This window comes from Nocardioides sp. GCM10028917, assembly GCF_042666175.1.
GTDB lineage: Bacteria > Actinomycetota > Actinomycetes > Propionibacteriales > Nocardioidaceae > Nocardioides.
The window spans coordinates 918292-1145498 of sequence record NZ_JBHTFL010000007.1; the positions used below are offsets into that span (position 1 = coordinate 918292).

The window sequence follows — 227207 nt, forward strand, 5'->3', positions numbered from 1 at the left end:
CGCTCCTATCTTCTCTGCGAGTGATCTGTCGCGGTCGAGGGTGGCGTGTTGGTAGATCGCCATCGCGGCCTGAGAGGCGTGGCCGGCACGCGCCTGCAGCTCGGCCGCCGTCGCGCCGTGCTGCCCGGCGAGGGTCAGAGCGGTGTGGCGCAGGTGGTGGATTGTGAGGTCTGGGCGGCCAGCCGCCTCTCGCGCGGGGCGGTAGCGGTCCATCAGATAGCGAACACTCATGTGGTCGGTGCGGTCTCCGGGGAAGAGCAGACCGCGCGGTCCCGCAGCGGTGTGCTCGAGGAGGTGCTTTTGGAGCATCGGCAAGAACGGTGGAGGGACGTGGATTGTCCGCACTCCGCTCTTCGTCTTCGGTGAGCTAATGTGCCGCCCGCACTGGGGGCATGCGCCGCGGACCGACGGGTTGACGTCCTTGTCGACCTTCCTCGCGACCGTGATCCGGCCAGTGACGCCATCGATGTCGGACCGGCGCAGCTCCAGCAGCTCTCCTTCGCGCAAGCCGACGAAGGCGGCCAGCACGATGAGCAACCGCAGGCGTTGGGGCATCTCGTCGATGATCACCGCGATCTCGTCGAAAGTAGCGGGGACCACGACCTGCTTCACCGGAGCGCTGCCGGCGCCACGGATCTTTGGCGGTGCCCGGTCGATCAGCTCCTCCTCTAAGGCCGCCTGCAGGATCGAGCGCAGCAACCGGTACGCCGCCGCGTTGGACGACTCGGTCTTGGGGTCGAGGGACCGACGCCAGGCCTTGATCTCGGACAGCGTGACGTCGCGCAACGGCATCTCGCCGAAGTACGGCAGGATGCGGCGGTCCAGCAGCGACTGGTACCCGCGCGCCGTCGTTGGTCGCAGGCCACGCTCCGCCAGGTACCGCTTGGCGAACGCCCTCACCGTGCTCATCGCCTGCTCACGTTCGCGGCGTGCCTCGGCGACCTTGCGTGCCTTGGGCGGCGTCCACTCGTCGCGGTCAATGAGCGTTCGCTCCGCGACAAGCCACGCCTCGGCATCGAGCTTGGTCTGGAAGTTGCGCGAGTGCCGCGTGCCGTCCGGCATCGCGTACCGCGCTCGGTAGGACGGTCCCGTCGCGCCCGAGCGTCGCTCGAGCTCGCCAAACCCTCGTCGTCGTGTCATTGCCGGTACCTCCGGACAAGCCGCTTCGTCGGACGGATCCAGTTAACCCCCTGCTTCCACAGCACGGCAAGGGGGCACCTAGGGGGAAACGATGTCCGATTGGGTCTGGGTCTGGACCCATCTGACCTGCAATTTTACGCTCAGAGCGCAGTCTTGATCATACTCCAGGTCCGTTTGCAAGCAGGGGGTTAGGGGTTCGAACCCCCTAGGCTCCATCAACTTCGGCGGCGAGACGCGGAGCCGCAGGGTCAACTGATGACCTCACCCCTCCGGCGTCGCCTGTGAGGTCCGGCCCACCCCTCGAAATCGGTGCCCCGCGCCCCGCGGCCGGCCGCACACTGGACGCGTGCTGGGCATCATCGACCTTCCGACCTACATCGTCGGCCTCGTCCTGATCATCCTGCTGCCGGGCCCGAACTCGCTCTACGTCCTCTCCGTCGCCGCTCGGCGGGGCGTCCGGAGCGGGTACGCCGGTGCGGCGGGGGTGTGGACGGGCGACGCGGTGCTGATGACCTTGTCCGCGGCCGGCGTCGCGTCCCTGCTCCAGGCCAACCCGGCGGCGTTCGCCGTCGTGAAGTGGGTGGGCGCGTCCTACCTGTTGTGGCTCGCCATCGGCATGCTGCGCGCGGCCTGGGGCATGTGGCGCTCGCGTGTCCCCGTCGCCGACCAGATCGCCGACGCCGCGGTGGAGGCGGGCGTGGAGCCTCGGGCCCGCGGCGAGCGGCCGTACCGTCGCGCGCTGGTGATCAGCCTGCTGAACCCCAAGGCGATCCTCTTCTTCGTCGCCTTCTTCGTGCAGTTCGTCGACCCGGCCTACGCCCACCCGGTCGTCTCGTTCCTGGTGCTCGGCACGCTCGCGACCCTCGCCAGCGCGGCGTACCTCAGCGTCCTCATCTTCGCGGGCACCCACCTCGCGGCCGCCTTCCGCCGGCGCAAGGCGCTGTCGGCGGGCGCGACCTCGGCCGTCGGTGCGGTCTTCGTCGGATTCGCGGTGAAGCTGGCCCTGGCCTCGGCCTGACCAGCACGCGCACCAAGGGAGCCGAGATCTCCTCGGACGGCGCTGTCGTATCCCCGCCCTCCCGTTCGTGGTAGGGGTGAGAGGTCGCCCGAGAGGGGTGGCCGCCGAACCACGGGAGACCGACATGCACTACCTCCTCACCGTCATCGGAGACACCGACAACCCGACCGACGACTCCGCGCCCGGCGCGATCGACGCGTTCAACGACCGGCTCAAGGACGAGGGCCGCTGGGTCTTCGGCGGGGGCCTCACCGACCCGCAGGACGCCACCGTCACCGACAGCCGCAACGGCGCGCCGGTGTTCAGCGACGGGCCGTTCGTGGAGTCCAAGGAGTTCCTCGCCGGCTTCTGGGTCATCACCGCCGACGACCTCGACGTCGCTCTTGCTCTGTCCGCGGACGCCTCGCGCGCCTGTCACCGCAAGGTCGAGATCCGGCCCTTCGGCGGCGTGGCCTGAGCCCATGGCCGACCCACGGACCGACGGAGGGGCCGCAGCCGGGCTCGACGCGGTCCTCGCCCGGGTCCACCGCGCGGAGTGGGCCCGGGTCGTGGCCACCCTCGCCCGGCGCTTCGGCGACCTCGACGTCGCCGAGGACGCCGCTGCCGAGGCCTTCGCCGTCGCCGTCGAGCGGTGGCGCACCGACGGTGTACCCCCCAACCCGGGCGCCTGGCTGACCACGACCGCGGGCAACAAGGCCCTCGACCGCGTACGCCGTGAGAGCCGGCGCGACGCCAAGCAGAGGCAGGCCCACATGCTCACCCGGCAGCTCTCGGGACCACCGGAGCCAGCCGGCGCCGTCGAGGACGAGCGACTCCGGCTGCTCTTGACCTGTGCCCACCCGGCCCTCGCGGTGGAGGCGCGGGTCGCGCTCACGCTGCGCATGGTCGGCGGCCTCACCGTCGCCGAGATCGCGCACGCGTTCCTCGTACAGGAGACGACCATGGCGCAGCGGATCACCCGCGCCAAGGCGAAGATCAAGGCGGCCGGCATCCCGTGGCGCGTCCCGGCGAAGGCGGACCTCCCGGCCCGGATCGACGGCGTCCTGACCGTGCTCTACCTCGTCTTCAACGAGGGCTACCTCGCCAGCGGTGCCGACACCGACCCGGTGCGTGCCGAGCTGACGGGGGAGGCGATCCGCCTGACGCGCCTGGTGCGCGAGCTGCTCCCGGACGACGGCGAGGCGGCGGGCCTGCTCGCCCTGATGCTGCTCACGGAGGCCCGCCGCACGGCACGGGTGTCCGCGGACGGCGAGCTGGTCACCCTCGACCAGCAGGACCGCGGCGCGTGGGACCGCACGCTCGTCGCCGAGGGCCACGCGCTCGTCCGCGAGCGGCTGGCCTCGGGCCGGCCGCCGGGTCGCTACCAGCTGCTTGCCGCGATCAACGCCGTCCACACCGATGCCGCCGACGCCCGGGACACCGACTGGTCGCAGGTCGCGGCGTTGTACGACCAGCTCGCCCGGCTCGACCCGTCGCCGGTCGTGGCCCTCAACCGCGCGATCGCCGTCGCCGAGCTCGACGGCGCGCAGGTCGCGCTCGCGCAGGTGGACGCGCTGGCCGCGCCCCTCGCCGGCTACCACGCCTTCCACGCCACCCGCGCCGACCTGCTGCGCCGGCTGGGCCGCAGCGCGGAGGCGCGCGAGGCGTACGACCGGGCGATCGAGCTGTCCGGCAACTCCGCCGAGATGGCGTACCTCACGCGTCGGCGGGACCAGCTCGCATCCGCCGGAGGACGGTGACCGGGCGGCTGGGACAATCGGGGCCGTGACCGCCCCCCGCCGACCCGGCCTGCTGATCGACCTCGGGGCGGCGGCCCTGGCGCTCGTGCTGGTGGGGATCGCCGGGACGCTCGGGAAGTGGCAGTACGACGCCTGGCAGATGCACCGCGACGCCGAGGCCCGCGACCTGACCAGCATCACGCCGGTGCCGCTGGACGACGTGATGGGCAACGACGACCCGTTCCCAGCCCCGGACCTGGGTCGGCCGGTGGAGGTGTCGGGCGAGTGGCTCGACGGCGGCTTCTGGGTCGCCGACCGCTCGAGCGGCGGCAAGCCGGGCTACTGGGCCGTGGCACCCCTGCAGACCGGCGACGCCGCGGTGCTCGTCGTACGCGGCTGGGCGCCCGAGCCCGACGCGGACCTGCTGGCCGCCTCGGGCGAGGCGGAGGTGACCGGCTGGCTGCAGCCCCCCGAGGGCACGCTGGTCGTCGACGACGACCCGTCGGACGACGTCTTCCCGGAGATCCGGGTCGCCGACGCGGTGCAGCGCGTCGACGTGGACCTCTGGTCGGCCTACGTCATCAGCCAGGAACCGGGCCCCGGGCTGGAGGAGGCCGAGCTCGCGGCGCTGCCGACACCGAGCCGCACGACCGGCGTCCGGAACCTGCTCTACGCCGTCGAGTGGTGGATCTTCGGTGCCTTCGCCGCCTACATCTGGTGGCGCTGGCGGCGCGATGCCACCACCCCCGACCTGGCACCCGAGCTGCCCTCACCCAGCGCCGGATAGCGGTGCCGGATAGGTTGACCGCCGTGTCCCGCAACCTCACCGCGTACCGCGTCATGGCCACCATCGTGGGGGTCCTGCTCGTGGTGCTCTGCCTGATCGGCGTGCCGCTGGCCAACTTCGACGGATCCCCGATGTGGGGCGTCTTCGACAGCACCCCGACCTGGGTCACCCCCGGCTCCGACGCCCAGCACCTCGGCGAGCTGATCACGACCTACCTCGGCGTCGCGCACGGCTGGCTCTACATGATCTTCCTCTTCAGCGCCTTCCTGCTCTCGCGCCGGGCCAGGTGGGACTTCCCCTTCACCCTGGTGACCCTCGTCTGCGGCACGATCCCGCTGGTCTCCTTCTGGGCCGAGCACCGCGCCACCCAGCGCGTGCGCGCCGAGCACCCCGAGCTCGCCTGAACCTCCGCATCCTGGGTCTCGTGACGGGACTTCGTCCCTCCTCGACCAGCGGGAGCCCTAGGGTCGACCCATGGTGACCGCGTTCGTCCTCGGTGGCGGCGGTGTCCTGGGCGCCGTCGAGGTCGGCATGCTGCGGGCCCTGCTCGAGCGCGACATCGTCCCCGACCTCGTCCTGGGCACGAGCGTCGGCGCCCTCAACGGCGCGATGGTCGCCCGGCAGCCCGAGCTCGCGGTCATCGAGCGGCTCACCGACCTGTGGGTCGCGACGGCGCAGGGACGCGATGTGTACGGCGACCGGCCGCTGCGCACGGTACGGCGGGCCGTCTCGACGGGCACCCACATCTACTCCTCAGGGCCGTTGCGCACCCGCCTGGAGGAGGAGCTCGGCAGCGCTCGCTTCGAGGACCTGCCCGTACGGCTCGAGGTGTGCGCGGCGAGCATCGAGCGAGCGGCCGAGCACTGGTTCACCGAGGGGCCGATCGTGCCGGCGATCCTCGCGAGCGCCGCCGTGCCCGGCCTGCTTCCGCCGGCCGAGGTCGACGGCGAGCACTTCCTCGACGGCGGCCTCGTCAACTCCATCCCGGTGGGCCGCGCGGTCGAGCTCGGCGCCACGCGGGTCTTCGTGCTCCAGGTCGGCCGGATCGACCGGCCGCTCAAGGTGCCGACCCGACCGTGGGAGGTGGCACGGGTGAGCTTCGAGGTCGCCCGCCGACACCGGTTCACGCGCGACATGGCGACGATCCCCGACGGCGTCGAGGCCCACGTCCTGCCCGCCGCCGGCACCTCGTCGCGCGACGACTCGCTGCTCGCCCACCGCGACTTCTCGGGCGTGCAGGACCGCATCGACGCGACGTACGCCGCTTCGCGGGACTTCCTCGACGCCGAGCTCGGCCGACCATGAGCCGCCCGCTCGTGTGGGTCCTCCGCCGGCTGGTGGTGGCCCCGGCGGTGGTCGCCCTCACCGTGCTGATGTGGGTGACCCTGCCGGGCTGGCTGCTGGTGGCCGCGGCGCTCGCCCCGGTGCTGCCCGGCCGGTGGCGCGCGCTGCGCGTGCTGTGGCTGGTGCTGCTGTACGCCACCTTCGAGACGCTGATGCTCGCGGTGCTGCTCGGCCTGTGGCTGGCCAGCGGCTTCGGCTGGCGGATCCGCTCGCCCTACTTCGCGGGCATCCACTACGACCTTGTGCAGGGCACGCTGATCGTCTTCTTCCGCGAGGCCCGGCGGGTGCTGGCGCTGCAGATCCGCACCGACGGGCCGCACCCGTCACGGGTTCCCGACGGACCGGTGCTCGTGATGTGCCGGCACGCAGGACCCGGCGACTCGTTCGTGCTGATGTACGCCCTGCTGCACTGGTACCACCGCGAGCCGCGCGTCGTCCTCAAGAACACCCTCGCCTGGGACCCGGCCATCGACGTGATCCTCAACCGCGTCCCGGCCCGCTTCATCTCCCCCAACCCGGCGGCCGGGGAGGACCTCGAGTCGCAGATCGCGTCCCTCGCGACGGGCCTCGACCACAACGACGCCTTCGTGATCTTCCCGGAGGGCGGCAACTTCACCGCGGCGCGCCGCAACCGCGCGATCGCCAAGCTCCGCCAGCTCGGCCTGGAGCGGATGGCGGTGCGCGCGGAGGACATGGTCCACGTCCTGGCCCCCCGTCCCGGCGGGGTGCTCGCCGCGCTCGAGGCCGCACCCGAGGCCGACGTGCTGATGGTCGCCCACACCGGGCTCGACCACCTCCTGACCGTCGGCGACCTGTGGCGCGAGCTGCCGATGGACAAGCAGATCACCATGCGCTGGTGGCGGGTGGCCCGCGAGGAGATCCCGGCCGACCGCGACGAGCGCATCGACTGGCTCTTCCACTGGTGGGAGCGGATCGACGACTGGATCGAGGCCAACCGCGAGGCCGACACGCAGACGGGCGGTGCGTGAGGAGGAGTCCGTCGTCGGAGAATCCTCGTCACGCACCGCCCGGTGCGGTGGTGCGGTGCTGCTAGCTCTTGCGCGGCACGTCGTCGATGTCGATCACGTCGGCGGGCGCGTCCGGGTCGGTCGGCGAGTGCGCCTCCTCGACCGAGTCGCTGATCGCCTCACCCGGGGCGCCGCCGCCGGGGTCGTCGGTGGCCGGCGGGTCGACGGTCACGACGTCGTCGGCCGTGACCTCGTCGGGCAGCGGGTCGGTGAGCGGGTCGCCACCGGGTGCGGCCGACGTCGTCGCCGGGGAGGCGGGCGTCGGCGGCACGGTGGCCGACCCGGTCGTGGACGCTGGCTTCGGCGGGGCCGGCGGCACGTAGGTCGACTGCCAGTTGGCGTCGGCGTCCTGCTTGCTCTTGAGCTTGCTGAACACGAAGCCGCCGATGGCGAGCAGCCCGGTGACCAGCAGGAGCTTCTTCAGCTTGCTGCCCTGCGGCTCGGGCTCGACGCCGCGCAGCTCGTTCACCTTGGCCGCGGCCAGCTCACGGGCCTCGGCGGCACGCTCGGACGCCAGCGCGGCCGCGACGGCTGCCTTCTCGGCGGCGGTGGCGCGCGCCTCCTCCAGCAGCGGGGCGGCCTTCTCGCGCGCCTCGGCGGTCTTGACGGCCGCGAGCGCGGCTCCGGCTGCCGCAGCCTCGGCGGCGCGGGTGCGCCCTTCCTCGAGCAGCGGCTGGGCCTTGTCACGGGCGTCGGTCAGCGCGGGTCCCGCCTTCTCCACCGCCTGCTCCCACGCCGACTCCAGCTGGGGTACGACGGTGTCGGTGACGGTCTCCGAGAGCTGCTCCACGTAGTCGTGAGCACGATCCATCAGGGACTTCTTGCGGCCGAAAGGCATGCGTGACCTCCTCTGTGAGTGTGGCTCCATCTCACCACGGCGGCCGTGACGCGACCAGCCCCGCCCGGGTGGGCCGAGACGGACGGAGTCACGCGGGCGCCCTGCCTGGCTCGGGGGTGGGCGCGGCGTGGCAGGATCGAGGCGCACGGCAGCCGTGCCGCGCCACATCGACGTACGACAGACCCACAGCTGAGAGGCAGATCCCATGGCCGACCCCAAGGCGACCTTCAAGACCAATCGGGGCGACATCGTCGTCAACCTGTTCCCCAACCACGCGCCCGAGACCGTCGACAACTTCATCGGGCTCGCGGAGGGCACCAAGGACTACCGCGACGACGCCGGCCGCTCGGGCGAGAAGTACTACGACGGCCTCGGCTTCCACCGCGTCATCGACGGGTTCATGATCCAGGGCGGTTGCCCCCTCGGCACCGGCACCGGTGGCCCGGGCTACACGTTCAAGGACGAGATCCACCCCGAGCTCGTCTTCGACAAGCCCTACCTGCTCGCGATGGCCAACGCCGGCCCGGGCACCAACGGCTCGCAGTTCTTCATCACCGTCGGCGCCACCCCGTGGCTCAACCGCAAGCACACGATCTTCGGCGAGGTGGCCGACCAGGCCAGCCGCGACGTGGTCGATGCGATCGCCACCACCCCCACCGGCGCGATGGACCGCCCGCAGGAGCCGGTGGTCTTCGAGTCGGTCACCATCGAGCGCTGACCGACCCCGGTCCGCACACCGACGCGACACACGTTGAACCAGCCACGTCCCTGCCATGACCCAGCCGCCTGACGGGCCGGCCACGGACCGGACCGCGGCCGGGGTGCCCACCTGCTACCGGCACCCCGACCGCGAGACCTGGATCCGCTGCCAGCGCTGCGACAAGCCGATCTGTCCTGACTGCATGCGCGACGCCGCGGTCGGCTTCCAGTGCCCCGACTGCGTCAAGGAGGCCAGCAAGGGCTCGCGCCAGAACCGCGCCATGTACGGCGGGGAGCGCAGCGCCGACCCCCGGCTGACGACGTTCGTCCTGATCGGCATCAACGCGGTGGTGTGGCTCGCGATCACCATCACGGGTGGTCGCACGTCGTGGCTCACCCACCTGCTGGCGCTGCGACCGGTCGGGGTGTGCGACCCCGCCAACGGCTCGCTCTACGACATCGAGGAAAAGGTCTGCGAGGCGTCCGGCGCGACGTTCCAGGCCGGCTTCTCCGACGGGGCCTGGTGGCAGCTGGTCACGGCGGCGTTCACCCACGTCGAGATCTGGCACCTGGCGATGAACATGTTCGCGCTCTTCCTCTTCGGTCCCGCGCTCGAGGGCATCGTCGGCCGGGCGCGCTTCCTGGCGATCTACCTCATCAGCGCCGTGGCGGGATCGGTGATGGTGGTGTGGTTCAGCTACGACTTCGTCTCCACCGTCGGCGCCTCCGGAGCGATCTTCGGCCTGCTGGGCGCCCTGCTCGTCGTGGCCCGCAAGGCCCGGCTCAACTCGCAGTGGCTCGTGCAGAACCTCGTGCTCGGCGTCGTCATCACGGTGGTGGGCTGGCGCTACATCTCCTGGCAGGGCCACCTCGGCGGCCTCATCGGCGGAGCGCTGGCGGCAGCGATCATCGCCTACGCCCCGGCATCCCGGCGCTCGGTCGTGCAGTGGGTCGGCCTGACCCTCCTGCTGGTCGCCCTCCTCGCGCTCGGGCTCGTGCGCGACGTCGCCCTCTCCTGACGCCTGCCCGGCAGGCTCACCCGCCCCCGCCCCCGCCCCCGCCCCTCGTCGTACGACGGGGAGGCGGGGGCGGTGTTGTTGGGGGACGCCCGCCCGTCCAGCGTCGCGCGCGGCTGTCCCCAGCTGTGCACACAGGTGTGGATAACTACAGACGTGTAATTCCACAGGGGTTGTCCACAGTGGGGATATCTCCCGTCCCTGTTCCAGCCGCCCTCGTCCACCCCGAAATCGACTCGAGCGGTGAGAGAGACGCCTTCCCTTCCCCAGGAAGGCGCCTCACTCACCGCTCGAGGCGAGAGTGCCGTGGTGACCCGGATCACCGGGCCGAGGGAGAACCTACTCCCACTTGGTCGCGAAGCTGAACCCGACCGCCATGAAGGCGATGCCGACGACGAGGTTCCACTGGCCGAGGTCGTTGAAGATCGGCAGGTTGGAGAGGTCGTCGGAGAAGATGTAGAAGGTGCAGATCCACACCAGCCCGATGAGGAAGCAGCCCAGCATGCCGACCACGACGCCGCGGCCGCGGCCGAGGGGCGTGGAGGGGTGGGCGGAGACCATCAGGCCGACCAGCAGGAGGCCGAAGCCGATGGCGTAGTTCCAGTCGCCGAGGTCGGCGACGGCCTTGGGCGTGCCCTCGACCGGCGGGAAGGCGAGCGGGTTGCCCCGGGCCTGGACGTAGTAGAAGACCAGCCAGCCGATGCCGGCGAGGATCAGCACCAGGGCGATCACGAACCTCGGGGTGAAGAGCGACGTCTTCTCCGCGGTGGTGATCGTGGGGGACTTCGACACTGCTGCTCCTGGGGCTGGTCTGTCAGGGTCCCGGCGCGCTCACGGCGCCGGTCACGGGCGGTACGGTGCCCGACGGGGGGCTAGCGTAGTCGTCATGCCGTCACCGTCCCACTCGTCCCCCGGGCGTCGTCGCCTCTGGCGGGTCGCGACCCCGGTGGTGGTCCTGCTCATCGGGGCCCTGTTCGCGGTGAGCGCGGAGCAGAGCGACGGCTTCGACCTCCGCGGCGGACGGCTCACCGACCTCGCCTCCGTGGTCCGCGCCGAGCGCGACGAGGCCGCCCAGCTCACCGCGGAGGCCGGCTCGCTCAACGCCGAGGTGGAAGCGCTGAGCACGCAGCTCGGCGACCGGTCGGTCAAGCGGGCGCAGGACCAGATCGCCACGCTCTCCGACCCCGCGGGGCTGACCGAGAAGACCGGCCAGGCCGTGCAGGTCTCGCTCGACGACGCCTCGGAGGAGTCGCGCCTTGCCTACGAGGGCGACCCCAACGACCTGGTGGTGCACCAGCAGGACATCCAGGCCGTGGCCAACGCCATGTGGAACGCCGGCGCCGAGGCGGTCACCATCCAGGGGCAGCGGCTGATCTCCACGACCGGCATCAAGTGCGAGGGCAACCAGGTCACCCTCCACGGCATCCCCTACTCGCCGCCCTACGTGATCGTCGGCATCGGCGACCCGGCCGCGATGGAGGCCGAGCTCACCACCGACCCCATCCTCGCGACCTACCGCGACTACACCCTCGTGCCCGGCGGCGGCGTCTCGTGGGACATGACCCGCCTCGACTCGGCCGTCGCGCCGCCGTACGAGGGCCTGCTCGACCTCACCTACGCGACCCCCATCCCGGGATAGTCCGGCCTCGTCGGCTCCCGAGGGCCTTCATCGCGCGTACGTCGTGCTGTGGGGCGGTCGGACGACTGAGCACCCGAGACTCGGACTTCGCGGTCGAGATCTCGGGTGCAAAGCGGGGTGGTCACCGGATATCCGGGGACCGCAGCGGCGCGCCGGCTACGGGGTCGGCGGGGTCTCCGGCGTCTCGGTGGGAGGCACGGTGGGCGTCTCGGTCTCCGTCGGGAGCGGCTCGGTCGGCGTCTCCGTGGGTGTCTCCGTGGGCGTCTCGACCGGCTCCTCGAACGCGGAGACGAAGATCGTCACGGTGCTGCCCTGGTCGGCGGTGCCGCCGGCCGGGATCTGGTCGACCACCGTGCCCTTGGGCTCGGTGGACGCTGCGTCGGTGCGGACGTCCGGGGTGAACCCCGCGTCGCGGATGGCCCGCTCGGCCTGACCCTGCTTCAGCCCGCGCACGTCCGGGACCTTCTCGGGGCCGTCGGAGAACACGATCGTGATGGTCGTGCCCTCCTCGACCGACGTGCCGGCGGGCGGGTCGGTGCTGAGGACCTGGTAGCGCGGCTCGTCGGAGTCCTGCTCCTGGAAGCGCACCTTGAGGTCCTGGGCGAGCATCGCGGCCCGCGCCTCCTTGCGCTGCGTGCCGACGACGAAGGGGACCTCCACCTCGGGCCTGCCCAGCGAGAGCACGAAGTCGACCGAGGCGCCGGGGTCGGCGAAGACGTCGCGGTTCGGGTCCTGCGAGATGACCGTGTCGGGCGCGACCGTCTCGGACGTCTCGCGGGTGATCCGACCGACCGTGAAGCCGGCATCGGCGATCTGGAGGCGCGCCTCGTCCTCCGTGAGGCCGACGACGTTGGGCACGGCGGAACGCTCGGGCGCGTCGTCGAACAGCATGTCGTTGAGCAGGTACGCACCGCCCGCGAGGAGGGCCACGACCAGGATACCGGCGAGGACCCACCACCCGGCGCGGCTGCGCGACGGCTCGTCGCGCTGGGGCGGCGGCGAGGCGGCCATGGTCGAGGTCGCGTCGCCCGGCGGGACCGGGGGGACGTACTGCGTCTCCGCCGGCGGCGGCACGGCGGGGGCCTGGATCGGGTGGCCGGCGAGGTAGCGCTCGATGTCGGCCTTCATCGCTGCCGCGCTCTGGTAGCGGTCCTCGACGCGCTTGGCCAGCGACTTCATCACGATCGCGTCGATCTCGGGGTCGAGCTGGTCGTCGAGGTCGGACGGCGGGGCCGCCGGCTCGCGCACGTGCTGGTAGGCGACCGCGACCGGGCTGTCGCCGACGAACGGCGGCCGGCCGGTGAGGAGCTCGTACAGCATGCAGCCGGTCGAGTAGACGTCGGACCGTGAGTCCACCGTCTCGCCGCGGGCCTGCTCGGGGGAGAGGTACTGCGCGGTGCCGACCACGGCCGCGGTCTGCGTCATCGTCGACGAGGCGTCGGAGATGGCGCGGGCGATGCCGAAGTCCATCACCTTCACGTCGCCCGACGGCGTGAGCATCACGTTGCCGGGCTTGATGTCGCGGTGGATGATCCCGGCGCGGTGGCTGTAGTCGAGTGCCGACAGCACGCCGGCGGTGATCTCGAGCGCCCGCTCGGGAAGGATCTTGCGTCCCTCGCGCAGGATGTCGCGCAGCGTGCGCCCCTCGACGCACTCCATCACGATGTAGGGCTGGGCGACGCCCGACCCGTCGGTGGCCATCTCCTCGCCCGTGTCGTACGTCGAGACGATCGAGGGGTGGTTGAGCGACGCGGACGACTGGGCCTCGCGGCGGAACCGGGCCTGGAAGGTGGCGTCGCTCGCGAGGTCGGTGCGCAGCCGCTTGACCGCGACCGTGCGACCGAGGCGCTGGTCCTTGCCCTTGCGGACCTCGGCCATGCCGCCTCGGCCGAGGAGCTCGCCGAGCTCGTAGCGGCCGCCGATGAGCGTCGGCTCCGGCTGCGTCATCCCTCGTCGTTCCCTTCGTCGTCTTGTCGCTGGCCGGGCGGGATCTTGCTCCAGAAGCTCACCGTCACCTGGTCGCCCTCCTGGAGCGTGCCGCTCGGCTCCACCGACTCCACGGCGTCGTCCGGCTGGTCGCCGGGGTTCTCCAGCTCGACGGCGACCGGCTCGAGGCCGAGGTCGCGCAGCTCCTTCTCGACGTCCTTGCGGTCGCGCCCGACGAAGGCCGCGGGGTCGACCTCGACCGTGGCCGGCTCGGTCTCGGTGGGAGTCTCCGTGGGGGTCTCGGTGGGAGTCTCGGTGGGAGTCTCGGTGGGGGTCTCCGGCTCGGTCTCGGTGGGAGTCTCGGTCGGGGTCTCGGTGGGGGTCGGTGTCGGCTCCTGCGACGGCGACTGACCCTGCGATGGGGTGTTGTCGCCGGTCGAGCCGGTGGGCTCGTCGTCGCGGGCGCCCAGCCAGAAGGCGAGCAGCACGGCGGCCACCACGGCCGCGATGCCGAGCAGCAGCGGCCACGGCGTCGTACGACGGCGGGCGGGCGCCGGCTCGGGCGTCGGGGTCGGCGTCGGGGCCGGGATCGGAGCAGAAGCCCCCGCCGGCATGACCTGCGTCGTGCTCCCGTCCGTTGCGGCGGCCGGCGCGACGACGGTGGCAGCGCCTGCACCGGTCACCGAGGCGGGGGAACGCAACGCCCGGGCGAACGCGGCGCCGTCGGGGAAGCGCTCCCCGGGCGACTTGGCCATCCCACGGCGTACGACGGCCGCGAGGTCGGCGGGCACCGTGTCAGGCAGGTCGGGGACCGGGTTGCGCAGGTGGGCGATCGCGGTGGCGACCGGGGTGTCGGCGACGAACGGCTTGCGCCCGGCCAGGCACTCGAACGCCACGACGGCGAGGGAGTAGACGTCGGACGCCGCGGTGGCCGACGTGCCCTCCGCCTGCTCCGGCGAGATGTAGGCGGGCGTGCCCATCACCTCGCCGGTCTGCGTCAGCGCCATCCCCTCGGCTGCGCGCGCGATGCCGAAGTCGGTCACCTTGATCCGGCGGTCGGGGGTGACGAGCAGGTTGGCGGGCTTCACGTCGCGGTGCACGATCCCGGCGGCGTGGGCGACGCCGAGGGCGTCGGCGGCCTGGGCGAGGAGCTCCTGGGTGGCGGCCGGGTCGAGCGGTGCCCCGGGTCGCAGCAGGGCGGAGAGCGGCTGGCCGTCGACGAGCTCCATGACCAGGTAGGGGCGGTGGGTCGACGACCCGTCGTCGGGTGCGCCCGGCCCGTAGTCGAAGACCGCGGCGATGCCGGGGTGGTGCAGCGCGGCGGCGTTGCGCGCCTCGGTCTCGAACCGGGTGCGGAAGAGCGCGTCGTCGGCGTACTCGGGCTTGAGCACCTTGACCGCCACGCGCCGGTCCAGGACGGTGTCGCGGGCCGACCACACCTCGCCCATGCCGCCGGTGGCGATGCGCGACTCGAGGAGGTAGCGGTGGGCGTCGTCGACGTGGCCGCCCGGGGTCAGTGCCGTCACTGGTTGATCACCGCCTCCATGACCGCCTTGGCGATCGGGCCGCCGAGGCGCCCGCCGCCGATCTCCGAGCGCGAGGTGTCGCTCGACTGCACCAGCACGGCGACGGCCACCTGAGGATTGTCGGCCGGGGCGAAGGAGACGAACCACGCGTAGGGCGGCCGGTCGGCCGTGGACTGCGCGGTGCCGGTCTTGCCCGCGACCTGCACGCCGGGGATCTGCGCCGGGGTGGCGGTGCCGGAGTCGACGGTCGCGACCATCATCGAGGTGAGCTCATCGGCGGTGGTGCTCGAGATCGCCTTGCTGATGCTCTGCGGGTCGGTGCGGTCGAGCACGGACAGGTTGGCGGCGCGGACCTCGTCGACGACGTAGGGGCGCATCACGTCGCCGTCGTTGGCGATCGCGGCGGCGACCATCGCCATCTGCAGCGGCGTGGCGGTGACGCTCGACTGGCCGATGCCCGAGAGGGCCGTCTGCGGCGGGTCGAGGTCACGCGGGTAGAGCGACTCGGCCTGGCCGCCGAGGTCCTCCAGCGAGGTGTCGTTGAAGCCGAACGCCTCGGCCTGGTCGGCCATCGCGTCGACGCCGAGCTCGTTGGCCAGGCTCATGAAGGTGACGTTGCACGAGACCTGCAGCGCCTGCGTCAGGGTGATCCGACGGCCGCCGCAGTTGCCGCCGTCGTAGTTGCCGACCGTCGTCGTGGACTGCGGCAGCTTGAAGCGGAAGCCGCCGGGGACCTGCGAGTCGGCGTCGTAGTTGCCCGACTCGATCGCGGCCGCGGCGGTGACCAGCTTGAACGTCGACCCCGGGGGCAGCGTCGTGCCGATCGCCCGGTTGATGAGCGGCTCGCGCGGGTCGGCGTTGAGCTCCTTGCTGAGGTCGGCGACGGCGCCGAAGTCGTGCGAGGCGAGCTTGTTCGGGTCGAAGGTCGGCGTCGAGGCCATCGCCAGCACGCGCCCGGTCGTCGGCTCGAGCGCCACCACGGCACCCTGCGCGTCGCCCGGGAGGCCCTCGAGGCCCGCCCACGCGGCGTCCTGCGCGGCGGCGTCCGCCGCCAGCTGCACGTTGCCGCCCTTGGGGTCGCTGTTGCTGAGCAGGTCGACGAGGCGCGTGACGAACAGTCGCGAGTCGTCGCCCGCGAGAACGGAGTTCTGGGAGCTCTCCACCCCGGTCTGCCCGTACCAGGAGAAGTAGCCGGTGATCGGGGCGTACTTCATCGGCTGGGGGTAGACGCGCTGGAACTTGTACTTGTCGTCCGACGGCACGCTGCGGGCGACGGCGTCCTTGCCGACGAGGATCGCCCCCCGCTCGCGGGAGAACGTGGCAGTGATGATGCGGCGGTTGCGCGGGTCGTCGGAGAGCGTGTCGGCGCGGACGTACATCAGGTAGGTGACGTTGACGAGCAGCGCCATGAAGAGCGCGAGGCAGAAGACCGAGACGACGCGGATGGGCTTGTTCACCGCAGCTTCACCACCTGGGTCGTCTCGCTGTCCTCGCCCGCCTCGTCGACGGGGTCGAGGCGGGGGGTGGGACGACGAGCCTGGTCGGAGATGCGGAGCAGCAGCGCGATGACGACCCAGTTGGCGACGAGCGAGGAGCCGCCGTACGACAGGAACGGGGTGGTCAGGCCGGTCAGCGGGATCAGGCCGGTGACGCCGCCGATGACGACGAAGACCTGGAGCGCGATGATCGTCCCGAGGCCGACGGCCATCAGCTTGCCGAAGCCGTCGCGCGAGATGAGCGCGATCCGCAGCGCCCGCTCCACGATCAGGCCGTAGCAGAGGATCACCGCCATGATCGCGGTCAGGCCGAGCTCCTCGCCGATGGTCGAGAGGATGAAGTCGGAGTAGGCGAACGGCACCCGCTCGGGGAAGCCGTTGCCGAAGCCGCGACCGATGAGGCCGCCCCAGCCCTGGCCGAACAGCGCCTCGACGAGCTGGTAGCTGCCGGGCGAGGCGTCGTAGTAGTCCATCGGGTGCAGCCAGAAGTTGAAGCGGTTCTGCACGTTGCCGACGAAGGTGTACGCCGCCAGCGCGCCGGCTCCGAACAGCAGTCCGCCGACGACGAGCCAGCCGGCCCGCTCCGTGGCGACGTAGAGCATCGCGAGGAAGAGGCCGAAGAACAGCAGCGAGGACCCGAGGTCGTTCTGCAGGACCAGGATCATCATCGACACCCCGAACATCGCCAGGATCGGGCCGAGGTCGCGTCCGCGCGGCAGGTCGACGAACAGGACGCGGCGCCCGGCGAGCGCCAGGGCGTCGCGGTGGAGCACGAGGTAGCCGGCGAACGCGATCACCAGCATCACCTTGGCGACCTCACCGGGCTGGAAGCTGAAGCCGGCCACGTTGATCCAGATGCGGGCGCCGTTGATCTCCCGACCGACGAGGGGGAGGAAGGGCAGGATCAGCAGCAGGATGCCGATCAGGCCGGCGGTGTAGGTGAACCGCTGGAGCACCCGGTGGTCGCGCAGCAGGATCAGCGTGGCGATGAAGAGGATCACGCCGAGCGTCATCCAGGTGAGCTGCTGACGCGCGAAGGTGTGCGGGTCGCCCGACGCCTCGTAGGTCAGGTCGAGACGGCGCAGCACGGCGAGCCCGAGGCCGTTGAGGGCGGCGACGAGGGGAAGCAGCACCGGGTCGGCGTACGGGGCCACGAAGCGGACCGTCACGTGGGCCGCCACGATCAGTCCCGTCAGCCAGCCCCCGTAGCCGAGGATGTCTGCGGGCACGGCTCCCTCGACCCCGAGGCCGACGGCGGCGTAGGCGCCGATGCCGACCGCGAGGGCGAGCACCAGCAGGAACAGCTCCGCGCCCCGGCGGCGCCGGTGCACGAAGCCCATGAGGGTCCCGGTCTGACTCATCGCAGCAGGCCCGTCAGTCGACTTCCTGGCGCGCGGCGTAGTTGTCCACGGTCAGCCGCGCGTCCTCCAGGTCGTCGGACTCGATGCCCTCGCGGACCGTCTCGGCGTCGATGTCGCTGAGCCGGGTCAGCTCGACGTCGGTGACCTCGTAGGGGTGAGAGAGCGATACGCCGGGCAAGCTGGCGTCGATCCCGCGGAAGATCGTGACCTTCCCGTCGTCCTCGGCGACGTAGAACTGCTGCTGGCTCCACGACCAGCCGGCGGCCAGCACGACCCAGCCCAGGCCGAGCAGCGCGGTGGCCACCAGCAGCCGGCGCAGCCAGGCGTAGCGACCGGGGTCGCGGGGCGCGTAGCGCGCGGCCTCGGGGTCGATCGGGTCGGCGACGTAGGCGCCCGCAGGCACGTCGTCCGGGACCGGCGGGATCTCACCGGTGTCGCCGGAGCGGTGACCGCGGAACAGCCCGCCAACCGCGCCGCCGAGCGGCAGGCGCCGGGGGAGGTCGGCGGCCGCACCGACGAGCAGGGGGGCGAGGTCCTCGGGCGGCGCCTCCTCGGAGACGTCGGCGACGAGGCAGGTGACGTTGTCGGTGCTGCCGGCCTCGAGGCTCGCGCGGACGAGCTCCACGGCCGCGAAGTCGGGGGTGCCGGTGCCGAGGATCTCGGCCATCCGGTCGTGGCTGAGCGTGCCGCACGCGCCGTCGCTGCAGAGGAAGACGCGGTCCCCGGGCTCGGCGGGGAACTCGAAGAGGTCGGGCTCCTCGTGGCGGATGCCGTCGAGCGCCTTGAGGATGAGGTTGCGGTGCGGGTGGGTCCGCGACTGCTCCTCGGTGATCCTGCCCTCGTCGATGAGCGACTGGACGAACGTGTGGTCGTGGGTGAGCTGGCGCAGCTCTCCGCGGCGGTAGAGGTAGGCGCGGCTGTCGCCGATGTGACCGACCCCGAAGCGGGTGCCGTCGAAGAGCGCGACGGTGGCGGTGGTGGAGGTGCCGTTGAGGGCGGGGTCCTCCTCGACCAGCTCGGCGATCCGGTCGTCGGCGCGGTGCACGGCACCGGCCACCTGGCCGAGGATGTCGTCGTCCGGCTCCTGGTCGAGCTTGCGCAGCGCCTGCACCGCGGTGCTCGAGGCGAGGTCGCCACGGACCGCGCCGCCGACGCCGTCGCAGACGGTCAGCAGCCACGGACCGGCGTAGCCGCTGTCCTGGTTCTCGCGGCGCACGCGGCCGACGTCGGAGATCGCGGAGTAGTGCAGGTACATCACTTCCGCAGCTCCAGGATCGTCTTGCCGACGCGGACCTGGACGCCGAGACCGATGGTGGTGGGCTGCGTGATGCGGACGGGGCCGACGTAGGTGCCGTTGGTCGAGCCGAGGTCCTCGACGAACCACTCGTCGCCGCTCGCGGCGACGCGGGCGTGGCGGGTGGAGACGTAGTCGTCGTCGAGCTTGATCGCCGCGTCGCTGCCGCGGCCGATGAGGAGCGGGGCGTCGGTGAGCTCGGCACGGGTGCCGGGGTTCTCGCCCTCGACGACGAGCAGGTGGGTGGGCGCGCCGCGGCGCGGCTTCTTCGCGGCCTTCGCGCCGGCCTTGCCCTTGCGGGCAGGAGCGGGGGCGCCGTTGCGCGCCGTCTCGGGGACCCGCGCGCCGAACATGTCGGAGCGGATCACCGAGATCGCGGACAGCACGAAGATCCACAGGATCGCCAGGAACGCCATGCGGATCAGGAAGAGGGTCAGCTCAGACATTCCAGCCCCCGGCCTCGTCACGTCCGCCGTCGATGCGGACCGTCATCTCGGTGTGGCCGATGCGGATCGTCGACCCGTCGCGCAGCCGGGCGCGAGCCACCTTCGACCCGTCGACGAGGATGCCGTTGGTCGAGCCGAGGTCGACCGCCTCCACACCGTCGATGCTGACCTCGAGCTCGAGGTGGCGCCGGCTCACGCCGGGGTCGTTGATCCGCAGGTCGGCCTCGGTGCCGCGACCGACCACCAGGCCGGGCGGGCGCAGCGGGTGGCGGGTGCCGTTGACCTCGAGCGTGGCGTGGGAGGAGCGGGTGCGGGTGCGCTGGTCGTTGTCGGTGACGCTCGCCTGCGCCTTGGACCGGATCCGGAAGCGGCCGGTGGTCAGGTCGTCGGCGGACTCGAAGGCGATGCTGATCGGCCCCGTGAAGACGTAGCCCTGGGCGTCGGCGTGGTCCTGCAGCTGGTCGACGAGATCCTGCTCGAGCGCGCGGCCGAGGCCGACGATGCGCTCGAGGTCGGTGGCGGACAGCTCGACGTGGAAGTCGTTGGGGACCAGCCGGCGCTGCCGGCTCAGCACCTGCGCGTTGTTGTCGCACTCGCGCTGGAGCGCGGCGGCGATCTCGACGGGCTGCACGGCGCTGCGGAAGGCCCGGGCGAAGACACCGGAGATCACGGTCTCGAGCCGCTGCTCGAAGCGCTGCAGGGGGTTCATCGTCAGGCCTCCTCTCGTCGAACCGTCGTGGTGGGCAGGCATCAACGACCGCCCGACCGGTGCGGCCGAGCGTACCGGCCGGGCGCTGCTGCGCCACGGTGGCGCCCCGGCGTCCGGCCGATTGGGAAGGCCCGTCAGCGGTGGGGTAGCCTGAGCCCGCTTCTCGCGCGAGTGGCGGAACGGCAGACGCGCTGCGTTCAGGTCGCAGTGTCCGAAAGGGCGTGGGGGTTCAAATCCCCCCTCGCGCACAAGTGACAGGGCCCCGACCGACGGTCGGGGCCCTGTGCGTTCCCGAGGCGGAAACTACTCCGCTCTGGGTGAGGCGCTCCTCCCTGTCGGCGCCTACGTTCGATCGACGGAACGGCGCGGCAACGTCCGACGTAGACGACAGGAGAGTCGCTGATGACGACGCAGCATGCAGTGCCCGGTGCCGCGAGCCCGGCGATCGACCCGGTCAGCGCCGACGCGGCTCAGGTCGCGCAGGCGTTCGGGGTCGTCCCCGAGACCGGTCTGTCCGCCCAGGAGGCGAGGGCGCGGCTGGAGTCCATGGGCGCCAACCGTCTCTCGGAGACCGCCAAGGAGTCCGGCGTGAAGGCCTTCCTGCGCCAGTACCAGGACTTCATGCAGGTCATCCTCCTGGTGGCGGCCGTGGTCAACCAGATCGTGACGCAGGAGACCGGGACGACGGTGCTGCTGGCCGGGCTGACGGTGTTCAACGCCGTGATCGGGCTCCGCCAGGAGTCCAAGGCGGAGGAGAGCGTCAAGGCGCTGGCCCAGATGATGAAGACGATCGCGCGGGTGCGCCGCGACGGTCAGGCCGTCGAGATCGACGCCCAGGAGCTGGTGCCCGGCGACGTCGTGCTCGTGGAGGCGGGCAACCTGATCCCCGCCGACGGCCGCGTCACCCTCGCCGCGACGCTGGAGATCGAGGAGGCGGCGCTCACCGGCGAGAGCCTGCCGGTCGGGAAGTCGGTCGAGCCCGTCATGGGGGAGGACGTGCCGCTCGGCGACCGCACCTGCATGGCGTACATGAACACCTCGGTCACCCGCGGGCGCGGCGAGATGATCGTGACGGCCACGGGCATGCAGACCGAGATCGGCCACATCGCCAACATGCTCGCCAGCGCCGAGACCAGCAAGACGCCGCTGCAGAAGCAGCTCGACTCGCTGTCCAAGATCATCGCGAGCATCGCCGGGATCGCGCTGCTGCTGGTCCTGATGCTGGGTCTGGCACGTGGCGAGTCGTTCGACACGCTCTTCGTCACCGGCGTCGCGCTCGCCGTGGCCGCCATCCCGACCGGCCTCCCTGCCGTGGTGACCGCCCTGCTGTCGATGGGCACCCGGGAGATCGCCAACCGGCACGCCATCGTCAAGCGGCTGCCGGCGGTGGAGACGCTGGGCTCGACGTCCGCGATCTGCTCCGACAAGACCGGCACCCTGACCCTCAACAAGATGACCGCCCGGCAGCTGCTCATCCCCGGACAGAACCGCTTCACCGTCTCCGGCGAGGGCTACAGCACGGTCGGCGAGATCAGCCACGTCGGCGGGCAGAACCACGACCTCGACCCCTACCTCCTGCCGATGGTGCTGTGCGCAGACGCGGTGCTCGACGGGGAGAGCCTGATCGGCGACCCGACCGAGGGTGCGCTGATCGTGCTGGGCGAGAAGGGCGGGCTGGACATCGCCGGGACCCGCGCCGCGCTGCCACGGGTCGCCGAGGTGCCGTTCGACTCCGACTACAAGTTCATGGCGACGTTCCACGAGATGACGGCGGACGACGGCCGCGCCGTCGTCCGCTGCTACGTCAAGGGCGCACCGGACGTGCTGATCGCCCGCGCGACCACCTTCCGGAGCCCCGACGGGACCCTGCTGCCGATCACCCCGGACAACCAGCACCTGGCCCTCGACGCGAACGACCAGATCGCCAACGCCGGTGAACGTGTCATGGTCGTCGCGCAGCGCGACCTCGACCCGCAGGTCCTCCAGGCCGGCGGCGACCTGATCGACCACGTCCACGACCTCACCCTCCTCGCGATGGTCGGCATCGTCGACCCGCCGCGCGCCGAGGCCAAGGCGGCGATCGCGGAGTGCCGCGACGCCGGCATCCGGGTGCGGATGATCACCGGCGACCACGCCAGCACCGCGGCCGCCATCGCCACCGAGCTGGGCATCCCGGGCCGGGCGGTGACGGGCCACGAGTTCGCCTCGATGACCGACGAGGAGCTGCTCGGGCAGCTGGACGACATCGGCGTCATCGCCCGGGTGGCGCCGGAGGACAAGGTCCGCCTGGTGACCCTGCTCAAGCGCATGGACAACGTGGTCGCGATGACCGGCGACGGCGTCAACGACGCACCGGCGCTGAAGACCGCGGACATCGGTGTCGCGATGGGCATCACCGGCACGGAGGTCTCCAAGCAGGCCGCCGTGATGATCCTGACCGACGACAACTTCGCCACCATCGTCGGAGCGGTGTCGTACGGCCGGACCCTCTACGACAACCTGCTGAAGTACCTGCGGTTCCAGATGTCGACCCTGGTGGCCTACATCGCCGTCTTCCTCGCTGCCGGCGTCCTCGACATCGCCAACGGCTCACCCCTGAACCCGCTTCAGATCCTGTGGCTCAACATGGTCGTGGACATCCCGCTCGCGATCGCCCTCGGGTTCGACCAGCCGGCACGCGGCCTGATGGCCCGCCCGCCACGCCCGGTGGGGGCCCCGGTCCTCTCGCGCGCGAACTGGATCCGCCTGTGCATCCAGGGTGCCGTGATGACGATCGGGGCGCTGGTGGCGTACCAGATCGGCGACGCCCAGGAGGGCGCCCTGGTCGCCGCGACGATGCTGCTCACGACGCTGTCGCTGTTCCACCTGGCGGGGGCGCTGCTGAGCCGCGACCAGGTGAACACGATCTTCGACCGGGACGCCCTCCCGGCCGTGACGCAGCTGCGGCGCTACGGGATCGCCCTCCTGGCCATCATCCTCGTCACGAGCATCGACTTCCTGCAGCGCCTCTTCGGCACCACGGGACTGACCTTCGCCCAGTGGTGCATCTGCACCGGCCTCGCCGCCTCGCTCGTCGTCGTCGACGAGGTGATCAAGCTGGTCGGTCGCCGTCGCCACCCGGCGCCCGACGTCGCGCTCCCCGTGCTGGCCCCCGCCCCCGCGTGAGGCGCGGGACCGCCGCGGCGCCCTCGACGGCTGCGGCGTCCGGGCGGTCGGCATACTCGGCGGCGTGACCGACCGCACCCCCCATCCCTCCGCCGCCGGCCTGGCCGAGCCGCTGCGGTCGCGGTGGAGCCCGAGCGTGTACGACGACGCGCACCGGTTGAGCAGCACCGAGATCGAGACCCTGCTGCGCGCGGCCCAGTGGGCGCCGAGCAAGGGCAACACCCAGCCCTGGGCGTTCTTCGTCTGCGTCCCCGGCACCCCGCAGCACGACCGGCTCGTCGCGACCCTGAGCCGCGGCAACGCCGGCTGGGTGCCGCGCGCCTCGGTCGTCTTCGTCACCACCGCCCAGGTGCGCGCGAGCGACGAGCCGGACGCGCCGTCGTACAGCGACCACGCCCTCTACGACGTCGGCCAGGCCGCGGCGCACCTGACCCTGCAGGCCGGGGCGATGGGCCTGCACGCCCACCAGTTCGCCGGCTTCGACCACGAGGCGCTCGCCGAGGCGCTCGGCGTGCCCGCCACCCACCTGGTGCTCACCGGCATCGCGGTCGGCGTGCCGGGCGACCCCGCCGAGGTCGACGAGCGCACCGCCGCCCGCGACCGGCGCGACCGCGCGCGCAGGCCGCTGGAGGAATGGGTGTTCGGCGAGCGGTTCGGCGATCCGTTCGTGCCGACGCCGCTGGCAGACTCTGGGGCATGACCTCTCTCTCCGACTTCTCGGCCGCCGCGATCGACGGCACCGACACCGACCTCGCCCAGTACGACGGCAAGGTCGTGCTCGTGGTGAACACCGCCTCGCAGTGCGGGTTTACCGGCCAGTACAAGGGCCTGCAGCAGCTCCAGGACACCTACGCCGACCAAGGCCTGGTCGTCCTCGGCTTTCCCTGCGACCAGTTCGGCAACCAGGAGCCGGGCGACGAGGCGGAGATCTCCGACTTCTGCGAGCGCAACTTCGGCGTGACGTTCCCGCTGTTCTCCAAGGTCGACGTCAACGGCGACGACGCGCACCCGCTCTTCGAGTGGCTCAAGGACTCCAAGGGCGGCCTGCTCGGCAGCAAGATCAAGTGGAACTTCACCAAGTTCCTCGTCGGCCGCGACGGTCAGGTCATCGACCGGTACGCCCCGCAGACCGAGCCGGAGAAGCTGTCCGACGACATCGAGAAGGCGCTGTGACCCGGGCCGGCGCCCTCGTCGCGGCGGTCGTCGCGGCGGTGGTGGCGTCGGCGGCGCCCGCGGCAGCATCGTCGCTGGTCGAGGAAGGCGCCCTGGCGCCTGTCACGAGACCCCTCAGCCGAACGCCCGACGTGGTCGTCGGCTCCGGCACGCCCGCGTCGTGCACCTCGCGCGCGGTCGTACGAGCCGTGGCGAAGGGCGGCGTGATCGGCTTCGACTGCGGTCCGTCCCCCGTCACGATCGCGATGAAGCGGACCGCGAAGGTGGTCAACACCTCCGCGCGCGTCGTCCTCGACGGCGGCGGCCTGGTCACGCTCAGCGGCGAGGGCAGGCGGCGGATCCTCTACATGAACACCTGCGACCGCGCACAGAAGTGGACGACGTCGCACTGCAACGACCAGGCCGAGCCGCGGCTCGTCGTGAAGCGGATGCGCCTCGTCCGCGGCAACAGCACGGGGGAGACGACCGACGGGGGCGGTGGCGGCGCGGTGTTCGTGCGCGGCGGCCGGCTGACCATCGTCGACTCGACCTTCGCCGGCAACCGCTGCGACGGCACCGGCCCCGACGTGGGCGGAGCCGCGGTCCGGGTGCTCGACCAGCACCGCGACCGCCCCGTCGTCGTACGCCGCTCCACCTTCACCGGTGGCCGGTGCAGCAACGGCTCGGCGCTGAGCAGCATCGGCGTCTCGTGGCGCATCTCCTCCTCGACGTTCACGGGCAACCGGGCGATCGGGCGCGGCGCCAACCCGGCGCGACCCGGCACCCCCGGCGGTGGCTCGGGCGGCGCGATCTACCTGGACGGCGACGACATCCACCTGACCGTCGAGGACTCGACGATCACCGGCAACCGCGCCCGTGAGGGCGGCGGCGCGATCTTCTTCGTCTCCAACGACCGCACCGGCACGCTCACCATCGACGGCTCGCGGCTGACCGACAACCCGAGCGACGGGTTCGAGACGATCCCGGGGATCTTCTTCCTCGGAGCGAGCCGGACGATCACCGACTCGGTGGTGCGTTAGCCCCGCCGGGTCAGCGGCTACCGCCACACGAGCGACGCCACAGCCGGCGCACCGACGGCCTGCCGGAGCAGCGCAGCCGTCGACCGGGCGTGCGCCAGGGAGAGGAGCGGGTCGTCGCGGTCGCGGAGGTAGGTGTCGTACATCGCGGAGTAGTGGGCAGTCTTGCGGTCGACGGTGCCGTCGTGTCCGACGTGCTCCACCGGCGTGCCCCCGTCGAGCGCCAGCCCGGTCATGGCGGTGTGGTCGAGCAGGACCTCGCGGCCGCCGTCCCACCGCAGCGAGGTCTGCTTGCTGCTGTCACCGGTGTGCCAGTTGGCGCTCAGGATGCCCGTGCCCGTGGCGAAGCCGACCTCGGTGACCGAGCGCGACCCGTCGGGCGCCGCGCCGTGGGCGCGCACCTCGCACCCGGTCACGAACCGGGCGAGCAGGCCGAGCTGGTTGGGGCCGGAGTCGACCCAGGTCGAGACGTAGCTCGCGCGCCGGGTCGGCGCCATCGAGACGTAGGGGTCGTTGAAGGTCGACACGACGACGGCCGGCTCGCCCCAGCCGCGCGCCGCCACCAGCCCGACGCCCCACCCGACCTCGGGGGAGAACGCGAAGTGGTTGACCACCCGGACCCGTGCGGCGGCGTCGCCGCGTGCCTCGAGCGCGTCGAGCGCCACCGGGTCCTCGGTCAGCGGCTTCTCCGAGAGCACGTCCGCACCGGTGTGGTCGAGCAGCCGCTCCACCAGGTCGAGGTGCGTGCTGGTCGGGGTGGCCACCACGAACAGGTCGGGCTCCTCGACCCGACCGGACCGCAGGTCGGCCAGCACGGCGTCGAGCCCGTCGTACGCCGGCACGCCCGCGGTCTCCCGGGCCGTGGGCGAGGGGTCGGCGGTGAGGACGACTGTCGCGTCCTGCCGCGCTGCGAGCGTGTGGAGGTGGACCTGCCCGATGACCCCGAGGCCCAGCAGTCCCACGGTGAGCGGGCCGGTGTCTACGGCTGGCATGGGGTCGATGGTGGTGAACGGCCGGTCCACCCGCACCCCCGGACCCTGGCCGACAGGGCCAGCGGCAGACTGGGCGACATGGCGGAGCCGACCGAGGAAGAGAAGTGGCTGGTCGTCGACGGCCGGCGCTGGCGGCGTACGGACCCGACGATCCCGGCGGACGCCCTCGCGCGGCTGACGTCGCACCTGGGCCGCGGCCGGTCCGGCGTGCGCACGGCGTCGTCGGAGGCCGAGCTCGAGGCGACCCGGAACCGGACCCGCCTGGCCAAGGTCGGGCTCGGTGAGCGCGGCACGCCCTGGTGGGAGCAGACCGACGCGCAGCGCCGGGAGCGCTGGAAGTCGGCGTTGTCGGAGCTGGACGCGCTGGACGACTAGAGCCGGCCGAGCGAGGGCGCGTCGGGGCCGACACGCTCGGCCAGCCACTGCGCCACCTGCTCCTCCGAGGGTGCGAGCCCGTCGCTGATGACGTGGGGCGCGACGCGGGAGAAGTAGTCGGTGACGAGGTTGTCCGACTCCCGCACCAGCATCCCGGCGGCCTCGCCGTCGACGATCCACGAGCCGAGTACAACGCGGTTGCCCTCGAAGCTCGGCAGGTCCGTGTAGGCCTGGTAGACCCAGCCCTCGGCGCCGTACCCGCCGGGCATCACGACGTCCTCGAGGGTGTCGTCGAGGTGGATGCGGATGTTGTCGCCCTCGCGCCCGTGCAGCGGCTTGGCGACCCAGCGCTCGAGGTCGCGCGGCTCGTCGAAGTACGCCGGGAGCAGCAGGCGGTGGCGCGGGAAGAGCTCCCACAGCACGGGCAGCAGCGCCTTGGTGCTGAGCAGCGCCTTCCATGCCGGCTCGACCCACCGCGTCGGGCGCGACTCCTGCTGCTCGACGACGAAGCGGCCGAACGGCTCGGCCAGCATCTCCTCCCAGGCGTAGAGCTTGAAGGCGTTGCGCAGCGGCTCGTCGTGGACGTCGCGGTAGTCGCGGGTCTCCGGGTTCCAGCCGACCTCGGCCATCGGGTGCGCCATCGTGATCCAGCCGGCCTGCACGGCGGTGTCCATCAGGTAGTGGACGGTCATCTCCATCTCACCGCCGTCGTAGGAGTCCTCCTCGCCGAGGTCGTAGAGGAAGTGCATCCGGTCGCCGTCGAAGTGCCCGGAGCGCCGCAGCTTGCGCCACCCGGCGACCAGCCGGTCGTGGACCGAGTTCCACTGGTCCATCTCCGGCATCACGTCCTCCATCCAGTTCCACTGGACGATCCCGGTCTCCACGAGGCCGGTCGGGGTGTCGCCGTTGATCTCGAGCATCTTGATCGACCCGTCGGCGCCGTACGCGAGGTCGAAGCGCGCGTAGAGCGCCGGGTCGTCGGCCTCGATCGAGCGTCGTACGACGCCCAGGGAGCCGGGCGGGAGGCCGAGCCGCTCGTCGGTCATCGTCGTCGCCATGTGGGCGACGGCCTGCAGGCACATCGCCCACAGCTCCTCGGTGGCCGCCTCGAGCGCCTCCACCTCCTCCATGGTGACCTCGTACCAGGCCGACTCGTTCCAGTACGGCAGCTCGGAGCCGTCGGGCATCTTCGTGGTCGGGAAGACCAGCCCCTGCTCCACGACGGTGTCGCGCCAGCCCTCACGCGGCCGCGACCGGTGCCGCCACATCAGTCGACCCCGGCCCGATCAGGCGATGCTGGCGCACACGATGGCGCCGACCGAGAGGGCGACGGCCGCGGCGACCTGGGCGAGGGGGCGTACCGGCCCGGGGGCGGTGACGATCTGGCGCAGGTCGCCCGGAGTGATGGCCTCGACGGCGAAGAACATGAGGGTGTTGAGGGCGATGCCGACCGCGCCGAAGGCGACCGTCCACAGCAGCGCGGAGCCGAGCGAGGTCTCGCCGTTGGTCCAGATGGCGGTGAAGAGCACCGCGGCGTTGGAGACCAGCCACGCCGAGGTGACCACGCCCGCGCCCTTGGAGTGGGCGTGCACCGACTCGTTGCCGTTCTCGTCGACGCCGCGGAGGTGGGTGCCGAGGTGGCCGGGCGTCGCGAGGTCGAGCACGTAGTAGGCCACCACGAGCATCACGCCCCCGACGAGGGCGTACGCGACGGCGTGGAGGAGGGCGTCGAACAGGTCGGTCACGGGAAGTCTCCTGGTGCGGTGCAGGTGGCTGGGTGGTCGGGTGCGGGACGGTCCGGCTCAGCCGAAGCCGCGCGAGCTGCCGCCGAAGCCACCCTTGGTGGTCGCGGACTTCACGGTCGAGCCGCCGGTGGTGGGGAGGCCACCGCGTTGCACCGTGCCGTTGAGGGTGCTGCCCCGGTAGGTGCCACCGGTCGCGGTCTGGCCGACGGCGGGCACGATCGACCTCGCGGCGAGGTAGTACCAGAAGAAGCCGCTGCCGCCGCCGCCGTCCTCGGAGGCGTCGTCGCACTGGTCGTCGTCGACGCGCTCCTGGGTGTCCGGATCGACGCACACGGCGGCGTAGTCGGCGCTCGAGGCGCACCCGGTCAGGCTGCTGGCCATCAGTGCGGTGATGCCCAGCGAGATGCTGGCCGAGCGCATCCGGCGGTGGGTGGGCGTGGTCATCGGGGTCCTCCGGGAGGTCCTGTGGTCGGGCTCGTCGGCGCTCGAGGGACGGCTACGACGCGACGAGGTCGGCGTACTCGGGGTGCTTCTTGATGTACGACGCCACGTAGGGGCAGTCGGGACGCACCGTCAACCCGCGCGAGCGGGCGTCGTCGAGTGCGGAGCGGGCCAGCGTCGAGGCGTGGCCCTGGCCGCTGAAGGCGGACGGCACCTCGGTGTGGATCAACCGGATCACGTCGCCGTGCAGGCGGTAGTCGATGAAGCCGACGAGCTGGTCGCCGGATCGCAGCTCGTAGCGGTGGTTGTCGGGAACGTCGATGAACTCTGTGTCCACAACCTGAGCCTAGTCGCAGGTGACTTGCCCGTAACCCCACGCGGGGGGGAGGGTGCGGGCATGGCAGCAACCGCGTCGTCGTACTCGATCACCATGCGGTTGTACGCCGCGGCCGACCACAGCGTCGTGGGCGCCGTCGCGACCACCATCGCGAAGAACGGTGGCGTCGTCACCGCGATCGACGTCGCCGAGTCGCGCCACGACCGGCTCACCGTCGACGTGACCTGCTCGGCCGCCGACGCCACCCACTCGCAGGAGCTCGTCGCGGCCGTGTCCGAGGTCGAGGGCGTGCAGGTGCACAAGGTCAGCGACCGCACGTTCCTGCTCCACCTCGGCGGCAAGATCAGTGTGCAGTCCAAGGTCCCGCTGCGCACCCGCGACGACCTCTCGATGGCCTACACGCCCGGCGTCGGCCGCGTGTCGATGGCGATCCACGACAACCCCGAGGACGTCCGCAAGCTCACCATCAAGGGCAACTCCGTCGCCGTCGTCACCGACGGCTCGGCCGTCCTGGGCCTCGGCAACATCGGTCCCGGCGCGGCGATGCCGGTGATGGAGGGCAAGGCCGCGCTGTTCAAGCGGTTCGCCGACATCGACGCGTGGCCGATCTGCCTGGCCAGCCAGGACACCGACGAGATCGTCAAGGCCGTCGAGATGATCGCGCCCGGCTTCGGCGGCATCAACCTCGAGGACATCGCGGCCCCGCGCTGCTTCGAGATCGAGGCCCGGCTGCGCGAGTCGCTCGACATCCCGGTGTTCCACGACGACCAGCACGGCACCGCGATCGTCGTGCTCGCGGCATTGACCAACGCACTGCGCTGCGTGGAGAAGCAGCTCGCCGAGGTGCGGATCGTCGTCTCCGGCGCCGGTGCCGCCGGCACCGCCATCGTCACGCTGCTCCTCGCCGCGGGCGCGAAGGACGTCGTCGTCGTCGACCGCGAGGGCGCCCTCGCCGCGGGTGACGAGTCGCTCTCCGCCGCCCACGCCGACCTGGCCGCCGCCACCAACCCGCGCCGGGCGACCGGGTCGCTGCGCGAGGTCCTCGTCGACGCCGACGTCTTCGTCGGCGTCTCGGCACCGGGCATCCTCGACCCCGAGTGGATCCCGACCATGGCGCCCAAGCCGGTCGTCTTCGCCCTCGCCAACCCCGACCCGGAGGTCGACCCGGCCGAGGCCGACAAGTACGCCGCCGTGGTGGCCTCCGGCCGCTCCGACTACCCCAACCAGATCAACAACGTGCTGGCCTTCCCCGGCGTCTTCCGCGGCCTCCTCGACGCCGGCGCCTCCGAGGTGACCGTCGACATGCTGCTGCGCGCCGCCCAGGCGATCGCCGACACCGTGAGCGCAGAGGAGCTGCACGCGGCGTTCATCATCCCGAGCGTGTTCCACCCCGACGTGACGAAGCGGGTGGCGACGGCGATCAGCGGCCGCGAGGGCTGACTGTTTGGCGCTCGCTCCGCTCGCGCGTGCTCGGCGGTGCCTGATGGCGCTCGCTCCGCTCGCGCGTGCTCGGCGCCCCTGAAGACGTCGTCTTCCCTCCTCGCTCCCGAGCTGCCTCGCTGCGCTCGTCGCGCTTGCTCGCTCGTCGGTCCAGACGACGTCGGGCGCCGAGCGCGCGGGTTGGGGTGCGGGTGCCGACTCGCGGAGGCAAGGGTGCACGCGACGTGCTCGCGACGTACTTGGAGGGCGAGTCGCGCACTTGGAGGCCGTTGCAAAGGCCTCCAAGTGACGGTTTCCCCGCTCGAGCGGGGAAACCGACAGCGCGCCATGACTACCGACCCGTCACCTTGCGCGGCCACCAGAACGTGTCGCCGAGGGTGAGGGCGAGCGCCGGGACGAGCACCGTGCGGACGACGAGCGTGTCGAGGAGCACGCCGACGAAGATGATCGCGCCGAGCTGGGCGAGCACCACGAGCGGTAGCACGCCGAGGACGGCGAACACGGCGGCGAGCAGGATGCCGGCGCTGGTGATGACGCCGCCGGTGGCGGTCAGCGCGCGCAGCATGCCGGTTCGGGTGCCGTGGTCGCGCGCCTCCTCGCGGGCCCGGGTGACGAGGAAGATGTTGTAGTCCACGCCGAGCGCGACGAGGAACAGGAACGCCAGCAGCGGCACCCCGGTGTCCATCGCCTCGAAGCCGAACACCGTCTGGAAGAGCCACCACGACGCGCCCATGCTCGCGGCGTACGTCGCCACGACCGTCGCGACGAGCAGCAGCGGGGCGACGATCGAGCGCAGCAGCAGGAGCAGCGCGCCGAGCACGAGCAGCAGGATGAGCGGCAGGATCAGCTTCCGGTCGCTGGCGGCGTACTCCTCGGCGTCGAGGGCCTCGGCGTCGCCGCCGCCGACGTGGGTGTCGTCGAAGTCGGCGACCGCGTCGCGGACGTCGAGCACGACGGCCTGGGCGCCGTCGCTGCCGGGCGCGGCGTCGGGCACGGCGTCGATGCGCGCGATGCCGTCGCCGGTGCTGGTGATGCGCGCCGAGTCGACGCCGTCCACCTCCTCGACCGCGGCGAGGACCTGGTCGGGCTTCTCGCGGGTGAGGACCTGCACGGGGTCGCTGGTGCCGGCGGGGAAGGACTCGCCGAGGCGCTCCGCCGCCGCGATGGCCTCGGGCTGCTCGAGGAACTGGTCGGCCGGGTCGAGCCCGGTGGTGATGGACAGGGTGCCGGTGGCCAGGACCGCCAGGCCGGCGACCGTGGCGACGACGAACGTGCGCGGCCGGCGGGCGACGGCGTCGCCGACCCGGCGCCACACGCCGCGCGAGTCGACCAGGACGGCGTCGCCCACGTGGGGCACGCGCGGCCAGAACACCCACCGGCCGAACAGCACGAGCGCAGCGGGAAGGACGACGAGGGCGAACGTCGCAGCGATCACCACGCCGACCGCACACGCGAGACCCAGGCCGCGGGTGGTCGGGATCGCCGAGAGCAGCAGCGTGAGCAGGCCGAGCACGACGGTCGTGGCGCTGGAGAGCACCGCCTCGAAGGTCCGGCTGAGGGCGTGCGCCATCGCCACGTGACGCGACTCGGTGGTCTTGAGCTCGTCGCGGTAGCGCGAGATCAGCAGCAGGGCGTAGTCCGTGCCGGCACCGAAGACGAGCACGCTGAGGATGCCGACGGTCGACTCGTCCCACGCCACGCTGACGGCCTCGAGCACGTTGGTCGACACGATCGCGGCCAGGCGGTCGGCGATGGCCACGACCGTCAACGGCACCAGCCAGAGCACGGGGCTGCGGTAGGTGATGATCAGCAGGATCGCCACGACCGCGGCGGTCGCGGCCAGCAGCCGGATGTCGGCCCCGTCGAAGACCTGTCCGATGTCCGCCTGGATGGCCGCGGGGCCGGTCACCTGGACCTCCACGCCGTCGGGCGCGTCCGCGTCCAGCTGGTCGCGCAGCTCCTCCACCTGGTCGATGTTGTCGGTGTTGGATTCGGAGACGACCGGTACGGCGACGATCGCCGCGGTCTTGTCCTCGGACACCACCACGGGGGACTGCTGCCCCTCGCCGCCGCCGGGCGGTCCGCCCTGCGACCCACCCTGCGACCCGCCCGGCTGGCCGGACGCGCCGTCGGGGGCTTCGCCCTGCGCGTCCGCCTGCCCGTCCGCCTGCCCACTTGACTCCGACAGGAGGGCGAGCCCCTGCTGGGTCAGCTCGCCCTGCGTCGCCTGGTCGAGCTCGCCGGACTCGGCGGTCCACAGCACGATGGCGACCTGGCCCTCGTCGTCGGGCAGCTGCTCCTCGAGCTCGACCGCCAGCGTGCTGTCGGCGCCGACGGGCAGGGTGTCCAAGGGGGACGCTTCACGCTCGCCCTCGGGCACGAACGCGATCACGAACACGGCGAGGAGGATCGGCGCGAGCGCGAAGAACCAGGCCAGTCGGCGTCCGGCGATCGCCCGAGCGGGCGCGGGGGTGTGGTGGGAAGGCACGACGTCTCCTCGAGGAGATAGCTAGGGAAGGTGATTGCTAACTAAGTTACTTATCAAGTTAGCGGTAGTATCATGAGGAGGCAAGCCGAGACGACGACCGGAGGTGGGGACCGCGTGACGGACGACCAGCACGCTGTCGCGCCCCCGCCGTGGGTGGGTCGGGGCAGGGAACGGGCCCAGCCGCCGACGCTCCTGGCGCTGCGCGACCTCGTCGCGGCCGGGAGCCGGGTCAACCACGTCGTGTCGCGGCGCGCCGGTCTCAGCGAGACGGAGCTGGTGACGCTCGAGCACCTCAGCCGCGAGCAGATCGGCCCCGCGGAGGTCGCCCGACGGCTCGAGGTGTCGACCGCCGCGGCGACCGGCATCGTCGATCGCCTCGTCGCGCGCGGCCACGTCGAGCGTCGTCCCCACGAGCTCGACCGCAGGCGCACCGAGCTGCACATCACCGACTCCGGGCGTGCGGAGATCATCGGCCACCTGATGCCGATGTTCGGCGCGCTCGACCGGCACGACGCGACCTTCACCGAGGAGGAGAAGGCCGTCGTGCAGCGCTACCTCCGCGGGGCGACGGCGGCGTTCGAGCGGGTGCTGGACGACTGAGGCCCGGACGGGTCGGTCGTCGCGCCCGCCGGGTCGACGTACGGGGTCAGTCCTCGATGCCCGCCATGCGGTGCGCCACGAGCGCGGCACCGACGATGCCGGCGCGGTTCTGCAGTGTCGCGGGCACCATCTCGGTCTCGACCTTGATGAGGTGGCCGAACTTGTCCCACGACTTGCTGACCCCGCCGCCGATCACGAACAGGTCGGGGGAGAACAGCCGCTCGAGGTGGCGGAAGTAGGCCGTGAGGCGCTCCGACCACGCCTCCCAGGACAGGCCCTCGCGCTCGCGGGCGCTGGTCGCCGTGGTCGCCTCCGCGACCGCGCCGTCGAGCTCGAGGTGACCCATCTCGGAGTTGGGGACGAGCTGGCCGTCCCAGATCATCCCCGAGCCGATGCCCGTGCCGAGCGTGATGACCATGACCAGTCCGCCCCGCCCCTTCGCGGCGCCGTACTCCGCCTCCGCGAGGCCCGCCGCGTCGGCGTCGTTCACCACGTGCACCTCACGCCCGAGGGCGGCGGTGAAGATCGCGTCGGCGTCCTCGCCGATCCACGACTTGTCGATGTTGGCCGCCGAGTGCACCACGCCCCGGCGGACGATGCCGGGCACGGTCACGCCGACGGGCCGCGTGGACGCCGGGAAGCTGTCGATGATCTGGCCGAAGACCTCGGCGACCGCCTGCGGTGTCGCGGGTCGCGGGGTGTCGATCCGGATGCGGTCGTGGGCGAAGTCGCCGACCTCGAGGTCGACGGGGGCGCCCTTGATACCGGTGCCGCCGAAGTCGATGCCGAAGGGGTGTTCCATGGCGACCAACCTATCGCCAGCCGTTCGCCGATGTGACGGGGGCAACACCCGGCGAGACGTCCCGGCGGGACGACTTGACAGAAAGTAGGGTCTTGTCAACCGGCTTTACACATCCTATGGTCGTGTAAACCCGACGGCAGGAGACCACGACGATGGCCGGCTACCCCACCCGACTCGCTCCCAGCGGCACGGTCCCGGACGGCACCACCGAGCTGTGGACCGACAGCAAGCGCTACCTCTGGCTCATCGGCCTGGTCGTGCCGAGCCTGGCGTTCGTCGCCTTCGGCGGCTACGTCGCGACCGGCTGGAGCGTGTGGTTCTGGGTGGGGCCGATCGTCATCCTCGGCATCGTGCCGGCGATCGACCTCGTCGCAGGCCTCGACCGCTCCAACCCGCCGGACGACGTGATCGAGGCGCTCGAGCAGGACCGCTACTACCGGTGGATCACCTACCTCTTCCTGCCGATCCAGTACGCCGGCTTCCTGGGCGCGATGGCCGTGGTCGGCGGCTGGGACGTCCTCGGCGTGCTGGCCGACCAGCCGCTGTCGACGATCGACCGGGTCGGCCTGGCGATCTCGATCGGCTGCATCGGCGGCATCGGCATCAACACCGCCCACGAGCTCGGCCACAAGAAGGAGGCCAACGAGCGCTGGCTGTCCAAGATCGCGCTGGCCCAGGTCTGCTACGGCCACTTCTACATCGAGCACAACCGCGGCCACCACGTCCGGGTCGCCACCCCCGAGGACCCCGCGAGCGCCCGGCTCGGGGAGAGCTTCTACGCGTTCTGGCCGCGCACGGTCGGCGGCTCGCTGCGGTCCGCGTGGCGGCTGGAGAAGCGGCGTCTCGCTCGCCGCAAGCAGTCACCCTGGCGCCTCGACAACGACGTCCTCAACGCGTGGCTGATGACGCTCGTCCTCTGGACGGCGGTGCTCGTCGCCTTCGGCATCGAGGTGCTGCCCTTCCTCGTCATCCAGGCGGTCGTCGGCTTCTCGCTGCTCGAGGTGGTCAACTACATGGAGCACTACGGGATGCTGCGGCAGAAGGTCGGCGAGGGCGACCGCGAGCGCTACGAGCGCGTCCTGCCCGGGCACAGCTGGAACTCCAACAACATCGCGACCAACGTGCTGCTCTACCACCTGCAGCGCCACAGCGACCACCACGCCAACCCGACCCGGCGCTACCAGACGCTGCGCGACTTCGAGGAGAGCCCGGTGCTGCCGACCGGCTACGCCGGGATGATCGTGCTGGCGGTCGTGCCGGCCGTCTGGCGGCGGGTGATGGACCAGCGGGTCGTCGACCACTTCGGTGGCGACGTGTCGCTCGCCAACATCAGCCCGCGCAAGCGGGACACCTACCTCGAGCGCTACGGCGCCGCGAGCCGCGTGCCTGGCCCCGACGGGAGCGCGACCGTCTCCGCCCTCGACCCGGGCGCGGAGGTGCTGGCCGCGCGCTGCCCGGGCTGCGAGTACGTCTACGAGGTCGCGGCCGGCGACGAGCACGAGGGCTTCGCGGCCGGCACGTCCTGGGCGGACGTCCCCGACGACTGGTCGTGCCCCGACTGCGGGGTGCGCGAGAAGGTCGACTTCGTCCCCTGCCCGCCCGAGCGCTCGGTGGTCTGAGCGCGCGCTACGGCGTACGAACTGCGGCCGGACGACACGACGAAGCGCGTCCCTGCGTCGCCCGGCCGCAGTTCGTCAGGTGCGCGAGAGCCTCAGCGGACGACCTCGCGCCGGTCGTCGGCGAGCCGTCGGGTGAGCCCGGCCCGGTCGAGCCGGTCGAGCAGCGGCAGCACCACCCGGCGCGACGTGCCGAGGTCCTGACGCGCGGCGCTGGTGGTGAAGGGCTGGTCGAGGAGCGCCAGGCGGGCCGCCGCCGCCTCCGCCGCCCCCGGCAGCAGGACGAGTCCCGGGGCGACGCGCCACAGCAGGCCGGCGCGCTCGGCCGCACCGAGCGCGCGGTCGTCGAGGCCGAGGTCGCGGAGCCGGTCGGCGGTGGGGGCGGCGAACGGCGCGTCCTCGAGCTCACGGCGTACGACGTCGACGGCGGCGGCCACCGCCGTCGGGAGGCCCGACCCGGGCGCTCGCACCCGCCCGCCGACGACCTGCAGCGGCGGGCGGACCAGCGGCGTGACGAGGTCCGGGCTCGGCAGGCGGAGCCGGTCGGCCAGCACGGTCAGCGGCACGTCGGGGTCGAGCGGGTGGGAGCGGGCGTGCTCCTCGACGAGCGGCGCCAGTCGCTCCGCCAGCGCCCCGGCGAGGCCCCGGCTGACCAGCCAGGGGCCGGCCTCGAGGTGGTCGCCGGACGTCACGGGCACGCCGATGCGGCGCAACCGGTCGCGGTGCGCGAGCCCCCGGCGGGCGAGCTCGTCGGCCAGTCGCGGGGTGCCGTCGGCATCCGCGAGCTGCGCGGCGCGCCGCGCGGCCGCACCTCGACGACGCAGCCGCGGGGGGTCGGGGTCGAGGACGTCGACGCGCCACAGCCGGCGGTCGCCCGGGTCCCGCAGCAGCATGCGGTCGCCCACCCGTAGCGGCAGGGCGCGCTCGATCGTGAGCCGGGAGATCCCGCCGCGCGGGTCGCCGAGCGGGCGGTGCCGCACCGCGACGTCCGCGGCCCCGACGTGCAGCTGCGGTGCGAGCGGCGGACCGCCGTCACCGGGCCCCGGCCGCAGGCGTACGTCGACCACCTCGGTGTGGTGCCACGCGTCGGGGGTGGTCAGCACCGTCCCCCGCCCGATCGCGTCGACGTCACCGGTGAGGTTGAGCGCGACGCGGGCGGTGCCGCTCACCGCGTCGGTGTCCTGCCCGAGCGCCTGCAGCCCGCGGACGCGCACCACCCGGTCCCCGTCGGCAAGGGTGTCGCCGACCCGGACGGTGCCGGCCGGCAGGGTCCCGGTGACCACGGTGCCGGCACCCCGCACGGTGAAGCGTCGGTCCACCCAGAGGCGTACGTCGGCGTCGGGGTCGGGTGGTGGCAGCACGGCGAGCATCTCGGCGAGGGCGGCGCGGAGGTCGTCGAGCCCGGCGCAGGTGCGGCCGCTGACCGCGACGACCGGAGCGCCGGCCAGGCTGGTGCGGGCCACCTCGGCCGTCGCCCGTGCCACGGCGGGCGCTGGGTCGGCGAGGTCGCTGCGCGTGACGGCGACGACCCCGTGGCCGACTCCGAGGGCGTCGAGCGCGGCGAGGTGCTCGGCCGCCTGCGGCATCCACGGGTCGTCGGCCGCGACGACCAGCAGGGCCGCCGGCACCGGCCCGATGCCCGCGAGCATCGTGGTGAGGAACCGCTCGTGGCCGGGGACGTCGACGAACGCCACCTCCTCGGAGCCGCCCGGGCCCGGCCACGACGTCCAGGCGTAGCCGAGCTCGATCGTCAGTCCGCGCCGCCGCTCCTCCTCGAGCCGGTCGGGGTCGGTGCCGGTGAGCGCGCGCACCAGGGTGGACTTGCCGTGGTCGACGTGACCCGCGGTCGCGACGACGTGCATCAGGCGCGGCCCGCCCCCGCGGCGCGGCGTACGGCGTCGGCGATGGCGTCGTCCTCGACGGGGTCGACGGCCAGCAGGTCGAGCAGCAGCCGGCCGCGCACGGTGCGGCCCAGCACCGGCGGCTCGCCGCCACGAAGCGGTGCGGCGAGGTGATCAGGCAGGGAGACGGCCGCGCTCGCCAGCTCCACGCCGGGTGCGCCGCCGCCACCGACGGCGCCCGCGGAGTCGACGACCTCGGCCCCGAGCGTCGCGACGAGGTCGGCGGGCCACGCCCCGATGATCGCGCGCGCCCGCGCCCGGAGGTCGTCGACCGACCGACCGAGCGCGGCCCGCACCGGGGGCACGGGTCCGACGAGGGTCGCCTCGAGGGCAGCCAGGGTGAGCTTGTCGACGCGCAGGGCGCGGGCGAAGGGGTCACGCCGCAGCCGCTCGACCAGTGCGGCCTCCCCGAGCAGCAGGCCGGCCTGCGGACCGCCGAGAAGCTTGTCGCCGGAGGCGGTGACCAGGTCGGCGCCGTCGCGGAGGGCGCGCCCGGCGTCGGGCTCGTCGGGAAGGCGCGGGTGCTGCTCGAGCAGCCCGGAGCCGATGTCGACCACGAGCGGGACCCGTCGCCCGGCGTGCTCGAGCCCGGCGAGCTCTCGCGCCGGTACCGAGGAGGTGAAGCCGGTGACGGCGAAGTTGGAGGGATGGACCTTGAGCACGAACGCGGTCGAGTCGTCGACCGCCGAGGCGTAGTCGGCGAGGTGCACCCGGTTGGTCGTGCCGACCTCGCGGAGCCGGGCGCCCACGGACTCCATCAGCTCGGGGATGCGGAAGCCGTCGCCGATCTCGACGAGCTCACCGCGGGCGATGACCACGGTGTCGCGCCCGTCGTCGCCGCGCGCCAGCATCCGCGTGACGAGGGCGAGGGCGGCTGCGCCGTTGTTGACGACGTGGACGCCGCCGGCATCCGGCACGGCGGCGGCCAGCGCCTCCAGCGCACCGCGGCCGCGTCGTCCGCGCTGCCCGGTCGCGAGGTCCAGCTCGACGTCGGTGGCCCCGGCCGCCGTGCGCACCGCCTCGACCGCGGCGCCGGACAGCGGTGCGCGGCCCAGGTTGGTGTGGATCACCACCCCGGTCGCGTTGACCACCCGCCGGAGCGTGGTGGCGGACGGCGGAAGCGCTGCGACCGCGGCGTCCGCGACCGCTGCCGGGTCGAGCTCGCCGGCCCGGCACCGCTCCAGCGCGCCGGTGACCGCGTGCTTGACGAGGACCGGACCCAGCCGGGTCGCGGCCGCCTGCAGCCGCGCGTCGGCCAGGACGTGGTCGGTGCGGGGCGTGGCCCGACGCGGATCTGGCACCCACCCCTCCTCGTCCGACGCCCCGGCTCACGTGTGGCGGAGGCGGACGGGAATCGAACCCGCCCGACCCAGCTGCTGGGTCGCAACGGTTTTGAGGACCGCGTCCGTCACCAGACGAGAACCGCCTCCGCGAGCCACCCTAGTGCGTGGCGACACGTCTCTCCGGACCGTCCGCCTGCGAGGCGACGTACGCCACCCATGCGGTGTAGCCGCCGGCGAGGTCCGTCGCCCGAGGGAGGCCCAGCTGCTGGAGGGTGTGGGCCGCGAGGCTCGAGCTGTAGCCCTCGTGGCAGACCAGCACGATGCGCCGGCCGGGGTCGTCCGCCACGGCCAGGCGGTGCGGGCTGGTCGGGTCGAGGCGCCACTCGAGCACGTTGCGGTCGACGACGAGGGCGCCGGGCAGCTCGCCGTCGCGGAGGCGCTGCTGCATCGGGCGCATGTCGACGACGAGCGCCCCCGCTGCGGCGACGGACTCCAGGTCCGCGGGCTCGACGCGGTCGAGCGCCTGCCGGCACCGGTCCAGCAGGCACGCGATGGCAGAGCCGTCGGCGTCCATGTGGGGACACTAGGTGCGCGTCACGGGCGCCGCCACGGGCAACGGGGTGAGGGCGGGCGCCGGCCCGGTGCCTACATTGGGCGGGTGAGCACGCGCACGAGCACGACCGGCCAGTCGATCCGCCTCACCCAGTACGCCGCCGGTGGCGGGTGCGCGTGCAAGGTGCCGCCCGGCGAGCTCGAACGCGTGCTCAGCGGGCTCGGCCGGGGCAGGGCGTCCGGCGACCTGCTAGTCGGCCTCGACCACGGCGACGACGCGGCCGCCGTCCGCATCGATCCCGCCCCCGACGGCACCGGCCGCGCCGTCATCGCCACCGCCGACTTCTTCACCCCGGTCGTCGACGACGCCTACGCGTTCGGGCGCATCGCCGCGACCAACGCGATGTCGGACGTGTGGGCGATGGGCGGCACCCCGGTGGTCGCGGTCAACCTGCTCGGCTGGCCGCGGGACCGGATCCCCTTGGATGTGGCGGCCGAGGTGCTGCGCGGCGGGGACGACGCGTGCACCGAGGCGGGGGCGTTCCTCGCCGGGGGGCACAGCATCGACGACCCCGAGCCGAAGTACGGCCTGGCCGTCACCGGCCTGGCCGACCCCGACAAGCTGCTGCGCAACGACGCGGCGCAGGCCGGGATGCCGCTGACGCTGACCAAGCCGCTCGGCCTCGGCGTGCTCAACAACCGCCACAAGGCGACCGGCGAGTGGTTCGAGGAGGCGGTCGCGGTGATGACCGAGCTGAACCGTGACGCCAGCCGCGCGGCCGTCGACGCCGGGCTCCGCGCGGCGACCGACGTCACCGGCTTCGGGCTGCTCGGCCACCTGATGAAGATGATGCGCGCGAGCGGCACGACGGCCGTGATCGACGCGGCGGCGGTGCCGTACGTCGACGGCGCGCGCACGTCGCTGGCCGACGGCTTCGTGCCGGGCGGCAGCCGACGCAACCTCGACTGGGTGCGCCCGCACCTCGACGCATCCGTCGACGAGGACGAGCTCGTGCTGCTGGCTGACGCGCAGACGTCCGGCGGCCTGCTGGTGGTCGGTGAGCTGCCCGGGCACCCGGTCGTCGGCGAGGTCGTGGCGGCCGGCGAGCACGCGATCGTCGTCCGCTGACACGCCCACCCCTCCGGCGGTGGACGTACGTCGTACGCCGTCCGTAGTGTCGTGGCCCAGCACACACGCGGAGGTGACGGCATGGCGGAGTCGAGGTCTCTCCTCCCGTGGCCCGTGCTCCGCCAGCTGACGAGTGGCGACCTCCTCGGACGCGGCAAGGCCGTGCGCTCGCGACGGACCGACGAGGTCGAGCCGCGCACCACGACCGCCGACCGCGTCGCCCGCAGCGTGTGCCCCTACTGCGCCGTCGGGTGCGCCCAGAAGATCTTCGTCAAGGACGAGAAGATCGTGCAGATCGAGGGCGACCCCGACAGCCCCGTCAACCGCGGCCGGCTGTGCCCCAAGGGCTCGGCCAGCAAGAACCTCGTCACGAGCGAGCTGCGCGAGACCACGGTCAAGTACCGCCGCCCCTACGCCACCGAGTGGGAGGAGCTCGACCTCACCACCGCCATGGAGATGGTGGCCGACCGGGTCGTGAAGTCGCGGCGTGACGCGTGGCAGGAGCTCGACGAGAAGGACCGTCGGGTGCGCCGCACCATGGGCATCGCCAGCCTGGGCGGAGCGACGCTCGACAACGAGGAGAACTACCTCATCAAGAAGCTGTTCACCGCGATGGGCGCCATCCAGATCGAGAACCAGGCGCGTATTTGACACTCCGCCACCGTCCCCGGTCTGGGGACCAGCTTCGGACGCGGCGGCGCCACCGGCTTCACGGCTGACCTGGCCAACGCGGACTGCATCATCATCCAGGGCTCCAACATGGCCGAGGCCCACCCGGTGGGCTTCCAGTGGGTGGTGGAGGCGCAACGGCGCGGCGCCAAGGTGATCCACGTCGACCCGCGGTTCACCCGCACCAGCGCGGTCGCGGACAAGCACGTCCCGATCCGCGTCGGCAGCGACATCGCGTTCCTCGGCGGCATCATCAGCTACGTCCTGGAGAACGAGCTCGACTTCCGCGACTACGTCGTCAACTACACCAACGCCGCCACGCTGGTGAGCGACAGGTTCGAGGACACCGACGACCTCGACGGGCTCTTCAGCGGCTTCGACCCCGACAAGCGGACGTACGACCCCACCAGCTGGCAGTACGACGTCGAGGACGCGCCGGGCCAGCAGAGCGAGGCGCAGGCGGACGACTCCGAGGAGACCGAGGAGCAGCGCGACACCGCGGCGGGCCTGCAGCACGAGGCGCACGGCATGCAGGTCGAGGGCAAGCCCCGGCGGGACGAGACGCTGCAGCACCCGCGCTGCGTCTACCAGGTGCTCCGCCGCCACTTCGCCCGCTACACCCCCGAGGTGGTGGAGCAGACCTGCGGCGTCAGCCAGGCCGACTTCCTCGAGGTGTGCCGGGCGTGGACGGAGAACTCCGGCCGCGAGCGCACGACCGCACTGGTCTACAGCGTCGGCTGGACCCAGCACAGCGTGGGCGTGCAGTACATCCGCACGGGCGCGATCCTGCAGCTCCTGCTCGGCAACATGGGGCGCCCCGGCGGCGGCGTCATGGCGCTGCGCGGTCACGCGAGCATCCAGGGATCGACCGACATCCCGACCCTCTTCAACATCCTCCCGGGCTACCTCCCCATGCCCAACCCCGACCAGCACCCGACGCTGACCGACTACGTCGACAGCATCCGCAACCCCGGCAGCAAGGGCTTCTGGTCCAAGGCCGACGCCTACACGGTGAGCCTGCTCAAGGCCTACTGGGGCGACGCGGCGACGGCCGACAACGACTTCTGCTTCGACTACCTCCCCAAGATCACCGGCGACCACGGCACCTACCGCACCGTGCTCGACATGATCGACGGCAAGGTGTCCGGCTACTTCCTGCTCGGCCAGAACCCTGCGGTGGGATCGGCCCACGGCCGGGCCCAGCGGCTCGGCATGGCGAACCTCGACTGGCTGGTCGTGCGCGACCTGTTCGAGATCGAGAGCGCGTCGTTCTGGAGGGACTCACCCGAGGTCGCGACCGGAGAGATCGTGCCGGAGGAGTGCCGCACGGAGGTGTTCCTCTTCCCGGCGGCGTCCTACGCCGAGAAGGAGGGCACGTTCACGCAGACCCAGCGGATGCTGCAGTGGCGCGAGAAGGCGGTGGACCCGCCGGGCGACTGCCGCTCGGAGCTGTGGTTCTTCTACCACCTCGGCCGGATGCTCCGTGAGCGCCTGGCCGGTTCCACCGACGACCGCGACCGGCCACTCCTCGACCTGGCGTGGGACTACCCGGTGCACGAGGAGGGCGCCCTCGGGAGCGACGGTGCCCGGGCCTGGGGCGAGCCCAGCGCCGAGGCGGTGCTGAAGGAGATCAACGGCTACGAGGTCGCGACCGGCCGCCCGCTGTCGAGCTTCGTGGAGATGAAGGCCGACGGCTCGACGGCCGGCGGGTGCTGGATCTACACCGGCGTCTTCGCCGACGGCGTCAACCAGGCCAACCGGCGGAAGTCGCGCCACGACCAGTCGTTCGTCGCGCCCGAGTGGGGCTGGGCCTGGCCGCTGAACCGCCGCATCCTCTACAACCGCGCGTCGGCCGACCCCGACGGCAAGCCCTGGAGCGAGCGCAAGGCCTACGTGTGGTGGGACCCCGAGAAGGGCGAGGCAGGGGAGTGGACCGGCGAGGACGTCCCCGACTTCGAGAGGACCAAGCCGCCGTCCTACCGCTCGCCCGAGGGATCCGACGGCGTCGAGGCCATCGAGGGCGTGGACCCGTTCATCATGCAGGGCGACGGGAAGGGCGCGCTCTACGTGCCGCAGGGCCTCATCGACGGACCGATGCCCACCCACTACGAGCCGGTCGAGTCGCCGTTCCGCAACCCGCTCTACGGGCAGCAGGCCAACCCGACGCGCAAGGAGTACCTCCGCAACGACAACCAGATGAACCCGGCGCCCCCCGAGGAGCACAGCGAGGTCTTCCCCTTCGTCTTCACCACCAGCCGGCTCACCGAGCACCACACGGCCGGTGGCATGAGCCGCTACCTCGAGCACCTCGCCGAGCTGCAGCCCGAGATGTTCGTCGAGGTGTCCCCGGCGCTGGCGCAGGAGCGGGGCCTCGAGCACATGGGGTGGTGCCACGTCGTGACCGCCCGCTCGGCGGTCGAGGGTCGCGTGATGGTGACCGAGCGGCTCCGGCCGCTGCGGATCGAGGGCCGTACGGTCCACCAGGTGTGGATGCCCTACCACTGGGGTGCGGGTGGCCTCGTCACCGGCGACTCGGCCAACGACCTGTTCGGCATCTCGCTCGACCCCAACGTGCTCATCCAGGAGAGCAAGGTCGGCACCTGCGACGTACGACCGGGGCGGCGGCCCACCGGTGCCGCGCTGCGCGAGCTCGTCACCGACTACGCCCGGCGGGCCGGGATCAGGGACGACGTCCACCCCGGTGTCGTCACCGCATCGGCAGACGCCCAGGCGCGGTCGCTCGCGGCCGCCGAGACCAGCGACGACGACCAGGAGGGCCAGTGATCGGCCGCAACAGTCTCTTCGGGCCGCTCGACCCGGCGCCCGACGCCGGCTACACCGACGCGCCCAAGCGAAAGGGCTTCTTCACCGACACCAGCGTCTGCATCGGCTGCAAGGCCTGCGAGGTGGCGTGCAAGGAGTGGAACGACGTCCCGGAGAACCTCTTCGAGATGCTCGGCACGTCCTACGACAACAGCCACTCGCTCAACGCCAACCAGTGGCGGCACGTCGCGTTCATCGAGAAGCCCGCGTCCAAGCCCGCCGTCGACCTCGGGATGCCCTCGGTCGGCGCGCCGGTGAGCGACGTGCACGAGGACGACAAGCCCGACTTCCAGTGGCTGATGTCGTCCGACGTGTGCAAGCACTGCACGCACGCCGCCTGCCTCGACGTGTGTCCGACGGGGTCGCTCTTCCGCAGCGAGTTCGGCACCGTCGTGGTGCAGGACGACATCTGCAACGGGTGCGGCTACTGCGTCGCCGCCTGCCCCTACGGCGTGATCGACCGCCGCCGCGGGCCGGAGGGCGACCCCAAGGTCGGCATCGCCCAGAAGTGCACGCTCTGCTACGACCGGCTCACCGACGGGCAGCGTCCCGCCTGCGCCGCGGCGTGCCCGACCGAGTCCATCCAGTACGGCGACGTCGAGGAGCTGCGCGAGCGCGCCAACGCGCGGGTGGAGCTGCTGCACGAGCGCGGCGTGATGGACGCCCGGCTCTACGGCAACGACCCCGAGGACGGTGTCGGCGGCACCGGGGCGATGTTCCTGCTGCTCGACGAGCCGGAGGTCTACGGCCTGCCGCCCGACCCCGTCGTGACGACCAAGGACCTTCCGCAGATGTTCACCCGGGCCGGGATGGCGGGCACCGCGCTGCTGATCGGCGCGGCGCTGTCCTTCGTGCGGAGGCGGTCATGAGCGAGTCCACCGGCAACCGCGACGCCGGGACCGACGTGCAGCACGGCGGCAGCCCCGGCCGCTCGAAGGGCAGCTCCCGTGGTGGCGACCGGGTGATGGTGCCGGACGCCGACTTCACCTCCTACTACGGCCGGCCGATCGTCAAGGCCGCCCCGTGGGAGCGCGACATCGCCTACTACCTCTTCACCGGTGGGGTCGCCGCCGGCACCTCGCTCCTCGCGGCCGGCGCCGACCTGACCGACCGACCCGGGCTGCGACGGGCGGGCCGTCTCGGCTCGCTCGTCGCGCTGCTGCTCAGCGTCGTCGCCCTCGTCCACGACCTCGGCAAGCCCAGCCGCTTCCTCAACATGCTGCGCGTGGTCAAGCTGACCTCGCCGATGTCGGTCGGCACCTGGATCCTGACCGTGCACGGACCCTTCGCCGGCCTGGCCTCGGCGGCCGAGCTGGTGGGCATGCTGCCCACCCGCTGGCAGCGCGGGCCCGTGCGCCTGCTGCTGCGGCTCGGACGCCCGGCCGGACTGGTGGGAGCGGTGACCGCTCCGCCCGTGGCGGCGTACACCGCGGTGCTGCTCGCCGACACCGCCACCCCGGCGTGGCACGCGGCCTACGAGGAGCTCCCCTTCGTCTTCTGCGGCTCCGCCGCGGCGGCGTCGGGCGGGTGGGCGATGGCCACCGCCCCCGTCGCCGAGGCCGGACCGGCCCGCACCTTCGCCGTCGGCGGCGCCGTCGTCGAGCTGCTGATGGCCCACCGGATGGAGTCGTCGATGGGGCTGTCCGCCGAGACGCTGCACACCGGCAAGGCCGGCACGCTGATGCGGGCCAGCAAGGTGCTGACCGCCGCCGGTGCCGCCGGCGCCCTTCTCGGCGGCCGCAGCCGACTGGTCTCCGTCGTTTCGGGTACTGCGCTGATGGCCGGCTCGCTCTGCACCCGCCTGGGTGTCTACGAGGCCGGGATGGCCTCGGCCAGGGACCCGAAGTACACGGTGGTGCCGCAGCGCGAGCGGGTCGAGCGCGGCGAACAGGTGCGCTACCAGGGCTGAACCGCAGGTCGTCTCGGACCGACGGCCGGCCCCGCCGGACGAAGGAGGCAGGCATGGACACCACACCCACTCGTACGCACGACACCGACACGACCGGCGGCGGCAGCCCGGGCGGCTTCCGCTGGCTGCTGGTCGCGGCCGGCCTGCTGCTGCAGTTCTCCATCGGCGCGGTCTACGCCTGGTCCGTGTTCGGCGGCGCGCTGGAGGAAGCCGAGCCGTGGCAGCTGAGCAAGGTGCAGGCTGCGCTGCCCTTCGAGGTCACGATCGGCATGATCTTCATCGGCAGCTACCTCGGCGGTCGCCTCCAGGACCGCAAGGGCCCCCGCGTCGTCGCGCTCATGGGCGGCATCATCTACGCGGTCGGCATCCTGCTCGCGTCGTTCACCAACGGCGAGGAGGACTACTGGCTGCTGATCCTCGGCTACGGCGTGATCTCGGGATTCGGGCTGGGCGTCGCCTACATCGTGCCGATCGCGATGCTGCAGAAGTGGTTCCCCGACCGCAAGGGACTCATCACGGGCCTCGCGGTCGGCGGCTTCGGATTCGGCGCCGTGCTGACCTCGCCGGTCGCCCAGTGGCTCATCAACCAGGACCCGGACGACCCGACCAGCGCGTTCCTGCCGCTCGGCATCGCCTACCTGGTGATGTCGCTCGCGGGCGCGTCGGTGTTCCGCAACCCGCCGAAGGGCTACGTCGTGCCGGGCTTCGAGCCGGCGACCGACGCCGGCGGCGCGGTCGGCGCCGGCAAGGAGTACACGCAGGGCGAGGCGCTGCGCACGAAGCAGTGGTACCTCCTCACCGCGATCCTCACCCTCAGCGTCGCCGCCGGCATCTCGCTCATCTCGCAGGCGAAGACGAGCGCCACCGATATCTCCGGCTACAGCGTGGGCGGTGCCGCTGCCCTGGTCGGCGTGCTCGCGATCTTCAACGGCGGGGGACGGATCGTGTGGGCGGCGGTGTCGGACTACATCGGCCGGATGCGCACCTTCGCCGCGATCCTGCTGCTGCAGGGCGTCTGCCTGATCCTGCTGCCGCACGCCTCCAACATGATCCTCTTCGCCGTGCTCGCCGCGATCGTCTACCTCTGCTACGGCGGCACCTTCGGCACGATGCCCGCCACGGCGGGCGACTTCTTCGGCGTCCGCAACGCCGGCGCGATCTACGGCCTGATGCTGATCGGCTGGAGCCTCGGCGGCGTCATCGGACCGCTCGTCGCCGCGGCGCTCATCGGCGAGGAGAAGGCCTACACCGTGGCCTACACGACCATCGGGATCATCGCCCTCCTCTCCGTGGCCCTCACCTTCATCACCAAGGTCCCGGCCGGACGGGACGTCGACCACACCTGACCTGCGAGACTTCCGGCATGACGACCACGACCCGCGAGCGCATCGTCGCCGCGGCCGTGGAGCTGACCACCTCGTCGGGCTGGGCGGCGGTGACGATGGCCCGGCTCGCCGACGCGGCGGGGGTGAGCCGGCAGACCGTCTACAACGAGGTCGGCTCCAAGCCGGCGCTCGCCGAGACGATGATCCTCGAGGAGCTGACGCGCTTCCTGCAGGTCGTCGAGCACGCCTTCGACGCCGAGCCCGACGACCTCACCCGCGCCATCGAGCGCGCGGTCACCGACGTCCTGACCTACGCCAGCGCCAACAAGCTGCTGCACGCCGTGGTCAGCGCGACCCACGGCGCCGACACCGAGCTGCTGCCCCTGCTGACGACCAACGCCGGCTCGCTGCTCGGCGCGGCCAAGGACGTCATCAGCGCACGCGTGGCGCCGTACGCCCCCGGGATCGACGCCGAGCACCTCGACCCCGCCATCGACATGGTCGTGCGCGTCGTGCTGAGCCACGTCATGCAGCCGTCCGGCTCGCCCGAGCAGACCGGCGCCGACATCGCCTGGCTCGCCGGGCAGGTCCTCCGCGGACCGGGGGATGCGCGTGAGCGTTCCGGTGGCCAGTAGGTCCACGGGGGGCCTTGCCGTCCGCGGCGCGGCGGCGCCTGCAGGAGGAGGGCTGCGGTCGGAGGAGCGGAGCGGGGGAGGGCGCGGCAACGACGACGAAGGCGCTGCCTCGAGGCGCCGCGGACACGCGCCGAAGCGGAGCGGAGGCGCAAGATGAGCGGAGTCGCGTGGGGTACGCCGACCGCGCGGGGGATCGTGGCTGCCACCACCCTCGGCTCGGGGCTCACGCTGCTCGACGGCACGGTGGTCAACGTGGCGCTGCGGACGATGGGCGCCGACCTCGACGCGTCCCTCGCGCAGCTGCAGTGGATCACCAACGGCTACTTCCTCTCCCTCGCCTCGTTGATCCTGCTGGGCGGGGCGCTCGGCGACCGCTTCGGCAGGCGACGGGTCTTCGTCATCGGCACGGTGTGGTTCGCCCTGGCCTCGCTCCTGTGCGGACTGGCGCCGAACGCCGAGGTGCTGATCGCGGCGCGCGTGCTGCAGGGCATGGGCGGAGCCCTCCTCACACCCGGCAGCCTGGCGTTGATCCAGGCGTCGTTCCGGGCCACGGACCGCGGTCGTGCGATCGGTGCCTGGTCCGGGCTCGGCGGCATCGCCGCGGCAGTCGGCCCCCTGGTGGGCGGGCTGCTGGTCGACCACGCGTCGTGGCGGTGGATCTTCCTGATCAACCTCCCGCTCGCGGCCCTGACCGTGTGGCTGGCGCAGCGGTGGGTGCCCGAGAGCCGCGACGAGCACGCCAGCGGACGCTTCGACGTGACCGGGGCGGCCCTCGCTGCGCTGACCCTCGCCGGCGTCACGTGGGCCCTGACCGACGCCGGCGGCACCGCGACGCCGTACGCCGTCGCCGTCGGGGTCGTCGCCGCGGTCGCCTTCATCGTCGCGGAGCACCGACTGCAGGACCCGATGGTGCGGCTGGGGCTCTTCACGGACCGGACGTTCAGCGCAGCGAACGGCATGACGCTGCTGGTGTACGCCGCCCTCGGCGCGATCCTGTTCTTCCTCGTGCTGCAGCTCCAGACGGTCGGCGGGTACTCCGCCCTGCAGGCCGGTCTCGCGACCCTGCCGATCACCGCCTGCATGCTGCTGTTCGCCTCCCGGGGAGGGGCCCTCGGGCAGCGGATCGGTCCCCGGATCCCGATGACCGTCGGCCCCCTCGTGATGGCAGCCGGCACCGTGTTGCTGCTGGGGGTCGGCGAGGACGTGACGTGGTGGCGCGACGTCGCCCCCGGGCTCACCGTCTTCGGCCTCGGCCTCGCCCTGCTGGTGGCGCCGCTGACGGCGACCGTCCTCAACGCCGCCCCGGACGACAGCGCCGGCATCGCCAGCGGCATCAACAACGCCGTCGCGCGCGCCGGTTCGCTGCTGGCGGTCGCCGCGCTGCCGACGGCGGTCGGCCTCGCGGGCGACGACTACCGCGACCCCGTGCTGTTCGACGCGGCGTACGACACCGCGATGACCGCCTGCGCCGCGCTGCTCGTCGTCGGCGGACTGGTCTCGTGGATCGCCATCCCGCGCCGCGTCCGCACACCGAGTGCCTAGGGTCTGGGGCGTGGGAGTGGGCGAGGGAATGGGCGTACGACGACGGGCCGGGGTGGCGACAGCCGTCCTGCTGGTGCTGCTCGCCGCCTGCAGCGAGCCGGGCGCGCGCCAGCAGCCGGACCCGGCGCCGGACCCGACCGCCGAGCCGGCCGAACCCACCGAGCCGACCGGGGAGCCATCGACGGTCCCGGTGGCCGACCCCGCCCACGCGGTCGATCCGCCCGGCGAGCGCGACGGGCGGCTGTGGAGCGCCGACATCCTCGTGCAGTGGGACAAGGCGATCGACGACGAGCTGCTCGAGAAGGTCGAGGACCTGGAGGGCGTGGCCCACACCCAGCGCATCGGCCTGGGCCAGGTCAGCCTCGAGAACCGGGTGCTCACCGTCGCCTCCGTCGACCCGGGCCGCTACCGCAACTTCACCCAGGCGCAGGTCGCCGACTTCCAGGAGGCGTGGGACCGCGTCGCCGGCGGCGAGCTGGCCATCGACCGCACGGTGGCCCGGCGGCTGGCCGACAAGGAGGGGATGATCCGGCTGGGTCCCGACGACGACGCGCCCGAGCTGCACGTGGGTGCGTACACGCCGCAGCTCCCGACCATCGACATGGTGGTCAACACCGCGTGGGCCGAGGACATCGAGATGGCCACCGACAACGGGCTGCTGATCTCCACCGACCGCAAGACGCCGGCGAGCATCCGCGAGCCGCTCGAGCGGCTGGTCGGCAAGGACGCGTCCGTGCAGATGCTCGACGTCGCCTCCCGCATCGGCCTCGACCCCGAAGCGAAGCTCACGGCCGTCCCGACCGGCGGCACGCTCGGCAGCGTCGTCGGGACGTTCCGCTACCGCGTCGTCGGCGGCGGCCGCATCGCCCCCGACCCGGCGTGGGTGTCGGCCAACATCCGCACCGGGGTGGTGCCGATCCTCGGCAGCGTCACCTGCCACAAGGACCTCTTCCCGCAGCTGCGCGCGGCGCTGCTCGAGGTGCAGCAACGGGGGCTGTCCGACGCGATCGACCCGGGCCAGTACGCCGGCTGCTACTACCCGCGCTTCATCGCCGACACGACCACGCTGTCCAACCACTCCTTCGGCCTCGCCCTCGACCTCAACACCCGCGGCAACCAGCGCGGCACGGTCGGCGAGATCGACCGCGACGTGGTCGCGATCTTCAAGACCTGGGGATTCGCCTGGGGCGGCGACTGGCGCTGGACCGACCCCATGCACTTCGAGCTGGCCGAGGTGAAGCGGGTCGGCTGAGCGGGACTTGTCGGCCGAAGCTCCCGCTTTGGTGCTGAAGCTTCGGCCGACAAGCGGGAACTTCCCCGGATATCCGGGGATCGCAGCGATGGCTAGGGTCACCGCATGCGCGCAGTCCAGGTCGTCACGCCCACCGGTCCGTCCGACGTCGAGGTGCGCGAGGTCGACCCGCCCGCCCAGGGCCACGACGACGTCCTGGTCGATGTGCACAGCGTCGGTGTGGCCTTCCCCGACCTGCTGCTGAGCCGCGGCGAGTACCAGTTCAAGCCCGAGCCGCCCTTCACGCTCGGCGTCGACTTCGCCGGCGTCGTCCTCGACCCGGGCTCGCCGGAGTCGAGCGCGTTCAGCGTCGGTCAGCGGGTGGCCGGGGTGAACCTCAACGGCGGTGCGGCCGAGCAGGTCGCCAACCCGGCGATCTTCACGTTCGCGCTGCCCGACGCGATGTCGTACGACGAGGGCGCGGCGCTGCCGATGAACTACCTCACCGCCCTCTTCGCGCTCGAGGAGCGCGGAGGCCTGCGCGAGGGCGAGACGGTCCTCGTCCACGGCGCCGCCGGCGGGGTCGGCACCGCCACCCTGCAGGTCGCGAAGGGCCTCGGGGCGCGGACGATCGCGGTGGTCAGCACCGAGGAGAAGGCGGTGTTCGCCCGCGCCGCCGGCGCCGACGAGGCCGTGGTCGGGCCCGACTTCAAGGACGCCGTCAAGGAGCTCACCGGTGGCCGCGGGGTCGACGTCGTCCTCGACGTGGTCGGCGGCGACGCCTTCACCGACTCCCTGCGCTGCCTCGCCGAGCAGGGCCGGATCCTGGTCGTCGGCTTCGCCTCCGGGCAGGGCATCCCGGAGGTCAAGGTCAACCGGCTGCTGCTCGCCAACACCGACGTCAGAGGCGTCGGCTGGGGGGCGTACGCCATGACGCGGCCCGGCTACATGCAGCAGCAGTGGCACCGCCTCGTCCCGATGATCGAGTCAGGCGTCGTCAAGCCGCCGGTCGGCGCGACGTACGACCTGGCCGGCTTCGCGCAGGCGCTGGTCGACATGGACGAGCGACGCACGCTCGGAAAGTCGGTCGTGCACGTGCGCTGAGGCTGGGACCCCAGCGTTAGGGTCGACCGCGTGACGATCCTCGACGCCGCGCGCGACGGCATGAACCCCGACATCCGACCGCAGGACGACCTCTTCGGCCACGTCAACGGCCGCTGGCTCGACGAGACGGAGATCCCGTCCGACAAGTCGAGCTGGGGCGCCTTCATCGCCCTCGCCGACGCCGCCGAGCAGCAGGTGCGCGACATCATCACCGAGCTGGCCGACCGTCCGGCCGACGAGCTCGACGAGGACCAGCGCAAGATCGGTGACCTCTACGCCTCCTTCATGGACACCGAGACCATCGCGGCCAAGGGCCTCGGCCCGGTCCAGGGCCTGCTCGACCGCGCCCACAGCGTCAGCGACCTGACCGAGCTGGCCGCGTTCCTCGGCATGTTCGAGCGCATCGGTGGGCCCGGCCTGTTCGGCTCCTACATCACCCCCGACCGCGGCGACGCGTCGAAGAACATCGTCTACCTCGCGCAGGGCGGCCTCGGACTGCCCGACGAGTCCTACTACCGCGAGGACAAGTTCGCCGAGATCCGCGAGAAGTACCTCGCCTACCTGACGACGCTGCTCACCCTCAGCGAGCACGACGACCCGGCGGGCGCGGCGGCGCGCGTGCTGGCGTACGAGTCCCGGCTGGCGGAGGGCCACTGGGAGGCCGCCGAGACCCGCGACGTCCAGAAGACGACCAACCACCGGAGCCTGGAGGAGCTGCGCGAGCTCTGCCCGGCGTTCGACTGGATCACCTACGTCACCGGCCTCGGCGGCACCGAGGAGACGCTGCGGCGCTCGATCGTCATGCAGCCCGACTTCTTCTCCCACCTGTCGACCGTGCTGGAGGAGACACCGATCGAGACCTGGCGCGAGATCCTGCACGTCCGCGTCGTGCGGAGCTCCGCGCCCTACCTGCCCGACCCGTTCGTCGAGGCCAACTTCGACTTCTACGGCCGCACCCTCAACGGCACCCCGGAGCTGCGCGCCCGCTGGAAGCGCGGCGTCGACTTCGTCGAGGGCGCCATCGGCGAGGCCGTCGGCAAGGTCTACGTCGAGCGGCACTTCCCGCCGTCGTCCAAGCAGATGATGGACGAGCTCGTCGCCAACCTCGTCACGGCCTACCGGCGCTCGATCGAGGCGCTCGACTGGATGGGCGAGGACACCAAGCAGAAGGCGTACGACAAGCTCGACCGCTTCTACCCCAAGATCGGCTACCCGACGGAGTTCCGCGACTACTCCTCGCTGACCGTCTCCCCCGACGACCTGATGGGCAACGTCGCGTCGGCCTCGGCGTTCGAGACCGACCGCCAGCTCGAGAAGGTCGGCCAGCCGGTCGACCGCGACGAGTGGCTGATGCTCCCGCAGACCGTCAACGCCTACTACCACCCGGGCACCAACGAGATCTGCTTCCCGGCCGCCATCCTCCAGCCGCCGTTCTTCAGCCCGGACGCAGAGGACGCCGAGAACTACGGCGGCATCGGCGCGGTCATCGGCCACGAGCTCGGCCACGGCTTCGACGACCAGGGCGCCCAGTACGACGGCGACGGCAACCTCCAGGACTGGTGGACCGCCGACGACAAGGCCGCCTTCGAGGGCAAGTCGCAGGCGCTCATCGCGCAGTACGACGCCTTCGAGCCGCGCAACCTGCCGGGCGAGCACGTCAACGGCAGCCTCACCGTCGGCGAGAACATCGGTGACCTCGGCGGGCTGACCATCGCCCACAAGGCGTACGTCATCAGCCGGGGCGGCGAGGCCTCCCGCGACGACCGACGCACGCTGTTCCTCAACTGGAGCCACGTCTGGCGCACCAAGCGCCGCAAGGAGCAGGAGCTCCAGTACCTCACCATCGACCCGCACAGCCCCGCCGAGTTCCGCGCCAACATCGTGCGCAACCTCGACGAGTTCCACGAGGTCTTCGAGACCCAGCCGGGCGACGGCCTGTGGCTCGAGCCCGAGGGTCGCGTCCGGATCTGGTGACCGCGGAGGGCCGACGATCGGGACCTTCGACCCCTGTCGCCCGGCACGCCCGCTTCCTACGATGGAGCATGGTCCGGATGGAAGCAGACATCACCAGCGGGATCGTCGTCGGGCACGACGGCTCACGTGCCTCGGGCGCCGTCGTGCGACGCGCGGGTGACCTCGCCAAGCGCCTCGGCGTGACGCTCCACGTCGTCCGCGTGTGGAACCTCGCGACCGCGCCGAGACCCGACTCGATGGTCGGCGGCTACGTCCCGCCGTTCGCGGAGTTCGAGCAGGCGGTCGTCGCCGACCTCAAGGACGACTGCGCGGCGGCCGGGCTGGGCGACGACGTCGAGATCCAGCTCTACGCGCTCCGGGGGCAGGCCACGGAGTGCCTGATCACGGCAGCCGCTCATGCCGAGATGCTCGTGGTCGGCGCCCGGGGCGCCGGCGGGTTCAAGGGTCTCCGCTTCGGCTCGACCGCCACCCAGGTCGTGCGCCACTCGCCCGTCCCGGTCCTCGTGGTGCCCAACTTCTCGCACTGACCGGCCGCGGTGTTGCGCGGGCGCCCCGCCGGGGCTGTTGAATGGCACGCGTGACGCTGCCCGGACACGACCAGTCGACCTACCGGCTCCGCATGGAGTGGGGGCCGACCGGCGCCGAGGTGGTGCCGGCGGACTTCGCGGTCGTGGTCGACGTCCTGTCGTTCACGACGACGCTCAGCGTCGCGCTCGAGCGCGGCATCGAGGTCTTCCCGTTCCGCTGGAAGGACGCCCGCGCCGCCGAGCACGCCGTGCGCCACGGCGCGACGCTCGCCGTCGGCCGGTTCGAGGCGCTCTCGCGCGGCGACGCCCGCCACGTCTCCCTCTCGCCCGCCAGCCTCGCCGAGGTCGACGGTGTCGAGCGCCTCGTCCTGCCGTCGCCCAACGGGTCGACCATCGCCTTCGCGCTCGCCGAGTCCGGTGCCCAGGTCGTCGGCGCGTGCCTGCGCAACGCCGGCGCGGTCGCCCGGTGGCTGGGGCCGCGCGTCGCCGACGGCGCCAGCGTGGTCGTCGTACCTGCGGGGGAGCGGTGGCACGACGACACCCTCCGGCCGGCCGTCGAGGACCTCTGGGGAGCCGGTGCGGTCCTCGCCGCGCTCGACGCCGAGGCCGAGGCCGGGGCCAGCCCCGAGGCACGGATGGCGGTCGCCGCCTGGCACGCGGCGGTGCTGCCCCACGACCTGCTCCACTGTGCCAGCGGCCGCGAGCTGGCCGAGGCCGGCTTCGTCGCCGACGTGGAGATCGCGGCGCAGCGCGACGTCAGCGAGGTCGTGCCGGTGCTGGTGGGGGAGTCGTTCCGCGACGCCGCCTCGCTGCCGCCCGCCGGTGCCCGGCTCCGACGTGTCGGCGACTGACCGCCGCCACTGAACTGACCGATCGGTCTGGCGGAGCGGTCCGACCAGTCCCTAGTGTGATCGAGGCCACACTCGGGTGGCCCTTCCTCGACAGGACCGATCAGATGAACCGCTCGTCCCGCCTCGCCGTGCTCGGCACGGCACTCGCCGGCCTGCTCACCCCGTTGCTGCTCCAGCCGGCCCAGGCCGCCGCCCCGTCGTACGTCGCCCTCGGCGACTCCTACGCCTCGGGCACCGGCACCCGCTCCTACCTCGCGGACGGCACCGGCTGCCAGCGCTCGACCGCGGCCTACCCGAGCCTGATCGCCGCGGCCCGCGGCTACGCGCTCAACTTCCGCGCGTGCTCCGGCGCCACTGTCGCCGACGTGACCAACACCCAGCTGTCCGCCCTGACCTCGGCGACCACCTACGTGTCGATCTCGGTCGGCGGGAACGACGCCGGGTTCGCCGACGTGCTGACCGAGTGCGCGCAGCCGGGCTGGATGAGCAGCTGCGACGGCGCGATCAACACCGCCCAGTCCTTCATCAACGCCACCCTCCCCTCGCGGCTCGCCACGCTCTACTCCGGCATCCGCAGCCGCGCGCCCTACGCCAAGGTGGTTGTCGTCGGCTACCCGCGCATCTTCAACGGCGAGGACTGCAACGCCTTCACCTGGTTCTCCCCGGCCGAGGAGTCGCGCCTCAACCAGACCGCCGACCTGCTCAACGCGCGCCTGGCCACCGCCGCGTCGGGCGCCGGCTTCTCCTTCGCCAACCCCACCAGCCGCTTCGTCGGCCACGCCGTCTGCGACTCCGACGAGTGGATCAACGGCCTCTCCAACCCGATCAGCGAGAGCTACCACCCCAAGGCCACCGGGCACGCGGGCGGCTACACGCCCACCGTGAGCCCGCTGCTGACCGGCGCCACCGTGGCGGTCACCGCCGACGTGGTCGCCGCCTCCTCGGCCAGCGCGGGTGAGCAGGCCGAGCTCCAGCAGCAGTACGCCGACGCGGACCGCACGATCGATCAGGAGACCTTCCTCGCCCCCGACCTCACCACCCCCGAGGCTCACCGGGCCGCGCGCCGGGCCGGCGTCGACATCGACCGCTTCATCGCCCGCAGCAACCGCTGACCCCGGCGGGGTCTCGCCGCGCTGGTCGAGGAAGGACGGAGTCCTGTCACGAGACCCGGTCGACACACCGGCCGGGTCTCGTCACCCGGCGGGGTCTGGCCCGTCCCCTGTCGTCCGGCCCTGTGGATGCGCCGGTGCAGCCGTCGGTGGCGGTTGGTAGACAGGGGCCATGAGCACTACTACCGGCGCGACCGACGACGTACGCCTCTCCGCCCGGGAGGCCGCGGAGCGGCACCTGCGTGCGCTCGTCGGGCGCGAAGACGCGCGGCTCCGCGAGGACCAGTGGGCGGCCATCGAGGCGCTGGCCGTCGACCACCGGCGCGCCCTGGTCGTGCAGCGCACCGGGTGGGGCAAGTCGGCGGTCTACTTCGTGGCCACCAAGCTGCTGCGCGAGGCCGGCGCCGGTCCGACGGTGATCGTCAGCCCGCTGCTCGCGCTGATGCGCAACCAGATCGCCGCGGCGGAGCGGGCCGGCATCCGGGCGGTCACGATCAACTCCACCAACATCGACCAGTGGCAGCCGATCCACGACCAGATCCACGCCGGTGAGGTCGACGTGCTGCTCGTCAGCCCCGAGCGGCTCAACAACCCCGGCTTTCGCGACGAGGTGCTCCCGCGGCTCGCGGCGACCTGCGGCCTGCTCGTCGTCGACGAGGCCCACTGCATCTCCGACTGGGGCCACGACTTCCGCCCCGACTACCGGCGGCTGCGCACGTTGCTCGCCGAGCTGCCCTCGGGCATCCCGGTCCTCGCGACCACCGCCACCGCCAACGCCCGGGTGACCGACGACGTCGCCGAGCAGCTGGGGGTGCACGGGTCCTCCTCGCTGGTCGAGGAGGGACAGGGCCTGTCAGGAGACCCCGCGACCGACGACGGCGTCCTCGTCCAGCGCGGCAGCCTCGACCGTGAGTCGCTCCGGCTGGGCGTCGTCCAGATGAAGACCCCGGAGCAGCGGCTGGCCTGGCTGGCCGACCACCTCGCCGAGCAGCCCGGGTCCGGCATCGTCTACTGCCTCACCGTCGCCGCCACCCAGGAGGTCGCCGGCTACCTCCGCGACCGAGGTCTCGAGGTGGCCGCCTACTCCGGCCAGACCGAGGCCGACGAGCGGCACGCGCTGGAGCAGGCGCTCGTCGACGGCCGGGTCAAGGCGCTGATCGCGACGAGCGCCCTCGGCATGGGCTTCGACGCCAGCCTCGGCTTCGTCATCAACCTCGGTGCGCCGGCCTCGCCCGTCGCCTATTACCAGCAGGTCGGCCGTGCCGGCCGCGGCACCGACGACGCCACGGTGGTGCTGCTGCCCCAGATCGAGGACCGCGACATCTGGGCCTACTTCGCCTCGCTCGGCTTCCCCCGCGAGGAGCAGGTGCGCGAGACCCTGGCCGCCCTCGCCGCGTCGGACCGTCCCCTCTCGACCGCGACCCTCGAGACCCGCGTCGAGCTCGGGCGCAACCGGCTCGAGTCGATGCTCAAGGTCCTCGACGTCGACGGCGCCGTGCAGCGGGTGCAGGGCGGCTGGGTCGCGACCGGGCGCCCCTGGTCGTACGACGGCGAGCGCTACGCCCGCGTCGCCGAGGCCCGGGAGCGCGAGCAGCAGGCGATGCTGGGATACCTGCGCACCACCGAGTGCCGGATGCGCTACCTCCGCGAGCAGCTCGACGACGTCGGGCCGGACGGGCGTGCGGCCGACTGCGGCCGCTGCGACAACTGTGGCGGGCTGACCTTGTCGGCGTCGGTCAGCGAGGCGGCCGTCGCCGAGGCCGGTCAGCGGCTGTCGCGCCCCGGCGTCGTGCTCGAGCCGCGGCGCATGTGGCCGACGGCGCTGGCCAACCTTGGTCTCGACCTCAAGGGAAAGATCTCCGCCGGCGCCGAGCCCGGCCGGACGGTCGCCCGCCTGACCGACCTCGGCCACGGCCAGGCGCTGCGCGCGCTGTTCCGGGAGGACACTCCCGACGGGCCCGTGCCGCAGGGCCTCGCGCAGGCCGTGATGGACGTGATGAAGGACTGGTCGCCGGAGTGGACCTCCCGTCCGGACGCCATCGTCGTCGTCGAGTCGGCCACCCGCCCCACGCTGGTCCGCGACCTGGCCGACGGGCTGTCCCGCGTCATGCAGGTGCCGGTGGTCGGCACCTGGGCGATCCGCGACCCCTCGGTCCCGCCGCGCGCCGGCCAGTCCAACTCCGCGCAGCGCGTCGCCGCCGTACGCCGTCGGGGTGCGCTCGACGCCGACGTCCCGGCCGGGGCGACCGTCCTGCTCGTCGACGACCAGGTGGCGACCGGCTGGACCCTCACCGTCGCGGCGACCGCGATCCGCGCGGCCGGCGCGGCCGCCGTGCTGCCCCTCGCCCTCGCCGCCCAGGGCTGAGCCCGCCCTCGCTCGCCCGGGAGCCCAGCCTCCGGCTGTCGCCGGCTGCGTCATACGAACCCGCACACATGGGTTCCGGTCGGTATGACGCAGGCGGGCGAACGGCGACACCCGAGCCCCGACGTCATACGGATCCGCCCCCATGGGTCGCGGTTCGCATGACGCAGACGCCGGCCCGGCGAGACCCTGGCCCGGCAGGGACGACAGCGGCCCGCCCTCCGAGCAGGAGAACGGGCCGCGGACGACGTACGACGTGGGTCAGTGACCCATCATCGCGGTCGGGTCGACCGGGGCGACCTTCGTGCGCGGCAGGAAGGCGGCCGGGATGAGGCAGCAGGCGACCAGGACCGTGGCGACGATGAAGACCGTCGCGAACGCGTCGGCCATGTCGCTGGTGATCAGCGCCTCGATGTTGGCGAGCTGCTCGGGCGACATGCCGAACTTCTCGAGGATCGCGCCCACGGCCGCCTGGTCCCCGCCCGCCTCGGCGAGTGCGGCACCGGCGGACACGAACCGGGAGTCCTTGAGCTCGTTGGTCAGGATCACCGAGAAGAGCGCGGTGCCGATCGAGGCCGCCACCTGCTGGGTGATGTTGAGCAGCGTCGAGCCGCGCGCCACGTTGTGCGCGGTCAGCGTCGCGAGAGCGGCGGTCATGATCGGCATCATCGTGCCGCCCATGCCGAGACCCATGATGAAGAGCGCGCCCAGGATGTAGACGTAGGAGGTGTCCGCCTGGATCTGGGTGAACATCGCCATGCCGATGGTGATCACCGTGATGCCGACGAGGACGATCTTGCCGGGGCCGATCCTGTCCGCCAGGATGCCGGCGATGGGCATCGTGATCATCGCGCCGATGCCCTGGGGGGCCAGCAGCCAGCCGGTGGCGAGCGTGCCCTCGCCGCGCACCTGGATGAAGTAGAGCGGGAACAGCAGCGAGGCACCGAAGAACGCGATCGCGAAGAGCGTCATCGCGATGATCGCGACCGTCAGGTTGCGGTTCTTGAACAGGCGCAGCTCCACCAGCGGGTGGATGTTGCGCTTGGCCAGCGCCCACGGCACGAACGCGGCGATCAGGACGGCACCCAGGATCATCGGGACCAGCACCTTGGGGGCCATCGCGGTGCCCTCCTCGGGGATGGAGCTCACGCCGAAGAGGAACGCGGCGAGACCCGGGGAGAGCAGCAGCATGCCCAGCCAGTCGAAGGTCTCCGACGGCTCGACGTGGTCCCGGGGCAGCACGATCCAGGCGTAGACGATCGCGGCGATGCCGATGGGGAGGTTGATCAGGAAGATCCAGTGCCACGAGGCGCTCTCGATCAGCGCGCCACCGAGGATGGGGCCGAAGATCGGACCGAGGAGCATCGGGATGCCGAGCACGGCCATCACGCGACCGACCCGCTCCGGACCGGCCGCCCGGGTCAGGATCGTCATGCCGAGCGGCATCAGCATGCCGCCGCCGAGACCCTGCAGGACCCGGAAGAGGACCAGCATCTCGAGCGACGTCGCCGCCGCGCAGAGCACGGAGCCGGCGGTGAAGAGCGCGACCGCGAGGAGGTAGAGGCGCTTGGTGCCGAACCGGTCAGCGGCCCAGCCGGTCAGCGGGATCACGCTGGCCAGGGCAAGCGTGTAGGCGGTCATCGTCCAGGCGACCTCGGCGGCCGTGGCGTTGAACTCCTCCTGGAAGGTGTTGAGCGCGACGGAGACGACGGTGATGTCGAGGATCGACATGATCGCCCCCAGGACGACCACGCCGGCCACCATCAGGACGCCCTTGTCGAGCTTGTCGGAGTACTCCGGCTGCGTGGCGCCGGGCTGGGTCTGGGTGTCGGTCACCCGCCAACGGTATTGGTTGCGTCCGACAACGGAGTAATCGTTTTCGCGGTGGCCTGCGTCACCCTCACGGGTGGAGAGCGCGTACGACGCGCTGCCGCGGCGCCGGGGAACTCATCGTCGGTCCGACGCGTTACCGTCCCTGTGCCCGCTGCCGAGCGAGCCAGGAGGGTGTGCATGAGCGAGCGGATCGTCCAGCGCTGTGCGACTCGTGCCTCCTGCGCGCACGGAGCGAAGCGAGTACGTGCATGAGCTTCGTCCCGGTCACCGGTCCCGCCAGGCTGCTGGTGGGGGAGCCGCCCCGGGAGGGCTCGGTCGAGTTCACCGACGAGCGCCGCACGATCGTGATGCCGATCCGCGGCGCGCTGCCGGTGCTCGGCAAGGTCCGCGACCAGACCGACGTGCACCCCTCGGTCGCGCTGCTCGCCGGAGCCGCGCTGATGGGACTCCAGCTGGTCGCCTCGGGCCGCTTCGCCCCCGACCCCGAGGGGCGGCACTGGCAGGTCGCGGGGCTCGACGCCGCCGACGAGCGCCGCATCGCCGAGCTGGCGCGCTCCCGGGCCTGGGACGGTTTCGACGAGGCGACCGCCGAGGGCATGGTCCGCGGCCTGCTCGACGCCGTGGTCGACACCATGCCCCGCACCACCCCGGGGCGCTCGCGCCACCGCGGCCCGGCGCCGGTCGGTCCCACGCCGTCGGAGCCGCGCAGCCCTGACGCGTTCAGCGACCAGCTGCAGCAGCGGATCGCACGCATCCGTGCGCGGGGCCGCGACGACCGCCCGCACCTGGTGTCCATCTCGTTCCGCGTCGAGGCCGACGAGGAGGAGCTGGTCGCCGGCGCCGTACGCCTGGTGCTGCAGGTCCACGCCGTCGACAACCCCGCCCACCTCGCCGACGCGTCCGAGCTGTGGGCCGAATCCGGCCCGGAGGCCGGCCACGGCTTCGGGGACCGGGCCCGCACCCACGCGGCCATTGCGCTGCGCTCCGCGGCCGACGCGTGGCCGGTCCTCGACCGGCTGCTCGACCTGCGGGTCCCCGACGAGATCACCCTCGACTCCGACGAGATCCTCTCGCTCCTCGACGGCGGCGCCGCGGCGCTGACCGAGGCGGGCCACCCGGTCATGTGGCCGAAGTACCTCGACCGCGAGGTCACCCAGCGGGTCGAGCTGGGCCGACGATCGCCCGCCGGCACCCGCGAGGAGCCCCTGCAGGACGGCCTCTTCGGGCCGCAGGCGCTGTTCGGCTTCGAGTGGCAGCTCTCCTTGCACGGCGAGGAGATGAGCGACGACGAGATGGACGAGCTGGCCCGCACGACCAGCCCGATCATCAAGCTGCGCGACAACTGGGTCGCGGTCGACTCCGCGGTGATCAAGCGCGCCCGCAAGCGATTGATCCGCACCGTCACCCCGGTCCAGGCACTGGCAGCGACCCTCACCGGTGTCGTCGACATCGAGGACTCTCCCTACGAGGCGGTCGTCGGGGCGAGCCTCCTCACGCTGCGCGACCGCGTGCGTGAGGCCGCGTCGGGCGAGCTCGTCGACGTCCCGACCGGGTTGCAGGCCGAGCTCCGCGACTACCAGCGCCGCGGACTGTCCTGGCTGGCCGAGCTCACGGGGCTGGGCCTCGGCGCCTGCCTGGCCGACGACATGGGTCTCGGCAAGACGATCACCCTGATCGCGCTCCACCTGCATCGTCAGGAGGCAGGGGGCGGCGGGCCCACCCTGGTGGTCTGCCCGGCGTCGCTGCTCGGCAACTGGGAGGCCGAGATCCGTCGCTTCGCGCCGGGCGTCGCCGTACGACGTCACCACGGCAGCGCCCGCGACCTCGACGGCGTCACCGGCGGCTTCGTGCTCACGACCTACGGCACGATGCGCAACGACGCCGCCCTCCTCGGCGAGGTCCCGTGGGACCTGGTCGTGGCCGACGAGGCGCAGCACATCAAGAACTCGCGCTCCGCCGCGGCGCGGGCGCTGCGCACCATCTCGAGCACCGCTCGCGTCGCGCTGACCGGCACACCGGTCGAGAACGACCTCACCGAGCTCTGGTCGATCCTCGACTGGGCCGTCCCCGGTCTGCTCGGCAGTCGCAACGCCTTCCGCAAGGTGTGGGCCGGCCCCATCGAGTCGGGGCTCGAGCCCACCAAGGCTCGGCAGTTCGCCGACCTCATCGGCCCGTTCCTGCTACGGCGGCGCAAGTCCGACCCGGGGGTCGCTCCCGAGCTGCCGCCCAAGACCGAGACCGACCACCTGCTCGGGCTGACCCGCGAACAGGTCGTCCTCTACGAGACGCTCGTGCGCGAGTCGATGCGCCGCATCGAGGAGGCCGACGAGGAGACCCGCCGCGGTCTCGTGCTCAAGCTGCTCACCGGCCTCAAGCAGATCTGCAACCACCCCGCCCACTTCCTCCGCCAGCCCAACCCCAAGCTCCGCGGGCGGTCGGAGAAGATCGAGCTCCTCGACGAGCTCGTCGGCACGGTCATGGCCGAGGACGGTGCCGTGCTCGTCTTCACCCAGTACGTCGCCATGGCGCGCCTCCTCGAGCGGCACCTCGCCGCGGCGGGAGTGCCGCACCAGTTCCTGCACGGCGGCACCCCGGTGCGCGAGCGCGACGCGATGGTCGCCCGGTTCCAGGCGGGCGACACCCCGGTCTTCCTCCTCTCGCTCAAGGCCGGCGGCACCGGGCTCAACCTGACCCGCGCCGACCACGTGATCCACGTCGACCGCTGGTGGAACCCCGCCGTCGAGGACCAGGCCACCGACCGGGCCTACCGGATCGGCCAGACCCGCCCGGTGCAGGTGCACCGGTTCATCACCCAGGGGACGATCGAGGAGAAGATCGCCGAGCTGCTCGCCCGCAAGCGCTCCCTGGCCGACTCCGTGCTGTCGCGCGGCGAGACGGCGCTCACCGAGCTGTCCGACGCGGAGCTCCGCGACCTCGTGGAGCTCAGGCGATGAACGCCACCACCCACCCACGACTCGCTGCTCGACGTGGCGGTGGGGCCGGCACCTGGTGGAGCAAGGCGGTGCTCCGGGCCGTGGAGGAGGCCGCCTTCGGCGAGAAGGACCTGCGAGTCGGCCGCAGGCTCGCCCGAGCAGGGGCGGTCGGCGCGATCACGGTCGGCGAGGGCGGTGCGGTGGCGGCGGTCAGCGACGGTCAGGACGCCTTCACCGTCGAGGTCACCGTGCCGGTGCTCGACACGGCCGACGCCGCGGCGGTCGTCGAGCTGGTCGCCGCCGAGTCGGGGCGGATCGGCGCGCTGCTGGCCGGCCAGCTGCCGCACTCCTTCGTCGAGGCGGTGGAGGAGGCGGGCGTCGAGCTGCTGCCCTACGGGGGCGAGCTGGGCTCGGCCTGCTCGTGCGACGCCTGGCTCGACCCGTGCCCGCACGCGCTCGCGGTGCTCACCCAGCTGGCCTGGCTCATCCAGGTCGACCCGTTCGTCCTCACCCACCTGCGCGGGCTGTCGCGCGAGCGAGTGCTTCGCGACCTCCACCGGCTGGTCCGCACGCCGGCGGTCGACGCGCCGCTGGACGGTGAGTCTGCGGGAGACTCAGCCCCCAGCGGGCCCGACGACGTCGACGACCTGGTCGTCGCCGAGGACGCCGCCGTCCGCGCTGCCCGGCTCCTGCGGCTGGAGAGCCCGTTCGACGCCTGGTGACCGGCGAGGCAGGTGGGCGGGCGCGGCTCAGGAGAGGCCGAGGGCTCCGTGGGCCATGTCGCGCAGCACGTCGTGCATCTGCGGGTCGGGCAGCCGGCCGCTGTGCGGCGTGGAGTTGAGCAGGCCGAAGAGGACGTGGGCGCGGGTGCGCGAGGCCTCCGGGCTGAGGGTGGCGTCGTGGCGGCGGATCTGTGCGGCCCACTCGTCGACGTAGGCGCGCTGCAGGGCGCGGACCCGCTCGCGGGCCTCGTCGGGCAGGCTGCTCCAGTCGCGGTCCTGGACGACGATCAGTGCGCGGTGCTCGAGGGCGAACTCGATGTGCCACTCGACGAGCGCCTCGAGCGCCGTGCGCGGGTCGCCGGCGGCCGCGACCCGGCAGCGACCCTCGGACAGGAGCGTCTCGCTGATCGTCACGAGCATCTCGGCCAGCATCGCGTCCTTGGACTGGAAGTGCTTGTAGAGCGCGGGACCGGAGATGCCGCAGGCCGCGCCGAGCTCGGCGACCGACACGCCGTGGAACCCCCGCGAGGCGAAGAGGTCGGCCGCGATGTCGAGGATCTGCTGGCGGCGGGGAGTCACGACGCCGAGGTTAGTGCCTGCTAACCCCCCCCACGGAGCCCGTGGTCCGGGAAGTGGCATGAGGCGCTCCGGCGCCTCCGTCACTGCCAGCGGAATCATGCGTTCCTCCCCGAACGTCTGGTGCTGCAGTGGGCCGCACCCCCGCAGCGGCCCACTGATCCCCCGATCCGTGCACCCGACTTTCATCGTAGATCGTAGGCGCTACACCCTTGGGAGTGAGTGGTGCCAGCACCACCATCCAGCAAAGGAACCGTCGTCACGGCGTGTCGTGACGACGGATTCGGGGGCAGGCGGTGTACGTCGCCACGCGTCGGGTGGTGCCAGCCCTAGCGACGCCCGGCCGGGCCGTGGTTACAGTGCGCGCATGTCCCGCATCCGCGTCGTCCTCGCCGAGGACGGCGACCTGCTCCGGGCGGGCGTGATGGCGCTGCTCGACGGCTACGACGACATCGATGTCGTGGCGACGGCGACGAGCCTGCCCGAGCTGCTCGCGGCGGTCGAGGAGCACCGTCCCGACGTGGTGCTGACCGACATCCGGATGCCACCCGACTTCACCGACGAGGGCATCCGGGCCGCCGGCGAGCTGCGGCACACGCACCCCGGCACCGGGGTGGTGGCGCTGACGCAGTACTCCGACGTCGAGTACGCCCTGGACCTGGTGCGCGAGGGCAGCGACGGCCGCGGGTACCTGCTCAAGGAGCGGGTGGCCGACGTCGACGAGCTGGTGGCCGCCCTGCGCACGGTGGCCGCCGGGGGATCGGTCATCGACCAGATCGTGGTCGACGCGCTCGTCGCGACCGGCACGCGCCGCCACGACTCGGTGCTCGACCGGCTGACCCCGCGCGAGCTCGAGGTGCTGGGCATGGTCGCGCGCGGGATGACCAACGCCGCCATCGCGGGCGAGCTGGTCGTCACCGACCGCGCCGTCGAGAAGCACATCAACTCGATCCTGACCAAGCTCGACCTGCCCTCCGACGCACCGGTGCACCGCCGGGTCGCGGCCACGCTGGTGTTCCTCAGCGAAGCCGGTGTCGGCGGCGGCCTTCCCCGTCGATGAGCACCACCCGGTGAGGGGCATCCTGGCGGGCTGGGACAGCCTCGACCCGGCGCTGCGCTGGCTGATGCGCATCAACCTGGTCGCGCTGACGACGGCCACGCTGCTGCTCGCGGCGGCGTACGCCCTCGGCTTCCGGCACACGTCGGTGGAGATCGACCTGGGCGTGATGGCCGTGTCGATCGTGCTGATGCTCGTCACGCCGCCGCTGTGCCGCCGCTTCGGCGCACCGGCGGCGATCGTGGGCCTCACGCTGTCCGCCCTCATCTTCGCCGTCGGTGGCACGTGGGCCACGCCCAACCTCAGCCCGCTGACGGTCCTGCTGACGATGGTGCCGCTGCTGGTGGGCTTCGCCTACCTGGGGCGGCGGTGGATCCAGGTGCTCAGCGTCGTCGCGGTGGCCGGCAGCGCGGGCGTGGCCGCCCTCGGCGAGTGGCGTCGCGCGGAGGGGGTCAACGAGGTGTGGTGGGTCAACGCCGCGGTGATCGCCGTGTCCCTACCGGCCGGGGTGGCGGTCGTGGTCTTCCTGGTGCGCCGCGCCTACGCCCGCCTCCAGGGCCAGTCGGCCGAGCTCGTCGAGTCGCGCCGCCGGGTCGTGGAGGTGGCCGACGCCGCGCGGCGCAGCCTGGAGCGCGACCTGCACGACGGCGCGCAGCAGCGGCTGCTGGCCTCGAGCGTGACCATCGAGCGGGCTCGCAAGGAGCTGAAGGCCGGGCGGCACGAGGAGGCGGCGACCCTGCTCGACCAGCTCGCCGCCGACAACCGGGAGATCGTCACCGAGCTGCGCGAGCTGGCCCGCGGCATCTACCCGCCGCTGCTCACCGAGCGCGGGCTCGTCGCCGCCCTGCAGTCGACGGCACGGCGCTCGGCGGTGCCGGTGACGCTGGACGTCGCCGACGTCGAGCGGACGGACCCGCAGGTCGAGGCGGCGGCCTACTTCTGCATCCTCGAGGCGCTGACCAACGCCGCCAAGCACTCCGGGGCCACCGAGGTGCACGTCACCCTGCGCGGTCACCCGCACCTGTCGTTCACCGTCAGTGACGACGGCCGTGGGTTCGACCGCGACCGGGTGGACGCCGGCGGGCTGCTGGGGATGGAGGCGCGGGTCGCCGCGGCCGGCGGCACGCTCACCCTCGACGCCGGGCCGGGACGCGGGACGGTGGTGCGCGGAGAGTTCGCGCCGTAGCCGTCGATGGACACCACAGGTTAACGATCGCTAACCTGACCGGGTGTCCGAGCAGCAGACCCCGACGGCAGGGGCGACCCCGACCATGCGCGAGCTCGTCGACGACCTGCGTGCCCGGCTGGCCCGGGTCCGCCAGGGCGGCTCGGAGAGTGCGCGCAAGAAGCACACCGACCGCGGCAAGCTGCTGGTCCGCGACCGCGTGGACCGGTTGCTCGACCCCGGCAGCCCGTTCCTGGAGCTCGCGCCGCTGGCGGCGTACGGCATGTACGGCAGCGGATCCGGAGCAGACGGGGACGACTACGTCGTCCCGTCCGCCGGCGTGGTGGCCGGCATCGGGCGGGTCTCGGGTCGCGAGTGCGTCGTGGTCGCCAACGACGCGACGGTCAAGGGCGGCACCTACTACCCGATGACGGTCAAGAAGCACCTGCGGGCGCAGACCATCGCCGCGGAGAACCACCTGCCGTGCCTCTACCTCGTCGACTCCGGCGGCGCGTTCCTGCCGATGCAGGACGAGGTGTTCCCCGACCGCGAGCACTTCGGCCGGATCTTCTTCAACCAGGCCAACCTCTCGGCCCAAGGGATCCCGCAGATCGCGAGCGTGATGGGCTCGTGCACGGCCGGCGGGGCCTACGTGCCGGCGATGTCGGACGAGACGGTCATCGTGCGCAACCAGGGCACGATCTTCCTCGGCGGCCCGCCGCTGGTGAAGGCCGCGACCGGTGAGGTCGTCACGGCCGAGGACCTCGGCGGGGGCGACGTGCACGCCCGCACCTCGGGGGTGGTCGACCACCTCGCCGAGGACGACGCGCACGCGCTGGCGATCGTCCGCTCGATCGTCGACACCCTGCCCGCCGCGACCCCGGCCCGGGCGCCGCGCGCGGAGGTCGAGGAGCCGCACGAGCCGGCGGAGTCGCTCTACGACGTCGTGCCCACCGACACCCGCACGCCGTACGACGTGCGCGAGGTGATCCGCCGACTCGTCGACGGCAGCCGGTTCCACGAGTTCAAGAAGCTCTACGGCGACACGCTCGTGTGCGGCTTCGCGCGGATCGACGGCTACGAGGTCGGGATCGTCGCCAACAACGGCATCCTGTTCAGCGAGTCGGCGCTCAAGGGCGCCCACTTCATCGAGCTGTGCAACCAGCGCGGGATCCCGCTGGTCTTCCTGCAGAACATCACCGGCTTCATGGTGGGTCGCGAGTACGAGAACAAGGGCATCGCCCGCGACGGCGCCAAGCTCGTCACCGCGGTCGCGTGCAGTGTCGTGCCGAAGTTCACCGTCGTCATCGGCGGCTCCTTCGGCGCCGGCAACTACGGCATGTGCGGACGTGCCTACGACCCGCGCTTCCTCTGGATGTGGCCCAACGCCCGCATCTCCGTGATGGGCGGCGAGCAGGCCGCCTCGGTGCTCGCCACCGTCCGCACCGATCTCGAGGACGACGCCGCGGTCGAGGCGTTCAAGGCCCCGATCCGTGAGCAGTACGAGACCCAGGGCTCGCCCTACTACGCCAGCGCGCGGCTGTGGGACGACGGCGTCATCGACCCCGCCGACACCCGCCGGGTGCTGGGCATGGCCCTCGCCGCGACGTCGTACACCCCGATCCCCGAGCCCCGCTACGGAATCTTCCGGATGTGATGACCATGAACACCGTCCTGATCGCCAACCGCGGCGAGATCGCCCTGCGGGTCATGCGCACGGCGCAGCGCCTGGGGTGGCGCACCGTCGCGATCCACACCGACCTCGACGCCGGTGCCCCGCACACCCGCGAGGCTGACCGGGTGGTGCGCGTCGAGTCCTACCTCGACGTCGACGCCGTGGTCGCGGCCGCGCGCGAGTCGGGTGCGGGCTACGTGCACCCGGGGTACGGCTTCCTGTCCGAGCGCGCACCGTTCGCGCGGGCGCTGGCCGAGGCGGGCATCACGCTCGTCGGGCCGTCGGCCGACGTGATGGACGCGATGGGGCGCAAGGACGCCGCCCGGGACGTCGCGGTGGCGGCCGGGGTGCCGGTCGTGCCGTCGTACTCCCTCACCGGTCCCGACGCCGTCGACCCGGCCACCTTCTCCTACCCGGTGCTGGTCAAGGCGGCCGCCGGCGGCGGCGGCAAGGGGATGCGCGTCGTGCGGAGCGCCGGTGACTACGACGAGGCCTTCGCCGCGGCGCAGCGCGAGGCGCGGTCGTCGTTCGGGGACGACACGACCCTGGTCGAGAAGTACGTCGAGTCCGGCCGCCACATCGAGGTGCAGGTCATGGGCGACACCCACGGCACGGTGCTGCACTTCTTCGAGCGCGACTGCTCCACGCAGCGCCGCCACCAGAAGGTGCTGGAGGAGGCGCCGGCCCCGACGATCAGCGAGGAGCAGCGCGCGGCGATCACGTCGTCGGCCGTCGCCCTCGCCGAGCAGTGCGGCTACACCGGCGCCGGAACCGTCGAGTTCCTGCTCGACAACGCGACCGGGGAGTTCTTCTTCCTCGAGATGAACACCCGCCTCCAGGTCGAGCACCCGGTCACCGAGGAGGTCGTGCGGGTGCAGACCGAGCAGGGGAGCGAGCGGGTCGACCTCGTCGAGCTGCAGCTGCTCGTCGCGACCGGTGCGCCGCTGCCGTTCGGCCAGGACGCCGTCACCCTCGAGGGCCACGCGATCGAGGCCCGCGTCTACGCCGAGGACTCCTTCCACGGCTTCCTGCCCCAGGCCGGCCGCACGTCGATCGTGCGGTGGTCGTCCGGTGACGGCGTCCGTGTCGACCACGCCCTCGAGCCGGAGCAGGAGGTCAGCACCTCCTACGACCCGATGCTCGGCAAGGTCATCGCCTGGGGGCCGACCCGTGAGGAGGCGATCGACGTCCTGACGGACGCTCTCGGCGAGACCGCGATCCTGGGCATCACCACCAACACGGGCTTCCTCCGCGCGCTGGCATCGTCCGAGGAGTTCCGCGGGGCGACGATCGACACCGCCTGGCTGGACCGCAACGAGGTGCCGGCACCCGACCCCGCCCTGGCGCGGGTGTTCGCCGCCTGGACCGAGGTGCTGCTCGACACCGTGCCCACCCCGGCGAGCAGCCCCGGCCCGTGGCGGGCGGACGGCTGGCGGATGGGTGCCGACCCCGCCCCGGACACGGTGGTCCTCGGCGACGACCTGGTCGTGGTCGACCGGCACCGCGGACAGGTCACCCACGCCGGCGCCACCCACGACGTACGCCTGGTCTCCGCGGCCGACCACACCGTCCACCTCCTCGTCGACGGTCGTCCCGAGCACGCGGTGCTCAACGTTCAGCGCAGCGTCGTCGACGTCGTGCACCGTGGCCAGCGGTGGGCGTGGGAACGGCCCGACCCGTTCGGCGACCACGCGGTGGCGGCCGGCGACGGCACGCTGCTCGCGCCGATGCCCGGCACCGTCCTCGCGGTCAACGTCGCCGAGGGCCAGGCCGTGGCCGAAGGTGAGACGCTGGGGGTGATGGAGGCGATGAAGATGGAGCTCGCGCTCAAGGCGCCCTTCGCCGGCACGGTCACCACCGTCGGTGCGGCCACCGGCAACCTCGTCAAGCTCGGCGCCGTCCTGTTCACGGTGGAGCCCTCCGATGACTGACCTCCCGATGACCGTCCGCGCCGACGGCCTTCCCGAGCGCGTGACGATCTACGAGGTCGGTCCCCGCGACGGCCTCCAGAACGAGCAGGCCATCGTCCCGGTGGCGGTCAAGGCCGAGTTCGTACGACGCCTCGTCGCGGCCGGCCTGCCGATCGTGGAGGCGACCAGCTTCGTGCACCCGCGCTGGGTGCCGCAGCTCGCCGACGCCGCCGAGCTGATGACCGAGCTCGGGGACGAGGGGCGCGACCTCCCGGTGCTCGTGCCCAACGAGCGCGGCCTGGACCGGGCCCTCGAGCTCGGCCTCCGGCACGTCGCGATCTTCGGCAGCGCGACGGAGACCTTCGCCGGCAAGAACCTCAACCGCACCTTCGACGAGCAGTTCGCGATGTTCGAGCCGACCGTGGCCCGGGCGCGGGAGGCCGGTCTCGACGTGCGGGCCTACGTCTCGATGTGCTTCGGCGACCCCTGGGAGGGCGCCGTCCCGATCGAGCAGGTCGTCACCGCCGGCACCCGGCTGCTCGACCTCGGCGCGAGCCAGCTCAGCCTCGGCGACACCATCGGCGTCGCGACCGCGGGCCATGTCACGGCCCTCGTCGCGGCGTTCGCCGAGGCAGGCGTCGGCACCGACCGGCTCGCCATGCACTTCCACGACACCTACGGCCAGGCGCTCGCCAACACCTTCTCCGCGCTGCAGGCGGGCATCACCACGTTCGACGCCAGCGCCGGCGGTCTCGGCGGCTGCCCCTACGCCAAGTCGGCCACCGGCAACCTCGCCACCGAGGACCTGGTCTGGATGCTGACCGGCCTCGGGATCGACCACGGGGTCGACCTCGACGCCATGGTGGCGACGAGCACGTGGATGGCCGCCCAGCTCGGCCGCCCGAGCCCCAGCGCCGTCGTACGCGCCCTCGGGACCCCCGGGTAGCCCACCGGTTTGCGGTCGTCCGGCGGGTCGCGAGCCAGCCACTTCCCGGTGGACCACCCGGCTCGGGCACAATCAGCGCCATGAGCCGTGTCGTCCACCTGCACATCGGCGCCCCCAAGACCGGCACCACCTACCTGCAGGACCGGCTGCGGCTCAACGCCGCCGCGCTGGGCCGACACGGCGTCACCGTCCCGGCGACGCGCTCGGGACGCTCGGACATCTTCCACTTCCGGGCCGCGCTCGACCTGCTCGACCAGGACTGGGGCGGCCGACCCGGGCACGCCAAGGGTGCCTGGGACGCGATGGTCCGACGGGTCGACCACGCCCAGGACAACGTGGTGATCAGCCACGAGATCCTCGCCGGCGCCAAGCCCGACAAGATCGCCAAGGCGCTCAACGACCTCGCCGGCAACGAGGTCCACATCGTCTACTCCGCGCGCGACCTCGGCCGCCAGCTGCCCGCGGCATGGCAGGAGTCGATCAAGCAGGGCCGGAAGTGGCCCTTCCGCCGCTTCCTCGACCGCTACGAGTCCGGCACGTCGTTCTTCTTCCGGCAGGCGTTCGACCTACCCGCTGTGCTGAGCGCCTGGGGCGCCAAGCTCCCGCCCGAGCGCGTCCACGTCGTCACCGTGCCGCACGACCGGGGGCCCAACGGCGACGAGCTCTGGCTCCGCTTCTGCCGCGCGTTCCGGATCGACCCGGCCTGGGCGCCGCTCGACTCCGAGCGCGACAACCGGTCGCTGGGGATCGCCGAGACCTCGCTGTTGCGCAAGCTCAACCGGCGCCTCGAGCTGGGGGTGTGGCGCGAGCCCGTGTACGACGCCCTGATCCGCGAGCTGCTCGCCCAGGAGGTGCTGGTCGCCCGCAACGCCGTGCCGGTCCGGCTCCCACCCCACCGCTTCGACTTCGCCGAGCAGCAGGGCGAGCTCTGGATCGACTGGATCAAGAGCAGCGGCATCGACGTCGTCGGTGACGTCGACGACCTCCGCCCGCGCCGGCCCGCCGAGGACGAGAAGTGGAAGGACCCGGACCGGGTGCGCGCCAAGCTCGAGCTCGGTGCCGCCCTCGATGCGTTGTCCGAGATGACGCAGGAGGCCGCCAACCGGGCCTCGACCGACACGGTCGCGAGCCGGCTCCGCGTGACCGCGCGTCGGTTGCGGGACCGGTGACCGCCTCCTCGAGCGCCACCCGACCATCGGCATCCGTGCAGGGCTGGGTCGCCCACCTCCGTGCCGGCGGTACGACGCCGTGGCTGGAGTGGACCGACCCCGCAGCCGGGGACGAGCCCGCCGCTCGCGCGCTGCCCGGCGCCCAGCAGCTGGAGCTCCTGCGCAGGATCAACCTCGCCCGGGGCGCCGGAGCGCCGGCTCGTGACCTCGGATCGGTCACCCGGCTCGCGGACCGGGTGCTCGCCGCGCCGGCCGCCGGTCGCGGCAAGGCCGACCTGCCGCTGGTCGGCGCCAGGGCCGCCGGGTTCGGCGCGCGTCCCGTCGACCCGGCCTCGGTCGACGCCCACGAGCTGCTCCGGGTCGCGAGCACGCTGCTCGCCGACGACCTCGTCGCGCTCGGTCCGGACCCGGTGCGCCGCGGGGTGCCGCGGCCGTGGCGGCGACGCTTCCGGCTCGTCGGCGACCCGGTCGTCGCCACCGCCGCGCGCGAGCACCTGCTCCGCCGCGGTCGTCCCGAGGGCGGCCCGCGGCCGTTCGTCGTGGCGGTCGGTGGGCCGCTCGACGACCTGCTCGCCCACACCTGGACGCAGCGCTGCTTCGAGCACGGCAGCAGGCCGTGGGGCGACTGGCTGCGCTTCTGGCGCGAGCGCGACCAGCTGCCCGCCCGCGTGGACCTCGACGACTCCGTACGCCGCTGGGGTGGGCGCCGGCCGTTCGTCCGGATCGTCACCGACCTCGACCACCTGCCGGAGCACCTCGGGGTCCGCCGGCTGCCTCCGGTGCAGGTGCCGGGCGCCGACCAGGCCGAGCTGGCCCGACGGATCTCGGCCGTCGTCGGCATCCGGGTGCCGGTCGCCGAGCGGCCCGCGCTGATGCGGACGCTGCAGGCCCGGATGCCCGACACCGGCGTCGCGCCCGTCGTCGTACCGGCCGCGGAGCACGAGTGGGTCGCGACGTCGGCGGCACGCATGACGCGGCAGCTGACCCGCGCTGGCTACCCTGTCGTCGGCGACGTCGCCGACCTCGCGCCGCGCGCGCCCTCGGACCGACCCGGCCCGTCCCGGCCGGCGGGACACGCGGGGGTGGACGGCCAGCAGGTGCTGGACCTGGCGATCCGGATGATCGTCGACCCGGGCTGGCGCACGGGCCGGGAGAGGGGCAGGGAGAGGAGGGTGGAGCAGTGAGCAGACGAGTGCTCCTGCACGTGGGCTGCCCGAAGACGGGCACGTCCTACCTCCAGGACGTCCTCTTCCGCAACCAGCCCCTGCTGCGCGAGCACGACATCCTCTACCCCGCCGACCGGTTCGACGCCCACTTCCTCGCCGCGCTCGACCTGATGACCCTGCCGTGGGGCGGCATCGAGACCGAGGCCGTGGGCGCCTGGGACCGGCTCGCCGCGGAGGTGCGGGACTGGCACGGCACCTCGATCGTCAGCCACGAGATCTTCGCGCGGGCCACGCCGACGCAGGTCGAGCGGGCGCTCGCCTCCCTCGGTGACGCCGAGGTCCACCTCGTGCTGTCGGTCCGCGACCTGGTGCGGCAGATCCCCGCCGAGTGGCAGGAGAACGTCAAGCACCGCAGCCACATCACGTACGCCAAGTTCCTGCGCACCATCCGCGACCCGGCCCGTGACTCCCGCATCGGGTCGTGGTTCTGGGCGGTGCAGGAGATCCCCGACATCCTCGAGCGGTGGGGCTCCTCGCTGCCGCCCGAGCGCGTGCACCTGGTCACGCTGCCTCCGCCCGGCGCCGACCGCGGCGAGCTCTGGCGGCGGTTCTCGCGGACCTTCGGGCTCGACGGGCTGCCCCTCGACCTGACCGCGGAGCGCGAGAACCCGTCCCTCGGCGTCCCGGAGACCTCACTCCTGCGCACCATCAACGAGCGGGTGACCTCGATCATCGCGCCCCCCGACTACCGACCACTGGTGCGCGAGATGCTCGCCCACCAGACGCTGTCGCGCAGCGTGACGTCGGCGCGGCTCGGCCTCGCGCCCGAGGACCACGCGTGGGCACGCGAGCTGTCGGAGCGGTGGATCGAGGTGCTCGCCGAGCGGGGGTACGACGTCGCCGGCTCGCTCGACGACCTGCTCGGCCCCGAGGCCGGCACGTTCGCCGACCCGGACTCCGCGACGGCGGACGAGCTGCTGCCGCCCGCCCTCGACGCGATCAGCGCGCTGCTGGTGGAGGCTGCGCGCCTGCGGGCGGTGGAGGAGCGGCTGCACGCCGAGGTGCGCGAGGCCCGCGAGGAGCTCGACCGGGCGCGTACGACCACGGCCTTCCGCGCCCGGCGCAAGGTGGTCACCACCCTCGAGAGCAGCCCCGCCGGCCGGGGCTCGCTCGACGCCTACCGGCGCCTGCGCGGGCGCAAGGACTGAGGCTCCCCGCCGATGGTGCAGCGGAGCGGCGGCGCACGCCCGGCCTACCTCCGGCGCGGCAGCATCTCGCGGTCGGCGTAGCGACCGACGCGCCAGGTCGCGTAGCCGTCGGCACCCATGCCGACCACACCGCCGACCAGGGGGATCTTCCGGCCGAGCGTGGTGGCCAGCCGCTTGCCGGCGACCCGCGCGACGATGTCGGTCGCGACGACCGCCGAGATGACGCGGTCGATGGTCGGGTCGTGGACCGGAGCCGTGGCGATCGCCATGGGCGTGCTGGGCAGCTTGCGGTTCCTGACCAGCTCGTGCACCTGCTCCTCGCCCAGCAGGAGGGCGAGGATCCCGTTGCGGACGCGCGGGTCGGCGAGGTCGTGACCGCGGAGGTGGGCGATCCCGGCGACCATCCGGCACTGGATGACGGCGAGCCCGGTGACGTTGGCGGGAATGGTCACCGCCATGGTGATCATGCCGCCCACGTTGGTGGCGAAGCCCTGCGCGCCCGCGATCCGGACGTTGTTCTCGATCACCTCGTGGATCGCCCGCTCGACGTCGCCGCGCTGCTCGCGCAGCTGCTTGTCCGCCGCCTGCGCGGCCGGGGCGAGCGGCCCGACGCCGTCGATCGCACGGTTGAGCGCCTCGCGCACGAAGCCACCGGTCAGCCCGGGCGCGAGCTCATTCATCCGGGGGCCGATCTGCCGCCCCACGGTCTCCTTCAGGCCCATGCCACCGATCGTACGGGCGTCGGCGCGAGATCCCTCGCCCGTCCCTCCGGGCGGGGTCGGACCGGAGACGTGGTCCCCGGACGGTGGGGTTGTTCGCTAGCGTGCGAAGGGTGCCCATCGCCCCTGCTCCGACGCCCTGGGCCTTCCCGGCGTGCTCGACGTGGGACCCCGACGACGACCTCGTCGCGCTGGGCGCCGACCTGGAGCCCGGCACGCTGGTGACCGCCTACGGGCTGGGCCTCTTCCCGATGCCGGTGACCCTCGACGGCGAGGATCACCTCGGCTGGTTCTCGCCGGTGGAGCGCGGCGTGCTGCCGCTCGACGGGCTGCGGGTGTCCCGGTCGCTGCGCCGGTCCGCCCGTGAGTTCGAGATCCGCATCGACACCGCCTTCGACGAGGTCGTCACCGCGTGCGGCAGCCCCGACCGGGCCGACGGCTGGATCACGCCGGAGTTCCGGCACGCCTACGGACGCCTGCACCGCCTCGGGTGGGCCCACTCGGTCGAGGCCTGGCGCGACGACCGGCTCGCGGGCGGGCTCTACGGGGTGAGCGTCGGCGGGCTCTTCGCCGGGGAGTCGATGTTCCACCGCGAGCGCGACGCCTCGAAGGTCGCGCTGCTGGCGCTCGTCGACCTGCTGCACGACCGGTACGCCGGGCGGAGGCTGCTCGACGTGCAGTGGCAGACCCCCCACCTCGAGTCGCTCGGGGTCGTACGCCGTCCGCGCGCGGACTACCTCGACTCGCTCCGGCGCGCCCTCGACGTGCCGCTGCCGGAGCCCTTCCAGGTGGACGACTAGGGACGCCTCACGGGAGGGTAGGCCCGATCGTGACGCGATCCCGACGGGGGACGCGTCCCACCCGAGGGAGAACCGATGACCATCCGTGCCCGCCTGACCCTGACCGGCGCCGTGCTGCTGGTCGGCACCGTCACCTCGGCCTGCGGAGGAGGCGGCGGCGCCCCGAGCGACGCGAGCAAGGACGGCTTCTGCGAGGCGGCCAACAGCCTGATGTCCGACCTGATGCCCGCTGACCTGACCACCGGCGAGCTGCCCAGCGACAAGGACATGGCGCAGGCGGTCAAGGACTGGGGCTCGCGGATGGCGGAGGTCGGCACACCCGAGGACATCTCCGACGACGCGCGCAAGGGGTTCGAGTCGGTCGTCGACCAGGCCCAGGAGATCGACGCCTCCGACTTCTCGATGGACAAGCTCGAGGACCTCGAGGAGGGCGGCGCCGACGCCTCCGCGGAGGAGAAGAAGCAGGCCGAGGCCTTCGGCACCTACCTGACCGACACCTGCGGCAACCCGATGGACGACATCGAGATGCCCGAGATGCCGGAGATCCCCGACTCGACCAGCTGACCGTCGCCGCGCCTCCCCGACGCGGCGCCCGTGGGCGACGTACGATGGCGGGCGGTGCCGCAGAGGGAGGACGCGCCATGGCGATCACGCGCGAGGGCAGGATCTGCTCCTTCTGTGGCGAACCCGGAGGACCGGGCACCGACCTGCGCCTGATCGGTGGGCTGGGTTCCCAGGTGTGCGAGCGGTGCGTCGACGACTTCCACGGCATCCTCCACGACGAGTCGCAGTGGACCGCGGCCCGCGGGCCCTTCCCGTGGGAGCGGATGGACGACGCCGAGCTGCTGGCGACGCTGCCGCAGATCCTCGCCTCGGCCGAGCAGAACACCGCGTTCGCCCACGAGTGGGTCGACCTGCTGCGCAGCCGCAACATCTCGTGGGCCGAGATCGGTCGCGCTCTCGGCGTCTCGCGCCAGGCGGCGTGGGAGCGATTCTCGCGCCGGTCGGGCGACAAGGGCGCCACTGCGTGAAACCGGCCCCATTGTCAGGGTAGACTTGACGCACGAGGTGCTGGCCGGGCTGTCACGGGGGTGGGCCCAGCCGGCACCTCCGTCGTCGTCCCGGCTACTTCAGCAGCTTGGACATCCGCCGGTCGGCCAGCGGCTTCCCGCCGGTCTGGCACGTCGCGCAGTACTGCAGGCTGGAGTCCGCGAACGACACCTCGCGCACGACGTCGCCGCACACCGGGCACTTCTGGCCGGTCCGCCCGTGGACGGCGAGGTTGCTCTTCTTCTCGCCCTTCAGCTCGCTGGCGGCGAGCCCGCTCGAGCGCTGGACCGCGTCGCCGAGCGTGGTGCGCACGGCGTCGTACAGCGTCTGCAGCTCGTCCTCGTCGAGGCTGTTCGAGGGCTTGAACGGCGACATCCGCGCCGCGTGGAGGATCTCGTCGGAGTAGGCGTTGCCGATGCCGGCCACGATGGACTGCATCCGGAGCACGCCCTTGATCTGCTTGCGCCCCTCGCGCTCGAGGATCTGCTGCAGCACCTCGCGCGTGAAGTCGTCGGAGAGCGGGTCGGGGCCGAGCCGGGCGATGCCCTCGACCTCCAGCGGGTCGCGGACGACGTAGATCGCGAGGCCCTTGCGGGTCCCGGCCTCGGTGACGTCGAGTCCGGGACGGGTCTCGAGGTCGGGGTCGTCGATGACGATGCGGGCGGCGAGGGGGTTCTTGGAGCTGGGCTTGGCCGGCAGCGCCGGCACCTCGTCGCGCCACCTGATCCAGCCGGCCCGGGCGAGGTGGATGACGAGGTGCACCCCGCTCGCGTCGATGTCCAGGAACTTCCCGTGCCGGGTGACGTCGTCGACGAGCGTGCCGTGGAGGGCGTGCAGCGGCGGGTCGAAGGTCTTGAGCGCACTGAAGGCGGCCAGGTCGATGCGGCTGATCGCCCGACCCACGAGGCGACCGCGCAGGTCCTGGGCGAGGGCTTCGACCTCGGGCAGCTCGGGCACGATGAGAGTCTAGGCAGAACGCAGGGCCCGGGGTGAGAATGGCGCATGGCACAGCCGCGCACCCCTCGCATCGGGCAGGTCTTCCTCGACCCGCGCGGCGAGGACCGGTCGCTGCGCGTCACCTGGCACCAGGAGTCGCAGCTGGTGGTGCTGTCGTTGTGGCGGGACAACGTCTGCGCCGGCACCTTCCGGCTCGGTGCCGACGAGGTGCCCGACCTCATCGCCCTGCTGCGGCTGGGACTCGACGACGCGTACGACGCCGCGCGCGAGCGCGTCGAGCGGCTCGACCGGCCGAGCGAAGCCGGCTAGGCCATCGGGCCGGGCCTCACTTCTTCGCGCGCCACTCACGCTCGAAGGGCAGCCGCCACGCGTGCGGCGCCACGAGCTGGTGGATGGCGTTCGGTCCCCACGTGCCGGGCGCGTAGGGCTTGACGGGCGGCGGGTCGTCGAGGAGCGCGGCGGAGCGGTCCCACAAGGACTCGATGCCCTCGGCGGTCGTGAAGAGCGTGTGGTCGCCGCGCATCGCGTCGAGGATCAGCCGCTCGTAGGCCTCGAGCACGTCGCCCGCGGCCTCGGTCTCCTCGGTGGAGAACTGCATCGACAGCTTCTGCAGGCGCATGCCGGGACCCGGGCGCTTGCCGTAGAAGGACAGCGACACCTTCGACTCGTCCGCGAGGTCGAACGTGAGGTGGTCCGGCCCCGCCGAGCCGACCCCGGAGTTGGCCGGGAACATCGAGCGCGGCGCCTCGCGGAACGCGACCGAGATGATCCGCTTGCCCTCCGCCATCTCCTTGCCGGTCCGCAGGTAGAACGGCACGCCGGCCCACCGCCAGTTGTCGAGGCGGGCCTCGAGCGCGATGAAGGTCTCGGTGTCGGAGTCGGGCGAGACGCCCGGCAACGAGGTGTAGCCCGTGAACTGGCCGCGCACCACGTGGCGGGGCTCGATGGGCAGGAGCGAGCGGAAGACCTTGTTCTTCTCCTCCGAGATCGCCCGCGGCTCGAGCGCCGTGGGCGGCTCCATCGCGACGAACGCGAGCACCTGGAACAGGTGCGTGACGACCATGTCCTTGTAGGCCCCGGTCGACTCGTAGAAGTTGGCGCGCTGGTCGAGCCCCAGGGTCTCGGGGATGTCGATCTGCACGTGGTCGATGAAGTTGCGGTTCCAGATCGGCTCGAAGAGCCCGTTGGCGAAGCGGAACGCCAGGATGTTCTGCGCCGCCTCCTTGCCGAGGAAGTGGTCGATCCGGAAGACCTGCGACTCGTGGAAGGTCTCGTGGACCCTGGCGTTGAGGTCGATCGCGCTGCCGAGATCGGTGCCGAACGGCTTCTCCATCACCACGCGTGCACGGTCGACCAGCCCGGCCTCGCGCAGCATCTCGATGACCGGCAGCGCGGCCTTCGGTGGCACCGACAGGTAGTGCAGGCGGCGTACGCCCTCACCGAGCGCGTCCTCCGCGCGGGCGACCGCGGCCGCCAGCGCCTCCGGGCCGGCGGACTGCGGGACGTACGACAGGTTGTCGTCGAAGGTGTCCCACTGCTCCGGGGTCAGCTCGTGGAGGCCGAACTGCTCTACCGCCTCGCAGGCGAACGCCCGGAACTCGGCGTCGCCCATGTCCTCGAGCGACGTCCCGACGATGCGGATGTCGGGGGCGAGGTCGGAGAGCACCAGGTGGGCCATCCCCGGGAGCAGCTTGCGCCGGGCGAGGTCGCCGGTGGCACCGAAGAGGACGATGACGTGCGGGTCCACCCGCTCCTGCGCGTAGCGGGAGGAGCTGCGCGGCTCGGCGGGGTAGGAGATCGTCTGGGCGGGCGGCGGCAATGACGAGTCGGTCACGACCCCGATGTTTCCACCATCGCGGTGACTCGCCGACTATCCGGCAATCTAAGGCATGGCCTAGATTGCCGAATAGGGTCGGATCGTGGACCCGATCCGGAACCCCTACGCCCCCGGCGCCGGCCAGCGCCCGCCCGAGCTCGCCGGCCGCGACGAGCAGCTCGCCGCGTTCGGCGTCGTCCTCGAACGGGTCGCCAACGGCCGTCCCGAGCGCAGCCTCGTGCTCACCGGGCTGCGCGGCGTCGGCAAGACCGTCCTGCTCAACGCGCTGCGGGGCGCGGCCGTGCGCAAGGGCTGGGGCACCGGCAAGCTCGAGGCTCGGCCCGGCCAGGGGCTGCGACGTCCGCTGAGCAGCGCGCTGCACCAGGCGGTGCGCGAGCTCGGGCACCGCGACGAGGAGTCGGTCGACCACGTCCTCGGCGTGATCAAGTCCTTCGCGCACCGCGACGCCGGCGCGGGAGCGAGGCTCAAGGACCAGTGGAGCCCCGGCATCGACGCCGCCGCCGTCCGCGGTCGCGCCGACTCCGGCGACATCGAGATCGACCTCGTCGAGCTCTTCACCGATCTCGGCGGACTGGCCGCCGACGTGGGCAAGGGCATCGGGATCTTCATCGACGAGATGCAGGACCTCGGCGCCGACGACGTGTCCGCACTGTGCGCCGCCTGCCACGAGCTCAGCCAGTCGGGCCTCCCCGTCATCGTCGTCGGTGCCGGCCTCCCGCACCTGCCCGCCGTGCTGAGCGCGAGCAAGTCCTACAGCGAGCGGCTCTTCCGCTACCAGCGCATCGACCGGCTCTCCCGCGAGGCCGCCGACCGCGCGCTCGAGGCGCCCGCCGCGGACGAGGACGCGGCGTACGCTGCGGACGCACTGGCCGCGATGTACGACGCCACCGGCGGCTACCCCTACTTCATCCAGGCCTACGGCAAGGCCGTGTGGGACCTCGCACCGCGCTCGCCGATCACCGCCGCCGACGTGGCCGTCGCCGCGCCCGAGGCCGAGTCCGAGCTCGCCGTCGGATTCTTCGGCTCACGCTACGAGCGCGCGACGCCGGGGGAGCGCGACTACCTGATGGCGATGGCCGACGTCGCGCTGGCCCAGGCCGGCTCCGGGGGCGACGAGGACTCCGTCCCCAGCTCCGACGTCGCCGCGGCCCTCGGCAAGAAGCCGCAGTCGCTCTCCCCGGCCCGCGACTCGCTGCTCAAGAAGGGCCTCGTCTACTCCGGCGAGCGGGGCCGGATCGCCTTCACCGTCCCACACTTCGGGCGCTACCTCCGCGAGCGCGGTTAGCTGTCCGCCCCCTCCCCGCCCGAGCGGTGCGTGACGCAGGTTCTGGAGCGCGAAAACGTGTCTGACGCACCGCCCGGCGACCGCCGTTCACCGAGCGGTGCGTCACGCAGGTTCTGAGGCGTGAAAACGTGTCTCACGCACCGCTCAGGAGACGGGCGGTGGCGTCCGGAACTGCGGCGGCAGCTCCTCGAGGAGTCGGAGCCAGAGCTCCGAGGCGGTGGGGTACGACGGCACGGCGTGGCGCAGCACGTGCACCGGGACACCGCCGGTGATGGCCACGGTCGCCGCGTGGAGCATCTCCCCGGCCCCCGGGCCGACGAAGGTGGCGCCGAGCAGCAGGCGGGTGTGGGCGTCGACGACCAGCTGCGAGTCGCCGGCGACGTGGTCGCGCAGCAGGCTGGTGCCGGCGGCCGAGGCGGTCGGGACCCGGGTCACCACCACCTCGTGACCGGCGTCGCGGGCCTGGGCCTCGGTCAGCCCGACGCTGGCGACCTCCGGCTCGGCGAACACGACCTGGGGCACCGGCGCCTCGCGGTCGGGCTCCCACGCGACCTCGCCGGCGGCGCGGGACGCGATCCGGACGCCGACCACCCGGGCCTGGTGCTTGCCCCAGTGGGTGAGGGGCGGGCCACCGGTGGCGTCACCGACGGCGTACAGCCACTCGGGCAGCCGGCCGCCGGTGACGTGGTCGGCCGTCAGGTCCACCGACGACAGGCCGATGTCGTCGAGCCGCGGGCTCCGGCCGATCGCGAGCAGCAACTCGTCGGCCTCCAGCTCGCCGTGGGTGGTGGTCAGCGTGACCGGGCCGCCGTGGACGCGCCCGGTGCCGGTGGCCTGGGCGTCCGAGCGGCGCACCGCCTCGACGGAGGTGCCGAGCAGGACGGTCACACCCCGCTCGCGCAGCCCGGCGAGCACGGCCTCGCCGGCGAAGGGCTCGGTCCGGGCCAGCAGCTGGTGACCGCGCACGACCAGGGTCACCGACGATCCGAGCGCGGCCATCCAGGTCGCCGCCTCGCACGCCACGACCCCGCCGCCCACGACGACCAGGCGCTCGGGCACGTCCACCACGCCGGTGGCGTCGCGCGAGTCCCACGGCAGCGCGTCGGCGTACACCTCGGGGACGTGCGCCGCGCTGCCGGTGGCGATCACCACGGCCCGCCGGGCCCGGACGAGGACGTCGCCGTCCGCCGACGAGACCCGCACCGTCCGCTCTCCGGTGATCCGCGCGTCGCCGCGCAGCACCGCGAGGCCGACGCCCTTCGCCCAGTCGACCTGGCCGGAGTCGTCGTAGTGCGAGACCCACGTGTCGCGGCGCTCGAGCAGTGCCTTGGGCGCGACGTGTGCCGTCGAGACGCCCGGCAGGTCGGCCGTCACGTCGGCCACCGCGATCGGGCGCAGCAGCGCCTTGCTGGGGATGCACGCCCAGTAGCTGCACTCACCGCCGAGCAGCTCACGCTCGATCAGGACCGCCGTCATCCCGGTGCCCTCCACGGCGTACTGGGCGGCGTTCTCCCCGGCGGGGCCGGCACCGATGACCACGACGTCGTACTCCACTGTCTCCATGCCGGGACCCTACGGGTGCCGGACGTCGATGCGTGCTCCGCTTGCCCGTTCAACTAAACTCTGGCGCGAGGGGAGTACCCCATCAACCTCCGTCGGTCACTACGGCGCCTCAGCAGGCGTCCCGGCGGGGACCGGCACCAGCACGCGGAGCCGGCGGGAGAGACCTCAGGAACTGACACCTGAGGAGCTCCATGTCGTCCATCGCGTCCCCGACCCTGTGGTTCATCACCATCGGAGTGGTGCTCGCCCTGCTGGTCGTCGATTTCATCGCCACCCGCCGTCCGCACGCGGTCTCCATGAAGGAGGCCATCGGCTGGTCGGCGTTCTACGTCGCGCTGCCACTGGCCTTCGGCCTCTACGTCTGGAACGTCCACGGCGGTGACCGTGGGCTGGAGTACTACACCGGCTACCTCGTCGAGAAGACGTTGAGCGTCGACAACCTGTTCGTCTTCATGCTGCTCCTCGCCGCCTTCGCGGTGCCCGAGGTGCTCAAGCAGCGGGTGCTGCTGTACGGCATCATCGGCGCGCTCGTGCTGCGCGGCATCTTCATCGCGCTCGGCGCCGCCGCCCTGTCCCGCTTCGACTGGGTCTTCCTGGTCTTCGGCGCGATCCTGCTGGTCACCGGCGCGAAGCTGCTGCGCGACGCCGTCCGCGGCCAGGAGCACGAGGTCGACGTCGCAGAGATGCGCGTGGTCAAGGTGATGCGCCGGTTCATGCCGGTCGCCGACGCCTACGAGGGCACCCGGTTCACCGTGGTGCAGAAGGGTGCGCGCGCCCTGACGCCGTTCGCCCTCGTCACCGTGGCGGTGCTGGCGACCGACATCGTCTTCGCGGTCGACTCGGTGCCGGCGGTCTACGGCATCACCGGCGACCCCTACCTGGTCTTCGTGACCAACGCCTTCGCCCTCCTGGGGCTGCGAGCCCTCTACTTCGTGCTCGAGGGTGCGCTCGGCGCGCTGCGCCACCTGAGCTACGGCCTCGCCGCGATCCTGGGCTTCATCGGCGCCAAGCTGGTGCTCCACTGGGCCCACCTGGTGTGGCCGTCGGTCCCCGACGTGCCGACGCTGACCTCGCTGTTCGTGATCATCGGCATCCTCGGCGTCACGATCGCCACGAGCCTGTGGGCCAACCGGCGCGACGCCGCGGCCGCCACGGACGACGCCCAGGAGGCCGTCGGCACCCGCTGACGGCAGCCGCAGCCGACGGGTCAGTCGACCGTCAGCATCGTCGCCCCGAGGCCGATCATCATCGTGCCGCCGGCGGCGCTGAGGGTGTCGAGCCGGGTGGGACGGCGCGCGAACCACGTGCGCGCCGTCCCCGCGGCGATCGCCCACGTGCTGTCGGACACGGCGGCCAGGACGCCGAAGACGAGGCCGAGCAGCATCGTCTGCAGCGCCACCGGGCCGCTCGGGTCGGTGAACTGCGGGAGGAAGGCCACGAAGAACACGATGGTCTTCGGGTTGGTCGCACCGACGGTGAAGCCGATCCGCACGGGGTGCCCCCGCCGGGCCGGCGCCTGGGCGGCCATCGCGAGCCGCGCGTCGCTGCGGTGCCGGATCGCCTGCACGCCGAGCCACACGACGTACGCCGCGCCGAGGACCTTCACCGCGGTGTACGCCGTCGCGCTCGCGGCCACGACCGCGCCGAGCCCGACCGCGACGAGGACGACCTGGGCCACCAGCCCGAGCGCGTTGCCGACGACCGAGAGCAGTGCCTCGCGCCGGCCGACCGTCAGCGCGCGGCCGATGGTGAAGAGCAGGCTCGGTCCCGGGACCTGGATGAACAGGATCGAGGCGACGAGGAAGGCGGCCCACTGGCTCGACGACGGCATGGCCACAGTGTGGGGCCGCGCCGGTGCACGGGGAAAGCGCTTTGCCGTGGCCGCTGAGTCTCTGGGAGACTCACGGTGCAGGGCGCCGTCCGCCGCCCAGCCCGACGCGTCGGCCCCAGTCCGCGCACACGGCGAAGGGGAGCAGATCCTCGGGCATCCATGAGTCAGGTTCGTCGACGCCCGCTGCAGCGGCGTACTGGGGGCGCAGCGCAGTCGAAGGTGATCGACCATGACCAGGAACAGCGACTTCAAGCAGGTCGTCCGCGCCCGCATGGCCGCGACCGGCGAGGGGTACACGGCCGCCCGGGCGGCGCTCGAGCAGGAGGCGTACGACGCCGCGCGCGCCGAGCAGGAGCGTCTCGTCGGGCGGCTCTTCACCGACGGGCGCATCGAGCGGGTGCCGGCGAAGCGCAAGGTGCGCGCTGCCGTGCTGCTCGAGGTGCTCAGCCGCTTCGAGCCCGGCCGCGACTACTCCGAGCCCGAGGTCAACGAGGTGCTGCTCGGGGTGCACGCGGACTTCGCCTACCTGCGCCGCGAGCTGGTGAACTACCGCTACCTCGAGCGGGAGCACGGCCGCTACCGGACCGTCGCGCAGGCACCGGCGCGCTCGGCGATCGAGCGGCAGGAGATCCCGGCGTGGGAGGCGCACTGGCTCCCCGGCTTCCTCGCGGGGGACTACCGCCGGGAGCGCTGACGCGGCAGGCTGGGCCCATGACGGCAGGCATCGATCCCGAGGCAGCCCCGTCGGGCACCGGGTGCAAGGAGTGCGACACCGCGGGAGGCTGGTGGGTCCACCTGCGCCGGTGTGCCCAGTGCGGGCACGTCGGGTGCTGTGACTCGAGCCCCTCCCAGCACGCGACCGCGCACTACGAGGCGACCGGTCACCCGGTGATCCAGAGCTTCGAGCCGGGCGAGGACTGGTTCTGGGACTTCAGCCGCTCCGTGGGTGTGTCCGGCCCCCGGCTGGCCGACCCGCAGAGCCGGCCCGACGACCAGACCGTGCCCGGACCGGTCGACCGGCTGCCGGACGACTGGCGCGACCACGTCCACTGACCCTCCATCGGGGTGCCGTGTCGCACGCCCCGTGCGTGCCATGCTCGGCCCATGCGACGTACGCCGCGCACCCGCCGTGACCGGCCGGCCGTCGAGCGACCGCAGGTCGTGGCCCACCGCGGCAGCAGCCACGAGAAGGCGGAGCACACGCTGGCCGCCTACGTGAAGGCGCTCGACGAGGGCGCCGAGGCTCTCGAGTGCGACGTCCGGCTGACGGCCGACGGACACCTCGTGTGCGTGCACGACCGCAACCTGCGGCGTACGGCGGCCACGCCCGGGATCGTGTCGACGATGAACCTCGCCGAGCTCGACGAGCTCGACTTCGCCTCGTGGAAGAACCCCTGGGGCGACCTCGACGAGGATGCCCCCGACCAGGACCCTGACGCCGGCAAGGTGCTCACGCTGCGCAAGCTGCTCGAGACGGTGGCCGACTACGACCGCCACGTCGAGCTCGCCGTGGAGACCAAGCACCCGACCCGCTACGGCGGACTGGTCGAGCGGCGCCTCGTCGAGGTGCTCGGCGACTTCGGGTGGGACCGGGCCGGATCGCCGGCACGGGTGATGAGCTTCTCCCGCACCGCCGTCACGAGGGCGCGCCGGCTCGCGCCGGAGCTCGACGTGGTGATGCTGGTCGACAAGGCGCACCACTGGCCCGTGCTGCGCCCGGTCGTCGGCGACGACTGGATCATCGGCCCCGGGGTCAAGGAGCTGCGCGACCACCCCGGGCTGGGGCGGCACCTGGTCAAGGAGGGGCGCGAGATCCACGTGTGGACGGTCAACACCGCCGACGACCTCGACCTCTGCCTGGACCTCGGGGTCACCGCGGTCATCAGCGACCGGCCGGCGTACATGCTGGAGCTGCTGGGGAGCTGAGCCGCCGCTGGCCGCCGTCGGCGACCCGAGGGCCGGACAACTAGGGTGCGGCCATGGCCAAGAAGTCCCGCAACCGCACCCCGTCCGCACCCGCCGCCGGCGAGGTCGGCCCCCGCCAGCCCTGTCCGTGCGGCTCGGGCAAGCGCTACAAGGCCTGCCACGGTGCTGCCGGCGGCGCAGCACCCACCTTCGTCGCGCGTCCCTTCGAGGGCATGCCGAGCGAGTGCGACGTCATCGCGCTGCGCGAGCTGGTCCCGGCCGCCACGGCCCCGCTCACGCTGAAGGAGGGCGACCGCACCGTCCGCCTCACAACCCTGCTTCCCGGCGCCGCACCGGCGATGGTGCGCGAGTCGGGCGACATCTGGCTCGGCCTGCAGGTGCAGCACTCGTACGGCAACCCGGCCCGCGACCTCGGCGCCGTCCTGGAGGCCGCGCTCGCCACCGAGGAGCCTGGCATCGTCGGCCTGATGACCGCGCCCGGCGACGGACCCCGCATCCAGGACCTGATCAGCGACTCCAGCCTGGACATCACCGTGCACGACGGCTTCGAGTACTGGATCGACGACATCCCCGAGCGTGACGCGGCCATGGAGGCGGCGCTCGAGCAGGCGAACGGGGGCGTGATGCCCACCAGCCGGCTGACCTCGGTCGAGGCGGCGTACTGGACCAACGTCGGCACCAAGGAGCACCTCCGCTGGGTCATGCCGCACCCCGAGGACGAGCTGCTCGACGCGCTCGCCCGCCTGCACGCCGCCGGTCAGGATTCCGTGGCCGAGGACTCCCGGTTCGTCGGCATGTTCCGCGCCCACGGCCTGCTCGCGCCCGTCTGGGACCTCCCTGTCGGCACCGGCGCCGAGGTGCTGGAGGAGCCGGCCGCGACGTTCGCCGCGGCCCTGGACGACGCCCTGAAGGGTGGGGAGCTCAGCGCCGCCGAGCGGTCCGCGAGAGCAGGACTCGCCAACCGTCAGGTGACGATCCGGTAAGTCCCGGTCCACCATCCGACCACGGCTCGAACACAACGGATTCAACGGTTGTGCCCGCCCTTCCGGGCGGAGTAGATTCGTCTCTGCCCGGTCGTTGTTGTTTCCCCCGTCAACAACGACCGGGCTTTCACGTGTCCACCTTCTGAGCGGCCGTCACCGGGGCCTCACCCGCCAGGCCTCGAGGTGGGTGAACCCCTTGGCCGAGATCCGGCGGGCGCGGCGGAAGCGCCACGGTGCCTCGCCGCCGTCCTCCCCGTCGTCCTTGCCGGCGAGCGCCTCCTGGACGCCCGCATCGACCAGCACGCTCCCGGGTCGGGCGGCCGAGGTCAGGCGGGAGGCGGCGTTGACCGTCGAGCCGAACACGTCGCCGAGGCGTCGTACGACGGACCCGTGGGCGACACCGGCCCGCACCGCCGGGAAGGGGTCCTCCGCGTCGGCTCCTCGGGCAGCCAGCTCCAGCGCGACCGTCACGGCGGCGGCCGGATCGGCCACGGTGAACAGCACCTCGTCGCCGATCGTCTTGATGACCTGCCCGCCGTGGTCGACGACGAGCGCGGTGGTCCCCTGCTCGAAGCCGTCGACCCACTGCACGAGCGCGGCGCCGTCGAGGCTGCGGCTCTGGGTGGTGTAGCCGACGATGTCGACGAAGCACACCGCCAGCTGCGACTCGGTGACGGTCAGGGTGCTCGTGTCGTCGAGCAGGTGCTCCGCCGCGCTGGCGAGGTGTCGGCGCCAGACGTAGCTCTGCAGCGCCTCGACACGGGGGAGCACGTCGCCGGCGAGACCGGTGAGGTCGGCCAACCCGGCGGACGGGTCACCGCCGTCGGCGGCCAGCCCGGCGAGCAGGCCGGTCTGCCACTCCGCGAGCCGGGCGTAGCTGCGACCCCACGTGCGGACGAGCGCGGCCTGCGACTCCGGCGACAGGATCCCGATGCGGACGAGCTCGGCCGACAGGCGCAGCGCCTCCACGTCCCCCTCGACGAACGCGACGTCGTCGTCGGCGCGGTGCGGGAAGCCGAGCTGGTGCCAGAGCGTCACCGCCAGGTCGAGCGGCACGCCGGCGCGCTCGGCGACCTCGACGCGGGTCAGGCTCGGCTCCTCGCCGAGCAGGAACGCGCCCAGCGCCCGTACGGCGTCCGGCCCGCCGTCGCCCACCCCGGTCAGCCTCCCTCGAGGCGCCCCGCCGCGGCGGCGCGGAGCGCGGCGCCGAAGGCAGGGACCTCCTCGACGAGGTCCTCGATCGTGTCGCGGGTGAAGTGGACGACCTTGAGCGGCGTCAGTGCCACGACGGTGGCCGACCGGAGCGTGCGGTTGACGATCGCGCCCTCGCCCACGACGGACCCGGGGCCGAGGGTGGCGATCTCGACGCCGCGCTTGCGGACCGACACCTGGCCCTCGGTGATGAGGTACGCCTTGTCGGCGGGGGTGCTCTCGGCGATGGGCGACCAGCCCTGCGGGAGCGTCAGCGCGCGACCCGCTGCGAGCACCCGTCGGGCGTCGGCGGGGTCGAGGGCGTCCAGGATCGATGCGGTCATGCCCCCTCAACGACCCGGGGTCGCGAACGTGATGCTCGCGAGGAGGATCCGGTCAACGGGTGGGCACCGATCGGTGCCCACCCGCCCGGGTCAGTCCTCGTGCAGCGGCTCGCGCGAGATCGGGCAGCTCATGCAGCGAGGTCCACCGCGACCCGACCCCAGCTCCGAGCCGGCGATCCGGACGACCTCGATGCCGGCGTCCTCGAGCCGGTCGTTGGTCTCGTCGTTGCGCTCGTAGGCGACCGCGACCCGCGGCGCGAGGGCCAGGGTGTTGTTGCCGTCGTCCCACTGCTCGCGCTCGGCCGTGACCGGGTCGAGGCCGGTGTCGATCTGGTGGAGCGTGTCGATCTGCATCGCCTTGGCGGCGGCGACGAGGAAGGGCTCGGAGCCGCTGACGCTCAGGGTGAGGTCGGACTCGCCCGACCCGGGGTCGTCGAGCGTCACGGTCACCGCGCGCAGGTTGTCGGCGACGTTGGGATACATCACGACCTTGTCGACGTCGACCATCGTGCAGACGGTGTCGAGGTGCATCGTCGCCCGCTCCTGGGCGATCGGCACCGCGAGCACCGTGTGGGCGAGGTCGGCGTGGAACACCTGGCGGGCGAGCCGCTCGACGCCGGCGGGCGTCGTACGCTCCCCGACGCCGACGGCGATCACGCCGGGCGCGAGGAGCAGGACGTCGCCGCCCTCCACGTGCTCGTTGTGCCAGCCGTGGATCTTGCGGGTGCCGGCGAAGCGCGGGTGCTCGGTGTAGATCAGCTCCGTCAGCTGCGTCTCGCGCTTGCGCGCCGGCATCGCGAGGCTGGTGACGGCCACGCGATCGCGCACCCACACGCTCGAGTCGCGGGTGAAGAGCAGGTTGGGCAGCGGGTCGATGAGGAAGTCGTGGGGGTCCAGCAGGCTGGTGACCAGGCCGTGCCCGCCCTTGACCTCGTCGTTGCGGATGCCCGCGGTCAGCACGTCGGTCAGCTCGGCCGGCGACAGGTCGCGCAGCGCCTGTGCGAGGTAGCGCCGCATGGTGTCACCGAGGTGCAGCCCCGACAGTGCGCTCGTGATCGCGTGGTTGCGGGCCATCTCGCTGTCGAGCGTCTCGGTGAGCAGCTCGGTCAGGTACAGGACCTCCACGCCACGGTTGCGCAGCGTCTCCGCGAACGCGTCGTGCTCCTCCTGCGCCCGGCTCACCCAGGGGATGCCGTCGAAGAGCAGGCGGTCGTTGTTGCGGGGCGTGAGCCGCTTCAGCTCGTTTCCGGGGCGGTGGAGCATGACGGTGGCCAGGCGGCCGACCTCGCTGTCCGCTCCGTGCGGGGTGGTGACCATAGGCGGGACTCTAGCGCTCGCCCCGACCCGAGACGTACGCGGAACCGGCGGCCACAGGCCGCGCATGTGCGGCGGTTCTGGCCCTCCCATCGGGGAGCCGAGGGCCGCATCCGCCGCACGTGCTCACGCGGCGTCGGCGTGACCCGGGAAGTGGGCGCGCCACTCGTCGCCCAGGTGGAGAGGTACGCCCGGCAGGCCGCGGGCGAGCAGGACACGGTGGACGCGGATGAGGGTCTGCTCGGGCGTGCCATGGATGCCGGAGCTGATGACGGGCAGTAGGCGCCACCCCGAGCCGTCGATCGCGTCACGCCGCTCGAGGTCCTTCTCCCACGCCCCGGGGACAAGGACGTGGACCCTGCCGTTGAACTCGACCGCCACCTTCACCTCCGGGTAGCTCAGGTCGTACTTGCGGACCACCTCGCCGCGCTCGTCCCGGACGGTGAGGTTGACCTGCGGCTCCGGCAGGCCGGCCAGCACGATCAGCATCCGGAGTCGGGTCTCCATGGGCGAGTCGACGTCGCGTCTGACGTAGGCGGCGCCCCTGCGCGCCGCGGAGACGGCCTTGTGATCGATCCGCGCGCAGAACGTGACCAGCTCCTGCGGGCTGAAGAGCCGGCGGCGGACCATGGCGTCGCCGAGGACCACCAGGTCTACCAACGTGAGCATCCCGGCCATCTCGACGAACAGCATCAGGGGCTCGGTCACCCGTACTCCCTTCACCCACCTCGTGGCCGCGTGCCGACCGACGTGCGCTCTGACGCCTCGGTGTCGGCGACGAAGGCCGGCTCGGGGCACGCTCACGTGCTCGTCGGCGATCGTTGGGATCGGGAGGTCGTAGACCCGTGCGGCCGAGGCATGACTCACCCACGCCACGCCGTCGTACGGCAGCAGGGCGGCGCGTGCTCGAACGAGCGGCGTGAGGATCGTCGTCGCTGCGACGTACGTGCCTGGCAGGACCAGCCTGAAGCGTGGACCGCGCAGGGCCTTGGCGCTCACCCCGGCGTCGATCGCCGTACGGCGCTGGAAGGGCGTCCTCGGATCGAATGCCATCCCAGGATGGTGCCGGGATCTCGAGGAGCTCGTCCGCGCCCTCCACAGCCCGCGGCGCACGTGCGGCGGATGTAGCCCCTGCATCGCCGATTCGAGGGCAACAAACGCCGCACGTGCGGCCGGTCAGGCCTGTTGCGCCTGCCACTCCTCGCGGAGGAGGGCGTACTCGTAGGAGTCCGTCCACCGGCCCTTGGACCAGAAGTCGCCCATCCGGTGCACCTCGCGGCGCATCCCGAGGCGCTCGCAGAGGGCGGCGGACCGGTCGTTGCGGGCGTCGAGGTTGGCCACGATGCGACGCAGGCCGTAGTGCTCGAAGCCGAGGCGGAGCACGGCCCGGGCCGCCTCGGTGGCGTAGCCGCGGCCGGCGTGCCGGGGCATCACGGTCCAGCCGATCTCGCCCTCGCTGAGCCCGGTGCCCTGGAGGACGAGGATGGAGTCGGCGACCACCTCGCCCTCGCGTTCGGCGACCAGGCCGATGAACGTCCCGTCGCCCGGCTCGGTGCGGCGGCGCACCATCTCGCGCACCTCCGACGCGTTCATCGTGCGGGTGAGCAGGAGGCTCGCGTAGGTCTCGTCGGCCCACGCGTCGATGAAGGCGTCTCTGTCGCGCTGCTCGAAGGGGCGCAGCAGCAGCCGCTCGGTGCGCAGCGGCCAGACGGGCGGCGTCGGGGTGAGGAACTCCGCGCGCGGGGCGTCGACCCACCGCTCGCGCGACGTCGGGCCACCGAACCGGAGCCGGTCGTACGCCGTCATCGGCAGCAGGATGGAGTCGAGGCCCGGCACGGCCAGCACGCCGTCGACCGCCTGTCCGAGCAGGCCGCGCCCGACCGGGTCGTGGGGGTCGTGGCGCAGCAGCGCGATCGCGGCCTCGGCCTCGGCGATGCGCTCGGTCTTCTGCCGGATCCGGACCGGGGAGACGTCGCGCAGGCACACGTACTGCCCCGACAGGTAGGCCTGCCACTCCTGCTCGCCGACGTCGGGCCGGTCCGGCCAGAAGGCGACGAACCAGTCGCGCAGCCGGTCGACCCCTCCGGCGACCTCGGCCAGCTCTCCGTGCGCGGCGGGCACCATCGGCGTGCCGTCGGAGAGGACGTACGACGGCAGCGGGAGGCGGCCGTCCAGCATCTGCTCCATCGCCGCGGGCGTGGCCTCGACGAAGTGCTTGCGGACGTAGGCGTCGTCCTCGTCGGTCATCGGGTGGTCGCCGTTGACGGCGACGAAGCGGTCCCGGACAGCCGCGACCAGTGCGCCGCTCAGCGCGTCATCTCCCACACCGTCAAGGCTGCCATGAGGAGGCACACCGTCGCACCCACGTAGTGCAGGACCGAGAGCCTGACCCGCTGGAGCAGCAGCCGGCCGACGATGACGGCCAGGCCGGACACGGCCAGCAGGGCGCCCCAGGCGCCGAGGAAGACCGACGCCGGGTCGTCGTACTTGGCGACGAGGGAGATGGTGAGCAGCTGGGACAGGTCGCCCCACTCGGCGGCGAACAGCACCAGGAACGAGGTCACCACGACCTTGAACCCGTGGGCGCCGGAGTCGGCCTTCGCGGCGTACTCGTCCTCCTGCCCGGGCTCGTCCTCGTCGGCGGAGCGCGCCTCGCGGAAGAGGATGATCGCCCCGACCACGAACATCAGCGCGGCGACGGTGTGGATCAGCTGCTCGGGCAGGAACGAGACCACCTTGCCGACGCCCACCGCGACGCCGGTCTGGACGAGGAAGGCGAGCGCGACGCCGATCCAGACGAAGAGCGGTCGCATCTTCGTGGACATCACCAAGGTGGCGATGAACGTCTTGTCGGGGAGCTCGACGACGAAGATGGCGCCGAAGGCCAGCGCCACCACGAGGGGATCGATCACGGGCTGAGTGTCGCAGTCACTCCGCGCGGAACGCGTCGGCGGGGTAGACGCCGAGGACCTTGACCTCCGTGGTGAAGAACGCCAGCTCCTCCAGTGCGTTGCGCACGGCGGGGTCGTCGGGGTGGCCGTCGACCTCGGCGAGGAACTGGGTGGCGGTGAAGTGCCCGCCGACCATGTAGCTCTCCAGCTTGGTCATGTTGACGCCGTTGGTCGCGAAGCCGCCGAGCGCCTTGTAGAGCGCGGCCGGGAGGTTGCGCACGTTGAAGATGAACGTCGTCACGACCGGGCCGTTGCCGGACGGGGCCTGCTCGAAGTCGCGGGACAGCACCACGAACCGGGTGGTGTTGTGGTCCTCGTCCTCGATCTCCTCGCGCAGCACCTGCAGGCCGTAGATCTCGGCGGCCAGCGGTGGGGCGATCGCGGCCTGCGTCGGGTCGCCCGACTCCGCGACCTCGCGGGCGGCTCCCGCGGTGTCGCCCGCCACGACGGGCGTCAGGCCGAGCTCGCGGATCACGCCGCGGCACTGGCCGAGGGCGTGGACGTGGCTGTGCACGGTGCGCAGCGACCCGATGCTCGCCTCCGGGAGCGCCATGAGCGAGAACTGGATGCGCAGGAACCGCTCGCCCACGATGTGCAGGTCGGAGGTCGGCAGGAAGTGGTGGATGTCGGCCACCCGGCCGGCGATCGAGTTGTCGATCGGGATCATCGCGAGATCGGCCGCGCCGCTCTCGACGGCCGCGAAGGCGTCCTCGAACGACGCGCACGGCAGCGGCTCCCAGTCGGGGTAGGCCTGCTGGCACACCAGGTGGGAGTTGGCTCCGGGCTCTCCCTGGTAGGCGATGCGTCGCGTCACGTCGGCGAGTGTGTCACCTCCGGCCGTGTCCGACCGGCCGTGACCAGTCGCCGAACACAGCCCGAAGCGGGCTTAGGGTCGCCCCATGCTCGATGTGGTCGCCGTCGTCCTCGCTGCCGTCGCCTGCGCGCTCGCCGCGCTCGCCCTCCGTCGTACGACGACACGCACCGGCGGCGAGGGGGTCGATGCGCTGCCGGAGGACGTGCACGGCCTGCGGCAGGAGGTCGCGGCCCTCAAGGCGGAGGGCGTCGACGCGCTGCGGCACCTCTCGGTGGTGCGCTACGACGCGTTCGGCGACGTCGGCGGGCACCTGAGCTGGAGCCTGGCCGTGCTCGACGACTCCGGCCACGGGGTCGTCCTGACGTCCATCCACGGCCGGAGCGAGGCCCGCACCTACGCCAAGTCCATCTCCTCCTGGTCGTGCGAGCAGCAGCTCTCGCCCGAGGAGGAGGAGGCGATCGAGCACGCCCGCCCCTGACCCGACGCGTGACAGCGGCGGCCCCGTCCCGTCGCTCGATCGCCTGACGGCTTCCGTTGGACGTGAGACGCTGGCGCCCGTCGAGAACACCCGGGGGAGGGGTCGTGCGGTCATCGCGGTTCGCGCTCACCGTCGCCTGCACGGTGCTGCTCGCGGGGTGCGCGGGGTGCGCGGGGCCAGGGACGGACGCCCCGAAGGACGCCTCGATCGAGGACTTCTGTCTGGCCAAGTCGTGGATGGTCGTGGAGGGCTCGGACCGCTTCCTCGCCGACGGGCTCCCCTCCGACGACGAGCTCGTCGGACTGGTCCACGACTGGGCAGGCGAGCTGGCACGCGTGGGAACGCCGGACAACATGTCCGCGGACGCGCGAGCGGGGTTCGACAAGCTCGTCGCCCGTCTCGAGGACATGGAGGCGGGCGACGTCGAGGACAGGAGCTTCAACTGGCAGGACGGGGACTGGGAGAACGATGCGGAGACCTCGTTCGCCCGGTACGTCGCCAACACCTGCCCCTGACGCCGCGCACGGCCGGCTGCGGCCGGTCGAACGCCGTCAGCGCGGCACGCGCACCAGCAGCCGCCCGTGGATGCACTCCATCCACAGCTCTCGGCCCACGCCGATGGAGTCGCCGTCGAGCTGGCGGGGAGTGTCGGTGGCGGCCTTGATCCGGACCCGCGACCCCGTGCGTCGGTCGATGAGCTCGTCGACGGTCTGGCTCTTCGCCAGCACGCGCACGGCCAGCGGGATCCACGACAGGAACTTGCGGGGGTGCAGGATCACCACGTCGAGGACGCCGTCGTCGATGGTCGCGTCGGGCAACAGCGGCATGCCGGCCTGGAGAAAGCCGACGTTGCCGACGAGGACCGTGCGGGCCCGGTGGACGGTGGGCTCGTCGTCGTCGATCTGGATCTCGACCCGGACGGCGGGGAACATCAGCGACTTGAGCCCGGAGATGACGTAGGCGACCCAGCCGATCTTCTTCTTGATGTCCTCGTTGACGCCCTCCATGATCGCGGCGTCGAAGCCCATGCCGGCCATCACCATGAAGTGCGTGTCCTCGATGGCGTCGCCGCCGACCTCGACCATGTCGATGGCCCGGTCCTGGCCGTTGAGGGCGGTGTCGATCGCCGAGCGGATGTAGAGCGGGATGCCGAGGTTGCGGGCGAGGAGGTTGCCCGTGCCTGCCGGGATGATGCCCACCGGGATGCCGGTGCCGGCGAGCTCGGCGCACACCTCGCGCACGGTGCCGTCACCGCCGCAGACCATGACCAGGTCGGCTCCCGAGACCGCGGCACGCTCGGCCATGCCGGTGCCGGGATCCTCCACGGTCGTGTACTGCCACGTGGGCTCCGACCAGCCCGACTCCGCGGCCATCGCCGCGACGAGCGAGCGGAACTGACCGACGTCCTCGACCTTGATCGGGTTGAGGATGACGGCGAGCCGCTTCTGCGAGGCGTACACCTCCGGGAGCGGCTCCGCCCTGGCCGCGATCGAGCGCGGCCGGGGATCGATGAACGCCAGCGCGAGCAGGAAGATCGCGAGGGCCAGCAGCAGGCCGCCGACCACGTCGCTGGGGAAGTGCCGACCCAGGAGCACCCGGTCCAGGCCCACGATGAGCCACCACGCCACGACGACCGCGATGCCGAGGCGGCGCAGGCTCGTACGACGCACGAACAGGACGAGCAGCATGACCAGGAGTGCGGCGAAGGCGCCCGTCGAGGACGCGTGGCCGGACGGGAAGCTGAAGTTGACGTGCGAGCCGAAGGCGTCCTGCCAGTCCGGCCGGTCACGCCCGAGGAAGCGCTTGAGTCCCGTGGTCGCGAGGGAGGTCACGGCCATCACCACGACGACCAGCAACGCCGCCCACCGGTGCCGCCGCAGGAGGAGGACCCCGGCCAGGACGACGGTGAGCACGGTCATGCCGATCGTGCCGAACGCGACCTCGACGAACCGCAGCGCGTCGACGAGCAGCGCCTGGTCGTCGGCCCAGTCCTCCAGCCGCCGCCCCTCGGTGTCGAAGCCGTCGAGCGGGGACCGGTCACGGGTCACGAAGAACCCGAGGACCACGAACAGGGCGGCCGCGAGGGCTGCCCCGCCGAGGGCGCGGTTGCGTGAGGCGGGAGTCACCCGGGAAGTATGCCCACACCGGAACCCGCCCCCCACGCCCGGACGGATAGCCTTGCGCTTGTGATCGATCCGCGCCTCCTCCGTGACGACCCCGACCGCGTCCGCGCCGCCCAGGCGAAGCGCGGCCTGTCCGACGACGTGGTGGACCGGGCGCTGGCGGCGGACTCCGCCCGCCGGCAGGCGATCGCCGACTTCGAGGCCAAGCGGTCCGAGCAGAAGGCCAGCGGAGCGCTCGTCGCCAAGGCGCAGGGCGAGGAGAAGCAGGCCCTGCTCGCGCAGGTGAAGGAGCTGGCCGCGCGCGTGAAGGAGGCCGAGACCGCCCGCAACGCCGCCGAGGCCGAGTGGGACGAGGCGATCAAGGCCATCCCCAACATCGCCGCCGACGAGGCGCCCGCGGGGGGCGAGGACGACTTCGTCACCCTCGAGCACGTCGGCACCCCGCGAGAGTTCGACTTCGAGCCCCGCGACCACATCGAGCTCGGCAGGATGCTCGGGGCCATCGACCTCGAGCGCGGCGCCAAGGTCAGCGGCTCACGGTTCTACTTCCTCACCGGCGTCGGCGCGCAGCTCGAGTTCGCGCTGGTCAACCTGGCGATGGACCAGGCCCGCGACGCAGGCTTCACCCAGGTGATCGCCCCGTCGCTGGTGAAGCCGCGCGCGATGGAGGGCACCGGGTTCCTCGGTCAGGCCGCGGACGACGTCTACCGGATCGAGGGCGAGGACCTCTACCTCGTCGGCACGAGCGAGGTCGCGATGGCGGCCTACCACTCCGACGAGATCCTCGACGCCGGCACGCTGCCGCGCCGCTACGCCGCCTTCAGCCCGTGCTTCCGCAAGGAGGCCGGCAGCCACGGCAAGGACACCAAGGGCATCATCCGGGTGCACTGGTTCGACAAGGTCGAGATGTTCGTCCACACGACCGTCGAGGAGTCGTACGCCGAGCACGAGCGGTTGTTGGCGTGGGAGAAGGAGTTCCTCGACAAGCTCGAGCTCGCCTACCGCGTGATCGACACCGCCGCGGGCGACCTCGGCCTCAGCGCCCAGCGCAAGTTCGACTGCGAGGCGTGGATCCCGACGCAGGGCAAGTACCGCGAGCTCACCTCGACCTCCAACTGCACCGACTTCCAGGCCCGCCGCCTCGACATCCGCACGCGCGACGGGAAGGGCCAGACCGTGCCGGTCGCGACCCTCAACGGCACGCTCACGGCGATCCCGAGGGCCATCGTGGCCATCCTCGAGACCCACCAGAACGAGGACGGCTCGGTCACCGTGCCGCAGGCGCTCCGCCCCTACATGGGCGGACTGGAAGTGCTGAAGCCCGTTGGCTGAGCCGATGGTCGAGGCGGGCGCCGGGCACCCGTCACGAGACCCCTCCACAGACTGGCGTCCCCAGGTCGTCGCGCTGGACATCGACGGCACCCTGCTCAAGTGGGTCGACGGGCAGACCGAGCACTACGAGACCATCACCGAGCCGGTGCACGACGCCGTGCACCGTGCGCTCGACGCCGGTGCCCACGTCGTGCTGGCGAGCGGTCGCTCGCCGCACGGGATGACGACCATCGCCGACCTCCTCCACATCCCGCGCAAGGACGCCGACCGGCTGTGGGTGGTCGCGTCCAACGGGGCCGTGGTCTTCCGCTACCCGCCGATGGAGGTCGTCCACGAGGAGACCTTCGACGCCGCCCCGGCGGTCGCCGCGGTGCTGGAGCACCACCCGCGCGCACTCGTCGCGGTCGAGGAGCGCGAGGTGGGCGGCTACCGCGTCAACCGCGTCTTCCCCGAGGGCGAGCTCTCCGGCGAGCAGCTGATCACCCACGTCGACGACATCGTCGGCGAGCCGGTGAGCCGCGTCATCGTCCGCGACCCCGAGGCCACCGCCGACGACTTCATCGAGCTCGCGGCAAGGCTCGGCCTGCACGGCACGGACTACGTCGTCGGCTGGACCGCGTGGCTCGACCTCTCCCCGGTGGGCGTCTCGAAGGCGTCGGGCCTGCAGCACGTCTGCGACGAGATCGGGCTCACCGCTGCCGACGTGCTCGCGATCGGCGACGGGCGCAACGACATCGAGATGCTCCGCTGGGCCGGTCGCGGCGTGGCGATGGGGCAGGCCGTCGAGGAGGTCATCGCCGCCGCCGACGACGTGACCGCCACCGTCCACGACGAGGGCGCCGCCGTCGAGATCTCCCGCTGGTTCCCGCAGGACTCCTGACGTGGACAAGGGCGTCACCTTCACCGCGGAGCTGTGGCGCTGGACGGCTCGCAAGGAGTCGGCCGACTCCGGGGCGTGGTGCTTCGTGACCCTGCCGGTCGACCTCGCCGACGAGCTGCGCGAGCGGGCGGGGGAGCCCCGGGGCTTCGGCTCGGTGCGCGTACGTGCCCGCGTCGGCGCGACCACCTGGGACACCAGCGTCTTCCCGGACGCCGCCTCCGGGAGCTTCGCCCTGCCGGTCAAGAAGTCGGTCCGCACGGCCGCGGGCGTGGCCGAAGGGGACATGCTGACGGTCACCCTGTCCGTCCGGGACGGAGCGTGAGCAGTCCCCGCCTCGTGGCGACCGACCTCGACGGCACCCTCCTCGACTCGGAGGGACGGGTCTCGGTGCGGACCCGCGCGGTGCTCGACGAGCTCGACGCCGCCGGCGTACCCGTCGTCTTCACCACCGGTCGCCCCATCCGCTGGATGGAGGAGCTGTGGGAGGCCGTCGGCGGGCACGGTCTCGCCATCTGCAGCAACGGGGGGATCGTGTACGACGTCGCGCGCCGCGAGGTGCGCACCGCCCGGACCATCCCGACCGACGTGCTCCTCGCGGTCGCGGCGCGGCTGCGTGCGGACCTGCCCGGCACCGTCTTCGCGCTGGAGAAGACCACGGGCTTCGCCAAGGAGCCCGACTTCATGCCCCGCCTGGCGGTCAACCTCGCCCCCGACGTGCCGACGGGCCCCCTCGAGGAGATCGTCGACGAGGACGTGGTGAAGCTGCTCGCCCGCCACGAGGGCCACGAGCCCGAGCCCTACTGGGAGCTCGTGGCCGGACTCCTCGGCGAGCAGGTCGTCACCACGTGGTCGTCGGTCGGCACGCTCGTGGAGATCAGCGCGGCAGGCGTCACGAAGGCGTCGACGCTGGCCGCCGTGGCGGCTGGGATGGGCCTCGGCCCCGACGACGTCGTGGCCTTCGGCGACATGCCCAACGACCTGCCGATGCTCGAGTGGGCCGGCACCTCCTACGCCATGGCCAACGCCCACCCGACGGTGCGCGAGCTCGCCGACCACCTCGCGCCCCACCACGACGAGGACGGAGTGGCCGCGGTGCTCACCGACCTCTTCGGTCTCTCCTCCGGTCTCTCTCGCTAGGCTTCCCGCCATGATTCGCGCCGTCCAGCTCGCTGCCGCACTGCTCCTCGCGTGCCTCGGCCTCGTGGTGACGGTCCAGGCCCCGGTCGTCGCTGCCGACTGCACCTGCAAGCGGAGCAGCCAGCTCGAGCAGCAGGTGCAGCGCGCCGACGCCGTCTTCATCGGCACGGTCGACAACGTGGAGGTCGCCGGCAACGACCACACCTACGACGTGACCGCCTCCCGGGCCTACCAAGGCTCGCCCGAGCGCTCCACGCAGGTCTTCTCGGCCGGGGGCAAGAACGCCTGCGGCCTCGGCGAGCTCGCCGTCGGCACCTCTTACCTCTTCCTCGCCACCGGCACCGAGGCGCCCTTCGAGGCCGACAGCTGCGGCGGCAGCGACGTGGCCAACCCGAGCAAGGTCGCCAAGGTCGAGGGCCTCCTCGGCGAGGGCACCTCCGTCGAGCCGCCCCCGCCGCCGACGGCGCAGCGCACGCTGGTCGAGGAGTCGCCGCCCGCCGGCTTCGCCCGCACGGCGGCCCCCGGCGCGGCCGTCGCGATCATCAGCCTCCTCGGCCTCGTCGTCGTACGACGCCTCGCGCGCTGACGTCGTGGGCGCTCGTCCGCTCGCCGTCCCGGCGGTGCTGGCGGTGCTGGCTGGGGGCCTGGTGCTCGGCCCGGTGGGCCCCGCCGCCGCGTGCAGCTGCGTGAGCAACGACCCTGTCGAGCTGGCCGACCACGCCGACGTCGCCTTCGTGGGCGTGCTGACCAGCCAGCGGTCGGACGACGACGTCGTCGCCCACCTGTTCACGGTCGAGGACGTGCTCGCCGGCGACGTACGCCGCAGCCAGGACGTCGTCACTCCCAACGCCGGCGAGGCGGCCTGCGGCGTCGAGTGGGCGAGCGGGGCGACGATGGTGGTGCTGGGTCGCGTCGACGAGCACGGCCGGGTCGCCTCCGACCTGTGCAGCGGCTCGGTGCCGGCCGGCGCTGCGGCGTACGACGCCACGGTGCGGGCGCTGGGCGAGCCTCGGGACCCGCTGCCCGGGCGGTCGATGGTCGCCCTCGACCCGGCGGACGCTCAGGAGCTGCTGTGGGCTGCCGCAGTGGTCGGGGTGGTCGGCGCGCTGGGGATGGTCGTCGTACGACGCCTCACGCGCCGGGACGGCTGAGGCCTCAGAGGTACATGCCGCCGCGGCTGCCGGCCGGGTCCTCGTCGCCACCCGCGGTCGGCATGTTGGGCATGCCGGTCGGCGGCTGCGCGGCGGGGCCGCCGCCGTGGCCAACCGGGAGCGCCCGCCGCATCTGCTCGAGCTGGGCGCGCGAGGCCATCTGCTGGGCGTAGATCGCGGTCTGGATGCCGTGGAAGAGACCCTCGAGCCAGCCCACGAGCTGGGCCTGGGCGATGCGCAGCTCGCCCTCGGACGGCGTGCCGTCCTCGGTGAACGGCAGCGACAGTCGCTCGAGCTCCTCGACCAGCTCGGGCGCGAGACCGGTCTCGAGCTCCTTGATCGAGGCGGCGTGGATGTCCTTGAGGCGGTTGCGGCTGGCCTCGTCGAGCGGCGCGGCCTTCACCTCCTCGAGGAGCTGGCGGATCATGCTGCCGATCCGCATCACCTTGGCCGGCTGCTCGACCAGCTCGGTGATGTGGCGCTCGCCGTCGCCGTCCTCGTCGTCACCGTCCTCCCCGGTCTGCGTCATCGCCGGCAGCGCGCTCGCCGGGATCGTGCCGATGGGCTGGCCGTCGGGGCCGACGACCACGACCTGGTCCTCGACCTCCCCCTGGCCGCTGGGGCCGCCGGTGGGCTCGGGCTGCTGCTGGTCGGTCATGGCCCCAACCCTATGACGCGTCCGGTGGTCGCCTCCTGGCGAGCGGTGCGTGACGCAGGTTCCGGCCGTCGAGAAGATGTCTCACTCACCGCTCGACGAAAGATCAGAGGGTGAGGACGATCTTCCCCGCGCGCCCGCCGTCGTCCATCAGCTGGTGGGCGCGGGCGACGTCCTCGAGCGGGAGGGTGGTCTCGACGATCGGGCGGACCTCCCCGGAGGCGACGAGGGGCCAGACGTTCTCCACGACCCCGCAGCAGATCTGCGCCTTCTCGGCGAGGGGCCGCGCCCGGAGCGAGGTCGCCGTCACGGACGACCGCTTCCGCAGGAGCGCGTTGATGTCGAGCTCGCCCTTGGCGCCGCCCTGCATCCCGATGATGACGAGGCGCCCGGCGGTGGCCAGGGCGGAGACGTTGCGGCCGAGGTAGGCCGCGCCCATGTTGTCGAGGATGACGTCGGCGCCGCCCGCCTCCCTGAGGACCTCGACGAAGTCCTCGTCGCGATAGCTGATCGCCCGGTCGGCGCCCAGCGAGCGGCACAGCTCGAGGGTCTCCGGGGAGCCGGCCGTCGTGTAGACCTCGGCGCCGCGAGCCGCGGCGAGCTGGATCGCCATCGTGCCGATGCCGCCACCTCCGCCGTGGACGAGGAACCGCTCGCCCTTGTCGAGGTGGGCGGTCATGAAGACGTTGGACCAGACCGTCGCCGCGACCTCGGGCAGGCAGGCCGCCTCGACGAGGGAGACGCCGGTCGGGACCGGCATGACCTGCCCGACCGGCACGGCCACGCGGGCGGCGTACCCGCCACCGGCCAGCAGGGCGCACACCTCGTCGCCGACCTTCCAGCCCTCGACGCCCTCACCGAGCTCGGCGATCCGGCCGCTGCACTCGAGCCCCAGGATCTCGGAGGCGCCGGGCGGGGGCGGGTAGAAGCCCTGCCGCTGCAGGGTGTCGGCGCGGTTGACGGCCGTGGCGACGACGTCGAGCAGCACCTCCCCGGTGGCCGGGCGCGGGTCGTCGACCTCGCCGACGGACAGGACGTCGGGTCCACCGGACCCGGTGGTGACGGCAGCACGCACGTGATCAGTCCTCGTAGAGGTCGCTGGAGTGGTCGACCGACGAGTCGTCGGGCACCTCGTCGTCGATGTCGTCGGGGTCCCTCGCGTCGGCGGGCCGGTCCCAGCTCTCGGCGAGCTGCTGGGCGCGGGCAGCGAGCCGCTCGACCTGCTCGGGGTTCGCGTCGCCCGCGCCGACCGCGACGCCGAGGAGGTAGGCGGTGATGGGCGCGGCGGTCTTCTGCACGTTCTGCGCGGCCACGCGGGCCAGGTCGAGGACGAGGCCCTCGTCGACCTCGGTCTCGACGTCGAGCACGTCGGCGAGCTCGTCGATCCAGTCGTGGAGGTTCACGAAGCCAATGTCTCGCAACCCACCCGGGTGCGGCAAGGGAGCCGGCGTCAGGGGCGCAGGTCCCGCAGGTCGGCCCACGAGTCGACGTCGACGGCCTCCTCGCCGGTCGCCGGCACCTCGGCGAGGTCGAGGGGCGCCAGCAGGCGGTGGAGCGCCATCCCGTGCTGTCCCTCGAGGTCGGGTCGTACGACGTCGAGGCGGGCCGCGTCGAGCACCCCGGCCAGCTGGCGCCGGCCGTCGGCGTCCACCAGGAACGCCCCGTCCCGGCCGGCCGCCGCCTCGCGCAGGCGCCGCATCGTCGACGCGGTCACGCGCGGCATGTCCACCGCCAGCACGCCGACGAGTCGCGGTGCACGCAGGAACGCGTCGACGCCGGTGAGCAGCCCGGCCACCGGCCCTCCGCGGGGCGGGTCCTCGACCGCGAAGGTCACCGGCCGCGCGGTCCGCACGGGGTCCGGTCCGACGACCACGACCTCGTCGGCGTCGAGGAACGCGTCGACGGCGTACTCCAGCAGCGTCCGGCCGGCCAGCTCGACGGACGCCTTGTCGACCCCGTCCATCCGAGCGGCGGTGCCGCCGGCGAGCACCACGCCGCCGAAGCCGGCGGCGGTGAGGTCGAGGTCCATGCCGGCATCCTCGCAGCCGCCCTCGTGCCGGGCCGCAGCCGCCGCGTGGCCGCTCTACGCTGGTGGCATGGACCCCACCCCACGGCGGACCCACCAGCTGCGCGTGCGCGTCCACCAGTGGGCGAGCGGGCTCGATCCCGACGACAACCGCGCCCGCCTCGCCGAGGTGGCGCCGGGGGCCGACCTGGTCGTCCTGCCGGAGGCCTTCGCCCGCGACTTCGGCCAGGCCGGGTCCGACGTCAGCCCCTTCGCCGAGCCGGTCGACGGCCCGTTCGCCCGCGAGGTGGCCCGCGTGGCGGACGCGACCTCGTCCACCGTGGTGGCCGGGATGTTCGAGGTCGCCGACGACCCCGACCGGCCCTTCAACACCCTCGTGGCCGGCGGGCCCACGCCCGCGACGTACCGCAAGATCCACCTCTACGACTCCTTCGGCTACCGCGAGTCCGACCGCCTGACCGGCGGCGCGGTCGAGCCGGTGGTCGTCGACGTGGCGGGCTGGCAGGTGGGGCTGATGACCTGCTACGACCTGCGGTTCCCCGAGCTCGCGCGGCGCCTGGTCGACGCCGGGGCCGAGGTCCTCGTCGTGCCGGCGGCGTGGCTGCCCGGAGACCGCAAGGTCGCGCACTGGCTCACCCTGCTCGCCGCCCGGGCCATCGAGAACACCTGCTTCGTCGTCGGCGCCGGGCAGCCCGAGCCCCGCTACGTCGGTCACTCCGCGGTGATCGGCCCGCTCGGTGACGTGCTCGCCGAGGCCGGCGGCTCCGAGCAGGTCATCGACGCCGTCCTCGACCGTGCCGACCTCGACGAGGCCCGCCGCACCAATCCGTCGCTGGCCAACCGTCGGCTGTAACCTCCTCCGTCGTGCCTTCCTCCTCCGACAGCCCCCGCGGGTCCTCCCGCGGGAAGCGGGCTGCCGAGCGCCCGCCCTCGCGGCTGCGGCTGAAGCGGAAGGCGCACCCGCCCGAGGCGGCCCCGCCGCCGGTGCCGGACGAGACGACTCCCGCGCCGGCCGCCACGACGCGTATGCCGGTGACGGAGCCGACGGCCGCCCCGACGTCCGCCCCGACCCCGGAGCCGGCTTACGAGCCGGCCCCCGAGCAGAGCCCCGAGCCGACCGCCGAGCCCGGCGCCGCATCCGCGGCGTCCCCCCGTGCCGCCGACGCGACCGAGCAGACCGAGCCCACCGAGCGGGACGAGACGGTCCCCGACGGCCCGCGGCGGTCGCTGCTCGCCTTCTGGTTCGGTGTCCTGCTCCTCGGCGCGGCAGCCCTGGGCTGGTCGGCCCTGAGCGGCGCGTTGAGCGACATCCCGGCCGTGGCTGACACCGGCACGGCGCCCGGGTGGGTCGACGGCGTCGGCGCGGCCGCTGTCGTCACCGCGCTGTCGTGGCTTTTGGCCACGCGGACCGCGGGCCGCGCGCTGGTCTCCGCCGGCCTCGCGCTGGTCCTCGCCGTGGCCAGCCTCCTCGTGGGCGGCCGGGTGCTCCCGACGGGCGCGGCGGTGATGACTTGCGTGGTCGGCAGCGTCTACGCCGTCATGGTGACCGTGCCGGCGGTCACCGGCTGGAAGGCGATGCGAGAGGCGCTGATCGCCGCGCTGGTCGCCGCCGTCACCGCCTTCGCCGCGGTGGGTTTCGAGCCCACGGTCGCGATCGAGCGCTTCGAGATCGTCTCCCTGCTCCTCGCCCTCGTCCTGGTGCTCGCGATCGTCTACCGCCTCGGCGCCGGCCTGCACGGCCTCGGGCGCCGCGGGATGATCGTCGTGGCCATCGGCCTCGGCGTCCTCTTCGCGACGCTGGCGTACGCCGAGCTGCTGCGGCGCTACGGCGCCCAGAGCTTCGTGTCGTCGGTCCTCGACTTCGCCGACTGGACCTCGGCCCGCATCGGCGCGTTCCCGCGACCGCTCGTGGTCCTGCTCGGGATCCCGGCGCTGGTGTGGGGCACCCACGTGCGCGCCCGCCGGCGCCAGGGCTGGTGGTTCTGCGCGTTCGGCGTCGCCGCCACGGTGCCGCTGGCGACGGGGCTCGTCTCGCCGGACACCTCCTACCTCGAGGCCGGCCTGCGGGCGGCGTACTCCCTCGTCCTGGGCCTGCTCATCGGCTGGCTGGTGATCCGCGCCGACCTGGCCCTGACCGGGCCGAAGGGGCGCGGCGGACGCCGTGCCGAGGAGGCCGGACCGCACCGACCCGAGCCGCGCCGCTTCGCCGAGCTGTGACCCCGGCTGCCGGTCGGCGCCGCGATCAGCGGCTACGCCCGGGTAACCGATAGCGTCGGGGCCATGGCCCGCCCCACCTCCCTCGAGATCGTCTCCGAGCTGGTCGCCAACGTCCTCACCATCGAGGTGGCCGAGGGTGACCGCGTCGAGGCCGGCGACACCGTCGTGCTGCTGGAGTCGATGAAGATGGAGATCCCGATGCTCGCCGAGCGCGCCGGCACCGTCACCGCGATCAAGGTGACCGAGGGTGACGTCGTGCAGGACGGCGACGTCCTCGTCGTGCTGGACTGACCACCCTCGGCCACCCTCCGGGGTGGGCCGGAGCCCTACGCTCCAGCCATGACTCGCGAACGCGCCCGGGCGGTGCACCTGGTCGTGGCCGTCGTCGCCTGGTTCGCGCTGGTCTTCCAGCTGGTGCTCGTGGTCTCCGGCGAGGCGATCCTGGTCGACGAGGACCCGCCCGGTCTGGTGGCTCGGACCTACCGCTACTTCGCCTACTTCACGATCCAGAGCAACGTCCTGGTCGCGATCACGTCGACCGTGCTCGCCCGCGACCCGGTCGAGGACCGGCTCGGCTGGCGGGCCGCCCGACTGGCCGGGGTCGTCGGCATCACGGTCACCGCGCTCGTCTACTTCACGCTGCTGCGCGGACTGCTGGAGCTCGACGGGGCCAACTGGCTGGCTGACCTGCTGCTCCACCAGGTCGTGCCGGTGCTCGCCCTGGCCGCCTGGGCGGTCGCGGGACCGCGCCCCAGGATCGGCCGACGCGAGACGGCGTACGCCCTCGCCTGGCCGGTGGCCTGGCTGTGCTGGACGCTCGTGATCGGCCAGGTCGACGGCTGGGTGCCCTACCCGTTCCTGGACGCCGGCGACGAGGGCTGGGGAGCGGTCGGGATCGCCTGTGCCGGCATCACGATCCTCTTCCTCCTGCTGTTCGCGCTCTACGGGTGGCTCGACCGACGACTGCGCCCGGCGCCTCGCTAGTGTCGGGGAGATGGAATTCCGATACCTCGGCAACAGCGGACTCAAGATCTCCGAGATCACCTACGGCAACTGGCTCACGCACGGCTCACAGGTCGAGAACGACGTCGCCACGCAGTGCGTGCGCGCCGCGCTCGACGAGGGGATCTCGACGTTCGACACCGCGGACGTGTACGCCAACACCGCAGCGGAGACCGTGCTCGGTGAGGCCCTCAAGGGCGAGCGGCGCGAGTCCCTGGAGATCTTCACGAAGGTCTACTGGCCGACCGGCCCGAAGGGCAAGAACGACACCGGCCTGTCGCGCAAGCACATCATGGAGTCGATCAACGGCTCGCTGCAGCGGCTGCAGACCGACTACGTCGACCTCTACCAGGCGCACCGCTACGACGTGGAGACCCCGCTCGAGGAGACGATGCAGGCCTTCGCCGACATCGTCCGGCAGGGCAAGGCGCTCTACATCGGCGTCAGCGAGTGGACCGCCGACCAGATCCGCGCCGGCGTCGAGCTGTCGAGGGAGCTCGGCTTCCAGCTGATCTCCAGCCAGCCGCAGTACTCCATGCTCTGGCGCGTCATCGAGGACGAGGTCGTGCCGACGTCGAAGGAGCTCGGCGTCTCGCAGATCGTGTGGAGCCCGATCGCGCAGGGCGTTCTGTCCGGCAAGTACAAGCCCGGCCAGGCGCCGCCCGAGGGCTCGCGCGCCACCGACACCAAGGGCGGCGCCGACATGATCTCGCGCTTCATGCGCGACGAGGTGCTCACCGCCGTGCAGGACCTCGAGCCGGTCGCCCAGGACTGCGGCCTCACGATGGCCCAGCTCGCCATCGCCTGGGTGCTGCAGAACGACAACGTCGCCGCCGCCCTCGTCGGGGCCTCCCGCCCCGAGCAGGTCGCCGACAACGTCAAGGCCGCCGGCGTGAGGCTCGACGCGGACGTGATGTCCCGCATCGACGACGCCCTCGGCTCCGTCGTCGTACGCGACCCAGCGAAGACCGCCGAGGGGACGCCCAAGACCCGCGCCGTCTGACGCGCTTTTCCCGACCATCCCGCCGGGGCGGACCCGGGCGAAGAACTGCGGCCGCGCGTCACGTCCGAGGCGTCTCGGCATGTCGCGTCGCCGCAGTTCTCGTGCTGAGCGTCGGGTGGTGGAGCGGGCTCAGCGGCGCCGGTCGGCCCAGGCAGTTCTTGCGACGCGCCGGATCAGACCGCGACCCGGGTCACCCGGTAGCGCACGAAGGCGGGCACGGCGAGCGCCGCGAGGACCGTGCCGATGATCACGAGAACCCCGCCGCCCGCGGCCGCGACGGCGGCGCCGGTCACCGCGGCGGTCGCGCCGTGGAGGACGTCGGCGACGCGCGGGCCGCCGGCGACCACGACGATGAAGATGCCCTGCAGCCGCCCGCGCACGGAGTCGTCGGCCGCGGCCTGCAGCATCGACGTACGGAAGGCGGCGGACGCCATGTCGGCGGCGCCTCCGACCGCCAGCATCAGCACCGCGATGCCGAGGAACAGGGCCGGGGCGAGGGGCGCGAGCATGGCAGCGACCCCGAAGCCGACCATCGCCACGCCCCACACCAGGATCGACACGATCACCGCCAGTCCCTGCCGCTCGACACGCGACACCCAGCCGGACAGGACGCCACCCACGACCGCGCCGGCCGGGATCGCCGCGAAGAGCAGCGCGAAGGCGACGCCGCCCTCGTTGGGCCCGCTGAAGGCGACGTCGGCGAGCTCGGGGAACAGCGCCCGCGGCATGCCGAAGACCATGGCGATGATGTCGACGACGAACGACATCATCAGCACCGGTTGCGTGCGCAGGTAGCGGAAGCCGTCGATGACCGCCCCGATCCCCGGCGTCACGGTGACGCCCAGGACCGGCAGCGGTGGGAGGCGTACGACGGCGCCGAGGGTCGCGAACAGCGTGATCGTGTCGAGCAGGTAGAGCCACGAGAAGCCCATCAGCGGGATGAGCGCGCCGCCGACCAGCGGCCCCGCGATGCCGCCGGCCTGCATGACGGTCATGTTGAGCGAGTTCGCCGCGGGCAGGAGCTCCTGGTCGAGGATGCGTGGCAGCAGCGCCGACCGGGTGGGCTGGTTGACCGCGAAGAACGCCTGCTGGACCGCGAAGAGGGACAGCAGCAGCCACACGTCCTCGGCGCCGAGAGCGGCCTGGAGCCAGAAGCCGGTGCTCGTCGCGATCAGCCCGCACGTGGTGATCAGCAGCAGGGTCCGGCGGTCGAAGACGTCGGCCAGCGCGCCACCCCACAACCCGAAGACCACCAGCGGGACGAGGCCGAAGATGCCGGTCAGCCCGACGTACGCCGACGAGCCGGTCATCGCGTAGATCTGGGCGGGCACCGCCACGACGGTCAGCTGCGCTCCGACGACCGTGACGATGTTGGCGCGCCAGAGGCGCTTGAAGTGCGGGTTGGCGAGGGGGCGCGTGTCCGCCAGCAGTCGCCTGTCCACCGGCGCAGGCTAGGTCACGGTGTCAGCGGTGTCGGCGCCGGATGGCCTAGCATCGTCGGGTGGCGATGAGATCGGAGGCGACCGGCCTGGCGGCCGAGGCGGCCCTGTTCCACGCCCTGTCCGACCCGTCGCGGCTGCTGATCGTGCGGCACCTGTCGTTGGGCGAGCACCGCGTGGTCGACCTCACCGCACACCTCGGGCTGGCGCAGAGCACGGTGTCGAAGCACCTGGCCTGCCTGAAGGACTGCGGCCTGGTGGCCTCGCGTCCCGAGGGCCGGGCGTCGGTGTGGTCGCTGACCCGCCGCGAGGAGCTGCTCGAGGTGGTCGCGACCGCCGAGCGCCTGCTCGCGCTCACGGGGGTCGGCCCGGAGCACCACTACGAGGAGCGGCACCCGTGAGCCTGGATCCGGGCTGACCCGCGGTCCTCAGAGCAGCGAGGACCAGTAGGACCAGAAGCGCTCGAGGATGAGCAGCACGACCACCAGGTAGGTGCCGAAGACCAGCGGCCCCCGCCAGTCGCGCAGGACGTCCGCCAACCGTCCGTCCGGATCGACCCCGAGCGCACCCGCGGCGACGTTGCGCGCCGTGACGTACCAGAAGAGCGGGATGACGACCGCCCACACGACCATGCAGTAGGGGCACAGGGCACCGATGCGGTAGAGGCTCTGGAAGACCAGCCAGCAGATGAACGCGAAGGCCGTGGTCACCCCCGCCTGCAGCCCGAGCCAGTACCACCGTGCCAGCCGGGCGCCGGCGAGCAGTGCCGCGCCCGTCGCGACGACCACCGGGAAGGCCGCGACACCGATGATCGGGTTGGGGAAGCCGAGCAGGGCCGCCTGCGCCGACTCCATCACGTTGCCGCAGCTGAGGACCGGGTTGATGCTGCAGGTCGGCACGTAGTCGCTGTCCTCGGCGAGCCGGATCCGCTCGATGAGCAGCACGGCCGAGGCCACGAGGCCGATGAGCCCGCCCACCAGCAGTCCGATCGCGAGAGGACGCTCCTGCTGCTCGTGGCCGACGGCAGGGTGGTCGACCGTGGAAGAGGTGCTCATGGCGGGGCGTCTCCTGGGTGCGGGGCGGGTCGGGCCCATCTTCCGGCATCCCCCAACCGCAGCGGTCGACCGGGTTTGACCCGGCATCGCCGATTGGCGATGATGTGGGCGGACGACGATGGAGGTACGCCATGGGTGCGGGACACGGGCACGGGCACGCAGGCGCCCGGCACAGGTGGCGGCTCGCGGTCGCCTTCGGCCTCGTCGCCGGCTTCTTCGGCGTCGAGCTCACTGTCGGCCTGGCGACCGGATCGCTCGCACTGGTCTCCGACGCGGGCCACATGGCCGCGGACGTGGTGGCGCTCGGCGCCGCGCTCGTCGCCACGAAGATCGCCACCCGCCCGGACGGCACGGGCCGCCGCACCTACGGCTCCTACCGGGCCGAGGTGTTCGCCTCCGGCCTGACCGTCCTGATCATGCTGGGGGTCTCGGTCTACGTCGTCGTCGAGGCCGTACGCCGCATCGGCGAGGCCGTCGAGGTCTCCCCGGGCCCGCTCCTGGTGGTCGGAGCGACCGGGCTGGTCGTCAACCTGGTCTGCCTGGTCCTGCTGCGCGGCGGCGCCTCGGAGTCGATCAACGTCAAGGGCGCCTACCTCGAGGTGATGGCCGACGCGGCGGGCAGCGTCGGCGTCCTCGCGGCCGGGCTCCTCGTCCGCCTCACGGGTGACGGGTGGTGGGACACCGTCGTCGCCGTGGCGATCGGCGTCTTCGTGGCCGTCCGGGCGCTCGTGCTCGGCCGTGAGGTGCTGGCCGTGCTCGGCCAGCACGCGCCCCACGACGTCGACCTCGAGGCCGTCGTCCGCGACCTCGAAGCAGTCTCCGGTGTGGCCGAGGTCCACGACCTCCACGCCTGGACGCTGACGTCGGGCATGAACGTCGCGACCGCGCACCTCGTCCTGCGGGTGGGTGCCGACGCGCAGGTCGTGCTCGCCGCGGCCGGCGCCTCGCTCCGTGAGGGCCACGGCATCGAGCACGCGACCCTGCAGGTCGAGGCCCTGCCCGCCCAGGAGTGCCACGCGGCCACCTGGTGAGCCTGCCGGACGCTGGGCGTCCTCGCGGCTGGGCGCCCGCGACGGCTGCCAGGTGAGGTCCGTCGGGTGCCGGCTGACAGGATCGTCGCCATGGCACCCGAGCGCGAGACGCCGTACGGGCTGTCCGCCTGGGCGGCGGCCGTCCTGGTCTTCGGCTCCTCGGCGGCCGTCCTGGTCGTCGAGCTCGTGGCGCTGCGACTGCTCGCGCCCCACTACGGGCTGACGCTCGAGACCAACACGCTCGTCATCGGGCTGGCCCTGACCGCCATCGCCGCGGGCACGTGGGCCGGCGGGTGGACCGCGGACCGGGTCGCGCCGCGCCCGCTGCTCGGGCCGCTGCTCGGCATCTCCGGCGCGGCCGTGGCGCTCACTCCGGCCGTGGTCCGCGGTGCCGCTGCCACGGGCTCCCCCGGCCTGCTGCTGCTCGCGGCCACCCTCTCGATCCTGGTCCCCGGCGTGCTGCTCTCGGCCGTGACGCCGGTCGTGATCAAGCTCCGGCTGACGAGCCTCGCCGAGACCGGCACCGTCGTCGGACACCTCTCGGGCATCGGCACGGTGGGGGCCATCGTCGGCACGGTCGTCACGGGCTTCGTGCTCGTGTCGCGGGTCCCGGTGAGCGGGATCCTCGTGGGCCTCGGCGTGCTGCTCCTGGTGGCGTCGGTCCTGGTGCAGGTGGCGGGCCGGCGCGGTCGCGGCGACGCGGTGCTGGCATTGGTCGTGGCGCTGGCCGGGGTCGGGGCGGCCGCGGCACCGAGCGGCTGCGACGTCGAGACGACCTATCACTGCCTCGCGGTCAGCGTCGATCCCGAGCGGTCCGCCGGACGGGTGCTGGTGCTGGACGGCCTGCGGCACTCCTACGTCGACCTCGAGGACCCGACCCACCTCGAGTTCGCCTACGTGCAGGCGATGGCGACGGTCATCGACACGGCCTTCCTCGTCGGCGAGCCGCTGGACGGCTACCACCTCGGCGCCGGCGGGCTCACGCTGCCGCGCTGGCTGTCGGAGGTTCGGCCGGGCAGCACGAGTCGCGTCTCCGAGATCGACGCCGGGGTGGTCGAGGCGGACCTCCGGCTGCTCGGCGGAGAGCTGCCGCCAGGTGTCGAGGTGAGCGTCGAGGACGGTCGCCTGGCGATCGACGACCTCGAAGCCGGCAGCCTCGACCTCGTCGTGGGCGACGCCTTCGGCGGCATCAGCGTGCCGTGGCACCTCGCCACCCGCGAGGCGCTCGAGGGCCTCGAGGCGAGCCTCGGGGAGGACGGGGTCTACGTCGCCAACGTCATCGACCACGACCCGTACGACTTCGCACGCGCCTACGTGCGCACGGCCGGCGAGGTCTTCGACGAGGTCGCGCTCCTCGCCGCCCCGGACGTCCTGGCCGGCCGCGACGGCGGCAACATGGTGGTGGTCGCCTCGCGCGAGCCGGTGGACCTCGAGGTGGTTGAGGAGGAGCTCGCCGCGCGCGGTACGGACTGGGGGTCGCTGGCCGGCGCCGAGCTGGCCGCGTGGGCGGACGGGGCTCCGGTCCTCACCGACGACTTCGCGCCCGTCGACCAGCTGCTGACGCCGTACGGCCGCTGAGCGCTCAGAGGTCCTCGGGCAGCGTCCTCTCGGCGACGTAGGGCACGACGTCGGCGATCGAGTCGACGACCTTGGTCGGTCGGTAGGGGAAGTCCTGCACCTGGTGCCGCTCGGTGGCGCCGGTCGCCACCAGGACGGTGCGCATGCCGGCCTCGAGGCCGCTGATGATGTCGGTGTCCATCCGGTCGCCGATCATCACCGTGGTCTCGGAGTGGGCGTCGATGCGGTTGAGCGCGCTGCGCATCATCAGCGGGTTGGGCTTGCCGATGAAGTACGGCTGGCGTCCCGTCGCGGTGCTGATGAGGGCCGCGACCGACCCCGTCGCCGGCAGCATGCCCTGGGCGCTCGGTCCGCTCGGGTCCGGGTTGGTGGCGATGAAGCGCGCGCCGTCGTTGATCAGCCGGATCGCGCGCGTGATCGCCTCGAACGAGTACGTGCGGGTCTCCCCGAGCACGACGTAGTCGGGGTCCTGGTCGGTCATGACGTAGCCGATGTCGTGCACCGCGGCGGTGAGCCCCGTCTCGCCCACGACGTACGCCGAGCCGCCCGGGCGCTGGTCGTCGAGGAACTGCGCGGTCGCCAGTGCCGACGTCCAGATCGACTCCTCCGGCACGTCGATCCCGCTGCTGCGGAGCAGGCGCACCCGCAGGTCGCGCGGGGTGAAGATCGAGTTGTTGGTGAGCACCAGGAACGGGACGCCCTGCTCGCGCAGCGCGCTGATGAACTCCTTCGCGCCCGGGATCGGGTCCTCCTCGCGCACGAGGACGCCGTCCATGTCGGTGAGCCAGGTGTGGACGGCGCGGGGTTCGGTCACGGGGCCATTGTGGTCCACCGCGTCACGGTGCGGCGTGCGCGCCCACATGGACGGGGTGGCTGCGCTCGAGCTTGGCGCCCTCGACGTCGACGTCGGGCAGGATCCGGTCCAGCCAGCGCGGCAGCCACCACGCCTTCTCGCCGATGAGGTGCATCGCGGCCGGGATGAGGAGCATCCGTACGACGAAGGCGTCGAGGAGCACGCCGAAGGCCAGGCCGAAACCGATCGGCTTGATCGTCGCGTCGTGGCTGAAGATGAACCCGGCGAACACCGAGATCATGATGATCGCCGCAGCCGTCACGACCGAGCGCCCGGCGCGCAGCCCGTGCTGCACCGCGACCCGCGCCGGGGCGCCGTGGGCGTACGCCTCACGCATCCCGGACACCAGGAACAGCTGGTAGTCCATCGCCAGGCCGAAGAGGATGCCGGTCGCGATGATCGGCAGGAAGCTCAGCACCGGTCCCGGAGCGTGGACCCCGAACAGGTCGGAGAGGAAGCCGATCTGGAAGATCGCGGTGATGCCGCCGAAGGCCGCGAGCAGCGACAGCACGAAGCCGAGCGTCGCGGTGAGGGGCACCAGGATCGATCGGAACACCAGCACCAGGATCAGCAGGGAGAGCCCGACGACCAGCGCGAGGTAGGTGGGCAGCACGTCGGAGAGCTGCTCGGAGATGTCGATGCCCGCACTGGCGTTGCCGGCGACGCCGAGGGTGGCCTCCCCTCCGGAGGCCGTCGTCGGGGTCAGCGTCCGGAGGTTGTGGACCAGCTCTGCGGTCGACTCGCTCGACGGTGAACCGTTCGGGATGACCTGGAAGGCCAGCGCCGTACGGTCCTTCGACGCGCCGATCGGCACGACCGCGTCGACGTCCCAGACCCGGCCGAGCTGCTCGCCCACGGCTGCCTGCTCGGCGACGACGTCGTCCTCGGCGACCGCGCCGGGAAGGTCGGCGACGACCAGCAGCGGACCGTTGGACCCCTCGCCGAACTTCTCCGCCTGCACCTCGTGGGCCAGGTAGCCGGGAGAGTCCGGAGGCTGGGTCGAGCCGTCCGGGAGCCCGAGTCGCATCTGCGTCGCGGGTGCGGCCACCACGAGCAGGCCGGCGACGCCGAGCCCGAGGACGGTCCACGCGCGGGTGGTGCTCATCGGCCGGTCGCGGTCGGTGATCTCCTCGTCGTGCGTCCGCTCGCCTGCGGACAGCCGGTCGCGCTCTCGGCGACGCAGGATGCGCACGCCGACGAGCGAGAGGATCGCGGGGGTGAGGGTGACGGCCATCAGGATGGCGACGAGGACGGCGGCGGCACCGACGGAGCCCATGAGGCCGAGGAACCCGACCCCGGTGACGTTGAGGGCGAGCAGCGCGACCATGACGGTGACGCCGGCGAAGACGACGGCGTTGCCGGAGGTGCCGTTCGCCAGGCCGATGGACTCGTGGAGCTCCGCGCCCTGCATCAGCTGGCGCCGGTGCCGGTTGATGATGAAGAGCGAGTAGTCGATGCCGACGGCCAGACCCAGCATCACGCCGAGCACCGGCGTCACGGAGACGAACTCCACGAGTCCCGAGAACGACAGCGAGGCCAGCGATGCGACCGCGACCCCGAGGAGCGCGGTGACGAGCGGGAGTGCGGCGCCGATCACCGTCCCGAGCATGACGAACAGGACGATCGCGGCGATCACCACTCCGGCGATCTCGCCCGGGCCGAGGATCGACGGGACCGTCTGCGCGATGTCCTGCGAGGGATGGAGGGCGACCCCGTCGATGTCGGCGTCCGCGACGAGGTCCTCGATCTCCGTCTTCACCTCGGCGGTGACCTCGTTGGTGGAGACGTCGAAGGTGACGTTGGCGACCGCGGCGTTGCCGTCCGCCGACACGGTGCGGAAGGCGGACGACAGCTCGGAGAGCGTCTCGCCCCGCTCGAGCTGGGGTGCCTGCTCGTCGACCTTCGCCTGCTGCCGGTCCAGCTCGGCCTGTCCGTCGTCGAGCTGCTGCTCGGCGGCCTCGAGCTGCGGGCGGATGGCGGCCAGGGTGCCGTCCTCACGTGCCTGTGCGCGCTGCTGCGCCAGTGCCTGACGACCGGCGTCGATCTGTGCCTGGCCCGCGCGGAGCTGGGTCAGGCCGTCGTTCAGCTGCCGGCGGCCGTCGGCCACCTGCTCCGCGGACGAGTCCAGCTGGTCCTGGGTGGCGAACGGGTCGGAGACGTCGGCGACGGACTCGACGTCCGCAACCCGGTCGAACAGCGCGAGCAGCTCACGCTGCTGCTCGGCGGTGAACGCGGAGCCGTCGGTGGTCTCGGCGACGATCGCACCGTTGCCGCCACCCGTTCCCTCGAACTCGTCCTCCAGCTGCTGGGAGACCCTGGTCGTGGGGGTGTCCGGCAGCGAGATCGACGACGACAGGGCGCCGGCGAAGGACAGGTAGGTCACCACGGTGACGGCCAGGACCGCCAGCCAGGCGCCGATGACGGCCCAGTGACGGCGGGCCGCGAAGCGACCGATGCGGTAGAGGAGCTCAGCCATGGCGGCGGCGTGCCTTTCGTTGGTTCGGACGTCAGGTGGGGTCAGTCGGGTGCGAGTCGGGCTGGTCAGCCGGGGTGGCGGATGCGGAGCCGCAGCAGGACGCGGTCGAGCAGCGCGTCCCAGTCGTCGCGCGCCTCGGGGGGCACGTCCGGTGCCAGGTCGGGGTGCTGCTCCAGCCAGAGGCCGGCGATGGTCACGATCCCGCTGAAGAGCAGCGCGAGGCCGATCTCGAGGTCGACCGGGTCGAGGCCCGGCGCTCGGTGGACGAGCTGCTGGCGGAGGCGGCCGCCGACGTGGTCGAAGGCGGTCCGGGAGATGCCCTGCGCTCGCTCGTCCCCGACCTCGGGGGAGCCGAGGACCCGGTGGATCGTCGCGATCGCGGTGGGCAGGTCGACGCCGCGGGTGGCCTCGGCCACCGAGTCGAGCGCGGCCGGACCGCCGGCCCCGCCCGCAGGGAGGTCGGCCGTACGCCGCTCGACCTCGTCGAGCAGGTCCACCGTGGCCTCGGCGAGGATCTGCTCGCAGACCGCCACCAGCAGCTGGTCGAGCCCTGCGACGTGGTTGAAGACCGTCCGCCGCGACACCCCCGCGCGCGAGGCGACCTGCTCGACGGTGAACCCGTCGGCGCCGTGCTCGGTCGCCAGCGTCCGGGCGGCCTCGAGGATGGCGTGGCGCCGTTCCTCGCGCAGCGCGCTGCGGCCGTCGGTGGGCGGGGTGGTGGTCACGCAGCCATTGTTGCACTCAGTGCAAATAGTGCCGCATCGACGACCAGGGTCAGGGGAAATGATCTACGGCACGGCCCCTGCGAGGGCCGTGCCGCAGTCGCGCTGGTGATGCGTGGCTCCACCGCCGCTGGGGGGACCGGATGCCGGCGGGAGGACGACGTCCGGGGACGGTGACGAGCGCGACGGAACGCGACCGTCGTACCCAACCGGAGATGGGACGGGCCCGGTCACGACCCATGACGCAGCTCTGGTGGAGAATCCTGCCGAGCGGTCAGCCGGCCTCCGCCACCGTGGCGGGGCGCGTCGAGCTGCGGACGCGGTCCACCAGGTCGGCGAGGGCGAACGGCTTGGGCAGGACGTCGTCGGCGCCCGCACCCAGGCAGGCGGCGACGTGGTCGGGCCCGGCGTGGCCGGAGGTCACCACGACGGCGCCGAGGAACCCGTCCTCACGCAACGACGCCGTGGCCTCGAGGCCGTCCATGTCGGGCAGGCCGCGATCCATCACGACGACATCGACGGCGCTGCGGCTGACGGTCGTTCGTGCGTCGGCGCCGGTGTCGACGGTGAGGACGTCGAACCCGGCCCGTCCGATCGCGAGGGCCATCACCTGTGCCAGGTCGGGCTCGTCCTCGACGATCAGCACGGTGGTGGGCACGGCGCTACCGTACAAGCGAAGTACACGAAACATCCACAGAACGGTGAAGATCTCGTCACGTGGGGCGAACCTCCGCGCGCCTCCGGTCTCAGGCGGGGTCGGTGACGTCCGCGACCCGGGCGTGGAGATGGGCGATGACGTCGTCCGCGGCGAGCGTCGCAGCGACCCCGTGGGCGCCCGCGCCGATCGAGACGGTGCGGCCGACGAGGCGCTCGTCGGCGACGACGGGCAGCGCGGTCCGCGACCCGAACGGTGTGATGGTGCCGCGCTCGTAGCCGCTCACCTCGCGCGCGGCCTCGGCCGCCGGCATCGACATGCGGTTGACGCCGAGGAGCGCGCGCAGCCTGGGCCAGGCGATCTCTCGGTCGCCCGGCACCAGGACGAACAGGTGGTCGCCCTCCCCGCGTCGCACGACCATCGTCTTCACGATGGCCGACGGCTCGACCCCGCGCGCGGCGGCGGCCTCTGCGAGCGAGCCCACGCGTCCGTGCCGGGTGACCTCGTGCGCGATGCCCGACGCTGCCAGGGCCCGGAGCGCGGGGTTGTCGTCGTCCACCCACCGAGCGTACGACGCGGCGCCCGACCCCTGGGACGACGATCGGGCCGGTCCGCGAGGAACCGGCCCGATCGGCTGGCGGTGGCGGTGGGATTTGAACCCACGGTGGGTTTGACCCCACACATCATTTCGAGTGATGCACCTTCGGCCGCTCGGACACGCCACCGCGCCGAACGTTACCGGAGGGGACGCGCGAGCCGGAAACCGGCGGCGGTCCACCGGCCGGTCACCCGTCGGTCCGCCCGGCACTGGACCAGTCATGGTGCAGCCATGGCCAGCGGCGGCGTACGGCGGTAACTTTCGGCGCACGCCCGCGCTCGCGCCGAGCCCGGGCGGGAAGGAGGGACCGTGGCCGCCGTCCGTCGTGTCCGGGACCTCGCCCGCGCCGCCCTGCCCCGGAGCGTGGGGGAGCGCCTCCCCGCCGCGCCGCCGCAGGAGGTCACCGAGCTGCTCCACGACAAGCGCTTCCAGCGCGCCGTCGCCGCCGCGGCCCACGAGCAGGGTCGGGACGAGGAGGAGGTCTGGTCGGAGGTCAAGGGCTACCTCCACGAGATGGCCGCCGCCCACGACGACCGCACCGCGCAGGGGTGGGCGCGGATGGGCGAGTGGTTCCTGAGGGCGTACGACGTCCTGGTGGACGAGGACGACATGCAGGAGCTGCGGCGCCTCGACCGCTCGCACAGCCTGGCGCTGGCGTTCAGCCACCGGTCCTACCTCGACGGGATGGTCATCCCGAACGCCCTGTCGTCGCGGCGCTTCTCGCCGACCTACACCTTCGGCGGCGCCAACCTGAACCTGCCGATCATCGGGACGGTGGCCAGCCGCACCGGCCTCATCTTCATCCGGCGGGCGACCCAGGAGATCCCGGTCTACCGCCTCGCGCTGCGGTCCTACATCCGGCAGATGGTCAGCAACAAGCGCAACCTCGCCTGGTCGATCGAGGGTGGCCGCACCCGCACCGGCAAGCTGCGCCCGCCGGTCCACGGCATCCTGAAGTACCTCACCGACGCGGTGCAGGGCGACGCTGACGGTGACCCGTTCGACCAGGACGCCCCCGACGTGCAGGTGGTGCCGCTGTCGGTGGTCTACGACCAGCTGCACGAGGTGTCGCTGATGACGGAGGAGTCGCGCGGAGCCAGCAAGACGCCGGAGGACTGGCGCTGGCTGGTGCGCTTCGCGCGGCTGCAGCGCAACCGGCTCGGCCGGGCCTACCTGACCGTCGGCGAGCCGTTCTCGCTGCGGGAGCGGATGGCCGAGCTGGCCGCCGAGGGCGTCACCGGCCACCAGGCCGTCGAGCGGGTCGCCCTCGACATCTCCCACCGGCTCAACCGTGCAACGCCGGTCACCACCACGGCGATCGTCTCGCTCGCCCTCCTCGGCGCCGACCGCGCGCTGACGGTCGACGAGGTCCTCGACACCGTCGAGCCGCTCGCCACCTACATCGACGCGCGCCGATGGCCCGTCGCGGGTGCCGCCGACCTCCGCGACCGCTCGACCATCCGTCGGGCGCTCGCCGAGCTGACCCGCAGCGGGGTGCTGACGGCGTACGACCGTGGCACCGAGCCGGTGTGGAAGATCGGCGACGACCAGCACCTGGTCGCCGCGTTCTACCGCAACACCGCCATCCACATCCTCGTCGAGCGCGCCATCGGCGAGCTCGCGCTGCTCACGGTGAGCGAGCTCGAGCCCGGTGCGGAGCTGCCGCCCGGTGGCGAGCTGCAGGTGGGTTGGGAGGAGGCGAAGCGGATGCGCGACCTGCTGAAGTTCGAGTTCTTCTTCCCCTCCCGCGCCGGCTTCGAGGACGACCTGCGCACCGAGCTGCAGCTGCTGGTCGGCGAGGGTGTCACCGAGATGTCGCCGGTCAAGGCGCGCGAGCTGCTCGTCGGTGCCCGCCCCCACCTCGCCCACCTCGTGCTGCGGCCCTTCCTGGACGCCTACCTCGTCGTCGCGGACCGGCTGGCCGACCGCGGGGACGGCCCGGTGGACGAGGCCGACCTGCTCGCCGACTCCCTGGCCGTCGGCCAGCAGTGGGCGTTGCAGCGACGGGTGGCCAGCGAGGAGTCCGTCTCGCTCGAGCTGTTCCGCACCGCCCTGGCGCTCGCCCGCCACAAGGGCCTCCTCGAGGGGGGCGAGGGCGTGGGATCTGCGCGCGAGGCGTTCGCCGTCGAGCTGCGCGACTCCGTGCGCCGGGTGAACATCATCGGCGAGATCGCCGGCGAGACGATCCCCGTCGCCCGCCCCCAGCCCCAGCCCCAGCCGGTGCCCGATCCCCGGCAGGAGCGCGCGTGAGCGGACTGTCCACCGCGGTCAGCGACGCCATCGCGGCCATCGAGGCCGGACCCCAGGGGCCCTCGGTCGGGGCGTTCTTCGACCTCGACGGCACGCTCGTCGCCGGCTACACCGCAGCCACCTTCTACGGCGACCGGCTCAAGGGCCGCGACGTCTCGCCGGCGGAGTTCCTGCGCACCGTCGTCACGGCTGTGGACGGCGAGCTCGGCGGCGACCCGACCCGCATCGCCCATGTGGCCTTCTCGGCCATGCGGGGCGAGTCGGAGGAGGCCTTCGCCGACCTCGGTGAGCGGCTCTTCCGGTCCAAGATCGCCGGCACCATCCGGCGCGAGTCCCGCGCACTCGTGCTCGCTCACCAGCGGGCCGGCCACACCGTCGCCGTCGCGTCGGCGGCCACGAAGTACCAGATCGCCCCCGTCGCCCGCGACCTGGGCGTCGAGCACCTGGTGTGCACCCGGCTGGTCGTGGAGGACGGTCAGTTCACCGGCGCCACCGACGGGCCCATGCTGTGGGGCCGTCACAAGGCCAGCGGCGTCCGGGCCTTCGCGCGCGAGCACGCGGTCGACCTCGCGCAGTCCTACGGCTACGGCAACGGCTACGAGGACGTCGCCTTCCTGTCCTCCGTCGGCCACCCCACCGCGCTCAACCCCCACCGCGACCTGCGCGCCGCGGCCGCGCGACTCGGCTGGCCCGCCCTCGACCTCAGCGACCCGGTCGGCGGCTCGCTGCTCGCCGCCGGACGTACGGCGGTGGCGCTCGCCGGCATGAACGCCGGGGTCGGCCTCGGCCTGGCCTACGGGCTCGCGCGCGGCGACCTGCGCGAGGGCCGCAACGCCGCGATCCGCCTCGCCACCCACCTGCCCATGGCGCTGGCGGGCGTGTCGATGGACGTGCTCCACCAGGAGCGGCTGTGGACCCACCGCCCCGCCATCTTCGTCGCCAACCACCAGAGCTCGCTCGACATCCCGGTCCTCGGTCGACTCCTCGAGCGCGACTTCACGATCGTGGCCAAGAAGGAGGCGCGCTGGGACCCGCGGGCCGTCGTCGGGTCGGTCGTCATCGATCCCGCGTGGATCGACCGCTCCGACTCGGAGTCCGCCCGCGCGACGCTCGACGGGGTCGTCGACCGGATCCGCTCCGGCACCTCGCTGATGATCTTCCCGGAGGGCACCCGCTCGGCGACGCCGGTGCTCGGGCCGTTCCGCAAGGGCGCCTTCCACCTCGCGGCACAGGCCGGCGTACCCGTCGTGCCGGTCGTGCTGCGCAACACCGGCGAGCTGATGCGACGCAGCTCGCTGGTGCTCAACCCCGGCGTCGTGGACGTGTGCGTGCTGGAGCCCGAGACCGACTGGAGCGTGGACGACATGAGCGAGCGCATCGCGGCGCTGCGCACGAAGTTCGAGCAGACCCTCGCGAGGTGGCCTTCATGACCGACGCCGACGAGGACGTCGAGCGCTGGTCGGGCGCGGCGGGGTGGTCCGCCGCGCCCGAGCTGACGTCGATGCAGACGCTGCTGTGGCGTGCCGAGCGCCACCCGGTGCAGTCCTCGACCTCGACCGTCGTGATCGACCTGGACCGGGCGCCTGACTGGGACCGCCTCGTCGCCGCGACCGAGTGGGGCACCCGGCTCGTACGCCGCCTGCGCCAGCGCGTCGTCGAGCCCGTCGTGCCGACCGCCGCACCGACGTGGGCCGACGACCCGACCTTCGACCTCGCCTACCACCTGCGACGCGAGCAGGTCGCGAGCCGCGAGGCAATGCTCCTCCACGCGGCCCAGATCGCGCTGCGACCCTTCGACCGCACCCGCCCGCTGTGGGAGGGCGTGCTCTTCGAGGGCATGCCCGACGGGGCGGCGTACGTCCTCAAGATCCACCACGCGCTCGCCGATCCGCTCGGCACGGTCCAGCTGCTGTCGATGCTCCAGTCGGGGCAGCGCGCCCACACGCCGCGCAAGCCGCTGGGCGAGGAGGTCGTTGGGCCGGTGGAGCCCGATCCGGTCGGCCTGGCCGTCACCGGGTTCCGCGCCGACGTCGCCTCGCTGCCCCAGACCGCGCGGGCGACCGTCCGTCGCGTCGGGCACGCGGCGACGCGGCCGCAGGTGGTCGTGGGCTCGGCCCTGCGCTACGGCGCGTCCGTGCGACGGCTGCTCACCCAGGCCGCACCGCCCTCGCCGGAGCTGTCGCCGCGCACCGGGCGCATGTGGTCGTTCCTCACCCTCGACGCGCCCCTCGAGCCGCTCCGGGCGGTCGCCCGGCTCGGCGGCGGCACCCTCGACGACGCCGCCGTGGCGCTGGTCCTGGGCGGGCTGCGGCGCTACCACGCCCGCCGCGACAGCTCGGTCGCCGAGATCCCGGTCGGGGTGCGCGTCTCGCTCGACCGGGCCGACGACCTCGGCAACCGCTTCGCCGGAGCGCTGATCTCGGGCCCCCTCTCCATCGAGGACCCCGTCGACCGGGTCGCCGCTGTGCGGGGCGAGGTGCTCTCGCTGCACACGGAGCGGGCCCTCGAGGTGCTGGAGGCCGCGGCCCCCCTGCTGAACCGGATGCCGTCCTTCGTGGGGGCGTCCGCCCTGCGCACCGCCGAGGCGCCCGACGCCTTCGTGCTCACGCTGCCCGGGCCGCCGCGCCAGCGCTACATGGCCGGCGCCGAGGTGCAGGGGATGTACGTCCTGGGGCCGCTGCCCGGCGCCGCGCTGACCGTCTGCCTGGTGACCTGCGGCGACACCGCCTGCCTCGGCGTCAACGTCGACGCGAGCGCGGTCGCCGACCTGGCGGGGCTGCGCGAGTGCCTGGCGGAGGGTGTCGAGGAGATGGTGGCCGCGGCCCGCTGACCAGCGGTGCGTGAGGAGGGTTCTCGGGCTGCTGAATCCCCCTCAGCCACCGCCCGGTCGACCAGCGGTGCGTGAGGAGGGTTCTCGGCCTTCCGAATACTCCTCAGCCACCGCTCGGGGACGTGGTCGGGCCGATGTAGCAGAGCATCCGGTAGTCGACCCCGTCCTCGATGTTGACGAAACCGTGCCGCTCGTAGAAGCGGCGGGTGTCGACGTCCACCTCGTCGACGTTGATGTGCATCTCGGGCGACCCGAGGTCCTGGGCGATCCGGCGACACAGGGCGAGTACCTGCGTCCCGATGCCGCCCGAGCGGAGGGTGGGCACGACGTAGAGCTCCTCGAGCTGCGAGACGGGGCCGTCGAACCAGATGGCCGGCCGGAGGCTCACCAGGGCGAACCCCACCGCCTCGCCGCCGTCCTCGGCGAGGACAGCCAGGATCTCGGGCAGCTCGAGGATCCGGGCGAACCGCTCGGCCAGCACGTCGGCGGCGTCGGTCTCGGTGTCGAACTCGGTGTTGAAGTCCCACAGCAACCGGCCCAGGACGGCCGCGTCCTCAGGGGTCGCGCGGCGGACGGTGCTCATGTCCTCACGCTCACCTCCCCGTCCCCGGTATCTAGGGACGAAGTAGTAGGTGAAACGGCCTGCCGACCTACCAGATCGTCCCTAGATACCCCGGCGGCGGGCGCTCGGTGTCGCGCGAAGAAGTCGTCCAGGAGGGCGGTCGACTCGGCGGCCAGCACCCCGGCCACCACCTCGGGACGGTGGTTGAGCCGGCGGTCGCGCACGACGTCCCACAGCGAGCCCACGGCGCCCAGCTTGTCGTCGTACGCCCCGAAGACGAGGCGGTCGACCCGGGCGAGCACGACGGCGCCGGCACACATCGTGCAGGGCTCGAGCGTGACGACGAGCGTGCAGCCGGAAAGCCGCCACTCGCCGCGGGCGGCTGCGGCGGCGCGGAGGGCGACGACCTCCGCGTGGCCGGTGGGGTCGTGGTGGAGCTCGCGGGTGTTGTGGCCCCTGCCGACGACCGTGCCCGACGCGTCGAGGACGACGGCGCCGACCGGTACGTCGTCCGCCGCCAGCGCAGCCTGCGCCTCGGTCAGGGCCAGGCGCATCGCGTCGTCCCAGGGGCCGCTCGGCGTCATGCTGACGTGAGGCCGACCGCGTCGTCGAAGAGCTCGCCGAAGCCGAGGCGGCGGGCGATCTCGGAGAGCATCTCGTCAGGGTAGAGCTCGACGTCGTCGAGGAGCGCGCCGAGGTCGATGGCGTGGAGACCGAGGTCGTCGAGCAGGCCGAGGTCGCCGGCCGGCACCTCGATGTCGTCGTCCTCCGGAGGCGGCAGGCCAAGGAAGTCGATCACCGACTGGGCGAGCTCCCACTCGTCGGCGGCGGTGACGTCGGAGAGCAGCACGCGCGTGCTCGCACCGGAGACGCGGACGAGCACGAAGAAGTCCTCGTCGACGGCGACCATGCCCACGGCGCCGTCCTCGCGCGCGACCTGGCGGAGGGCGTGGCTGAGGGAATCCACGGAGTCGTAGGCGGGCGAGGCGATCTCCCGCACCTGCCACGCCCCGTCGTCGCGGAACGCAGCCAGCGCGAAGTCGACCTCGCCGGACTGCTCGGACATCCCCACACCTCCCTCGTCCAGTCCCTCGTCGGTCCCTCCTCCAATGTCGCAGAAAGGATGGGGACCGCCAACCCTCTCCGGCGTCTCGATCGGCGAGCGGCCTCCCCACTAGGGTGACCCCCATGCGCCTGCACGTGGTGAACCACCCGCTCGTCTCCCACAAGCTCACCGTCCTGCGCGACGAGGGCACGGACTCGCCGACGTTCCGTCGGCTGACCGACGAGCTGGTGACCCTGCTGGCCTACGAGGCGACCCGCGAGGTCCGCGTCGACCCGCGGCCGATCACGACGCCCGTCGGCCCGACGACCGGCGTCTACCTTGCCCAGCCCAAGCCGATGGTCGTCCCGATCCTGCGCGCCGGGCTCGGCATGCTCGACGGCATGATGCGGCTGCTCCCCACGGCCGAGGTCGGCTTCCTCGGCATGGTCCGCAACGAGGAGACGCTCGAGGCCTCGACCTACGCCGAGCGCCTTCCCGAGGACCTGTCGGGCCGCCAGTGCTACGTGCTCGACCCGATGCTCGCGACGGGCGGCACGCTGGCCGCGGCCGTCCGCTTCCTCACGGACCGGGGCGCCGACGACATCACCGCGATCTGCCTGCTGGCGGCGCCCGAGGGCGTCGACAACCTCGAGAAGGCCCTCGACGGGCACGAGGTGCCGGTCACGGTCGTGACCGCGGCGCTCGACGAGAAGCTCAACGACAAGGGCTACATCGTGCCCGGCCTCGGCGACGCCGGCGACCGGCTCTACGGCGTCGCGCACTGACCGACACCGGTCCTCAGAGGTCGACGACCAGGGCGCGGTGGTCGGAGAGCGGAAGCTCCACCACCCGTCCCTCGCCCGGCGGGAGGTCACCGTCGGCCAGGACGTGGTCGAGCTGCTCGCGAGGGGTGTGGGCAGGGAAGGTCAGGCCCGACACGAGCGGTCGCATGCGGGAGATGCGCGACGCCCGGGCGGGCCCCATGTTGAGGTCGCCCATCAGCACGAACGGCCGGTCGGCACCGGACAGCGAGTCACGCACACGTGCGAGCTGGCGTCCGTTCCACCACTCGACGAACGTCAGGTGCGCGTTGGCGACCGTGACGATGCCCGAGGGCGTCTCGACGGTGGCGGCGACCGCCACGCGCGGCTCGTCGCGAACCAGCTCGGGCCGTCTCGACCCCCTGAACTTCATCGGGAAGCGCACCGGCACCGGGGCGAGCCGGACGGTGTGCCACGCGTGGACGGGGAACCGCGACAGCAGCGCGATGCCGTACGCGGCGCTGTCGGGCTGCTCGTCCCCCACGGCCGCCATCCAGGTGGCGCCCGGGACGCCGCTGAGCGCCGCGACGAACCGGTGCTCCGGGGCGCCCATCGCCTCGGCGGCGAGCGCGGTGAGGTCGGCGTCCGACGAGCGGGACTGGTAGCGGTCCACCTCCTGCAGGGCCAGCACGTCGGCGTCGAGCGAGGAGATGGCCTCCGAGAAGCGGTCGAGGTCGACCCGGTCGTCGGACTGGGACCGACCGTGGAGGATGTTGAAGGTGGCCAGGCGCACGCGGTCCGGTGCCCGAGGTTGGTGAAGTCATGCGCAGTGGGTACCTGCTGGCATGACGCTTCCTCCGCCGCCCGCGTCGCAGGACGGCCTGCGCGAGGCGCTCAAGCGCGTCGCCGTGGTGCTCAAGGAGGGAGGAGTCCCCTTCGCGCTGACCGGCGGCTACGCCGTCTGGGCGCGAGGTGGTCCCGAGTCGGTCCACGACGTCGACTTCCTGATCGCGGCCGAGGACGCCGAGCGCGCCGCCGAGGTGCTCGAGGCAGGTGGCGTGGAGGTGGTGCACCCGCCGGAGGACTGGTTGTTCAAGGCGTACAGCGACGGAGCCATGGTCGACCTCATCCACCGCCACTCGGGCGGTCCCGCGTCGCGCGCGATCGTCGAGGACGCCGACGTGCTCGAGGTGCTCTCCGTCCAGATGCCGGTGCTCTCCGCCACCGAGGTGCTGGTGCAGAAGATGCTCGCCCTCGACGAGCACTACTGCGACTTCGCGGCGATGATCCCGGTCGTGCGGGCGTTGCGGGAGCAGGTCGACTTCGACCGGGTGCGGGAGGAGACGGCCGACAGCCCGTTCGCCGGGGCGCTGCTGTTCCTGCTCGAACGACTCGACGTGGTGCCACCGGCGTAGCCGCCTCGATGTGGTCCACGCCACACGGGACGCCGGTGCCGGACCGCGCCTGTTCGGTACGTTGACCCCGGCCAGTGCCCGGATCACCGTGTCCGGCTGCTGTCCCGCCATCGTCAAGCCACGTCCAGGAGGCAGCAGTGCGCATCGGCATCCCCCGTGAGTCCCGGCCCGGCGAGACGCTGGTCGCCGCGACGGCGAAGACGGCCTCCCAGCTCGCCGCGCTCAGGTACGACGTCGTGGTGGAGCAGGGCGCGGGCACAGCGGCCGACCAGCCCGACGTCGCCTTCACCGACGCCGGCGTGCGCGTCGTCCCGGCCGACGAGGTGTGGTCGAGCGACGTGGTGGTCAAGGTCAACGCCCCCAGCGACGCGGAGATCGGGCGGCTGCGCCCGGGCGCCACGGTCATCAGCCTGATGGCGCCCGCCCGCAGCCCCGAGCTGGTCGAGCGCCTCAGCGCGGCCGGGGTCACGGCGCTGGCGATGGACGCCGTGCCGCGGATCTCGCGGGCCCAGTCGATGGACGTGCTGTCGTCGATGGCCAACGTCGCCGGCTACCGCGCGGTGATCGAGGCCGCGCACGAGTTCGGCCGGCTCTTCACCGGCCAGGTCACCGCGGCGGGCAAGGTCCCCCCGGCCCGCGTCTTCGTGGTCGGCGCCGGCGTCGCCGGGCTCGCTGCCATCGGGGCGGCCGGCTCCCTGGGCGCGATCGTGCGCGCGTTCGACGTACGCCCCGAGGTCGCCGAGCAGGTCGAGTCGATGGGTGCGCAGTTCGTCAGGGTCGAGATGGAGCAGGAGGTCTCCTCCGACGGCTACGCCAAGGAGATGACCGCCGAGCAGGAGGCCGCGACCGCCGCGATGTACGACGAGGAGGCGCGCGCCGCCGACATCGTCATCACCACCGCGCTGATCCCCGGTCGGCCCGCCCCGCTGCTCGTCACCGCGGACACGGTCGCCGCGATGCGTCCCGGCTCCGTGATCGTCGACATGGCCTCGGCCAACGGCGGCAACGTCGCTGCCACGGTGACCGACGAGCGCGTCGTCACCGCCAACGGCGTCACCGTCCTCGGCTACACCGACCTCGCCGGCCGGCTCGCCGCGCAGACCAGCCAGCTCTACGGCACCAACGTCGTCAACCTGCTCAAGCTGCTGACCCCCGAGAAGGACGGCGTCCTCACCCTCGACATGGACGACGTCGTGCAGCGGGGCATCACCGTGACGCGCGACGGCGGGATCATGTGGCCGCCTCCGCCCGTGCAGGTGTCGGCCGCGCCGGCCGAGGCGACGCAGGTGCTGCCGGTCGAGAAGGCGCCACCGACACCACCTGACCCCCGTCGCAGGTTGTACGCCGCCGGGTTGGCCGCCGTGGTCTTCCTCGCGCTCGCGACCCTGGCGCCGCCGAGCTTCCTGCCGAGCCTGACCGTCTTCGTGCTCGCCGTCGTCATCGGCTTCTACGTCATCGGCAACGTGCACCACGCGCTGCACACCCCGCTGATGAGCGTGACGAACGCGATCAGCGGGATCATCGTGGTCGGCGCGATCCTCCAGGCCCCGGTCGACAACATCGCGGTCCAGGTGATCGCCGGGGTGGCCATCCTGCTCGCCAGCATCAACGTCTTCGGTGGCTTCCTCGTCACCCGGCGGATGCTCAACATGTTCCAGAAGGGCTGAGCCAGTGGTCTCGTTCGTCACGGGCGCCTACATCCTCGCGGCGCTCCTGTTCATCCTCGCGCTCGCCGGCCTGAGCAAGCACGAGACGGCCCGTCGCGGCAACGCGTTCGGCATGGCCGGCATGGCACTGGCCGTGGTCGCCACGCTGCTGCTCGTCCTCGACTACCTCACCGACGACCTCATCGTCGACAAGACCCCGATCGTGGTCGGGCTCGTCATCATCGGGGTCGCCGGCACGGTGGGCGCGGTGATCGGCATCCGGCTGGCACGCGGCGTCGAGATGACCGGCATGCCCGAGCTGATCGCGATGATGCACAGCTTCGTCGGCCTCGCGGCCGTGCTCGTCGGCTACAACACGTTCATCGAGGTGGCCTCGGCCCACGGCAGCGTCGGGCTGGAGTCCGATGCTGTGCACAACGCCGAGGTCTTCATCGGCGTCTTCATCGGCGCGGTGACCTTCACCGGATCGATCGTGGCCAACCTCAAGCTGAGCGCGCGGATGAGGTCCGCGCCGATCGCGCTGCCGGGGCGCCACCTGCTCAACCTGGGCATCCTCGTGGTGTCGGCCGTGCTGATGGTGTGGTTCATGGCCACGGACGGCTGGGTCGGCATGGTGCCGCTGGCGGTCATGACCGTCCTCGCGCTGGTCCTCGGCTTCCACCTCGTCGCCGCGATCGGCGGCGGTGACATGCCTGTCGTGGTGTCGATGCTCAACAGCTACTCGGGCTGGGCGGCGGCCGCCGCGGGCTTCATGCTGGGCAACGACCTGCTGATCATCACCGGCGCGCTCGTCGGCTCGTCCGGTGCGATCCTCAGCTACATCATGTGCAAGGCGATGAACCGCTCGTTCGTGAGCGTCATCGCCGGCGGCTTCGGCTCCGACGGCGCCGTCTCCGGTGAGGCCCGCGACTACGGCGAGCACCGGGAGATCAAGGCGGACGAGGTCGCCGACCTGCTCGCCCACGCGTCCTCGGTCGTGATCACCCCCGGCTACGGCATGGCCGTCGCACAGGCGCAGTACCCCGTCGCGGAGATGACGAAGAAGCTGCGCGAGAAGGGCGTCGACGTCCGCTTCGGCATCCACCCCGTGGCGGGCCGTCTGCCCGGGCACATGAACGTGCTCCTCGCCGAGGCAAAGGTGCCGTACGACATCGTGCTGGAGATGGACGAGGTCAACGACGACTTCCCGGACACCGACGTCGTCCTCGTGATCGGCGCCAACGACACGGTCAACCCCGCGGCCCTCGAGGAGCCGGGCTCACCGATCGCCGGGATGCCCGTGCTGGAGGTCTGGAACGCCAAGGACGTCATCGTCTTCAAGCGGTCCATGGCCACGGGCTACGCCGGCGTGCAGAACCCGCTGTTCTTCAAGGACAACGCCCAGATGCTCTTCGGCGACGCCAAGGACAAGGTCAACGAGATCGTCGCCGCCCTGGGTTGACCCTCAGCCCTTCGTGCCACCGGCGGTCAGACCCGCGACCAGGTGGCGCTGGGCGAAGAAGAAGACGAGCGCCGCCGGGAGCGTGACGAGGACCGCCCCCGCGGTGAGCAGCTCCCACCGGGGGCTGAACTGCGGGACGAACTGCTGGAGGCCGGCGCCGAGCGTGTAGTTCCTGCTGCTCTGCATGAAGGCGATGGCGTACGCCACCTCCGCCCAGGCGGTGAGGAACGTGTAGAAGGCCGTGACCGCGATGCCCGGCCGGGCCAGCGGCAGGACGACGCGCCAGAAGGTGCCGTACGGGCCGAGGCCGTCCAGCGCCGCGGCCTCGTCGAGCTCGCGTGGGATCGTGTCGAAGTAGCCGCGCAGCATCCAGGCGCAGAACGGGACCGCGACGGTGAGGTACGCGATGACGAGGGAGGCCTTGGTGTCGATGAGCCCCAGGTTCGCCATGATCGTGTAGATCGGCACGATGAGGATCGCCACCGGGAACATCTGGGTGAGCAGGAAGGTCCACATCAGCCCGCGCTTGCCCGGGAAGTTGAAGCGGCTCAGGGCGTAGCCGGCGGTGGCGGACATGGCGATGCCGAACACCATCGTGAAGGCCGCGACGATGACCGAGTTGAGGAACCAGTAGGGGAAGTCGGTCTCGCCCAGCAGGGTCCGGTAGTTCTCCAGGGTCGGGCTGGCGAAGAGGTGGATCTCCGAGCGGCGGATCTCGCTGGCCGGCTTGATCGAGCTCAGCAGCACCCACGCGATCGGGAACAGGGCGCAGAAGGTCGCCACCACCAGGGTGGCGTGCAGGCCGATGCTGGCGACGGTGGAGCGCTTGCGGCGCACGTGCGGTGGCCGCGGGCGGTCGAGCGCCTGGGCCCCCTCGATCGTCGCCGGCTGGATCGCCTGGGGCAGCACCTCTGCCATGTCAGAACACCTCTCCCTGCTTGGCCAGTACGCGCTTGTAGACCCCGGCGTAGACGACGAGGATCGAGAGGATCAGCACGCCGTAGGTCGCGGCCAGCGAGTAGTCGCGGATGCCCTCGAAGGCCGCGCGGTACGCACCGGTCACGAGGATCTCGGTCTCACCGGCGGGCTGGCCGCGGGTGACGAAGTAGATGATCGGGAACATGTTGAACGTCCAGATGGTCCCGAGCAGGATCACCGTCGAGCTGACCGGGCGCAGCCCCGGCAGGGTGATGTTGACGAAGCGCTGCCACGGAGTGGCGCCGTCGATCTCGGCCGCCTCGTAGAGGTCGCCGTTGATCGACTGCAGTCCGCCGAGCAGCGCCACCATCATGAACGGGACACCGAGCCAGACGTTGGCGACGATGGCGGTGAACAGCGAGGTCCAGCGCTGCTCGAACCACGCCACCGGGTCCAGGCCGACGGCGCGCAGGGCGCCGTTGATGACCCCGAAGCGCTCGTCGAAGATGAACCGCCACGCGAAGGCCGCCACGAAGGACGGCACCGCCCACGGCAGGATCAGGGCGACCCGGTAGAAGCCACGGCCGCGGAACTCGCGGTTGAGCATCACCGCCAGGCCCAGGCCCAGGCCGTAGTGGCACACGACGCAGGCGATGGTCCACACCAGGGTGTTGACGAACTGCAGCCAGAACTCGCCCTGCGCACCGGTGAGGATGTCGATGTAGTTGTCGAGACCCACGAACTGTGCGGCGTCGGGGTTGGGCTCGCAGGTCTCCTCGCCGCCGAGGACCTTGGTGCAGATCTCGTCGCGCTGGTTGGACTCGTTCAGGTTGGTGAACGACTGGGCCACGCCCCGCAGCAGGGGATAGAAGACCAGGACACCGAGCACGATCACCGTGGGGAGCACCATGGCCCACGCGTACCAGTGCTTGTCGAAGCTCTTGCGCATCCGTTGTCTCCGGGAGGTCGAGAGGAAGTGCTGGGGGTGGCGCTCCCGCAGGGGGCCGGACCGGTACGTCGCCCGGTCCGGCCCCCGCGGTCAGCAGGGTGTCACTGGAGCGAGTAGTCCGGGACCACGTCGCTCTTGTAGGTCTCCGCGACCTTGTCGAGGGAAGGCTGCACCGGCTTGTCCTGGATGAGCACCTCGGTGGCCATCTCGTCGAGCGGGGCGAAGAACTGGCCGCCCTCGGCGATCCAGGGCCGCGGCTGGGCGACCTCCATGGCGTCGGCCCACAGGGCGACGCGCTCGTTGGTGACCATGTCGTAGGCGTCGGCGTTGCCGGGCAGCAGGCCGAGCTCGTCGGCGATGAAGGCCTCGGACTCCGCCGAGCTCATGAAGGCGATGAAGGCGGCTGCGGCCTCGGCCTTCTGGTCGTCCATGCCGGAGTACACGACGTAGTTGTGGCCGCCCACCGGAGCGCCCTGGCCGGCGCCGCCGGCAGGAACTGGCGCGACGCCGAGGTTCTCGATGCCGCCGAAGTTCGGGTCGTCGCTGATCCCGGCGACCTCCCAGGGGCCGTTGATGATCATCGCGACCTTCTGCTCCTTGAACAGGGTCATCATCGTGCCGTAGGGGTCGTTGGCCGTCGGCTTGACCGAGGTGCCGTCCTTGACCATGTCCTGGGCCGTCTGGATGCCGGTGGCCGCCTCGGGGCTGTTGACGGTGATGGCCTGCCCGTCGACGTCGACGAGGTCGGCGCCCTCGCCGTACATGAAGGGCAGCAGGAAGTAGCCGCCGGAGTTGAGGTAGATGCCGTCGACCTTGGCCTTGCTCTTCAGTGCCTTGGCCGCCTCGGTGACCTCGTCCCACGTGGTGGGCGGGGCCTCGGGGTCCAGCCCCGCCTTCTCGAAGAGCGCCTTGTTGTACATCAGGCCGAGCGTGTCGGTGACCTGCGGGACGCCGTAGGTCTTGCCCTCGTAGACGTTGCTGGACAGCGGGGTCTCGAGGAAGTTGTTCTCCAGGGCCGCGGTGCCGTCCAAGGCGTAGAGGTAGCCCAGCGAGGCGAACTCCGGGGTCCAGGCGACCTCGGCGCGAAGGATGTCGGGCGCACCCGAGCCGGACTCCGCGGCGGTCTTGAACTTGTTCTGGGTCTGGTCGAAGGGGACCGTCTCGTGCTTGATCGTGACGTCCGGGTACTCCTCGTTGAACTTCTCGATCAGCTTGTCGTAGGCAGGTGCCTCGTTGGTGGCGTCCGAGGTGTCCCACCAGGTCAGCTCGGCGTTGAGGTCGGCCGAGCTGGTGTCGCCCTCGCTCTCGGTGTTGCTGTCCGAGTCCCCGCTGTCGCTACCGCACGCCGCGAGCGTGAGGGCGAGGGCGGCGACGGCGATTCCGGCGGAGCCGGCCTTGAATCGGCGCATCGATGTCTCCCATGAAAAGCGCACCCCTAGGGGTGCGTGTGATGACGGTCACCGGAGGCTAGCAAGAACATTCAGAATCTGAAAGACCTTGCAAGCCCCCTGCAAGCGTGCTTGCATTCGGCCATGGCCACCCTGTCGCAGATCGCCGGCGAGGCGGGCGTCAGCGAGGCGACCGTGAGCCGCGTCCTCAACAGCAAGCCGGGCGTCAGCGAGGCCACGCGACAGTCGGTGATCACCGCGCTCGACGTCCTGGGCTACGAGCGGCCCACCCACCTGCGGCAGCGCAGCGCCGGCCTCGTGGGCCTGGTCGTGCCCGAGCTGGAGAACCCGATCTTCCCCGCCTTCGCGCAGGTCATCGAGGACGCGCTGGCACGCCGCCGGTTCACCCCGGTGCTGTGCACCCAGTCGCCCGGCAGCCTCTCGGAGGACGAGTACGTCGAGTCGCTCCTCGACCACGGCGTGGCGGGGATCATCTTCGTCTCCGGCAAGCACGCCGACACCCGGGCCGACCACGAGCGCTACCGGATGCTGCTCGACCGGGGGCTGCCGGTCGTCTTCGTCAACGGGTACGTCGCCGGGGTGCAGGCCCCCTTCCTGTCGGCGGACGACCGGGTCGCGATGGACATCGCCGTGGCCCACCTCGCCCATCTCGGTCACCGCCGCATCGGGCTGGCGATCGGTCCGTCGAGGTTCATGCCGTCGGCTCGCAAGCGCGAAGGGTTCGTCGCCGCGCTCGGCACCCGCCTGGGGCTGCCCGCCACGGAGGCTCGATCGTGGGTCGCCGAGACCATCTTCTCCGTCGAAGGGGGCGCGGCCGCCACCGAGCAGCTGCTCGAGCAGGGCGCCACCGCCGTCGTCTGCGGCTCCGACATGATGGCGATCGGCGCCATCCGGGCGGCGCGTGCTGCCGGCCTCGACGTACCTCGCGACGTGTCGGTCGTCGGCTTCGACGACTCGCCGCTCGTGGCGTTCCTCGATCCGCCGCTCACCACCGTGCGCCAGCCGGTCGCGCAGATGGGTGGCACCGCCGTCGCGGCGCTCGCGGACGCCATCGCCGGCGACCCCGTCGCGTCGCGGGAGTACCTCTTCGCCCCCGAGCTGGTGCTGCGCGGCTCGACCGGGCCGGCGATCGACCGGGACTGACCCGGTCGACCAGCGGAGGACCGCCTCAGCCGAGGGTGGTGCCGGCGAGCGTGCCGATGAGGTAGGTGACCCCCATCGCGAGCAGGCCGCCGGACACGTTGCGCACGACGGCCGGCAGGCGCGGGCTGTAGCCGATGCGCGCGCTGACGAACCCGGTGAGCGCCAGCGCCGCGACGACGCTCAGGACCGTCAGGAGCACCCGGACGCTGTCGGGGACGAACGCCACGATGAGCAGCGGCAGCAGCGCGCCGATCGTGAAGGCGAGCATGGAGGCCCAGGCGGCGTGCCACGGGTTGGTCAGGTTGTCGGGGTCGATGCCGAACTCGATGTCGGCGTGCGCGCGCAGCGCGTCGTGCTCGGTCAGCTCACGGGCGACCTTCTCGGCCGTCTCCGGTGACAGGCCCTTCTCGACGTACATCGCGGCGAGCTCGCGCTCCTCGGTCTGCGGCATCTGCCGCAGCTCCGCGGCCTCGAGGCCGAGGATCGACTTCTCGGAGTCGCGCTGGGTGCTGACCGAGACGTACTCGCCCGCTCCCATGCTCAGGGCGCCCGCGGTCAGGGCCGCGATGCCGGCGATCACGATCACGCCGCTGTCGTCGGTGGCACCTGCCACGCCCATCACGACACCGGCGGTGGACACGATGCCGTCGTTGGCGCCGAGCACCGCGGCGCGCAGCCAGTTGAGCCGCGTGCCGACGTCGTCGCCCAGCTCCTCGTGGAAGTGCCGGGGATCCTCGTCGGTCCCGATCTCGAAGCTCACGTCTCGATCGTTCCTCGCCGTGCCCGGCCGCGCAACGAAGGTGAGGCTTGGCTGCGCGGCGTACGACGTCAGGCGAGCGCGTACGTCCGGACGACCTCGTGCCGCGGTCGGCGGCGGGCGCCCTCGCCGAGGTACGACGCCACGAGCGCGACCTCGCCGACCTGCCAGCGGGGGCCGTCGTAGGCGTCGAGCAGCCGGACCCACGACGTGACGTTGGCCGGCCGACCGAGCCGGCCGAGGGTCAGGTGCGGGTGGAACCGCTGTCCGTCGACGCGGGCACCCGCGCGGGACATCGCCGCCCGGCACGACGCGGCGAGCGCGTCGAGGCCCACCTCGTCGTCCACCTCGAGGCCGGACCACAGCACCCTCGCCGCGTCGGGGTGCGGGAACGCGCCACCGCCGGCGATGCGCATCCCGAACGACGTCCGCCGTTCGGCCGCCAGGGCCAGCAGCTCGTCGAGCCCGTCCAGCGCCCGGTCCGGGACCGACTCGGCGACGGCCAGCGTCACGTGCCACTGCTCCGTGGCGGACCAGCGGAACGTCGCGGCCTCGCGCCGCGCCGACAGGAACGACTCGAGGTCCTCCACGACCTCCTCGGGCGGGACGACCGCCACGAACATCCGCGTCATGCGGCTCAGTGTGCCGTGACGCCGGGTCTCGTGACGGTCGCTGCGCGACCTCCTCGACCAGCGGGCGGGGTCACAGCCCGAGGTCGCGGCCGATCAGCATCTTCATGATCTCGTTGGAGCCCGCCCAGATCTTGGTCACGCGGGCGTCGCGCCAGGCGCGGGCGACGCGGTACTCGTTCATGTAGCCGTAGCCACCGTGCACCTGCACGCAGTGGTCGAGCACGTCGTTCTGCACCTGCGAGGTCCACCACTTCGCCTTGGCGGCGTCGACGGGCGTCAGCTCCTTCTTGGTGTGCGCGACGACGCACTGGTCGACGAACGCCTGGGTGACGTCGACGCGGGTGACGAGGTCCGCGAGCAGGAACTGGGTGTTCTGGAACGAGCCGATCGCCTGGCCGAACGCCTGCCGGTCCTTGGCGTACTGGACCGTCTCGTCGAGGATCTGCTTGGCGTGGGCGAGGTTGGTGATCGCCGAGCCCAGGCGCTCCTGCGGGAGGAACTGCATCATCGAGATGAAGCCGGTGTCCAGCGGGCCGACGAGGTCGTCGTTGCTGACGCGCACGTCCTCGAACGACAGCTCGGCGGTGTCGGAGTCGTCCTGGCCGACCTTGTCGAGCACGCGGCCGACGCTGAAGCCCTCCAGCGTGGTGTCGACGGCGAAGAGCGAGATGCCCTTGGCCTTCTTCTCCGGGCTGGTGCGGGCCGCGACGAGCACCATGTCGGCCGAGCCGCCGTTGGTGATGAAGGTCTTGGATCCGTTGATCACCCAGTCGTCACCGTCGCGGACCGCGGTGGTCCGGAGGTTGGCCAGGTCGGAGCCGCCGCCGGGCTCGGTCATGCCGATGGCCGTGACGAGCTCGCCGGTCGCGGCGCGCGGCAGCCAGCGTGCCCGCTGCTCGTCGGTGGTGAGGTGGACGAGGTAGGGGACCGTGATGTCGGCGTGGATGCCGACGCAGCTCGGGAGGGTCATGTTGACCTTGGCGAGCTCCTCGGTGAGGACGGCGTTGAACCGGTAGTCGCCGGCCTCGGAGCCGCCGTGCTCCTCCGGGATCTCGAGGCCGAGGAAGCCCTGCTTGCCGGCGGCGAGCCAGAAGTCGCGGTCGAGCCCGTGGTTGCCGGCGTACGTCTCGAGGTGGGGGGTGACCTCGCGGTCCAGGAACTGCTTGACCGAGGCGCGGAAGGCCTCGTGGTCCTCGTCGTAGATCTCACGCTTCATGCGGCTATGTTACCCGCGAGTCACCAAGCCCCGTCGATCACCCGGAAGTGGGTCCGAGGGGACCTGATCCGGCGTAACGTGCCCGTCGTCCGGCTCGGGACTGGCAGGGGGAGCGGTGATGGACGACGACGGGCTGTGGGTCCGCCCGCGGGCACGCGCGTGGGGGAACGAGGCCCAGCGCGCGGTGCTGCACGCCATCGCCGAGGACCTCGTGAAGCGTACGCACCACAAGGTGGTGGCGATCGAGGCGCTGCGCTCCGACGGCTACCTGGAGTTCGTGGCGATCGCCGGCGACGACGCCGCCCGCGACAAGATGCTCGGCCAGGCGTCGCCGCTCGCCCTCGACCACATCAGCCAGCTCGGCGTGGAGCTGGCCGGCTGGAACCACATCCCGAGCGAGCGGCTCGACGACGCCACCCGCGCGTGGCTCGACGAGTACGGCCACCGGCCGGACACTCCGGCCTCCGGCCTCCCCAACGGCTGGGACCCCGACGACCAGATGGTGCGGCTGCTGCAGAACGAGGACGGCGAGCTGCGCGGGCTGCTCTACCTCGACGAGCCGTTGTCGGGGTTGCGTCCCACGCCGGAGACCGTCGCGGCGATCAACGCGGAGGCGGGGGTGCTCTTCGAGGCGGTCATCAGCATCGTCGAGCGCGAGCTCTACGGCGAGCAGGTGCGGATGGTCGCCCAGGCGCGGAGCGCGATCGAGAGCGTACGACCGGGGCTGGGCGTGCAGGACCTGTCCAGCGAGCTGTCGCGTGCCATGGTCGAGGCGATGGACGTCGCGACCGTCGACGTGATCGCGGTGGGCTCGGAGGTCCCCGGCATCGAGGAGGACCGACTCGACGTGACGGAGATGATGCGCGAGCAGTGGGCGCGGCGCGGGCACGTCGTCGTCGAGCGGCAGCGCACGTGGAGCATGAAGGAGGACTCGATCGAGACGCCGCCCTCCCTCACGCGCCTGCTCGACACGTACGGCCTCGGGTCGGGGCTGCTGGTGCCGATCGGGGCCGGCGAGGAGTACCTCGGCACGCTATCGATGGGACGGGCGGCCGACGCACCGAGATGGAACGCCTCGGAGATCAACGCCGCCACGACCGTCGCCTCCGACCTGGCCCGGCTGCTGCTGGAGGCGCGGCTGATGGAGCGCCAGCGCGCGCTCAACGTCGAGCTCCGCGACGTCATCGACTACCGCCGCGACATGGTCCTGACCCTCGCCCACGAGCTGCGCAACCCCGTCAGCGTCCTGTTCTCCCACCTGGAGCTGCTGGGCCTCGAGACGCACTCGGAGGCGTCGAGCCACTCGCTCGAGGCGCTCGACCGGGCGGCGCGGCGCATCGAGGACATGGTGGCGGACCTGCTGACCCTGGCCTCGGTCAGCGATCCCGACCGGGGCGCCTCGCTGGCCGAGGTCGACCTCGCCGCCCTGGTGAGGGAGACGAGCGACTTCCTCGCCCAGATGGCAGCGAGGGACGGCGTGGAGCTGCGGACGGTCGTGGCCGACGACCTCGTGGTCACCGGCGAGGCCGCGGGCCTGCAGCGGATGGTCTCCAACCTGCTGTCCAACGGGATCAAGTACACCCCCGAGGGAGGGCAGGTCGCGATGGACCTCTCGCGCCGGACCGTGGACGGGGTCGACGGGGTGCTGATCACCTGCACCGACACCGGCATCGGCATCGCCGCCGCCGAGGTCGACAAGGTGTTCGCCCCCTTCTTCCGCTCGAGCAGCCCCGAGGCGCGGAAGCGCCCGGGCACCGGCCTCGGCCTCGCGATCATCGAGCGGGTCGTGACGCGCCACGACGGGACGCTCGAGGTCGAGTCGGTGCTGGGCGAGGGGACGACGTTCACCGTGTGGCTGCCGGTCGGCGGCCCGCGGGCGGCGCGCTGACACGTCGTCGACCCAGCAACAGTTCGTCCACAGCGCGGGCCACAACGAGGGAAAACGGTCCGGTGGCCACGGTCGCGCGCCTACGATCCACGTGGCGGGGGGAGGGCGAGACGCCATGGAGCAGCTGCGGACCGGGGAGCGCAGGACGCGCGACCTCAGCTGGGGCGACGCGCGGGCGCGCGCTCTCATGCACGCCCTGGCCGACGACGCCGCCACCCGCACGGGCTTCCGCGTCTGCGCGATCGAGGTGGTGCGGCCCAAGGGCCTGCTGGAGTTCGTCGCGATCCACGGCGACGCGGCCAGCGCCGAGGAGCGCCTCGGCACGGCCTCGCGCCTGTCCGACATGCAGCTCGTCTTCGCCCAGGGCGAGGAGCACGGGCAGTTCCTCTGGATCCCGTTCGAGAACCTCTCCGAGGAGATCCGCGAGCGCATCGACGGCGTCGTCGTCGTCCCCGACCTCCCGACCACCGGCGAGCAGGGCGACTGGCATCCCATGGACATGCTCGTCGCCCGGATCGACGACGAGCGGGGCGACCTGCGCGCGCTGCTCTACCTCGACGTGCCCAGCGACCTCGCGCGACCCGACGCCGCACGGCTCCGCGAGATCAGCGACGAGCTCGCCACGATCCTGCGCTCGATCCTCACGGTGGTCGAGCGCGAGGAGTACGCCGGCCACATGAGGGTCATCCGGGCCACCCGGCGGCTCGCGCGGTCCAACCCCGCCCGGCACGACGTCAACCACCTGCTGCGCGAGGCTCGCTCGACGCTCCTCGGCGCGCTGTCCGTCGACGAGCTGGAGATCCGGGTCTTCCTCGACCAGGACGCAGCCACCCCCGACAGCCTGGGCCTGGAGGTGGCACCCGACGTGGGGAGAGCCCTCGACGAGGCGGCCGCGCGAGCGTGGACCCACCAGCGGGTGCTCATCATCGAGCCCGGGCACGTCTGGGGCGACCCCGAGCTCGCGGCGTACGCCGACTGGTTCACCACCGCGCTCGACAAGGCAGGCTTCGAGGCCGTCGTCGTCGCTCCGGTCGGGGTCGACGACAAGGTGCTCGGCATGCTGATGTGCGCGCGGCGCACCGGGTCGCGCCGCTGGACCGACGGCGAGGGCGTCGCCGCGCTGGAGCTCGGCCACGACCTCGGACGCGCCATCGCCAATGCCCACGCCACCCAGCGCGAGCGCCGCCTGCTCGAGGAGCTGCGCGAGCTCGAGGTGGCGCGCCACTGGTTCCTGCGCGAGCTGACCCACGAGATCAACAACCCGATGACGGTCATCGCCGCCAACGCCGAGTTCCTCGCCACGAGCGAGACCATCGACGAGCGCGACCAGCGGCGTGCCCAGGCCGTCCTGCGGGCGAGCGAACGGCTGGGCGACCTGCTCCAGGGGCTGTCGATGCTGTCGCAGGTGAGCGACCCGCAGCAGCCGCCCGCCATGCAGCAGGTCGACCTGGTCCCGGTCGTCGAGGAGACGCTCGCGGCGATGACCGCCGTCGCCGAACGCTCCGGCATCACGCTCCACCTCGTCGGCGACCTCGACGAGGCCGTCGTGCTGGGCGACCCGCGCGAGATCGCCAGCGCCGTCTCCAACCTCGTCGACAACGCGGTGAAGTACTCCGACGCCGGCCACGAGGTGTGGATCGGCGTGGAGCCACGGCCTGACGGCGGGCTGTCCTTCGTCTGCAGCGACGAGGGACTCGGCATCTCCGAGGCCGACCAGGCCAACCTGTTCGCCCCGCTGTTCCGCTCGACCAACGAGGCGGCCCTGATGCGGCCCGGCACGGGCCTCGGTCTCGGCATCGTGCGGGAGATCATGCAGCGTCACGGCGGCAGCATCGAGGTCGAGTCGGCGCTCGGCCGAGGCACGCGCGTCCGCCTGCAGTTCCGGCCCTACGTGCCTCGATCCGGCTCGGCGGCCTGACGGCGTCAGGGACGCCTCGCGTTCTTCGGGGCGGGACGTCAGGCGAGCACCTCGTCGACCCAGGCGGGCACGAGGCGGGTGGCGGGTCCCTGCCGGGACTCGGCGAAGTCGGTGGCTCCGGCGCTCGGCTCCAGGTTGAGCTCGAGGGTGGCACCGCGGGCCCAGTGGACGAACGCCGCGGCCGGGTAGACGACGCCTGACGTGCCGATCGAGACGAAGAGGTCGCACCCCTCCAGCGCCTCCTCGACGACGTCCATGCCGTAGGGGACCTCGCCGAACCACACGATGTCGGGCCGCAGGTCGGCCGCGCCGCACGAGGGGCAGGCGGGTCCGTCCGCCAGCGCGCCGTGCCACTCGTGGCGCCCGCCGCAGCGGGTGCACCAGGCAGACTGGAGCCGACCGTGGATGTGGTGCACCCGTCGGGAGCCGGCGCGCTCGTGGAGGTCGTCGACGTTCTGGGTCACGACGAGCAGGTCGTCGCCGAGGGCGTCCTCGAGCCGGACCAGCGCGTGGTGCGCGGCGTTGGGCTCGACCCCCGAGAGCGCCGCCCGCCGGGCGTCGTAGAACCGGTGGACGAGGCCGGGGTCGTCGGCGTACGCCTCGGGGGTGGCGACCTGCATCGGGTCGTGGCCCTCCCAGAGGCCGCCCGAGTCCCGGAAGGTGGTGAGGCCGCTCTCGGCGGAGATTCCGGCACCGGTCAGGACGACGATCCGCATGACCCCAGTCCTACCAGCCGCCCACCCGTAGGGGTGCGCACCGGGTGGAGGTCAGGTGCCCACTCCGGTAGACAGGCCGCCATGACTGACGTGGGAGGGACGTCGGACGCTGTCGCGTTCGTCGGTGAGTGGGACGGTCCGGTCGTGGCGACCTCGGTGCACGCGGGGCACGAGCTGCGGCCCGAGCTCGCCGAGGCGATGGTGCTCGACGAGGCCGAGCGCTTCCGTGAGGAGGACCCGTTCACAGACCGGCTCGCCGCGGTGGTCCCCGACCACGTGGTGACGAGGCGCTCACGCTTCGAGGCCGACCTGAACCGGCCCCGTCGGGAGGCGATCTACCGCAAGCCCGACGACTGCTGGGGGCTCGAGGTGTGGCGCGACGGCGAGCTGTCCGACGAGCTCTACGAGGGAAGCCTGGCGACCTACGACGCCTTCTACGACGCGCTCGCACCGCGGCTCGACGCCCTCGCCGAGCGCGGTCCGTTCGTGCTCCTCGACGTGCACTCCTACAACCACCGCCGCGACGGCGCCGAGGAGCCACCGGCCCCGGCGTCGGAGAACCCCGACGTCAACGTCGGCACCGGCAGCGTCGACACCGACCTGTTCGGCCCGCTGGTCGAGCGATTCACGGGCGACCTGCGCGACGCCTCGCTGGGCTGCGGCCCGCTCGACGCACGGGAGAACGTCGTCTTCGAGGGCCGCGGCCTCGCGTGGTGGGTGCACGACCGCTACCCGCGGGTGGGTTGCGTGCTGGCGCTGGAGTTCAAGAAGACCTTCATGGACGAGTGGACCGGTGAGCTGCACGCCGACCGGCTCCGCTGCGCCCAGGACGGCCTCGCCGCGGCGCTGCCCGGCCTGCACATCGAGCTCGAGAAGCTGCGGTGACCGACGGCGGTCCAGCGGAGCCGGGTGCGGAGCTCAACGCCACCGACCTGGCCGTGGACCACCGCCTGTCCCTGCTCGCCCAGAGCTTCCGCTTCCTGCTCGACATCACGCCCGTCGACGCCGACGACCTGCGCGAGGACTTCCTGGAGGGTCGCGAGCCCGACCCGCCGTTCACCTACCGGGAGCTCGAGACCGACCCCGCCGTCGTCCGCGCCGAGCTGGACGACATCGACCTCACCGCGGTCGAGGACCCCGTCCTCGGCCAGCTGCTGCGCGCCAAGCACCGCGAGATGGAGCTCCAGCTCGACATGCTGGAGGCGCGCGACACCGAGGACTTCCTGCCGCTGAGCCTCGAGCTCTACGGCGGGGTGTCGCCGTCGCTGCGCAGGCAGGCCGAGGCGCTGCTGTCCGGGATCACCCGCACCGAGCCGACCGACGAGCCGCTCGACGCCGAGGCGTTCCTCGAGCTGGCCCAGGCCGAGATCGCGCGCTACCGCGACGAGGACCCCGATCTCGACATGCACGCCGAGATCCGATCCGACGTCAACGGCGTCATGGTCTCGGGTGACGTGCTGCTGATCGGCCCGGAGACCAAGGTCCAGCAGGCGCGGGCCCAGGCGCTGCTCCACCACGAGGTGGGCACCCACCTCGTCACGCAGGCCAACGGCAGCCACCAGCCGATCAAGGTCCTCGGCGTCGGGCTCGCGGGCTACGACGAGACGCAGGAAGGTCTCGCCGTCCTCGCCGAGATCGCGTGCGGCGGGCTGACCGCCTTCCGCCTGCGCCAGCTCGCGAGCCGGGTCGTCACCGTTCACCGCCTCGTCGCGGGCGCGACGTTCGCCGAGGCCCACGAGGCGCTGGTCGCCGACGACTTCCCGCGCGGCAGCGCGTGGACCACCGTGATGCGGGTCTACCGGTCCGGTGGGATGACCAAGGACGCGATCTACCTGCGCGGGCTCGTCGAGCTGCTCGAGCACCTCGGCGCGGGCGGGTCCCTCGACCAGCTCTGGCTCGGCAAGTTCTCCCTGCGTGACCTGCCCCTGATCGGCGACCTCGAGTCCCGCGGGCTGCTGCGACCGCCCCGCGTCCTGCCCCGATACCTGCACGACCCGTCCGCGCACGACAACCTCGCTCGCGCGGCCGGCACCGAAGATCTCAGCACACTCCTGGAGGGACCCGCATGAAGATCGGATTCGTCGTCAACGACATCGAGACGGAGAAGGCTGAGTACACCACCAACCGCCTGGCCATGGCCGCGAAGGAGATGGGGCACGAGGCCTGGTACATGGGCATCGGCGACTTCGCCTACGAGCCCGACGGCTCGTTGAGCACCAAGGCCCGCGCCGGCCACGCCAAGTCGTACCGCTCCCTCGAGCGGCACCTGGCCGACGTCCAGAAGCCCGACGTCGAGGAGCTCATCGGCCTGGACGAGTTCGACGTGGTGATGCTGCGCAACGACCCCGCCGACGACGCCGAGACTGACCCGTGGCGCAACAACGCCGGCGTCGCCTTCGGTCAGCTGATCGCCTCCAGCGGCGTGCTCGTGGTCAACGACCCGACCAGCCTCGCCAACGCGCTGTCGAAGGCCTACTTCCAGCACTTCCCCGAGATCGTCCGTCCCCGCACGCTCATCTCGCGCGACGAGGCCATGATCGAGGAGTTCATCACCGACCTCGGCGGCAAGGCGGTTCTCAAGCCGCTCCAGGGCTCGGGCGGCGCGGGCGTGTTCCTGGTCGACCGCAAGGAGGCGCCGAACCTCAAGCAGATCATCGAGGCGATCTCGCGCGACGGCTACGTCGTGGCGCAGGAGTACCTCCCCGAGGCGGCCAAGGGCGACGTCCGGATGTTCGTGATGAACGGCCAGCCGCTGGTGGTCGACGGCGAGTACGCCGCCTTCCGGCGTACGCCGTCCACGAAGGACATCCGCTCCAACATGTCCGCCGGAGGGAAGGCCGAGAAGGTCAAGGTCACCGACGACATGCTGCAGATGGTCGAGGTCGTCCGCCCCAAGCTGGTGGCCGACGGGATGTTCCTCGTGGGCCTCGACATCGTCGGCGACAAGCTGATGGAGATCAACGTCTTCAGTCCCGGCGGCCTCGGCAGCGCCCACGGCCTCTACGAGGTCAACTTCGCGCCCGCGATCATCGCCGAGCTCGAGCGCAAGGTGAACATCCGCAGGCACTACCCGGAGATCGACAACCACACCCTCGCGACCAGCTGATCCGTACGCCGCTCAGTAGTACCAGGGGTAGGGCGACCAGTCGGGCTCGCGCTTCTCGAGGAACTGGTCGCGCCCCTCCTGCGCCTCGTCGGTCATGTAGGCCAGGCGCGTGGTCTCGCCGGCGAAGAGCTGCTGGCCGACGAGGCCGTCGTCGAGCAGGTTGAAGGAGTACTTCAGCATCCGCTGGGCGGTGGGCGACTTGCCGTTGATCCTGCGACCCCAGTCGAGGGCGACCTTCTCCAGGTCGGCGTGCTCGACGACGCGGTTAACCGCGCCCATCCGGTGCATCTCCTCGGCGTCGTACTCGTCGGCGAGGAAGAAGATCTCGCGCGCGAACTTCTGCCCGACCTGGCGGGCGAGGTAGGCCGAGCCGTAGCCGCCGTCGAAGGAGCCGACGTCGGCGTCGGTCTGCTTGAAGCGGGCGTGCTCGCGGCTGGCGAGCGTGAGGTCGGCGATGACGTGCAGGCTGTGCCCGCCCCCGGCGGCCCAGCCCGGGACGACGCAGATGACGATCTTGGGCATGAACCGGATCAGTCGCTGGCACTCGAGGATGTGGAGGCGGGCGAGCCGCGCCTTGTCGATGGGGCTCGGCTCCTCGGCGCCGGTGTCGGCGGCGCCGGCCGAGGTGTCCTCGTACTGGTAGCCGGCCCTGCCGCGGATCCGCTGGTCGCCGCCCGTGCAGAAGGCCCACTTGCCGTTCTTGGCGCTCGGGCCGTTGCCGGTGAGGATCACGCAGCCGACGTCGGCCGACGTACGCGCGTGCTCGAGCGTGCGCAGCAGCTCGTCGACCGTGTGGGGGCGGAACGCGTTGAGCACGTCGGGCCGGTCGAAGGCGATGCGGACGGTGCCGTGCTCGCGGGCACGGTGGTAGGTCAGGTCGGAGAGGTCGTCGAAGCCGGGCACCACGTCCCAGGCCTCGGGGTCGAAGATCTCGCTGACGCCCTCGATCGCGCTCACGCGGGGCCCCCGCGGCGTTGCTCGGGGGAGCGAAGCGGAGGAGCGGAACGTCGTGGGGTGTTCATGGTTGCGGAGGGTAGTTCACCGGGAGACGGACTACCCGAAGCGGTGTGGAAGAGGAGCGGCCCCCGTGGTGTTGTGGCGGGCATGGCACTGACTGGAACCTATGTCCCGAGCAAGGCCGAGTGGGTCCGCAAGCAGGTGGAGCAGTACGAAGCCAGCGGCGGCGAGAAGGCCAACACCCTGCCCGGCACCAAGTACCCGATCGTCGTGGTCACGTCCGTCGGCGCGAGGTCGGGCAACCTCCGCAAGAACCCGGTGATGCGCGTCGAGCGCGACGGCGCCTACCTCGCGGTCGCCTCCAAGGGCGGCGCGCCGGACAACCCGGAGTGGTACTACAACTTCGTCGCCCATCCCGAGGTCGAGCTGCAGGACGGCCCGGAGCCGCACCTCTACAAGGCCCGGATCCTGGAGGGCGACGAGCGCGCCGACTGGTGGGAGCACGCCGTCGCCACCTGGCCGACGTACGCCTCCTACCAGGAGAAGACCGACCGGGAGATCCCGCTCTTCCTCCTCGAGCGGGCCTGAGTCAGCTCGGCTGGGGCGGGGACGGGTCGGCCCCGTCCACCACTGCTTCTTCGTCCGCGTCGCGGTGGGCGGCCGTCTCCGGGTCGGGGTCCATGTGGGCCGGGGCCTCGGGCTCGAACGGGTCCGCAGGCTGGGGGCTTCCCGCCTCACCGGGCATGTCGGGCTGGGCGTCGTCCTGGGTCATGGCACACGTCCTCTCTGCTGACAGTCGCGGTCGCGTCCCCGTACCCGGCGTCACCGGCGCCATGCGCCGGTCCGGATGTGGCTGTCGCGCACGCCCGGTTGGCCCCACAATGACGCCGTGACGACCACGCTGCCGACCCGCTCGACCTTCGACGAGCCGGTCGACAACCCTCCGGCGCGCTGGGTCGGCGCGCTCGTGCTGCTCAACCTCGGCGTGATGGCCGGGTGGTTCGGGCCGATCCAGGTGCTGCTCGCCCAGCAGGCCGACCGGGTCGCCGCCGCGGAGCCCGGCGGCATGAGCAAGGAGGCGCTGCTCGCGGTCGTGCTGTTCAGCGGCGCCGCGGTGTCGCTGTTCGCGAACCCGGTGTGGGGCGCCTTCAGCGACCGGACGCGCTCGCGCCTGGGGCGTCGGGTGCCGTGGGTGCTCGGTGGGGTGGCGCTGGGTGCCGTGTCGCTGCTGCTGCTGTCCGTCGCCGACAGCGCAGCGTCGATGGTCGTCGCCTGGAGCCTCGTGCAGCTGGCGCTCAACGCTGCGTGGGCAGGCGGGGTCGCGGCCGTGCCGGACCAGGTGCCCGTCCAGCGCCGGGGCCTCATCGGCGGTCTCGTCGCCATCGCCGGCACCGTCGGCGTGCTGGTCGGCATCAAGATCGCGGAGGTGACCGGCTCGATCGCCCAGGGCTACCTCACGATCGCGGTCGTGATGCTGGTGCTCTCGGTGCCCTACCTCGTCGGCTCCCGCGACGTCGCCCTGCCGGCCGACCACCGGCTCGAGCCGATGGACTGGAGGCGACTGGTCCGCTCGTTCTGGGTCTCGCCGCGCGAGCACCCCGACTTCGCGTGGGCGTGGCTGACGCGCCTCCTGGTGAACCTCGGCAACTGGATCGCGCTCAACTACCTCTACTACTTCCTCACCGACGGCCTCGGGTTCGGCGACGACGACGCCACCGCGAAGCTCGGCACGCTCGTGCTGATCTACGGCGTGTGCACGGTCGCCACCACCGTGGTCGTCGGCCACTGGAGCGACCGCGTGGGACGGCGCAAGGTCTTCGTCATCTGGTCCGGGGTGCTCATCGGGGCCAGCTCGCTGGTGCTCGGTCTGTGGCAGGACTGGGCCGGTGCGCTGGTGGCGGCCGTCGTGCTGGGCGCCGGGTTCGGGGTCTACCAGGCCGTCGACTTCGCGCTCATCACCCAGGTGCTCCCCGGCGCCGGTGACCGGGCCAAGGACCTCGGCATCATCAACATCGCCTCCGCGCTGCCGCAGGTGCTCGCCCCGGCCATCGCCGGCCTCATCCTGGTCGCCGTACGCGAGCTCGGCGGGTCCGTCGCCACCCACGGCGAGGGGTGGTCGCTGGGCTACGGCGTGGTCTACCTCGTCGGCTTCGTCCTCTGCGTCCTCGGCTCGGTCTTCGTGACGCGCATCCGGTCGGTCGCCTGACGGCGTCGCGCGCCAGCCGAGCGGTGCGCCACGCAGGTTTCCGGGCGGCGGAACGTGCGTCACGCACCGCCCGGGTGGTGGCGTACGGCCGAGCGGTGCGCCACGCAGGTTTCCGGGCGGCGGAACGTGCGTCACGCACCGCCCGGGTGGTGGCGTACGGCCGAGCGGTGCGCCACGCAGGTTTCCGGGCGGCGGAACGTGGGTCACGCACCGCCCGGGTCGGGTCGTCAGTGGCTGATGGTCATCGCGAGCCCGACGAGGTGCTCGAGGCGGGCGAGCTCGGAGTCGAGGAACTCCGGACCGCCACGGCGACCCAGGAGGACGAGGTCGTCACCGAAGGGTGCGGCGCACTCGACGTAGACCTCGTCGCCGGGCAGGCGGGTCGGCGCGGGCACGCGGGCGTGGTCGATGTCGTACGCCGACGGCGCGGCGTCGGTGGCGTGGACGACCGTGGCGCCGACACCGTCGGTGCCCGGGGTGACGCGGGCGGCCCAGTCGACGCGGAAGGCGATGGGCAGCAGGTCGATCAGGCGGTCGCGCGCGGACGCGGGGTCCTGGGTGAGGGCCTCGACGACCTCGAGGTCGAGGAAGAGGTTGCCCCCGGCGGCGTAGCGGTTGATCCAGAGCACGCTGACGCCGTCGAGCGTGCCGCAGGCCGAGACGACGGAGTCGGGCATGGTGCCGGGCGACATCTCGAGGAGCACGTCGTCGACCGCGAAGCCGTCGCGCTTCTCGACGATCTCGATCGCGTCGATGTCGCCCCCGGCCTCACCGATCGCGCTCGCGACGCGACCCAGCGACCCGGGGACGTCCGGGAGCTCGACTCGCATCAGGTAGGGCATGCGAGGAGGCTAGCGGGGATCTGTGTCGCCGGCGTTTCGCCCGCGCGTCGGTGGAACGGTGTCGGCGTCGGGCCGCGGAGCTGCTGCGAGGCGTACGGCGAGCCCGCTCGCGCGCTGCGCACGACGGCCGATCGCCGCCCGGATCGCCGCCTCCGACCCCACGACCCGCACCTGCGAGCGCGCACGCGTGACGGCGGTGTAGAAGAGCTCGCGCGACAGCAGGCGGGAGTCCTCGTCGGGCAGCAGCACGGTGACGACGTCGGCCTGCGAGCCCTGCGACTTGTGGATGGTCATCGCGTGCATCGTCTCGACGTCGCCGAGCCGCGAGGTCGCGAGGTCGCGCGGGCCGTCGCTGGCCGCGATCACCGCGCGCGGGCCGCTCGGCGTCAGCACGACCACCCCGCTGTCTCCGTTGTAGACGCCGAGCTGGTGGTCGTTGGCGGTCACCAGCAGCGGCCGGCCGACGTAGGCGCGCTCGTGGAGGGGGTCGCCGGTGACGGCGGTGAGCCAGTGCTCGATGCGACGGTTCCAGTGGCGTACGCCGTAGGGGCCGTCGCGGTGCGCGCAGAGCAGGCGGTGGCGGTCGAGCGCGGCCAGGGCGCCGGTGACGTCGCCGCGCTCGGCCGCGTCACGGACGCCGAGGGCTGCGTCGAGCGCGGTCGTGCGGACGCGGGACGCGGGGTCGGCCTCGTCCACCCACTCCACCTCGTCGTGGCCCGCCGAGAGGACGGCCAGGGCGCCGTCGGCGTCACCGGTGCGGAGCGCCTCGGCGAGGGCGCGGATCTCCGGTCCGAAGCGGTGCGTGGACTGCAGCGCCGCAACCGGCGAGTCAGCCCGGCCCTGGAAGCCGCGGACCACGTCGCTCAGCACGGCGCCGGCCTCGACCGACGACAGCTGGTGGGGGTCGCCCACCAGCACGAGCCGCGCGTCGGGGCGCACCGCCTCGAGCAGCCGGGCCATCTGGGTCAGCGACACCATCGACGACTCGTCCACGACGACCACGTCGTGGGGGAGCCGGTTGCCGCGGTGGTGGCGGAAGCGGGTGGAGTTGCCCGGGTCGGGCCGCAGCAGCCGGTGCAGGGTGGACGCGGTCACCCCGGCGAGACGGACGCGGTCGGCCTCCTCGAAGGCCTCGGCCTCCTGGTGCACCGCCTGCTGGAGGCGGGCGGCTGCCTTGCCGGTCGGGGCCGCCAGCGCGATGCGCAGCCCGTCGGGGTGCTGGTCGAGCAACCCGACGAGGAGCGAGGCGACCGCGGTGGTCTTGCCGGTGCCCGGACCGCCGGTGAGCACCGTCGTCCACTGCCCGGCCGCGGCGAGGCAGGCCGCGACCTGCTCGTCGTACGACGGGCGCGGGCGTCCGTCGGCGACGGCCGCCGCCTGCATGGCCGTGACCACGCGGTCCAACGAGGCCCGCATCAGCGTGGGGTCGTGGTGGGGCGCGGTGGCGGCGCGCGACAGCAGGTCGTCGACGACCTGGGTCTCCTGCTCGTGGTAGCGGTCGAGGTAGAGCAGGTCGTTGTCCCAGCGGACCAGGCCCGCCGTCACCAGGGGGCTGGCCGCGACGGCGCGGGACCACGCGTCGGCCTCGGGCCAGGGCAGGTCGGGCGGGTCCGCGACGGTCGCGAGGTCGACGCAGACCGACCCGCCGCGCACCGCGCGCACGGCGAGGGCGACCGCGAGCAGGACCCGATCGTCGCTCTCGCGGCCCAGCCGGCCGAGGGCAGCCGCGACGTGGACGTCGGCGCTCGTCAGCACCCCCGCGACGTTGAAGGCGCCGAGCAGCCCGGTGGCACCGAGCGCGAGGCGGGCGTCGGTGGCGTCGATGGGTTCGAAGAGGTCACTCATGGCGCGACTCCGTCGAGGAGGTCGGAGAGGGCGGTCACCAGTGCGACCGGCGGCTCCCACGAGAACACCCCGCACGGCCGGCCGTCGACGAGGGGTGTCGCAGGCCCGCACATGCCGCGCAGGTAGAGGTAGAGCACGCCACCGAGGTGCTCCGCCGGGTCGTAGCCCGGCAGCCGCCAGCGCAGGTAGCGGTGGAGCACGACCGTGTAGAGCAGCGCCTGGAGGGGGTAGTCGGAGTGGCCCATCGCCTCGTCGAGGACGGCCGGTCGGTAGTCCCACGCCGTCGCCGGTGCGGCGCGGTCGCCGAGCCAGTTGGTCTTGTAGTCGATGGTCAGGTAGCGGGTGCGGCCCGCGATGGGCACCCGAACCACGACGTCGATCGAGCCGGTGAGGTAGCCGAGGAGGCGCTGGCCGGCGAGGTCGCGGTCGCCCTCCAGGGTGGCGGCGAACGCCAGGAGCGGGTCGCCGTCGGGCAGGTGCGCGCGGAGCAGGGGGGCGAGGTCGCCCAGCACGACCGAGGCCGCGTCGCGCGCGGCCGCCAGGTCACCGCCTGCCAGGGGCACCTCGAAGTCGAGCTCGCGCAGCCGGTCGGCGAGGTGGATGTCGCGCAGGGTGAGGCCACCCGCCAAGGGACCCAGCGGGGAGTCGCAGACCGCGACGAGGGCGTCGGCCAGCTCATCGGCGTCGACCTCGACCGCCCACCAGGCGCGGTGCTCCTCGACCTGCGCGAGCAGCTCGGCGCGGAGGTCGGGCGCAGCCGGGTCGGTGTGCTCGAGCACCTCGTGGACGAGGGAGCCGAACTCGGCGCCCACCGGCAGGTCGGCCATCGGCGACGGCACCGCCGTCAGCTCGAGGTCGGGCTCGGGTGCGGGCGCGTCGTCGAGCGGCTCGAGGTCGGCGTCGTCGAGGTCGGGCGCGTCGTCGGGCTCGGACAGCACCCGGTCGGGGGCGCCGGCATGAGGTGCGCCGGCCGCGGAGAGGGCGGAGTAGGAGGTGCGGCGCCAGTCGGTGTCGACGTCGCGGTCGAAGGTCCGCACCGCCAGGGGCGGCAGGTCGCGCTGGATGGGTGTCGTGTCGACCGGCACGAGCGCGGCCACCTCGGGCTGCGGCCCGCCGGCCGACTTCCAGCGGCCCAGGATGTCGACGAGCTCGTCGTCACCGACGACCGGCTGCTCGTCGTTGACGCGGGCGTGCCCCGGGGCACGCCCGAACAGCATGCGGTGGAGCGGCGCGGACGCGGTGTTGTTGGCGGTCGGGCAGTACCACGCGACGACCTGCGACTGCGCCCGGGTGAGGGCGACGTAGAGCAGGCGGAGCGACTCGCCGGCGTCCTCGTGGCGGCTCGCGGCGACAGCGGCGTCGCGCCACCGGCTCGGTCCTCCCACGTCGCGGCAGCGCTCGCCGTCGCCGTCGTGGAAGAGAGGGACGTCGTCGTCGCGCACCCACCGGTCCCACAGGGTCGGGAGGTAGACGACGGGATACTCCAGGCCCTTGCTGCCGTGGATCGTCACCAGCTGGACCGCCGCCGCGTCGGAGTCGAGCCGGCGGGTCCGCTCGGAGGCGACCTCGATCTTGTCGTCGGCCACCTGCGTCCGCAGCCAGCCGAGCAGGCCCACCACGCCGAGGCGCTCGCTGACGGCCACCTTGTGCAGGGCCTCGCCGACGTGGCGCAGGTCGGTCAGCGTGCGCTCGCCGCCGACGCGCCCGAGCACCCGGGCGATCAGCCCGTCGAGCACGGCGCTCTCCAGCACGGCCGCGACCCCTCGGGCCGCGAAGACGTCGGCGAGGCGGCGTACGTGCTCGCTCAGCTCGTCGGTCGGGTCGGGCTCGGCCTGGAGGTCCTCCGCGGTGCGTCCGAAGAAGTCGGTCAGCGCGGCCGCGCGCACCCGGTCGGCGCGGTGCGGCTGCTCGAGCGCCTCGAGCAGGCTGAGCCACTGGGTGGCTGCGGCGGTCTTGAAGACCGAGCCGCCGGCGTTGAGCACGGCGGGCACGCCGACCGCGGCCAGGGCGTCCTGCGCGGCGAGCAGGTCGGCCCGGCGGGCGGCGAGCACCGCGACGTCCTTGGGCTCGACGGGTCGGCGGTCGTCGCCCGAGCCGACGGTCGCGCCGCTCGTCAGCAGGCGCTTGACATCGGCGGCGAGGTCGGTGAGGACGTGCTGGCGCCAGTCGCCGATGCGCGGCCGTCGGCGACCCAGCTCCTCGTGGCGCACCACCCGCAACCGGAACGGAGGACCGGCCCCCTCGAGCCGGGACGCAGCGTGGTGGGCGCTCACCGGGTGGACGGCGATGCGATCGTCGCCGAGGGCGGCACCCTCGACCAGCACCTGCAGGGAGTCGAGCAGCGGCTGGTCGGCACGCCAGTTGACGCCGAGCGTCTGCCGGGTCGTCGCCTGCTCCGCCGCGTCGAGGTAGGTGACGATGTCGCCGCCGCGGAAGGCGTAGATCGCCTGCTTGGGGTCACCGATGAGGACCAGCGTGGCGACGCCGTGGAAGGCGCGCTCGAAGACCTGCCACTGCACGGGGTCGGTGTCCTGGAACTCGTCGATCAGCGCGACCTTCCACCGCTGGCGCATCCGGGCGCGGGCCGGGGCGTCGTCGTCGGCGAGCGCGTCGGCGAGCTGGCCGAGGAGGTCGTCGTAGGAGAGGACGCCCAGCCGTCGCTTGCGCCGGTCGATCTCGTCGAGGACGCCGCACGCGAAGCGGACGCGCGCGGCGGCCCGGCCGTCGGGGTCCTCGGTGAGCGCCTCCTGCGGAGCCACCCGCGCCCGTGGGTCGCCGACGACCGCACGGGCGATGCCGAGGGCGTCCTCGCGGCTCCACGCGGCCTGCTGCTCGTGGGCGAAGAGACCGAGGTAGCGGTCGTCGGTGACCTCGGTGGTCAGCTGCTCGAGGTCCTCCACCAGGACGGCACCGGTGTCGGTGTCCCCGGCGACGCCGAGGCTGCGCAGGACGAGCTGGCAGAACTGGTGGATGGTCGCGATCGTGGCGGCGTCGAACGACGTCAGTGCGTCGGTGAGCCGCGCGAGCCGGCCGGCCCGCTCCTGGTCGTCGGCGTCGAGCAGCCAGTCGTGCAGGCGGTTGGCGGGGTCGGCGGTCGCGGGGTCGGCCAGCACGGCAGCGGCGTCGTCGAGCTGGCGGCGTACGCGGTCACGCAGCTCCTGGCTGGCCGCGCGGGTGAAGGTGACGACGAGCATCTCCTCCAGGGTGGCGACGCCCTCGACGACGTAGCGCGTGACCAGCGCGGCGATCGTCCAGGTCTTGCCGGTGCCGGCGCTCGCCTCGAGCAACGTGGTGCCGGTGGGCAGCGGACCGCATATGTCGAAGGTGTCCATGCTCTGCAGGTCGGTGGGCAGGTCGGTGGGCAGGTCGGTCACGTCAGATCCCCCGCACCAGCTCGGTGGCGAGCAGCGGCGACCAGACGCGCAGGGCGTAGTGGCCCAGGCGGTGCGGCGCCCGGCCGTCGTCCGCCCGGTCGGTCTCGTCGAGCAGCAGCGGCGCGGCGAGCAGGTCGTAGGGGGCCTGCTCCCCCCAGGCGCGGACGTGCCACTGGTCGCCGTCCTCCTTGGGGAACCCGGTCTCGTTGAACCGCGGGGTCACCCACTCGGCGCTGGCCTTGAGGTCGGGGTCGGCCTGTCCCTGCGCGCCGATCTTGAACTCCTCCGCGAAGGCCAGGCTGGTCTTGATCGGCAGGGGAAGCGGCTCGCGCTGGCCGCGCTCCATGATGGCGACGAGGTCGCGCAGGTGGGTGCGGGCGTCGACGTCGGACATCGGCGGGACGAGCGCGCGGCGGCCGGACCGGCCCCAGCGGCCGATGGTGTGGGCGGTCCAGTTCTCGTCGGGATGGCCGGCGGCGAGCGCGAGCGCGTCGAGCCACGCGGCCAGCCGGTGCTTGGCCCCCAGGCTGGAGTAGCTCACCGAGACGAGGTTGTTGCCGAAGACGTTGCCGACGGTGCCGGTCAGCCGGCGGTCACCGAGGTCGATGTCGACGTCGAGGGTGCGGGCCGGCCCGGCGCGCAGGGGGACCGCGGCCTCCACGAGCGGGCGCACCCGCTGGACGATCTCGGTGAGCATGGCCGACCCGAGGTCCTCGGGGGGCAGCAGCCCGCGCAGCTGCTCAGCCAGCATCGCGGACTGCGGGTCGCCGCCGCTGAGCACGTCGCGCACCAGTCGGTCGCCGACGTCCCACTTCTCCAGGCCGTCGAGGGTGATCGGGATGGCGTCCTTGGTCTCGTCGACGTCGTAGGGCGTCGTGACGCGGAGCCGCTGGCGCAGAAAGCTGCGCACGGGGTGGGCGAAGAAGTCGTGGAGGTCGGCGAGCGTCACCTCCCGCACGGGCTCGGGCGGCGGCAGCGGCCCGGGGACGAGCGAGCGCGGTGCCGGCTGCGGGGCCCGCGCGGCCCGGGCGCCGGCGAGCGCCGTGCGGTCGAAGGAGAACGGCCGGTCGAGGGCGCCGACGAGAGCACCGGCGGTCAGGTTGGCCTCGTCGAAGGGCTGGAGCGGGTGGTGCACCAGCACGTCGTCGCGCACGGGCGCGCTGCTGGTGCGGTCGAGCGCGTCGAGGAGCTCGCCGAGCGGGACCGCGGGCGGCTTGTCGTCGTTGGTGTGCTCGCCGCGGCCGGCGTAGGTCACGACCAGCGTCTCGGTCGCGGCGCCGATCGCGTCGAGGAGCAGCTGCCGGTCCTCGGAGCGGATGTCGCGCTCACCGGTCATCGGCCGCCGGGCCAGGACGTCGTCGCCGTCGACGGCCTCGAGACGCGGGAAGACGCCGTCGTCGAGGCCGACGAGGCACACCACGCGGTGGGGCACCGAGCGCATCGGCACCATCGTGCACACGGTGAGGGTGCCGGTGCGGAAGTTGCTCCGCGTCGGCCGCCCACGCAGCCGGTGGCGCAGCAGGGCGCGTACGTCGGCGTGGCGCAGGCGGGTCTCGTGGTCGCCGACGCCGGCCGAGATGCGGGCCAGCTCACGGTCGAACTGCGCGACGCGCCACGCGTCGTCGGACCCGCTGAGGGTGAGTCCGTGCACCGCGCGGCCGAGGGCGGTCGTCCAGTCGGCGACCGACGTCGCCGACGCGGCCGCGCGCACGAAGGTGTGCAGGCGGTCGACCATCTCCGCGAAGCTGCCGACGAGGTCGAGGTGGCCGTCGCCGACGTCGTCGAGAGGCAGCGTGCTGCCGACGAACCGGTGCCCCTCGCCGGACATCGCCGCACCCAGGAGGACGCGCTGCAGGCCCGAGAGCCAGGTGTTGGCGTCGAGGTCGAGGCCGAAGGCGGCCCGGTGGTCGCGGTCGTAGCCCCAGCGGATGGCCGCCTGGTCGACCCACCGCGCCATCCGCTCGAGGTGGTCGTCGGTGAAGCCGAACCGGGCCCGCACCGGCTCGGTCGCGGCGAGGTCCAGGACGGCGGTGGCCGTCATCCGGCCGGCCGCCAGCTCGACGAGATCGGCGGCGACGCCGAGGAGCGGGTTGGTGGCACCGGGTGACCGGTCCGCGAGGCGGACGCGGAGCCGGTGGGCCGGGTGCCCGACGTCCTCACGGGCCACGTCGGCCAGGCCGAAGCCGGCCGAGATGAGCGGCGCGTAGGTCTCGATGTCGGGGCACATCACGAGGATGTCGCGCGGCTCGAGCGTCGGGTCGTCCTCGAGGAGCCCGACCAGCACCTCGCGCAGCACGTCGACCTGTCGGGCGGTCCCGTGGCAGGCGTGGACCTGCACCGAGAGGTCGGCGCCGGCGCGCACCCGGCTGGCCAGCTCGGCGGGTCCGGGCGCCCGGTTGGCGCGGAGGTCGGCCTGCAGCCAGCCGAGCAGGGTGGCCGGGTCGGCGTGGCCGGCGGGGTGCTGCTCGGCCGGCAGGTCGCCGAGCGTGCGGCGCAGCTCGCGGGAGTCGCGACCCAGGGAGGCGAGCAGGGGGTGCCCGACCAGGTCGGCGGACCGATCCTCGGCGCGCGCCACCGGCCCCGCGGCGGCCGTCGGCGCCAGCGCCTCCCACAGCGCGGGGGAGGGCTGCGGCAGCCAGAGGTGCACGTCACGGTGCTCACCGAGGGCGCGCAGCAGCTCGACCTCGGTCACGGGCAGGCGGGTGTGGCCGAACAGGGAGAGCCGGGCAGGCAGGTCCAGGCCGTCGGCGCCGTCGCGCAGCTGGGCGAGCGTCGTGGCGTGGCGCAGGTCGGGTGCCGGCGCCTCGACGCGGACGACGAGCCGGCGCCACAGCTCGGCCTGCCACCGCAGGTCGGGATCGAGCGGGCCGCCCGCACCGTCGGTGTCGTCGCCCGTCCGCCACTCGCGGACGAGCTGCGGGCGCTGGACGGCGTAGGAGGAGAGGAGGCCAGCGAGCCGGCGCGCCACGGCGTAGCGGCGGGCGGAGCGGTCGTCGGCGGGGTCGCCGCCGCCGAGGTGTCGGGTGAGGTCGTCGAAGCCGGGGGTGCCCATCGCCTCGTCGACCACCTCAAGCAGCGGCCACGCCAGCCGGTCGGGGCTCCAGGGGTCCTCGGCGTCGCGGTCGAGCAGCATCGACACCAGCGAGTGGGGCGTCACGAAGTCGACACCGGCGCACACGCCGTCGCCGCCGCGGGCGCCCACGCCGAGCCGGTGGGAGAGCCGCTGCGTGAGCCACCGCTCCACGCCGCGCGCCGGCACGACGACGACCTCACGCGCGAACGGGTCGGGGAGCGGGGTGACCAGCAGGTCCGCGAGGCCGTCGGCGAGCGCGTCGGTGCGCTCGGAGGCGTGGAGGTGCAGGGTCACGGCGCCACCCTATGAGCGGCGACCGACACCCGCACGGGCGGCGCGGTCAGCTGTGGACGGGCCCGGTCAGCGGGCGAGGAAGAAGACCACCAGGAGGATCGCGAGGGCGAGGAGCAGGCCGATCGGCGCGGCGGTGACCATCCACGGCCGACCGCTCTGGTTCGTCGGGTCTGCCTTGTCGGGATCCGGGGGCATCCCTTGACGTACCCAGCGCCGGTCCTTCCATGCGTCATGATCGCTGGGTGCGCAGACCGGCCCTCGTCGCGGTGGCGCTGCTGGGCGCCCTGCCGCTCGTGGCGTGCGACGACGAACCGCGCCCGCCCGAGCGCACCGAGATCACCTGGGTCGAGCACGCGCTGCCCCCGCACCCCGGCCCGGCCGGTCGTACGGTCGTGCGCGATGCGGTGGAGTGCGGCGAGGGGTGGTGGGTCGCCGGTGCGGTGTTCCTCGACCGGCCGACCGAGACCCGCGACACCCGCCCGGCGCTGTGGTTCTCCCGCGACCGGGAGCGGTGGGAGCCGGTGCCGATCGAGGCCGGCACCTACTGGGGCCGCCGGGCGATCCTCAACTCGATCGCCTGCTCGCGCGGCCGGATCGCCGCGGTGGGGGCCAGGTCCGGCGGGGCCCACGGCAACCCGCGGGTGACGACCTTCTGGCTGGACGACGACACGCTGGTCGACGTGCGCACCGTGTTCACGCAGTACGGCGGCGTCAGCGCGACCAACGTCGGCCCGATCGCGGGCGGCCCGGCCGGCTGGCTGATCACGGGCAACCGGACGTCGGGCCCCGGTGTGTGGGTCACCGACGACCCGCGCGAGTTCACCCTGGTCGAGGCCGAGCCCGGCCTGACCGACGACGGCGACCTGGAGTCACTCGCCCAGGGTGCGGGCTGGACCGGCGAGGAGTGGCTCGTGGTGGGTGGGGGCGCCCGCACCGGCCGGCACCTCGAACCGGACCCGCTCGCCTGGACCTCGTCCGACGGCCTGTCCTGGACGCCGGAGGAGATGCCGGCGACCGCCGGGGCGCAGGACGTGCACCGCGTGACGCGGCTCGACGACGGGCGGCTGCTGGCCGTGGGCCGCAGCGACGACGCGTACGCCGCGTGGTTGCGCGACGACGACGGGTGGCACGACCCCGTGGACTTCGGCCGGATCGCGGACTCCTGGCGTGGGGCGCCGTACGTCGCCTCGCTGGCCACCACGTCGGCCGGGGTGCTGGCGAGCGTCAGCACCGGTGACCACTACGAGCTGTGGCACACCGACGACGGGCGGGAGTGGCAGCGGGTCGAGGTCCCCCTCGAACCACAGACCGCCGGCGACCACACGTTGATGGTGGCCGCCGGCGGCGAGGTGCTGGTCGTCGCCGATGCGGGCGACGGTGGGCACGTGTGGGCAGGGACGCCCGTCAGCTCTTGAAGGCGTCCTTGATCTTCTCGCCGGCCTGCTTGACGTTGGCACCGGCCTGGTCGCCGCGACCCTCGGCCTCGAGCTTCTCGTCGTCGGTCGCCTTGCCGGTGGCTTCCTTCGCCTTGCCCTTGAGCTCATCGGTCTTGTTGTCGAACTTGTCGTCCAGACCCATCGTCGTTCCTCCTGTGCTGAAGGTGGTGTGTCGTCCGTACGGACCAGGTGGTCCTGTCCTCCAACCTGCCACGGCGGTGGGTGCACACCACACCCGTGCGGGTGGACCGGGCCGGGGGCGTGCGCCGGTCCACCCGGGGTCGTCAGCCGCGGCCTGGAAGGGGTCAGGACGATCGCAGCGACGCGGGGGAGCCGTCAGCGGTGCCCAGCTGCGGGCTGGTGGGGCGCGGGGCCGGCGGCTGGGTGTGCTCGATCTCGTCGGCGCGGAGCGCGTCCATGCGCCAGATGACAGCGCAGCCGACGATCGCGACGAGGATGGCGGCCGTGCTGATGAGGATCATGGCGGTCATGGGACTCTCCTGGGGTGGGGGTGGATGAGGACAAAACCTCTACACACCTGTATAAGTTATGCGAGCAGGTCTGGCAAGGTCGGACGAGAACATTTCTGAGGAGGAACACGTGTCGGACCGGGTCTCCGAGGGGTTCAGCATCGGCGTGCTGGCGGCACGCGCGGGCGTGACGCCGGGAGTGCTGCGCACGTGGGAGAACAGGTTCGGGTTCCCCCACGGCGAGCGCTCGGCGTCGGGTCACCGTCGCTTCACCGACGCCGACGTGGCGCTGGTGCGACAGGTGCTGGAGGTGCGCGACTCGGGGCTCCCGCTCCAGGTCGCGATCGACTCCGTGGTGCGGGCGCAGGAGGCCGGCGAGGAGCGCTCGGCCTTCGCCGCCGCGGAGGCCGCCGCCGACGTACGTCCCCTCCGTCTGCACCGGCGCGCGCTGATCGCCGCCTCCCACGCGGTCGAGGACGAGTGCCTGGCCCGCGGCGGCCGGTCGGTCGTGCTGGGCGCGTTCCAGCTCGGTCACCGCTACGCGTCCTCGCGGCACCGCTGGGAGGAGCTCGGTCGCACCGCGGCATGGGCTGCGGTCGTGGCCGACTTCGACGGCGACGCCGACCTCGGCGCCGACCTGGACGCGGCACCGGTGCGCTGCCAGCTGCCGGGCGACTCCCCGCTGCGTCGGGAGTGGGCCGTGGTCTGCCTCAGCGAGTCGTACGCCGCCCTCGTGGCCGCCTGGGAGGTGCCTGCGGCGAAGGGTCCGCCGACCTACGAGGCGATCATCAGCACCCACCGCGGTGCGACGACGGCGGCGGGCCGGGTGCTCGCGGGCGTCGTGAGCGCGGCCGGGGGCGTCGTACCCCCGGCGGCGGCGCGGCTCCTCGACGCGGCCGCTCCGGTGCGGACGACGTCCGCGGTCGACGCCGACCGGACCTGGCTGCGCGCCCTGGCCGAGCTCGACCCGCACTGACGGACGCCGCGGGTCCCTCGTACGCCTCCAGCGCGCGTTGCAGGGGTGCTCACCCGTGAGGGGGTTGGCGCGAGGCGCGCCGCGAGTAGCGTCGGAGGGATGGTCGACGACGCACGCGACGAGACCCCGCAGGAGCGGGCGGACCGCAACTGGAACGAGCTGCTGCAGGAGCTCCGGGTGAGCCAGACCGGTGTCCAGGTGCTCGCCGGCTTCCTGGTCACGCTTCCGTTCCAGTCGCGGTTCGAGGAGCTCGACTCCTTCCAGCGGGCCTGGTACGTCGGACTGCTCGCGCTGTCGTTCGCCACCGTCAGCGTGATGCTGGCGCCGGTCGCCATCCACCGGCGCGTGTTCCAGTCCGGCGCCAAGCCCCAGCTCGTCCAGGCCGGCCACCGGCTGACGAGCGTGGCCCTCTTCATGATCGCCCTGCTGATGGGCGGGATCTTCTTCCTCGTCGTCGACATGGTCTTCGACCGGAAGGCGGCCGCCGCGGGCGCCGTGGCCTCCGTGGTCGTGCTCGCGGGCCTGCTGCTCGTGCTGCCGAAGCGGGTGGCGGACACCAGCTGACGAGGTGGTGCGGGGGTTGAGGCGCGAGCCTAGGTTGGTGGCATGGCCAAGAAGACGACACGTTCCTCCAGCACGTCCCCGGTCACCAGCGACGCCGACGCGCCGCTGACGGTCCCGGGACTCGACACGACGACGGGTCACGCCGTCGCCGACGCCCTGCAGATGCGGGTGCACGCCCTCAACGACCTCCAGCTGACCCTCAAGCACGCGCACTGGAACGTCGTGGGCCCCCACTTCATCGGCGTCCACGAGATGCTCGACCCGCAGATCGACGGCGTGCGCGCCATGGTCGACGCTCTCGCCGAGCGGATGTCCACCCTCGGCGTGCCGCCCAACGGGCTCCCCGGCGCCCTGGTCGCGGCCCGCACGTGGGACGACTACGACCTCCACCGCGCCGACACCACGGCCCACCTCGCCGCCCTCGATCTCGTCTACACCGGCGTGATCGAGGACCACCGCGCGGCGATCGACGCGGTCGGCGACGACCCGGTCACCGAGGACATGCTCACCGGGCAGACGGGCGAGCTCGAGCAGTACCAGTGGTTCGTCCGCGCCCACCTGCAGGGCACGAGCGGCGCGCTGTCCTCGGCCGGTGCCGAGGACGAGGTCGGCGCTGCCCGGAAGGCCACCCGGAGGACCCCCCGGAAGCGGTGACCGCGCGCTCGATCCTCATGTGTTAAGGTTTTGGCCTTAGTGCATGAGGAAAGGAGCCGCCGTGCCACGCGCTGGGCTCACGAGCGCCCGGGTGGCGGAGGCGGCCGCCGACCTCGCCGACGACGTCGGGCTCGACGCGGTGACGCTGACCGCCCTCGCCAAGCACTTCGGGGTCGCCATCCCGAGTCTCTACACGCACGTGCGCAGCGGCGCCGACGTGCGCACCCGCGTCGCGCTGCTGGCCCTGGACGAGACCGCCGACCTCGTCGCAGAGGCCCTGGCCGGGGTCAGCGGACGCTCCGCGCTGGCGGCGGTCGGCGGCGTGTGGCGCGGCTACGCCCGCCGCCACCCCGGTCGCTACGCCGCCACCCGGCTGCCGCTCGACGCGTCGACCGCCGCCGTCAGTGCCGGCCCGCGCCACGCCGAGCTGTCGCGCGCGGCGCTGCGGGGATACGCCCTGTCCGGCGACGACGAGGTCCACGCCGTGCGCCTGCTCGGGGCCACCTTCCACGGCTACGCCGCGCTCGACGCGGCCGGCGCCTTCAGCCACGGCGGGCCCTCCGTCCCGACGTCCGACGACACGTGGGAGCGCGTGGTCGACGGCCTCGACACCCTCCTCCGCTCCTGGGAGACCCGATGACCGGCCCGTCCCTCGACGCCCTCGCCGCCCTCGTGAAGGGCGCCCTCGAGCTCGAGCGCACAGCCGGCGGCCTGCTGCCCCACCGGCTGCCCGCGTGGGCGCGGCGCCAGTCCGACGACCCGCAGCTCCACCTCGTCGAGGCCCAGCCGGCCGGCGTACGCCTCGCGCTGCGCACTGCTGCCACCCGCCTCGAGCTCGACGTGCTGCCCACCAAGAGGCGCTACGTCGGCGCGCCGGCGCGGCCCGACGGCTGGTACGACGTGCTCGTCGGCGGCGAGCTCGTCGACCGGCAGCAGGCCCCCGGCGGCAACGTGCTCGACGTCGACATGATGACCGGCGCCAGCACCTTCACCGCCGGCGAGCCGACGACCCTCGTCATCGCGCTGACTCCGGGCGAGAAGGACGTCGAGGTCTGGCTCCCCCACGACGAGCAGACCGAGCTGATCGCCCTCCGTTCCGACGCTCCCGTGGGACCGGTGCCCGACGACCGCCCCCGCTGGGTGCACCACGGCAGCTCCGTCAGCCACGGCTCCGTCGCGGTCCACCCGACCGAGCCGTGGCCGGTGGTCGCCGCCCGGCTCGCCGGGCTCGACCTCGTGAACCTCGGGCTCGGCGGCAGTGCCCTGCTGGACCCGTTCGTCGCCCGCACCATCCGGGACACCCCGGCCGACGTGATCAGCCTCAAGATCGGGATCAACCTGGTCAACCAGGACCTGCTGCGCCGACGCGCTCTGGGACCCGCCGTCCACGGCTGGCTCGACACGATCCGCGACGGCCACCCGACGACGCCGATCCGCCTCCTCTCACCCGTCCTCTGCGGCATCCACGAGAACGTTCCGGGACCGACCGGACCCGACGTGCAGGCGCTCGCCGAGGGCCGGGTCGCCTTCGTCGCCACCGGCGACCCGGAGGCGGTGGCGCGCGGGGCGCTGACCCTCGAGGTGGTGCGCGAGGTCCTCACCGAGGTGGCCGAGCGACGCGACGACCCCCACCTGTCGTACGTGGACGGGCTCGCGCTCTACGGCCCGGCGGACGCCGAGCGGCTGCCGCTCCCCGACAACCTGCACCCGGACTCCGCCACCCACCGGCTCATCGGCGAGCGGTTCGCGGCGCTCGGCGACTGGTAGGGGGCTGGGAGCGGTCAGCGGGCAGGCAGGCCGCGGTCAGGCGTCGTTGGCGCAGCGGAAGCCGATGTTGCCCGAGGAGGACTCGGCGGTGTTCGAGGAGCGAGCCGCGACGCGGTAGCGGTTGCAGTAGCTGTCGTGGCAGAGGTAGGACCCGCCGCGCATGACCCGGCTGACGAGGCCGTCGGCGGTGTCGTCCGGCTCCGCCGCGACCGGGTCGGCGACGGGCTCCTCGGCGGCGCGGTCGGCGTACTCCGTCGGCCGGAACGCGTCCTGACACCACTCCCACACGTTGCCGACGGTGTTGTGGAGTCCGTAGCCGTTGGGCTGGAACGCGGTCGCGGGCGCCGTGGTGAGGTGGCCGTCCTCGAGCGTGTTGTGCCGGGGGAAGTCGCCCTGCCAGATGTTGCAGCGCCACCGGCCGCCGTGGGTGAGCTCGTCGCCCCACGGGTAGCGGGCGCGGTCGAGCCCGCCGCGGGCGGCGTGCTCCCACTCGGCCTCGGTCGGCAGCCGCTTGCCGGCCCAGCGGCAGTAGGCCTGGGCGTCGCGCCAGGAGACGTGCACGACCGGGTGGTTCTGCAGGTCGCCGATGTCCGACCGCGGTCCGGCCGGATGGCGCCAGTCGGCGCCTCGTACGGCCAGCCACCACGGCACGCCGGCGGCCCGCTGGAGGACGTCGGCCGGTGCCGCCTGCACCGCGAGGTGGAACACCGCGGACACGCCGTCGCGCTCCGCCTCGGTCACGTGGCCCGTGGCCTTCACGAAGGTCGCGAACTGCGCGTTGGTCACGGCCTTGGCGTCGATGAGGTACGGCGAGACGCGGACCGCGTGCACGGGCCGCTCCCCGTCGGCGACGTAGCCGTCACCGTGGCTGTCGCCCATCCAGAACGTCGCTCCCGGGATCCGGACCTGGCCGCGGGTGCTCCGCCCGCCGCGGGGGACCTCCGACGAGACGGCGACGGGGACTGCACCGGGGAGGGCGCCGCTGCCGGTGCGGCCGGCCGTCGGCGCGCAGCAGGAGGCCGGTTCGGTGGTCATGGTCGGACGCTACACATGACGCGAGACCCTAGAGTCGGCCCATGGCTCGCTACGGCGCTCAGTTCGGCCCCGACATCACCTTCCTCGGCGTCCCGGCGTGCGACCTCGACGACGAGGCCACGTACGCCGACGCGGACGTCGTGGTCGTCGGCGCACCCTTCGACGGGGGCACGTCCCACCGGCCGGGCACCCGCTTCGGGCCGCAGGCCATCCGGATGACCGACTACCTGCCGCACGACGGCTCGCGGCCCTCGCTGGCGCTGCGCACCGACGCGCTGCAGGACCTCACGGTCGTCGACGCCGGCGACGTCGAGCTCCCGCCCGGCGACATCGAGACCACCCTCGGCCGGCTCGAGGCCGCCGTGGAGAAGGTCGCACGCGCAGGCGCGATCCCGGTCGTGCTCGGCGGCGACCACTCGATCGCCTACCCCGACGCCAAGGGCGTGGCCAACGTGCTGGGCCACGGCCGGGTGTCGATGATCCACTTCGACGCGCACGCCGACACCGGCGACATCGAGTTCGGATCGCTGTGGGGCCACGGCCAGCCGATGCGCCGGCTCATCGAGTCGGGCGCGTTGCGCGGCGACCGGTTCCTCCAGGTCGGTCTCCGCGGCTACTGGCCGGGTCCGGAGACCCTCGACTGGATGGCCGCGGAGCGCATGCGGTCCTACGAGATGACCGAGATCGTGCACCGCGGGCTCACGGAGTGCCTGACCGAGGCCTTCGGCATCGCGACCGACGAGTGCGAGGGGGTCTTCCTCTCCGTCGACATCGACGTCTGCGACCCAGGCCACGCGCCCGGGACCGGCACGCCGGAGCCCGGCGGGCTGACCGCCCGCGAGCTGCTCGACTCCGTACGCCGCATCTGCCTCGAGCTGCCCGTCGTCGGGATCGACGTGGTGGAGGTCAGCCCGCCCTACGACCACGCCGACATCACCGCCGCCCTCGCCAACCGGGTGGTCCTCGAGGCGCTCTCGGCGATCGCTCGCAAGCGGCGCGACGAGCGCGACGGCACGACCTGGGACCCGGGTCGTCCGCTGCTCGACCGCTAGGGAGGCCCGGGACCCTCGGCAGGGCACGCAGGTCCTTCGGGCCTGACGCCGACGAGCCCGCAGGCGGATGCTGGAGGGACACCCTCGAGTCCGGGAGGTCCCGATGCTCACCCACCAGTACGCCCAGCACGACTGGTCGCCCACGCTCGCCGCGCTCGTGTTCCTCACCATGGCGATCCTCCTCGTCGTGGGCATGGGCCTGTCCCTCCTCCTGGGCGCGACGCGCGAGCAGCGCGGCACCACTGCCCGCCACGCGGGGCACGGCCGGGTCGCTCACTGACCTCAGGACGACAACAGGGTCTCGACGTACGCCGTAGCGACCGCCGCTGCGTCCACGTCGACCACGACGTCCAGCAGCCGGCCGTCGCCCGTCGTGGTGAGGTGGCCATCGGCCAGCCCCATCCGTCGAGGCTCGAGCCGGAAGAGGTCCGGGTGGGTCAGCAGGACGAGCGCCCCGGCGTCGCCCACGAGGTGGTCGCGACGCACGGCCAGCAGCCGGCCGGCGAGGCTGGCCGCCGGCCGGGCGGACGAGCGCAGCCGGTCGACGTCGTCGACCCCCACCGTCACCCGCTCGAAGACGTCGGCGACGTAGAGCGTCGTGGGTCGCTCGCTCGTGAGGACCCGGGCGGTGGCGGTGAGGTCGTGTCCGGCGTTGAGCTCGGGCGGCTCCTCGACGGCGAGCTCGCCCGCGACCAGCAGGAGGTCGTCGGCGAGGCGGGCGAGCCCCGCCAGGTTGGTCATCGGCGCCAGGCCGGCGAGGGTCACCGGCCCGTCGGCGGCCGCGGCGCGCAGCACGCCGCCCGGGTCGTCGTACGACGGATGGGCCCCGGCCGGCAGGCGCACGCCGCCCAGGCCGTCGGGGCCGTGGTTCGTCGGACCGGCATGCGGGCCGTCCCCGGCGAGCGTGCGCGTGGCCCCGACAGCGACCGGGACGCTCACCGCGCCCGCGCACGCGAGGACCGCCGCCGAGTTGCGCGCGGCCACCGCGGCGGCGACGTTGCCGACCGCGGCTGTGATGCCGCAGAGCTCGAGGGCAGGGCTCGCCACGGCGTACAGGATCGCGAGCGCGTCGTCGATCCCGGTGTCGACGTCGAGGACGACCCGTCTCACGCGCCCACGGTAGACGCGTCAGGCGCTGGGAGATCCATCCGCCGCGTGACTTGTCCCGTCAAGTGAACGCTAACCTCCACCCATGGAGACACAGTGGCTCGACGAGACCGAGCGCGAGGCCTGGCTGCGCCTGATCGCCGTGGTCGAGCTGCTCCCGGGGGTGCTCGACACCCAGCTGCGCAGCGCGTCGGGGATGACCCACTTCGAGTACCTCGTGCTCGCGATGCTCTCGGAGGCACCCGACCGGACCCTGCGCATGACGGCCCTGGGCCAGCGCACCAACGCGACGCTGCCGCGGCTCTCCCACGTTGTACGACGCCTCGAGGACCGCGGGCTGGTCGAGCGGTTCCCCTGCCCGGAGGACGGCCGCGCCACCAACTCCCGCCTCACCGCCGCCGGCTGGGAGGCGGTGGTCGCTGCCGCGCCGGGGCACGTCGACACCGTGCGACAGCACGTCCTCGACCCGCTCACCCGCGAGCAGCTCGGCCAGCTGAGGGAGATCGGCGACGCGCTCCTGTCCCGGCTCGACCCCGACGGCCGGATGACCGCGCTCTACGACCCGGAGCGGGCCGAGTAGGACTCCGGCTGCTGCCCCGCCACGCCACTGTGGGGGTCGTGTGGGAGCGGCGTGGGTGGGACGGATGCCCGTGAGGTCGAAGGCTGGTCCACGACAGCATCCGAGCCGAGAGGGCAGCCATGAGCACCACCGCGTTCAGCACCACCCCGACCACCGACCGTCCGTGGGTGCACGAGATGGTCATCATCCATCGCGCGTTCCGCCGCGAGTTCACGATCCTGCCGCCGCTGGTCCGCGAGGTCGGCGACGGCGACACGCGTCGCGCCGCGACGCTCGCCGCCGCGGTCCGGCTCGTCCTGGGCGGCCTGCACCACCACCACACCGGCGAGGACGTGGTCCTGTGGCCGGCGCTGCTCGAGCGTGCGGCGCCGTCCACCGGGCTCGTCGAGACGATGCAGGCGCAGCACGAGGCCGTGGAGGGCCACATCGAGCAGGTCGAGCCGCTCCTCCAGGCGTGGGAGGCGTCGCCGACGACGGCCCGCGGAGCCGAGCTCGCCGACCTCCTCGACCGCCTCGCTGCTGCCCTCCTCGAGCACCTCGACCTCGAGGAGCGCGAGATCCTGCCGCTCGCCGAGCGGCACGTCACCGTCGCGGAGTGGAACAGCCTCGGGGAGCAGGGCGTCGACGAGATGGACCAGAAGCAGCTGCCCATCATCTTCGGCGCCATCCTCGAGGAGTGCACCTCCGAGGAGCGTCGCGCGATGCTCGCGAAGCTGCCGTTCCCGGTCCGCCTCGTCCTCCGGACCCTCGGCGCGCGGCAGTACCGGCGCTACGTCACCCGCGTCCGGGGTCGGTGATCCCGGCGGCCACCGTCTCCGCGAGCGCAGCCACCTGGACGGCCGTCATCGAGCGTCCGACCTCCCACGCAGCGAGGAAGTCGCGCTCGCCCAGTGCGTCCCGCGCGACCACCAGGCCGGCGTCGGCGGTCTCGCGGGACGGCGGGAAGTGCGGGTCGACCGCGGTGGCGGCGCCGAGGGTCGCCGCAGCGCCGAAGAGCGTGGCAGCGTCCTCGGGGTCACCGGACCGTGCCGCCACGCCGGCGAGGGCCGGCACCGCGTAGCCGATGGTCCACGTCAGCCGCAGCGGCCAGGCGGTCCGGAGGGACTCACCGAGGAGCGCGGCCGCACCCGGGTCGTCGCCGAGCACCTCGCGCAGCGTCGCCACCGTGTTGAGGGTGGTCGCCAGGGTGAACTCGTTCCCCAGGCCTCGAGCGGCGGCGAGCGCCTCGTCGAGCAGCGCCCGGGCGGTGCCGACGTCACCGCCGACGAGCGCCGCCTGACCCAGCCCGATGAGGGAGTGGAGGGAGATCCAGCGCGCGGCGTCACCGTCCGGCAGCTGCACGTCGGGTCGCAGCAGGTCCGCCCCTGCGGCGAGGTCGCCCGCGAACACGGCGGCCAGGCCCGCGAGCACCGTCGCCTCACCCTCGAGGGCCGGGTCGCCGACCCGGTGGGCCAAAGGCAGGGCGACGGCGGCCTCACGCCTCATGCCGGCGACGTCACCGACGACGAGCATGAGCCCCATGCGGGCGGTCGCGGCGCGTACGACCGCGGCGTCCGTGCCAGCACCGGCGAGGCGGCCGAGCCACCCCAGCCCCTCGCGGGCGTACCCCCGCAGGCCGAGGTGCAGCCACAAGGACTGGACGAGCTCGGCGGCGTCGGCGTGACGGTCGAGCTCGATCAGGCGGAGGTAGGCCGAGCGCAGGTTGGCGTGGTCGGCCTCGAGGCGGTCGAGGACGGGGCCGATCCCGCTCGACAGCAGCCGACGGTGGGCGTCGACGGCCAGGTCGCGGAAGTGGGCGGCGTGCGCCTCGGCCGTCGGGAGGGCGACTCCCGCCGCCTGCGCCCGCACGGCGGCGTACTGCCGCACGGGCTCCAGCAGCCGGAAACGCGGGCTGCGGTCCGGCGCGCCCACGGGCACGACGAGTGACTGCTCGACCAGCGACGTCAGCGCCGGCAGGACGTCGTCCGGGCCCCGCGCGCCACCGGGACCTCCGACGACCGCCTCGACCGAGTCGAGCGAGAAGCCGCCGGAGAAGACCGAGAGCCGCATGAGGAGGTCCCACTCCTCGGGCTCGAGGAGGTCGGCACTCCAGTCGAGGACGGTCGTCATGGTCCGCTGCCGGTCCGGGAGGTCCCGGGGTCCGTGACCGAGTCCGGGGTCGAGCCCCCGCTGCTCGAGTCGCCCGAGCAGGGCCTCCGGCGGCAGGACCCGGGCACCGGCGGCGGCGAGCTCGAGTGCCAGCGGGAGGCCGTCGAGGCGCCGGGCGATGCCGGCCAGGGTGGTCGCGGTCTCCGGAGTCACGGCCCACTGGACACCCGTCGCAGCCGCCCGGTCGAGGAACACCGCGACGGCCGGCGACGCGGAGACGGAGGCGGGGTCGTCGTCCTCGGGCAGTGCCAGGGGGCCGACCGGGACCTCGCGCTCGGAGCGGACCCGCAACGGGGCACGGCTGGTCGCGACCACGGTGAGCCCGGGGGCGCGCGCCAGGAGGTCGGCGACCGCCGGAGCGGCGGCCAGGACCTGCTCGACGTTGTCGAGGACGACGAGGACGCGCCGCCCCGCGAGGTGTGCGGCAAGTCGCTCGACGAGCCAGTCGGCGTCGACGCCCTCCACGACCCCCAGCGCCGTCGCGATGCGGGGCAGGACGACGGCGGGGTCGCGCACGGCCGACAGGTCGACGAACGTCGTGCCGTCGGGAAAGGCACGTCCTGCCTGCGCCAGGACCTCGGTCGCCAGCCGGGTCTTGCCCACCCCGCCCGGTCCGGTCAGGGTGACCAGTCGCCCGGAGGCCCGGGGGTGCTCGGCGGTCCCCGCGACGAGGTCGAGGAGTCGGCGCAGCTCGTCGCTACGCCCGATCGTCGGGCCGGCAGGTGACGGCACGACAGAGGCGGGCTGCCCCGCCGACGGGGACGAGCCGTCGACCGGGAGGGACGACGGTGTCGGCGAGCGCCGCGGGACCGCCGCTAGCAGGGCGGTCCGCTCGCGGTCGTCGAGGCCGAGGCCGTCGGCGAGGGAGCGGACCGTGTGGGGGTAGGGGCGCCGGCGCTCACCGCGCTCGAGGGAGCTGATCGCCTTGGCGGTGATCCCGGATCGTTCGGCGAGCTCCTCCTGGGTCAGGGACCGCGACTCGCGCAGTCCTCGGAGCGCACGGGCGAACCCGCCCGGTCCCGTCTCGGCCTCCACGGGGCAGACGCTAGTGGCTCGCGGGGCTCCGTCGGCAGGTCCGTGCCATCCCGACGGCGTGTGTGGGAGCGGTGTGGGGGGCCTGTGGGTGGGGTCGCGTCGGCGGCCGCCCGAGGGTGGGACGTGGCGGCACGAGCCGTCCACGAGGGAAGGAACCCGCATGACCACGACGCAATCGACAGCGGCTCCGTCGGGTACGTCCAGCGCGCGGACCACGACGTACGGCCGGCAGATGTCCGGGGTGATGCTGGCGGCGTTCGCATTGTCCGTCGTCCACACCGTGTACGCCGCGGTGGCCGGCATCGAGGACCCGACCTTCACGGTCACGACGCCGCTGGCGTGGGGCTTCTACGCCGTGGCGTTCGCCATGTCGGCGCTGGCCCGGCGACCGGGGCGTGCTGCTCAGGCGACGGTGCTTGCCTTCCTGGCGTCGACCCTCCTCATCGCGGTGTTCTACTACCCGACGACCTTCGGGCCCGAGCAGCAGACGGTGTTCGGGTGGTTCGAGAACGACGTGTACGTCGGCCTGCTCGTGGTGGCGACCTACCTCGGGGTCCAGCGGTGGCGCGGGACAGTCATCCGACCGTCATGACGCGGCGGCGTGGGCCTAGATGCCGAGCCCGAGGAGCCCCAGCGGCTCGGACATCTCGGTCTCCTCGTACGTGAAGTGCGACTCGAGGTCGGCCCGGAGGTCCGCGACGGCGGTGACCAGCTCGCCGATCCGCTCGGGGTCGGTCCGCACGGCCACCGCCAGGTCGTCGACCCGCTCGAGGTGGGCGTCGACGACCAGGTGCTCCTCGGCCAGGCGTGCTGCGACGGGCGCGTACGCCTGCATGGTCGCGACCGCGGGGAACAGGTTCTGGTCCTCGATGGTGTGGTGCATGGTCAGGACGCGGCAGACCTGCCCGCAGAGCCCGGCGACCTGCTGGGCGGTCAGCGACGGCGCCAGCCCGTGGACCCCGGCGCGGACCGCCTCCACGTCGATCATCCCGTCGCTCGTGCCGCCACCTGCCGCGTCCCGCAGGTCCTCGACGGCCCGGGTCAGGGTCTCCAGCTGGTGACGGAAGTGGTCGTGGACCATCCGCAGGTGGTCACCGGCCGCGCGCTGACGCGGATCCAGCTCGACCGATCCCGCGACGCGCGGTCGGGTGGCGTCATCGATGGGCGGCACGCGGCCGAGCCTACGACCGGCCCCCGCGCCGAGTTGCCTCAACGAGGGGATACCCCACGCCCGCGGCCCGTCACTAGATTCGAAGGCTGGCAGCCGGCCCCTTCGGCATCGGGTCGAGGTGGGTGCCGACAGCCCGAGAGGGAGCGATGAACACTGCGTCCAAGCTGTTGATCGCGAGCACGACCTCCGTCGTGCTCGCCACCGCGGCCGCCTCGTCCGGATCCGGGGCCGTCCAGACCGCCACCACCACGGCACACCCGGGCCACTCGGCCCACAGTGTCACCCCGAGCAACCCTCAGGCCAAGAAGTTCGTGAAGGGTGTCTCCGTCCCGGAGATCACCGACCACCAGGTCGCCCTCCAGCGCATCGCGTCCCTCAACGACGACACCCGCGAGGTGTTCTCGAACGGCTACCAGGAGTCCCTCGACTACGTCGTGTCGACGCTGCGCGACGCCGGCTACCAACCCCAGGTCGACGAGTTCAACTTCCCGTTCTGGGCGGAGACGCAACCGCCGGTCCTGAACATGGTCGCGCCGACGCCCAAGACGTACGTCCCCGGCGATGCCGAGGACGACAACCTGCCCACCGCCGACTTCATCACCATGGCCAACTCGCCGACCGTGGAGCTCACCAACGCTCCCGTGTTCCCCGTCGGCGGCATCCTCGACCCGCCCACGGGTGGCTCGGACAGCGGCTGCGAGGCGGGCGACTACACCGGCGTCTCCGGCAAGGTGGCGCTCGTCCAGCGCGGCACCTGCGCCTTCGTCGACAAGTGGGCGCTGGCCCAGGCGGCCGGTGCCACGGGCGTGATCATCTACAACGAGGGCAACACCCCGGAGCGGCAGAACCCGATCTTCGTCGACAACCAGCCCGACGTCCCGGCGACCATCGCCGCGGTGATCACCAGCTACACCCTCGGCAACGAGCTGCTCCAGGCCTACAAGCAGGGCCAGAACCCGACCGTGGACCTCAAGGTCTACGGGGACTTCACGGACCGCTTCCTGCCGCAGGTCATCGCCGAGACGCGCGGTGGTGACCCCAACCACGTCGTCGTGGTCGGCGCCCACCTCGACTCCGTGCCGGCAGGTCCGGGCATCAACGACGACGGCTCGGGCACGGGGACGCTGCTCGCCCAGGCCGAGGAGCTGGCAAGCGGGCACTACAAGCTGCGCAACAAGATCCGCTTCATGTGGTTCGGAGCCGAGGAGAACGGCCTGGTCGGGTCGACCTACTACGCGCACAACCTGAGCCAGGCCGAGGTCGACAAGATCGACGTGATGCTCGACTACGACATGCTCTCATCGGCCAACTACATCCGCGGGGTGTACGACGGCGACGGCAACGCCGCCCCGGACAACCCCGCCGGGCCGGAGGGCTCAGGCAAGGTCGAGCAGGTCTTCGACGACTGGTTCAGCGCCCAGGGCCTGGAGAGCTCGCGGCGGGCGTTCGACGGTCGGTCGGACTACGTCGGCTTCACCGACCGTGGCATCCCGTCCGGTGGCATCTTCGCCGGCGCCGAAGGCGTGAAGACGGCCGAGGAGGCAGCGATCTACGGCGGTGCGGCAGGCTCGTGGTTCGACCCGTGCTACCACCAGCTCTGCGACAACCTGATCACCGTGCTCACCGGGGTCCCGCCGCTCGACGCCGATGGTCTCGCACCGGACGGCACCGAGGCCGACAAGCGCGCCGCCCAGCGGGCGATGGCCGGTGGTGCGATCAAGAGCCTCACCGAGCTCTCGGCCGCTGCCAGCTACGCCGTCTACTACTTCGCGGCCTCCAAGGATCCCTTCGGCGCGAAGACGCACAAGGTCGACAAGGCCCGCAAGGCGGGCAAGGCCGGTCCTTCCTACACGTGGCACGGCCACGGGAAGCCGGTCCGCCGCTAGGAGGAACAGGGCCGAGAACGAGAGAAGCCGCAGGTCAGCGAACTGACCTGCGGCTTCCTCGATCTGCGCGCCTGTAGGGATTCGAACCCCAAACCTTCTGATCCGTAGTCAGATGCTCTATCCGTTGAGCTACAGGCGCCCGTCGTTCGCACCAGCGGCGCGAGGACCTGACGAGGATAGCCGACGGCTCGGGGGTGGGCGAAATCAGGGACCCAGCCGGTCAGCCGGGACGTTCCGCGCCCAGTCGGGACCTTCGCCCCCGTCGCGCGCCCGGACCGTGCCCTATGGTGCCTAGCACCCGTACCGCGGCGAGGCACCGCCGCACGACGAGAGGGAGCGCGATGGCAGATCTCGAGGCAGTCATGGACGATGCCGGGCTGACCAACCCGAAGGTCCGAGAGTTCGTGAAGGAGTACGCCGAGCTGACCGGCGCGGAGCGCATCGAGGTGGTCAACGCCTCCGACGACGCGCGTCTCCTCGAGGAGGCCGTGGCGGCCGGCGAGCTGCAGATGGCCGGTGCGGGCCGCTACTACTCGCGCAGCTACTACAAGGACACCGCCCGCTCCGAGGAGCGCACCATCGTCGCGACCAACGACGAGAAGGACAAGGGCGTCTACAACAACTGGCGCCCGGCCTCGGAGATGAAGCCGATGCTGCACGACCGGATGCGTGGCGCGTCCGAGGGCAAGACCATGTACGTCATCCCCTACCTGATGGCCCCCGCCGGCAACGTGCTCGCGCCGTGGGCCGCGGGCGTCGAGCTCACCGACACCCGCACCGTCGTGCTGCACATGATCCGCATGTCGCGGGTCGGCGTGCAGTTCGTCAACGACCTGGAGGACCCCGACTCGTTCGTCCGCGCCGTCCACGTGACCGGCGACCTCGAGCACCTCGGCCAGGGCACCCCCGACGACCAGCGCTACTTCGTCACGGTCGCCGACGAGCGCACGATCCTGCACTTCGGGTCGTCGTACGGCGGCAACGCGCTGCTCGGCAAGATCGCGCACGGCCTGCGGCAGGGCGCGTACGACGGCTGGGCCAGCAAGAAGTTCCTCGCCGAGCAGTACATGCTCATCGGCATCCACGACAAGGAGACCGGCAAGGACTACCACGTCTGCGGCGGCTTCCCGAGCGCGTCCGGCAAGACGAACCTCGCGATGATGGCGGCTCCCGACGCGTTGGGAGACCGCTACCACGTGTCGTTCTACGGCGACGACATCGCGTGGCTGTGGGTCGACGAGGAGTCGGGCCGGCTGATGGGCATGAACCCGGAGTACGGCGTCTTCGGTGTCGCCAAGGACACCAACGAGACCACCAACCCCAACGCGCTCGCCTCGGTCGGCGAGGGCACCGACTGCATCTTCACCAACGTCGCCTACAACCCGACCACCGGTGAGGTGTGGTGGGAGGGGCGCACCAAGCAGAAGCCGGCAGACCGGCACGGGTGGCTGGACTGGATGGGTTCACCCATCGCGGACCGCAAGGAGGACGACTCGGCTCCGTGGGCGCATCCCAACAGCCGGTTCACGACCACCCTCGCCAACGTGCCCAACATCGCTCCCGACTACGACGCGCCCATGGGCGTGCCGATCGACGCGATCATCTTCGGCGGCCGCACCCGCGACCGCGAGCCACTGATCCGCGCGATCACCGACCTGGCCGAGGGCGTCTACGACGGACTCACGCTCGGTGCGGAGGCCACGTCGGCCGCCGAGGGCAAGGAGGGCGTCCTGCGCTACGACCCCATGTCCAACCGGCCCTTCATGGCCTACGGCGAGGGCGACTACGCCCGCCACTACCTCGACATCGTCGGGGCGGCCTCCGACCAGCCGATCTTCGCCCACGTCAACTGGTTCCAGCGCGACGCCGAGGACGGTCACTTCCTGTGGCCCGGCTACCGCGACAACCTGCGCCCGCTGCTGTGGCTGCTCCAGCTCAGGAACGGCGAGGTGGAGGGACGGCGGACGGCGGTCGGGATCATCCCGACGGAGGAGGAGCTCGACCTCACGGGGATGGGCGTCCCGGCCGCCGACCTCGAGCGGATCCTGTCGATCGACAAGGAGCGGTGGCAGCAGGAGATGGGCTTCCGCGAGGAGCACCTGTCCCAGTTCGACCGGATGCCCGAGGAGATCTGGGAGGCGCACCGCCGGGTCGCCGCGGACCTCGACTCCACGGACTGAGCCGCACGACGTCGCACGCGCCACTAGGGTGGTGTCGTGCGACGTCGTTTCTCGGGGACAGCCGCGTCGGGGTCGGCACCGTCCGACCCCAGGCGGGGCGGCCCTGCCCTGGCCGTGCCCTTCGGCATCGTGGCACTGCTCGGCCTCGTCACCGTGCTCCTGCCGCCCTACGAGCGGCCCTGGTGGGTGGCCGGCCTCGCGGCAGCCGTGCTGGCGCTGGCCGTCGTGCTCTTCGTCGTCAGCCGTCGTCAGCCGGAACGCACCTGGCTCGACGCGCTCCCCGCCTACCTCCTCTTCCCGTACGCCGCCCTGGTGAACGATGCGGCCGGGGCGAGCAGCGGCGGCTCGTCGTCGGGCATGACGGTCCTGGTCCTCCTCCCGATCCTCTGGTTCGCGATCACGGGCACCCCGCGGCAGCTCTGGCTCGCCAGCGGCCTGGCCGTCGCGACCCTCGCCCTCCCGGTGATCCTGATCGGGCCGCCCGACTACACCTTCGGCGACTGGCGCCGGGCGCTCATGTGGGGCGCCGTTGCGCTCATCATCGCGCCCGTCCTGCAGCGGATCGTGCGCGACCTCGAGCGGCAGAGCCGGCGCGCCCGTGTCTCCAACGAGCGCGTCGAGAAGCTCTTCGACGACGCCCCGCACGGCGTGGCCCTGCTCGACCCGTCCGGCTCCATCATCCGCGTCAACATCTCGATGGCCGTCCTGGTGGGCCTGGACCCGCCCGACATGGTGGGCCACCGCCTCGCCGACTTCGAGACCCCGGGGGAGACCGCGATCGAGGACCACCTCGGTCGTCTGATGCTCTACCGCGGTGAGTCCCTGCAGGCGGAGTGCAACCTCCGCGACTCCGGCGGCAACGACGTGAGCGTGGCGCTGAGCAGCACGGTCGTCGGTGATGCGCAGATGGGCGAGATCGTGATGGTCAACGTCGTCGACGTCTCCGACCGGCGGCGCTACCTCGACCGTCTCGCCCACCTCGCCGACCACGACGTCCTCACGGGTCTCGCCAACCGGCGCCGCTTCGAGAGCGAGCTCGACCGGCACCTCGACCGCTGCCGACGCCACGGTCCCACGGGAGCGCTCCTCCTGCTCGACCTCGACAACTTCAAGCAGGTCAACGACACGCTCGGGCACAACACCGGCGACCAGCTCCTCGTCACCATCGCCGGGCTGCTCCGTCGTTCGATCCGCAGCACCGACGTCGTCGCCCGGCTCGGCGGCGACGAGTTCGCCATCCTGCTCACCGACTGCGAGCAGTCCGACGCCGCGCGGGTGGCCGGCCTCGTCGTCGAGCGGATCGCCACCCACGCCGCGACGCTCGACGGGGTCGCGCGGCGCGTGACCGCCAGCATCGGAGCGGTGACGTTCCGCGCCGCCGCCGAGCACGCCGCCGACGTCCTCGCGCTCGCCGACATGACGATGTACGACGCCAAGGACGCCGGCCGCAACCAGGTCGTCGTCCTGTCCGAGGGCGACGAGCGGGGCCCCCGCACCGCCGCCAGGCTGCACTGGCAGAGCCGCATCGAGGCGGCGCTCGCCGAGGACCGCTTCGAGCTGCACCTCCAGCCGATCATGGACATCGCCAGCGGCCGGATCAGCTCCGCCGAGGTGCTGCTGCGGCTGCGCGACGAGGGCGAGCTGGTCCCGCCGTCCCGGTTCGTCTACATCGCCGAGCGGGTCGGCCTGATGCCGCAGGTCGACGCCTGGGTCGTCGACAAGAGCCTCGAGCTGCTGGCCCGGATGCGCCGCGACCACGACCCGTCGTTCGAGTTCGAGGTCAACCTGTCGGGCCACTCCATCGGCAACCCCGACATCGAGAAGGCCATCGTCGCCTCGCTCACGACCCACGGTGTCGACCCGTCGGCGCTGATCCTCGAGATCACCGAGACCGCGGCCGTCGCCGACGTTGCCCTGGCGCGGACCTTCGCCGAGCGGATGACCCAGCTCGGCTGCGCCTTCGCGCTCGACGACTTCGGCGCGGGGTTCGGCTCGTTCTACTACCTCAAGCACCTGATCTTCGACTACGTGAAGATCGACGGGGAGTTCGTGGCCCACGTGCACGAGTCGGCCGTCGACCGGACGATCATGCGCTCGATCGTCGGCATCGCGCGCGACCTGGGCAAGCGGACGGTCGCCGAGTTCGTCTCCGAGCCGGAGATCCTGCAGGTGTGCCGCGACGAGGGCGTCGACTTCGCGCAGGGCTACCTGATCGGCAAGCCTGTGCCCTTCGACCAGTTCGTCCTCGAGTTCCTGCCATCCGCCGTCGGGTCGGCACCGAACGACTGAACGGTGCGGGACCCGCGCCCGCGAGGAGACAGCAGGAGACAAGGAGACTCGGGACAGATGCAGTGGCTTCAACGGTCGGTCGGTCTGGCGATCATCGGCCTGGCAACGTTGGGTGCGGGTGCCTTGTGGGTGGCCGTCGCATCCGGGGACCCGGAGGCGGGTCGCGCCCCTGACGAGGGGCTCCTGTTCGGCGTCTGGCAGGTCTTCTACGACACCGAGATGCCGGCGCCGCGGGTGCTGCTCGCGGCCGTGGGCGTCGCCCTGCTCCTCGCGGCCGGTGTCGCCGGCGTCGAGAGGCGCCTGCTCACCCGCGCCCGCCGCAGTGAGGACGGCAACCGGATGCCCCTCGCGCCCAAGCTCGTGATGACCGAGACCCGCGGGGAGTACGCCGGCGAGGTGACCATCACCGTCCTCATCCCGGCGCACAACGAGGAGGGCTGCATCGCCGAGACCCTGGCCTCGCTGCAGTCGCAGTCGCTGCCGCCCGCCCGGATCGTGGTCGTCGCGGACAACTGCAGTGACGGGACGGTCCGACTGGCCCGCGAGGCCGGCGTCGACGTCTACGAGACCGTCGACAACAAGCACAAGAAGGCCGGCGGCCTCAACCAGGCGCTCGCGCAGGTCCTCCCCGGCCAGGGCGACAACGACTGCGTGATGATCATGGACGCCGACACCACCCTCGACGCCGGCTTCCTCGAGGGTGCTGCCCGCCGCCTCACCTACGACCGCGCGCTGATGGCGGTCGGCGGACTGTTCTACGGCGAGGACGGCTTCGGCCTGATCGGCCAGTTCCAGCGCAACGAGTACACCCGCTACCAGCGCGACCTGCGTCGGCGGCGGGGCCGGGTGTTCGTGCTCACCGGAACGGCGTCCGTGTTCCGTCCGCGCGCGCTGCGTGCGGTGGCCGAGGAGCGGGGGAAGATCCTGCCCGGCATACCGGGCGACGTCTACGACACGGTCGCCCTGACCGAGGACAACGAGCTGACGATCGCGCTCAAGACGCTGGGCGCCCTGATGATCTCGCCGAGCGAGTGCACCGTGGTGACCGAGGTGATGCCGTCCTGGCGCGGCCTGTGGGCGCAGCGGCTGCGCTGGCAGCGCGGCGCGCTGGAGAACCTCGGCGCCTACGGCCTGCGGCCGCAGACCTTCCGCTACTGGATGCAGCAGCTCGGCATCGGCTACGGCGTCATCGCCCTCGCCGCCTACCTGCTGCTGATCATCCTGATGGTCCTGGCGACGTCGAACTGGGTGTGGTTCCCGTTCTGGATCGGCATCGGCCTCGTCTTCACCCTCGAACGGGTCGTGACGGTGTGGCGGGGCGGGTGGAAGGCCCGCCTGTTGGGGCTCTCGCTCTTCCCCGAGCTCTTCTACGCGATGTTCCTCAACGTGGTCTACCTCAAGGGCATCTGGGACCTGTCCCTGGCCAAGCAGGCGGACTGGAAGCACGTCGTCCAGACCGCTCCCGGCGCGCGAGCGGAGAACTGACATGCCGACCCTCGCCGTCCCGATGGGCGTGCTGCTGCCCGACAGCATCCTCCGCAACGACTTCATCGCCGTGCTGGCGGCCTTCGTCGCGATCAACACGATCGTCTACGTCACCCTCGCCGTGGCCAAGATCCTGCCGAAGTTCTACCTCCGCGACTGGCTCGCGGCCAGCAACCGGCGCTCGGAGACCCGCAGCATCCACCCCGACGCACCGGTCGGAGGACCGACGGGCGGCACGCTGGGCACGCGCCTGGCCCAGCCGCACCGGCGTACGCGCAAGTAGCGAGACGCAGGTCACAGGTCTGTGATCGATCCAATATGTGCGCCGATTCACGAGCGTTAACGTCCGCGACAAGTCGCCGACAACGAGGCCGCGCGAACCGACCGCGACGCAAGCTGTGAGGAACCGGCATGACCGCAACCATCGACACCCACACGACGCCAGACACGACTCCGCCGACCACCCACGCAGGCATCCTCGCCTGGGTCACCGAGGTGGCCGAGCTGACCCAGCCGGACGCGATCCACTGGTGCACCGGGTCCGACGAGGAGTGGGCGCAGCTCACCGCATCCCTCGAGGCGACCGGCACGTTCACCCGCCTCAACCCCGACGTGATGCCCAACTCGTTCCACGCGGCGTCCGACCCCACCGACGTCGCCCGCGTCGAGGACCGCACCTACATCTGCTCGGTCGCCGAGCGTGACGCCGGACCCACCAACAACTGGATGGACCCGGCGAAGATGAAGGACCTCATGCGCGGGCTCTACGCCGGCTGCATGCGGGGTCGCACGATGTACGTCATCCCGTTCGTCATGGGCCACCTCGAGGCGGACCACCCGATGTTCGGCATCGAGGTCACCGACTCGGCCTACGTCACGGTCTCGATGCGCGTCATGGCCCGCATGGGCACCGACGTGCTGCGCCGCATCGAGGAGCTCGAGGCCGCGGGCGAGGACCCGAAGTGGGTGCCCGCCCTCCACTCCGTCGGCATGCCCCTCGAGCCCGGCCAGGCCGACGTCGCGTGGCCGTGCAACGACACCAAGTACATCGTCCAGTTCCCCGAGGAGCGGATGATCTGGAGCTTCGGCTCGGGCTACGGCGGCAACGCGCTGCTCGGCAAGAAGTGCTACGCGCTGCGCATCGCCTCGGTGATGGCGCGCGACGAGGGCTGGCTCGCCGAGCACATGCTCATCCTCAAGCTCACCTCCCCGCAGGGCGTCACCAAGTACGTCGCCGCTGCCTTCCCGAGCGCGTGCGGCAAGACCAACCTCGCCATGCTCAAGCCCACCATCCCGGGATGGAAGGTCGAGGCGATCGGCGACGACATCGCCTGGATGCGGATCGGCGAGGACGGTCGCCTGTGGGCGGTCAACCCGGAGTTCGGCTTCTTCGGCGTCGCCCCGGGCACCAACGAGCACACCAACCCGCACGCCATGGAGACCATCCGCCAGGGCAACTCCGTCTTCACCAACGTCGCGCTGACCCCGGACGGCAACGTCTGGTGGGAGGGCCTGGAGAACACGCCCGCCGAGGCCACGAGCTGGAAGGGCGAGCGCTGGACGCCCGAGCTGGCCGAGGAGACCGGTGAGCTCTCCAGCCACGCCAACAGCCGCTACTGCACCCCGATCAAGCAGTGCTCGATCCTCGCCGACGAGTACGACGACCCCCGGGGCGTGCCGATCGACGCGATCCTCTTCGGCGGCCGTCGCAAGACCACCATCCCGCTGGTGACCGAGGCCCGCGACTGGAACCACGGCACCTTCATGGGCGCGACGCTCAGCTCGGAGACCACCGCCGCCGCGGTCGGTGCCGTGGGCGTCGTACGCCGTGACCCGATGGCGATGCTGCCGTTCATCGGCTACAACGCGGGCGACTACTTCGGCCACTGGGTGGGCATCGGCAAGGACAACGACGCCGCCAAGCTGCCGAAGATCTTCTACGTCAACTGGTTCCGCCGCGGCGACGACGGTGGCTTCCTGTGGCCCGGCTTCGGCGAGAACAGCCGCGTGCTCAAGTGGGTCATCGAGCGCATCGACGGCCAGGCCGCCGCGGTGGAGACGCCGATCGGCCACGTGCCGGCGCCCGGCTCGCTGGACATCGACGGCCTCGACCTCACCGAGGCCGAGCTCGCGCAGGCCCTCGCGGTCGACGCCGAGGAGTGGAAGGCCGAGCTGCCGCAGATCCAGGAGTGGTTCGAGAAGTTCGGCGACGACCTTCCCGCGGTGCTGTGGAGCGAGCTGGACACGCTGAGGGCCCGCCTCGACGCCTGAGGCCCCGCCTCACCGACACCGACCCGTCGTCCGGTCCTCCGGCGGCGGGTCGGTGCCTTCGCGTCCGTGCATGGCGGTGGCGCTTGGGGCTGGTGTGGCACGATCCTCCCCACGGGGATGTCGGTCGAGCGGTCGAGCGGAGTGAGCCATGCCCTTGGGGCCGGATGAGCGGAATCTCTTCGACAAGCAGGCGACCCCTCTCTACGAGGAGATCGTCGCGTCCGGTGGGATCGACGCCTCCGACGCGCGCATCGCGAAGGACGGCGAGCTGCGCGCCGCCTTCGAGCTGCTCGCCGAGGTGGGGCTGGTCGCGAAGGGCGACGACACCATCTGGCGCGCCGTCGACCCGGCCGCCGTCCAGGCTCGTGTGGTCGCCCCGCTCGGCCAGCAGGGCGCGGAGCTGATCGCGGAGTCCGCCCACTGGGCGCAATCGTTCAACGCGCTGTCCCAGACCTGGCGTCGCTCGCCGAGCGCGGTCGGCGCCCCGTTCACCGAGATCCGCGGTCTCGCGAGCATCAACGACTACCTCATGGCCCTCGCCGGCGACACCCGCGAGGAGCTGCTCACCGCCCAGCCGCAGTACCGCCGCGGGATCAAGCGGCTCACTCAGGCGATCGCCCACGAGGTCGACGCTCTCGAGCGCGGGGTCCGTGTGCGCACGCTCTACCAGCACGGGGCGCGGCGGGGGGCCGACACCCGCCGGTACGTCGCCGCGGTCACGGCCGCGGGCGCCGAGGTGCGCACCCTCGACGAGTTCTTCAACCGCCTGCTCGTCTTCGACCGGCGGGTCGCGGTGATCCCCAGCCACGAGGGCACCGACGCGGCGATGGTCATCAGCGAGAAGTCGACCGTGGCTTACCTGGTCGACATGTTCGAGCGCCACTGGGAGCGTGCCCGGCCCTTCACCAGCAGCGAGACGTCACTGATGCGCGACATCGCCGCCGAGCAGCGGGCGATGACGATCCGGATGCTCCTCGAGGGGCGGGCGGATCCCGCCGGCGCCAAGCGTCTCGGGGTCAGCCCGCGTACCTACGCGGCCTACGTCGCCGACCTGAAGAGCGAGTTCGAGGTCGAGACCCGCTTCCAGCTCGGCTACGAGATGGGCAAGCGGGGCATCTCCGGCCGGGAGGCCGACGAGTCCTCCGCCTGATCCGTTCCCTGCGGAGCTCTCGCCGCGCTGGGCTGGAAAAAGGGGGAGGGCAGCACCTCCGTGGAGGTGCTGCCCTCGTGCCGGGACGGGCCTGTGGGGGAGGCCAGCGGACCAGAACTCGTGGGGGGTTGAGGGGTCCGTGTCCCGGCTCTTCATTGCGTGCCCATTCTAGGCACGACTGGCTTTGGATCAGCGGCTGACGGTCCGCCCCCAGGTGATGTCGATCGCGCCGGCCGGAGCCGAGGTCGCGCCAACGAAGCCGAGACCGAGGGTTGCCACGAGGGCGGCGGCGGCGATACGGCGTACTGGGCTCATGGGGTTTCCACCTCTTGGGTCATGTTCACAGGGGGCTGACTCTGTCCATTGTCGCCCACCGTGCGCAGCCGCGTCCCGTCCGAACGATTGCAGTTGTGTGCATTGCAGGTTCTTGCAAATGCATGCACGGACAGCCGGCCGGCCCCCTCGGTGCGAGGGGGCCGACACTGGCGGAGGCGGAGGGATTTGAACCCTCGATGGGGTTTTAGCCCCAAACCCGCTTAGCAGGCGGGCGCCATAGACCGGACTAGGCGACGCCTCCATGCCCGACCGCGGCCGGGCGGACAGAAGGTTACAAGGCCCGGCGCGCCCGCGCCGAATCAGGTCACAGTTTGCGCAGGCCGTGTCCGCGCTGCAGGTGGTCCTGGACGTCCCGGACGAAGGCCTCGCGGTCCACGGCAAGCATCTGGACGGGGATGGTGGTCGTCCGGCCGTCGCGCAGGCGCAGCACCACGACCGGGGCCTCCGCCACCGTCGTGGTGACGGCGTCCTCGACGTCCTTCCAGCGACCCGAGGGGACTCCGACGCCCCGCACCCACTGGACGCGATAGCCCTCGGCCGTCATCCGCACCACCCAGCCCCGCGTGCGCCACGCCCACCAGCAGCCGAGCAGCACCGCCACCGTGAGGAGGACCGGGACCAGCAGGAAGACGGTGTGCAGGTCGAGCACGGCAATGGCCAGCGTGCTCGCCAGGATGAGCACCGCCACCAGGCACAGCACCACGCCCAGCAGCCGTGCCGCGACGGCGGGGGCGAGGCGGTGCACGGTGGCGGTCTCGGTCGTCACGGCGACGATTTCACCACGGGCGCCGCCCGCGCCCGGTGCGCGGGTCCCGCCACCCTGCCCGCGTACGACCTACCGCGCGCGCGGTTGGGTAGAGTCCCGCGGTGTGCGGCGCCCCGGCGCCGTACGAGGAGGGGTGCCGGAGCGGCCGATCGGAACCGCCTTGAAAGCGGTCGTAGGGAGACCTACCGCGGGTTCGAATCCCGCCCCCTCTGCTGAGCCCTTCGCGGAGCGAAGGGCTCAGCAGAGGCGTCTTGAACCTGAGGAGCGTGAGCGCAGCGAGCGCTCCGCTCTGCAGCGAGAGGGCATGGCCGGGTCTGGCGGCTGCCACGGCACAACCCGGCGTTACAGCGGTGGATAGGGTCGGCGGGTGACGACCTGGTTCGCGTCCCCGGACGACGCCGCGGCACGCCTGCGCGAGACCGGCTACCTCGCCGACGACGCCACGGCGCTGACGGCGTACCTCGCAGGCGCGCTCGAGAAGCCCCTGCTCGTCGAGGGCCCGGCGGGCGTCGGCAAGACCGAGCTCGCGAAGGCGGTGGCCCGAGCCGCGGGCGCGGAGCTGGTGCGGCTGCAGTGCTACGAGGGCCTCGACGAAGCGCGGGCCCTCTACGAGTGGAACTACAAGAAGCAGCTGCTCCGGATCCAGGCGGCCGGCGGGGACCAGTCCTGGAACGAGACCCACGACGACATCTTCACCGAGGAGTTCCTGCTCACCCGGCCTCTCCTCAGCGCGATCCGGCGCGACGAGCCGACGGTGCTGCTGGTCGACGAGGTCGACAAGACCGACATCGAGGTCGAGGGCCTGCTGCTGGAGGTGCTCAGCGACTTCCAGGTCACCATCCCCGAGCTCGGCACGGTCGCGGCCACCCGGCGCCCGTTCGTGGTGCTGACGTCCAACGCGAGCCGGGAGCTGTCCGAGGCGGTCAAGCGCCGCTGCCTGTTCCTGCGCCTCGACTACCCGGACGCCGAGCGGGAGCGCGCGATCGTCACCAGCCAGGTGCCGCGGCTCGACGACAGGGTGGTCGCCCAGCTCGTCGACGTCGTCGTACGCATGCGCGAGCTCGAGCTCAAGAAGGCCCCGTCGATCGCGGAGTCCGTCGACTGGGCGCGCACGCTGGTGGCGCTGCAGGTCGGCGACCTGGACGAGGCCACCGTCGCCCGCACCCTCGGCGTCGTGCTCAAGCACGCCTCCGACCAGCAGCGCGCGGCCAGGGAGCTGAAGCTGGCCGCGAGATGACTCTTCTCGACACCCACATCGGCTTCGTGGAGGCGCTGCGCTCCGCGGGCCTGTCGGTGTCGCTGGCCGAGGGACTCGACGCGATCAGCGCGCTGGAGAAGGTGCACTGGCACGACCGCGAGACCGTACGTGCCGCCTACGCCGCCACCCTCGTGAAGCGGCAGCCGCAGCGCGTCACGTTCGACGCCGTCTTCGACATCTACTTCCCGCGGCTGATCGGGAGCGGCGTGGCCGGCGACGGCCTGGAGCCGGCCGTGGGCCCGCAGGACACCGGACCGGACCTCGAGCGCTTCCGGGTGGCGCTGGCCGACGCCCTGGCCTCCGGGGACCAGCAGGCGCTGCAGGATCTTGCAGTCGAGGCGGTCGCGCGCTTCGGTGCGATGCCAGGCCGCGGGCCCGGTCTGTCGAGCTGGTCCGCCTACACCTCGCTGCAGCGGGTGTCGCCCGCCGAGCTGATGGACCGGCTCGTGCAGGGGCTGCTCGGCCAGGGCCTCGACGACGAGCAGGCCCAGCGCACGGCCGGACGCCGGATCGGGGACTTCACCCGGCTGGTCGAGGGCGACGCTCGCCGACGCATCGCCGAGGAGAAGGGGCCCGAGCACGTCACCGACGTCACCGTCCGGCCGACGATCGACCGGCTCGACTTCACCGCTGCCCGCCGCAGCGACCTCGAGGAGATGCGTCGCGAGATCTACCCCCTCGCCCGGCGGCTGGCAGCGAGGCTGACGAAGGAGCAGCACGCCCGTCGGCGCGGCCCCCTCGACGTACGCCGCACCGTGCGCGCGTCGATCGCGACGGGCGGGGTGCCGCTGACGACCCACCACCGCCCGAAGCGCCCGCACCGCACCGACCTCGTCGTGCTCTGCGACGTCAGCGGCTCGGTGGCCAACTTCGCGCAGTTCACCCTGATGCTGGTGTTCGCGCTGCGGGAGGCCTTCAGCGGCCTGCGGGCCTTCACCTTCGTCGACGACGTCGTCGAGGTCAGCGACAGCTTCCGGCCGGGGGCGGACGTGGTCGAGGTGATGGAGTCGCTGTCCGGGCGCATCTCGCACGCGGCGCTGTGGGGACGCACCAACTACGGCCGGGCGCTGACCCGGTTCGCCGAGGAGCACCCCGACGCCGTCGGGCCCCGGTCGTCGCTGCTGGTGCTGGGCGACGGCCGGTCCAACTACAGCGACCTCGCGCTGCCCGTGCTGGGCGATCTCGCCGGTCGGGCGCGGCACGCGTGGTGGCTCAACCCCGAGCACCCCCGCCACTGGGGTACGGGTGACAGCGCGGCCGACCGCTACGGCGAGATCGTCCCGATGGTGGAGTGCCGCAACCTCGCCCAGCTCGGCGAGTTCGTGCACGGAATCGTGTGACAGGGCCCCGCCTCTGCGTCATACGAAGGCGCACGGATGGGTGGTGGTTCGTATGACGCGGGCCCGCCCGCACCCCGGTACGTCATACGAAGGCGCACCGATAGGTGCTGGTTCGTATGACGCACGCGGCCAGCCCGGAGGTCCGCGAAGTCAGCCGGCGAGGAAGCCGAGGTCCTGCAGGCGGGCGATCTCGGCCCGCAGCTCGGGGTGGGCGGCGCTGTCGGCGGCCCGTGCGCCGGTGACGTAGAGCTGGGTGCCCTCGGCTCCGGCCGCGTCGAAGACGACGGTGAGCCGGTTGGTGGTCGACGCGTTGATGAGGGACCCGAGCAGGACCACCGGGTCGGAGCGGTCCTCGAGCGACAGCACCCGGGTGGCCGCGGGGATGCGCGGGACCTGGGCGGACGGGGCGCCGGCGGTGACGACCTGGTCGACCACGAACCGGGACGAGCGGGCGGTCGCGGCGATCTCGGTGGCGATCGCGCCCCCAGCCGCCGAGCCCACGAGCATCACCCGGGCGTCGTCCTCGGTGACCGAGGCCTCGATCGCCCGCACCACCTGGCTGATCGTCGTCGTCGGGTCGGCGCCGACGAGGCGCAGCCGGCCGGCGTCGTGGCTGAGCGAGCCGGGGAGGTAGGCGATGTAGCGGCCCGCGCCGACGCGCTGGACGCTGATCCGCTTGTCCTCGGCGAGCAGGTTGGCCATCAGCTCCTCGAGGGAGCGGGGGGCGGTGCCGGCACTGCTGTCGACCTCGGCCTCCGGGACCGCCGCCTCGACGAACGACCCCGCGGAGTCGCGGAAGGCCGACACGGCGTCGGTGGGGAACGGGTCCACGCCGATCGCCCGCAGGCCGCCGCGCGCCGCGTGGGCGCCCTGGTCGGAGGCGAGTGCCCCGGCGGTGAGGAGCGAGCGCATCTGCAACCCGTCGAGCAGCCCGCCACCACCGGAGAGGTGGTCCATCAGGTCGGGGTTGTTCTCGGCGAGCTCGTTGAGGTAGGCGGTGACGTCGTCACGGTCGAGGGTGTCGGTCTCGATGAAGCCGGCGCTGACGATCGCGCCACCGAGGGCGACCTCGGGGGCGAGGTAGCCGATGGCTCGGCCGGCGATGGAGCCGAGCGTCTTGTAGGCCGCCTGCTGCAGCTCGTCGATCCAGCGGTAGGTGAGGACGGTGGCGCGTACGACGAGCGCGTCCGCGTCGAGCTCGACCGAGCGGGTCAGCAGCCCGTTCGTGCCCGTCGTGGCGGCGCGGATGTCCTCCTCGGCCTCGCCCCAGGTGGCCTTGGACAGCTCGCCGGTGTCGACGACGTCGTCGTCGGCCAGGATCTCGGTGCCGAGGCGGGCGCGGGTGCGGATCTCGTTGCCGGAGGTGTCGAACAGGTCGGCCAGCGCGAGCATCTGGTCGTACTTGTCGGCGGCGACCGACGCCGAGGAGTCCTCCGGCGGACCGTCGTGGCTGCGGGGGATGTCGAGGTCGCTCATGTCGGGGTCCCTGCGGCGTTGTCGGACGGGGGAGCGCAGCGGGGGAGGTCGAGAAGGCCGTGGGGTGGCTTCATGTCGGGGTGTCCTCCGGGGCGGTGACCTGCGCGAGCACGGGCGCCAGCTCGGTGGCCAGGTCGTCGGGGTCGACGCGGGCGACAGCGACCCGTGCGCCGTCGTGGTCGTGGCGAGGGGTCAGGGAGTGCCAGCCGTCGCGGAGCAGCACCCAGGACACGACGCCCACGGACGTCGTGGCGCGCTCGGACACCTCGGCGGCGAGGATCCGCATGCGGCCGCGGGCCTCGGTGTGCACGGCCGACACGGCGTCGGCGGCCTCCGCGCCGCTGATCTCGCGACCGTCGGCGAGCACCACCCCTCCGGCGGACTGGTCGACCAGCACCGGCACCAGGTCGGCGCGGCCGGAGCGCAGCGCCTCCCCGACCGAGTCGGCGAGGGCGTAGGGGACGTCGAGGTGGGCGGGCACGTGCGTGGTGCCGGTCGGGAGGTCCTCCGGAGGTGCCGTGACCCGGGCGAGCTCGGTGGTCCACAGGTCCACGGGGAACCAGGCCAGCTCGAAGACGATGCCGTCGCAGGTCGACAGGCTGGCGACCGCGCCGCCGGCCTGGCGGTGCCAGGCCTTCACCTGGGTGGCCCCGGCGGCGACGTCGATGTCGAGCGCCAGCCGTGGCGTCGCGAGCAGCCCGACGGCCCCGACGATGCCGGGGTCGGCGCCTGCGTCGGTCACCAGGCCGCGTCGGCGCAGGGTGTCCTCGGGGTCGTGGAGCGTGCGGAGGGCGTCGGTGTAGGCGGAGTCCTCCACCGAGCCGCGGCTCTTGCCGAGGCGGCCGGACAGCGAGCCCGCGTCGGCGGTCTCGTCGGTGCTGGGCAGGTCGAAGGGCAGCGGGGCACCACCGGCGAGCTCGGCGACGAGGCGGAGCTCGGGCAGCGTGAGCGCGAGCCGCCGAGCCATCGCGTCGATGAAGCTCGTGGGGGGCGGCGGAGGGGTGGTCAGGTCGATGGTCACCATGTCAGAGCCCCGGGAGGGTCACGGTCAGCCAGTCCTTGTGACCGACCGGCGGAGGGTCGAAGGCGAGGAGGGCGGCGTCGGCCTCGTCGGTCTCGGCCGGGATCCCGTTGGGCCCAGACGCCTCGCCGGCGCGGGTGCGGGCGTCCTCGACGAGCGTGGTCGCCTTGTGGGCGCGTACGTCGATCGCCTCCTTCAGCGTGTCGACCTCCGCGAGGTGCCGGGCGAGCGAGTCGGCGGCGGTCTCGTGGTGGGCGGCGGCGGTGCGCAGGTGGGAGGCGCGCTCCTTGATGCGCTCGCGCATCGCCTCGGCGGCCTTGCCGTGCCACGGCACGGCCTCGGCCTGGGACACGAGGCGGGCGGCCAGGGCCCGGATGTCGCCACCCTGCTCGCGGAGCTGCGCCACGCGCTTGCGGCCCGCGGCGGTGTCGCCGTACATCGATCACTCCCTCTCGTCCGAGGACTGCTACCCCGTCAGCGGGACCTCAAACGTCCTCTCCCGGCAAGCGATTGTGCCGCAACCGGCCCCGTGACGCGCTGGCGCCGGACCGTCCGGGCCCGTCCGAGCCCGGACGACGCGGCGGTTGCGCGCCTGGCCGGCCGATAGGATCCAGTCCGCCACGCACGCCGCAGAGCCACCCAGAGGTCCCATGACGTTCGACGTCCACCAGCTCGACGAGTTCGTGCTGGTCGGCGCGGTCGTCACCCTGGCAGCGATCCTCGCCGTGCGGGTCTCGGCGCGCGCGGGGCTGCCGTCGCTGCTCATCTACCTCTTCATCGGGGTCCTGCTCGGCGAGGGCGGACCCTTCGGCATCCCCTTCGAGGACGCCCAGCTCGCGCACGCGCTCGGGTTCGGGGCGCTGGCGGTCATCCTGGCCGAAGGTGGCCTGACCACCGACTGGCGGCAGATGCGCCCCAGCGTCGGCCTCGGCCTGTCGCTCGCGACGATCGGCGTGGCGGTGTCGGTGGCCGTGGTCGCGGTGGGCACCCACTACCTCCTCGGCCTGCCGTGGGAGCTGGCGATCCTGCTCGGCGCGATCTGCTCGCCCACCGACGCGGCCGCGGTGTTCTCCGTCCTGCGCGCGCTGCCGCTCCCCAGGCGCCTCACCGGTGCGCTGGAGGCCGAGTCCGGGCTCAACGACGCCCCGACCGTCGTCCTCGTGGGCATCATCTCCACCGGCGCCGTCGGGGAGGCCGGGCTGCTCCAGACCAGCGGCCTCATCGTCTTCGAGCTGGTCGCCGGCGGGTTGCTCGGCGCCGCGATCGGCGTCGGCGGCGCGTGGGTGATGCGGCGGGCGGCGCTGCCGTCCTCCGGCCTGTACCCGCTCGCGGTCCTGTGCCTCGCGTTCGCGGCGTACGGCGCTGCGTCGGCGGTCCACGCCTCCGGCTTCGCCGCGATCTACGTCGCCGCGCTGATCCTCGGCAACAGCGAGCTCCCGCACCGGGTGGCGACCCGCTCCTTCTCCGAGGGGGTGGCGTGGCTGGCCCAGATCGGCCTGTTCGTGATGCTCGGGCTGCTCCTGTCGCCGTCGCGCATCGACCTCGAGACCGTCGCCCACGCGCTGGTCACCGGCCTCGTGCTCACGCTGGTCGCCCGGCCGCTGTCGGTCGTCGTCAGCAGCGTCGTGCACCCCATGGCGCGGCGGGACCTGGCGTTCCTGTCGTGGGCGGGCCTGCGCGGAGCGGTGCCGATCGTGCTCGCCACGATCCCGCTGTCGGAGGGGGTGACGGGCGCTGAGGCCCTGTTCGACATCGTCTTCGTGATGGTCGTCGTCTACACGCTGCTGACGGGCCCGACCCTGCCGTGGGTCGCCCGGACCCTCGGGGTCGCCCGTCGCTCGGAACCGCGGGGCCTCGAGGTGGAGGCGGCGCCGCTCGACCGGGTCGCCGCCGACCTCCTGCAGGTGACGATCGCGCCCACCTCGAAGATGCACGGCGTCGAGGTCGGGGAGCTGCGGCTCCCGCAGGGGGCCTCGGTGTCGCTGGTGATCAGGTCCGGCGAGGTGCTCGTCCCCGAGCGTCGTACGGTGCTGCGGCACGGCGACGACCTGCTCGTGGTCACGCCGCGCAAGCTGCGCGAGGCCACCGAGGCGCGGATGCGCCAGGTCTCCGACAACGGCCGGCTGGCGCAGTGGGTCGGCGACCCGAAGCGCCGCGACAAGGACTAGGCCGGACCAGCCGGCCCGGCCGTCACTCCGAGCCGGTGGCCTTGCACCAGGTCGCGTCGGCCTCGGCCACGACGGACTCGACCTGCTTCTTCTTCAGCGACTGGAACTTCTCGCCGACCACCACGACGACGCCGGGACCGAGCTCGTCGCCCTGGACGACCTGCGCGCGCTTGAACTGCCGCTGCACGAGCACGACCGCCGGGTTGTCCGGCTCCGAGGACCAGATCTGCGTGGTGGCGGCGGGGAGCGGGGAGTCACCCACGGTGCCCTCGACGAAGCCGCGCTCGGCGAGCTGGGCGATGGTCGCGCTCGCGAGCCCGCTGCGCTTGCTGCCGTTGAACACGCTCACCACGACCTGGTCGCGGCGCACCTCCGACCCGGCGGGCAGCGTCGTGTCCTCGCAGATCGCGACCGGCTCCTCCTCGGGGAGCGGCTCGGTGAAGGCGGCCCATCCCCACACCGCGGCGACGACCACCAGCACGGCCAGGACGGCCAGGGTGAGCGCCGACCGAGCCGCACCTGTCATTCGGGGCCCCCGCGGGGTTGTTCGGGGGTGCGGAGCGGCGGAGAAGAACGTCGTGGGGTGATCACTGGTCGCCCGCCTGGTGGACGCGGGCGTGGAGCACGCTGCGCTGCTGGAGCGCGGCGCGGAGGGCGCGGTGCAGGCCGTCCTCGAGGTAGAGGTCGCCCTTCCACTGCACGACGTGGGCGAACAGGTCGCCGTAGAACGTCGAGTCCTCGTCGAGGAGCGTGTCGAGCCGCAGGGTGTCCTTGGTGGTCACCAGCTCGTCGAGGCGCACTTGCCGCGGGGGCAGGTCGGCCCAGCCGCGCGAGTCGAGCCCGTGGTCGGGGTAGGGCCGGCCGTCGCCCACCCGCTTGAAGATCACGCCGGTGATCATAACGACGCCCTCGTCGTGGTCCGTCGCCCTGACTAGGCTCCCCGCATGACCGAGACCCCTGAGGCAGCGGCGACCGACCCCATCTCGGAGGCGGTCGCACCCGGCTACCGGTTCGAGGGCGCCGCCCTCGAGCTGGGTGGGCTGATGCTGAACGCCGACGACCTCAGCGACGTACGCATCCGGATCCCGCTGGGGATGCTGAACCGCCACGGCCTCGTGGCGGGCGCCACCGGCACGGGCAAGACGAAGACCCTGCAGCTGCTCGCCGAGCAGCTCAGCGCGAACGGCGTGCCCGTCTTCGCCGCCGACATCAAGGGCGACCTGTCCGGCATCAGCGTGCCCGGGGAGTCCAGCGACAAGCTGACGGCGCGCACCGCGAGCGTCGGCCAGGAGTGGACGGCGACCGGCTTCCCGACGGAGTTCTACGCGATCGGCGGCCAGGGCGTCGGCGTACCCGTCCGCGTGACGATGAGCGCGTTCGGCCCCACCCTGCTCGCCAAGGTGCTCGGCCTGAACGAGACGCAGGAGTCCTCGCTGGGCCTGGTCTTCTACTACTGCGACAAGCAGGGGCTGCCGCTGCTCGACCTCGCCGACCTGCGCGCGGTCCTGCAGTACCTCACCGGCGACGCGGCGGGGAAGGCCGAGCTCAAGACGATCGGAGGACTCTCGCCGCAGACCGCCGGCGTGATCCTGCGCGAGCTGGTCGCCTTCGAGGCCCAGGGCGCCGACGTGTTCTTCGGTGAGCCGGAGTTCGAGACCAAGGAGTTCCTGCGCACCGCCGAGGACGGACGCGGCATCGTCAGCCTGCTCGAGCTGCCCAACCTCCAGGACCGGCCGGCGCTCTTCTCGACGTTCCTCATGTGGCTGCTCGCGGACCTCTTCCACGACCTGCCGGAGGAGGGCGACCTCGACAAGCCCAAGCTGGTCTTCTTCTTCGACGAGGCGCACCTGCTCTTCAACGACGCCTCCGACGCCTTCCTCGACCAGATCGCCCAGACCGTGCGGCTGATCCGGTCCAAGGGCGTGGGCGTCTTCTTCGTGACGCAGTCGCCCACCGATGTCCCCGACGACGTGCTCGGCCAGCTCGGGTCTCGCATCCAGCACCAGCTCCGCGCCCACACCCCGAACGACGCCAAGGCCCTCAAGGCGACCGTCAACACCTACCCCAACAGCGCGTACGACGACCTCGGTGCGGTCATCACGTCGCTGGGGATCGGTGAGGCGGTGGTGACGGTGATGAACGAGCGCGGTGCGCCGACTCCCGTCGCCTGGACCCGGCTGCGCGCCCCCGAGTCGCTGATGGACCCGGCCCCGGCCCCCGAGATGGAGGCGGCGGTCAAGGCCTCGCCGCTCACCGCGAAGTACGCCGAGGCGATCGACCGCGAGTCCGCCCGCGAGCTGCTGGCCAGGAAGCTCGAGGAAGGCGCCCGCAAGGCCGCGGAGGACGCCCGCGTCAAGGAGATGGCGCGCGAGCAGAAGAACGAGCGCGTGACCAAGAAGGCCGAGCGGGCACCGAAGGAGGAGGACGGCATGGTGGAGAGCGTCGTGAAGTCACGAGCGTTCAAGGACTTCATGAGCACCGCCGCCCGCGAGATCGCCCGGGGCATGTTCAAGAGCGGCCGGCGGTGACTTCGGCGCTCGCTCCGCTCGCGCGTGCTGGGCGCCCCTGAGGACGCCGTCTTCCCTCCTCGCTCCCAAGCTGTCTCGCTGCGCTCGTCGCGCTTGCTCGCTCGTCGGTCCAGACGACGTCGGGCGCCCAGCGCGTGGGTCGGAGTCGCTCGCGGCCGACTTGATCCGCTGATCATCGGTGGAGGAGCAACGAGCGTGGCGAGCGCGAGGTCAGGTCATCGTGAGGCTCGGCGCGCTACCGCGTCTGGACTGACGAGCGATGCGAGCGCAGCGAGCGAGCCGAGGAGGGAAGACGCGGTCCTCCAGCGCGCCGAGCACGCCCGAGCGGAGCGAGGGCATTACATGGTGGGGTCGAGCCAGGCCAGCTGGGCGGTCTGGGTGCCGCCGTCGCGGGTGACGACGCGGGCGCGGCCCTCCGGGGCGGGCTGCGGGCGGAGGTTGCCGATCAGGACGCCCTCGTCGCGGGGACCCGAGAGCATCACGCCGGGCATCGCGAGGTCGCGCAACGACTGGATGACCGGCTCGTAGAGCGCGCGGGAGGCACCGCCCGTACGACGTGCCACGACGACGTGCAGGCCGACGTCGCGCGCCTGGGCCATCAGCGGCTGCAGCGAGGACACCGGTGAGGACTGCGCGGTCGCGACGAGGTCGTAGTCGTCGACCACGACGAACACCTCGGCCCCCGTCCACCACGACCGGCTGCGCAGCTGGTCGGGCGTCACGTCGGGGCCGGGGATGCGGCCCTCGAGGTAGCTCGCGATGTCCTTCAGCGTCGGCGTGGCCTGGGTCGCCGAGGTCAGGTAGTTGAGGAGGTACTCGTCGGGCACCTCGCCGAGCAGCGAGCGCCGGTAGTCGACGAGGACGATCTGCGCCTCCTTCGGCGTGCGGGTGCGCATGATCTCGTGGACGTACGCCCGCAGCAGCGCGCTCTTGCCCGACTGGCCGTCGCCGAAGACGAGCATGTGCGGCTCGGCGTCGACGTCGAGGCCGACCGGTGCGAGCTCCTTCTCGTTGATGCCGAGCAGGATGTGCTTCTGCGCAAGCTGCCGGCGCACGGCGTCCTCGCGGACCGCCTCGAGGGTGACCTTCTCGGGCAGCAGGCGCAGCTTGGGACCCTGCGGGCCCTTCCAGGCCGCGGCCATCCGGTCGATGAGGTGGTCGACGCCGTCACCGAGGGTGTCGGCGCTGCCGTCCCCGTCGATGCGCGGCAGCGCGCCGAGGAAGTGCAGCTTGGACGGCACGAGCCCGCGGCCGGGCCGGCCGACCGGGACGAGCGCGGCGACCTTGCGGTCGATCTCGGAGTCGAGCGGGTCACCGAGGCGCAGCTCGAGCTTGGAGCCGAAGACGTCGCGCATCGCGGCGCGGTAGTCGGCCCACCGGGTCGAGGCGGTGACGATGTGGAGGCCGAAGGTCAGGCCGCGAGCGGCGAGTTGCTGGATCTCCATCTCGAGGTCGTCGAACTCGGCGCGCAGCGTGCTCCAGCCGTCGATGACGAGGAAGACGTCGCCCCATCCGTCGTCGGCGCGGCCCTGCGTACGACGCGAGCGGTACGTCTCGATCGAGTCGATGCCGTTCGCGCGGAAGTAGGCCTCGCGCCGGTCGACGATGCCCTCGACCTCGGCCATCACGCGACGGACGACGTCGGGCTCCGAGCGGGTCGCCACGCCACTGACGTGAGGGAGGCGGGACAGCGGCGCGAACGTGCCGCCACCGAAGTCGAGCACGAAGAACTGCGACTCCATCGGCGTCGTCACCAGCGCCATGCTCGTGACGATGCTGCGCAGCATCGTGCTCTTGCCCGAGCGCGGTCCGCCGACGACGGCGACGTGACCGGCCGCGCCGGTGAGGTTGAGCGTCATCGTGTCGCGGCGCTGCTCGCGCGGCCGGTCGACGGTGCCGAGCGGGATGACGAGGCCCGGCACGTTGCGCCACTGCGGCGACGTGAGGCCGAGGTCGGGGCTCTCGACGAGGTCGGGCATGAGCTCGTCGAGCGTGTCGGGCACGTCGAGCGGCGGCAGCCAGACCTGGTGCGCGGCCGGTCCCTTGCCGACCATGCGCGTGACGGCGATGTCGAGCAGCGAGGGCTGCTCGCCCTGGTGGGGCTGCGGCGTCGCGACCTCGGTGACCTCCTCGGTCGGCTCGAGGGCCTGCACCTCGGAGATCGTGAAGGGCAGGATGCCGCGGATCGCGCCGCCCTCGTCGCGGGTGACGCGGGTGCGGCTCGACGGGGGCCCCGAGACGTACGCCGCCTTGAAGCGCAGCAGCGTGGACTGGTCGGGCTTGAGGTAGCCCAGGCCCGGCACGGCGGGCAGCTCGTAGGCGTCCGGCACGCCGAGGACGGCCCGGGACTCGCCGGCCGAGAAGGTGCGGAGGCCGACGCGGTAGGACAGGTGGGACTCCAGGCCGCGCAGCCGGCCCTCCTCGAGCCGCTGCGACGCGAGCAGCAGGTGCAGGCCGAGCGAGCGGCCGAGGCGACCGATGGCGACGAAGAGGTCGATGAACTCCGGCTTGGCCGAGAGCATCTCGGAGAACTCGTCGACGACGATGAACAGCGACGGCATCGGCTCGAGCGGCTCGCCGTTGGCGCGGGCCTTCTCGTAGTCGCGCACCGACGCGTAGTTGCCGGCGTCGCGGAGCAGCTCCTGGCGCCGGGTCATCTCGCCGGAGAGGGCGTCCTGCATGCGGTCGACGAGGGTGAGCTCGTTGGCGAGGTTGGTGATGACGGCCGAGACGTGCGGCATGTCGGCCATGCCGGCGAAGGTCGCACCACCCTTGAAGTCGACGAGCACGAGGTTGAGCTGCTCGGAGGAGTGCGTCATGACCAGTCCGAGCACGAGCGTGCGGAGGAACTCCGACTTCCCAGAGCCGGTCGCGCCGATCACCAGGCCGTGGGGGCCCATGCCCTGCTGGGCGGACTCCTTGATGTCGAGGTGGATCAGGCCGCCGGAGTCGCCGATGCCGATCGGCACCCGCAACCGGTCGCGTGCCGGGCGCGGCCGCCAGGCGGTCGCCGGGTCGTAGCTGAAGATGTCGCCGAGCCCGAGCAGGTCCATGTGGTCGGGGGTCGTCGAGGTGATGTCGACGGCGCCGCCGGCCGAGGACGACTCGGCGCTCGCGGTCTTGAGCGGCGCGATGCGACGGGCGAAGGCCTCGGCGGTGGCGATGTCGCACTGGTCGGCGAGGGCGCGGATCGGCTCGCCGCGCAGCCGCAGGGCGCTCACCGGGCGCTTGCCGAGCTCGTCGGGGGCGTCGGCGAACTCCAGGCGCAGCCGGGTGGAGTCCTCGAGCTCGTCCCACCGGCTCGGCAGGTCGAGCAGCGTGACGCCGTGCAGGCCGTCGGGCGGGACGATGTGGTTGCCCGGCGGCAGGTGGCCGCCGTCGATGACCAGCAGGATGTGGGGGGTGGCGGCGCGCTCGTCGGCGCCGAAGCGGGGCCGGTCGCTCAGGTCGGGCGGGAGCAGGCTGCCGAGGTCGTCGAGGGAGGTCGAGACCAGGCGCATCGGCCCGACCGCGTCGGCCTCCCGGGTGCTCTGGGCGTGCGGCAGCCACTTCACCCAGTCCCAGTGGGTGAGGTTCTGCTCCGAGCTGAGGACCGCGACGATGAGCTGGTCGGGGTTCTGGAACGCCGTCGCGGAGCAGATCATCGCGCGCGCCGTCGAGCGCACCTCCTCGGCGTCGCCGCACAGCTCGATCCGGTCGAAGGCGCGCAGGTCGATCGACGCCGGCAGGTTGGGCTGGAGGCGGTGCACGACGAGCAGCCGGTGCAGGGCCGACGCGGCGGCCGGGTCGACCTGGTCCACCGGCGCGCTCTCCGGCGGCACCAGCTCCAGCGACAGCGGCTGTGAGCAGAGGCCGTAGCGCACGTGCAGGAAGTTGTCGTCGGACGTGGTGTGCTCCCACAGCCGGGTGCGGTCCTCGGCCAGGGAGGGGAGCGCGGAGGGCTCGGGGTGGTGCCAGTTGAGGGCCCGACGCTGCTGGTCGGCCGCCTCGCGCGCCACCCTCCGGATGTTGCTGAGGTAGCGCAGGTACTCCGTGCGCGAGCCGGTGACCTGCTGCGCACGCTGCTTCCGCTGCCGGTCGATCTGGACGACGATGAAGCCGAGCGTGGCGAAGAGGAACATGCCGGCGGCGAGGAAGCTCCGGCCGCGGTTGGAGCCGCTGCCCATCGTCGCCACGAGGACGATCGACCCGAGGCTGCCCAGCATCGGGATGGCGTTCATCAGCACGCCCGAGGCGCCCTCGCCCTCCTGCAGCTCGGGCGGGGGCTGCAGCACGATCTGGCCACCCGGCATCTCCGGCTCGTCGAGCCGCTGGCCACCTCGCAGTGTCGTGCTCAACGCGTCCCCCAGTGCCGTGCCCGATGAAGTCGCGACGATGATAGGTGGGCTGCCACGCGAGCCGCACCTGCGACTACTCTCCAGCGAAGTGGTGCTTGTTCCGGGCAACGCGAAGGGGGACCCGTGTCGGACGTCGCGATGTCCAGCAGCGCTCGCGCGACCATCGCGCTGAGCATCCACGGCCCGGCCGGGGTGCTCGACCTCGTGGTGCCTGCCGGCGCGACCGCCGTCGACGTCGCGCGGGAGTACGCCAAGCAGGCCGACGTGCCCGGCATCCCGTTGCTGCAGACCGCCCTCGGCGAGCGGCTCAACGCCGCCGTGCCGCTGGGTGAGGCGGGCGTCCAGCCGGGTGACGTGCTCGTCGCCACGACCAGCGTGCACCGGCCGCGCCGGGTGACCCTCCTCCAGACCGCCAGGAACGCTCCGGAGAGCCCCGGGCTCGCCGCCATGATCGCCTGGCTCGCGGCCCTGGTCGCCGTCCTCGCCGCGTGGTACGCCGGTCGCGCGGGCGACGACGTCCTGCGCACCGCCACTGTCGGTGTGCTGCTCGCCTGCGCGCTCGCCGGCGTGCTGCCGCTCGGTCGCCACGCCCGGCAGCGGGCGGCCGCCGCACCGGCGTTCGCCGCCGCAGCGGCGTTCGCGGCGCTCCACGAGCCGGGCGCCCACCTCCTCCCGGCCGTCCTCGGTGCCGCCGGCATCTCGGCGGCCGTCGTCGCCGGCATCGGCCGCGCCCTCTCGGCCGACGACGACGAGGTGAGCACGGTGTGGATCGTCAGCGGCCTCACGGTCTTCGCCTGCTGCGCCGTCCCGGCGATGCTCGGCTGGGACGCCCGGGTCGCCTGGACGCTGCTGGTCTTCCTCTCGATGATGGCGGCGCGCTTCGCGCCCTCGCTCGCCGTGAACGTGCCCGACGAGGCCCTGCTCGACCTCGACCGGCTGGCCGTCACCGCCTGGTCGGCCCGCGACAGCCAGCGCCAGGGGCGTCGTGGCCGCATCGTGGTCGCCTCCGACGCCATGGAGCGCCTGGTGCACCGGGCCGCGCGGATCGTCACCGGCGCAGCGGCCGCGATCATGGTGACGATGCTGGTCGCCAGCCCGCTCCTGCTGCACACGGCGACCATCGACCTCGACCGCATCGGCGCCCGCTGCCTGGTCTTCTTCGCGGGCTGCTCACTGCTCCTCGCGGCCCGGTCCTACCGCCACGCGGCCGCCCGGATCCTGCTGCGCCTGGCCGGCCTGGGCGCCCTCCTGGCGCTGGCCGTGCACCTCGTCGCGGGACCCGGCGCGACCCACGTCGACGTGTTCTTCTACGTCACCGTCGGGCTGGGCGTCATCGCCCTCCCCGCAGCCGTGGCCGCCGGCCGCGGCTGGCGGTCCGTCTGGTGGTCGCGCCGCGCGGAGGTCGCCGAGTCGTTGTGCGGCAGCTTCGCCTTCGCGGCGGCCGTGGTCGCGGCCGGGGTCTTCCGGCGCCTGTGGGAAATGACCTCCTGATCGACATGAATCCGCCGATCTCTCGCCTGCTGCGCACCACCATGCGTACGCGCTGGCTGCGTTGTCGCGCGCTCGACGGGCCTCCGGCCCGCCATCGGCACTCCGCCTTGCCAGCGCACACGTCTGGCGGCGCTCGCGACGGCGTCGATCGGTGGATTCATGTTTAGCCCCAAAGGGGTCGGGTAGATGCACGTCAGCGCGGGGGGCCGGGACGTCTCCCCGAGCACCGGATCACCAGTCCAGTGAGTCACCAACACACAACACTCGGTCGGTTCGACCACCGAGGGAGAAGGATCGACATGAGCGAGATGTACGGCCAGACAGAGAAGGCCCTCTCCAAGGGCGCCGACTTCGTCGACCAGGCCCGCGGCGACGTCAAGAACAAGTGTGGCGTCCTCTCCGGCAACATCCAGACGATGATGGGCGGATGGGGCGGCCAGGGTGCCACCGCGTTCAACAACCTGATGATCGCCTGGGACCAGAAGCAGGAGACCATCCTCAAGGCCCTCGACCAGCTCTCGGCCTCCATGAAGGAGACGGAGCGCGACAACGTCTCGACCGACGAGTCGCAGTCCGCCAACCACGCCAACCTCCAGGGCCGTCTCGGCTGACGCCGGCACCCCGACTTCTGAGATCTAGGAGATCGACATGACTTTCGACGGAATCAAGGTCCAGCACGGCAGCCTCGACGCCGGTGCGGCCGACGTGATGAAGGCGGCCAAGGACATCGAGGCCCGCCTCGACCAGCTCGAGAACGAGCTCAACCCCCTCAAGTCGGACTGGAACGGTAACGCCAAGATGGCCTACGACCAGGCCAAGGCCAAGTGGGACCAGGCGATGTCCGAGATGACCCTCCTGCTCCAGCAGGCCAGCCAGGGTGTCGACGCGTCCAACGCCGAGTACAAGGCGGCCGACGCCCGGGGCGCCAACCGCTTCTGAGCACCCCACACCTCCGAGGCCGGTCGTCCCTCCGGGGACGTCCGGCCTCGTGGCATTTTCGCGAGCGGCCTTCGCCTAGGCTGCTCCCCGTTCAGTGCTCCGGCCCCTCGGCCGACGCAGGTGCAAGGACAATCAGGGGGGAACGCCAATGAGTCAGGGGTCCTCGGTCGCCTCGGGCCTGGTCCGGGTGACCATCGCCTCGGGATCGCGACGCGTCGATCTCGTGCTGCCGGGCTCGATCCCGGTCGCCGAGCTCGTGCCGGAGCTGGCGCGCTCGGTCGGCCTGCTCGACGCCTCCACGGTCTACGGCGGCTACCGCCTGGTGACCCAGGAGGGCCGGACCCTGGCCGACAACGCCGGTCTGACGATGCAGGGCATCGAGGACGGCGGCCTCCTCACCGTCACCGCCGGCGTCGACGACAAGGCCCCGCGTGTCTACGACGACGTCGTCGAGGCGATGGCCGACGTCGTCGAGAACGAGCTCAAGCCGTGGGAGCCGGCGGCAGGACGGCGTACGGCCCTGGGCGCGGGCAGCATCCTGCTCGGCCTCGGCGCCCTGGCTCTCCTCCTGCTGGGCGAGAGCGTGCTGGGCGGCGTCGCCGCGGCCGTGATCGCTGGACTCCTCGTGGTCGGCGGGATCGTGCTGACCCGCGCGCAGGGCGAGCCCGAGGCCGGGGTCGTCGTCTCGCTGCTCGCCGCCCTCTACGCCGCGGTGGCCGGGCTCCTCCTCGCGCCCGGTGACCTGCCGGCCTGGACCTGGCCGCTGGACGACGCGTTCTTCGGCGACGCCCTCCTCTTCGCCGGCCTCGGCGTCCTCGCCGTCGGGCTGGTCGCCGTGGTCGGCCTCCGGGACGGCCGCGCGCTCGTCATCCCGGCCGTCGTGGTCGGCGCGGTGGTCGTCGCCGGCTCGGTGCTCATCCGGGTGTTCTCGCTCGAGCCGTCCACGGTCTTCATCGTCCTGCTCACCCTGGTCGTCCTGGCCGGCAGCATCTTCCCGTGGCTCGCCCTCGGGGTGACCGGCACGAGCGTCGACCAGCTCTACTCGCTCCACGACATCACCGCCGACCCCGACGAGATCGACCCGGACGAGGTCGCCGACGACGCCCGCGTCGGCCACGAGATCCTGCTCGCGGTCTCCGCCTCGGTCGGCACCCTCCTCGTCCTCCTCGCCCCGTTCGCCGTCGGGAGTGGTGTCTACGGCACGATCCTGGCGGCCGTGTGCTGCCTGGCCGTCATGTTCCGCACCCGCCAGTACCGCACCGGCTCGGAGGTGCTCGCGGGCCTCGTCTCGGGCATCCTCGGCCTGGTCTCGGTGGCCCTGTCGATGCTGCTCATCCACGACGGCTGGCGCGCGGGTGCCGCCATCGGCCTCGCCGGCATCGGGGCCGCCCTGCTCGCGCTCACCCTCGTGCCGGCCTCCCCGTCGGTGCGCCGCGGCCGCATGGGCGACGTCGTCGAGACGATGACCCTGCTCGCGCTGCTCCCGCTGATGGTCCTCGCGGCCGGCTTCGTCTCCGCCGTGGCGGGCTGACCGATGGCCACCAAGAAGGACCTCGTCGAGGCCCACGCCTTCAGCCGCCGCCGCCTCGTCACCGCCTTCGTCTCCGGCGCCCCGGGCGGCCGCGAGGTGGAGCCGGTGCGACCCGGCCGCGTGCTGATCGGCGGCGTCGCCCTGTCCGTCCTCCTCCTCGCCGGTGCGGCGATCGCCGGCTTCCTGCTCGGGCGCCCGCCCGCGCAGTGGCTCGACAAGGGCAGCTTCGTGATCTCCAAGGACACCGGCGAGCAGTACGTCGTCCTGCGCGGCGGTGACGACCCGATGCTCCAGCGGGTGCCCAACTACGTCTCGGCCCAGCTGCTGCTCGGGCAGGACGAGCTCACGCCGTTCACCGTCCGCGACAAGTACATCCGCACCGTCCAGCTCGGCGGGGACCTCGGCATCGACGCGGCACCCGCCAGCCTCCCGTCGGCGGACGAGCTGGTCAACGACGGCTGGACCGCCTGCACGGGCGACGGTGCCGGCATCAAGGTCGCGATGCAGCGCACGCCCACCGTCGAGGACCTGTCGGGGTCCGCCTTCCTGGTGAGCAGCGAGGGCACGACGTGGCTGATCGCCACGGCGCCGCCGGTCGGGAGCAAGCAGGGCAGCGCCTACCGCTTCCCCATGCCCGAGGACGAGACGCAGTCCTCGACGCTGGGCGACCGGCTCGGGTTCGGTGCGTCGGCGACCGAGGTCGACCCCGAGTGGCTGAACCTCTTCCGGCTCGGAGAACCCCTCGAGAAGGCGTCGTTCGGCGTCACCAGGCCCGGCGAGCCGGTGCCCTACGGGAGCACCGGCACCGACCTCTCGCGCTACCGCATCGGCGACCTGCTGCTCTCCAGCAGCGGCTCCTACTACCTGCTCGGCGACGAGAAGCCCGAGCGGCTCAGCGACTTCGCAGGCATGGTCTACGGCGTGGTCGAGGAGCCGGCGCAGGAGCTTCCGGGCGACCTCGCCGCGTCCTTCGGCGACCCCAGCACGCCCGCCGAGTGGCCCAGCGACGTGCCCCAGCCGATCACCAACGGCGCGATGTGCGCGGTGCTCCACCCCGCGACCGGTGCCGACGCGACGTTCAGCCTGGCGACCAACCCGACCGGCGCGGCCGATCCCTACCGCGACGACGTGCGCCCGGGCCGGCACGCGGTGGACGTCGAGCCGAGCGCCGGCGCCTACGTGCTCTCCGGCTCGGGCGACGCCGCCGACTCCGGCACCCGCTACGTCATCGACCCGAAGGGCGAGAAGTACGAGCTGGTCGGCTCGGAGGTGCCCGACTTCATCGGCTTCGGCGACGTCGACCCGCCGCTGGTGCCGAGCGCGTGGCTGGAGTTCTTCGAGCCGGGTGTGCAGCTGTCGACCAACAGCGCGCGTCGGCTTCCCGAGGACGCCCCGCCGGCGGACGACGCGGCTGCGGACGCCGGCTGATGGCTGCACCGTCGCGGGATCGTCCCCTGCTGCGCCGCCCGCACGTGCGTACGACGCTCGCCGCGGGGTTGCTCGCCGCGTCGATCGTGCCGCTCGGCGCGGCGCCGGCCGCCGCGGACCACGACGCCCCGTGCCTCGAGAGCGAGGTGCCCGGCTCGGAGCCGCTCGCCGACACCCACGCGAAGGACAACCCCGCCTTCGAGCGGATGCACGTCGAGCAGGCGCAGGAGCTCGCCACCGGCCGCGGCGTGAAGGTCGCCGTCATCGACAGCGGGATGGTCGGCATCGAGGGGCTCGACGTCGCCGGCGGCCTGGCCATCGAGGGCGTCAACCCCGACACCCGTCTCTCCGGGCACGGCACGATCGTCGCGGGGCTGATCGCCGGCCCGCGCGGGGTTGCACCCGACGCGCAGGTCTTCGACGTCAAGGTCCACGACACCGACGACGCCGACACCACCCAGGGCGAGCGGGGGCTGTCGTCGGCCGGCATCGCCGCGGGGATCGACGCCGTCATCCGGCAGCAGCCGCAGCAGCAGTTCGACGTCGTCAACATCTCCCTCGCCGTCCGCGATCCCGACCCGGAGCTGGAGGCGGCCGTCGCGCGCCTCGTGGATCTCGGGGTCGTCGTGGTGGCCGCCGCGGGCAACGTACCGGTCGGCACCGCCGACCCCGGCTTCGCGGGCACGCCCGACAACGACGCCGACGTCTTTCCCGCCGACTACCCCGGCGTGCTCGCGGTCAGCGCGACGCCGCCCGGTGACGAGAGCCCCAGCGCCTACGTCGTCCCCAACCTGGACACCGACGTCGCCGCCCCCACGTGGGGTGCGGTCTCGGCCAACGCCACCGGTCAGGTCTGCGTCGTCGACCAGGTCGCGACGTCCTGGGCGAGCGCCGAGGTCAGCGGCGTCATGGCGCTGCTCAAGGAGCGCTTCCCGCGCGAGACGCCCCAGCAGCTGGTGGCGCGGCTCCAGGCGACGACCGAGGGAGCGGGCGCCCTCGAGGGAGCGGGCGGGACGGCGGCCAACCCGTGGACCGGTGCGGGTGTCGTCCAAGTGCACGACGCGCTCACCCGGGAGATCAGGCCGGGCCGCCAGGGCAAGGTGGAGACCACCGTCCAGGAGGTCCGGGCGGACGCCCAGGCTCCGCCCGCGCCCGAGCGCATCGACCTCTTCGGCACGCCGCGCGCGATCCTCCTGTGGTCGGGGCTCGTCGCCGGCTCGCTCCTCGCGCTCGCCTTCATGCTGCGCCCGTTGCTGCGACGCTGAGCCGGGACGGGCGGTCCATGATGGAATCAGCGCATGCCTGACACGTCGGACGATCCGGTCGCCGTCATCCTTGCCGGTGGCCAGGGCTCCCGCCTGTGGCCGATCAGTCGGGACCGAGCCCCCAAGCAGTTCCAGCCCGTGGTGCGCGACCGCCCGCTGCTCAGGGGGACGATCGAGCGGCTCAGCGAGATCGTGGACCCGAGCCGCATCCACGTCTCGACGCGTGCCAGCTTCGCCGACGCCGCCCGGGCGACCCTCGGCCCGGTGCCGCAGGAGAACCTCATCCTCGAGGAGGACCCGGCCGGGCCCGCGACGGCGTTCGCCCTGAGCGTCGCGACGCTGTTCCACAAGTACGGCAACGCGCCCGCGCTGATCGCCCCGTCGGACCACCTGATCACCGAGGAGGACGCCTTCAACGCGGCCTCGCGCGACATGCTCACGCAGCTCGAGCGCACCCCCGAGTCGATGGTCGTGCTCGGCGCCGAGCCGAACCGCTTCGACCCGAGCCTGGGCTACATCCACACCAAGGGCGGCGACGACGCCGTCCAGGTGATCGACTCCTTCCACGAGAAGCCCGACGAGGACGTCGTCAAGGAGCTGTCGGAGTCGGGCAACCTCTTCTGGAACACCGCGTGCTACGGCGTACGGGTCGGACGGGCCTGCAACGCCTATCGCACCGCCCTGCCCCTCATCTTCGAGTCCATCGAGCGGTTCGCCCGCGGCGCGACGTCCGACCAGGGCTACCGCGGGGCGTCCATCGGCGGCCATGAGATCTACCCGCTCATGTGGGCCGGCATGGAGTGCCTCGTCGTCCCGCGGCAGCTGGGGTGGACCGACGTCGGCACCTGGACGCGCCTGGAGCGGGTTTTGGACGACCAACGGGTCACCTCCATCGGTCCCGCGCTCCAGCTCGACGCCGAGAACACGCTCGTCGCCAGCATGGACGGCCGACCGGTCGTCACGCTCGGCGCGCGAGGACTGATCATCGTCACCCACGAGGACGCGGTCTACGTGCTCGACCGGCAGAAGGCGCTGGACGCCGGCATCCTCGAGCGGCTCCGCTCGCTCCTCGCGGCCAGCAGCCGCGAGGACCTCCTCTGACCGTCCGCCGCTGCCCCCGTCCGGCGCGCTCGCCCCGAAGGAACCCATGACCCACGAGAACAGCCAGCACATCGTCGTCGTCGGCACCAAGCCCGACATCATCAAGCAGGCGCCGATCTACCACGAGCTGCGCGACCGCGGCCACGACGTCGTGCTGTGCCACACCGGTCAGCACTACGACCACAACCTCTCCCAGTCGATGCTCGACGAGTTCGGCGTCCGGGAGGACATCAACCTCGAGGTGCGCGGCGGCGTCAACGACCTCGTCTCCGGCATCACCGCCAAGCTCGCGCAGTACCTCCGCGGCTTCGCCGAGCGCGGCGGCTTCCCGATCACCTACGTGCACGGCGACACGACCACCGCCATGGCCGGCGCCCTCGCCACCTTCGGCGAGCGACAGGCGCTGGTCCACGTCGAGGCCGGGCTGCGCACGCTCTCCCCGAAGCCGGAGGTCCTCAAGGGCTGGCTCGAGCAGGGTGCCGACCTCGACTGGGCGTCGTTCCGGGAGCAGTCGATCGACCGCGCCAGCTGGGCCAAGGGCAGCCGCGAGCCGTCGCCGGAGCAGTTCAACACCCGGGTCGCCGACGCGGGCTCCGACCTGCACGCCGCCCCCGTCGAGCTCAACCGCGAGTTCCTGCTCGAGGAAGGCTTCGCGCCCGCCGCGATCGACGTCGTCGGCAACTCGGTCGTCGACGCGCTCGCGCAGGCCGTCGCGGGCAGCGACAAGAACCAGGTGCTGCAGAAGTTCCCGCAGATGGGCGACGGGTCCTTCCTGCGCTTCTGCGTCCACCGCCGCGAGAACACCACCAACCGCGACCGCTTCAACCTGCTGATGGACGCCATGGAGGCGCTGCTCGAGCAGGGCCACCACGTGCTGTTCATCCGCCTGCTCGGCACCGAGGCCGCGATCGACAACTTCGGCCGCCGCCAGTGGCTCGAGGACCTCGAGGCGCGGTACGGCGCCGCACTGATCTCGACGCCCGTGTGGGACAGCTACCTCGACGTCGTCGCCGCGATGTCCATGTGCGCGGTCATCGTCACCGACTCCGGCAGCATCGTCGAGGAGGCCAACGTCCTCGAGGTGCCCTGCGTGACCCTGCGCTTCGGGTCGGACCGCTCCGAGACGTTCCTCGCCGGCAGCAACTTCCTCGCGCCGCCCGTCGACAAGGACCTGATGACGAGCGTCATCCACCAGGTCTACGAGCACCGCGCCGAGCTGTCGTGGGACCGCGTCTACCCCGAGAAGGCGTCGGCCATGCTCGTCGACGCGGTCGAGCGGCGGCTCGACGAGGGGAGCCTGCTGATCTCCGAGGAGTGGCGCTACGGCCTCCAGGCCCGGCTGCGCTGACCGGCGTACCTGTCCCGCACACGACGAAGGCCCCGCACCGGTGGTGCGGGGCCAACGTGTCGGCGGAGGTAGGGGGATTCGAACCCCCGAGGGCTATTAACCCAACCCGCTTTCCAAGCGAGCGCCATAGGCCACTAGGCGATACCTCCGCCGAGGAGAGTACCGGTCGGTCCGGTGGCCGGTGAAATCGCCCGTCGACCCCTCGGTTTGGGTGGCCGTCGGGGCCTCGCCTAGACTCCCGGCCAACCCCCCACGCGGCGTCACCTCGCCCAATTCCCCCAGGGCCGGAAGGCAGCAAGGGTAAGTGAGCTCTGACGGGTGCGTGGGGGGCCTCTGCATGTCCGGGCCCGGCCGCGTCGGCAGCGGGTCTCCCGCGGTGGTCGGTGTGGGTGGGCACGGTTAGGGTTCACGACGTGGAGTCACCGCTCGCGCTCTATCGCCGCTACCGGCCCGAGACCTTCCAGGAGGTCATCGGGCAGGACCACGTGACCGAGCCGTTGCGAGCGGCGCTGGCGGCCAACCGCGTGAACCACGCCTATCTCTTCTCCGGACCGCGCGGGTGCGGCAAGACCACCTCGGCCCGCATCCTCGCCCGCGCGCTCAACTGCGCGCAGGCACCGATCTCCGATCCCTGCGGCGAGTGCGACAGCTGTCGCGACCTCGCGCGCGGCGGGCCGGGGTCCATCGACGTCATCGAGATCGACGCGGCGTCGCACGGTGGTGTGGACGATGCCCGTGACCTCCGCGAGAAGGCGTTCTTCGCCCCGGTGCGTGACCGCTACAAGGTCTACATCATCGACGAGGCCCACATGGTCACCACGCAGGGCTTCAACGCCCTGCTCAAGCTGGTCGAGGAGCCGCCGCCCCACCTGCGGTTCATCTTCGCGACGACCGAGCCCGACAAGGTGCTGCCGACCATCCGCTCGCGCACCCACCACTACCCCTTCCGGCTGATCCCGCCGCGGCTGCTCAGCGACTACCTGTCCCAGCTCGCCGGTGAGGAGGGCGTGGCGATCGAGCCCGCCGCCCTGCCGCTCGTCGTGCGTGCCGGTGCCGGGTCGGCCCGTGACACGCTCTCCGTGCTCGACCAGCTGCTCGGCGGCGCCGGTCCGGGCGGCGTCACCCACAAGGTGGCGACCGACCTGCTCGGCTTCACGCCCGACTCGCTCCTCGACGAGGTGGTGGAGGCGTTCGCGTCGCGCGACGGCGCCGCGGTCTTCTCCGTCGTCGACAAGGTGGTGGAGACCGGTCAGGACCCGCGCCGCTTCACCGAGGACCTGCTCCGCCGGCTGCGCGACCTCGTCATCGTCACCGCCGTCCCGGACGCGCCGGCGACCGGGCTGATCGACGTCCCGGAGGACGCCGGCGAGCGCCTCGTGGCCCAGGCCGCGCGCTTCGGTGCGATCGAGCTCAGCAGGGCCGCCGACATCGTGGCCGCCGGCCTCACCGAGATGCGTGGTGCGACCGCGCCGCGCCTGCTGCTCGAGCTGCTCTGTGCGCGCGTGCTGCTGCCCGGCGCGGACCACACGGCCGACGGTGTGATGGCCCGCCTCGAGCGGCTCGAGCGCCGGATGGACGTGACCGGCGCCCCGACCCCCGCCGGGGGTGCCCCCGGCTCCGCTCCCTCCCGACCGGCCGCCCCGTCCGCAGCCCCGGCACAGCCCGCCCCCGCCGCGGCCCCGTCCGCCGCTCCTCCGCAGGAAGCGCCCCTCGCCGCCCAGGCGGCCGCCCCCCAGACGGCCCCTCACGCGGCCCCCCAGCCGGCATCCGAGGCAGCGGCTCAGGCCGCACCGCGGGGCGACGAGCCGACCCCGCCGCCGCCCATGCCGGTGGCGCCCACGGGTGTGCCCGCCTCACCCGCCCGCGACGACGGTCCGCCGCCGCCCCCGCCGATGCCGGGGTCGCAGCAGCCCGCGACCCCGCAGGCGCCACCCGTCGTCGCCGATCCGGCGCCGTCCCCGGCCGCAGCCGCCGGGCCTGACGCGCCGGTGGCCGAGCAGCCCGCCGGTCCTCGCGGCGGTCTCAGCCTGGTCGACGTACGCCGGCTGTGGCCCGACATCCTCGAGCAGACCAAGAACCGTCGCCGCCTGGCCTGGATGGTGCTCTCGCAGCACGCCCACGTGGTCGACGTCGACGGGGTGCGGCTGACCGTCGGCTTCGCCAACGCCGGCGCGCGCGACTCCTTCGTCAACGGCGGCTGCGACGAGATCCTGCGCCAGGCAGCCATCGACGTCGTCGGGATGGACTGGCGCGTCGAGTCCATCGTGGACCCCTCGGGTGCGGCGGCGGAGGCCCCGGTCGTTCGCCAGGCGGCCACCGACTCGTCCGCATCCTCGGCCCCCGCCGCGGCGCCGTCCGGACCTCCGGGCGGCCCGGCGCAGGAGGCGCCCGACGGCCCGCCGTCCTGGGTCACCGGCGACGCAGCCCCGCCGTCGGCTCCCGCAGCCCCGCCGCCGGTCTCTGCCGCCCCGGCCCGTGAGGCGCTCGAGGCGGCTCGTGCCGGAGGGCCGGCCGAGCCGGCCGCCCCGGTGCGCTCCGCCGACGACGACGTGGACCCCGACGACCCCGACGCCGACTCCGCGGCCATCGACACCGAGTCGCTGCTCAGCCAGACGCTCGGTGCCAAGCTGATCGAAGAGATCAAGAACGACTGAGACGATGACCGTCCCCAACCCCACCCCAGACCTGCAGCGGGAGACCCGATGACCCAGAACCCCTTCGACGCCCTCGGTGGCGGCGGCTTCGACATGAACGCCCTGCTCCAGCAGGCGCAGCAGATGCAGCAGCAGCTCGAGGAGGCGCAGGCCAACCTCGCTCAGCAGACCGTCGAGGGCACCGTCGCGGGCGGTGCCGTGACGGTCACCGCCAACGGCGTCGGGGAGCTGGTCGGCGTGGCGATCCGCTCCGGCGAGTTCGACGGCAGCGACCCCGACGACCTGTCCGACCTGTCCGACCTGATCGTCGCCGCCTACCGCGACGCGCGTGCCAAGTCGGAGGCGCTGGCCGGTGACCAGCTCGGCCCGCTGACCGAGGGTCTCGGCGGAGGCGGCGGCATGCCCGGTCTCCCCGGGCTCGGCTGAGGGGCCTCGTTGTACGAAGGTGTCGTCCAGGACCTGATCGACGAGCTCGGCCGCCTGCCGGGCGTCGGTCCCAAGAGCGCGCAGCGCATCGCCTTCCACCTGCTCCAGGCCGAGCCCACCGACGTACGCCGCCTCGCCGACGTGCTGATCGAGGTGAAGGCCCGGGTGAAGTTCTGCTCGACCTGCTTCAACGTCAGCGAGGACGAGCAGTGCCGGATCTGCCGCGACGAGCGCCGTGACCCGAGCGTCCTGTGCGTCGTGGAGGAGTACAAGGACGTCGTCGCGATCGAGCGCACCCGCGAGTTCCGCGGCCGCTACCACGTCCTCGGCGGCGCCATCTCGCCGATCGACGGCATCGGCCCCGACCAGCTCCACGTCAAGGAGCTGATGCCGCGCCTGGCCGACGGCACGGTCACCGAGGTCATCCTCGCCACCGACCCCAACCTCGAGGGCGAGGCCACCGCGACCTATCTCACGCGCCTCCTCCTGCCCATGGGCTTGCGCGTGACCCGCTTGGCGAGTGGACTGCCTGTGGGCGGTGACCTCGAGTACGCCGACGAGGTCACGCTCGGACGAGCGTTCGCCGGAAGGAGATCAGCCGAATGACCGAGACCGACGAGAAGGTGTTCGGCGAGCAGATCGCCGACTCCGTGGAGAGCTTCCTGCTCGCACTGCGCGCCATCGCCCGTGAGGGCAACGGGGCGCAGGCGGTCTCGCTGCTGCTCCTCGAGATCAGCCAGGTCCTCCTGGCCGGCGCCCGGATGGGTGCCCAGACCGACTTCACCCCCCGCGAGGAGTTCCAGCCCGACGTGGGGCCCGAGGCCGACATCGACGACCTGCGGCTACGGCTGGCCGAGATGCTGGAGGGGGTCGACGACTACTCCTTCGTCTTCGACCCCTACATCCCGGAGGTGGTCGTCAGCCGGCTCTCCGACGACCTGGCCTCGATCGCCATCGACCTCGAGAACGGCCTGCGCCACTACCGCGCGGGCAACGTCGACGAGGCCCTGTGGTGGTGGCAGTTCTCCTACGTCAACAACTGGGGCAACCTGGCCGGCGCGGCGCTCAACGCTCTGCTGACGGTCGTCGCTCACGACCGGTTCGACACGGACTTCGAGGCCGACGCCGACGCGGTGGCCGTCGCGGATGAGATACTCGGGAGTGCCCCGGTCGTACGCCCGTAGAATCGGCGGTGGCCTGGCGGCAACGGCGCCGACGGCCACGCCAGAGCTCCGCGGCCGCTGAGGCCGCACACCGATCCCGAGGACCAACCGTGGGCATTGTCGTGCAGAAGTACGGCGGCTCCTCGCTCGCCGACGCCGACGCCATCAAGCGCGTCGCCCGGCGCATCGTGGACGTCAAGAAGGCCGGTCACGACGTCGTCGTGGCGGTGTCGGCCATGGGTGACACGACCGACGACCTGGAAGACCTCGCCAACGGCGTCTCGCCGCTGCCGCCGGCGCGGGAGATGGACATGCTGCTCACCGCGGGTGAGCGCATCTCGATGGCGCTGGTCGCCATGGCGATCAGCGACCTGGGCTACACCGCCCGCTCGTTCACCGGCTCGCAGGCCGGCGTGATCACCGACTCGGTCCACGGCAAGGCCAAGATCATCGACGTCACGCCGGGACGCATCACCCAGGCGATCGGCGAGGGCCACATCGTGATCGTGGCGGGGTTCCAGGGGGTGTCGGCCGACACCAAGGAGATCACCACGCTCGGCCGGGGCGGCACCGACACCACCGCGGTGGCGCTGGCGGCGGCCCTCGAGGCCGACGTGTGCGAGATCTACACCGACGTCGACGGGGTCTTCACCGCCGACCCGCGCATCGTGCCGAGCGCACGCAAGCTCAGCAAGGTCTCCTACGAGGAGATGCTCGAGCTGGCCGCGTGCGGCGCGAAGATCCTGCACCTGCGGTGCGTGGAGTACGGCCGCCGCTACGGCATCCCGATCCACGTCCGGTCGTCGTTCAGCCACCTCGAAGGCACCTGGGTCGTCAACGACCCGAAGCTCAACCCCGGCCCCGCCGGTCCCAGTGAGGGAGACACCATGGAACAGCCCATCATCGCCGGCGTGGCCCACGACCGCAGCGAGGCCAAGATCACCGTCGTCGGCGTGCCCGACAAGGTCGGCGAGGCCGCCCGCATCTTCGAGGCCCTGGCCGACGCACAGATCAACCTCGACATGATCGTGCAGAACATCTCGGCCGCGGCGACGAGCCTCACCGACATCTCCTTCACGCTGCCCCGCACCGACGGCCAGGTCGCGATGACCGCACTCGCCCGGATCCAGGCCGAGGTCGGCTACGACAAGCTGCTCTACGACGACCAGATCGGCAAGGTCTCGCTGATCGGCGCCGGCATGCGCTCGCACCCCGGCATCACCTCGAAGTTCTTCGCCGCGCTGGCCTCCGCCGGTGTGAACATCGGGATGATCTCCACCTCCGAGATCCGGATCTCGGTCATCGTGGACGAGAGCGCCGTCGACGACGCCGTGCGTGCCACGCACACGGCGTTCGACCTCGACGCCGACGAGGTGGAGGCCGTGGTCTACGGAGGCACCGGCCGATGAGCGAGAAGGTCAACATCGGGATTGTCGGTGCAACCGGACAGGTCGGCGTCGCGATGCGGCAGATCCTGCTCGAGCGCGGCTTTCCTGCCGACCAGGTCCGCTTCTTCGCCTCCTCGCGGTCGGCCGGCACGGTGCTGCCGTTCGGCGACCGCGAGATCACCGTCGAGGACGCCGAGACCGCCGACCCGGCGGGTCTCGACATCGCGCTGTTCTCCGCCGGCGCGACGACCTCCCGCGCGCTCGTGCCGACGTTCGTCGAGGCCGGCGTGATCGTGGTCGACAACTCCTCGGCCTTCCGCAAGGACCCGGAGATCCCGCTGGTGGTCTCCGAGGTCAACCCCGACGCGATGGCCGCCGTCATCGAGGCCGGGCGCGGCGTGATCGCGAACCCCAACTGCACCACCATGGCCGCGATGCCGGTCCTCAAGCCGCTGCACGACGAGGCCGGCCTGACCCGCCTCATCGTGTCGTCCTACCAGGCCGTCTCCGGCTCCGGCGTCGCCGGCGTCGACGAGCTCGCCAACGCCGTGGCCGCGGCCGGCGACAAGGCGCGCGAGCTGGCCTACGACGGCTCGGCGATCGCCTTCCCCGAGCCCGTGAAGTACGTCGAGCCGATCGCCTACAACGTCCTGCCGATGGCGGGTTCCGTCGTCGACGACGGCCTCAACGAGACCGACGAGGAGCAGAAGCTCCGCAACGAGTCGCGCAAGATCCTCGGCCTGCCCGGCCTGCTGGTCTCCGGCCTCTGCGTCCGCGTGCCGGTCTTCACCGGCCACTCGCTCGCGGTCAACGCCGAGTTCGAGCGGCCGATGACCCCGGCCCGTGCTCGCGAGATCCTCGGCTCGGCGGCAGGCGTGGAGCTCGACGAGGTGCCGACCCCGCTCAAGGCGGCCGGCAAGGATCCGTCGTACGTCGGCCGGCTCCGCCAGGACCCGGGCGTCCCCGACGACCGCGGCCTCGCGCTGTTCATCAGCAATGACAACCTGCGCAAGGGCGCCGCGCTCAACACCGTGCAGATCGCGGAGCTCATCGCCGCCGCGGGCTGACCTGCCGCTCCGTGCTCCAGCGATCCCCGGTCGACCGGGGATCGCTGAGGTTGTCGGCCCGTGCACGGCCTGACAACCTCAGGGAGAGCCTGACAACCCCCTCAGCGGACGTCGTACGACGCGCGCGCGGACGTGTCCGCCGTCGGGTCGTCGGCACCGACGGCGGTGGTGACCCTCCACGACGCGGCGTAGGAGATCGCGGACGCCACGGGGACGGCGACGAGCCCCCATCCCTCGTCGAGCGAGCCGAGCAGGAACACCAGCACCAGCACGGCCAGGATGCCGACGGCGAGGAGGCTCGTCGATCCGGCGTGCGGCACGCCGAGCACGCGGAGCAGGAGGCTTCCGGTCCAGGTCAGCACGACGAGGACGGCCAGCAGGACGAGCAGGCCGGGGCCGCCGCCGCACGCCGACGTGCCGCGTACGGCCTCGCAGCCGACCCCGGCCAGCCACGCCAGCAGCACGGCGAGCCCGCCGACCATCAGGCCGGTCAGGGACGCCGCGGGCAGACCGCGCACCGGCAGCGTCGGGAGCCCTCGGGGGCCGGGTGCGTCCTCGTCGTGGGCGGCCTTCCTCCTGCGCCGCAGCGCGAAGGGCGGCATCTCGAGCGGGGGACGGTCGTCGGCCATGAGCGGCACAGTGCCACATGACAGCAGCTGCCACATGACAGGAGCTCCCGGACCCACCGTGGGGTCCGGGAGCTCCGGTGGTCGGGCTGACAGGATTTGAACCTGCGGCCTCCTCGTCCCGAACGAGGCGCGCTACCAAGCTGCGCCACAGCCCGCCGCCCGGACCGATGATCCAGTCCGGGCAACGCGGGCGAGCATACCGGAGCGGTCGGGGGCTGCCGAAATCGCCCCGGCCAGATCGGGCCGGCCCGGATCGGCCCGGGCCGGCTCAGCCTCGCCTGGTGAAGGTGAGGTGGGTGACCCCGCTGGGCGACGACACCGACTCGATGTCGAAGGTGTCCTCCAGCGCCTCGAGGCCGTCCCACAACCGGGCGCCCCGGCCGAGCACGATCGGCACGACCACGAGGTGCAGGTGGTCGACGAGGTCCGCGGCCACGAAGTCGCGCACCACGCTCGCGCCGCCGCCGAGGCGTACGTCGAGGTCGCCGGCCGCCTCGCGCGCGACGGCGAGCGCGTCGGCGGGAGAGGCGTCGAGGAAGTGGAAGGTGGTCCCGCCCGCCATCTCGAGCGGCGGCCGGGGACGGTGGGTGAGGACGTATGTCGGCGTGTGGAAGGGTGGCTCCTCGCCCCACCAACCCCGCCAGTCGGGGTCGTCCTGCCACCCGGGCGGGCCGAACTTGTTCGCACCCATGATCTCCGCACCGATGCCCACCTCGTGGCGGGCTGCGAAGATCGCGTCGACGCCGCGTCGACCGGCCTCGGGGTCCCAGAAGCTGGTGGCGAACATCCACTCGTGCAGCCGTTCACCGGCGTGGCCGAACGGCGCCTCCAGGGACTGCGGCTCGCCGGAGCCGAAGCCGTCGAGGGAGATCGAGAAGTTGTGGACCCGGACGAGGGGCACGCGTGGCTCCTTCAGGAGAGGGGTGGGTGGTCGAGCACGGTGGGGACGTAGTCCAGGAGCTGGAGGCGACCGTCGAAGGTCCGGCTGTCGACGAGCTCGAGGAGGACGTCGGGATAGCCGTCGAAGACCCGGTCCCGCCCGGTGGCTCCGTTGATCACCGGGAAGACGACCAGCCGGAACCGGTCGACGAGTCCCGCGACGAGCAGCGAGCGGGCCAGCGTGAGGCTCCCGAGCGTGCGCAACGGCATCGGCCCGTCCTCCTTCAGGCCGCGGACGGCCTCGACGGGGTCGTCGGCCACCAGCCGGGTGTTCTCCCAGCCCAGGGGCTCGCGGAGGGTGGACGAGAAGACGACCTTGTCCATCGCCCCCAGCTGGGCGATGGCCTCGGGCTCCTCCTCCGCCATCCCGGACATCAGCCGGTAGGTGGTCGCCCCCATCAGCGTGGTGTGCTCCTCCTGCTCGCCGAGGAACGCGTAGTAGTCGGGACCGCCCATGCCCCAGAGGCCGGGCCAGCCGTCCGCGGCGGCACAGCCGTCGAGGGACACGATGAGGTCGACCATCAGCTCGGGCACGCCGGCACTCCCTTTCTCGGTGGTCCCACACCACCACAACCGGGCGCGGGTGGAAAGGTCCGGGCAAGAGCTCAGGAGGCGGGCACGAACGTCATCAGCGTGGCCTCGGGACGGCAGGCGACCCGGAAGCGGACGTACGGGTTGGTGCCGAGCCCGGCCGACACGTGGAGCCAGGACGTGCCGTGGTCGCCGGGAGCGGAGTCGGCGGGGTGGCGGTGCAGGCCGCGCGCCCGTGCGGGCTCGAGGTCGCAGTTCGTGGTGAGGGCCCGGCCGCCCGGGAGGCACACCTGGCCGCCGTGGGTGTGGCCGGCGATGATCGCGTCGTAGCCGTCGGCGGCGAACTGGTCGAGGACGCGGAGGTACGGCGCGTGCGCCACGGCCAGGCGCAGGTCGGCCGTCGGGTCGGCTGGTCCGGCGACGCGGTCCAGGTCGTCGTACGCGAGGTGCGGGTCGTCGACGCCGGCGAAGGCGATGGTGGTGTCGCGCACCGTCAGCGACCCGAAGCCGTTGGTCAGGTCGAGCCAGCCGGCCTCGGCGAAGCGTTCCTTGAGCCGTGGCCACGGCAGCTGGGGCGTCGAGGTGTTGCGCTTGCCCGTGTCAGGGAGCAGGTAGAGCAGCGGGTTGCGCATGCCGGGCGCGTAGTAGTCGTTGGACCCGAGCACGTAGACGCCCGGCACGTCGAGCAGCCCGCCGAGGGCGTCGGCGAGGACGGGCACGGCGCGCATGTGGGCGAGGTTGTCGCCGGTGTCGATCACCAGGTCGGGCTCGAGGTCGGCGAGTCCGCGGAGCCACTCCTGCTTGGCGCGCTGGTCGGGCGCCATGTGGATGTCACTGAGGTGCAGCACCTTCAGGGGAGCGTGGCCGGCGGGCAGCAGCGGCACGGTCACGCGGCGGAGGGTGTACTGCCGCGCCTCCCATGCGGCGTACGTCGCCAGGCCCACGCCGGCGAGCGTCCCGAGCCCGAGCGTGCGGCGTACGACGGGGAGGAGAGGCATTCGGCAAGGCTGCCACAATGGTGATCATGAGTGCTCTGAAGGACCGTCTCCGCGCCGACCTGACCACCGCCATCAAGGCGCGTGACGAGCTGCGCTCCTCGACCATCCGGATGGTGCTGACCGCGATCACCAACGCCGAGGTCGCCGGCAAGGAGGCCCGCGAGCTCTCCGACGACGACGTCATCGGCGTGCTGTCCACCGAGGCCAAGCGTCGCCGGGAGGCGTCCGTGGCGTTCCAGGAGGCGGGCCGCACGGAGATGGCGGCCAAGGAGGCAGCCGAGGGCGAGGTCATCGCCGACTACCTCCCCGCCCAGCTCAGCGACGCCGAGATCGCCGACCTGGTCGCCGCTGCCGTCGAGCGGACCGGCGCGGCCGGGGAGGGGATGCGCGCCATGGGCAAGGTGATGGGCGTCGTCACGCCCCAGGTCAAGGGTCGTGCCGACGGAGGCGCCGTCGCGGCCGAGGTGCGCAAGCAGCTGGCCTGACGCCCTCGAGGGGCCTCAGCGCCGGCCGCCGCCGTTGCCGCGACCCCGGCCGCCCCCGTTGCCGTTGTTGCCGTTGCCGCCGCCGTTGCCGCTGTTGTCCGCGGAGGGCGGCGGGGGCACGTAGCCGGTCGAGGTGTAGAGCGTCACGGTGTCGCCGCTGCTCAGCTGGGCGCCACCCTCGGGGGAGGTGTAGGCGACCAGTCCGGCGCCGGTCTCGGAGTTGACCTGGCCGCCGTCGGCGACGGTGAAACCGGCGGCCTGGAGCGCCGCGGTCGCGGCCTCGACGCTCTGGCCCGCGACGTCGGGCACCGTGCTGAGCACGCCGGCGATCTCGTCACCGGGCGGCGCCTGGAAGTCCTCGTAGGGCAGCTTGGCCGACGCCGCGGCCATCGCCTCGCCCCAGATCGGGCCCGCGACCGTTGAGCCGAACGCCTCGTAGATCGTGCTGCCGCCGACGACCTGGCCGTTGAGGGTCATCCACTCGCCGAACTCGTTGGCGCCGGCGACCATCGCCGCCGTGGCGAGCGTCGGGGTGTAGCCGACGAACCACACGGCCATGTTGCTGTTGTTGGTGCCGGTCTTGCCCGCCGAGGGCCTGTCGATGGCGATGTTCTGCCCGAACCCGCCGGGCTCCATGACGCCGCGCAGGATGTCGTTGACGGCGTCGGCGGTGGCCCCGGGCATGACCTGCTCGCACTGGCTGGCGAAGTCCTTGAGCGACGCGCCCGACGAGTCGAGCACCTGGGTGACCGGACGGGGGTCGCAGTGCAGGCCGCGGGCAGCGAAGGTGGCGTAGGCCTGCGCCATGGTCAGCGGGTCGGCGTCGGAGACGCCGAGGATCCACGACGGCACCTGCTGGGCCTTGGGCACCTTCACGCCCATCTTCTCGGCCAGCTCGAGCGGCTCGCACATGCCGGTGCGGGTCTCGAGCTGGGCGAAGAAGGTGTTCACCGACTGCTGGGTGCCGCTGTAGAGGTCGAACGTGCCGGAACCGGTGGAGTTCTCCGGGTCCCAGCCCTTCTGGTCGCCGGCGTAGGGGCCGTCGCACGTCTCGAAGTCCCAGTCGTCGAAGTGCATCGTCTGCGGCGCGCTGATGCTGGTGCTCAGCGGGATGCCCTGGTTGATGGCGGCGGCGAGGACGAAGAGCTTGAACGTCGAGCCGGCCTGGAAGCCGTTGGCGTCGCCGTACTTCTTCGGGACGGTGTAGTTCAGGTAGGTCTCGCCGCCCTGCTTGTCCTTGCCCATCGGGCGCGACTGGGCGAGCGCCCGGACGTCGCCGGTGCCGGGCTCGATCATCGCCAGGCCGCCGATGGCCTGGTCGGTCTGGTAGACGTGCGACGAAACGGAGTCGTCGGCGGCCTTCTGCATGTCGAGGTCGATCGTGGTGTTGATCGTCAGGCCGCCGTTGTTCAGCGTGCGGCGTCGCTCCTTGGGCGTGTCGCCGAGCACCGGGTCCTTGAGCAGCCAGTTGACGACGTAGTCGCAGAAGAACGGCGCCCGCGACTGCTGGCAGCCGTTGGGCGACGTCTCGATGTCGAGCGTCTTCGCCAGGGGCTTGCCCTTGAGCCGCTCGGCCTTCTTCTCGGTCAGGATGCCGAGCTGGGCCATCCGGTCGAGGACGACGTTGCGCCGGCCCTCGGCGCGCTCGGGGTTGTCGACGGGGTCGTAGCCGACGGGGTTCTTCACGAGGCCGGCAAGGGTCGCCGACTCGAGCAGGTTGAGGTCCTTGGCGTTCTTGGAGAAGAAGTGGCGCGCGGCCGACTGGACGCCGAAGGCACCGTCGCCGAAGTAGGCGATGTTGAGGTAGCGCTCGAGGATCCAGTCCTTGCTGTGGTTCTTCTCGAAGGCGATCGCGTAGCGGAGCTCGCGGATCTTGCGCGCGTAGGTCTCCTCGGTCGCCGCCTTGCGCTCCTCGTCCGTCTCCGCCTGGTAGAGCAGCGTCTGCTTGACCATCTGCTGGGTGATCGACGAGCCGCCCTGCACCGAGCCGCCGTTGGCCTGGTTGGTGACGAAGGCGCGGACCGTGCCCTTGAGGTCGAGGGCACCGTGCTCGTAGAAGCGGTAGTCCTCGATCGCGACGATCGCCTTGACCATGGGGCGCGAGATCGAGGCCAGCGGCACGTTGATGCGGTTCTGGTCGTAGAGCGAGGCGATCAGGTTGCCGTTGACGTCGTAGATGCGCGTCTTCTGCGACAGGTCCTTCGCCTCGAGCGACTCGGGGAGGTTGACCATGCCCTTGCTGACGTCCTTGGCCGCCACGCCGACCAGGCCCGCGAACGGGATGGCGAGGCAGGCGACGAGGACACCCATGACGACCGCGACGGCAGCCATCACCGCGAGGTGGGACGCCACGCGACCGGCGGGACGGCCCGGGGGGCGCCCGGAGGGCGAGGACGAGCGTGAGGACATGCGCACCAGAGTACGGGGCGGACGCCTATCACCCGGAATTCCAGCCGCGCAGCCGGATAGTCACATTGGACTATACGAATTGAGCCACACGGTGTCTGTCTGGACCGGGGGTGATTCGTTTACTTTTCACTCGGAGTCAGGGATGGCCGCTATGGGGGCGGCCGACCGGCTCGACAATCACCGTGGGGTTTTCTTATGTGGGTCGAGGACTGGGCAGCACGCGCCGCATGCAAGGGCGACACGCCGGACGCACTGTTCGTGCGTGGCGCGGAGCAGAACAAGGCCAAGCAGGTCTGCGCGGGATGCCCCGTGCGGACCGAGTGCCTCGCCGAGGCGCTGGACAACCAGATCGAGTGGGGCGTCTGGGGTGGGATGACCGAGCGTGAGCGCCGTGCGCTGCTCCGCCGTCGCCCCGGTTCGTCGTGGCGCACCATCCTCGAGACCGCCCGCACCAAGGTCGAGGCTCCTTCCGTCTCCGTCTGACGTGACGTGCGGCGCCATCCCTCGTGGAGGCGAGACGTGTTCAGTCTCGCCCCGCCAGGGAGTCGCCGATCGTCCGCAGGCCGTCGAGGTCGTGGACGTCGCTCGCCATCGCGGGCACGACCGCGGTCGGCACCGTCGGGTGGGACGCAGCGAAGCGCTCGCGCAGGTGCTGCTCGCGCTCGATGATGTGGACCCGGTCGGCGTGTAGCCGGAGCAGACCGGCGGTCAGTGACGAGGAGTCGCCCGCCTGCAGCCGGTCGGCGGCGGTGATCGCCGCCTCCGCCGACAGCTCGGTGCGTGCCGACGGGCTGGCCCGGTTGACGACCAGGCCCGCCAGCGGCATGTCGTCGTCGGTGAGCCGGTCGACGAAGTACGCCGCCTCGCGCAGCGCGTCCGGCTCCGGTGCGGCGACCACGACGAAGGCCGTGCCGTCGGCCTGGAGCAGCGCGAACGTCGTGTCCGCCCGCTGGCGGAAGCCGCCGAAGAGGGTGTCGAAGGCCGCGACGAACGTCTGCATGTCGCGCAGCACCTGCGCCCCGAGCACCTTGGTCAGGGCGTTCGTCACGACAGAGAAGCCGGCCGTCATCAGCTTGGCCGGGCCGCGGGCCGGGGCCAGCAGCAGCCGGATGAAACGACCGTCGAGGAAGCTGGACAGCCGCTCCGGGGCATCGAGGAAGTCGAGCGCCGAGCGTGAGGGCGGGGTGTCGACCACGATCAGGTCGTGGCTGCCGTCGGCCAGCGCCTGCCGGTGCAGCTGGCCCAGCTTCTCCATCGCCATGTACTCCTGGGTGCCCGCGAACGAGCTCGACAGCGCGACGTAGAACGGGTTCTCCAGGATCTGCCTGGCCTTCTCCGGGCTGGCCTGCGACTCGACCACCTCGTCGAAGGTGCGCTTCATGTCGAGCATCATCGCGTCGAGCGACCCGCCCGCGGCAGCGTCGACGGCGGCGACCGGGCGCGGGGTGTTGTCGAGCTGCCCGATGCCCATCGACTGCGCGAGCCGGCGCGCCGGGTCGATGGTCAGCACGACCACCTTGCGTCCCCGCTCGGCGGCGCGCAGCGCGAGCGCGGCGGCCGTCGTGGTCTTGCCGACACCGCCTGCCCCGCAGCACACGATGATCTCGGTGGTCCGGTCGTCGAGCAGTGCGTCGACGTCCAGCACGGGTGGGGTGGTCTTCATTCGGGGCCCCTGCGGCGTTGTCCGGGGGAGCGGAGCGGAGGAGGAGAACGTCGTGGGGTGAGTTTCATGCCATCCCCTGGTGGCGCAGCAGCTGGGCCAGCTCGACGAGCGCCCCCTGGTCGATGCCGCTCGCGAGGCGCGGCAGCTCGTAGGTGGGCACGCGCTCGGCCGCGACGAGCTCGCGCTGCTCGTCCTCGAGGTGACGTCGTACGGCGTGGTCGCGCGCCTCGGCGACGAGCGACCGCACGAGGTCGGCGTCGACGTCGACCCGGGCCCGGGTCAGCTCCGAGGTCACCGCGGTCGGGTCGACGGTGTCGTCGCGCACCTGCGCCAGCGCGCTCGGGCTGAGGGCCTGCGGTCGCACCAGGTTGACCACGACGCCACCGACGGGCAGGTCCGCCGCGCGGAGCTCGGCGATGCCGTCCGACGTCTCCTGGACGGGCATCTCCTCCAGGATCGTGACGAGGTGCACGGCCGTGCGCGATGAGCGCAGCAGCTCCATCACCTTGTCGGCCTGGGTCTTGATGGGGCCCACCTTGGCGAGGCCGGCCAGCTCGGAGTTCACGCCGAGGAACTGGCAGATGCGGCCGGTGGGTGGCGCGTCGAGCACCACGGCGTCGTACGTGATCTGGTCCTTGTGCCGACCGCCGCGGGGCCGCTGCACCGCCTCGTAGACCTTGCCGGTGAGGAGCACGTCGCGCACGCCGGGCGCGATGGTGGTGGCGAAGTCGATGACGCCGAAGCGGTCGAGCGCCTTCCCGGCGCGCCCGAGCTTGTAGTACATCGAGAGGTACTCCAGCAGCGCCGACTCGGGATCGATGTGGAGCGCGTGGACCTGGCCGGCGCGTCCGTCCTGGTCGGGCGCGCCCTTGGCGATGCGACGCTCGTCGTAGGGGAGCGGGTCGACGTCGAACATGCGGGCGATGCCTTGGCGGCCCTCGACCTCGCAGAGGAGCACGTTCCGACCGGACGTGGCCAGCGCCAGGGCCAGCGCCGCCGCGACCGTCGACTTCCCGGTGCCGCCCTTGCCGGTGACGACGTGCAGGCGCACCTTCGGCCAGTCGTGGGGACGATCGGCGCTGGCGGTCACGAGCCGAGGATAGCCACCCGGGATCGGCAAGTTCCGCGCGCTTCTACGCGTCAACGTGCGTCTTTGTGTCCACGGCGTCCGTCTTTTGCTTGACCGCCAAACAAAAGTCTGGGAGCGTCCGAGAAGCACGGTGACCGAGGTCACACGCGCGTCCGCATCGGCTCGTACCGCCGCACCCGCCACACCCCGCCAACTTGGAGGCACTGGGATGTCCACCACCACCTCGCGACGACCGATCGCCCGGCGATCCACCGTCGGCACCGCGCTGACCGCCGTGGTCGCGCTCGTCGGCAGCGTGCTGCTCGGCGTCGCCACCGCCCTGCCCGCCCAGGCCCACGAGGGCCACGGGCACGTGCTCATCTTCACCGAGGACGCCGCGGGCGACTGGCACGACGCGGCCATCGCGCAGGCGACGCCGAAGGTGAAGACGGCCCTTGAGGCGGCGGGCATGACCGTGTCGGTCGTGCACAAGGAGACGGCCGGCGGCTCCGAGGCGGTGTTCACCGACGAGGGCCTCGCGCCGTTCGACGCGATCCTCGTCTTCCAGGCCAACGGCGACCCGTGGAACGCCTCCGAGAAGGCGGCGCTGGAGCGGTGGCAGGCGCAGGGCAACGGCATCGCGGCGGTGCACAACGCCCTGGACATGCGCGGCAACTACCCGTGGTGGGACAACATGGTCGGCTCGCTGATGCCCGGCCACGCGCCCACCGGCACCGACCCCGGCCCGTCCGGCGTCGTACGCAACGAGGACACCACCCACCCGTCCACCAAGCACTTCACGGGCACCGAGGACGTGACCCGCTGGACCCGCAACGACGAGTGGTACAACTTCAGCAACAACGTGCGTGGCACCGCCCACGTGCTCCAGTCCATGGACGAGTCCACCTACTCCGGCGGCAACATGGGCTACGACCACCCGATCACCTGGTGCAAGCCCTACGAGGGTGGCCGCTTCTGGGGCACCGCGCTCGGTCACTTCCCCTCGCACTACGACGAGCCGGACTTCATGACCGAGCTCGTGGGCGGCGTGAAGTACGTCGCCGGCCTCGAGGAGGGCGACTGCGGCGGCACCGTGTGGAGCAACTTCGAGCGCATCCCGCTCGACCAGAACACCTCCGCGCCCTTCGCGATCGACGTCGCCGAGGACGGCAAGGTCTTCTACACCGAGCTCGTCCGCGGTCAGCTGCGGATGTACGACCCGAAGTCGCAGGCCGTGACCACGGTCCTGACCCTGCCCGTCTACTCGGACGGTGAGGACGGCCTGCTCGGCGTCGCGCTCGACCCGGACTTCACGACGAACGGCCACATCTTCCTCTACCGGTCGGCGCAGTCGCCCAACAACTCCCTGCCGGAGAACTTCTGGTCGACCGTCTCCCGCTTCACCTTCGCCAACGGGGTGGTCGACCCCGCGTCGGAGAAGGTGATCATCAAGATCCCCGCCCGACGCCTTCCCGACGAGCCCGGCCACACCGGTGGCGGCCTGGACATCGACGACCAGGGCAACCTGTTCATCGGCGTCGGCGACGACGTCAACCCGCACTCCGAGCCGTCCGGTGGCTACGCCCCGCTGTCCGAGCGCGCCGGCACCTTCCACGACGCCCGCGAGACCTCGGCCAACACCAACGACCTGCGCGGCAAGATCCTGCGCATCAACCCCGTCGACCAGCCGGGCGAGCCGGGCGTCGGCTCGAGCTACACGATCCCCGAGGGCAACCTGTTCCCCGAGTCCGAGGACGCCGGGCGCGACAAGACCCTGCCCGAGATCTACGCGATGGGCTTCCGCAACCCGTTCCGGTTCTCCATCGACAACGAGACCGGCTGGCTGAGCATGGCCGACTACTCGCCGGACAACGGCACCGACGCCCCCGCCACGCGCGGTCCCGCCGGCATCGCCGAGTGGAACCTGATCAAGAGCGCGGGCAACTACGGCTGGCCGCTCTGCATGGGCGGCAACCACCTGGGCCAGAACCCCAACGGCGAGCCTTTCCGCGACGTCGACTACGGCACCACGACGCCGCTGAACCCACCGGTCGTCGGCGCCTACTTCGACTGCGCCAACCCGGTCAACGACTCCTCGCGCAACACCGGCCTCACGAACCTGCCGCCGGCCCGCGCCGCGGACATGTACTACGGCTACCGCCGCTCGTCGGTCGGTGCCATCCCGCAGGGCGGCGGCCTCGCTCCCATGGGCGGCCCCGTCTACCGCTTCGACGAGGAGCTGGAGTCGGACACCAAGTTCCCGAAGTCGTACGACGGCAAGCCGTTCTTCTACGACTGGGCGCGCAACAAGATGTACAACATCCAGCTGAAGAACCCCGCCGCGGCTCAGGGCACCCAGGTGGAGAAGGTCAACCCGTTCCTCCCGGACGTGCCGTTCCTGGCGCCGATCGACTCGAAGTTCGGTCCTGACGGATCGATGTACGTCCTGGACTGGGGCGGCGGCTACGGCCGTGACAACCCGACGTCGGGTCTCTACCGCATCGACTACATCAGCGGCTCCCGCTCGCCGGTGGCCCGCATCGCCGCAGCGCCCGACTCGGGCCAGGCGCCCCTCGAGGTGACCTTCGACGGCAGCGGCTCGACCGACCCCGAGGAGGAGGAGCTCACCTACGAGTGGGACTTCGACGCCGACGGCACCACGGACGCCACCGGCGTCAGGGCCGCCCACACCTACGAGGAGGAGGGCGTCTTCAACGCCCGCCTCACCGTCACCGACCCGGCCGGCAAGGCCGGTACGACGACGGTGCCGATCACGGTCGGCAACACGCGGCCCGTGGTGGACCTCGAGACCCCGCCCGACGGCTCCTTCTTCGACTTCGGCGACACCATCAGCTGGAACGTGGAGGTGACCGACCCCGAGGAGGGTGACGGCGTCGACCCGCAGTCCGTCGAGGTGCAGCCCGCGCTCGGCCACGACGACCACGCACACCCGCTGACCGCCTCGCGCGGCCTCACGGGGAGCACCACCACGAGCGTCGGCGGCCACGCGGCCGACGAGAACATCTTCTACGCCGTGGATGCCCGCTACACCGACACGGGAGGCGCCGACGGCGACGACCCGCTGATGGGCTCCGACACCGCGGTCATCTTCCCGAAGCTGCGCCAGGCCGAGTGGTTCGACGCCAAGTCCGACACCGCGACCCTGGCGCCGGGACGCGACGCGGCCGGAGGCGGCCAGGTGGTGGTCGGCAAGGGCGACGCCTGGCTCCGGTTCGAGCCGGTGAACTTCCACCAGATCGACACCTTCAAGCTCCGGGTCCAGGCCAACGCCGCCGGCGGCACCATCGAGCTGCGCAAGGACAGCCCGACCGGTGAGGTCGTCGGGACGGCAGCGGTCCCCGCGACCGGCCTGCAGTACCGCGACGTCGCAGTCGACGTGAGCGAGCTCGGCAACGAGACGATGGACCTCCACCTGGTCTTCACCGGGGCGAGCGACATCAAGCTCAACTTCTTCGAGGCCGTCGGCCAGGGCGTCTCGCCCGAGGCCAAGCCGATCGTCACGATCACCGGGCCGGCCGACGGCGA

Annotated in this window: 207 protein-coding genes, 8 tRNA genes, 1 other RNA gene and 1 pseudogene (3 of these 217 cut by a window edge); 126 read left to right on the top strand and 91 right to left on the bottom strand. The window is 72.3% G+C overall.

The features are described from left to right. A protein-coding gene (locus ACFQW6_RS13785; protein WP_378546098.1) for an ATPase, T2SS/T4P/T4SS family crosses the window boundary here: on the top strand, window positions 1-24 show its 3' portion. 369 nt of this gene lie to the left of the window's left edge; 24 of the gene's 393 nt are visible here — the last part of the coding sequence; its start codon lies beyond the left edge, outside the window; its stop codon occupies window positions 22-24. Here the strand turns inward: ACFQW6_RS13785 and ACFQW6_RS13790 are convergent. Next, window positions 1-1062 carry the 5' portion of a tyrosine-type recombinase/integrase gene (locus tag ACFQW6_RS13790; protein ID WP_378546101.1) on the bottom strand. Its footprint begins 24 nt before the window's first position, so only the first 1062 of its 1086 coding nucleotides appear in the window; the start codon lies at window positions 1060-1062; its stop codon lies off the left edge, out of view. The two genes, ACFQW6_RS13785 and ACFQW6_RS13790, sit on opposite strands and share 48 nt — an antisense overlap. Window positions 1063-1486: 424 nt before the next feature. On the opposite strand from ACFQW6_RS13790, the gene leuE reads away from it, so the two are divergent. The 7 genes from leuE (at window position 1487) to ACFQW6_RS13825 (ending at window position 6996) form a co-directional block, all read left to right on the top strand. Beyond that, window positions 1487-2158, top strand: a complete 672-nt coding sequence (gene leuE / locus ACFQW6_RS13795; protein ID WP_378546104.1) for a leucine efflux protein LeuE — start codon at window positions 1487-1489, stop codon at window positions 2156-2158. 124 nt (window positions 2159-2282) lie between these two features. Further along, window positions 2283-2615 (top strand): YciI family protein, encoded by a 333-nt coding sequence (locus tag ACFQW6_RS13800; RefSeq protein ID WP_378546107.1) that lies wholly within the window; start codon window positions 2283-2285, stop codon window positions 2613-2615. Between the two features lie 4 nt (window positions 2616-2619). Beyond that, window positions 2620-3897 carry an RNA polymerase sigma factor gene (locus ACFQW6_RS13805; RefSeq protein ID WP_378546110.1) on the top strand — a complete coding sequence of 426 codons (1278 nt, stop codon included), beginning with the start codon at window positions 2620-2622 and terminating at the stop codon, window positions 3895-3897. 25 nt (window positions 3898-3922) lie between these two features. After that, window positions 3923-4663: an SURF1 family protein gene (locus ACFQW6_RS13810; RefSeq protein ID WP_378546113.1), complete on the top strand. Its 741-nt coding sequence runs from the start codon at window positions 3923-3925 to the stop codon at window positions 4661-4663. Between the two features lie 23 nt (window positions 4664-4686). Continuing rightward, on the top strand, window positions 4687-5067 hold the full coding sequence (locus tag ACFQW6_RS13815; protein WP_378546116.1) for a DUF3817 domain-containing protein: 381 nt from the start codon (window positions 4687-4689) through the stop codon (window positions 5065-5067). A 70-nt stretch (window positions 5068-5137) separates the two neighbouring features. Continuing rightward, entirely contained in the window at window positions 5138-5968 is an 831-nt protein-coding gene (locus tag ACFQW6_RS13820; protein WP_378546119.1) for a patatin-like phospholipase family protein, read from the top strand. After that, a complete protein-coding gene (locus ACFQW6_RS13825; protein WP_378546122.1) occupies window positions 5965-6996 on the top strand; it encodes a 1-acyl-sn-glycerol-3-phosphate acyltransferase in 1032 nt (343 codons plus the stop codon). The genes ACFQW6_RS13820 and ACFQW6_RS13825 overlap by 4 nt, the downstream gene beginning before the upstream one ends. A 61-nt stretch (window positions 6997-7057) precedes the next feature. Here the strand turns inward: ACFQW6_RS13825 and ACFQW6_RS13830 are convergent, their stop codons facing one another. Next, window positions 7058-7873: a hypothetical protein gene (locus tag ACFQW6_RS13830; RefSeq protein ID WP_378546125.1), complete on the bottom strand. Its 816-nt coding sequence runs from the start codon at window positions 7871-7873 to the stop codon at window positions 7058-7060. A gap of 205 nt (window positions 7874-8078) precedes the next feature. Here ACFQW6_RS13830 and ACFQW6_RS13835 point away from each other — a divergent pair, with 205 nt between their 5' ends. Further along, window positions 8079-8591 carry a peptidylprolyl isomerase gene (locus ACFQW6_RS13835; protein ID WP_378546128.1) on the top strand — a complete coding sequence of 171 codons (513 nt, stop codon included), beginning with the start codon at window positions 8079-8081 and terminating at the stop codon, window positions 8589-8591. A gap of 55 nt (window positions 8592-8646) precedes the next feature. Then, entirely contained in the window at window positions 8647-9591 is a 945-nt protein-coding gene (locus ACFQW6_RS13840) for a rhomboid family intramembrane serine protease (RefSeq protein WP_378546131.1), read from the top strand. Window positions 9592-9927: 336 nt separating this feature from the next. On the opposite strand, the gene ACFQW6_RS13845 is transcribed toward ACFQW6_RS13840, so the two are convergent. Then, entirely contained in the window at window positions 9928-10380 is a 453-nt protein-coding gene (locus ACFQW6_RS13845; RefSeq protein ID WP_378546134.1) for a cell division protein CrgA, read from the bottom strand. A gap of 94 nt (window positions 10381-10474) precedes the next feature. On the opposite strand from ACFQW6_RS13845, the gene ACFQW6_RS13850 reads away from it, so the two are divergent. After that, the gene (locus ACFQW6_RS13850; RefSeq protein ID WP_378546137.1) at window positions 10475-11227 is read left to right on the top strand and encodes a DUF881 domain-containing protein; all 753 of its coding nucleotides are present in this window, start codon (window positions 10475-10477) and stop codon (window positions 11225-11227) included. Between the two features lie 156 nt (window positions 11228-11383). Here ACFQW6_RS13850 and pknB read toward each other — a convergent pair whose 3' ends face one another. Genes pknB through ACFQW6_RS13885 form a run of 7 tightly spaced genes read right to left on the bottom strand, consistent with a single transcriptional unit; the run spans window position 11384 to window position 19985 of the window. Then, window positions 11384-13174, bottom strand: a complete 1791-nt coding sequence (pknB, locus tag ACFQW6_RS13855) for a Stk1 family PASTA domain-containing Ser/Thr kinase (protein WP_378546140.1) — start codon at window positions 13172-13174, stop codon at window positions 11384-11386. After that, entirely contained in the window at window positions 13171-14679 is a 1509-nt protein-coding gene (locus tag ACFQW6_RS13860) for a serine/threonine protein kinase (RefSeq protein ID WP_378546143.1), read from the bottom strand. Before ACFQW6_RS13860 ends, pknB begins: the two co-directional genes overlap by 4 nt. Beyond that, entirely contained in the window at window positions 14676-16136 is a 1461-nt protein-coding gene (locus ACFQW6_RS13865; RefSeq protein WP_378546146.1) for a peptidoglycan D,D-transpeptidase FtsI family protein, read from the bottom strand. Before ACFQW6_RS13865 ends, ACFQW6_RS13860 begins: the two co-directional genes overlap by 4 nt. Beyond that, on the bottom strand, window positions 16133-17536 hold the full coding sequence (locus tag ACFQW6_RS13870) for an FtsW/RodA/SpoVE family cell cycle protein (RefSeq protein WP_378546149.1): 1404 nt from the start codon (window positions 17534-17536) through the stop codon (window positions 16133-16135). Before ACFQW6_RS13870 ends, ACFQW6_RS13865 begins: the two co-directional genes overlap by 4 nt. Window positions 17537-17549: 13 nt before the next feature. Then, window positions 17550-18791, bottom strand: coding sequence for a PP2C family protein-serine/threonine phosphatase (locus tag ACFQW6_RS13875; protein WP_378547562.1), 1242 nt, complete (start codon window positions 18789-18791; stop codon window positions 17550-17552). Beyond that, a complete protein-coding gene (locus ACFQW6_RS13880) occupies window positions 18791-19276 on the bottom strand; it encodes an FHA domain-containing protein (protein ID WP_378546152.1) in 486 nt (161 codons plus the stop codon). Before ACFQW6_RS13880 ends, ACFQW6_RS13875 begins: the two co-directional genes overlap by 1 nt. Continuing rightward, complete coding sequence (locus ACFQW6_RS13885; RefSeq protein ID WP_378546155.1) at window positions 19269-19985, bottom strand: FhaA domain-containing protein; 717 nt, start codon at window positions 19983-19985, stop codon at window positions 19269-19271. Before ACFQW6_RS13885 ends, ACFQW6_RS13880 begins: the two co-directional genes overlap by 8 nt. A 165-nt stretch (window positions 19986-20150) precedes the next feature. On the opposite strand from ACFQW6_RS13885, the gene ACFQW6_RS13890 reads away from it, so the two are divergent. The 5 genes from ACFQW6_RS13890 to ACFQW6_RS13910 all read left to right on the top strand — a co-directional run bounded on the left by ACFQW6_RS13890 (window position 20151) and on the right by ACFQW6_RS13910 (window position 25342). Then, window positions 20151-20233 (top strand) — tRNA-Leu (locus tag ACFQW6_RS13890). Window positions 20234-20387: 154 nt separating this feature from the next. After that, window positions 20388-23150 (top strand): cation-translocating P-type ATPase, encoded by a 2763-nt coding sequence (locus ACFQW6_RS13895; RefSeq protein ID WP_378546158.1) that lies wholly within the window; start codon window positions 20388-20390, stop codon window positions 23148-23150. Window positions 23151-23214: 64 nt separating this feature from the next. Further along, a complete protein-coding gene (locus ACFQW6_RS13900) occupies window positions 23215-23850 on the top strand; it encodes a nitroreductase family protein (protein ID WP_378546161.1) in 636 nt (211 codons plus the stop codon). After that, on the top strand, window positions 23847-24323 hold the full coding sequence (locus ACFQW6_RS13905) for a glutathione peroxidase (RefSeq protein ID WP_378546164.1): 477 nt from the start codon (window positions 23847-23849) through the stop codon (window positions 24321-24323). Before ACFQW6_RS13900 ends, ACFQW6_RS13905 begins: the two co-directional genes overlap by 4 nt. Next, window positions 24320-25342, top strand: coding sequence for a right-handed parallel beta-helix repeat-containing protein (locus ACFQW6_RS13910; RefSeq protein WP_378546167.1), 1023 nt, complete (start codon window positions 24320-24322; stop codon window positions 25340-25342). The genes ACFQW6_RS13905 and ACFQW6_RS13910 overlap by 4 nt, the downstream gene beginning before the upstream one ends. Window positions 25343-25359: 17 nt before the next feature. Here the strand turns inward: ACFQW6_RS13910 and ACFQW6_RS13915 are convergent, their stop codons facing one another. Continuing rightward, window positions 25360-26331 (bottom strand): Gfo/Idh/MocA family protein, encoded by a 972-nt coding sequence (locus ACFQW6_RS13915; protein ID WP_378546170.1) that lies wholly within the window; start codon window positions 26329-26331, stop codon window positions 25360-25362. A gap of 78 nt (window positions 26332-26409) precedes the next feature. Here ACFQW6_RS13915 and ACFQW6_RS13920 point away from each other — a divergent pair, with 78 nt between their 5' ends. Continuing rightward, a complete protein-coding gene (locus ACFQW6_RS13920) occupies window positions 26410-26706 on the top strand; it encodes a hypothetical protein (RefSeq protein WP_378546173.1) in 297 nt (98 codons plus the stop codon). Here the strand turns inward: ACFQW6_RS13920 and ACFQW6_RS13925 are convergent. From ACFQW6_RS13925 to ACFQW6_RS13940, 4 genes are read right to left on the bottom strand one after another with little or no spacing between them, the layout of a single operon-like run. Next, on the bottom strand, window positions 26703-27974 hold the full coding sequence (locus tag ACFQW6_RS13925) for a glutathionylspermidine synthase family protein (RefSeq protein WP_378546176.1): 1272 nt from the start codon (window positions 27972-27974) through the stop codon (window positions 26703-26705). The two genes, ACFQW6_RS13920 and ACFQW6_RS13925, sit on opposite strands and share 4 nt — an antisense overlap. Window positions 27975-27992: 18 nt before the next feature. Continuing rightward, entirely contained in the window at window positions 27993-28451 is a 459-nt protein-coding gene (locus ACFQW6_RS13930; RefSeq protein WP_378546179.1) for a DUF350 domain-containing protein, read from the bottom strand. Window positions 28452-28508: 57 nt separating this feature from the next. Beyond that, window positions 28509-28895 (bottom strand): hypothetical protein, encoded by a 387-nt coding sequence (locus tag ACFQW6_RS13935; RefSeq protein WP_378546182.1) that lies wholly within the window; start codon window positions 28893-28895, stop codon window positions 28509-28511. Between the two features lie 52 nt (window positions 28896-28947). Continuing rightward, entirely contained in the window at window positions 28948-29229 is a 282-nt protein-coding gene (locus ACFQW6_RS13940) for a GNAT family N-acetyltransferase (RefSeq protein WP_378546185.1), read from the bottom strand. A gap of 60 nt (window positions 29230-29289) precedes the next feature. Between ACFQW6_RS13940 and ACFQW6_RS13945 the strand changes: the two genes are divergently transcribed. Then, window positions 29290-30669: an NAD-dependent malic enzyme gene (locus tag ACFQW6_RS13945; RefSeq protein ID WP_378546188.1), complete on the top strand. Its 1380-nt coding sequence runs from the start codon at window positions 29290-29292 to the stop codon at window positions 30667-30669. A 331-nt stretch (window positions 30670-31000) separates the two neighbouring features. Here the strand turns inward: ACFQW6_RS13945 and ACFQW6_RS13950 are convergent, their stop codons facing one another. Next, on the bottom strand, window positions 31001-33157 hold the full coding sequence (locus ACFQW6_RS13950; protein ID WP_378546191.1) for an MMPL family transporter: 2157 nt from the start codon (window positions 33155-33157) through the stop codon (window positions 31001-31003). A 114-nt stretch (window positions 33158-33271) separates the two neighbouring features. On the opposite strand from ACFQW6_RS13950, the gene ACFQW6_RS13955 reads away from it, so the two are divergent. Beyond that, window positions 33272-33757, top strand: coding sequence for a MarR family winged helix-turn-helix transcriptional regulator (locus ACFQW6_RS13955; protein ID WP_378546194.1), 486 nt, complete (start codon window positions 33272-33274; stop codon window positions 33755-33757). 46 nt (window positions 33758-33803) lie between these two features. On the opposite strand, the gene ppgK is transcribed toward ACFQW6_RS13955, so the two are convergent. Continuing rightward, window positions 33804-34559 (bottom strand): polyphosphate--glucose phosphotransferase, encoded by a 756-nt coding sequence (gene ppgK / locus ACFQW6_RS13960; RefSeq protein ID WP_378546196.1) that lies wholly within the window; start codon window positions 34557-34559, stop codon window positions 33804-33806. A gap of 152 nt (window positions 34560-34711) precedes the next feature. On the opposite strand from ppgK, the gene ACFQW6_RS13965 reads away from it, so the two are divergent. Further along, entirely contained in the window at window positions 34712-36178 is a 1467-nt protein-coding gene (locus ACFQW6_RS13965) for a fatty acid desaturase (RefSeq protein WP_378546199.1), read from the top strand. A 92-nt stretch (window positions 36179-36270) separates the two neighbouring features. Here the strand turns inward: ACFQW6_RS13965 and ACFQW6_RS13970 are convergent, their stop codons facing one another. The 4 genes from ACFQW6_RS13970 to ACFQW6_RS13985 form a co-directional block, all read right to left on the bottom strand. Beyond that, entirely contained in the window at window positions 36271-38037 is a 1767-nt protein-coding gene (locus ACFQW6_RS13970; RefSeq protein WP_378546202.1) for a SelB C-terminal domain-containing protein, read from the bottom strand. Beyond that, window positions 38037-39377, bottom strand: a complete 1341-nt coding sequence (selA, locus tag ACFQW6_RS13975) for an L-seryl-tRNA(Sec) selenium transferase (protein WP_378546205.1) — start codon at window positions 39375-39377, stop codon at window positions 38037-38039. Before selA ends, ACFQW6_RS13970 begins: the two co-directional genes overlap by 1 nt. A 34-nt stretch (window positions 39378-39411) precedes the next feature. Then, window positions 39412-39506: transfer RNA gene (locus ACFQW6_RS13980), tRNA-Sec, on the bottom strand. 10 nt (window positions 39507-39516) lie between these two features. Continuing rightward, window positions 39517-39933, bottom strand: coding sequence for a rhodanese-like domain-containing protein (locus tag ACFQW6_RS13985; RefSeq protein ID WP_378546208.1), 417 nt, complete (start codon window positions 39931-39933; stop codon window positions 39517-39519). A gap of 117 nt (window positions 39934-40050) precedes the next feature. On the opposite strand from ACFQW6_RS13985, the gene selD reads away from it, so the two are divergent. From selD to ACFQW6_RS14055, 14 genes are all read left to right on the top strand, one after another. Then, complete coding sequence (selD, locus tag ACFQW6_RS13990; protein WP_378547565.1) at window positions 40051-41040, top strand: selenide, water dikinase SelD; 990 nt, start codon at window positions 40051-40053, stop codon at window positions 41038-41040. Between the two features lie 81 nt (window positions 41041-41121). Next, window positions 41122-44493 carry a formate dehydrogenase gene (fdh, locus tag ACFQW6_RS13995; protein WP_378546211.1) on the top strand — a complete coding sequence of 1124 codons (3372 nt, stop codon included), beginning with the start codon at window positions 41122-41124 and terminating at the stop codon, window positions 44491-44493. Continuing rightward, window positions 44490-45401, top strand: a complete 912-nt coding sequence (locus tag ACFQW6_RS14000) for a 4Fe-4S dicluster domain-containing protein (protein WP_378546214.1) — start codon at window positions 44490-44492, stop codon at window positions 45399-45401. Before fdh ends, ACFQW6_RS14000 begins: the two co-directional genes overlap by 4 nt. Next, a complete protein-coding gene (gene nrfD, locus ACFQW6_RS14005) occupies window positions 45398-46441 on the top strand; it encodes an NrfD/PsrC family molybdoenzyme membrane anchor subunit (RefSeq protein ID WP_378546217.1) in 1044 nt (347 codons plus the stop codon). The genes ACFQW6_RS14000 and nrfD overlap by 4 nt, the downstream gene beginning before the upstream one ends. Window positions 46442-46494: 53 nt before the next feature. Continuing rightward, window positions 46495-47787: an OFA family MFS transporter gene (locus ACFQW6_RS14010; RefSeq protein ID WP_378546220.1), complete on the top strand. Its 1293-nt coding sequence runs from the start codon at window positions 46495-46497 to the stop codon at window positions 47785-47787. Window positions 47788-47804: 17 nt separating this feature from the next. Further along, a complete protein-coding gene (locus tag ACFQW6_RS14015; RefSeq protein WP_378546223.1) occupies window positions 47805-48401 on the top strand; it encodes a TetR family transcriptional regulator in 597 nt (198 codons plus the stop codon). Window positions 48402-48554: 153 nt separating this feature from the next. Next, window positions 48555-49943: an MFS transporter gene (locus ACFQW6_RS14020; RefSeq protein ID WP_378546226.1), complete on the top strand. Its 1389-nt coding sequence runs from the start codon at window positions 48555-48557 to the stop codon at window positions 49941-49943. 10 nt (window positions 49944-49953) lie between these two features. Next, on the top strand, window positions 49954-51195 hold the full coding sequence (locus ACFQW6_RS14025) for a M15 family metallopeptidase (protein WP_378546229.1): 1242 nt from the start codon (window positions 49954-49956) through the stop codon (window positions 51193-51195). Between the two features lie 105 nt (window positions 51196-51300). Further along, on the top strand, window positions 51301-52278 hold the full coding sequence (locus ACFQW6_RS14030; RefSeq protein WP_378546232.1) for an NADPH:quinone oxidoreductase family protein: 978 nt from the start codon (window positions 51301-51303) through the stop codon (window positions 52276-52278). A 30-nt stretch (window positions 52279-52308) separates the two neighbouring features. Further along, window positions 52309-54252 (top strand): M13 family metallopeptidase, encoded by a 1944-nt coding sequence (locus ACFQW6_RS14035; protein ID WP_378546235.1) that lies wholly within the window; start codon window positions 52309-52311, stop codon window positions 54250-54252. 77 nt (window positions 54253-54329) lie between these two features. Next, the gene (locus tag ACFQW6_RS14040; protein ID WP_378546238.1) at window positions 54330-54779 is read left to right on the top strand and encodes a universal stress protein; all 450 of its coding nucleotides are present in this window, start codon (window positions 54330-54332) and stop codon (window positions 54777-54779) included. A gap of 50 nt (window positions 54780-54829) precedes the next feature. Then, the gene (locus ACFQW6_RS14045) at window positions 54830-55630 is read left to right on the top strand and encodes a 2-phosphosulfolactate phosphatase (RefSeq protein WP_378546241.1); all 801 of its coding nucleotides are present in this window, start codon (window positions 54830-54832) and stop codon (window positions 55628-55630) included. Window positions 55631-55734: 104 nt separating this feature from the next. Further along, window positions 55735-56742 carry an SGNH/GDSL hydrolase family protein gene (locus ACFQW6_RS14050; RefSeq protein ID WP_378546244.1) on the top strand — a complete coding sequence of 336 codons (1008 nt, stop codon included), beginning with the start codon at window positions 55735-55737 and terminating at the stop codon, window positions 56740-56742. 169 nt (window positions 56743-56911) lie between these two features. Further along, window positions 56912-59104, top strand: a complete 2193-nt coding sequence (locus tag ACFQW6_RS14055) for a RecQ family ATP-dependent DNA helicase (RefSeq protein ID WP_378546246.1) — start codon at window positions 56912-56914, stop codon at window positions 59102-59104. Between the two features lie 258 nt (window positions 59105-59362). Here the strand turns inward: ACFQW6_RS14055 and ACFQW6_RS14060 are convergent, their stop codons facing one another. Then, complete coding sequence (locus ACFQW6_RS14060; RefSeq protein ID WP_378546248.1) at window positions 59363-60937, bottom strand: DHA2 family efflux MFS transporter permease subunit; 1575 nt, start codon at window positions 60935-60937, stop codon at window positions 59363-59365. Between the two features lie 245 nt (window positions 60938-61182). Here ACFQW6_RS14060 and ACFQW6_RS14065 point away from each other — a divergent pair, with 245 nt between their 5' ends. Together ACFQW6_RS14065 and ACFQW6_RS14070 are read left to right on the top strand one after the other, a co-directional pair. After that, window positions 61183-63888 carry a DEAD/DEAH box helicase gene (locus tag ACFQW6_RS14065; RefSeq protein WP_378546251.1) on the top strand — a complete coding sequence of 902 codons (2706 nt, stop codon included), beginning with the start codon at window positions 61183-61185 and terminating at the stop codon, window positions 63886-63888. Beyond that, a complete protein-coding gene (locus ACFQW6_RS14070; RefSeq protein ID WP_378546254.1) occupies window positions 63885-64589 on the top strand; it encodes an SWIM zinc finger family protein in 705 nt (234 codons plus the stop codon). Before ACFQW6_RS14065 ends, ACFQW6_RS14070 begins: the two co-directional genes overlap by 4 nt. A gap of 27 nt (window positions 64590-64616) precedes the next feature. Here the strand turns inward: ACFQW6_RS14070 and ACFQW6_RS14075 are convergent, their stop codons facing one another. Continuing rightward, window positions 64617-65168, bottom strand: a complete 552-nt coding sequence (locus tag ACFQW6_RS14075) for a TetR/AcrR family transcriptional regulator (protein ID WP_378546257.1) — start codon at window positions 65166-65168, stop codon at window positions 64617-64619. A gap of 373 nt (window positions 65169-65541) precedes the next feature. Here ACFQW6_RS14075 and ACFQW6_RS14080 point away from each other — a divergent pair, with 373 nt between their 5' ends. The 8 genes from ACFQW6_RS14080 (at window position 65542) to ACFQW6_RS14115 (ending at window position 75461) form a co-directional block, all read left to right on the top strand. Next, window positions 65542-66225: a response regulator gene (locus tag ACFQW6_RS14080; RefSeq protein ID WP_378547568.1), complete on the top strand. Its 684-nt coding sequence runs from the start codon at window positions 65542-65544 to the stop codon at window positions 66223-66225. 10 nt (window positions 66226-66235) lie between these two features. After that, complete coding sequence (locus tag ACFQW6_RS14085) at window positions 66236-67408, top strand: sensor histidine kinase (protein WP_378546260.1); 1173 nt, start codon at window positions 66236-66238, stop codon at window positions 67406-67408. Between the two features lie 85 nt (window positions 67409-67493). Then, the gene (locus ACFQW6_RS14090; RefSeq protein WP_378547571.1) at window positions 67494-69044 is read left to right on the top strand and encodes a carboxyl transferase domain-containing protein; all 1551 of its coding nucleotides are present in this window, start codon (window positions 67494-67496) and stop codon (window positions 69042-69044) included. A 5-nt stretch (window positions 69045-69049) separates the two neighbouring features. Then, window positions 69050-70993 carry an acetyl/propionyl/methylcrotonyl-CoA carboxylase subunit alpha gene (locus ACFQW6_RS14095; protein WP_378546263.1) on the top strand — a complete coding sequence of 648 codons (1944 nt, stop codon included), beginning with the start codon at window positions 69050-69052 and terminating at the stop codon, window positions 70991-70993. Further along, window positions 70986-71918: a hydroxymethylglutaryl-CoA lyase gene (locus ACFQW6_RS14100; RefSeq protein ID WP_378546266.1), complete on the top strand. Its 933-nt coding sequence runs from the start codon at window positions 70986-70988 to the stop codon at window positions 71916-71918. The genes ACFQW6_RS14095 and ACFQW6_RS14100 overlap by 8 nt, the downstream gene beginning before the upstream one ends. Before the next feature lie 80 nt (window positions 71919-71998). Continuing rightward, entirely contained in the window at window positions 71999-73087 is a 1089-nt protein-coding gene (locus tag ACFQW6_RS14105; RefSeq protein ID WP_378546269.1) for a hypothetical protein, read from the top strand. A 35-nt stretch (window positions 73088-73122) separates the two neighbouring features. Beyond that, window positions 73123-74271, top strand: coding sequence for a hypothetical protein (locus ACFQW6_RS14110; protein WP_378546272.1), 1149 nt, complete (start codon window positions 73123-73125; stop codon window positions 74269-74271). After that, window positions 74268-75461, top strand: a complete 1194-nt coding sequence (locus ACFQW6_RS14115; protein WP_378546274.1) for a hypothetical protein — start codon at window positions 74268-74270, stop codon at window positions 75459-75461. Before ACFQW6_RS14110 ends, ACFQW6_RS14115 begins: the two co-directional genes overlap by 4 nt. Window positions 75462-75505: 44 nt before the next feature. On the opposite strand, the gene ACFQW6_RS14120 is transcribed toward ACFQW6_RS14115, so the two are convergent. Next, window positions 75506-76183, bottom strand: a complete 678-nt coding sequence (locus ACFQW6_RS14120) for an EcsC family protein (protein WP_378546277.1) — start codon at window positions 76181-76183, stop codon at window positions 75506-75508. Window positions 76184-76293: 110 nt separating this feature from the next. On the opposite strand from ACFQW6_RS14120, the gene aat reads away from it, so the two are divergent. The 3 genes from aat to ACFQW6_RS14135 all read left to right on the top strand — a co-directional run bounded on the left by aat (window position 76294) and on the right by ACFQW6_RS14135 (window position 78011). Continuing rightward, window positions 76294-76980 (top strand): leucyl/phenylalanyl-tRNA--protein transferase, encoded by a 687-nt coding sequence (gene aat, locus ACFQW6_RS14125; protein ID WP_378546280.1) that lies wholly within the window; start codon window positions 76294-76296, stop codon window positions 76978-76980. Window positions 76981-77055: 75 nt separating this feature from the next. After that, window positions 77056-77544 (top strand): hypothetical protein, encoded by a 489-nt coding sequence (locus tag ACFQW6_RS14130; RefSeq protein ID WP_378546283.1) that lies wholly within the window; start codon window positions 77056-77058, stop codon window positions 77542-77544. A gap of 77 nt (window positions 77545-77621) precedes the next feature. Next, the gene (locus ACFQW6_RS14135; protein WP_378546286.1) at window positions 77622-78011 is read left to right on the top strand and encodes a hypothetical protein; all 390 of its coding nucleotides are present in this window, start codon (window positions 77622-77624) and stop codon (window positions 78009-78011) included. 94 nt (window positions 78012-78105) lie between these two features. On the opposite strand, the gene ACFQW6_RS14140 is transcribed toward ACFQW6_RS14135, so the two are convergent. After that, window positions 78106-78987, bottom strand: coding sequence for an Fpg/Nei family DNA glycosylase (locus ACFQW6_RS14140; RefSeq protein ID WP_378546289.1), 882 nt, complete (start codon window positions 78985-78987; stop codon window positions 78106-78108). Window positions 78988-79032: 45 nt separating this feature from the next. On the opposite strand from ACFQW6_RS14140, the gene ACFQW6_RS14145 reads away from it, so the two are divergent. Further along, window positions 79033-79296, top strand: a complete 264-nt coding sequence (locus tag ACFQW6_RS14145; protein ID WP_378546292.1) for a hypothetical protein — start codon at window positions 79033-79035, stop codon at window positions 79294-79296. Between the two features lie 16 nt (window positions 79297-79312). On the opposite strand, the gene zwf is transcribed toward ACFQW6_RS14145, so the two are convergent. Then, window positions 79313-80821, bottom strand: a complete 1509-nt coding sequence (gene zwf, locus ACFQW6_RS14150) for a glucose-6-phosphate dehydrogenase (RefSeq protein WP_378546295.1) — start codon at window positions 80819-80821, stop codon at window positions 79313-79315. A gap of 85 nt (window positions 80822-80906) precedes the next feature. On the opposite strand from zwf, the gene ACFQW6_RS14155 reads away from it, so the two are divergent. Continuing rightward, window positions 80907-82109, top strand: coding sequence for an ATP-binding protein (locus ACFQW6_RS14155; RefSeq protein WP_378546298.1), 1203 nt, complete (start codon window positions 80907-80909; stop codon window positions 82107-82109). A 144-nt stretch (window positions 82110-82253) separates the two neighbouring features. Here ACFQW6_RS14155 and ACFQW6_RS14160 read toward each other — a convergent pair whose 3' ends face one another. Further along, window positions 82254-83672: a dihydrolipoyl dehydrogenase family protein gene (locus tag ACFQW6_RS14160; RefSeq protein WP_378546301.1), complete on the bottom strand. Its 1419-nt coding sequence runs from the start codon at window positions 83670-83672 to the stop codon at window positions 82254-82256. 191 nt (window positions 83673-83863) lie between these two features. Here ACFQW6_RS14160 and ACFQW6_RS14165 point away from each other — a divergent pair, with 191 nt between their 5' ends. Continuing rightward, window positions 83864-84859 carry a TerC family protein gene (locus ACFQW6_RS14165; RefSeq protein ID WP_378546304.1) on the top strand — a complete coding sequence of 332 codons (996 nt, stop codon included), beginning with the start codon at window positions 83864-83866 and terminating at the stop codon, window positions 84857-84859. Window positions 84860-84879: 20 nt separating this feature from the next. Here the strand turns inward: ACFQW6_RS14165 and ACFQW6_RS14170 are convergent, their stop codons facing one another. Then, window positions 84880-85503 carry a LysE family translocator gene (locus tag ACFQW6_RS14170; protein WP_378546307.1) on the bottom strand — a complete coding sequence of 208 codons (624 nt, stop codon included), beginning with the start codon at window positions 85501-85503 and terminating at the stop codon, window positions 84880-84882. A 229-nt stretch (window positions 85504-85732) separates the two neighbouring features. On the opposite strand from ACFQW6_RS14170, the gene ACFQW6_RS14175 reads away from it, so the two are divergent. Genes ACFQW6_RS14175 through ACFQW6_RS14190 form a run of 4 tightly spaced genes read left to right on the top strand, consistent with a single transcriptional unit; the run spans window position 85733 to window position 88412 of the window. Then, a complete protein-coding gene (locus ACFQW6_RS14175; RefSeq protein WP_378546310.1) occupies window positions 85733-86197 on the top strand; it encodes a DUF2087 domain-containing protein in 465 nt (154 codons plus the stop codon). Window positions 86198-86214: 17 nt separating this feature from the next. Next, window positions 86215-86556, top strand: coding sequence for a UBP-type zinc finger domain-containing protein (locus ACFQW6_RS14180; protein WP_378546313.1), 342 nt, complete (start codon window positions 86215-86217; stop codon window positions 86554-86556). Between the two features lie 51 nt (window positions 86557-86607). Then, window positions 86608-87429, top strand: a complete 822-nt coding sequence (locus ACFQW6_RS14185; protein WP_378546316.1) for a glycerophosphodiester phosphodiesterase family protein — start codon at window positions 86608-86610, stop codon at window positions 87427-87429. Between the two features lie 53 nt (window positions 87430-87482). Further along, window positions 87483-88412 carry a DUF5926 family protein gene (locus ACFQW6_RS14190; RefSeq protein WP_378546319.1) on the top strand — a complete coding sequence of 310 codons (930 nt, stop codon included), beginning with the start codon at window positions 87483-87485 and terminating at the stop codon, window positions 88410-88412. A 153-nt stretch (window positions 88413-88565) separates the two neighbouring features. Here ACFQW6_RS14190 and ACFQW6_RS14195 read toward each other — a convergent pair whose 3' ends face one another. The 7 genes from ACFQW6_RS14195 to ACFQW6_RS14225 form a co-directional block, all read right to left on the bottom strand. After that, the gene (locus tag ACFQW6_RS14195) at window positions 88566-89567 is read right to left on the bottom strand and encodes an adenylate/guanylate cyclase domain-containing protein (RefSeq protein ID WP_378546322.1); all 1002 of its coding nucleotides are present in this window, start codon (window positions 89565-89567) and stop codon (window positions 88566-88568) included. 5 nt (window positions 89568-89572) lie between these two features. Further along, a complete protein-coding gene (locus ACFQW6_RS14200) occupies window positions 89573-89947 on the bottom strand; it encodes a cyclic nucleotide-binding domain-containing protein (RefSeq protein ID WP_378546325.1) in 375 nt (124 codons plus the stop codon). Between the two features lie 90 nt (window positions 89948-90037). Then, window positions 90038-91264, bottom strand: a complete 1227-nt coding sequence (locus tag ACFQW6_RS14205) for an arginine deiminase (protein WP_378546327.1) — start codon at window positions 91262-91264, stop codon at window positions 90038-90040. 123 nt (window positions 91265-91387) lie between these two features. Further along, window positions 91388-92314 carry a hypothetical protein gene (locus ACFQW6_RS14210; RefSeq protein WP_378546330.1) on the bottom strand — a complete coding sequence of 309 codons (927 nt, stop codon included), beginning with the start codon at window positions 92312-92314 and terminating at the stop codon, window positions 91388-91390. Between the two features lie 123 nt (window positions 92315-92437). Further along, entirely contained in the window at window positions 92438-93586 is a 1149-nt protein-coding gene (locus ACFQW6_RS14215) for a GNAT family N-acetyltransferase (protein WP_378546333.1), read from the bottom strand. Then, entirely contained in the window at window positions 93568-94173 is a 606-nt protein-coding gene (locus ACFQW6_RS14220; protein ID WP_378546336.1) for a TMEM165/GDT1 family protein, read from the bottom strand. The genes ACFQW6_RS14215 and ACFQW6_RS14220 overlap by 19 nt, the downstream gene beginning before the upstream one ends. A gap of 16 nt (window positions 94174-94189) precedes the next feature. Next, on the bottom strand, window positions 94190-95026 hold the full coding sequence (locus ACFQW6_RS14225) for a prephenate dehydratase (protein ID WP_378546339.1): 837 nt from the start codon (window positions 95024-95026) through the stop codon (window positions 94190-94192). Between the two features lie 85 nt (window positions 95027-95111). Here ACFQW6_RS14225 and ACFQW6_RS14230 point away from each other — a divergent pair, with 85 nt between their 5' ends. Together ACFQW6_RS14230 and ACFQW6_RS14235 are read left to right on the top strand one after the other, a co-directional pair. Next, window positions 95112-95504: a DUF4446 family protein gene (locus tag ACFQW6_RS14230; RefSeq protein ID WP_378546342.1), complete on the top strand. Its 393-nt coding sequence runs from the start codon at window positions 95112-95114 to the stop codon at window positions 95502-95504. Window positions 95505-95608: 104 nt separating this feature from the next. Further along, a complete protein-coding gene (locus ACFQW6_RS14235; RefSeq protein ID WP_378546345.1) occupies window positions 95609-96019 on the top strand; it encodes a hypothetical protein in 411 nt (136 codons plus the stop codon). A gap of 36 nt (window positions 96020-96055) precedes the next feature. Here the strand turns inward: ACFQW6_RS14235 and ACFQW6_RS14240 are convergent, their stop codons facing one another. After that, window positions 96056-97630: a YegS/Rv2252/BmrU family lipid kinase gene (locus ACFQW6_RS14240; RefSeq protein ID WP_378546348.1), complete on the bottom strand. Its 1575-nt coding sequence runs from the start codon at window positions 97628-97630 to the stop codon at window positions 96056-96058. Window positions 97631-97690: 60 nt separating this feature from the next. Between ACFQW6_RS14240 and serS the strand changes: the two genes are divergently transcribed. Genes serS through ACFQW6_RS14270 form a run of 6 tightly spaced genes read left to right on the top strand, consistent with a single transcriptional unit; the run spans window position 97691 to window position 102127 of the window. Next, window positions 97691-98959 carry a serine--tRNA ligase gene (gene serS, locus ACFQW6_RS14245; RefSeq protein WP_378546351.1) on the top strand — a complete coding sequence of 423 codons (1269 nt, stop codon included), beginning with the start codon at window positions 97691-97693 and terminating at the stop codon, window positions 98957-98959. Window positions 98960-98963: 4 nt separating this feature from the next. Further along, the gene (locus ACFQW6_RS14250) at window positions 98964-99839 is read left to right on the top strand and encodes an HAD family hydrolase (RefSeq protein WP_378546354.1); all 876 of its coding nucleotides are present in this window, start codon (window positions 98964-98966) and stop codon (window positions 99837-99839) included. A gap of 1 nt (window position 99840) precedes the next feature. Further along, window positions 99841-100161: a DUF1905 domain-containing protein gene (locus ACFQW6_RS14255; protein ID WP_378546357.1), complete on the top strand. Its 321-nt coding sequence runs from the start codon at window positions 99841-99843 to the stop codon at window positions 100159-100161. Continuing rightward, a complete protein-coding gene (locus ACFQW6_RS14260) occupies window positions 100158-100976 on the top strand; it encodes an HAD family hydrolase (RefSeq protein ID WP_378546359.1) in 819 nt (272 codons plus the stop codon). The genes ACFQW6_RS14255 and ACFQW6_RS14260 overlap by 4 nt, the downstream gene beginning before the upstream one ends. Before the next feature lie 10 nt (window positions 100977-100986). Further along, window positions 100987-101562 (top strand): hypothetical protein, encoded by a 576-nt coding sequence (locus ACFQW6_RS14265; RefSeq protein ID WP_378546362.1) that lies wholly within the window; start codon window positions 100987-100989, stop codon window positions 101560-101562. 4 nt (window positions 101563-101566) lie between these two features. Continuing rightward, window positions 101567-102127 carry a hypothetical protein gene (locus tag ACFQW6_RS14270; protein ID WP_378546365.1) on the top strand — a complete coding sequence of 187 codons (561 nt, stop codon included), beginning with the start codon at window positions 101567-101569 and terminating at the stop codon, window positions 102125-102127. A gap of 4 nt (window positions 102128-102131) precedes the next feature. On the opposite strand, the gene ACFQW6_RS14275 is transcribed toward ACFQW6_RS14270, so the two are convergent. The 4 genes from ACFQW6_RS14275 to ACFQW6_RS14290 form a co-directional block, all read right to left on the bottom strand. Beyond that, window positions 102132-102785 (bottom strand): bacterial proteasome activator family protein, encoded by a 654-nt coding sequence (locus ACFQW6_RS14275; protein ID WP_378546368.1) that lies wholly within the window; start codon window positions 102783-102785, stop codon window positions 102132-102134. Between the two features lie 103 nt (window positions 102786-102888). Further along, the gene (locus tag ACFQW6_RS14280) at window positions 102889-103857 is read right to left on the bottom strand and encodes an NAD(P)H-quinone oxidoreductase (RefSeq protein ID WP_378546371.1); all 969 of its coding nucleotides are present in this window, start codon (window positions 103855-103857) and stop codon (window positions 102889-102891) included. Between the two features lie 4 nt (window positions 103858-103861). Next, window positions 103862-104185, bottom strand: a complete 324-nt coding sequence (locus ACFQW6_RS14285; RefSeq protein ID WP_378546374.1) for a DUF6457 domain-containing protein — start codon at window positions 104183-104185, stop codon at window positions 103862-103864. 47 nt (window positions 104186-104232) lie between these two features. Continuing rightward, complete coding sequence (locus ACFQW6_RS14290; protein ID WP_378546377.1) at window positions 104233-104811, bottom strand: molybdenum cofactor guanylyltransferase; 579 nt, start codon at window positions 104809-104811, stop codon at window positions 104233-104235. A gap of 67 nt (window positions 104812-104878) precedes the next feature. On the opposite strand from ACFQW6_RS14290, the gene ACFQW6_RS14295 reads away from it, so the two are divergent. The 5 genes from ACFQW6_RS14295 to ACFQW6_RS14315 all read left to right on the top strand — a co-directional run bounded on the left by ACFQW6_RS14295 (window position 104879) and on the right by ACFQW6_RS14315 (window position 109030). Next, on the top strand, window positions 104879-105661 hold the full coding sequence (locus tag ACFQW6_RS14295) for a carbon-nitrogen hydrolase family protein (RefSeq protein WP_378546380.1): 783 nt from the start codon (window positions 104879-104881) through the stop codon (window positions 105659-105661). 11 nt (window positions 105662-105672) lie between these two features. Next, a complete protein-coding gene (locus ACFQW6_RS14300; RefSeq protein ID WP_378546382.1) occupies window positions 105673-107025 on the top strand; it encodes a hypothetical protein in 1353 nt (450 codons plus the stop codon). A 63-nt stretch (window positions 107026-107088) separates the two neighbouring features. After that, window positions 107089-107316, top strand: coding sequence for a biotin/lipoyl-binding carrier protein (locus tag ACFQW6_RS14305; protein ID WP_191193921.1), 228 nt, complete (start codon window positions 107089-107091; stop codon window positions 107314-107316). Window positions 107317-107364: 48 nt separating this feature from the next. After that, entirely contained in the window at window positions 107365-108009 is a 645-nt protein-coding gene (locus ACFQW6_RS14310; protein ID WP_378546385.1) for a Pr6Pr family membrane protein, read from the top strand. 10 nt (window positions 108010-108019) lie between these two features. Continuing rightward, on the top strand, window positions 108020-109030 hold the full coding sequence (locus tag ACFQW6_RS14315) for an aldo/keto reductase family protein (RefSeq protein ID WP_378546387.1): 1011 nt from the start codon (window positions 108020-108022) through the stop codon (window positions 109028-109030). A gap of 173 nt (window positions 109031-109203) precedes the next feature. On the opposite strand, the gene ACFQW6_RS14320 is transcribed toward ACFQW6_RS14315, so the two are convergent. Further along, window positions 109204-110472, bottom strand: coding sequence for an MFS transporter (locus ACFQW6_RS14320; protein WP_378546390.1), 1269 nt, complete (start codon window positions 110470-110472; stop codon window positions 109204-109206). 65 nt (window positions 110473-110537) lie between these two features. On the opposite strand from ACFQW6_RS14320, the gene ACFQW6_RS14325 reads away from it, so the two are divergent. Then, entirely contained in the window at window positions 110538-110870 is a 333-nt protein-coding gene (locus tag ACFQW6_RS14325) for a helix-turn-helix transcriptional regulator (protein ID WP_300054216.1), read from the top strand. Between the two features lie 27 nt (window positions 110871-110897). Here the strand turns inward: ACFQW6_RS14325 and ACFQW6_RS14330 are convergent, their stop codons facing one another. Further along, entirely contained in the window at window positions 110898-111524 is a 627-nt protein-coding gene (locus ACFQW6_RS14330) for a vitamin K epoxide reductase family protein (protein ID WP_378546393.1), read from the bottom strand. Window positions 111525-111655: 131 nt separating this feature from the next. Between ACFQW6_RS14330 and ACFQW6_RS14335 the strand changes: the two genes are divergently transcribed. Together ACFQW6_RS14335 and ACFQW6_RS14340 are read left to right on the top strand one after the other, a co-directional pair. Then, window positions 111656-112555: a cation diffusion facilitator family transporter gene (locus ACFQW6_RS14335; RefSeq protein WP_378546396.1), complete on the top strand. Its 900-nt coding sequence runs from the start codon at window positions 111656-111658 to the stop codon at window positions 112553-112555. A gap of 90 nt (window positions 112556-112645) precedes the next feature. After that, window positions 112646-114133, top strand: coding sequence for a fused MFS/spermidine synthase (locus tag ACFQW6_RS14340; RefSeq protein ID WP_378546399.1), 1488 nt, complete (start codon window positions 112646-112648; stop codon window positions 114131-114133). A 4-nt stretch (window positions 114134-114137) separates the two neighbouring features. Here ACFQW6_RS14340 and ACFQW6_RS14345 read toward each other — a convergent pair whose 3' ends face one another. From ACFQW6_RS14345 to ACFQW6_RS14370, 6 genes are all read right to left on the bottom strand, one after another. Next, window positions 114138-114995, bottom strand: a complete 858-nt coding sequence (locus tag ACFQW6_RS14345; protein WP_378546402.1) for an HAD-IIA family hydrolase — start codon at window positions 114993-114995, stop codon at window positions 114138-114140. After that, entirely contained in the window at window positions 114970-117462 is a 2493-nt protein-coding gene (locus ACFQW6_RS14350; RefSeq protein WP_378546405.1) for an MMPL family transporter, read from the bottom strand. Before ACFQW6_RS14350 ends, ACFQW6_RS14345 begins: the two co-directional genes overlap by 26 nt. 65 nt (window positions 117463-117527) lie before the next feature. After that, window positions 117528-118151 (bottom strand): TetR/AcrR family transcriptional regulator, encoded by a 624-nt coding sequence (locus ACFQW6_RS14355; protein WP_378547576.1) that lies wholly within the window; start codon window positions 118149-118151, stop codon window positions 117528-117530. Between the two features lie 307 nt (window positions 118152-118458). Next, a complete protein-coding gene (locus ACFQW6_RS14360) occupies window positions 118459-118842 on the bottom strand; it encodes a response regulator transcription factor (protein WP_378546408.1) in 384 nt (127 codons plus the stop codon). An 88-nt stretch (window positions 118843-118930) separates the two neighbouring features. Further along, window positions 118931-119398: an aminoacyl-tRNA deacylase gene (locus ACFQW6_RS14365; protein WP_378546411.1), complete on the bottom strand. Its 468-nt coding sequence runs from the start codon at window positions 119396-119398 to the stop codon at window positions 118931-118933. Window positions 119399-119474: 76 nt separating this feature from the next. Further along, window positions 119475-119564: transfer RNA gene (locus ACFQW6_RS14370), tRNA-Ser, on the bottom strand. A gap of 182 nt (window positions 119565-119746) precedes the next feature. On the opposite strand from ACFQW6_RS14370, the gene ACFQW6_RS14375 reads away from it, so the two are divergent. The 3 genes from ACFQW6_RS14375 to ACFQW6_RS14385 are packed head-to-tail and all read left to right on the top strand — an operon-like array spanning window position 119747 to window position 124517. Beyond that, window positions 119747-121687, top strand: a complete 1941-nt coding sequence (locus ACFQW6_RS14375; RefSeq protein ID WP_378546414.1) for a lysophospholipid acyltransferase — start codon at window positions 119747-119749, stop codon at window positions 121685-121687. After that, window positions 121684-123117 (top strand): HAD-IB family hydrolase, encoded by a 1434-nt coding sequence (locus ACFQW6_RS14380; RefSeq protein ID WP_378546416.1) that lies wholly within the window; start codon window positions 121684-121686, stop codon window positions 123115-123117. Before ACFQW6_RS14375 ends, ACFQW6_RS14380 begins: the two co-directional genes overlap by 4 nt. Then, complete coding sequence (locus ACFQW6_RS14385) at window positions 123114-124517, top strand: wax ester/triacylglycerol synthase domain-containing protein (protein ID WP_378546419.1); 1404 nt, start codon at window positions 123114-123116, stop codon at window positions 124515-124517. Before ACFQW6_RS14380 ends, ACFQW6_RS14385 begins: the two co-directional genes overlap by 4 nt. Before the next feature lie 103 nt (window positions 124518-124620). Here the strand turns inward: ACFQW6_RS14385 and ACFQW6_RS14390 are convergent, their stop codons facing one another. The 3 genes and pseudogenes from ACFQW6_RS14390 to ACFQW6_RS14400 all read right to left on the bottom strand — a co-directional run bounded on the left by ACFQW6_RS14390 (window position 124621) and on the right by ACFQW6_RS14400 (window position 126145). Continuing rightward, window positions 124621-125100, bottom strand: a complete 480-nt coding sequence (locus ACFQW6_RS14390; RefSeq protein WP_378546422.1) for a GNAT family N-acetyltransferase — start codon at window positions 125098-125100, stop codon at window positions 124621-124623. A gap of 104 nt (window positions 125101-125204) precedes the next feature. After that, window positions 125205-125633: pseudogene (gene tadA / locus ACFQW6_RS14395) on the bottom strand (tRNA adenosine(34) deaminase TadA); the annotation flags it as partial. A 26-nt stretch (window positions 125634-125659) separates the two neighbouring features. Beyond that, complete coding sequence (locus ACFQW6_RS14400) at window positions 125660-126145, bottom strand: tRNA adenosine deaminase-associated protein (protein ID WP_378546425.1); 486 nt, start codon at window positions 126143-126145, stop codon at window positions 125660-125662. 122 nt (window positions 126146-126267) lie between these two features. Here ACFQW6_RS14400 and upp point away from each other — a divergent pair, with 122 nt between their 5' ends. Further along, window positions 126268-126909: a uracil phosphoribosyltransferase gene (gene upp, locus ACFQW6_RS14405; protein ID WP_378546428.1), complete on the top strand. Its 642-nt coding sequence runs from the start codon at window positions 126268-126270 to the stop codon at window positions 126907-126909. 13 nt (window positions 126910-126922) lie between these two features. On the opposite strand, the gene ACFQW6_RS14410 is transcribed toward upp, so the two are convergent. Further along, window positions 126923-127678, bottom strand: a complete 756-nt coding sequence (locus ACFQW6_RS14410; RefSeq protein WP_378546431.1) for an endonuclease/exonuclease/phosphatase family protein — start codon at window positions 127676-127678, stop codon at window positions 126923-126925. A gap of 52 nt (window positions 127679-127730) precedes the next feature. Between ACFQW6_RS14410 and ACFQW6_RS14415 the strand changes: the two genes are divergently transcribed. The 3 genes from ACFQW6_RS14415 to pntB all read left to right on the top strand — a co-directional run bounded on the left by ACFQW6_RS14415 (window position 127731) and on the right by pntB (window position 131408). Continuing rightward, complete coding sequence (locus ACFQW6_RS14415) at window positions 127731-128300, top strand: nucleotidyltransferase family protein (RefSeq protein WP_378546434.1); 570 nt, start codon at window positions 127731-127733, stop codon at window positions 128298-128300. Between the two features lie 137 nt (window positions 128301-128437). Continuing rightward, window positions 128438-129967: a Re/Si-specific NAD(P)(+) transhydrogenase subunit alpha gene (locus tag ACFQW6_RS14420; RefSeq protein ID WP_378546437.1), complete on the top strand. Its 1530-nt coding sequence runs from the start codon at window positions 128438-128440 to the stop codon at window positions 129965-129967. A 4-nt stretch (window positions 129968-129971) separates the two neighbouring features. Then, complete coding sequence (gene pntB, locus ACFQW6_RS14425; RefSeq protein WP_378546440.1) at window positions 129972-131408, top strand: Re/Si-specific NAD(P)(+) transhydrogenase subunit beta; 1437 nt, start codon at window positions 129972-129974, stop codon at window positions 131406-131408. Between the two features lie 3 nt (window positions 131409-131411). Here the strand turns inward: pntB and ACFQW6_RS14430 are convergent, their stop codons facing one another. The 3 genes from ACFQW6_RS14430 to ACFQW6_RS14440 all read right to left on the bottom strand — a co-directional run bounded on the left by ACFQW6_RS14430 (window position 131412) and on the right by ACFQW6_RS14440 (window position 134684). After that, window positions 131412-132326 (bottom strand): sugar ABC transporter permease, encoded by a 915-nt coding sequence (locus tag ACFQW6_RS14430; protein WP_378546444.1) that lies wholly within the window; start codon window positions 132324-132326, stop codon window positions 131412-131414. 1 nt (window position 132327) lies between these two features. Continuing rightward, window positions 132328-133275 carry a carbohydrate ABC transporter permease gene (locus tag ACFQW6_RS14435; protein WP_378546447.1) on the bottom strand — a complete coding sequence of 316 codons (948 nt, stop codon included), beginning with the start codon at window positions 133273-133275 and terminating at the stop codon, window positions 132328-132330. A gap of 101 nt (window positions 133276-133376) precedes the next feature. Then, window positions 133377-134684, bottom strand: coding sequence for an extracellular solute-binding protein (locus ACFQW6_RS14440; protein ID WP_378546450.1), 1308 nt, complete (start codon window positions 134682-134684; stop codon window positions 133377-133379). Between the two features lie 123 nt (window positions 134685-134807). Here ACFQW6_RS14440 and ACFQW6_RS14445 point away from each other — a divergent pair, with 123 nt between their 5' ends. After that, on the top strand, window positions 134808-135827 hold the full coding sequence (locus ACFQW6_RS14445) for a LacI family DNA-binding transcriptional regulator (RefSeq protein ID WP_378546453.1): 1020 nt from the start codon (window positions 134808-134810) through the stop codon (window positions 135825-135827). A gap of 25 nt (window positions 135828-135852) precedes the next feature. Here the strand turns inward: ACFQW6_RS14445 and ACFQW6_RS14450 are convergent, their stop codons facing one another. The 3 genes from ACFQW6_RS14450 to ACFQW6_RS14460 form a co-directional block, all read right to left on the bottom strand. Beyond that, window positions 135853-136587, bottom strand: coding sequence for a VIT family protein (locus ACFQW6_RS14450; protein ID WP_378546456.1), 735 nt, complete (start codon window positions 136585-136587; stop codon window positions 135853-135855). Between the two features lie 68 nt (window positions 136588-136655). Then, window positions 136656-137216 carry an RNA 2',3'-cyclic phosphodiesterase gene (thpR, locus tag ACFQW6_RS14455; RefSeq protein WP_378546459.1) on the bottom strand — a complete coding sequence of 187 codons (561 nt, stop codon included), beginning with the start codon at window positions 137214-137216 and terminating at the stop codon, window positions 136656-136658. A 70-nt stretch (window positions 137217-137286) separates the two neighbouring features. Then, window positions 137287-138432, bottom strand: coding sequence for an acyl-CoA dehydrogenase family protein (locus ACFQW6_RS14460; protein ID WP_378546462.1), 1146 nt, complete (start codon window positions 138430-138432; stop codon window positions 137287-137289). Between the two features lie 118 nt (window positions 138433-138550). On the opposite strand from ACFQW6_RS14460, the gene ACFQW6_RS14465 reads away from it, so the two are divergent. Both ACFQW6_RS14465 and ACFQW6_RS14470 read left to right on the top strand, forming a co-directional pair. Beyond that, window positions 138551-140320, top strand: coding sequence for a sensor histidine kinase (locus ACFQW6_RS14465; protein ID WP_378546464.1), 1770 nt, complete (start codon window positions 138551-138553; stop codon window positions 140318-140320). Between the two features lie 115 nt (window positions 140321-140435). Next, window positions 140436-142238: an ATP-binding protein gene (locus ACFQW6_RS14470; protein WP_378546467.1), complete on the top strand. Its 1803-nt coding sequence runs from the start codon at window positions 140436-140438 to the stop codon at window positions 142236-142238. 38 nt (window positions 142239-142276) lie between these two features. Here the strand turns inward: ACFQW6_RS14470 and ACFQW6_RS14475 are convergent, their stop codons facing one another. Next, the gene (locus tag ACFQW6_RS14475; protein WP_378546470.1) at window positions 142277-142954 is read right to left on the bottom strand and encodes an NAD-dependent deacylase; all 678 of its coding nucleotides are present in this window, start codon (window positions 142952-142954) and stop codon (window positions 142277-142279) included. Between the two features lie 81 nt (window positions 142955-143035). On the opposite strand from ACFQW6_RS14475, the gene ACFQW6_RS14480 reads away from it, so the two are divergent. Genes ACFQW6_RS14480 through ACFQW6_RS14490 form a run of 3 tightly spaced genes read left to right on the top strand, consistent with a single transcriptional unit; the run spans window position 143036 to window position 146060 of the window. After that, a complete protein-coding gene (locus tag ACFQW6_RS14480; RefSeq protein ID WP_378546473.1) occupies window positions 143036-143839 on the top strand; it encodes an N-formylglutamate amidohydrolase in 804 nt (267 codons plus the stop codon). Beyond that, a complete protein-coding gene (locus ACFQW6_RS14485; RefSeq protein ID WP_378546476.1) occupies window positions 143836-145023 on the top strand; it encodes a flavohemoglobin expression-modulating QEGLA motif protein in 1188 nt (395 codons plus the stop codon). Before ACFQW6_RS14480 ends, ACFQW6_RS14485 begins: the two co-directional genes overlap by 4 nt. Continuing rightward, on the top strand, window positions 145020-146060 hold the full coding sequence (locus ACFQW6_RS14490; protein WP_378546479.1) for a glutathione synthetase: 1041 nt from the start codon (window positions 145020-145022) through the stop codon (window positions 146058-146060). Before ACFQW6_RS14485 ends, ACFQW6_RS14490 begins: the two co-directional genes overlap by 4 nt. A gap of 12 nt (window positions 146061-146072) precedes the next feature. Here ACFQW6_RS14490 and ACFQW6_RS14495 read toward each other — a convergent pair whose 3' ends face one another. Beyond that, window positions 146073-147017 carry a 1,4-dihydroxy-2-naphthoyl-CoA synthase gene (locus ACFQW6_RS14495; protein ID WP_378546482.1) on the bottom strand — a complete coding sequence of 315 codons (945 nt, stop codon included), beginning with the start codon at window positions 147015-147017 and terminating at the stop codon, window positions 146073-146075. 147 nt (window positions 147018-147164) lie between these two features. Between ACFQW6_RS14495 and ACFQW6_RS14500 the strand changes: the two genes are divergently transcribed. Then, on the top strand, window positions 147165-147605 hold the full coding sequence (locus ACFQW6_RS14500; RefSeq protein WP_378546485.1) for a nitroreductase family deazaflavin-dependent oxidoreductase: 441 nt from the start codon (window positions 147165-147167) through the stop codon (window positions 147603-147605). A gap of 1 nt (window position 147606) precedes the next feature. Here ACFQW6_RS14500 and ACFQW6_RS14505 read toward each other — a convergent pair whose 3' ends face one another. Continuing rightward, entirely contained in the window at window positions 147607-147789 is a 183-nt protein-coding gene (locus ACFQW6_RS14505; RefSeq protein WP_378546488.1) for a hypothetical protein, read from the bottom strand. A 117-nt stretch (window positions 147790-147906) separates the two neighbouring features. On the opposite strand from ACFQW6_RS14505, the gene ACFQW6_RS14510 reads away from it, so the two are divergent. Then, complete coding sequence (locus ACFQW6_RS14510) at window positions 147907-149223, top strand: MFS transporter (RefSeq protein WP_378546490.1); 1317 nt, start codon at window positions 147907-147909, stop codon at window positions 149221-149223. A gap of 227 nt (window positions 149224-149450) precedes the next feature. Here ACFQW6_RS14510 and ACFQW6_RS14515 read toward each other — a convergent pair whose 3' ends face one another. The 5 genes from ACFQW6_RS14515 to ACFQW6_RS14535 all read right to left on the bottom strand — a co-directional run bounded on the left by ACFQW6_RS14515 (window position 149451) and on the right by ACFQW6_RS14535 (window position 158846). Then, complete coding sequence (locus tag ACFQW6_RS14515) at window positions 149451-150056, bottom strand: ACT domain-containing protein (protein WP_378547579.1); 606 nt, start codon at window positions 150054-150056, stop codon at window positions 149451-149453. 18 nt (window positions 150057-150074) lie between these two features. Continuing rightward, window positions 150075-151910, bottom strand: coding sequence for an exodeoxyribonuclease V subunit alpha (recD, locus tag ACFQW6_RS14520; RefSeq protein ID WP_378546493.1), 1836 nt, complete (start codon window positions 151908-151910; stop codon window positions 150075-150077). Continuing rightward, window positions 151907-155284 carry a UvrD-helicase domain-containing protein gene (locus tag ACFQW6_RS14525; protein WP_378546496.1) on the bottom strand — a complete coding sequence of 1126 codons (3378 nt, stop codon included), beginning with the start codon at window positions 155282-155284 and terminating at the stop codon, window positions 151907-151909. Before ACFQW6_RS14525 ends, recD begins: the two co-directional genes overlap by 4 nt. A 1-nt stretch (window position 155285) precedes the next feature. After that, entirely contained in the window at window positions 155286-158651 is a 3366-nt protein-coding gene (gene recC / locus ACFQW6_RS14530; RefSeq protein ID WP_378546499.1) for an exodeoxyribonuclease V subunit gamma, read from the bottom strand. A 66-nt stretch (window positions 158652-158717) separates the two neighbouring features. Continuing rightward, window positions 158718-158846, bottom strand: coding sequence for a hypothetical protein (locus ACFQW6_RS14535; protein WP_378546502.1), 129 nt, complete (start codon window positions 158844-158846; stop codon window positions 158718-158720). Between the two features lie 47 nt (window positions 158847-158893). Between ACFQW6_RS14535 and ACFQW6_RS14540 the strand changes: the two genes are divergently transcribed. Beyond that, on the top strand, window positions 158894-160066 hold the full coding sequence (locus ACFQW6_RS14540; protein WP_378546505.1) for a hypothetical protein: 1173 nt from the start codon (window positions 158894-158896) through the stop codon (window positions 160064-160066). Here ACFQW6_RS14540 and ACFQW6_RS14545 read toward each other — a convergent pair. Both ACFQW6_RS14545 and ACFQW6_RS14550 read right to left on the bottom strand, forming a co-directional pair. Next, window positions 160056-160229, bottom strand: a complete 174-nt coding sequence (locus ACFQW6_RS14545) for a CsbD family protein (protein ID WP_316376736.1) — start codon at window positions 160227-160229, stop codon at window positions 160056-160058. The genes ACFQW6_RS14540 and ACFQW6_RS14545 overlap by 11 nt on opposite strands. Window positions 160230-160392: 163 nt before the next feature. Then, window positions 160393-160578 (bottom strand): hypothetical protein, encoded by a 186-nt coding sequence (locus ACFQW6_RS14550; protein WP_378546508.1) that lies wholly within the window; start codon window positions 160576-160578, stop codon window positions 160393-160395. Window positions 160579-160687: 109 nt separating this feature from the next. Here ACFQW6_RS14550 and ACFQW6_RS14555 point away from each other — a divergent pair, with 109 nt between their 5' ends. The 5 genes from ACFQW6_RS14555 (at window position 160688) to ACFQW6_RS14575 (ending at window position 164518) form a co-directional block, all read left to right on the top strand. Continuing rightward, the gene (locus tag ACFQW6_RS14555; protein ID WP_378546511.1) at window positions 160688-161533 is read left to right on the top strand and encodes a DICT sensory domain-containing protein; all 846 of its coding nucleotides are present in this window, start codon (window positions 160688-160690) and stop codon (window positions 161531-161533) included. A gap of 99 nt (window positions 161534-161632) precedes the next feature. Beyond that, a complete protein-coding gene (locus ACFQW6_RS14560) occupies window positions 161633-162097 on the top strand; it encodes a DUF6328 family protein (RefSeq protein WP_378546514.1) in 465 nt (154 codons plus the stop codon). Between the two features lie 42 nt (window positions 162098-162139). Beyond that, a complete protein-coding gene (locus ACFQW6_RS14565) occupies window positions 162140-162751 on the top strand; it encodes a Dps family protein (protein WP_378546517.1) in 612 nt (203 codons plus the stop codon). A 61-nt stretch (window positions 162752-162812) separates the two neighbouring features. Next, on the top strand, window positions 162813-163391 hold the full coding sequence (locus ACFQW6_RS14570; RefSeq protein WP_378546520.1) for a TetR-like C-terminal domain-containing protein: 579 nt from the start codon (window positions 162813-162815) through the stop codon (window positions 163389-163391). Beyond that, window positions 163388-164518, top strand: a complete 1131-nt coding sequence (locus tag ACFQW6_RS14575) for an SGNH/GDSL hydrolase family protein (RefSeq protein ID WP_378546523.1) — start codon at window positions 163388-163390, stop codon at window positions 164516-164518. Before ACFQW6_RS14570 ends, ACFQW6_RS14575 begins: the two co-directional genes overlap by 4 nt. Window positions 164519-164554: 36 nt before the next feature. Here ACFQW6_RS14575 and ACFQW6_RS14580 read toward each other — a convergent pair whose 3' ends face one another. Then, complete coding sequence (locus tag ACFQW6_RS14580) at window positions 164555-165553, bottom strand: formylglycine-generating enzyme family protein (protein WP_378546526.1); 999 nt, start codon at window positions 165551-165553, stop codon at window positions 164555-164557. Window positions 165554-165594: 41 nt separating this feature from the next. On the opposite strand from ACFQW6_RS14580, the gene speB reads away from it, so the two are divergent. Both speB and ACFQW6_RS14590 read left to right on the top strand, forming a co-directional pair. Beyond that, a complete protein-coding gene (speB, locus tag ACFQW6_RS14585; RefSeq protein WP_378546529.1) occupies window positions 165595-166605 on the top strand; it encodes an agmatinase in 1011 nt (336 codons plus the stop codon). A gap of 103 nt (window positions 166606-166708) precedes the next feature. Continuing rightward, entirely contained in the window at window positions 166709-166885 is a 177-nt protein-coding gene (locus tag ACFQW6_RS14590) for a hypothetical protein (protein WP_378546532.1), read from the top strand. A 2-nt stretch (window positions 166886-166887) separates the two neighbouring features. On the opposite strand, the gene ACFQW6_RS14595 is transcribed toward ACFQW6_RS14590, so the two are convergent. Next, on the bottom strand, window positions 166888-167715 hold the full coding sequence (locus ACFQW6_RS14595) for a nucleoside hydrolase (protein ID WP_378546535.1): 828 nt from the start codon (window positions 167713-167715) through the stop codon (window positions 166888-166890). An 82-nt stretch (window positions 167716-167797) separates the two neighbouring features. Here ACFQW6_RS14595 and ACFQW6_RS14600 point away from each other — a divergent pair, with 82 nt between their 5' ends. After that, on the top strand, window positions 167798-168292 hold the full coding sequence (locus ACFQW6_RS14600) for a MarR family winged helix-turn-helix transcriptional regulator (RefSeq protein WP_378546538.1): 495 nt from the start codon (window positions 167798-167800) through the stop codon (window positions 168290-168292). Between the two features lie 119 nt (window positions 168293-168411). Further along, the gene (locus ACFQW6_RS14605) at window positions 168412-169089 is read left to right on the top strand and encodes a hemerythrin domain-containing protein (RefSeq protein WP_378546541.1); all 678 of its coding nucleotides are present in this window, start codon (window positions 168412-168414) and stop codon (window positions 169087-169089) included. Here the strand turns inward: ACFQW6_RS14605 and ACFQW6_RS14610 are convergent. Further along, window positions 169067-171475 carry an ATP-binding protein gene (locus ACFQW6_RS14610; protein WP_378546544.1) on the bottom strand — a complete coding sequence of 803 codons (2409 nt, stop codon included), beginning with the start codon at window positions 171473-171475 and terminating at the stop codon, window positions 169067-169069. The genes ACFQW6_RS14605 and ACFQW6_RS14610 overlap by 23 nt on opposite strands. A 160-nt stretch (window positions 171476-171635) precedes the next feature. Between ACFQW6_RS14610 and ACFQW6_RS14615 the strand changes: the two genes are divergently transcribed. Continuing rightward, window positions 171636-172067, top strand: coding sequence for a hypothetical protein (locus ACFQW6_RS14615; protein ID WP_378546547.1), 432 nt, complete (start codon window positions 171636-171638; stop codon window positions 172065-172067). 15 nt (window positions 172068-172082) lie between these two features. On the opposite strand, the gene ACFQW6_RS14620 is transcribed toward ACFQW6_RS14615, so the two are convergent. Beyond that, window positions 172083-172646 (bottom strand): hemerythrin domain-containing protein, encoded by a 564-nt coding sequence (locus ACFQW6_RS14620; protein ID WP_378546550.1) that lies wholly within the window; start codon window positions 172644-172646, stop codon window positions 172083-172085. A gap of 146 nt (window positions 172647-172792) precedes the next feature. On the opposite strand from ACFQW6_RS14620, the gene ACFQW6_RS14625 reads away from it, so the two are divergent. Then, a complete protein-coding gene (locus tag ACFQW6_RS14625; protein ID WP_378546553.1) occupies window positions 172793-174532 on the top strand; it encodes a M28 family metallopeptidase in 1740 nt (579 codons plus the stop codon). Between the two features lie 66 nt (window positions 174533-174598). Here the strand turns inward: ACFQW6_RS14625 and ACFQW6_RS14630 are convergent. Further along, window positions 174599-174671 (bottom strand) — tRNA-Arg (locus ACFQW6_RS14630). 202 nt (window positions 174672-174873) lie between these two features. Between ACFQW6_RS14630 and ACFQW6_RS14635 the strand changes: the two genes are divergently transcribed. From ACFQW6_RS14635 to ACFQW6_RS14660, 6 genes are all read left to right on the top strand, one after another. Then, window positions 174874-176712, top strand: a complete 1839-nt coding sequence (locus ACFQW6_RS14635) for a phosphoenolpyruvate carboxykinase (GTP) (protein WP_378546556.1) — start codon at window positions 174874-174876, stop codon at window positions 176710-176712. A gap of 36 nt (window positions 176713-176748) precedes the next feature. Beyond that, window positions 176749-179001 carry a putative bifunctional diguanylate cyclase/phosphodiesterase gene (locus ACFQW6_RS14640; protein ID WP_378546559.1) on the top strand — a complete coding sequence of 751 codons (2253 nt, stop codon included), beginning with the start codon at window positions 176749-176751 and terminating at the stop codon, window positions 178999-179001. A gap of 57 nt (window positions 179002-179058) precedes the next feature. Continuing rightward, window positions 179059-180486 carry a glycosyltransferase gene (locus ACFQW6_RS14645; RefSeq protein WP_378546561.1) on the top strand — a complete coding sequence of 476 codons (1428 nt, stop codon included), beginning with the start codon at window positions 179059-179061 and terminating at the stop codon, window positions 180484-180486. Window position 180487: 1 nt separating this feature from the next. After that, window positions 180488-180769: a hypothetical protein gene (locus ACFQW6_RS14650; RefSeq protein ID WP_378546564.1), complete on the top strand. Its 282-nt coding sequence runs from the start codon at window positions 180488-180490 to the stop codon at window positions 180767-180769. Between the two features lie 128 nt (window positions 180770-180897). Beyond that, on the top strand, window positions 180898-182757 hold the full coding sequence (locus ACFQW6_RS14655) for a phosphoenolpyruvate carboxykinase (GTP) (protein ID WP_378546567.1): 1860 nt from the start codon (window positions 180898-180900) through the stop codon (window positions 182755-182757). Between the two features lie 148 nt (window positions 182758-182905). Continuing rightward, on the top strand, window positions 182906-183907 hold the full coding sequence (locus ACFQW6_RS14660) for a TrmB family transcriptional regulator (protein WP_378546570.1): 1002 nt from the start codon (window positions 182906-182908) through the stop codon (window positions 183905-183907). Between the two features lie 189 nt (window positions 183908-184096). Here the strand turns inward: ACFQW6_RS14660 and ACFQW6_RS14665 are convergent, their stop codons facing one another. The 3 genes from ACFQW6_RS14665 to ACFQW6_RS14675 all read right to left on the bottom strand — a co-directional run bounded on the left by ACFQW6_RS14665 (window position 184097) and on the right by ACFQW6_RS14675 (window position 185009). Then, window positions 184097-184222: a hypothetical protein gene (locus tag ACFQW6_RS14665; RefSeq protein ID WP_378546573.1), complete on the bottom strand. Its 126-nt coding sequence runs from the start codon at window positions 184220-184222 to the stop codon at window positions 184097-184099. 168 nt (window positions 184223-184390) lie between these two features. Continuing rightward, a tRNA-Ser gene (locus ACFQW6_RS14670) sits at window positions 184391-184484 on the bottom strand. 63 nt (window positions 184485-184547) lie between these two features. Next, window positions 184548-185009 (bottom strand): hypothetical protein, encoded by a 462-nt coding sequence (locus ACFQW6_RS14675; protein ID WP_378546576.1) that lies wholly within the window; start codon window positions 185007-185009, stop codon window positions 184548-184550. A gap of 127 nt (window positions 185010-185136) precedes the next feature. Between ACFQW6_RS14675 and ACFQW6_RS14680 the strand changes: the two genes are divergently transcribed. From ACFQW6_RS14680 to ACFQW6_RS14690, 3 genes are all read left to right on the top strand, one after another. Further along, window positions 185137-185221: transfer RNA gene (locus ACFQW6_RS14680), tRNA-Ser, on the top strand. A 155-nt stretch (window positions 185222-185376) separates the two neighbouring features. Then, window positions 185377-186246: an AAA family ATPase gene (locus ACFQW6_RS14685; protein WP_378546579.1), complete on the top strand. Its 870-nt coding sequence runs from the start codon at window positions 185377-185379 to the stop codon at window positions 186244-186246. Next, a complete protein-coding gene (locus ACFQW6_RS14690) occupies window positions 186243-187607 on the top strand; it encodes a VWA domain-containing protein (RefSeq protein WP_378546582.1) in 1365 nt (454 codons plus the stop codon). The genes ACFQW6_RS14685 and ACFQW6_RS14690 overlap by 4 nt, the downstream gene beginning before the upstream one ends. Before the next feature lie 150 nt (window positions 187608-187757). Here ACFQW6_RS14690 and ACFQW6_RS14695 read toward each other — a convergent pair whose 3' ends face one another. From ACFQW6_RS14695 to ACFQW6_RS14705, 3 genes are all read right to left on the bottom strand, one after another. Next, window positions 187758-189083, bottom strand: a complete 1326-nt coding sequence (locus tag ACFQW6_RS14695) for a hypothetical protein (RefSeq protein ID WP_378546584.1) — start codon at window positions 189081-189083, stop codon at window positions 187758-187760. Window positions 189084-189153: 70 nt separating this feature from the next. Continuing rightward, a complete protein-coding gene (locus ACFQW6_RS14700; RefSeq protein ID WP_378546587.1) occupies window positions 189154-190107 on the bottom strand; it encodes a hypothetical protein in 954 nt (317 codons plus the stop codon). 1 nt (window position 190108) lies between these two features. Further along, a complete protein-coding gene (locus ACFQW6_RS14705) occupies window positions 190109-190543 on the bottom strand; it encodes a hypothetical protein (RefSeq protein WP_378546590.1) in 435 nt (144 codons plus the stop codon). Window positions 190544-190754: 211 nt separating this feature from the next. Here ACFQW6_RS14705 and ACFQW6_RS14710 point away from each other — a divergent pair, with 211 nt between their 5' ends. Further along, window positions 190755-192272: a potassium/proton antiporter gene (locus ACFQW6_RS14710; protein WP_378546593.1), complete on the top strand. Its 1518-nt coding sequence runs from the start codon at window positions 190755-190757 to the stop codon at window positions 192270-192272. Between the two features lie 22 nt (window positions 192273-192294). Here the strand turns inward: ACFQW6_RS14710 and ACFQW6_RS14715 are convergent, their stop codons facing one another. Together ACFQW6_RS14715 and ACFQW6_RS14720 are read right to left on the bottom strand one after the other, a co-directional pair. Next, on the bottom strand, window positions 192295-192798 hold the full coding sequence (locus ACFQW6_RS14715) for a LytR C-terminal domain-containing protein (protein WP_378546596.1): 504 nt from the start codon (window positions 192796-192798) through the stop codon (window positions 192295-192297). Between the two features lie 61 nt (window positions 192799-192859). Then, entirely contained in the window at window positions 192860-193159 is a 300-nt protein-coding gene (locus ACFQW6_RS14720; protein WP_378546598.1) for a type II toxin-antitoxin system VapB family antitoxin, read from the bottom strand. Between the two features lie 57 nt (window positions 193160-193216). Here ACFQW6_RS14720 and ACFQW6_RS14725 point away from each other — a divergent pair, with 57 nt between their 5' ends. Next, complete coding sequence (locus ACFQW6_RS14725) at window positions 193217-194800, top strand: helicase HerA-like domain-containing protein (protein WP_378546601.1); 1584 nt, start codon at window positions 193217-193219, stop codon at window positions 194798-194800. A gap of 338 nt (window positions 194801-195138) precedes the next feature. On the opposite strand, the gene eccCa is transcribed toward ACFQW6_RS14725, so the two are convergent. Further along, the gene (gene eccCa, locus ACFQW6_RS14730) at window positions 195139-199137 is read right to left on the bottom strand and encodes a type VII secretion protein EccCa (RefSeq protein WP_378546604.1); all 3999 of its coding nucleotides are present in this window, start codon (window positions 199135-199137) and stop codon (window positions 195139-195141) included. Between the two features lie 123 nt (window positions 199138-199260). Here eccCa and ACFQW6_RS14735 point away from each other — a divergent pair, with 123 nt between their 5' ends. From ACFQW6_RS14735 to ACFQW6_RS14770, 8 genes are all read left to right on the top strand, one after another. Beyond that, window positions 199261-200628 carry a hypothetical protein gene (locus tag ACFQW6_RS14735; protein ID WP_378546607.1) on the top strand — a complete coding sequence of 456 codons (1368 nt, stop codon included), beginning with the start codon at window positions 199261-199263 and terminating at the stop codon, window positions 200626-200628. Between the two features lie 299 nt (window positions 200629-200927). Continuing rightward, on the top strand, window positions 200928-201239 hold the full coding sequence (locus ACFQW6_RS14740) for a WXG100 family type VII secretion target (RefSeq protein ID WP_179618679.1): 312 nt from the start codon (window positions 200928-200930) through the stop codon (window positions 201237-201239). A gap of 37 nt (window positions 201240-201276) precedes the next feature. Beyond that, window positions 201277-201567, top strand: coding sequence for a WXG100 family type VII secretion target (locus tag ACFQW6_RS14745; protein WP_268113972.1), 291 nt, complete (start codon window positions 201277-201279; stop codon window positions 201565-201567). Window positions 201568-201715: 148 nt separating this feature from the next. Continuing rightward, window positions 201716-203098 (top strand): type VII secretion integral membrane protein EccD, encoded by a 1383-nt coding sequence (gene eccD / locus ACFQW6_RS14750; protein WP_378546612.1) that lies wholly within the window; start codon window positions 201716-201718, stop codon window positions 203096-203098. A 3-nt stretch (window positions 203099-203101) separates the two neighbouring features. Continuing rightward, window positions 203102-204526, top strand: a complete 1425-nt coding sequence (locus ACFQW6_RS14755; RefSeq protein ID WP_378546615.1) for a type VII secretion protein EccB — start codon at window positions 203102-203104, stop codon at window positions 204524-204526. Next, window positions 204526-205791, top strand: a complete 1266-nt coding sequence (locus ACFQW6_RS14760; RefSeq protein WP_378546618.1) for a S8 family serine peptidase — start codon at window positions 204526-204528, stop codon at window positions 205789-205791. The genes ACFQW6_RS14755 and ACFQW6_RS14760 overlap by 1 nt, the downstream gene beginning before the upstream one ends. 33 nt (window positions 205792-205824) lie before the next feature. Next, entirely contained in the window at window positions 205825-206892 is a 1068-nt protein-coding gene (locus ACFQW6_RS14765; RefSeq protein WP_378546621.1) for a sugar phosphate nucleotidyltransferase, read from the top strand. Between the two features lie 46 nt (window positions 206893-206938). Then, on the top strand, window positions 206939-208240 hold the full coding sequence (locus tag ACFQW6_RS14770) for a UDP-N-acetyl glucosamine 2-epimerase (RefSeq protein WP_378546624.1): 1302 nt from the start codon (window positions 206939-206941) through the stop codon (window positions 208238-208240). A gap of 63 nt (window positions 208241-208303) precedes the next feature. Here the strand turns inward: ACFQW6_RS14770 and ACFQW6_RS14775 are convergent. Continuing rightward, window positions 208304-208389 (bottom strand) — tRNA-Ser (locus ACFQW6_RS14775). Window positions 208390-208484: 95 nt separating this feature from the next. Between ACFQW6_RS14775 and ffs the strand changes: the two genes are divergently transcribed. From ffs to ACFQW6_RS14810, 7 genes are all read left to right on the top strand, one after another. Beyond that, window positions 208485-208575: signal recognition particle sRNA small type (gene ffs / locus ACFQW6_RS14780), an RNA gene on the top strand. A gap of 78 nt (window positions 208576-208653) precedes the next feature. Further along, window positions 208654-210894, top strand: a complete 2241-nt coding sequence (locus ACFQW6_RS14785; protein WP_378546627.1) for a DNA polymerase III subunit gamma and tau — start codon at window positions 208654-208656, stop codon at window positions 210892-210894. A gap of 48 nt (window positions 210895-210942) precedes the next feature. Continuing rightward, window positions 210943-211320 (top strand): YbaB/EbfC family nucleoid-associated protein, encoded by a 378-nt coding sequence (locus tag ACFQW6_RS14790; RefSeq protein ID WP_378546630.1) that lies wholly within the window; start codon window positions 210943-210945, stop codon window positions 211318-211320. Window positions 211321-211329: 9 nt separating this feature from the next. After that, a complete protein-coding gene (gene recR / locus ACFQW6_RS14795; RefSeq protein WP_191194126.1) occupies window positions 211330-211926 on the top strand; it encodes a recombination mediator RecR in 597 nt (198 codons plus the stop codon). Further along, window positions 211923-212504: a DUF5063 domain-containing protein gene (locus tag ACFQW6_RS14800; RefSeq protein ID WP_378546633.1), complete on the top strand. Its 582-nt coding sequence runs from the start codon at window positions 211923-211925 to the stop codon at window positions 212502-212504. Before recR ends, ACFQW6_RS14800 begins: the two co-directional genes overlap by 4 nt. Before the next feature lie 89 nt (window positions 212505-212593). Further along, window positions 212594-213892 (top strand): aspartate kinase, encoded by a 1299-nt coding sequence (locus ACFQW6_RS14805; protein WP_378546636.1) that lies wholly within the window; start codon window positions 212594-212596, stop codon window positions 213890-213892. Continuing rightward, window positions 213889-214938, top strand: coding sequence for an aspartate-semialdehyde dehydrogenase (locus ACFQW6_RS14810; RefSeq protein ID WP_378546639.1), 1050 nt, complete (start codon window positions 213889-213891; stop codon window positions 214936-214938). The genes ACFQW6_RS14805 and ACFQW6_RS14810 overlap by 4 nt, the downstream gene beginning before the upstream one ends. 101 nt (window positions 214939-215039) lie before the next feature. On the opposite strand, the gene ACFQW6_RS14815 is transcribed toward ACFQW6_RS14810, so the two are convergent. The 5 genes from ACFQW6_RS14815 to ACFQW6_RS14835 all read right to left on the bottom strand — a co-directional run bounded on the left by ACFQW6_RS14815 (window position 215040) and on the right by ACFQW6_RS14835 (window position 218035). Further along, window positions 215040-215567, bottom strand: a complete 528-nt coding sequence (locus tag ACFQW6_RS14815) for a hypothetical protein (RefSeq protein WP_378546642.1) — start codon at window positions 215565-215567, stop codon at window positions 215040-215042. 78 nt (window positions 215568-215645) lie between these two features. Beyond that, a tRNA-Pro gene (locus ACFQW6_RS14820) sits at window positions 215646-215722 on the bottom strand. Between the two features lie 113 nt (window positions 215723-215835). Beyond that, complete coding sequence (locus ACFQW6_RS14825) at window positions 215836-216468, bottom strand: dihydrofolate reductase family protein (protein WP_378546644.1); 633 nt, start codon at window positions 216466-216468, stop codon at window positions 215836-215838. An 11-nt stretch (window positions 216469-216479) separates the two neighbouring features. After that, entirely contained in the window at window positions 216480-217040 is a 561-nt protein-coding gene (locus tag ACFQW6_RS14830) for a dihydrofolate reductase family protein (protein ID WP_378546647.1), read from the bottom strand. Window positions 217041-217111: 71 nt separating this feature from the next. After that, window positions 217112-218035 carry a metallophosphoesterase gene (locus tag ACFQW6_RS14835; RefSeq protein WP_378546650.1) on the bottom strand — a complete coding sequence of 308 codons (924 nt, stop codon included), beginning with the start codon at window positions 218033-218035 and terminating at the stop codon, window positions 217112-217114. Window positions 218036-218061: 26 nt separating this feature from the next. On the opposite strand from ACFQW6_RS14835, the gene ACFQW6_RS14840 reads away from it, so the two are divergent. Then, window positions 218062-218520 (top strand): GatB/YqeY domain-containing protein, encoded by a 459-nt coding sequence (locus ACFQW6_RS14840; protein ID WP_378546653.1) that lies wholly within the window; start codon window positions 218062-218064, stop codon window positions 218518-218520. A gap of 15 nt (window positions 218521-218535) precedes the next feature. Here the strand turns inward: ACFQW6_RS14840 and ACFQW6_RS14845 are convergent, their stop codons facing one another. Then, entirely contained in the window at window positions 218536-220929 is a 2394-nt protein-coding gene (locus ACFQW6_RS14845; protein WP_378546656.1) for a transglycosylase domain-containing protein, read from the bottom strand. A gap of 195 nt (window positions 220930-221124) precedes the next feature. On the opposite strand from ACFQW6_RS14845, the gene ACFQW6_RS14850 reads away from it, so the two are divergent. Beyond that, window positions 221125-221412 (top strand): WhiB family transcriptional regulator, encoded by a 288-nt coding sequence (locus ACFQW6_RS14850; RefSeq protein WP_191194136.1) that lies wholly within the window; start codon window positions 221125-221127, stop codon window positions 221410-221412. A 40-nt stretch (window positions 221413-221452) separates the two neighbouring features. On the opposite strand, the gene ACFQW6_RS14855 is transcribed toward ACFQW6_RS14850, so the two are convergent. Together ACFQW6_RS14855 and ACFQW6_RS14860 are read right to left on the bottom strand one after the other, a co-directional pair. After that, the gene (locus ACFQW6_RS14855) at window positions 221453-222592 is read right to left on the bottom strand and encodes an ArsA family ATPase (RefSeq protein ID WP_378546659.1); all 1140 of its coding nucleotides are present in this window, start codon (window positions 222590-222592) and stop codon (window positions 221453-221455) included. 64 nt (window positions 222593-222656) lie between these two features. Beyond that, on the bottom strand, window positions 222657-223682 hold the full coding sequence (locus ACFQW6_RS14860; protein WP_378546662.1) for an ArsA-related P-loop ATPase: 1026 nt from the start codon (window positions 223680-223682) through the stop codon (window positions 222657-222659). Window positions 223683-223890: 208 nt separating this feature from the next. Here ACFQW6_RS14860 and ACFQW6_RS14865 point away from each other — a divergent pair, with 208 nt between their 5' ends. Further along, window positions 223891-227207: the start of an OmpL47-type beta-barrel domain-containing protein gene (locus ACFQW6_RS14865; RefSeq protein WP_378546665.1), read on the top strand. 3373 nt of this gene lie beyond the right edge of the window; 3317 of the gene's 6690 nt are visible here — the first part of the coding sequence; the start codon lies at window positions 223891-223893; its stop codon lies off the right edge, out of view.

What these genes read in the sequence shown, in the direction of transcription:
- ACFQW6_RS13800 (WP_378546107.1), top strand. Translation starts at nt 2,283, where the DNA reads ATGCACTACCTCCTCACCGTCATCGGAGACACCGACAACCCGACCGAC.
- ACFQW6_RS13805 (WP_378546110.1), top strand. Translation starts at nt 2,620, where the DNA reads ATGGCCGACCCACGGACCGACGGAGGGGCCGCAGCCGGGCTCGACGCG.
- ACFQW6_RS13820 (WP_378546119.1), top strand. Translation starts at nt 5,138, where the DNA reads ATGGTGACCGCGTTCGTCCTCGGTGGCGGCGGTGTCCTGGGCGCCGTC.
- ACFQW6_RS13825 (WP_378546122.1), top strand. Translation starts at nt 5,965, where the DNA reads ATGAGCCGCCCGCTCGTGTGGGTCCTCCGCCGGCTGGTGGTGGCCCCG.
- ACFQW6_RS13830 (WP_378546125.1), bottom strand. Translation starts at nt 7,873, where the DNA reads ATGCCTTTCGGCCGCAAGAAGTCCCTGATGGATCGTGCTCACGACTAC.
- ACFQW6_RS13835 (WP_378546128.1), top strand. Translation starts at nt 8,079, where the DNA reads ATGGCCGACCCCAAGGCGACCTTCAAGACCAATCGGGGCGACATCGTC.
- ACFQW6_RS13840 (WP_378546131.1), top strand. Translation starts at nt 8,647, where the DNA reads ATGACCCAGCCGCCTGACGGGCCGGCCACGGACCGGACCGCGGCCGGG.
- ACFQW6_RS13850 (WP_378546137.1), top strand. Translation starts at nt 10,475, where the DNA reads ATGCCGTCACCGTCCCACTCGTCCCCCGGGCGTCGTCGCCTCTGGCGG.
- pknB (WP_378546140.1), bottom strand. Translation starts at nt 13,174, where the DNA reads ATGACGCAGCCGGAGCCGACGCTCATCGGCGGCCGCTACGAGCTCGGC.
- ACFQW6_RS13870 (WP_378546149.1), bottom strand. Translation starts at nt 17,536, where the DNA reads ATGAGTCAGACCGGGACCCTCATGGGCTTCGTGCACCGGCGCCGCCGG.
- ACFQW6_RS13875 (WP_378547562.1), bottom strand. Translation starts at nt 18,791, where the DNA reads ATGTACCTGCACTACTCCGCGATCTCCGACGTCGGCCGCGTGCGCCGC.
- ACFQW6_RS13880 (WP_378546152.1), bottom strand. Translation starts at nt 19,276, where the DNA reads ATGTCTGAGCTGACCCTCTTCCTGATCCGCATGGCGTTCCTGGCGATC.
- ACFQW6_RS13885 (WP_378546155.1), bottom strand. Translation starts at nt 19,985, where the DNA reads ATGAACCCCCTGCAGCGCTTCGAGCAGCGGCTCGAGACCGTGATCTCC.
- ACFQW6_RS13895 (WP_378546158.1), top strand. Translation starts at nt 20,388, where the DNA reads ATGACGACGCAGCATGCAGTGCCCGGTGCCGCGAGCCCGGCGATCGAC.
- ACFQW6_RS13905 (WP_378546164.1), top strand. Translation starts at nt 23,847, where the DNA reads ATGACCTCTCTCTCCGACTTCTCGGCCGCCGCGATCGACGGCACCGAC.
- ACFQW6_RS13915 (WP_378546170.1), bottom strand. Translation starts at nt 26,331, where the DNA reads ATGCCAGCCGTAGACACCGGCCCGCTCACCGTGGGACTGCTGGGCCTC.
- ACFQW6_RS13920 (WP_378546173.1), top strand. Translation starts at nt 26,410, where the DNA reads ATGGCGGAGCCGACCGAGGAAGAGAAGTGGCTGGTCGTCGACGGCCGG.
- ACFQW6_RS13925 (WP_378546176.1), bottom strand. Translation starts at nt 27,974, where the DNA reads ATGTGGCGGCACCGGTCGCGGCCGCGTGAGGGCTGGCGCGACACCGTC.
- ACFQW6_RS13935 (WP_378546182.1), bottom strand. Translation starts at nt 28,895, where the DNA reads ATGACCACGCCCACCCACCGCCGGATGCGCTCGGCCAGCATCTCGCTG.
- ACFQW6_RS13945 (WP_378546188.1), top strand. Translation starts at nt 29,290, where the DNA reads ATGGCAGCAACCGCGTCGTCGTACTCGATCACCATGCGGTTGTACGCC.
- ppgK (WP_378546196.1), bottom strand. Translation starts at nt 34,559, where the DNA reads ATGGAACACCCCTTCGGCATCGACTTCGGCGGCACCGGTATCAAGGGC.
- ACFQW6_RS13965 (WP_378546199.1), top strand. Translation starts at nt 34,712, where the DNA reads ATGGCCGGCTACCCCACCCGACTCGCTCCCAGCGGCACGGTCCCGGAC.
- ACFQW6_RS13970 (WP_378546202.1), bottom strand. Translation starts at nt 38,037, where the DNA reads ATGCACGTCGTCGCGACCGCGGGTCACGTCGACCACGGCAAGTCCACC.
- ACFQW6_RS13985 (WP_378546208.1), bottom strand. Translation starts at nt 39,933, where the DNA reads ATGGACGCCGACGGCTCTGCCATCGCGTGCCTGCTGGACCGGTGCCGG.
- nrfD (WP_378546217.1), top strand. Translation starts at nt 45,398, where the DNA reads ATGAGCGAGTCCACCGGCAACCGCGACGCCGGGACCGACGTGCAGCAC.
- ACFQW6_RS14010 (WP_378546220.1), top strand. Translation starts at nt 46,495, where the DNA reads ATGGACACCACACCCACTCGTACGCACGACACCGACACGACCGGCGGC.
- ACFQW6_RS14015 (WP_378546223.1), top strand. Translation starts at nt 47,805, where the DNA reads ATGACGACCACGACCCGCGAGCGCATCGTCGCCGCGGCCGTGGAGCTG.
- ACFQW6_RS14020 (WP_378546226.1), top strand. Translation starts at nt 48,555, where the DNA reads ATGAGCGGAGTCGCGTGGGGTACGCCGACCGCGCGGGGGATCGTGGCT.
- ACFQW6_RS14030 (WP_378546232.1), top strand. Translation starts at nt 51,301, where the DNA reads ATGCGCGCAGTCCAGGTCGTCACGCCCACCGGTCCGTCCGACGTCGAG.
- ACFQW6_RS14040 (WP_378546238.1), top strand. Translation starts at nt 54,330, where the DNA reads ATGGAAGCAGACATCACCAGCGGGATCGTCGTCGGGCACGACGGCTCA.
- ACFQW6_RS14050 (WP_378546244.1), top strand. Translation starts at nt 55,735, where the DNA reads ATGAACCGCTCGTCCCGCCTCGCCGTGCTCGGCACGGCACTCGCCGGC.
- ACFQW6_RS14055 (WP_378546246.1), top strand. Translation starts at nt 56,912, where the DNA reads ATGAGCACTACTACCGGCGCGACCGACGACGTACGCCTCTCCGCCCGG.
- ACFQW6_RS14065 (WP_378546251.1), top strand. Translation starts at nt 61,183, where the DNA reads ATGAGCTTCGTCCCGGTCACCGGTCCCGCCAGGCTGCTGGTGGGGGAG.
- ACFQW6_RS14070 (WP_378546254.1), top strand. Translation starts at nt 63,885, where the DNA reads ATGAACGCCACCACCCACCCACGACTCGCTGCTCGACGTGGCGGTGGG.
- ACFQW6_RS14090 (WP_378547571.1), top strand. Translation starts at nt 67,494, where the DNA reads ATGCGCGAGCTCGTCGACGACCTGCGTGCCCGGCTGGCCCGGGTCCGC.
- ACFQW6_RS14095 (WP_378546263.1), top strand. Translation starts at nt 69,050, where the DNA reads ATGAACACCGTCCTGATCGCCAACCGCGGCGAGATCGCCCTGCGGGTC.
- ACFQW6_RS14100 (WP_378546266.1), top strand. Translation starts at nt 70,986, where the DNA reads ATGACTGACCTCCCGATGACCGTCCGCGCCGACGGCCTTCCCGAGCGC.
- ACFQW6_RS14105 (WP_378546269.1), top strand. Translation starts at nt 71,999, where the DNA reads ATGAGCCGTGTCGTCCACCTGCACATCGGCGCCCCCAAGACCGGCACC.
- ACFQW6_RS14120 (WP_378546277.1), bottom strand. Translation starts at nt 76,183, where the DNA reads ATGGGCCTGAAGGAGACCGTGGGGCGGCAGATCGGCCCCCGGATGAAT.
- ACFQW6_RS14130 (WP_378546283.1), top strand. Translation starts at nt 77,056, where the DNA reads ATGACCATCCGTGCCCGCCTGACCCTGACCGGCGCCGTGCTGCTGGTC.
- ACFQW6_RS14135 (WP_378546286.1), top strand. Translation starts at nt 77,622, where the DNA reads ATGGCGATCACGCGCGAGGGCAGGATCTGCTCCTTCTGTGGCGAACCC.
- ACFQW6_RS14145 (WP_378546292.1), top strand. Translation starts at nt 79,033, where the DNA reads ATGGCACAGCCGCGCACCCCTCGCATCGGGCAGGTCTTCCTCGACCCG.
- ACFQW6_RS14160 (WP_378546301.1), bottom strand. Translation starts at nt 83,672, where the DNA reads ATGGAGACAGTGGAGTACGACGTCGTGGTCATCGGTGCCGGCCCCGCC.
- ACFQW6_RS14165 (WP_378546304.1), top strand. Translation starts at nt 83,864, where the DNA reads ATGTCGTCCATCGCGTCCCCGACCCTGTGGTTCATCACCATCGGAGTG.
- ACFQW6_RS14170 (WP_378546307.1), bottom strand. Translation starts at nt 85,503, where the DNA reads ATGCCGTCGTCGAGCCAGTGGGCCGCCTTCCTCGTCGCCTCGATCCTG.
- ACFQW6_RS14175 (WP_378546310.1), top strand. Translation starts at nt 85,733, where the DNA reads ATGACCAGGAACAGCGACTTCAAGCAGGTCGTCCGCGCCCGCATGGCC.
- ACFQW6_RS14180 (WP_378546313.1), top strand. Translation starts at nt 86,215, where the DNA reads ATGACGGCAGGCATCGATCCCGAGGCAGCCCCGTCGGGCACCGGGTGC.
- ACFQW6_RS14185 (WP_378546316.1), top strand. Translation starts at nt 86,608, where the DNA reads ATGCGACGTACGCCGCGCACCCGCCGTGACCGGCCGGCCGTCGAGCGA.
- ACFQW6_RS14190 (WP_378546319.1), top strand. Translation starts at nt 87,483, where the DNA reads ATGGCCAAGAAGTCCCGCAACCGCACCCCGTCCGCACCCGCCGCCGGC.
- ACFQW6_RS14200 (WP_378546325.1), bottom strand. Translation starts at nt 89,947, where the DNA reads ATGACCGCATCGATCCTGGACGCCCTCGACCCCGCCGACGCCCGACGG.
- ACFQW6_RS14205 (WP_378546327.1), bottom strand. Translation starts at nt 91,264, where the DNA reads ATGGTCACCACCCCGCACGGAGCGGACAGCGAGGTCGGCCGCCTGGCC.
- ACFQW6_RS14210 (WP_378546330.1), bottom strand. Translation starts at nt 92,314, where the DNA reads ATGGCATTCGATCCGAGGACGCCCTTCCAGCGCCGTACGGCGATCGAC.
- ACFQW6_RS14230 (WP_378546342.1), top strand. Translation starts at nt 95,112, where the DNA reads ATGCTCGATGTGGTCGCCGTCGTCCTCGCTGCCGTCGCCTGCGCGCTC.
- ACFQW6_RS14250 (WP_378546354.1), top strand. Translation starts at nt 98,964, where the DNA reads ATGGTCGAGGCGGGCGCCGGGCACCCGTCACGAGACCCCTCCACAGAC.
- ACFQW6_RS14265 (WP_378546362.1), top strand. Translation starts at nt 100,987, where the DNA reads ATGATTCGCGCCGTCCAGCTCGCTGCCGCACTGCTCCTCGCGTGCCTC.
- ACFQW6_RS14275 (WP_378546368.1), bottom strand. Translation starts at nt 102,785, where the DNA reads ATGACCGACCAGCAGCAGCCCGAGCCCACCGGCGGCCCCAGCGGCCAG.
- ACFQW6_RS14290 (WP_378546377.1), bottom strand. Translation starts at nt 104,811, where the DNA reads ATGGACCTCGACCTCACCGCCGCCGGCTTCGGCGGCGTGGTGCTCGCC.
- ACFQW6_RS14295 (WP_378546380.1), top strand. Translation starts at nt 104,879, where the DNA reads ATGGACCCCACCCCACGGCGGACCCACCAGCTGCGCGTGCGCGTCCAC.
- ACFQW6_RS14305 (WP_191193921.1), top strand. Translation starts at nt 107,089, where the DNA reads ATGGCCCGCCCCACCTCCCTCGAGATCGTCTCCGAGCTGGTCGCCAAC.
- ACFQW6_RS14310 (WP_378546385.1), top strand. Translation starts at nt 107,365, where the DNA reads ATGACTCGCGAACGCGCCCGGGCGGTGCACCTGGTCGTGGCCGTCGTC.
- ACFQW6_RS14315 (WP_378546387.1), top strand. Translation starts at nt 108,020, where the DNA reads ATGGAATTCCGATACCTCGGCAACAGCGGACTCAAGATCTCCGAGATC.
- ACFQW6_RS14325 (WP_300054216.1), top strand. Translation starts at nt 110,538, where the DNA reads ATGAGATCGGAGGCGACCGGCCTGGCGGCCGAGGCGGCCCTGTTCCAC.
- ACFQW6_RS14330 (WP_378546393.1), bottom strand. Translation starts at nt 111,524, where the DNA reads ATGAGCACCTCTTCCACGGTCGACCACCCTGCCGTCGGCCACGAGCAG.
- ACFQW6_RS14335 (WP_378546396.1), top strand. Translation starts at nt 111,656, where the DNA reads ATGGGTGCGGGACACGGGCACGGGCACGCAGGCGCCCGGCACAGGTGG.
- ACFQW6_RS14340 (WP_378546399.1), top strand. Translation starts at nt 112,646, where the DNA reads ATGGCACCCGAGCGCGAGACGCCGTACGGGCTGTCCGCCTGGGCGGCG.
- ACFQW6_RS14345 (WP_378546402.1), bottom strand. Translation starts at nt 114,995, where the DNA reads ATGTGGGCGCGCACGCCGCACCGTGACGCGGTGGACCACAATGGCCCC.
- ACFQW6_RS14350 (WP_378546405.1), bottom strand. Translation starts at nt 117,462, where the DNA reads ATGGCTGAGCTCCTCTACCGCATCGGTCGCTTCGCGGCCCGCCGTCAC.
- ACFQW6_RS14385 (WP_378546419.1), top strand. Translation starts at nt 123,114, where the DNA reads ATGACCGACGCCGACGAGGACGTCGAGCGCTGGTCGGGCGCGGCGGGG.
- ACFQW6_RS14390 (WP_378546422.1), bottom strand. Translation starts at nt 125,100, where the DNA reads ATGAGCACCGTCCGCCGCGCGACCCCTGAGGACGCGGCCGTCCTGGGC.
- ACFQW6_RS14400 (WP_378546425.1), bottom strand. Translation starts at nt 126,145, where the DNA reads ATGTCCGAGCAGTCCGGCGAGGTCGACTTCGCGCTGGCTGCGTTCCGC.
- upp (WP_378546428.1), top strand. Translation starts at nt 126,268, where the DNA reads ATGCGCCTGCACGTGGTGAACCACCCGCTCGTCTCCCACAAGCTCACC.
- ACFQW6_RS14415 (WP_378546434.1), top strand. Translation starts at nt 127,731, where the DNA reads ATGACGCTTCCTCCGCCGCCCGCGTCGCAGGACGGCCTGCGCGAGGCG.
- ACFQW6_RS14430 (WP_378546444.1), bottom strand. Translation starts at nt 132,326, where the DNA reads ATGGCAGAGGTGCTGCCCCAGGCGATCCAGCCGGCGACGATCGAGGGG.
- ACFQW6_RS14435 (WP_378546447.1), bottom strand. Translation starts at nt 133,275, where the DNA reads ATGCGCAAGAGCTTCGACAAGCACTGGTACGCGTGGGCCATGGTGCTC.
- ACFQW6_RS14440 (WP_378546450.1), bottom strand. Translation starts at nt 134,684, where the DNA reads ATGCGCCGATTCAAGGCCGGCTCCGCCGGAATCGCCGTCGCCGCCCTC.
- ACFQW6_RS14445 (WP_378546453.1), top strand. Translation starts at nt 134,808, where the DNA reads ATGGCCACCCTGTCGCAGATCGCCGGCGAGGCGGGCGTCAGCGAGGCG.
- thpR (WP_378546459.1), bottom strand. Translation starts at nt 137,216, where the DNA reads ATGACGCGGATGTTCGTGGCGGTCGTCCCGCCCGAGGAGGTCGTGGAG.
- ACFQW6_RS14460 (WP_378546462.1), bottom strand. Translation starts at nt 138,432, where the DNA reads ATGAAGCGTGAGATCTACGACGAGGACCACGAGGCCTTCCGCGCCTCG.
- ACFQW6_RS14465 (WP_378546464.1), top strand. Translation starts at nt 138,551, where the DNA reads ATGGACGACGACGGGCTGTGGGTCCGCCCGCGGGCACGCGCGTGGGGG.
- ACFQW6_RS14470 (WP_378546467.1), top strand. Translation starts at nt 140,436, where the DNA reads ATGGAGCAGCTGCGGACCGGGGAGCGCAGGACGCGCGACCTCAGCTGG.
- ACFQW6_RS14475 (WP_378546470.1), bottom strand. Translation starts at nt 142,954, where the DNA reads ATGCGGATCGTCGTCCTGACCGGTGCCGGAATCTCCGCCGAGAGCGGC.
- ACFQW6_RS14480 (WP_378546473.1), top strand. Translation starts at nt 143,036, where the DNA reads ATGACTGACGTGGGAGGGACGTCGGACGCTGTCGCGTTCGTCGGTGAG.
- ACFQW6_RS14490 (WP_378546479.1), top strand. Translation starts at nt 145,020, where the DNA reads ATGAAGATCGGATTCGTCGTCAACGACATCGAGACGGAGAAGGCTGAG.
- ACFQW6_RS14500 (WP_378546485.1), top strand. Translation starts at nt 147,165, where the DNA reads ATGGCACTGACTGGAACCTATGTCCCGAGCAAGGCCGAGTGGGTCCGC.
- ACFQW6_RS14505 (WP_378546488.1), bottom strand. Translation starts at nt 147,789, where the DNA reads ATGACCCAGGACGACGCCCAGCCCGACATGCCCGGTGAGGCGGGAAGC.
- recD (WP_378546493.1), bottom strand. Translation starts at nt 151,910, where the DNA reads ATGAGTGACCTCTTCGAACCCATCGACGCCACCGACGCCCGCCTCGCG.
- ACFQW6_RS14535 (WP_378546502.1), bottom strand. Translation starts at nt 158,846, where the DNA reads ATGCCCCCGGATCCCGACAAGGCAGACCCGACGAACCAGAGCGGTCGG.
- ACFQW6_RS14545 (WP_316376736.1), bottom strand. Translation starts at nt 160,229, where the DNA reads ATGGGTCTGGACGACAAGTTCGACAACAAGACCGATGAGCTCAAGGGC.
- ACFQW6_RS14550 (WP_378546508.1), bottom strand. Translation starts at nt 160,578, where the DNA reads ATGACCGCCATGATCCTCATCAGCACGGCCGCCATCCTCGTCGCGATC.
- ACFQW6_RS14560 (WP_378546514.1), top strand. Translation starts at nt 161,633, where the DNA reads ATGGTCGACGACGCACGCGACGAGACCCCGCAGGAGCGGGCGGACCGC.
- ACFQW6_RS14565 (WP_378546517.1), top strand. Translation starts at nt 162,140, where the DNA reads ATGGCCAAGAAGACGACACGTTCCTCCAGCACGTCCCCGGTCACCAGC.
- ACFQW6_RS14575 (WP_378546523.1), top strand. Translation starts at nt 163,388, where the DNA reads ATGACCGGCCCGTCCCTCGACGCCCTCGCCGCCCTCGTGAAGGGCGCC.
- ACFQW6_RS14580 (WP_378546526.1), bottom strand. Translation starts at nt 165,553, where the DNA reads ATGACCACCGAACCGGCCTCCTGCTGCGCGCCGACGGCCGGCCGCACC.
- speB (WP_378546529.1), top strand. Translation starts at nt 165,595, where the DNA reads ATGGCTCGCTACGGCGCTCAGTTCGGCCCCGACATCACCTTCCTCGGC.
- ACFQW6_RS14590 (WP_378546532.1), top strand. Translation starts at nt 166,709, where the DNA reads ATGCTCACCCACCAGTACGCCCAGCACGACTGGTCGCCCACGCTCGCC.
- ACFQW6_RS14600 (WP_378546538.1), top strand. Translation starts at nt 167,798, where the DNA reads ATGGAGACACAGTGGCTCGACGAGACCGAGCGCGAGGCCTGGCTGCGC.
- ACFQW6_RS14605 (WP_378546541.1), top strand. Translation starts at nt 168,412, where the DNA reads ATGAGCACCACCGCGTTCAGCACCACCCCGACCACCGACCGTCCGTGG.
- ACFQW6_RS14615 (WP_378546547.1), top strand. Translation starts at nt 171,636, where the DNA reads ATGACCACGACGCAATCGACAGCGGCTCCGTCGGGTACGTCCAGCGCG.
- ACFQW6_RS14625 (WP_378546553.1), top strand. Translation starts at nt 172,793, where the DNA reads ATGAACACTGCGTCCAAGCTGTTGATCGCGAGCACGACCTCCGTCGTG.
- ACFQW6_RS14635 (WP_378546556.1), top strand. Translation starts at nt 174,874, where the DNA reads ATGGCAGATCTCGAGGCAGTCATGGACGATGCCGGGCTGACCAACCCG.
- ACFQW6_RS14645 (WP_378546561.1), top strand. Translation starts at nt 179,059, where the DNA reads ATGCAGTGGCTTCAACGGTCGGTCGGTCTGGCGATCATCGGCCTGGCA.
- ACFQW6_RS14650 (WP_378546564.1), top strand. Translation starts at nt 180,488, where the DNA reads ATGCCGACCCTCGCCGTCCCGATGGGCGTGCTGCTGCCCGACAGCATC.
- ACFQW6_RS14655 (WP_378546567.1), top strand. Translation starts at nt 180,898, where the DNA reads ATGACCGCAACCATCGACACCCACACGACGCCAGACACGACTCCGCCG.
- ACFQW6_RS14660 (WP_378546570.1), top strand. Translation starts at nt 182,906, where the DNA reads ATGCCCTTGGGGCCGGATGAGCGGAATCTCTTCGACAAGCAGGCGACC.
- ACFQW6_RS14665 (WP_378546573.1), bottom strand. Translation starts at nt 184,222, where the DNA reads ATGAGCCCAGTACGCCGTATCGCCGCCGCCGCCCTCGTGGCAACCCTC.
- ACFQW6_RS14690 (WP_378546582.1), top strand. Translation starts at nt 186,243, where the DNA reads ATGACTCTTCTCGACACCCACATCGGCTTCGTGGAGGCGCTGCGCTCC.
- ACFQW6_RS14695 (WP_378546584.1), bottom strand. Translation starts at nt 189,083, where the DNA reads ATGAGCGACCTCGACATCCCCCGCAGCCACGACGGTCCGCCGGAGGAC.
- ACFQW6_RS14700 (WP_378546587.1), bottom strand. Translation starts at nt 190,107, where the DNA reads ATGGTGACCATCGACCTGACCACCCCTCCGCCGCCCCCCACGAGCTTC.
- ACFQW6_RS14705 (WP_378546590.1), bottom strand. Translation starts at nt 190,543, where the DNA reads ATGTACGGCGACACCGCCGCGGGCCGCAAGCGCGTGGCGCAGCTCCGC.
- ACFQW6_RS14710 (WP_378546593.1), top strand. Translation starts at nt 190,755, where the DNA reads ATGACGTTCGACGTCCACCAGCTCGACGAGTTCGTGCTGGTCGGCGCG.
- ACFQW6_RS14715 (WP_378546596.1), bottom strand. Translation starts at nt 192,798, where the DNA reads ATGACAGGTGCGGCTCGGTCGGCGCTCACCCTGGCCGTCCTGGCCGTG.
- ACFQW6_RS14725 (WP_378546601.1), top strand. Translation starts at nt 193,217, where the DNA reads ATGACCGAGACCCCTGAGGCAGCGGCGACCGACCCCATCTCGGAGGCG.
- ACFQW6_RS14740 (WP_179618679.1), top strand. Translation starts at nt 200,928, where the DNA reads ATGAGCGAGATGTACGGCCAGACAGAGAAGGCCCTCTCCAAGGGCGCC.
- ACFQW6_RS14745 (WP_268113972.1), top strand. Translation starts at nt 201,277, where the DNA reads ATGACTTTCGACGGAATCAAGGTCCAGCACGGCAGCCTCGACGCCGGT.
- eccD (WP_378546612.1), top strand. Translation starts at nt 201,716, where the DNA reads ATGAGTCAGGGGTCCTCGGTCGCCTCGGGCCTGGTCCGGGTGACCATC.
- ACFQW6_RS14755 (WP_378546615.1), top strand. Translation starts at nt 203,102, where the DNA reads ATGGCCACCAAGAAGGACCTCGTCGAGGCCCACGCCTTCAGCCGCCGC.
- ACFQW6_RS14760 (WP_378546618.1), top strand. Translation starts at nt 204,526, where the DNA reads ATGGCTGCACCGTCGCGGGATCGTCCCCTGCTGCGCCGCCCGCACGTG.
- ACFQW6_RS14765 (WP_378546621.1), top strand. Translation starts at nt 205,825, where the DNA reads ATGCCTGACACGTCGGACGATCCGGTCGCCGTCATCCTTGCCGGTGGC.
- ACFQW6_RS14770 (WP_378546624.1), top strand. Translation starts at nt 206,939, where the DNA reads ATGACCCACGAGAACAGCCAGCACATCGTCGTCGTCGGCACCAAGCCC.
- ACFQW6_RS14790 (WP_378546630.1), top strand. Translation starts at nt 210,943, where the DNA reads ATGACCCAGAACCCCTTCGACGCCCTCGGTGGCGGCGGCTTCGACATG.
- ACFQW6_RS14800 (WP_378546633.1), top strand. Translation starts at nt 211,923, where the DNA reads ATGACCGAGACCGACGAGAAGGTGTTCGGCGAGCAGATCGCCGACTCC.
- ACFQW6_RS14810 (WP_378546639.1), top strand. Translation starts at nt 213,889, where the DNA reads ATGAGCGAGAAGGTCAACATCGGGATTGTCGGTGCAACCGGACAGGTC.
- ACFQW6_RS14815 (WP_378546642.1), bottom strand. Translation starts at nt 215,567, where the DNA reads ATGGCCGACGACCGTCCCCCGCTCGAGATGCCGCCCTTCGCGCTGCGG.
- ACFQW6_RS14835 (WP_378546650.1), bottom strand. Translation starts at nt 218,035, where the DNA reads ATGCCTCTCCTCCCCGTCGTACGCCGCACGCTCGGGCTCGGGACGCTC.
- ACFQW6_RS14840 (WP_378546653.1), top strand. Translation starts at nt 218,062, where the DNA reads ATGAGTGCTCTGAAGGACCGTCTCCGCGCCGACCTGACCACCGCCATC.
- ACFQW6_RS14845 (WP_378546656.1), bottom strand. Translation starts at nt 220,929, where the DNA reads ATGTCCTCACGCTCGTCCTCGCCCTCCGGGCGCCCCCCGGGCCGTCCC.
- ACFQW6_RS14850 (WP_191194136.1), top strand. Translation starts at nt 221,125, where the DNA reads ATGTGGGTCGAGGACTGGGCAGCACGCGCCGCATGCAAGGGCGACACG.
- ACFQW6_RS14855 (WP_378546659.1), bottom strand. Translation starts at nt 222,592, where the DNA reads ATGAAGACCACCCCACCCGTGCTGGACGTCGACGCACTGCTCGACGAC.